We start from the raw sequence: 230686 nt of genomic DNA on the forward strand, positions 1-230686 counted from the left end.
TTTCTCTAGAACGAAAGACTTCGTCGCCAGCAGCGCCGCCGCCCTCGTTCAGTGAGTGGGCTTATAGAACTAACCCCTTTTCCAAGTCAACACACCAAACAAAAGTTTTTTGACAATTTTGTAACAGGTTGAAAATGAAGGGCTTTTAGCGCTGTCTTCCATAAACAACGAAAACCTGCCGCCGATGGGGCGGTTTTGCGGATTCGTTTTCGCCGAATTCCCAGGAATGGGTTCGGCGATGGGGACAATCCCTATATGGGGCGCCTGAGCGGGAAATCCAGGTCGCTTGCCTATGGTATGTCTCACTCGCTAGGTTGGCGGCGAAGAACGATGCGGGAGTGAAGAATGCTTGTCCTCGATGAAGAACAGACGCGTGCAGCCCTGCCCTGGCCGGAGCTGATCGAGGCGATCGCCCGGATGTTCCAGAGCGAATGTGTGATGCCGGTGCGCCATCATCATGACATGGACGTGCCAGGTGAGGAGAGCGCCACGCTGCTGCTGATGCCGGCCTGGGTTCCCGGCCGCTATGCCGGGGTGAAGACGGTCTCGGTCTTTCCAGGCAATGTGCGGCGGGGCCTGCCGGCGATCTTCGGAACCTATCTTCTTTCCTCCGGCGCCACCGGCGAGATGCTGGCCGCGATCGACGGCGGCGAACTGACGGCACGACGGACGGCGGCGGCATCGGCGCTGGCAGCCCTTCACCTCGCCCGGCCCGACGCTGAGGAGATGCTCGTCTGCGGAACCGGACGATTGTCGCTCAACCTGATGTTTGCCCATGGCACGACCCGGCCGATCAAGCGGTACCGGGTCTGGGGCCGCAACGGCGAAGCGGCGGAAAAGATCGCGGCCGAAGCGCGGGGGCTCGGTCTCAATGCCGAGGCGGTCGCCGATGCGCAAGCCGCGGCTCGCACGGCCGACATCATTTCCTGCGCCACGCTTTCCAGCGAGCCGCTGATATCGGGCGAATGGCTGAAGCCCGGCGCCCATCTCGATCTCGTCGGCGCCTTCAAGCCGAGCATGCGCGAAAGCGACGACGAGGCCATCCGCCGCGCTTCGGTCTATGTCGATACCCGCGCCGGCGCCATCAGTGAGGCGGGCGACATCGTCCAGCCGCTGAAAAGCGGCGTGTTGAAGGAAAGCGACATCAGGGCGGAGCTTGCCGAACTCGTCAGCGGCGCCCATGCCGGGCGAAGCCATGGCGAGGAGATCACGCTGTTCAAGTCGGTCGGCGCCGCACTCGAGGATCTCGCCGGCGCCATTCTTGCCTATGAGACGGTGGCGGGCCGCCAGTGACGTTCAGTGCATCATTGCCGGATCTCCCGGTTTCCCATGTCCTGCCGGCCGTCGGTGCCGCCTTGGCCGAGCGGCGACGCGCCGTTCTTTCCGCGCCGCCTGGCGCCGGCAAGACGACGCTGGTGCCGCTTTACCTGCTTGACCAGGCCTGGCGCGGAAATGGCAAGATCATCCTGCTGGAGCCGCGGCGGCTGGCGGCACGGGCAGCGGCAAGCCGGATGGCATCGCTGATCGGCGAAGAGGTCGGCGGCACGGTCGGCTACCGCATGCGCCTCGACAACAGGATATCGGCAGCGACACGGATCGAGGTGGTGACCGAAGGGGTTTTTGCCCGGATGATCCTCGACGATCCGGAACTGACCGGTGTCTCGGCGGTGATCTTCGACGAATTCCACGAGCGTTCGCTCGATGCCGATTTCGGGCTGGCGCTGGCACTCGACGTCCAGTCGGCGCTGCGCGAGGATCTGCGTATCCTGGTGATGTCGGCGACCCTCGACGTCGACCGTGTGGCCGCCCTGCTCGACCATCCGCCTTTCATCGAAAGCCTGGGGCGTAGCTTTCCGATCGATATCCGCTACCAGGACCGGCCGGGCGGCGAACGCGTCGAGGATGCCGTCACGCGGGCGATCGTCGACGCGCATGCCGATGAGACCGGCTCGATCCTCGCTTTCCTGCCCGGCCAGGCCGAAATCACGCGGACGGTCGAACGTCTGCAGGGACGATTCGGAGTCGAAACGCTGATTGCGCCACTCTACGGCAATCTCAGCCAGAAGGACCAGGATGCGGCGATCCGCCCGGCATCCAAGGGAACGCGCAAGATCGTGCTGGCGACCTCGATTGCCGAAACGTCGATCACCATCGACGGCGTCAGAATCGTGATCGACAGCGGATTGCAGCGCCTGCCGGTCTTCGAGGCCTCGACCGGGATCACGCGGCTGGAGACCGTGCGCGTGTCGCGGGCGTCCGCCGATCAGCGGGCCGGCCGCGCCGGACGAACGGAACCGGGTATCGCCATCAGGCTGTGGCATCAGGGTCAGACGGCGGCGCTGCCGGCCTTCACACCGCCGCAGATCCTGTCCAGCGATCTCTCCGGGCTGGTGCTCGATCTCGCCCATTGGGGCGTCCAGGATCCGGCATCGCTTGCCTTCGTCGATCAACCGCCGGAAACGACACTCTGGGAAGCGCGGCTTCTGCTGGGCCAGCTCGGCGCGCTCGACAAGGATGGAACGCTGACAGCGCGCGGCAAGGTGATGCGCGACCTCGCCTTGCCGCCGCGGCTTGCCGCCATGGTCGTCTCGGCGGGAGAAGCCGGATACGCCCGGGATGCGGCGATGATCGCCGTGCTTCTCACCGAACAGGGGCTTGGCGGAACGAGCATCGATATCGAGGACCGGCTGCGACGCTTCAAGGCCGAGCGCGGCGAAAGAGCCGAGGCTTCACGGCGGCTGGCGGGGCGGCTGGCGAGCGGCCTCGACAGCGTTGCCGCAACGGCGCCGGCGCTGGCAGGCCAGCTTTTGTTGCACGCATTCCCGGATCGAATCGCACTTCAGCGCGGCGGGCGCGGCCGATTCGTGATGGCGAACGGGCGTGGTGCGGAGCTGCCGGAAACCGAGAGGCTGGCCGGCAGCCAGATGCTTGTCATCGCCGATCTCACCGGACGGGCGGCGCAGGCGCGGGTTCTGGCAGCAGCCGAGGTGACGCGCGGCGACATCGAAGCCGAGCTGCCCGGCGAGATCAAAACCGGCGATCAGATCTTCTTCGACCGGCAAAGCCGGCAGGTCAGGGCGCGGCGGGCAACCCGGCTCGGCGCGATCGTCTTCGACGAGACGCCCTTGCCGCGACCTTCCGGGGCTGCGGTCACCGAGGCGCTGATAGAGGGGGTACGCGAACTGGGGCTCGATCAGCTTGCTTTCTCGAAGGAAGCCATTCAGCTTCGCGAGCGGATCGGCTTCCTTCACAGGACGATCGGCGATCCTTGGCCCGATGTCAGCGATGACGCCCTGCTTTCCCGGCTGGACGACTGGTTCGCCCCCTTCCAGACGGAGGCCCGCGGCCTGTCCGAAATATCAGCAGCCGGGCTTTCGAACGGGCTGATGTCCCTGGTGCCGCACGAGTTGCAACGCGACCTTAGCCGGCTTGCGCCGACCCATTTCGAAGCGCCGACCGGCCAACGGCATCCGATCCAATATGAGGGCGAGGAGCCGGTGCTGACGATCCGCGTGCAGGAGCTGTTCGGGTTGACGCAGCACCCGGCGATCGCCGGAGGGCGCCTGCCGCTGCTGCTCGAACTCACCTCGCCGGCGCACCGGCCGATCCAGACGACACGCGACCTGCCGGGCTTCTGGGCCGGCTCGTGGAGGGACGTGCGCGCCGATATGCGCGGCCGCTATCCCCGGCATCCCTGGCCGGAGCGGCCCGAGGAGGCGCTGCCGACGACACGGGCAAAACCGCGTGGTACATGAGAGCCATTCAGGGAGCCCTCGGCATGATCGACAAGCCTGGCATGATCGACAAGACGGAAAGCCATGCGCGGGAGGACCGGCATAGCAGCCGCAGGCTGCGTCTGCAGACGCTGGTGCGGCTGCGCTGGCTTGCGGTCGGCGGACAGGCGCTGACGGTCTTCATCGTGGCCTTCTGGCTGAAATTTCCCTTGCCGCTGATTGCCAGCTCTTCGCTGATCGCCGCGCTCGCCTGGGTGAATTTCTATCTGACGATCCGCTATCCGCCGACGCATAGGCTGGAGGCGCCGGCCGCCTTTGCGCTGCTCGGCTTCGATCTTCTGCAGCTCTGCGCGCTGCTGTTCATCACCGGCGGCCTTGCCAATCCGTTCGCAGCACTCGTCTGCGTGCCCGTCATCATCTCCTTTGCCTCTCAGCCGATCCGTTACAGCACGGCGCTGATCGGCTTTGCGATGGTCTGCATCACGGTGCTTGCCTTTTCGCCCTTTCCGCTGCCGTGGTTCGATGGGGTCGAGATCAACGTCCACAACGTCATGCAGTTCGGTGTCTGGTGCTCGATCGCCTCGACGATGGCGTTTGCCGCCTTCTATGCCTATCGGGTGTCGATGGAAGCGAGCCAGCTTGCCGATGCGCTGGCGGCGACCGAACTGGTGCTGCAGCGGGAAAAGCATCTTTCGCAGCTCGACGGGTTGGCCGCCGCAGCCGCACACGAGCTCGGCACGCCGCTGGCGACGATCAGCGTCGTCGCCAAGGAAATGGAGCGGGAACTCAAGGATGACGATCGTTTCCGCGAGGATGTGATGCTGCTGCGCAGCCAGAGCGAACGTTGCCGTGACATCCTGCGGCGGCTGACGACACTGTCCTCCGAAGGCGAAGCCCATATGCGCCGGCTGCCGCTTTCCTCGATGATCGAGGAGATCGTGGCACCCCACCGGGAATTCGGCATTACGCTCGAGCTGATCGAAAAAAGCCCGCGCAAGGACGAGCCGGTGACCGACCGCAACGCCGGCATCATGTACGGGCTCGGCAATCTGATCGAAAACGCCGTCGATTATGCGCGGGAGAAAGTGATCGTCACCGTCGAGCATGATCACGATAAAGTGCTGATCGTCATCGAGGACGACGGCAATGGTTATGCCCCCGATATTCTGACGCGGATTGGCGAGCCCTATGTGACCAAGCGGCAGAAAGAGGATACGGCCGGCGGCCTCGGGCTCGGGCTTTTCATCGCCAAGACGCTGCTGGAGCGCTCCGGGGCGTCGCTGATCTTCGAGAATCGCGATCCGGAAAGTGCGGGGGCGCGGATCCGAATCGAATGGCCGCGCATGCTGATCGACGCAAATTCGACAAAATGACTTTGTCGGCATAAACAGGATAGAGCGGTTGACGGAGATCGAGCGCTCAACCGCCGGGGCCGAGACGATGACAGAACAGAATCATGACAATTTCGCCGCGTCCGATGAAGACCATATCGGTCCTGACGCCAGCCTGCTGATCGTCGACGACGACGGACCGTTCCTGCGCCGACTGGCCCGGGCGATGGAGACGCGCGGTTTCCAGGTGGAGACGGCCGAATCCGTGGCGGAAGGCGTCGCAAAATCGAAAGGCCGGCCGCCGAAATATGCGGTGGTCGATCTCAGGCTCGGCGACGGCAATGGGCTCGACGTCATCGAAGCCATCCGCCAGCGGCGCGACGATACGCGAATCATCGTGCTGACCGGCTACGGCAATATCGCAACGGCGGTCACCGCCGTGAAGCTCGGCGCCGTCGATTACCTGGCAAAGCCTGCGGATGCCGACGACGTGTTTTCGGCGTTGACGCAGCGGCCGGGCGAAAAGGCGGAGCTTCCCGAGAACCCGATGTCGGCCGACCGGGTGCGCTGGGAACATATCCAGCGGGTCTATGAAATATGCGAGCGCAATGTTTCGGAAACGGCGCGCCGGCTCAACATGCACCGGCGCACGCTGCAGCGCATCCTTGCCAAACGCGCGCCGAAATAAGCAGGCGCAGCGTCAGACATCGTCGACGGTAAACGGCTTCCCGCTCGCCCATTCGGCCATCATCAGCCGTTGCGCGGCGGCCCGCGAGAAATTGAGCGTGACGGATTTGCGTGTGGCGGGCGCCATGCGGTGTTCCGGCGCCTCGCGAATCATATGGGCGCCGTAACCGTCCGAGAGGAAAAGCCCGCATTCCTCGGGAAAGATGTCGAGCGGCACATCCTTATGCGTAGCGAAGAACAGGCGGTCGCAATGCAGCCTGTATTCCGGCCATTTGCGATCCACCCTGAAATCCTCGATCGAGGTCTTGATTTCGATGATCCAGACCTCGCCCTTTTCCGAAACAGTGATCAGATCGGCACGGCGGCCGCTTGCCAGCGGCAGTTCCGGCAGCACGGCATGGCGCATTTCATGCAGCAAAATCTGCGTTCCCCGCCGCACCATCATGGCCCTGTCCGATTGCCGGCCATCGATTAACGGATTGTTATTGTAAACGCTCAAAATCGTCATGGATAACCACCACAGGGGCTGGCGTGTTGTTGCAAAAAAACCATGCGCTTCTAATTTGCGCGGCAGACGGATTTGTCGCGCTGCAGTAGCCTTGCAAAGCGCAAGTTAATCGAAAATAAACCATAATCAACGATGGTCGAAAGACTGTTCTCCTTGCCCCAAAACTTCAAGAGTTATCTATGCGCATCCGCAATGCATTCCCTGTATTTGGCCTGCTGACGACGCTCGCTCTGGCCGGTTGCTCCACGAGCTCAGACAGCGCGTCCGTCGACAACAAGGGCGCAGGCCCGACAGTACAGACGGCCCAGATCTTCGATGACGCCTACGGCGTGACGAAGGATGCCGGATACTCGCTGCCGGCGATCCCGATCAGCCGGGTCAAGCCGCAGTTCCGCCGCCAGGTGGTCAACTACGAGACCACCGAACGCCCCGGCACGATCATCGTCAACACGCGCGAGCGTTTCCTCTATTACATTCTGGCCAACGGCAAGGCGATGCGCTACGGCATCGGCGTCGGCAAGCAGGGCTTCGCATGGGCCGGCACCGCCTACGTCGCCTGGAAGCAGGAATGGCCGACCTGGCACCCGCCGAAGGAAATGGCTGTCCGCCGTCCTGACGTCGCCAAATACGTCGAAGACGGCATGGGCCCGGGTCTCAGCAATCCGCTCGGCGCACGCGCCATGTATCTCTTCAACGAGGACGGCAAGGACACGCTGTTCCGCCTGCACGGCACGCCGGAATGGGCCTCGATCGGCACCGCCGCTTCCTCGGGCTGCATTCGCCTGATGAACCAGGACGTCATCGATCTCTACAGCCGCGTCCGTCCCGGCAAGGGCACGTCCAAGGTCGTCGTCATTCAGTAAGCTAGATATCGAATTCGGTATAAAAAAGGCCGCCGGGACTGTCGTTCCGGCGGCCTTTTCGTATCTTCCCGTCACGCAGCCTGCTTCGCCTTGAGCTCGAGGCGGCGGCGGTGAAGCACCGGCTCGGTGTAGCCGTTCGGCTGCTCCCTGCCCTTCAGGACGAGATCGAGGGCGGCCTGGAAGGCGATTGAATCGTCGAAATTGCCGGCCATCGGCTGATAGGCCGAGTCTGATACGTTCTGCCGGTCGACCACGGCGGCCATGCGCTTCATCGTCTCGACGATCTGCGCTTCTGTGACCACCTTGTGATGCAGCCAGTTCGCCATGTGCTGGGCCGAAATGCGCAAAGTGGCGCGATCCTCCATCAGGCCGACATTGTTGATGTCGGGCACCTTCGAGCAACCGACACCCTGATCGACCCAGCGCACGACGTAGCCGAGGATGCCCTGGGCATTGTTGTCGAGCTCGCGCTGAATTTCCTCCGGCGTCCAGTTCGGCCGCACCGCAACCGGTACGGAGAGAATGTCGGAGAGCTTGGCGCGGGCCCGGTCCTTCAATCCCTGCTGAACACGGGCGACATTGACCCGGTGATAATGGGTGGCGTGCAGGGTGGCGGCCGTCGGCGACGGTACCCAGGCGGTGTTGGCGCCGGCCTTCGGATGGGCGATCTTCTGTTCCAGCATCGCCGCCATCAGATCCGGCATCGCCCACATGCCCTTGCCGATCTGGGCATGGCCGGCAAGGCCGCATTCGAGGCCGATGTCGACATTCCAGTTCTCGTAGGCGGAAATCCAGGCGGCCTGGCGCATGTCGCCCTTGCGAATCATCGGACCGGCTTCCATCGAGGTGTGGATCTCGTCGCCGGTGCGATCGAGGAAGCCGGTATTGATGAAGACGACGCGCTCGCGGGCGGCGCGGATGCATTCCTTGAGATTGACCGTCGTGCGGCGCTCCTCATCCATAATGCCCATCTTGATGGTGTTGCGCACCAGCCCAAGCGCATCTTCGACCCGCGAGAGGATCTCGACGGCGAAGGCGACTTCCTCGGGCCCATGCATCTTCGGCTTGACCACATACATGGAGCCGGCGCGGGAATTCTTCCTCCGGCCGGCCGGGCCGATATCGTAAAGCGCGATCAGGCCGGTGACGACGGCATCCATGATGCCCTCAGGCACTTCATTCCCATCCCTGTCGAGGATCGCCGGATTGGTCATGAGGTGGCCGACATTGCGCACCAGCATCAGCGAGCGGCGATGCAGCTCGAAGGAGCTCCCGTCCGGACCGGTATATTGCAGATCCGGATTGAGCTTGCGGACGAAGCTCGTCCCGCCCTTTGCCACGTCTTCCTGCAGATCGCCCTTCATCAGGCCCAGCCAGTTGCGATAGACGGTAACCTTGTCCTCGGCATCGACGGCGGCAATCGAATCCTCGCAGTCCATGATGGTGGTGATTGCCGATTCCAGCCAGACATCGGAAATATGAGCCGGATCGGCTTTCCCGATCGTCGTTGCCGCGTCGATGACGATTTCGATGTGGATGCCGTTGTTCCTGAGGAGAATATGGGTCGGGGCGGCGGCATCGCCGCGATAGCCGGCAAAATGCCCAGCATCCTTCAGCATGGTCTGCTCGCCATCAATCGATCTGATGGCCAGCGCTCCATCCTTGACGACCAAACTGCCGACATCCTTCCAGCTGCTATCCTGCAGCGGTGCTGACGTATCGAGGAAATCGCGCACCCAGGCGATGACCTTCTCGCCGCGCTTCGGATTGTAACTCTTGCCCTTTTCAGCGCCGTCGCTTTCGGGAATGGCGTCGGTGCCATAGAGCGCATCATAGAGCGAGCCCCAGCGGGCATTGGCAGCGTTCAGGGCGTAGCGGGCATTCATGACGGGAACGACCAGCTGCGGGCCAGCGATCGAGGCGATCTCCGGATCGACATTTTCGGTCGAAACCTGGAAGTCCGATCCCTCCGGCAGGAGATAGCCGATTTCGCGGAGGAAGGACTGGTATTCGTCCATATCGGCAGGCGCGCCATGCCGGCGATACCAGTCGTCGATCTTGAGCTGCAGCTCGTCGCGTTTTGCCAGCAGCGCACGATTCTTCGGGGCGAGATCGTGAACGATCGCCGAAAAATCGGCAAAGAACTTGTCCGCATCGACCGCCAGACCCGGCAGCACCTCCTTGACGAGGAAATCGTGAAGGACGGTTTCGACGGCAAGACCGTTCTTATCAACGCGGCTCATGCGGCATTCTCCCTGGCAACGACTGTGAATGCTGCCACTTTGCCCGGCTTTCATTCACAGTCAATTCCGCAATAATTCGAAAGATTTATGCTTTCGTGGAAATTATGCGCGGCGTCACGCGCATCGGCAGCCCGTTCTGCGGCTGCGTCGTCAGTTTCTGCACCGGCCAGGGATTGGTCTGAGCGGTGGAATCGAAGCGATAGCGATGCATCAGGACGGCAAGGGCAATCACCGCCTCCTGCAGCGCAAAGGTTGCTCCGATGCAGACACGCGGACCGGCGCCGAAGGGCAGGAACTGGAAGCGGCCGATAGAGCCGCGATTTTCCGGCAGGAAGCGCTCGGGCATATAGGCGCGCGGCCTGTCCCAATGACGTTCGTGGCGATGCAGCGTCCAGGGCATGATGAGCACCGTGACATCGGCCTCGATCTCGACCCGCTCGCCCTTGGCGCTCGTCCAGGAATCATCCGATATTGCGGCGCGATTGATCGATGGTGCCGGCGGGTAGAGGCGCAAAGTCTCCTCAAAAGCGGCGCGCGTTTGCGGCATCATATCCAGCCATTCCACAGGTTCGGCTCCCGTGGCGAGCACCGCGTCGATTTCTTGTTCCATCGCCTCGCGGATATGCGGGCTGTTCGATACGCAATAGAGCGTCCAGGCCAAGGCCCGCGCCGTGGTCTCATGCCCCGCGCCGATGAAGGTCAGAATATTGTCTTCGATCTCTTCCTTCGTCAGCCCGTCGGGACCGGCCTGTTCCAGCAGCAGGGTGAGGAAATCCTCGGGCGCGGTGCCGCGATCCGTCTTCATCTTTGCGAGCCGCATATCCATCGTGTCACGCACGATGGCGCGAAATTTCTCCAGCACTTTCTGACCGCCGATGCGTGTCACACGTGGAACCCAGGACGGAGCGCGCATCAGATCCATCGGATCGATACGGCCCATGCGATGCAGGAGTTCATTGACATCGTCGGCGAAATGGCCGCTCGAGGTGACGATTTCGCCTGAAAATAGCGTGTCCGCGAGGATAGCGAAGGTCAGCTCGGTCATGTCGGTGCTGATATCGAAAATATCGCCTGTCTCGCCCGCGCTCTCATATTTGCGGGCGTAGTCTTCGGACTGGCGCAGCATCTGTCCGGCAAAGCCTTGGGCATGGCGGGGCGTAAAAATCGGCGCCACCGCCTTGCGTGATCTCTTCCAGACGGGACCTTCGGCTGTGAGAAGGCCGTCGCGCAGGATCGGACGCAGAACGAGCTGGCGAATGTCCGACATGCGGTAATTATTGGCATTGTCGACCAGCACATGCTTGATGAGGCCGGGATCGTTGACGATCAGCGTATGTTGCCCGAAGAAGCTCGTCTTGATCCAGGGCAGCGTGTAGGACGGCTCACCCCAGAGTTCGAGCGGGTTGCGCAGGATGATGCGGATGATTTCCAGCCGGCTCGGCGGCACGGTGCGCGGCAGCGGTGCCGGCGGAACGAAGGGGTCCGGACGCATGTCCATCGTCAAAGCCTTTCGGGGAAGATCGGCGCCTTCCCGGCAAGCTTGAAGCTAGAGCAGGCCCTTGAGTTCGTCCAGCTTGTCGTTGATCAGCCAGCCGTAATAATTCTCCTCGGGCCAGACGGTCGTGCCGGCGCCGCGGTTTTTCGCCGCAAGGGCTGCGGCACGCTGGCGCGAATTGCCGACATTGTACAGCGTCGCCGTCAGGCCGGGATTGCCTGAAATATCCATGCCGGCGATCTCCTTGTAATCGTCGATCGACCTGCGGATCGAGGCCGCGACGAAGGCAAGCGAGATGTCGGGATCCATGATGGACTTGTAAACGGCGCCGGCATTCTTCTCGTTGAGCTTGGGATAACCGGACACGCGGGAAACGAGATCGGAGAGCATCAGCGCCGTCAGCGGATTGACCTGGCCGAGGCCGAAGGTCTGGCCGGCATAGAAGGGCTGGAAGAAGACCGCGCTGAAGCGGTTGTTGGGGAAGCTCTCGCCGCCGACCGTCTTGCCGCGGAAATCGCTCTCCCAGACATCCTCGCGGCAGGACCAGAGCGTGTAGGAATCACTCTTGCCCTTGCATTCGGCAAATTGCGGCCGGGCCACGAAATCATCGACGTTTTCACCGTCATAGGCGAAGCGGAAGCTTTCCCCGGCATAGGAAGCGGCCTTGACATAATAGGCCTGCAACCGGTCGTAGGCGTCGACATTATAGGTGTGTTCGCCGACGATCGCGCCGACGACATGGATGGGATTGATGCCGTAAGCGCTGGAGACCTTGCGGATCTTGGCCATCAGCTCGTGATCGGTCGCCAGAAGCTCGTGGACCTTCTCATATTTCAGATCGAAGCTGCTCTTGGTGCCCTTGGTGCGCCGGATGGAAGCGCCGGGAATATCGGGCTGCTCGGCATGACGGTTGCCGGCCGGCACCGTCTGCATGGCGAAGGCAGGCGCCGAATTCACCAGGGCAACGGCAATCAAAAGGCTTGTCAAAAGGCGTCGCACGATCCGCTATCCCCGTTCCATCGTCCTGCTTGCGATGCGGCTGACTGGACCAGAATCTTGGCCGAATAAAGCCGGAGCGGAAAACAAAACGGGCCTTCCCTAAAAAGGAAAAGGCCCGCTGTCGAGAGTGGAGTTCGTCACAATCCGGCATTCACATCGGGAAAGACATGGACCGGTGCGCCGATATCACAGAATAAAGCGCGACAGATCGGTATTCTGCGCGAGATCGCCGACATGTTCGCGCACATAGGCCGCATCGATCGTGATGGCTGTGCCGCCGCGATCCGGCGCGTTGTAGGAAATGTCGTCCAGAACCCGCTCCATCACCGTCTGTAGGCGGCGGGCGCCGATATTCTCGACGGAGGAGTTCAGATGCACGGCGACATCGGCCAGCGCATCGATCGCGTCGTCGGTGAATTCGAGGCTCAGGCTTTCGGTTTCCATCAGCGCGCGATACTGGCGGATGAGGCTTGCCTCCGTCTCGGTCAGGATCCGGCGAAAATCATCCTTGTTCAGCGGGCGTAACTCGACGCGGATCGGCAGGCGGCCCTGCAGCTCGGGGAGAAGATCCGAAGGCTTGGAGACATGGAAGGCGCCGGAGGCGATGAAGAGGATATGGTCTGTTTTGACAGGCCCGTATTTGGTCGAGACCGTCGTGCCTTCGACGAGCGGCAGGAGGTCACGCTGGACGCCTTCACGGGAAACGCCGGCGCCCATGCCGCCGTCGCGGGCGGCGATCTTGTCGATTTCGTCAAGGAAGACGATACCGTCATTCTCGGTGGAGCGAACGGCCTCCCGCTGGATCACCTCATTGTCGATCAGCTTGTCGGATTCATCGCGGATCAGGTCGCTGTAGGAGGCTTTGACCGTCGTGCGGACCTTCTTGGTGCGCCCGCCCATCGCCTTGCCGAACATTTCCGAGAGGTTGAGCACGCCGATATTGGCGCCCGGCATGCCGGGTATTTCGAAACCGCCCATGCCGGAACCGGCATCGGCCACCTCGATATCGATTTCCTTGTCGTCGAGTTCGCCATCCCTCAGCTTCTTGCGGAAGTTTTCGCGGGTGGCGGGCGACGCTGTCGTGCCGACCAGTGCATCGAGAACACGCTCCTCGGCACTGACATGCGCCTTGGCCTGGACCTCGGCCCGCTTCTTCTCGCGCACCAGGCCGATGCCGACCTCGACCAGATCGCGGATGATCTGCTCGACATCGCGGCCGACATAGCCGACTTCGGTAAATTTGGTGGCTTCCACCTTGATGAAGGGGGCGCCGGCGAGTTTTGCCAGGCGCCGCGAGATCTCGGTCTTGCCGACACCGGTCGGGCCGATCATCAGAATGTTCTTCGGCATGACTTCGTCGCGCAGGCTGGGGTCCAGCTGCTGGCGGCGCCAGCGGTTGCGCAGCGCGATCGCGACAGCGCGTTTGGCATCATGCTGGCCGATGATGTAGCGGTCGAGTTCGGACACGATCTCGCGGGGGGAAAAAGTCGTCATTGCGTGTCATTCTCCTGGCGGTCCGGGGCAGCGCCCAGCCGCAATTCGTCGTTGTTTCGCCAAGTCCTCGAAGGCCTGCCTTGGTCAGGCCAAGCGGTCTGAAGACATGGAGTCAGCCTTCGGCATCCAGCGATTCCACCACGATATTGTGGTTGGTGTAGACGCAGATGTCGGCGGCGATATCGAGGGCACGGCGCGCGATCTCTTCGGCCGATTTGTCGGTATCCATCAGCGCGAGAGCGGCCGCGAGGGCAAAATTGCCGCCGGAACCGATCGCCGTCGTGCCATGCTCAGGCTCCAGGACGTCGCCATTGCCGGTGATCGCCAGCGTGATCGACTTGTCGGCGACGAGCATCATGGCTTCGAGATTACGCAGGTATTTGTCGGTGCGCCAGTCCTTGGCGAGCTCGACGGCGGCGCGCATCAGCTGGCCGGGATATTGCTCCAGCTTCTTTTCAAGCCTTTCGAGCAGGGTAAAGGCATCGGCGGTGGCGCCGGCGAAACCGGCGACGACCTCACCCTTGCCGATGCGGCGCACCTTGCGGGCATTGCCCTTCATGACGGTCTGGCCGAGGCTCACCTGGCCGTCGCCCGCCATCACCACCTTGCCGCCTTTTCGAACTGTAATGATCGTTGTCATCAAACACCTGTCTGCCCTTGACGCGGGCTACTCCACCAGGCCGCACACCGGCCTTGTTGAACCCTATGTAAGTGGGCCGGCGCCGTTTGCAAATGGGCCGGCTTTTCTCTTGCCCGGCTTCTGGATATTTGCCGATGCGCCTGATAAGGAACGGCCTTATTCTCGATGGAGGGCCATATGGCCGAGACCGCAGCAAGCCGCACGGGCAGCGTTTCCCGCAAGACCAACGAGACCTCGATTTCGGTTTCCGTCAATCTCGACGGCAGCGGCAAATCGAAGATTTCGACGGGCGTCGGCTTCTTCGACCATATGCTCGACCAGCTTTCGCGGCATTCCCTTATCGACATGGAGATCGAAGCCAAGGGCGACCTGCATATCGACGACCACCACACGGTCGAGGATACGGGCATTGCCATCGGCCAGGCGATCTCCAAGGCGCTCGGCGACCGGCGCGGCATCACTCGCTATGCCTCGATCGATCTCGCCATGGACGAGACGATGACCAAGGCCGCGGTCGATCTGTCCGGCCGGCCGTTCCTCGTCTGGAACGTCGCCTTCAGTGCGCCGAAGATCGGCACCTTCGACACCGAACTCGTTCGCGAGTTCTTCCAGGCGCTCGCCCAGAATGCCGGCATCACCTTGCATATTCTCAACCATTATGGCGCCAACAACCATCATATTGCCGAGACATGTTTCAAGGCCGTTGCCCGCGCATTGCGCACGGCGACAGAGATCGATCCGAGACAGGCCGGCCGTGTTCCTTCGACCAAGGGCACGCTCGTCTGAGCCCCTCAAGGGAGCGGCGACCATGACATCAAGCTATATCTTTCTGACACCGCCCGGCGGCACGAGCGCCACGGTCGAGAAGACGCGAACCATCCGCGACGGCTTCACATTCCCAGGCTTCCTCTTCCCGTGGCCATGGCTGCTGGCACATCGGCTTTGGCCGCATGCGGCCGTGGCCCTTCTGCTGCAGGGCGTCGGTGGGGCGCTTATGGACGAACCGGGCCTCGGGCCGGCGGGAGTAGCCATCCTGCTGGGCGTCAATGTGCTGGTCGGTCTGGAGGGCCAGAATTTCCGCATCCGCAGCCTTGCTGCCAAGGGCTGGACCGAAGACGCACTCATTGCTGCCGATACGATCGCTATTGCCGAGCAGATCTATTTTTCGGATAGGGCCATCGCGCATAGTGACGACAACGCCGCACCGGGTTGGGAGAACAAACCCCGCCCGAACGGCCCGCATGGCCATGGCACATCGCTTGGCCTCTTTGGTTTTGATGGAGGACGCTGACGATGCGCGTCGCGATTATCGACTATGGTTCCGGCAACCTGCGCTCGGCGACCAAGGCTTTTGAGCGTGCCGCGCGCGAGGCAGGCATCGATGCGCATATCGATCTCACCGACAGGGCGGAGGATGTTGCCGCGGCCGATCGTATCGTGCTTCCCGGGGTCGGCGCCTATGCCGATTGCCGGCGCGGCCTCGATGCCGTGCCCGGGATGGCCGAAGTGTTGATCGAGGCTGTGGAGAGGAAGGCACGGCCGTTCCTTGGCATTTGCGTCGGCATGCAGCTGATGTCCTCGCGCGGCCTCGAGAAGACCGTGACGCATGGTTTTAACTGGATTCCCGGCGACGTCATCGAGATGACGCCCGATGATCCCGCGCTCAAGATCCCGCAGATCGGCTGGAACACGCTCGACCTGAAGCGCGAACATCCGCTGTTCGATGGCATTGCGACCGGCTCGCAGGGGCTGCACGCCTATTTCGTCCATTCCTACCATCTTGCCGCCGAAAACGGCGGTGATGTGATCGCAACCGTCGACTATGGCGGCCCGATGACCGCTTTGGTCGGGCGCGACAACATGGTGGGGGCACAGTTTCACCCGGAAAAGAGCCAGAAGCTTGGTCTGGCGCTGATCGCCAATTTCCTGCGCTGGAACCCGTAATACCGCCGCCTCATTTCCCCTATATGGAAACGGCAGAACAGGAGTGCGCTCGATGCCGGTGTCGCGGAAATCAGGCAAGGTGTTCTATACGCTGAGACCCTCCAGAGAAGGCCTGCCTCCCTTCTCCGACATCCGGCTTCCCGACGGAACGATCATCCGCCGTGTCGATGAGACTGTTCACAAAAGAGCGCTTTCCAATGCAGCCAAGGCGTTGAAAGAAAGGCTGGACCGATGATCCATGAATTCCTTGCCGGCAACGAGAATTCCCAGCTGCGCGCCAACGGCATCAGCGCCGGCGACATCACTGAAGCCGTGCTGGAATTCTATATCGAGGGCGAGGACGATCTGATCGGGCTGCTCGCCTACGCACTCTACGAACGGCAGAAGCGCGATTTCGTCCTCAGCTACCGCAAGCGTAATGCCGGCCGTTCGCCCAATGAGGCCGAGCTGGCCGCCGTCAGTAGCAATTATCTCTCGACCGACCTGCGCAATACGCTGCGCGACCGCGCTTCGCAGATTCTTTCGAGTTATGCTGAAACCTATGTGGAGGCGATGGAGCCGGAAATTCGTCTCGCCGCCGTCAACAGCGAGGCGCTGCGAAAGGTGCGCGACATCGAGAAATCGATGAGGAAGCGCCTCGGTTTCTGGCGCCAGGTGCGTGCCGGTTTTACAGTCGCCCTGCTCCTTTTTCTGCTTTTCGGCGCGGCCACCATTGCCGCTGTCTTTTTCCGCTCGGATATCGTAGATGCGTGGAATGCGCTGATGGTACCGACCACTTTACGGACGTAAGACGACATGATCCTTTTTCCCGCGATCGATCTGAAGGGCGGCCAATGCGTCCGCCTGAAGCTCGGCGACATGCAACAGGCGACGGTCTACAACACCGACCCGGCCGCTCAGGCGAAATCCTTCGAAGACCAGGGTTTCGAATGGCTGCATGTGGTCGATCTCGACGGCGCCTTTGCGGGACATTCGGCCAATGGCGACGCCGTCGAAGCGATCCTCAAGGCAACTGATAACCCAGTGCAGCTCGGCGGCGGCATCCGCACGCTCGATCATATCGAGGCCTGGCTGTCGCGCGGGCTGCGGCGCGTCATTCTCGGCACCGTCGCGGTCCGAAATCCTGATCTGGTCATCGAGGCCTGCCGGAAATTTCCGGGCCACGTCGCCGTCGGCATCGACGCCAAGGGCGGCAAGGTGGCGGTCGAAGGCTGGGCGGAAGCTTCCGAGCTCGGCATCATCGAGCTTGCCAAAAAATTCGAGGGCGCCGGCGTTAGTGCGATCATCTATACCGATATCGACCGGGACGGCATCCTGACCGGCATCAACTGGAGTTCGACGCTGGCGCTTGCCGACGCCGTCTCCATTCCCGTCATCGCCTCCGGCGGCCTTGCCTCCATAGAAGACATCAAGCGCATGCTGCAGCCTGATGCGCAGAAGCTGGAAGGGGCGATCTCGGGTCGCGCGCTTTATGACGGCCGGATCGATCCGGCGGAAGCGCTGGCGCTGATCAAGGCCAGTAAGGCAAGGGAGACCGCGTAAATGACCCTCAAAGCCCGTGTCATCCCCTGCCTCGACGTCAAGGACGGCCGTGTCGTCAAGGGCGTCAACTTTCTCAATCTCGTCGATGCCGGCGATCCCGTCGAAGCCGCGAAGGCCTATGATGCGGCCGGCGCAGACGAGCTCTGCTTCCTCGACATCACTGCTTCCTCGGACAATCGCGAGACGATCTTCGATGTCGTGTCGCGCACGGCCGACCAATGCTTCATGCCGCTGACGGTCGGCGGCGGGGTCAGAACCATCGCTGATATCCGCAAGCTCCTGCTGTGCGGCGCCGACAAGGTCTCGATCAATTCGGCAGCGGTCAACAATCCCGATTTTGTCGCTGAAGCGGCCGATAAGTTCGGTGACCAGTGCATCGTTGTCTCGATCGACGCCAAGCGCCGGCGCACGCAGGCGGTCGGCGGCGACAATCTCAGCGCCTGGGAAATCTACACGCATGGCGGCCGCAACGCGACCGGCATCGATGCCGTCGAATTCGCCCAGAAGATGGTGGCACGCGGCGCCGGCGAACTGCTGGTTACGTCGATGGACCGCGACGGCACCAAGGTCGGCTACGATCTGGAACTGACACGGGCGATTGCCGACGCGGTGCGCGTGCCGGTCATCGCATCCGGCGGCGTCGGCGACCTCGACGATCTCGTCGCCGGGGTGAAGGAGGGCCATGCCAATGCCGTTCTCGCCGCGTCGATCTTCCACTTCGGCACCTATTCCGTCGGCGAGGCGAAGCACTATATGTCGAAGTGCGGCATCGACATGCGTCTCGACTGAAGTTGAAAGCGGACCTATGAGCGGATTTTCCCTTGCCGATCTCGAAAGCATCGTCGCGGAGCGGTCGAAAGCCTCACCGGAGCAATCCTGGACGGCGAAGCTCGTGGCCGCCGGCCAGCCGAAAGCGGCAAAGAAGCTCGGCGAAGAGGCGATCGAAGCCGTGATGGCGGCGGTAACAGGCGACCGCGACAATCTGACCTATGAAGCCGCCGATCTGCTCTATCACCTATTGGTCGTCTTGAAGATTGCTGAAATACCGTTAGAGAATGTCATGGCCGAACTCGAGCGCAGAACCGCGCAGTCCGGCCTCAAGGAAAAGGCCAACCGGCAGAGTTCATGAGTATCGCGACTGAGATTATCGGGGTGCCGGAAACGTTGGATCACTTCCAGTCGGAATCCTATTCGCCCTACCACTTCTTCTCTTCCGAACAATGGGCGAAATTCCGCGCCGACACGCCGTTGACGCTGACCAGCGACGAGGTCAAACGGCTGCGTTCGATGGGCGACCCGATCGATCTCGACGAGGTCCGGCGCATCTATCTGTCGCTGTCGCGGCTGCTGTCGGCACATGTCGAATCCTCGCAGATGCTGTTCGAACAGCGCAACCGCTTCCTCAGCCTGTCCGATGTGACGAAGACGCCCTTCGTCATCGGCATCGCCGGCTCGGTCGCCGTGGGTAAATCGACCACCGCCCGTATCCTCAAGGAGCTTCTGCAGCGCTGGCCTTCCAGCCCGAAGGTCGATCTCGTCACCACCGACGGCTTCCTCCATCCGAACGCCGTGCTGCAGCGGCAAAAGCTGATGCAGCGCAAGGGTTTTCCGGAAAGCTACGACACGGCTGCGATCTTGCGTTTTCTCTCGGCGATCAAGGCCGGACAGCCGGATGTCAAGGCGCCCAGCTATTCGCACCTCGTCTATGACGTGCTGCCGGACGAATACAAGATCGTCGACCGGCCCGACATCCTGATCTTCGAGGGCATCAACGTCCTGCAATCGCGCGACCTGCCTGCCGGCGGCAAGATCGTGCCGATGGTCTCCGACTTCTTCGACTTCTCGATCTACATCGATGCCGCGGAAGACCAGATCCACAACTGGTATGTCACGCGCTTCATGCGGCTGCGCGAGACCGCCTTCCGCGATCCGAATTCCTATTTCCATCGCTACGCCTCGATCAGCGACGCGGAAGCGCTTGATATCGCCGAGGATCTCTGGGGGAATATCAACCTGAAGAACCTGCGGCAGAACATCCTGCCGACGCGGCCGCGCGCTGACCTCATCCTGAAAAAGGGCAAGGACCACCTGATCGAACAGGTCGCGCTGCGAAAACTATAGCAGGCGATTCTATTCCGAATATCAGTCTCGGGGATTGACCCGGCGCAGCGTCAAATTGATGCGGCCGCCATTCTTCAGCAGCGTCGACGTCGCCGGATGAATGCGGTCGACGCCGTGGAAACACAGTCTCCCTTCGCCGCCGAGCACGACCAGATCGCCGCTCGAAAGCTTGAAAGATAGCGTGCGATCATTGCGGTTGAGGCCGCCGACGCGGAAGAGGCAGCTGTTGCCGAGTGAGATCGAGACAACCGGGGCCTGCAGGTCCTGTTCGTCCTTGTCCTGATGCAGGCCCATGCGCGCATCGTCGGAGTAGAAATTGACCAGGCAGGCTTCCGGCGGCTTGTCGTAACCGGCAACGTCATTCCAGATATCGAGCAATTGCTGCGGCATATCGGGCCAGGGCCTGCCGGTTGCCGGATGCGTCGGCTGGTAGCGATAGCCGCGCTCCTTGTCCGTCACCCAGCCGAGCGGTCCGCAATTGGTCATGCGCACCGACATCGGCTTGCCGGTCCCGGGCATGGCGGGCACATAAAGCGGCGCTTCGGTGACGACCGTGCGGATCACCTCGACCAATGCCTCCTGGCGCGGCCGGTCGAGATAGCCGGGGAGATGGCGAATACCGTTCACGAGTTCCGGCATATCATTCGCCGCCGCTGCCGCCAGGACGGCCGCGCATCTTCTTGACTTCCGAGCGGCCGGATTTTTCCTTCAGGCGGCGTTCGACCGAACCCTTGGTCGGCCTGGTCTTCTTGCGCGGCGGCGGCGGCGGTTTGGCGGCCTCCAGTATCAGTTCTTTCAGCCGGTCGCGCGCATCTTCGCGGTTGCGATCCTGGCTGCGAAAGCGGCTTGCCTCGATCATCAGCACGCCGTCCTTCGACAGGCGCCGGCCGGCAAGCTTGACCGCATTGGCCTTGACGCGATCGTTGAGGGAGGGCGAATTCGGGATGTTGAAGAACAGCTGGACCGCGGTCGAAACCTTGTTGACGTTCTGCCCGCCGGGACCGCCCGCCAGAACGAACTGTTCCGTCAGCTCCCATCCGGCGATGGTGATCCTGTCGTCGATATAGAGTGCGTCGCTGGCCATGCGGCGTTCTATCTCACATCGGCGGTGAATTGAAAATATCGGCCCTCATCAAGAAAAACCCGGCAATCCTGCGATGCCGGGTTTCACGTGAGTCAGAGAGCCTGTTGAACGCAATTCCCGGCAAAAGCGCTTCGCGCTTTGCCTGGCAAAACCGCTGCACACTTTTGCTGGAATTGCTTGCGCCTTATTCGGCGGCGACCTTCACACCGGGAGCCGCGTCGCGAACGCCGCCGTCGACGTGGTTTTCGAACTTGGCGAAGTTGGCGATGAACATCGAGACCAGCTTTTCGGCCTGCGCGTCATAGGCTGCCTTGTCGGCCCAGGTCGAGCGCGGGTCGAGAATGCTGCCGTCAACACCGTTGACCGAGACCGGCACGGCGAAGCCGAAATTCGGATCGGCGCGGAATTCGACATTGCCGAGTTCACCGGCCAGGGCGGCAGCGAGAAGCGCGCGCGTCGCCTTGATCGGCATGCGCTTGCCGGTGCCGTAGGCGCCGCCGGTCCAGCCGGTATTCACCAACCAGCATTGGACGCCGTGGCGGCTGATCAGCTCCTTGAGCAGATTGCCGTATTCGGCCGGATGCCGCGGCATGAAGGGCGCGCCGAAGCAGGTCGAGAAGGTTGCTTCCGGCTCGACGACACCCTTTTCGGTGCCGGCCACCTTGGCGGTGTAGCCGGAGAGGAAGTGGTACATCGCCTGATCGGGCGTCAGACGGGCGATCGGCGGCATGACGCCGAAGGCATCGGCCGTCAGCATGATGATCGTCTTCGGATGCCCGGCGCGGCCGGTTTCCGAGGCGTTCGGGATGAAGTCCATCGGATAGGCGCAGCGGGTGTTCTCGGTCAGCGAGCCATCGTCGAAATTGGGCTCGCGGCGGTCGTTCAGCACGACGTTTTCGAGCACGGTGCCGAAGCGCTGCGTCGTCGCATAGATTTCCGGCTCGGCCTCGGCCGAGAGGCGGATGGTCTTGGCGTAGCAGCCGCCTTCGAAGTTGAAGATGCCGTTTTCGCTCCAGCCATGTTCGTCATCGCCGATCAGCGTCCGGGCCGGATCGGCCGAAAGCGTCGTCTTGCCCGTGCCGGATAGGCCGAAGAAGACCGCCGCATCACCATCCGGGCCGACATTGGCCGAGCAGTGCATCGGCATCACGCCCTTGGCCGGCAGCAGGTAGTTGAGCACGGTGAAGACCGATTTCTTCATTTCGCCGGCATAGGAGGTGCCGCCGATGAGGACGAGGCCGTTGGTAAGGTCGCAGGCGATCACCGTTTCCGTACGGCAGCCGTGGCGGGCCGGATCGGCCTTGAAGCTCGGCAGATCGATGATCGTCAGCTTCGGCAGGAAAGTCGGCAACGCTGCCGCCTCGGGGCGGATCAGCAGATTGCGGATGAATAGCGAATGCCAGGCGAATTCGGTGACGACGCGGGTCGGCAGGGCATGGCCTTCCTCGGCACCGCCGACGAGATCCTGAACGAACAGCTCCTTGCCCGCGGCATGCGCCAGCATATCCTCGCGCAGCAGAGCAAAATGTTCCGGCGAGATCGGCTTGTTGTTGTCCCACCAGATTTCGCCATCGGTATTGGCGTCGCGAACGACGAACTTGTCGCGCGGCGAACGGCCCGTGTGCTGGCCGGTGAGGGCCCGAAGCGCGCCCTGAGCGGTCAGTTCGGCTTCACCCCGGCGGATCGCTTCCTCATAGAGTGCTGCGGCGGAAAAGTTGTAGCGAACGCTGGCTGCGCCGCCCAATCCAACCGTTGCCAGCTCTGTTGCCGGGTTATGAACTCCGAACTTTTCCATGGCTAGTTCCCTTTGCTCAGGCTCGTTGCCGTTAAAACTAATCGCGAAAATACGGGGAGAAATTTTAAAACACAAGACGCAAAACTCGAGAAAATGCAGTAATATCAAATATTTAATCGATTTAAATTTATTGCCTCATTTTTAAATCGTTTTAGGTGAGGGCGTTGAAACATTTTACCGCACCACTTACGATTGCCGTCAAATTTGACGACAATCTTTCCCTTTATCTTTGCCACAATTTGTTCCACCTTTATCCTCCATAAGCGCATCCGGTCACTGAGACCGCCTGGGGAGAGCAAAATCCGGGAGATTGCGCACTGATGACGGAGACCAACACCATGCCGACAATCGCGCTCGTTGATGACGACCGCAACATCCTCACCTCGGTGTCGATCGCACTGGAGGCCGAAGGATATAAGGTCGAGACCTATACGGACGGTGCTTCGGCGCTCGACGGCCTGCTGGCGCGACCGCCGCAGCTGGCGATCTTCGACATCAAGATGCCGCGCATGGACGGCATGGAACTGCTGCGCCGCCTGCGGCAGAAGTCGGATATTCCCGTCATCTTCCTCACCTCCAAGGACGAGGAGATCGACGAGCTCTTCGGCCTGAAGATGGGCGCCGACGACTTCATCACCAAGCCTTTTTCGCAGCGCCTGCTGGTCGAGCGCGTCCGCGCCGTCCTGCGCCGTGCATCCAGCCGTGAAGCCGCCGCCGCCGGCACCAGCCCCGCCGGTGCGCCGAAGGCCGGCGCCGTGCAGCAGGCCCGCTCGCTGGAGCGCGGCCAGCTGGTCATGGACCAGGAACGCCATACCTGCACCTGGAAGGGTGAGGCCGTGACCCTGACGGTGACCGAGTTCCTGATCCTGCATTCGCTGGCGCAGCGCCCCGGTGTCGTCAAAAGCCGCGACGCGCTGATGGACGCAGCCTATGACGAACAGGTCTATGTCGACGACCGGACCATCGACAGCCACATCAAGCGGCTGCGCAAGAAATTCAAGATGGTCGACACCGATTTTGATATGATTGAAACGCTCTACGGAGTGGGATACCGCTTCCGCGAAGCGGCCTGAGCCAAACGGCTCAGCCTTGGGACATTAAGGGTTGCGGGCCGGTCCATCCGGTCCCACCCTTCGAAAGGGCCTGTCATTGGCACAATTGGTGCAGGAAAGGGATCTGGACGACGCGGAGGGCGTGAGCACCCGTCGCGTCCGAGGCCGCCGTTGGTCGCATCCCTTCACGCTGATCCGCCGGATCTTCGGCAATGCGGTGTTTTCGAGCCTGACGCGGCGGATCCTGTTCTTCAATCTGGTCGCGCTGGTGGTGCTCGTCGGCGGCATCCTCTACCTCAACCAGTTTCGCGAGGGGCTGATCGACGCCCGCGCCGAGAGCCTGTTGACGCAGGGCGAGATCATCGCCGGCGCCGTTTCGGCCTCCGCCTCGGTCGATACCAACTCGATCACCATCGATCCACAGAAACTGCTGGAGCTGCAGGCCGGCCAGAGCATCACCCCGGTGCCGAACGACGAGGACCTCGAATTCCCGATCGATCCCGAAAAGGTCGCTCCGGTGCTGCGCCGGCTGATCTCGCCGACGCGCACACGCGCCCGCATCTTCGATGCCGACGCCAATCTGCTGCTCGATTCGCGCCATCTCTATTCGCGCGGCCAGGTGCTGCGCTTCGATCTGCCGCCGGTCGAGGAGGAGAAACAGACCTGGAGCGAATGGTTCACCACCCTGTTCAACAAGGCGCTGCAGCCCGGCAATCTGCCGGTTTACAAGGAAGCGCCGGGCGGTGACGGCTCGATCTATCCGGAAGTAATGAACGCGCTCACCGGCGTGCGCGGCGCGGTGGTGCGCACCACCGAAAAGGGCGAGCTCATCGTTTCCGTCGCCGTGCCGATCCAACGCTTCCGCGCCGTGCTCGGCGTGCTGCTCCTGTCGACACAGGCTGGTGACATCGACAATATCGTTCATGCCGAGCGGCTTGCCATCATGCGCGTCTTCGGCGTCGCGACGCTCGTCAACGTGCTGCTTTCCCTGGTGCTGTCGTCGACGATCGCCAATCCGCTGCGCCGCCTCTCGGCCGCCGCCATCCGCGTGCGGCGCGGGGCCAAGGCGCGTGAGGAGATTCCCGACTTTTCCGCCCGCCAGGATGAAATCGGCAATCTTTCCATCGCATTGCGCGAGATGACGACGGCGCTCTACGACCGCATTGATGCGATCGAGAGTTTCGCGGCCGATGTCAGCCACGAGCTCAAGAATCCGCTGACGTCGCTGCGCAGCGCCGTCGAAACGCTGCCGCTTGCCCGATCCGACGATTCCAAGAAGCGGCTGATGGACGTCATCCAGCACGATGTCCGCCGCCTCGACCGGCTGATCAGCGACATCTCCGACGCTTCCCGCCTCGATGCCGAACTCGCGCGTGTCGATGCCGGTTCCGTCGACATGGAGGTGCTGTTGCGCGACCTGATCGAGGTTTCACGCCAGGTCAGGAGCAGCAAGAAGCAGGTGGAGATCGAATATGCGATCGACCGCAAGCCGAACGTCAAGACGCGCTTCGTCGTCAACGGCCACGATCTGCGCATCGGCCAGATCATCGCCAACCTGATCGAGAACGCCCGCTCCTTCGTGCCTGAGAAGGGTGGCAAGATCACCGTGCGGCTGGTGCGGACACGTTCGCGCTGCGTCACCACGATCGAAGACAACGGCCCCGGCATCCAAGCGGAAAATATCGACCGCATCTTCGAGCGCTTCTATACGGACCGGCCGGAATCGGAAGGATTCGGCCAGAATTCGGGGCTCGGCCTGTCGATCAGCCGGCAGATCGCCGAAGCCCATGGCGGTTCGCTGCGCGCAGAGAACATCACCGATGCCGAAGGCGGACAGGTGCTCGGCGCCCGCTTTATCCTCGCTTTACCCGTCGATGCCGCCGCATGACGGCGGCTCTGAACATCCATGCGACGGCGATCGTCGTCGGCCGGACGGGGCTGTTGTTCAGCGGCCCCTCCGGCTGGGGAAAATCGATGCTGGCCTTTGCCTGCATGACCGAGGCACGCCGGCTCGGGCTGTTCACGGCGCTGGTCGCCGACGACCAGGTGCTGTTGTCGGAAGAGGCCGGCACGGTGATCGCCGCATGCCCGCCGTCGATCGCCGGACTGATCGAACTGCGCGGCACCGGCATCGTCCGGCAGGATCATATTGCAAGGGCGCCCATGCATTATGCCGTGCTTCCGGGCAGCGCCAGCGGTGAAAACCGCCTGCCCCCTGAAGGCGAGATCGTCAGTCTTGCCGCCGGTTTTTCGCTTCCCGCATTGCGGTTGCTCACAGGCGTGCCTTCACCCCTTGCAATCCTGATGGCGAAAGCACCTGATATCGGGCATTGAGGCCTTCCGGATTGATCAATCTGCCTTATATAGTCGCATTTTTATCTTGCACTTCGGCTTTTCATAGCCAAGATGTGCCGCCACCGGTGGACGTAATTGCTGCATTGCGATATTGGGGCCACCGTTCGCGTATATGGGAGCAGTAATATCATGATCGGACTTGTGCTTGTCACTCATGGCAAGCTGGCTGAAGAGTTTCGTCATGCTGTCGAGCACGTCGTCGGTCCTCAGAAATTCATCGAGACGGTCTGTATCGGCCCCGAAGACGACATGGATCAAAGACGGCAGGACATTCTGCAAGCCGTTTCCGGTGCCGATGACGGCCATGGTGTCGTCATTCTGACCGACATGTTCGGCGGCACTCCGTCCAATCTCGCCATTTCAGTCATGAGTAGCGGCCATACCGAAGTCATTGCCGGCGTCAACCTGCCGATGCTGATCAAGCTCGCCGGCGTGCGCGGCGAGAACAACATGGAGAAGGCGCTGGTGGAGGCTTCCGAAGCCGGGCGGAAATATATCAATGTCGCGAGCCGCGTGCTCAGCGGAAAATAACGGCCCTTCATGACATCGCTCTCCCGGGAACTCCTCATCATCAACAAGCGCGGTCTTCACGCGCGCGCCTCCGCCAAATTCGTGCAGATGGTCGAGACTTTCGACGCCGCCATCACCGTTTCCAAGGACGGAATGACGGTCGGCGGCACCTCGATCATGGGCCTGATGATGCTTGCGGCAAGCCCCGGCTCGAGCGTCGTCGTCTCGGCGAGCGGCAGCCAGGCCCAGGAAGCGCTGGAAGCCTTAGACCAACTGATCCAAAATCGGTTCGGCGAAGAGATGTGAGCGTCGGCCAAGCTCATATAAACATATAAAGACTTCTTTATATCCTTATTGCCTTCGCATGCGAAGCCTGCTAAACGGCGGGCATGCCGTGCGCTACTGCGCGTTCGCATCGAACTTGCTTCATGTGACGCGTCTTAGCTCTCTGTTTTTGTGCATGTCGTCATTCCGGAACCGCTGCACACCTCCGGGCGACACGCATCAGCACGGGGCCCATCCATCGCGCGGTCATCTCGCGCCTGCGCCAATTTTGAGACGTTTTTCAGCCTGGAGACCTCTATGAGCACTGAAAAAGATTATGTCGTCGCCGATATCGGGCTTGCGGATTTCGGCCGCAAGGAAATCACCATCGCCGAAACCGAAATGCCGGGGCTGATGTCCTGCCGCGCCGAATTCGGCGACGCAAAGCCGCTCAAGGGCGCGCGCATCACCGGCTCGCTGCATATGACCATCCAGACCGCCGTGCTGATCGAGACGCTGGTGGCGCTCGGCGCCGAAGTCCGCTGGGCCTCGTGCAACATCTTCTCGACGCAGGATCATGCCGCTGCCGCGATCGCCGCCGCCGGCGTGCCGGTCTTCGCCATCAAGGGCGAGTCGCTCGAAGATTATTGGGTCTATACCGACAAGATCTTCCAGTGGGCCGATGGCGGTCTTTCCAACATGATCCTCGATGACGGTGGCGACGCCACCATGTACATCCTGCTCGGCGCCCGCGCCGAAGCCGGCGAGGACGTGCTGTCCCACCCGCATTCCGAGGAAGAGGAAATCCTCTTCGCACAGATCAAGAAGCGCCTCGCCGCATCTCCGGGCTGGTTCACCAAGCAGCGCGACGCGATCAAGGGCGTCACCGAGGAAACCACGACCGGCGTCAACCGCCTCTATCAGCTCAGCCAGAAGGGCCTGCTGCCCTTCCCGGCGATCAACGTCAACGACTCCGTTACCAAGTCGAAGTTCGACAACAAGTACGGCTGCAAAGAATCGCTGGTCGACGGCATCCGCCGCGGCACCGATGTGATGATGGCCGGCAAGGTTGCCGTCGTCTGCGGCTACGGCGACGTCGGCAAGGGTTCTGCCGCTTCGCTGTCGGGCGCCGGCGCCCGCGTCAAGGTCACCGAAGCCGATCCCATCTGCGCCCTGCAGGCTGCCATGGACGGTTATGAAGTCGTGCTGCTCGAGGACGTCGTTTCCTCGGCCGATATCTTCATCACCACGACAGGCAACAAGGACGTCATCCGCATCGACCATATGCGAGAGATGAAGGATATGGCGATCGTCGGCAATATCGGCCACTTCGACAACGAAATCGAAGTCGCGGCGCTGCGCAATCTCAAGTGGACCAACGTCAAGCCGCAGGTCGACCTGATCGAGTTCCCCAAGGGCAACCGCATCATCCTGCTTTCCGAAGGCCGCCTGCTCAACCTCGGTAACGCCACCGGCCATCCGTCCTTCGTGATGTCGGCCTCCTTCACCAACCAGACGCTGGCGCAGATCGAGCTCTTCACCAAGCCCGGCGAGTATTCGAACCAGGTCTATATCCTGCCGAAGCATCTCGATGAAAAGGTTGCCCGCCTGCATCTTGACAAGCTCGGCGTGAAGCTGACCGAGCTTTCCGCGGAACAGGCTGCCTATATCGGCGTCTCGCCGAAGGGCCCGTTCAAGGCCGACCACTACAGATATTGATCTTACCGTCAATATCCACAAGATGTAGAAGCCGCGACATTGACAAATGCCGCGGCTTATTTTTTGGGCGCTCCCTTCCCGCCGATTCCCTTCCGAAGTATTGTTTTAAGACTTGATTCGGGACACCGGACCCCGTCCGACCGTCTCGAAAATGGGATGTCTTGTCGTAATGCGGCACATTGAAGGACGGAGACATACCGCGGATGTCGGAAATGAAAAACAGCCTGCCCGGTCAGGCGGATGATGGCGCTCGCGCCGGTCGCCGCCTGAGCATGGCACGTCAAGAACACAAATCTGCAACGGCACACGAGGCCGCAAAGCAAGAGCATGGATCATTGGCGCGCTTTCTGAAAGCCTGCGCGGCCGGCACGGCGCTTGCCGCGCTGGCGCGGCCGGTTCTGGCACAGGGCGAGCAGCAGGCGGCGGCCTCGGCTCACCTCTTCACCTCCTCGCAGGTCGTCGGCGCTTCCGTCGTCATCGGCGTCATATCGGCAGCACTGCTTTCGACATTGTGGCTGGTGCGTCAGCGCGGCAATCTGGAAAACGAGAGCCGGGAAATCCGCTCGGCACTTTCCGATGCCCAGCAGCGCATTTCGCAATACCAGGCGCTGATCGCCGACAAGAACCGACGGATCGTCATCTGGGACGGTACTGCGCGCCCGGAACTGCTCGGCCAGCTTCCGCCCGAAACCGGCGCGCCGCAAGACGGCGAATTCCTCGCCTTCGGCCTCTGGCTGAAGTCACGCTCGGCCGCCGATCTGGAAAAGGCGATCGACCGGCTGCGCGACGAAGCGCAGAGCTTCGACATGGTGGTCGAAACCATCCGCGACGAAATCCTCGAGGCGCAGGGCCGGGTTTCCGGCGGGCGCGCCTTCGTCCGTTTCGTGGCGCTCAACAATCTGCGCGCCGAGCTCGCAGAAATCAGGATCGAGCGGGACCGGCTGATGACTTCGATCTCGGCCTTCCAGACCATGCTAGACGCGATCGACATGCCGGCCTGGCAGCGCGACCCGGCGGGTCGCCTCACCTGGGTCAACCAGGCTTACGGCGAGGCGGTCGAAGCGCGATCGCCACAGCAGGCGATCAATGAAGGCCGCGAGATGCTGACGACCGTGGCGCGCGAACGGATTCGCGCGACGACGACGCCGGAATCACCCTTCCACGACACGATCTCGACGGTCGTACACGGCAACCGCACATTCTTCGATGTCGTCGACGTCAGGCTTCCCGGCGGCTCGGCCGGCATCGCCATCGATGTGTCCGACATAGAGGCTGTGCGCGCCGAGCTGGAACGGACGCTGAAGAGCCATGCCGAAACGCTCGACCATCTCGCCACGCCCGTCGCCATCTTCGACGGCGACCGCCGCCTGCAATTCTACAACCAGGCCTTCGTCGCGCTCTGGGAACTGGATATCGCCTTCCTCGAAGGCCGGCCCGACAATAGCGAGTTGCTCGAGCGGCTGCGGGCGGCCAAGAAGCTGCCGGACCAGCTCAACTGGAAAAGCTGGAAGGAAGCGGCCCTTTCCGTCTATCGCGCGCTCGACACGCAATCCGATCTCTGGCACTTGCCGAACGGCCAGACGCTACGCGTCTTTGCGACCGCCCATCCGCAGGGCGGCGCCACCTGGGTGTTCGAAAATCTGACCGAACAGGTCGATCTCGAAACGCGCTACAACACGCTGGTCAAGGTGCAAGGCGAAACGATCGACCATTTGTCCGAAGGTGTGGCGGTGTTCGGCCCCGACGGACGCATCCGTCTGTCGAACCCGGCCTTCCGCGCGCTCTGGGGGATCACGGAAACGGAAGCCAAACCCGGCACCCATATCCGCGCATTGGGCGAAGCCTGCTCGCCGTCCTACGACCGGCCGGACGGCTGGAAGACCTTCGCCGAACTGATCACCAGTTTCGACGACGAACGCCGCTCGGGCCAAGGGACGCTGGAACTCTTTTCCGGTCTCGTGCTCGACTATGCCGTCATCCCGCTGCCGAACGCCCAGACCATGCTGACCTTCGTCAACATGACGGACAGTGTACGCGCCGAGCGGGCGCTGACCGAGAAGAACGAAGCGCTGCGCAAGGCCGACGAGCTGAAGAACGATTTCGTCCAGCACGTTTCCTATGAACTGCGCTCGCCGCTGACCAATATCATCGGCTTTACCGATCTGCTGCGCACCCAGGGCGTCGGGCCGCTGAACGAGCGGCAGTCCGAATATATCGACCACATCTCGACCTCATCCTCGGTTCTGCTGACGCTCGTCAACGATATTCTCGACCTTGCGACCGTCGATGCCGGCATCATGCGCTTGAATTATGCGGATATCGATCTCAACGATCTGCTCGACGACGTCTCGATGCAGATCGCCGATCGCCTGCACGAAAGCGGCGTAGCGCTTGAAATCACCGCCCCGGCCTATCTCGGCTCGATCGTCGCCGATCCGCAGCGGCTGAAACAGATCCTGCTGAAGCTGCTTTCCAACGCCGCGAATTTCTCGCCCGAGGGCAGCTCGATCTCGCTCGAATGCCGCCGCGAAGGCACGGATTTCGTCTTCGCCGTCAGCGACCGCGGCCCCGGCATCTCGCCTGACATGATCGCCACCGTCTTCGACCGTTTTGCGACGGGGGCGAAAAGCGGCAAGCGCGGCGGCGCCGGCCTCGGCCTGTCGATCGTCGACAGCTTCGTCAGCCTGCATCATGGTGACGTGACGATCGACAGCGAGCCAGGCAGGGGAACCACCGTCGTCTGCCGTATCCCCTCGGTCAACGTCCCGCATACCGCGGCCGCCGAATGACGACCAGTGATACGATCTCGCTTTTCCTGAAAGACGAGGCGGCCACCATTCGACTCGGCGAAGACCTGGCGCTGGCCCTGAAGGCCGGTGACTGTCTCGCCCTTTCCGGCGATCTCGGCGCGGGCAAATCCTCGCTCGCACGGGCAATCCTGCGCGCCATCGCCGATGACGAGGGGCTCGAGGTCCCGAGCCCGACCTTCACGCTGGTGCAATCCTACGATCTGCGTATCCCCGTCTCGCATTTCGATCTCTACCGGCTCGGCAATCCCGACGAATTGACGGAACTCGGCTTCGACGAGGCCCTGGAGAACGGCATCTGTCTCGTCGAATGGCCTGAGATGGCTGAGGGCGAACTGCCGGCCGAGCGCGTTGCACTGACATTGCACCACGAAGGCAGCGGCCGGCGGGCAATGATCAAAGCCTCAGACCCGCAGGCCGCGCGCATCCACAGGGTCCTGGCGATCCGCACCTTCCTCGACGACGCCGGCTATCCCGATGTCAAACGCCGCTTCCTGACCGGCGATGCTTCGCTGCGCGCCTACGAAGCGATCTATCCGAACGCTGCTCAACGAAAAATACTGATGGATTGGCGCCCGCATCCCGAGGGACCGCCGGTCTATGACGGCAAGCCCTATCCCAAGGTCGCGCATCTGGCACAGGACGCCTATCCTTTCGTCGCGATCGCCGATGCGTTGCGTGAACGGGGGTTTGCGACGCCGGAGATCTACAAGGTCGATTATATCAAGGGCATTCTGCTGATCGAAGATCTCGGCACCGAAGGCGTGCTCGATGACGACGGGCAACCAATTGCCGAACGTTACCGGCAAAGCGTCGCCTGCCTCGCCCATCTTCATTCCATGCAGATTCCGCAGGATATCCCGGTTTCTCCGACGCATACGCATCACATTCCGGACTTCGATCGCACGGCGATGAAGATGGAAGTGCAGCTTGTGCTCGATTGGCATATTGCCTGGAAGCGCGGCACGGCCCCCACCGATGGCGAGCGCAAGGAGTATCTGGCGATCTGGGACCACTTGATCGACGAGCTGCAATCGGCTGAAACGAACCTCCTGCTGCGCGACTTCCATTCGCCCAATATCATCTGGCGCGAACATGAAATCGGTATCGGCAGGATCGGCATCATCGACTTCCAGGACGCCATGATCGGCCCGACCGCCTATGACCTTGCTTCCATCGTGCAGGATGCGCGCGCGACGATCGAACCGGACCTCTTCCGGCAGCTGATGGACGATTATCTCAGCCTTCGCCGCGCGCAGGGCGGCTTCGACGAAGCCGGATTCATGAAGGCCTGGGCGATCATGTCGGCGCAGCGCAACTGCAAGCTCGCCGGCCTCTGGGTGCGGTTGTTGCAGCGCGACGGCAAGCCCGGCTATCTCAAACACATGCCGCGCACGCTCACCTATCTCAGGGTCGCACTCGAGCACGAAGCGCTTGCCCCCTTGCGCGATTGGTGCGCAAGGGCTGGAATAGGCCAAAGCGAATCATAAGTTCCGGATCAGAATGACGATCAGACAAGCCATGGTACTGGCCGCGGGTCTCGGAACCCGCATGCGCCCGATCACCGACACGATCCCGAAGCCGCTGGTGAAAATCGACGGCAAGCCGATGATCGACTACGCGCTGGATTCGCTGGTGGCGGCCGGCGTCGAACGCGCCGTCGTCAATGTTCACCACCATGCCGACCAGATGCTCGATCATCTCGGGAATTATCAAGGCCTCGACATCGCCATTTCCGATGAGCGGGAGGCGCTGATGAATTCCGGCGGCGGCCTGGCCAAGGGGCTGACGCTGCTGACCCGCGGCAACATCTTCGTCATGAATGCCGATCTCTTCTGGATCGGCGAACAACCGGGACGGCCGACGAACCTGCAGCGTTTAGACGGATTCTTCGATGCCGAGCGCATGGATATGGCGCTGCTTTGCGTGAGGATTGAAGATACGACGGGTCACAACGGACGGAATGATTTCGGCATGGCGGCCGATGGCCGGCTGACGCGGTATCGCGACGATCCCTCCAATCCCGTCGTCTATGCCGGAGCGATCGTCATGAAGCCGTCACTGCTTGACGATGCGCCGAAGGATGCCTTCAACCTCAATATCTATTTCGACAAGGCAATCGCGCGCGGGCGACTGTTCGGCATGGTGCTCGAAGGCCACTGGCTGACGGTGGGAACGCCGGAGGCGATCGGCGAGGCGGAGCAAACGATCCGACGGCTGCGGGCGTTCGCGTGAGCCATGGCGGAGCGGCACCAGCCACGCATCCTAACGATCCCGGCGGGCCTCTCCTTCCTGAAAACGCTGGCGACGACACTTTGCGACGGCCGATTGACGCCGCTTTTCCGGCATGAGGCCGATGATCCGCTATCGCTTTCCACGGTGACGATCTATCTGCCGACCCGGCGCGCCGTGCGTGTGCTGCGCTCGGAATTCGTCGACCTGCTCGGCGGCCGTTCGGCGATCCTGCCGGTCATCCGCCCGCTCGGCGAAACCGACGACGACAGCGGCTATTTCGATGAAGCGCTGCCGGCAACGATCGATCTCGCCCAGCCGCTGTCGAACACCGCCCGTCTGCTGGAGCTTGCGCGCCTCATCCTTGCCTGGCGAAACAAGCTGCCGGAGATCGTCCGCCACATTCATTCGGACTCGCCGCTCGTCGCACCGGCAAGCCCGGCGGATGCGATCTGGCTCGCCCGCAACCTGGCGGAGCTGATCGATTCGATCGAAACCGAGGATCTCGATTGGTCGGAGCTGTCGAAACTCGACACCGGCGACTATGCCGCCTGGTGGCAACTGACGGCGGAGTTCCTGCAGATCGCCAGCGCCTTCTGGCCGGAGCGGCTTTCCGAACTCGGTAAATCCTCGCCGGCGCGGCACAGAAACGCCATTCTCCGGGCCGAAGCGGGCCGGCTTTCGGCGACGCAACCCGCAGGTCCGATCATCATCGCCGGTTCGACAGGTTCCGTTCCCGCCACCGCCGATCTCATCGCCGCCGTCGCCAATCTGCCCGAAGGGGTGATCGTGCTGCCGGGCCTCGATCTCTCCATGCCTGAGAAACACTGGCAGATGGTGGCGCCGGAACCGGCACCCGGCCAACATGCCAATCCCGCAAGCCGCAGCCATCCGCAATATGGCCTGTCGTCGCTGCTCAAGCGGCTGAAGCTGACGCGTGCCGACGTGACGCTCCTCGGCGGACCGGAAGCCGATCTTGACCGGCGCGCCGAAATCCTGTCTCGGGCCCTCACCCCCTCGGAGGCGACCAGCGATTGGGGGGCATGGAAGGGTGACCTCCCCGAGGGCGCCCTGTCTTCAGCCTTCGCCGATGTGTCGCTGATTGAAGCCGCCAATGAGCGCGAGGAAGCAACGGCGATCGCCATCGCGCTCCGGCTTGCCTTGGAGAAGCCGGGACAGGACGGCGACAGCCGGGCAGCCCTCATCACGCCGGACCGCAATCTCGCCCGGCGGGTGATGGCCGAGCTGTCCCGCTTCGGGATCCTCGCCGACGATTCGGCCGGCACACCGCTTGCGGCCACGCCGCAGGGCACGCTGCTGCAGTTGCTGCTGGAGGCAGCGTTGCGGCCGGGCGATCCGGTGGCGATCGTCTCGCTGCTCAAACATCCGCTCGCCCGCTTCGGCCTCGAACGCCACGCATTGATTTCGGCGACCGAGGCGCTCGAACTGCTGGCACTGCGCGGCGGCGTGACCGAGGTGGATATCAGCACGCTGGAGCCGCTGCTGACCCACCAACTTGCCGAACAGGCGCTGGACAGACACGCGCCGCAATGGCGAAAGGCGCTTTCATCAGATGCGGCCGAGGCCGCATACGACCTTGCCCGGCGGGTCACACGAGCGACCGAGCCGCTGGCTTCGGCGCTGATGCGGCACCGGCCGGAGGATCGCGGAAGAACGGTAAGCTTCACATTGTCCGAATGGGCGGAGCGCACCGGTCGTTCGCTGGAAGCCGTGGCGGCCGATCCGCGCGGCAATCTCGCCGATCTCTGGTCAGGCGAAGCGGGAGATGCGCTCGCCGCCCTGCTCGGCGAAGTGATCGACACGGATGGCCAGATGGAGGCCGACGGGCCGCAATGGATCGATATTATGGCGGCCCTTGCCGCCGGTCATGCGGTAAAGCCGCGGGCGCTCAGCCATCCCCGCCTCTTCATCTTCGGTACGCTGGAAGCGCGCCTGCAGAGCGTCGATACCCTGATCCTCGGCGGCCTCAACGAGGGCACCTGGCCAGGGCAGACCGCCAACAATCCTTTCATTCCGCGCATGATGAAGACGGAAATCGGCCTCGAACCGCCGGAACGGCGCATCGGCCAGCTGGCGCATGATTTCGAGATGGCGAACGGCACGCGTCATCTGATCTATTCCCGCGCGCTGCGCCAGGGTTCGACGCCGACCGTCGCCTCACGCTGGCTGCAGCGGCTGCTGGCGCTCGGCGGCGAGGCGTTCGAAGCGGAATTGAAGGGACGCGGCAACCGGTTCCTGCAGTGGGCCGGTCTCATCGATCGCGGAGAGGCCCAAGCGCCGGCGCAGCGACCCTCGCCGAAGCCGCCGCTGGCCCTGCAGCCGAAATCCTATTCCTTCAGCGAAGTCGGCCGGCTGCGCCGCGACCCCTATGCCATCTATGCCCGTCGTGTCCTGCGGCTCGATCCCGTCGACGCGTTCAACCGCGATCCGGGTGCGGCCGAACGCGGAACGCTCTATCACAAGATCATCGACCGGTTCATCCGCGAGGCCCATATCGCCGGCACGCCGGATGCGGCAGCGGCGATGGAGCGCATCCTTTCCGAACTTTTCGACACGGAGAAGCTGCCGCCGCATATCGATGCTGTGTGGCGGCCGCGCTTTCGCGCCGTGGCCCGCGCCTTCCTCGAATGGGAAGCCGGACGGCGGCCGGGCATCCGCAAAACACTGACCGAAGTGCGGGGCGGCATGGAGCTGGAGCCGATCAATATCCGGCTCACCGGTGTCGCAGACCGGATCGACGTCACCGGACCGAACGCTGCCGACGTCATCGACTACAAGACCGGTTACAACCCCTCGCCGGCGCAGGCACGCGTGCTTCTCGATCCGCAGCTTGCACTCGAAGCGGCGGCCTTGCGTGCTGGCGCCTTCCGCGATGCCGGCAGCCTCGTGCCGCAGGACCTGCTTTATGTGCGTCTGCGGCCGGGAAGCCGCTTCCAGATCGATACCGTCAACAATGAGAGCTCGGCGCGCAGCGACAAGGCGAAATCGGCAATGGATCTCGCCGAGGAATCGATCGATCAGCTGGTCAAGTTCGTGGGATTGCTGCAGTCCGGTGAGAAAGGCTTCACCTCGCGGCTGATCCCGGCGCAGCAATTCGATTTCGGCGGCGACTACGATCATCTCGCCCGCGTCTCCGAATGGTCGACGGCCGAAACCGAAGAGGGCGGCGGCGATGAGTGATGTGACCGCGCTGCCCACCGACGCCGATCCGGGCGCCTGGATCGGCTGGACGACGATCCAGCAGGCGATTGCCTCCGATCCCGAGCGTTCGGCATGGGTCTCGGCCAATGCCGGTTCCGGCAAGACGCATGTGCTGACCCAGCGCGTCATCCGCCTGCTGCTATCAGGGGCGCGGCCTTCCGCCATTCTATGCCTCACCTATACCAAGGCTGCGGCCTCCGAAATGTCGAACCGTGTCTTCGAACGGCTGGCGGACTGGGTGGTGCTCGATGATGACGACCTGAGCCGGCGGATCACCCAGATCGAGGGGACGGCTCCCGATCGATTGAAGCTTGCCGAGGCCCGGCGGCTGTTTGCCAAGGCGCTGGAGACGCCCGGCGGCTTGAAGATCCAGACGATCCATGCCTTTTGCGAAGCACTGCTGCATCAGTTCCCGCTGGAGGCCAATGTCGCCGGCCATTTCTCGGTTCTCGACGACCGCGCGGCGGTGGCGTTGCTTTCCGATGCGCGCCGGGCGCTGCTGACCGCAACCGCGCCGGAGAAAGACAGCGCCCTTGCCGAGGCATTCGCCTATGTGCTCGATCTCGGCGACGAATCCGGACTGGAGAACCTGCTCGGCGACATCGTCGCCAACCGCAACGCCATCCGTCGTTTCACCGCAACGGCCGAACAGCAGGGCGGCGTGGAGACGGTCCTGCGCGAAAGGCTCGGCCTTGCCGCCGGCGACACGGAAAGCCGGATCGCGGCGCAATATTGGCCATTACCGGCGCTTTCGGGCGGCATGCTGGAGCTCTATCTCTCGCTTTCCGACCAGAAGGGCGGCGCCAAGGCGCAGGAGGTTGCCTACGGCCTCAGGCTTGCCGGGCGCGAACGCGATGACGCAAGGCGCGCGCAATTTCTCGAGAAAATCTTCCTGACCGCGAAGGGCGAGCCGAAGGCGGATTCGCAATTCTTGGTCAAGGCCATGCTTGCCGAGGCCCCGCAGCTGGCGGACGCTATTGCCACTGCCCGGGCGCATGTCGCCGCCAGCCGCGACCGGCTGAAACTGATGCGGATGTATGGCGCGACACATGCGGCACTCGTGCTCGCCGACCGGCTGAACCGCGACTATGAGGAGCTGAAGAAGCAGCGCAGCCAGCTCGATTTCGAGGATCTGATCACCCGTACCGCCGACCTTTTGACGAAAAGCGGCGTCGGCCCCTGGATCCACTACAAGCTCGATCGCGGCATCGACCATATCCTCGTCGACGAGGCGCAGGATACCAGCCCGATCCAGTGGAGCGTCATCCAGTCGCTCGCCGAGGATTTCTTCTCCGGCGAAAGCGCCCGGCCGATCGTGCGCACGCTGTTTGCCGTCGGCGACGAGAAGCAGTCAATCTATTCCTTCCAAGGCGCCCGGCCCGAGCGTTTTTCCGAGGAGAGCGACCGAACCCGGCGGCGTGTCTCCGACAGCGGCCAGAGCTTTTCCTCCGTCCGGCTGCCGCTCTCCTTCCGCTCGACCGCCGACGTGCTCGAAGCCGTCGACCAGATCTTCAGCACATCGGACAATGCACGCGGTCTCAGCGCTGTCGGCGAACCGGTCGTGCATCGCTCCAGCCGCATCGGACATCCCGGCGCCGTCGATCTCTGGGACATGGTCGCACCGGAAGCGGTGGTGAAGGAGGAGGACTGGACGGCGCCCTTCGATGCGACGCCGGAAAGCGCGCCGGCGGCAATCCTGGCACGACGGATCGCCCATTCGATCGGCACGCTCGTCGGGCGCGAGACGATCGTCGACAAAGGCAGGGAACGCCTGATCGAAGCCGGCGACATCCTGGTGCTGGTGCGCAAGCGCGACGCCTTCGTCAATGCGCTGACGCGGGCGTTGAAGCGCCGCGGCGACATTCCGGTCGCCGGCGCCGACAGGCTGGTGCTGACCAGCCATATCGCCGTGCAGGATCTGCTGGCGCTCGGCCGTTTCCTGCTGCTGCCGGAAGACGATCTTTCGCTCGCCGCCGTGCTGAAGAGCCCGCTTTTCGATCTCTCCGAGGACGACATCTTTGCGATCGCCGGCCTGCGCGGCGACAATCAGAGCGTCTGGAGCCATCTCAAGAGCTTCGCCGCCGACGGCACCCAGCGTTTCAGCGCTGCCGTGGAGAAGCTGGAGCTGTTCCTTCGGCAATCCAGGAGCCTGTCGGTTCATGATTTCTTTGCACGTGTGCTGGGCAGCCATGGCGGGCGGCGGCAATTCCTGGCCCGGCTCGGCACCGAGGTCAGCGATATCCTCGACGAATTCCTGACCTTCACCCTCGATCACGAGAGTTCCGGCCTTCCCGGGCTGCAATCCTTCATCTCGACGCTGGAGCTCGAAGCGCCGGTGGTGAAGCGCGAGCAGGACAAGGGGCGCAACGAAGTGCGGATCATGACGGTGCATGCCTCCAAGGGCCTGGAAGCACCGATCGTTTTCCTGGTCGACGGCGGTTCGAAGGCCTTCACCCATACCCACTTGCCGAAGCTTCGCCTGATCGAAACAGACGCCGATGAGCCGCCGATGCCCGTCTGGGTTCCAGTCTCCGATCTTTCCAATTCGCTGACGCAGGATGATGCGGCGCGGATCCAGATCCTGGCGGAGGAGGAATACCGCCGATTGCTCTATGTCGCCATGACGCGCGCCGCCGACCGGCTTGTTGTCTGCGGCTATCGCGGCGTGCGGCTGAATAACGACACCTGGCATATGATGATTTCGGCGGCCCTCAGCGACGACCATCCGCATGTGGAGGCGACCACTTTCTCCGGTCCCGACGGCGAATGGCCGGGTATCGAATGGCGCGTGCCACGGGTGGAACGGAGCTTCGAGCGTACCGACCGCAGCGAGCAGCGCGACAGCGAGGAGATCCTGCCGGACGGTCTGTTGCGGCCATTGCCGCCGCAGGCAGAGCTGCCCCGGCCGCTCAGCCCTTCCGGCGCCGGGACGATCATCGACGAGGACGAAGGCGGCCTGCTCGTGGTCTCACCGTTGTTTACCGAAAAGGAGCGCAGCGATCGTTCATTGGAAAAGGGCAGGCTGATCCACCGCATGCTGCAGGCGCTTCCCGAAATTCCATCTGGCGAACGGCCCGATGCGGCGCGCCGCTATGCCGAGCGGGCGGCTCGGTTCTGGCCGGAAGCCGAACGGCGCAAACTTGTCGATTCGGTTCTGAAACTATTGGACGAAGAGGGCCTGCAGGCCGTGCTCGGGGCGCAGGCCCAGCCCGAAGTCTCGATCATGGGAACCTTGACGCTCGAAGGCCGGCGCTATGCCGTTTCCGGCCGCATCGACCGGCTTGCCGTCCTTGCCGACCGCGTCGTCATTCTCGACTACAAGACCAACCGGGTGCCGCCGGCAACGGAGGAGGCGATCCCCTTCGCGCACCGGGCGCAGCTGGCGATCTACCGCGAGATCCTGGCGCCGCTCTATCCCGACAAGCGGATCGACTGCATGCTTGTCTATACGGAAAATGCCTCGCTCTATACGCTGAGCGAAACGGTGCTCGGTTTGGCGCTTGCAGCAGTCAAGACAAAGTGAAATACCGGACATTGAAAATTCGGCACCGCACCATCACATGTGGTTCAACACCCAATTCCGGTAAAGGAGCAGCCCATGGCTACCGTGAAAGTCGATATCAATAACTTCCAGTCGGAAGTTCTGGAATCCGCAGAACCCGTCGTCGTCGATTTCTGGGCTGAATGGTGCGGCCCGTGCAAGATGATTGCTCCGAGCCTCGAAGAAATCGCTATCGAGCTGGAAGGCAAGGTCAAGGTCGCCAAGCTGAATATCGATGAGAACCCGGAACTCGCCGCACAGTTCGGCGTCCGTTCCATCCCGACGCTTGCGATCTTCAAGGGCGGCGAAGTTGCCGATATCTCGGTCGGCGCCAAGCCGAAGACCGCTCTGTCGAACTGGATTTCGAACGCTGCCTGATTGATATCGCGCTGATCATATCAGCATTGATGAAAAAGCCCGGCTTCGACCGGGCTTTTTCATTTTGCAGCCTTTATTTCGCAGCCCTTATTTCGGGGGCGTGCCGTTGTCGGACAGCACATCGCCGACGAGATAGAGCGAGCCGCCGATGAGGATGCGCGGCGGCAATGCCTCCGGATCGAGCACGGCTTTGATCGCTTCCAGCGCATCGCCGACCGTCGACATCGGTTCGGCAACGAGGCCGGCATCATAGGCGGCATTCGACAATATCACCGGGTCGATCATCGCTTCGCTGCCACGGATCGGCACGCAGAAAACCTTCTCGACCAGACCGGCAAAAGCCTTGAAATAGCCGACCGGATCCTTGGTGTTGATCATGCCGATGATCAGGAACAGCGGCCGCGGCTGTCGTTCCTCGAAATTGGCCATGGCTTCGGCGATCACCTCGCCGGCACCGGGATTATGCCCGCCATCGATCCAGATTTCGGCGCCGGCGGGCGCATGCGCCAACAGCCGGCCTTCGCTCAGACGCTGCAACCGGCCCGGCCACTCCACGGAACTCATCGCCTTTTCCATCATCGTCTCGGTGACGGTGAAACCCGCCGCCTTGACGGCTCGGATGGCGGCGGCGGCATTGGCATATTGATGGCGGCCGGGAAGGCGTGGCAGCGGCAGGTCGGCAAGGCCGAATTCGTCCTGGTAGACGAGCCGGCCATATTCCTCGTGCGCCATGAAATCCTGCCCGAAGACGGCGCTCGGGCAATGCAGCCGTTCGGCCGTCGACATCAGGACGTCGAGTGCCGCATCATATTCCTGATGGCCGATGACGACGGGAAATCCCGGCTTCATGATGCCGGCCTTTTCGGCGGCGATCAGCTCGACCCTGTCGCCGAGATAGGGCTGGTGATCCAGCGAGATCGGCATGATCACCGAGACGGCCGGATCGGAAATGACATTCGTGGCGTCGAACCGGCCGCCGAGGCCGACTTCGATGATCGCGGCATCGGCCGGATGTTCGGAAAACAGGATGAAGGTGACCGCCGTCAGGATTTCGAAGACGGTAATATGCTGTCCGGCATTGGCCTCTGCCACACGACGCAGCGCCTCGGCAAAGACGGCATCATCGACAAGCTGCCCGCGCCCGCCCACCACACCGATGCGATAACGCTCGTGCCAATTGACGAGATGCGGTGAGGTATGGACGTGAGCGCTGTAGCCGCCGGCTTCGAGCAGAGCGCGGCAGAAGGCGGTGACCGACCCCTTGCCGTTGGTGCCGGCGACGTGGATCACCGGCGGCAACCTCCTGTGCGGGTTGCCGAGTTGATCGAGAAGACGGGTGATGCGATCGAGAGACAGGTCGAAGCCCTTGGGATGCAATCCCATGAGCTTGTCGATCTCCTGTGCTGCCTCACTCACTGCGGTTTGGCCCCTGGGTATCAATTCGGCACCCCGCCTGCTTGTCGGTTATCAGGCGCTCGCCGCCAGAGCGATCGCGCCGCTATTGATGTCATTCGCCGCCGAAACCGGCTTCTTCGTCAGGATCTTCAGGAGACGCGCCAGCGTTTCCGGAATGTCGTGCCGTTTGACGACCATGTCGACCATACCATGCTCCAGCAGATATTCGGAGGTCTGGAAGCCCTCAGGCAGTTTTTCACGCAGCGTCTGCTCGATCACCCGCTTGCCGGCAAAGCCGATTTCGGCACCCGGTTCGGCCAGATGAATATCGCCGAGCATGGCATAGGAGGCGGTGACGCCGCCCGTCGTCGGGTTGGTCAGCACGACGATATAGGGCTGGCCGGATTCCTTGAGCAAGTCGACGGCAACGGTCGTGCGCGGCAGCTGCATCAGCGACAGGATGCCTTCCTGCATGCGCGCACCGCCGGAAGCCGGGAACATCACCAGCGGGCACTTTTCGGAGGTCGCACGTTCGAAAGCCTTGACGATCGCCTCGCCGGCGGCCATGCCGAGCGAACCGCCGATGAAGTTGAATTCATGCACGACCGCCACGAGCTTCAGACCCTGCACCTTTCCGAGCCCGGCGAGGATCGTATCTTCCTGTTCGGTCTTCAGGCGGCTGTCGCGCAGGCGATCGCTGTATTTCTTCGAATCGCGGAACTTCAGCGGGTCCTGGGCGACCTTCGGCTGCGGCAGCGATTCGAACTCGCCATTGTCGAATAGATCGGTCAGGCGAGCCTTCGCCGGCATCTTCATGTGATAACCGGAGGCCGGAATGACCCATTTGTTACCTTCCAGGTCCTTATGGAAGACCATCTCGCCGGTTTCCGGGCACTTGATCCAGAGGTTCTCCGGCACTTCGCGACGGCCCAGCATGGAATTGATCCGCGGGCGAACGTAGTTGGTGATCCAGTTCAACTCGAATACTCCTGATTGACTAAAGCACGTCACGATCTTTCAGATCGGTTGCCACGCTTTAGGTCTTTGTTTCCCGCATGTCTCGGCAAAAGCGTTTCACGCTTTGCCTGGCAAAACCGCTGCACACTTTTGCGCGACATGCTTTGACGCCAATGTGGGCAAACTATTCGGCAGCAACAAGGCGTGCCGAACGGGTTCCCGAGGAAAGGCAGCGCACCAGCGTTGCGACCGCCTGAACGGTGTCCGCCGTTGCCTTGCCGTCAGCCGTCAAACTGGTCGCGACCTGATTGACGATCGCGGTGCCGACGACGACGCCGTCGGCCGAAGCGCCGATGACCTTTGCATGTTCCGCCGTCTTGACGCCGAATCCGACGCAGACGGGCAGTTTGGTATGCTGCTTGATGCGTTCGACCGCGCCCGAGACCAGCGACGGATCCGGCAGCGCCGAACCGGTGATGCCGTTCATGGAGACGTAATAGACGAAACCGGAGGTGTTCTTCAAAACCGTCGGCAGGCGCTTCTCATCCGTCGTCGGTGTCGCCAGGCGGATGAAATTAATGCCCTTGCGGATCGCCGGGATGCAGAGTTCATCATCCATCTCGGGTGGCAGGTCGACAACGATCAGGCCGTCGATGCCGGCCGCAATCGCGTCGTCGAGGAACTTCTCCACGCCATAAATATAGATCGGGTTATAGTAGCCCATCATCACGATCGGCGTCGCATCGTTGGTTTGGCGGAAATCGGCTGCCAGCTGCAGCGTCTTCTTCAGCGTCTGGCCGCCTTTCAACGCGCGCTGACCGGCGAGCTGGATCGCCGGGCCGTCGGCCATCGGATCGGAAAAGGGCATGCCGAGCTCAATAATGTCGGACCCCGCCTCCGGCAGCGCTTTCATGATGCCGAGCGAGGTATCGTAATCAGGATCGCCGCCCATGAAATAGGTCACAAGCGCCGGACGGCCCTCGGCCTTCAGCTCGGCAAAGCGTTTGTCCATGCGTGCGGTCATGTCTTACAGTCCCATTCCCAGAATCTTGCCGACGGTGAAGATATCCTTGTCGCCGCGGCCGGAGAGGTTCATCAGGATGATCTCGTCCTTGCCCATCTTCGGCGCGCGCTTGATCACCTCGGCAATCGCGTGCGAGGGCTCGAGCGCCGGGATGATGCCTTCGAGGCGGGTCAGGGTCTGGAACGCCTCGAGCGCTTCGTGATCCATGATCGGCACATAGTCGACGCGGCCGGTATCGTTCAGCCAGGAATGTTCGGGGCCGATGCCGGGATAATCGAGGCCGGCCGAAATCGAATGGCCTTCCTTGATCTGGCCGTCGCCATCCTGCAGCAGATAGGTGCGGTTGCCGTGCAGCACGCCCGGCGAGCCGGCGGTGATCGAAGCGCAATGTTCGTCGCCCTGCAGGCCCTTGCCGCCAGCTTCGACGCCGACGATCTTGACGGTGGGATCATCAAGGAAAGGATGGAAAATGCCGATCGCGTTCGAACCACCGCCGACGGCAGCGATGACCAGATCCGGCAGACGGCCCTCGGCCGCCAGCATCTGCTGTTTCGCTTCGGTACCGATCACCGATTGGAAATCGCGGACCATCTCCGGATAGGGATGCGGGCCGGCCGCCGTGCCGATGAGGTAATAGGTATCCTCGACATTGGTGACCCAGTCACGAAGCGCCTCGTTCATGGCGTCCTTCAGCGTACCGCTGCCGGCGGTCACCGGTTTGACTTCGGCGCCGAGCAGCTTCATGCGGAAAACATTCGGCGCCTGACGCTCGACGTCGGTGGCGCCCATATAGACGACGCAGGGAAGGCCGAAGCGGGCGGCAACGGTGGCGGAGGCAACGCCATGCTGGCCGGCGCCGGTTTCGGCGATGATGCGGGTCTTGCCCATGCGCTTGGCAAGAAGGATCTGGCCGATACAGTTGTTGATCTTGTGCGAGCCGGTGTGATTCAGCTCCTCGCGCTTGAAATAGATCTTCGCGCCGCCGAGTTCGGCCGTCAGCCGTTCGGCGAAATAGAGTGGGCTCGGGCGACCGATATAATGGGCGCCGAGATGCTTCAATTCGGCCTGGAATGCCGGATCGTTCTTCGCCTTGTTCCACTCGTCCTGAAGATCGAGAATCAAAGGCATCAATGTTTCGGCAACGAAACGACCGCCATAGATGCCGAAACGGCCGTCTTCATCGGGGCCGGAACGGAAGGAATTCGGTTTAGGCGTTTCGTTCACTCTCAACTCCCTGAGGCCACGACAGGCGCATCCGCCTCTTCGACCGCATCGAAAAATTCATCGATCATTGCGACGCTCTTCACGCCAGGCGCGCTTTCGACTCCCGAGGAGACGTCGATACCACGTGCCTTGGTGTTCACAAGCGCATCCGCGACATTGTCCTTGTTCAGCCCGCCGGAAAGCATGTAGTCGATGCTGCCGTCAAGCCAGCCGAGGAGGCTCCAATCGAAAGAAATACCGTTGCCGCCCGGCAGTTCGGAGCCCTTCGGCGCTTTTGCATCGAAGAGGAAGCGATCGGCGATACCGATATAGGCCTCTACGCGCTTCAAATCATCGGCCGTGCGCACCGAAAAAACCTTCATGACAGGCAGACCATAGAGCGCCTTTATGGTCAGTACATGTTCGGGGCTCTCATTGCCGTGGAGCTGCAGAATATCGGGCTTCAACAGCGAGACGATCTCATCCAATTCGTCATTGGTCGGATCGACGACGACGGCGACGATCTTCGCCTTGCCGCGCGCGGGTTCGGCAAGTTTACCCGCCAGGTCCGGCTCGATGTAGCGCGGGCTCTTTTCGAAAAAGATAAAACCGATGTGGGTCGCGCCGCGTTTCAGCGCGCGATCGACAGCTTCAGGCGTCTTCAAGCCACAGATCTTGATATCCGGTTTCATGGCAGCGAAGTGACACGAAATGCGGCAAGAGTCGAGCCAATTTGCATGGAAAGCTGTATTTAGCGCGGCTTTCGGCTTGCCTATGACTTGAAATGATGGAGCGTCGTCAGCGCGTCCATTGGACGCGCGGCGCTCTAGTCGAAATCGATGGCATGGAGCTGGTTGCCATGCCGCTTCAGCCAGGACTTTGCCTCTTCCATACCGGGGCAAAGCTTCCGGCAAAGCGCCCAGAAGTGCGGACCGTGGTTCATTTCCTTGAGATGGGCAACTTCGTGGGCGGCGAGATAATCGATCACCGAGGGCGGCGCCATGACGATGCGCCAGGAAAAGCTCAGATTTCCCTCCGACGAGCATGAGCCCCAGCGGCTGCGGGTATCCTTCATCGAGATCGAGCGGATCGGCGCCCGGATCGTTCCGGCATGCATCGTCGCCAGTCTTGCGAGGTCGGCGCGCGCCTCTTTCTTGAGAAAGGCCGCAATGCGCCGTCCGACATGTTCCGGCATGCCGCTGACGCGCAGCACCGGCCTGCCGTCTATCAAAACCGCCTCCGTCAGGCCGCGCAAGCTGCCGGTATGCTGGATCCGATGGGAAACGCCGCGAAAGAGAATTTCGCCGCCGTCGCGCAGGCCGGCATCGGTCGAAAACTTGGCAAGTTTGGTCAGCAGCCAGCCTTGGTGGCGATCGAGAAATGCATTGACCTCGCGCGCCGCAAGACCTTTCGGCACCGTCATCTTCAAGGCCCGGCCGCCCGGCTCGATGCGCAAGGTGATGCGCGTCGCCCGGTCGTGCTGCTTGATTGTCAGCGGCATCAGCCGGCCGGCGACGTCAAGCGTCCGCGTTTCGGGCGGAGCCGGTTTGCGGGCTTTCGGCCTTGTTTTCAGAAGCGAGAACATCGGTGTTTTCTATCCGATTCGCCGGGGGAACGGACATAGAAAAACCGGCATCGGAAGATGCCGGTCATTTTCAGCGTTCAGGCCATCACGGCGTCTGGTATTCAGCGACCGGGCCATTGTCGTCACGCTTGGCGTTCCTGCGGTCACGCATGAAGCGATCGAACTCTTCCTGGTCCTTGGCGCGGCGAAGTTCGCGCATGTAAGCATCGAATTCCTCGCGCATTTCGTCGAGCTTGCGGCGCTCTTCCTCGATCCGGTCGATCTCGGCCTTGCGCCAGTCGTCGAAGGCGACGTTGCCGGTCGAGAAGTGCGGGCGGTGACGGCCGGTCGAACGGCGGCAGGAGGCAAAGAAGCCATCGGTCGCCTCATTGACGTCACGCTTGAAGCCGCGCAGACGGTCGCCGAAGATGATGTAGGCAAGCATGGCAAGACCCAGAGGCCAGAAAACCATGAAGCCGAGAATCATCAGGGCAATGGTAGCCGGAGTCCAATCCGGTCGAAGCAATGCTGACTGGTTCATCGTGCGGGTATCCCTCGCTTTCCGCGCCCGGCAGAATACCGAACGCTGAAATCGATGTGGTAACCACAACAACGGCCTTCAAGACGATTGCCCGCGAAATCGGACAAATCCTTGAATCCGTTCTGCTAATTCAGCCACCTCTAATCAGGCGGTGCGACCGCCCTTGATGACGCGCGGCACCGGCGGCTTGACGGCGGAACGGGAATGTTCTCGGACAAAATTGATGATGCGCGGCGCGATCTCGCGGCGGAACCGCGAACCGTTGAAAACACCATAATGGCCGACATCCGGCTGAAGATAGTGCATGCGCATATCTTCAGGAATGTTCACGCAGATGGTCTGCGCCGCCTTTGTCTGGCCGACGCCGGAGATGTCGTCATTCTCACCCTCGACGGTCAGCAGCGCCACCTTGCGGATCGCTGCCGGATCGACGCGTTTGCCGCGATGCATCAACTCGCCCTTCGGCAGCGCATGCTTGATGAAGACCTGCTCGACCGTCTGCAGGTAGAATTCGGCGGTCAGATCCATGACGGCAAGATACTCGTCGTAGAAATCGCGATGTTTTTCCGGTTCGCCGTCGTTCTTCACGAGATGCATGAAGAATTCCTTGTGGGCGACGACATGGCGATCGAGATTCATCGACATGAAGCCCGAAAGCTGTAGGAAACCCGGATAGACAGGGCGCATGAAGCCCGGCTGCGGCCAGGGCACGTTCATGATGACATTGTCGGAGAACCACTGCAGCGAGCGCTCCTGAGCGAGCTTGTTGACCGCCGTCGGATTGATGCGCGTGTCGATCGGACCGCCCATCAGCGTCATCGACGACGGTGACAGCGGATCATTGGCTTCCTCCATCACCGCGGCGGCCGCCAGCACCGGAACCGAGGGCTGACAGACGGCGATGACATGCGTGTCCTGACCGAGGAAATGCAGCATCTCGATGACATAGTCGACGTAATCGTCGAAATCGAACCTGCCTTCCGTCATCGGCACCATGCGGGCGTCGATCCAGTCGGTGATGTAGACATCGGCACTCGGCAGCAGCGCCTCCACCGTGCCGCGCAGCAGCGTGGCATAGTGGCCGGACATCGGCGCGACAATCAGGATGCGCGGGTCATTGCCGCGGGCCGCCGGAACATTGCGGGCGAAATGCAGCAGATTGCAGAAGGGTCGCGACCAGACGACCTCTTCGCGGACGGACACCGGCTGATCACCGATCATCGTCTGCTTCAGTCCGAATTCCGGCTTGCCATAGCGGCGCGTCGTGCGTTCGAACATTTCGAGACTTGCCGTTATCGTCCGGCCGAACGGCGTATGGGAAAACGGGTTCAGCGGATTGGCATAAGCAAATCGCATAATATCGGCCGCGGCGCGAAACGGCGCCATGGCGGCATGGTTCAATTCATAAAGCTGATAAAACATGGAAGGCGCCACCTTTCTCCATCGAAAAGATGACGCCGATTGAAAGGCATCGACTCTTTCCGTTACGCGGGCACGTCACGCAGACTAACAGTTTTTTGTTGCACAGCAACATGGACGAACCAGACCCGCACAAGAAATGCCGGAGAATTGACCCTCCGGCATCACTATCGACTGGAAAACTTAAGTTTCTCAGCAGAAATCGTCGTTAACGATCCGCTACGAAGCTCTGCTTCTGCGTGCCGAGACCTTCGATGCCGAGCTCTACGACGTCGCCATCCTTGAGATATTGTGGCGGTTTCATGCCCATGCCGACGCCGGGCGGCGTTCCGGTGGAGATCACGTCGCCTGGATGCAGCGACATGAACTGGCTGAGATAGGATACGATGTGGGCGACACCGTAGACCATGGTCTTGGACGAACCATTCTGCATCGTCTGGCCGTTGACCTTCAGCCACATGCCGAGGTTTTGCGGATCGGCGATCTCGTCCTTCGTGACCAGCCAGGGACCGATCGGGCCGAAGGTGTCGCAGGACTTGCCCTTGGTCCACTGACCGGCGCGTTCCGTCTGGAAGGCGCGCTCGGAAACGTCGTGAGAAACACAGTAGCCGGCGACGTAGTCGAGCGCCTCGGCCTCCCTGACATATTTCGCGGTCTTGCCGATGACGACGCCGAGTTCGACTTCCCAATCGGTCTTTTCCGAACCGCGCGGAATCTGCACGGTGTCGTTCGGACCAACGATGGCCGAGGTCGCCTTCATGAAGATCACCGGCTCGGGCGGCACGGTGGCGCCGGTTTCGGCGGCATGGTCGGAGAAATTGAGGCCGATGCAGATGAATTTGCCGGTGCCGACAACACAGGCGCCGATGCGGCCGGGGGCAAGCTCCGGAAGGCTCTTTGGATCAATCGCCGCGATCTTTGCAAGACCTGCCGGCGTGATGGCTTCGCCGCCGATATCGGCGACATGGCCGGAGAGATCGCGGATCTTGCCATCGGCATCGAGAAGCGCGGGTTTTTCATTGCCTGCTTCGCCAACACGCATCAGCTTCATGGAATTTCCTCCTCATCGAAAACGGATTTGCAGCCACCTATGAACGAATTATTCACCGGTGTCATTACGCCTTTGCCGCCAAGCGGTACGGCTTTCCGTGAATTCGAATGGATTTGGGCGCAAAACGCCTGCATTGCGGCATCACGCTTTAAAAAATTTCCGCCAGATCAGGGCCGGCAGGAACGATCTTTGTCGGATTGAGGCTTTCGATCGAGTAGTAGCCGCGCTTGATGTGGTCGAGATTTACCGTTTCGGCGATGCCCGGCCAATCCAGCATGCGGCGGCAAAAGGCGCGCAGGTTGGCATAGTTGGAAAGCCGGCGCAGATTGCATTTGAAGAGGCCGTGATAGGCGACGTCGAAGCGCACAAGGGTTACGAAGAGCCGGATATCGCTTTCCGTCGGATGATCGGCGAAGAGAAAGGACCGATCCTCCAGCTGCGGTTCGACCCAGTCGAGGCAGGCAAAGACATCGGCGAAGGCTTCTTCGTAGGCAAGCTGCGTTGTGGCGAAACCGGCGCGATAGACGCCATTGTTCAGGGCCGGATAGATGCGGTCGTTGAAAGCATCGATCTGGCTGCGTCTTTCCGCCGGGTAAAGATCAATCGGATTTTTTGCGAGGTCGCCGAAGCCGCCGTTCAGCATGCGCAGGATATCGGCGGATTCATTGTTGACGATGGTCTTTCTCTGCTTGTCCCAGAGAACCGGTACGGTGGCCCGACCGGTGAAATCGGATGCTGCCGCGGTGTAGATTTCATGCATATAAGTTAGGCTGTTGACGTGATCCTGCGTCGCGCCGGGATAGTCACCGAAGCGCCAACCCTCTCTGCTCAGCAGCGGCTCGACGACGGAGACGGAAATGACGTCGTCGAGGCCCTTGAGCTTGCGGCCGATCAGGGTGCGTGAGGCCCAAGGGCAGATATAGGCGACATAGAGATGGTAACGGCCGGCGCCGGCTTCGAAGCCGCCCTCGCCCGTCGGCCCGGCGCTGCCATCCGGGGTCACCCAGTTGCGGAAACTCGATGTCTGCCTGACGAAGCCGCCCTTTTCATCCTTGGCCTGAACGGGCTGCCAGTCTTCCGTCCATTTTCCATTCACCAGCATGCGCAACTCTCCGACCGATTGACTGAAGCGGTTCTTACCCTGCTTCGGCGCGCGCGTAAGGCCGCTTTATAGAGACAGCCCGTCCACCCGACTGCGACGACGCTGCGCTTGCCAAGGCTGCGAAGCAGGAAATATGACTTGGCTCTAAAGCGCGTCGCGATCTCCCAGATTCGCTTGCCGCGCTTTAGGTCCTTGTTTTACGCATGTCGTTATCGCAAAACCGCTGCACACTTTTGCGCGACATGCTCTAGTCAAATATGAGATGGAGTTCGACATGCACCTCTCCAAGGCCGTCGTGCGCACCGAACATGCGAGCCGCTATCTGCAGCAGCTCTGCAAACATTGGAGCCACAAGTTCAGCGTCGACTTCGACCCCGTGAAGGGCCGGGTGCCGTTCAGCGATACAGCCGAGGTGACGTTCACTGCCGACGATGCGGCGCTGACCATGACACTTTCTGTCGCCGACCCCGCACAGCAGGCAAGGATGCAGGGTGTCATCGACGATCACCTGAAGCGCTTCGCCTTCCGCGAGGAACTCGTCATCGTCTGGACGGGCTGAGCCCAGCCCCCAATCCAAATTTTCTGCCCCGAACCCTGGAGCAAGCATGACGAAGAGCAATAACCGCGAATCTCAATATCCGATCGATCCGATGTTTCTCGACCGTTGGTCACCGCGCGCCTTCACCGGCGAAATTATCGAGGAGGCACAGCTGCTTAGCCTGCTCGACGCCGCCCATTGGGCGCCGTCTTCGTCCAATCAACAGCCCTGGCGCTTCATCTATGCCCTCAAGGGCTCGGAGCATTGGGAGAAATTCGTCGCATTGCTCGTCGATGCCAATCAGGAGTGGGCTAAGAATGCGTCAGCGCTGATCTTCATCGTGTCGCGCGCCTTCACCGGGATCGCCGGTTCCGGCGAGGAAAAGCCGAGCTATACCCATTCCTTCGACGCTGGCACGGCCTGGGGATATTTGGCGCTTCAAGCCCGCCTCTCCGGGTTCTATGCCCATGGCATGGGCGGCATCAAACACGAGGAAATCAGCAAGACGTTCGCCATTCCCGAGGGCTACCGGGTCGAAGCCGGCGTTGCCGTCGGCCGTATCGCCGACAAGAGTGTCCTGTCCGAACGCAATCAGGCGCGCGAATTCCCCAGTCAGCGCAAACCGCTCTCCGAGGTCGCCTTCAACGGCCGTTTCGTGGCGAACTGAGCGAAGCCAATCGCGCAAACAAAAGCCCCGCCGTTCGAGGAACAGCGGGGCTTTTATTGGAGAAACATCAATCAGATATCGAGATTTGCGACGCTCAGCGCGTTGTCCTGGATGAATTCCCGCCGCGGTTCGACTTCGTCACCCATCAGACGGGCGAAGAGGCCGTCGGCGTCGGTGGCATCGTTGACCTTGACCTGCAGCAGCGAGCGGACATTCGGATCGAGCGTGGTTTCCCAGAGCTGCTCGGCATTCATCTCGCCGAGGCCCTTGTATCGCTGCATGGTCAGACCCTTGCGGCCGGTGGCAAAGATTGCGTCGAGCAAGGCACGCGGGCCTGAGATCTCGACATCGCCTTCGCGGCGATGCAGCGACGGTGGTGTCTGATAGATTTCCTTGAGGCGCGCGGTCAGCTGGTCGATATGACGGGCATCCGAAGAGCCGATCAACGCCATGTCGAGCACGACGATTTCCCTGACGCCGCGGACCATGCGTTCGAGGCGCAGGCCGCCATCGCTGGTGAGATCGCCCTGCCAGCCGCGCTCGGTCTCCTCGGCGATAATGTCGAGACGGCTTGCAACCTCTGTCGTCAATGCCTGCGCTCTTGCCTGATCGCTGACGAGATCGGCATTGAGGGCACCGGCGATTGCCGCCTGTTCGACGACGGCACGATTGTAGCGCGAATGAAGATTGTCGAGCAAAGCGCGCATGCGCAGCGCATCCAGGATGACCTCGCGCAGATCCTGGCCGGTGCGAACCTCGCCGCTGCCGAGCTTCAGCGCGGCATCTTCCAGGCCCTGGCTGATGAGATATTCCTCGAGCGCCTTTTCGTCCTTCAGATACTGCACCGACTTGCCGCGCGAGACCTTATAGAGCGGCGGCTGAGCGATGTAGAGGTGGCCGCGCTCGATCAGTTCCGGCATCTGCCGGAAGAAGAAGGTGAGCAGCAGGGTGCGGATGTGGGCGCCGTCGACGTCGGCATCCGTCATGATGATGATCTTGTGGTAGCGCAGCTTTTCGACGTTGAACTCGTCCTTGCCGATGCCGGTGCCGAGCGCGGTGATCAGCGTGCCGATTTCCTGGCTCGACAACATCTTGTCGAAACGGGCGCGTTCGACGTTCAGGATCTTGCCGCGCAGGGGCAGGATCGCCTGGTTCTCGCGCGAGCGGCCCTGCTTGGCCGAGCCGCCGGCCGAATCACCCTCGACGAGAAAGACTTCGGATTTTGCCGGGTCGCGCTCGGAGCAGTCGGCGAGCTTGCCCGGCAGCGAAGCGATATCGAGTGCGCCTTTGCGGCGGGTCAATTCACGGGCCTTGCGGGCCGCTTCGCGTGCGGCCGCTGCCTCGACGACCTTGCCGACGAGAATCTTGGCTTCGCTCGGATGTTCTTCGAACCAGGTGTTCAGCGCCTCGTTGACGAGGCTTTCGACGACAGGGCGGACTTCCGAGGAAACCAGCTTATCCTTGGTCTGCGAGGAGAATTTCGGATCGGGCACCTTGACCGACAACACCGCCGTTAGGCCTTCGCGGCAATCTTCGCCCTGCAGCGTCACTTTTTCCTTTTTGGTGATGCCGGAATTGTCGGCATAGGACACCACCTGGCGCGTCAACGCCGCGCGGAAGCCGGCCATATGCGTGCCGCCGTCGCGCTGGGGAATGTTGTTGGTGAAGCAGAGCACGTTCTCATGATAGCTGTCGTTCCACCACATCGCCACTTCGACGGTGATGCCGTCCTTTTCACCGCGGATGGCGACCGGCTTGTCGACGAGAGGCTTCTTGGCGCGGTCGAGATAAGCGACGAAAGCCTCGAGGCCGCCGTCATAACGCAGCTCTTCCTGCTTGATATCGGAATGGCGCTTGTCGGTCAGCAGGATGCGCACGCCGGAGTTCAGGAAGGCGAGTTCGCGCAGGCGGTGCTCCAGCGTGCCGTAGTCGAACTCCGTCATGGTGAAAGTGTCGGTGCTCGGCATGAAGCTCACTTCCGTGCCGGTCTCATTCGGCGCATCGCCGGTGACCTTCAGCGGCGCATCGGCCACGCCGTGGGTGAAGCTCATTTCATGGATCTTGCCCTGGCGGCGGATCTTCAGCTTCAGCCAGACGGACAGCGCGTTGACGACGGAGACGCCGACGCCGTGCAGACCGCCGGAAACCTTGTAGGAATTCTGGTCGAACTTACCGCCGGCATGGAGCTGGGTCATGATGACTTCGGCCGCCGACACGCCTTCGCCGGTGTGGATGTCCGTCGGGATGCCGCGGCCGTTGTCGGTGACGGTCACCGAGCCATCCGGATTGAGGGTGACGGTGACGATGTCGGCATGGCCGGCGAGCGCTTCGTCGATCGCGTTGTCGACGACTTCATAAACCATGTGATGAAGGCCGGAGCCATCGTCGGTATCGCCGATATACATGCCGGGACGCTTGCGCACGGCATCGAGGCCCTTCAGAACCTTGATGGAATCTGCGCCATATTCGGTGCTTACGCCGTTTTCCGTCGCGGATGTATCGCTCATTCTGTCGAGATTTTCCCTGTTGCCGTAAAGCTGCGGCGCGCCTTGCGAATCACCGGCTTTCTTCACTCTCGTATATAGGTTTTTTGCACCCGGTTCCCAATGGCAAGTCCCCTGAACAAGCCATAAAACAGGGGATTATGACGCTTTTCCGTCGCCTTTGCCGTCATTTTCGAGAAGAGCGGATAACCGGCCGATCTCTGCGCTGTCAAGGTTGCGAATCTGGCGCGCCAGCCGATTGGCAAATTCGGTATATTCCGGCGGCAGGCCTGACGTGTCGATCACCACGCGCGGGGCGGAAGAGCGGGCGAGCAGGAACAGTTCCTCGGCCTCGTCCCAGATGATGTTGAAATAGCCGGCGATGCGCTGCAGCAGATCGAATGTCGGCAGACCGCGCTTGCCATGTTCGAGCGCCGAGAGATAGGCGGGAGAAACGTTCAGCGCTTCCGCCATCTCCTTCTGTGACACACCTTTACGCGCTCTCAGCCGGCGAACAGCCTCTCCGAACGGAGTCATGGCCTCTCCCCTGGCCGTCGCGACAGGCGGATATAGAGCGCGCCCTCACCGCCATGATGCTGTGCGGCCGACTCATAAGAGGAGATCAGGTAGCGGAATTCCGGCTTCGAGAACCACAGGGGCACGGCTCGCTTCAGCGCGCCGTCGCTGCCCATCGAGCTGCCCTTGCCTGTTATGACCAATACATGGCGCATGCCGCGCTCGTGGGCGCGGATCAGAAAATCGAGAAGGATGGCATGAGCCTCGCTCTGCACCAGCCCGTGCAGGTCGATCCGCGCTTCGAGCGCCAGCCGCCCCTTGGCGATCTTGCGCTTGACCGGCTTTTCCAGCGGATGATGCACCCCGGCGGACGGTTTCATGGTTGACGGTACTGTCGGCTGCAGCGGCATGGGCGCGGTGAGTGTCTGCTTTTCCTGTTCCCGTTCGGCCGCCGCTTCGGCTTCGGCGAGAAAGGCATCGAGTTCGGTCAACTCACCTGTCTTGCCCGGCATTGGTCGCGTGCTGCGGGCGACCTTGCCCCAGAGGATCCTCTCATCTGTGCTGAGCTTGCGATCCCTGGCCATCAGTCGAATCTTCCGGCAGCGGCATTCGGAATGAGGATCGCGAAATCGGCGTCGTTGCGGACGGTGCCGGCACTTTCTCCGGCCATATCCCCCGATCCGGTAAAGATATCACCCCGGGCCGGCCCGACGATTGCCGAGCCGGTATCGAGCGCCAGCATCAGCCGGCGAAAGGGCCGGCCGTGGTCGAGATGGGTAAGACTTTCGGCGCGGATGAAAAAGGGAAAGCCGAACGTATGGATCATCCGGTCGACCGCAAGCGAGCGCCCGGTGAGAAGCGGCACCTTGGCGGCGGCGATCGGACCTGCCTGCGGATCAGCCACCGACGCCTCGCGGAAAAAAATATAGGAGCGGTTATGCCATAGCACTTCGTCCACACGCTCGGGATTGCGCGCCAGCCAGGCACGGATCGTCTGCATCGAGATGTCGGCGCGATCAATCTCGCCTCGGTCGATCAGCAGCTTGCCCACTGCCGAAAAAGCATGGCCGGCCTTCGCCGCATAGGTGATGCGGCCGATACGGCCATCGCTGTAACGGAGGCGGGCCGCACCCTGCACATGCACGAAGAAGACATCGACCTTTGATTTCGCCCAGGCGATTTCGAGGCCCCGGCCTTCGAGAAAGCCCTGATCGATGGCGCGGCGATCCGGATAGGTACCGATGCGGCCGTCATGCAGACGCCCGAAAGCATAGGAGCCGTCGAGCCCGGCAGGGCGATTGTCGTCGTCGAGATCGATCAGATCGTCCGGGCGACGGTAGAAAGGGAAACGGAAGATTTCGTCCGGCCGCTCCGAGACCTCGATGTCAGGTTCGTAGAAGGCGGTGACGAAGCCGGAATTGCCATCCCTACGGCGGATCCGGAAGGGCCGACAATGCGTCTCGAAAAAGGCGCGCGCCGATGCCGGAGATGACGGCGTGAAATCTTCGGCGGCCGTGAGAAGCGGCAGCAGATCTTCCGCGCTCAGCCCAAGCGATCCGGTGCGGTAGGGTTTGACATCGGTGATCTGCCGTCGGCAGCGTCGCATCACTTCAAAAAGGCCGGAGGGATCGTCGTCCTTCCAGCCTTCCAAATTGTCGAAGCTCATGGCCTGCAGGACGAAGTCCGATGCGTGGTCACTCATGTTCCGATTCGGTCGCCACGAGTTTCCAGTTCGGATCGCGCGAGCGGGTGTCGCGGGCGAAGGTCCAGAGATCGTTGACCTCGGCGACGTTTTCGGCGTCGCCTTCGATCAGCACATCCGCCTTGTCGTAGGTGGCCGATATCAGCTGGCTGATGATGCGAATGGTGATCTGCGCTTCGCTGCCCTTCGTCTCGGCATGGGTGATCTCGGCCTTGTCGATGCCGACGAAGGTGGACTTCACCTTCTCGCCCCGGGTTTCGCGCTCGCCGATCGCCGCATCGAAGCCGTCATAGACTTCGCGGGACAGCAAGTTCTTCAGCGTTTTCCGGTCGCCGTCGGCATAGGCCATGACGATCATCTCGTAAGCCATGCGGGCGCCGTTCAGAAACTCCTTCGGGCTGAAGGCGGGATCGGCCTTGTTCAGCGCGCGCAGCGATTCGTTGAGCGGCGTTCCCGGCGCGGCGAAGGCATCGATGGCGGCGAAGCGATCCTCGTCCTCCGTCGTCGCATCGCGGCGCGGCAGCGTCACGACCTTGCCGCCATCGGCGGCCTCGGCCGGTGCTGCGTCCCGCGGCGTATAGAGATCGCGCGGCGGCTTCTCATTTCCTGTGCGGCGCCCGAGCACGGAGCGCAGCTGAAAGAAAATCAGCACAGCCGCCACCAGGAAGAATAATGTGATGAAGTCGTTCGAACTCATATCGTATCGCAGCCGCCGTTAACATCTCTGATTTGTACTCCCATATAGTCTGCCTATACAGATGATTCAAATGATGGCTGGCATCTTCGCCGGCGCCCAAGAGGAGACCGGCAAGCCCGGGACATGACGACCATGCGTTTTTCCATCCTGCCAGCTTTCATTCTGCTGCTGCCACTCGCCGAAATTGCCGGTTTCGTCGTCGTCGGCCGGGCAATCGGATTGTGGCTGACGCTGGCGCTTGTCATGCTGGGCTTCGTTGTCGGGGTGGTTCTGCTGCGCAGGCAGGGCATCGGTATTTTGCGCCGCATGTCGAGTGAAGGACGAAACGGGGTGATGCCGGGCCGCGACCTGCTGCGGCCGGCGATGAATGTCATCGCCTCGCTGCTGCTGATCATTCCCGGCTTCCTTACGGATATCATCGCGATCCTCATTCTCATTCCGCCGGTGCGCGATCTCGTCTGGCGGGCGATCGCCAAACGCTTCGTCGTCGTCAATGCCAAGGGCGGCTTTTCCCCTGGCCCGCAACCCGATTTCCGCGACCGCAAGCCAAACTCGAAGGTGGTGGATCTCGACGACGAGGACTATCATAGGGAACCTGACCGCAACTCGCCGTGGTCCGGCAAACATCTCGGCGATTGAGACGCTTCGACCGATCAACTGCGCCAAGCCCAGGTCAGGCGCCCAGGCCAAGCGCTCAGGGTTGTAAGCCCTTCCCTGAAATGTTAGATGGCGCGCACCATTCCCATGCCCCTCGAGGAAAAGCCAATGGCAGACGATAACAACAGCAACGGTGCGGCCAGCCCCACCCTTTCGATCCTTGCGCAATATACCAAGGATCTCTCCTTCGAAAATCCGGGCGCGCCGCGTTCGCTGCAGGCCCGCGACAAGGCGCCGACGATCAACATCAATGTGAACGTCAACGCCAATCCGCTTTCGGATACGGATTTCGATGTCGTGCTATCGCTGAATGCCGAAGCCAAGGACGGCGACAAGACGGTTTTCCATACCGAGCTTGCCTATGGCGGCGTCTTCCGCGTTGCCGGTTTCCCGCAGGAACACATGCTGCCGGTTCTCTTCATCGAGTGCCCGCGCATGCTCTTCCCCTTCGCCCGTCAGATCATCGCCGACGTCACCCGCAACGGTGGTTTCCCGCCGCTGATGATCGACCCGATCGACTTCACGCAGATGTTCGCTCAGCGCGTTGCCGAAGAACAGGCCCGCGCCAAGGTTCAGGCCGTTCCGAACTGAACCGATCTTTGCTGTTTTGATATGCGGATGCCCGGGCAAGTCCCGGGCATTTTCAATTGAGGGCTGGTTAATCAGCGTATTTGGCCCAGATGCCTTTGTCGCCGAGCTTGGCGACGAGCGCCTCATGCGCCTGCGCCTCGGATTGGCTGAGGCGCGGGGCGAGCGGTCGGGGCCTTTCGAGCACCGATGCAATCACCACGTCATCTTCCTCCGCCCGATCGCCGCGACCGTTCTGGCCTGATGTAGCGGTGCTCAGGCCGAAGGCTGCCTGTCTGCCGCCGATCATCTCGATATAGACTTCGGCAAGCAATTCGGAGTCGAGCAGCGCGCCGTGTTTGGTGCGGTGCGAATTGTCGATGCCGTAGCGCCGGCAGAGCGCGTCGAGCGAATTCGGCCCCATCGGATGTTTGCGCCGCGCCATCGACAGCGTATCGACCACCCTCTCCGGCAGGATCGGCGGCAAACCGATCCGGGCGAATTCGGCGTTGATGAAGCCCATATCGAAGGTGGCGTTGTGGGCGATCCACTTGGCATCGCCGAAGAAGGTCAGGATTTCTTCGGCAACGTCGGCGAAAGGTTTCTTGTCCTTCAGGAACTCGTCGGTGATGCCGTGCACGGCGAGCGCATCCGGATGAACCTTCTGATCTCCCGGATTGATGAAGATATGGATCACATTGCCCGTCGGAAAATGGTTGAAGAGCTCGATGCCGCCGATTTCGATGATGCGGTCGGCGCGGTTGTCGAGGCCGGTGGTTTCCGTATCGAAAATGATCTCACGCATTCCGGAAATCTCCCTTGGCAATCCGCGTTTTCAGGTCGGCGACGATCGCGAGCACCCGTTTTTTCGTGACCGCGATCTTCTGGCTGGTGTCGATCAGATAATCGGCCCGGCGGCGCTTTTCGGCGTCCGGCGTCTGACGGGAGAGAATCATATCGAATTTTTCCTCGGTCATGCCTGGTCGCGCAAGCACCCTTTGGCGCTGAATCTGTGGATCGGCGCTGACGACGACGATGACATCCACTCTTTCCCAGGCGCCGGTTTCGAAGAGTAGAGGAATATCGAGCAATACCATCTCGGCGCCGGCGGCGCGCTGTCGCGCCAGAAATTCCGTCTCGCGTTTGCGAACCAGCGGATGGACGATCGCCTCCAGGCGTTTGAAACCGTCGGGATCAAGAGCAAGCTGGCGGCCGAGTTCATGCCGGTCGACCGCGCCATCCTTCATTGTGCCGGGAAAAGCGGCATCCACCAGGGGTGCAGCCTCACCGGTATAGAGATCGTGGACCACGGCATCGGAATCGTTCAACGGAATTCCCGCCTCGGCGAAGAGCTTTGCCGCCGTCGATTTTCCCATAGCGATGGAGCCGGTGAGGCCGATCGTCAGCATCAGTGCGCTTCCATATCGGCGATGATCAGCCCGCGCAGCGCCGCGTCGACGACCGGACGCCGGCCGAACCATTTCTCGAAGCCCGGCACGGCCTGGTGCAGAAGCATGCCGAGACCATCGACGATGGGAAATCCCTGCGCTTCCGCCTGCGCCAGGATCGGCGTCTTCAGCGGGATATAGACGATATCGGTGACGACGGCATCGGCTGCAAGCGGCGTGAAATCGAGGTGCGGTGCGGCCTCGCCGTCCATGCCGAGCGAGGTCGTGTTGATGAAGAGACCGGCGCCTTTCATGACTTCGGCAAGTGCGCCGGCCGGGTGGGCCCGAACTTTCGGGCCAAAGCGATCCGCCAGTTCACGCGCCCGTTCGACGGTGCGGTTGACGACGTGGATCTCCCTGAAACCGCGATCGCGGACCGCCTGGATAATCGCCCGGCTGGCACCGCCGGCGCCAAAGACGACCGCCGTATCATGCCGGTCCCAGCCCGGATGGCGTTCGTCGAGATTGGCAATGAAACCGCGACCGTCGGTATTCGTCGCATGCAGGAGGCCATCTTCGAGCCAGAGCGTGTTCGAAGCGCCGAGTTCACGCGACAACGCGTCCGGCTTATCGGCGAGCCTGAAAGCCAGTTCCTTGTGGGGAATGGTGACATTACCGCCGACGAAGCCGGAGCTGCCATCTTTCAGCGCGGCAATGAAATCGGCAAAGGCCTCGGGCGCCACTTCATGGGCGCGGTAGCTGCCTGGCAGGCTGAGCGTTTTCAGCCAATATCCATGAATCAACGGCGAGCGCGAATGCTTGATCGGAAAGCCCGTGACAAACGCTTCCGGTCCGAATGTTTCACGTGAATCACCCATCGATCGCTCCGAGATCTCGCAATTTTTTTAACAGCGGCAGCATCGGCAAGCCGAGAATGGTGAAATAATCACCCTCGATTTTCTCGAAAAGCTGAATGCCCTCCCCCTCCAACTGATAGGCGCCGACGCTGGAAAGCGCCCTGTCGCCGACGCGCGCCAGGTGCCTGGCGATGAAATCCGCCGCCAACGGCCGCATCGTCAGTTCCGCATGGGCGAGATGCTGCCACAGAACCACGCCGTTGCTGACGATCGCGACGGCGCTGTTCAAGCGGTGGGTCGTTCCCGAAAGGGCTTGAAGGTGATTCGCCGCATCGACCATGTCTTTCGGCTTATGGAAGACACGGTCGCCAAGCGACATCGTCTGATCAGAACCGATAACCAGGCCGTCCGGAAAACGGCTGCTGACATCCTCGGCCTTGGCCTTGGCCAGGACGAGGGCGACGGCATCCGGCGTTGCGCCGGCGTTTTCCAGCGGAGCTTCGACCGCTCTTTCATCGATGTTGGCGGCATGCGCCTCGAAGGATAGACCGGCATTTTCCATCAGCATCCGCCGAAAGGGGCTCGATGATGCAAGGATGAGTTTGGGTATCATGGCTTCCTCGGGGTGCCGGCTTCGGTCAGCGCTTAGCGCAGCTTCGGGCGCAGGGCAACGATTGCCGCGGCGGTTTCCTCGATTGAACGGCGCGTCACGTCGATCAGCGGCCAGTTGTGGCGGGCGCAGAGCGAGCGGGCATATTTCAGCTCCTCGGAGATCGCGGCGCGGTCGGTATAGTGTTCGCGATCAAAACCCTGCGTCGCCCCAAGCACACGGTTTTCCCGCACCTGGGAAATGCGGTCGGTGGTGGCGATCAGGCAGACGATCAACGGTTTGCTGGCGATGAACAGGCTCTCCGGCAACGGCACGCCATAGACAATCGGAATGTTTGCCGTCTTGATGCCGCGGTTGGCGAGGTAGATGCTGGTCGGTGTTTTCGACGTGCGGCTGATGCCGATAATGACGACATCGGCATCGTTGTAGTCGTCCGGCATCTGACCGTCGTCGTGGTCCATGGTGAAATTCAGCGCTTCGATCCGCGCGAAGTAGCCGGCATTCATCACATGCTGGGCGCCGACCCGGCGGCGCGACGGGGCGCCGAGATAGATCTGGAAGGCATTCATGACCGGCTCCAGCACGTTCACCGAGGCGACACCCATTTCGACGCAGCGCTCATCGATCAGGCTTGCAAGCTCGCGGTCGACGATCGTGTAGAGCACGATGCCCGGCGCATCGTCGATCGCCTGCAGAACCGGCAGCAGCTGTTTGCGGTTGCGGATCAGCGGATAGACGTGTTCGATCGGCTGAGCCGATCGGAACTGCGCCGATGCAGCGCGGCCGGCGGAGATCAGAGTCTCTCCCGTTGAGTCAGAAATCAGATGCAGATGAAAGAAGTTCGTTCTGTTCTCCACGCTATTTTCCGCTGCCTGTTGAAAAGACTTGATGAAACAGAGCTACGGTGCCGAGGCGGCCTCCGGCAAGGGAAAACATGCCTCCTTATCCACATTTCGGATTTTGCGGATCGGTTTCGGTCGGCCCTGTGGACGATGGGGAAGAGATCGATTTCTTGAAAACTGGTCCACAGCCTATCCACAGCTACGAAAAAAATGACCGATCCGGAAGAACTTGGAATCATTTTCAGATTCGGCTTTTCCCCGAACGTCGGAAAAAACGGCGAAATCCTTCCAATGTTTTTTGCCGGTGCGCGACAAATGGCATCGGCGGTGGATGGATTTTAATCCTTGATAGACACCGACTCTAAGAAATAGAAACCTTTTAAAATATCTTTGATTTTTTATAGGGAAGAAGCGCTTGAGCGAGACGCGCCGAAAGATCATGAGGGTTCTGGATGGCGAAAGCCTCTCGCCTCCTCCTCTCTGGCTGATGAGACAGGCGGGACGTTATCTCCCGGAATATCGAGAGACGCGAGCTAAGGCCGGAAGTTTCCTCGATCTCTGCTATTCGCCCGATCATGCCGTCGAAGTGACATTGCAGCCGATCCGCCGCTATGGCTTCGATGCCGCCATTCTGTTTTCCGATATCCTGGTCATCCCCGACGCGATGAAACGGAATGTCCGGTTTACCGAGGGCCATGGCCCGGAGATGGATCCGATCGATGAAGCCGGTATCGGCAGATTGAATGGCGAAGAGGTTGTCGATTATCTCAGGCCGGTTCTGGAGACGGTGCGGCGGCTGCGTGAGGAATTGCCTGATGAGACGACGCTGCTCGGCTTCTGCGGCGCACCCTGGACGGTTGCGACCTATATGATCGCCGGTCACGGCACGCCGGATCAGGCGCCTGCCCGCCTCTTCGCCTACAGGTATCCCCGCGCTTTCGAACATCTCCTGATGCTGCTGGCCAACGTCTCGGCCGATTATCTCGTCGCTCAGATCGATGCCGGCGCCGATGCCGTGCAGATTTTCGATTCCTGGGCCGGCGTTCTCGGTGAGAAGGAGTTCGAGTCTTTCGCGATCCGGCCGGTTGCGCGGATAATCGCTTCGGTCAAATCGCGGCGGCCGCAGGCGCGCATCATTGCCTTTGCCAAGGGTGCGGGCTACCAGCTGAAGACCTATCGTCAGAAGACCGGCGCGGATGCGATCGGCCTCGACTGGTCGGTGCCGCTGGCCTTTGCCGTCGAACTGCAGAAAGACGGGCCGGTTCAAGGCAACCTCGATCCGATGCGGGTCGTTGCCGGCGGCCGGGCGCTGGAAGAGGGTATCGACGATATTCTGCAGCATCTCGGCAATGGGCCGCTGATCTTCAATCTCGGTCATGGCATCACGCCGCAGGCCGACCCCGAGCATGTGCGGCTGCTGGTCGATCGCGTGCGGGGTGGGCAGATGCGGGGGGACGCGTGACGATGGAAAGGCAGACGGACCGGAGACCTGGCGCCTACGCCCGGCGCCGAGCCCATTTTGCGTTGGCCTTCTTCGCGCTGATGGCGGTCGGGCTTTTCGCCTGGAACCCCGACAATCTCTATCTCTGGATCAAGGCGCTGCATATCATTGCGGTCATCTCCTGGATGGCCGGCCTGTTTTATATGCCGCGGCTGTTCATCTACCACACCGATGCCGAACCGGGTTCGGTGCAATCGGAAACCTTCAAGGTGATGGAGCGCCGGCTGCTTCGAATCATCATGACGCCGGCAATGATGCTGACCTGGATTTTCGGCCTCTATCTCGCCTGGTCGGTCTATGGATTCCAGGGTGGCTGGCTGCATGCGAAGATCGGTCTCGTCGTGCTGTTGACCGGCGTTCATATGTTTTTCAGCCGCGCGGTCAGCGCGTTCGAACGGGATGAAAATCGCCGTTCCGCCCGTTATTGGCGGTTCATGAACGAGGCGCCGACGGTGCTGATGATCGTCATCGTGATCCTCGTGGTGGTGAAGCCATTCTGAGGCAAAATCAGCCTCAGGTTAAATTTGCTTCATTTTAAGCAGCCCTCTTGCGGCAGCGATCACGAGTCGCTATTTTCCGCGCATCTCATCTACGTGGCATGTGTGTAGAGTTCAGTCGTCTGCGAGCCCTTCGCAGTACCGAATACGACCCAACATCGCCTTTCCCCTTCGAAATTGAAAAGAGTATTGGTCACTTCATGGCTGAAATGAAGCTTCAGGAACTTAAGAGCAAATCCCCGACGGATCTTCTGGCTTTCGCCGAATCGCTCGAGGTCGAGAATGCCAGCACGATGCGCAAGCAGGAGCTGATGTTTGCCATCCTCAAGATGCTCGCCAGCCAGGATGTCGAGATTATCGGCGAAGGTGTCGTCGAGGTGCTGCAGGACGGGTTTGGTTTCCTGCGTTCCGCCAATGCAAACTATCTGCCGGGTCCTGACGATATTTATATCTCGCCTTCGCAGATCCGCCGTTTCTCCCTGAAGACCGGCGATACGGTCGAGGGACCGATCCGTGGACCGAAGGAAGGCGAGCGTTATTTCGCGCTGCTCAAGGTCAACACCATCAATTTCGACGATCCGGAAAAGATCCGTCATAAGGTTCACTTCGACAATCTGACGCCGCTCTATCCGAACGAGCGTTTCAAGATGGAACTCGATATTCCCACCTCCAAGGATCTGTCGCCGCGGGTGATCGATCTGGTGGCGCCGCTCGGCAAGGGCCAGCGCGGGTTGATCGTGGCGCCTCCCCGCACCGGTAAGACCGTGCTGTTGCAGAACATTGCGCATTCGATCACGGCAAACCATCCGGAATGCTACCTCATCGTCCTGCTGATCGACGAACGCCCCGAGGAAGTAACCGACATGCAGCGCTCGGTCCGGGGCGAGGTCATCTCCTCGACCTTCGACGAACCGGCTGTGCGCCACGTCCAGGTGGCCGAAATGGTCATCGAAAAGGCGAAGCGCCTGGTCGAGCATGGGCGCGATGTCGTCATCCTGCTGGATTCGATCACCCGCCTCGGCCGCGCCTACAACACCGTCGTTCCCTCTTCCGGCAAGGTCCTGACCGGTGGTGTCGATGCCAACGCCCTGCAGCGGCCGAAGCGCTTCTTCGGCGCCGCACGTAATATCGAAGAAGGCGGCTCACTCACCATCATCGCCACGGCGCTGATCGATACCGGCAGCCGTATGGATGAAGTCATCTTCGAAGAGTTCAAGGGTACCGGCAACTCGGAAATCGTTCTCGACCGCAAGGTCGCCGACAAGCGCATCTTCCCGGCGATGGACATCCTGAAGTCCGGCACCCGCAAGGAAGACCTGCTTGTTCCACGCCAGGATCTGCAGAAGATCTTCGTGCTTCGCCGTATCCTGGCGCCGATGGGCACGACGGATGCGATCGAATTCCTGATCGACAAGCTCAAGCAGACGAAGAACAATTCCGACTTCTTCGACTCGATGAATACGTAATCCTTAGCCGGATTCAGCTAAAGCGTATCGTGTCAACCCGATCGATGCGATGCGTTTTGGCTCCTTATTTTACGCATGTCGTGCGGAACCGCTGCCGACTGCCGGGCGACATGCAATGATCAGAGCTGGAGACATCGCCACGATGTCGCCAGCTTTTTCTATTTGAGAGGGATCAATTCGGATTCCAACCGACGGACCAGCGATATGGAAATGTTGACTGATACCATATTTGCGCTCTCGAGCGGTCCCCCGCCCTCGGGTGTTTCGATCGTTCGCATCAGTGGCCCGTCAACCCGGGAGCTGTTGATCAGGCTGGTCGGATCGGTGCCGGCCGATCGGCATGCTTCCTACCGAACGATTCGGACTCGTAACAACCAGCCGATCGACAACGGCCTCGTGCTGTTTTTTCCGGCCCCGCATTCGTTTACCGGCGAGGATGTCGCCGAGCTGCAGATCCACGGCAGCCGGGCCGTGCTGGCGGCGCTGTTTCACGCGCTTGGCGATGTTCCGGGTGTGCGGATGGCAGTAGAGGGCGAGTTCTCGCGCCGGGCTTTTGAAAATGGCAAGCTTGATCTCGTCGAGGCCGAAGGCTTGGCCGATCTGATTGGCGCCGAAACCGAGATGCAGCGACGCCTTGCGATCGAGCATAGCGCCGGCGGACTTTCCGCCATTTACGATTCGTGGGCGGAACGATTGACGCGGGCGCGGGCGCTGATCGAAGCGGAACTCGATTTTCCCGATGAGGACGATGTTCCCGGTTCGGTGTCTGACATGGTCTGGGCCGATATGGCGAAGCTTCGCACCGAGATCGAAGAACACCTGGCTGCGGCGTCGGCCGGCGAGGTCATCAGGGACGGTTTCAAGGTCGTCATCGCTGGCGCGCCGAATGCGGGGAAATCCAGCCTGCTGAATGCTCTAGCACGCCGCGACGTGGCGATCGTCACGGAGATCGCCGGAACGACGCGCGATGTTCTGCAGGTTGATCTCGACATTGACGGTTACCTGATCAAGCTCTACGACACCGCGGGCCTTCGGGAGGCGGACGACCGGGTCGAAATGGAAGGTGTACGCCGGGCCCGCGTCGCGCTGCGTGATGCCGATCTCGTTCTGTTGCTGGTCGACATGGCAAATCCCCTGATCCCCGACGACTTGGACCAGACCTCTCCGCATGTTACTGTCGGGACGAAAAAGGATCTGATCGGCGTCGGCACAGATCGATATGACCTGCAGATCTCGACGGCGACGGGCGATGGTCTGCCGGAATTGCGACAGTTGATCGGCACTCTAGTCGCCGAACGTTTCGGCGGCCTGTCGATGGCGATTCCGAGCCGGCAACGGCATAAGGATTCGCTAGCGAAATGTTTATTGGCGCTAGACACGGCGATTTCGCAAACAGACGTGGATCTCGAATTGCGGACCGAACAGCTTCGCACCGCGGCCGAATATTTGGGTAGGATTACCGGAAGAGTTGATGTCGAGCAGCTGCTCGGGGTGATCTTCTCGGAGTTTTGTATCGGCAAATGATTCACGTGAAACCTTGAGCCTTCGGGATTCACGTGAAACGTCTGCTCGAATGGAGTTTGAGATGAGCGACAATGTCTACGATGTGATTGTCATCGGCGGCGGCCATGCGGGGTCGGAGGCAGCCAATGCGGCTGCGCGCCTCGGTGCGAAAACCGCTCTGGTAACGCATAGGCGGGATACGATCGGCGTCATGTCGTGTAATCCGGCGATCGGCGGGCTTGGTAAAGGCCATCTGGTGCGCGAGATCGATGCCATGGATGGCCTGATGGGTCGCGTTGCCGACGCCGCGGGCATTCAGTTCCGGATGCTGAACAAAAAGAAGGGCGCCGCTGTCCGCGGACCGCGGACGCAGGCCGATCGCAAGCTCTATCGCCTGGCCATGCTGGCGGCGATCGAAGCGACACCCGACCTTGAAATCGTCGAGGGCGACGCGTTTGATCTGGATATTGCCGACGGCCGGGTCACCGGCGTTATTATGAAGGATGGCCGGACCTTGAGGACGCCAGCGGTGGTTCTGACCACCGGTACCTTCTTGCGCGGGCTCATTCATATCGGTTCGGAGAAGACACCGGCCGGCCGCGTCGGTGAAGCCCCGTCGATCGGATTGTCCGCCACCCTGGCCAGGCTCGGGCTGCAGTTGGGGCGTCTGAAAACCGGAACGCCGGCACGGCTGGATGGAAAGACGATCGACTGGCAAGCCGTGGGCCGTCAGGGGGCTGACGCCGATCTTATCCCCTTCTCGTTTATGACCGACGCGATCACCACGCCGCAGATCGAGTGCGGGGTCACCAGGACAACCGAAGCAACGCACCGCATCATTGTCGACAACATCATGCGATCGGCGATGTATTCCGGCCAGATCGAAGGCGTCGGTCCGCGCTATTGCCCCTCTATCGAAGACAAGCTGGTAAAGTTCGGCGAGCGCGACGGACATCAGGTCTTTCTGGAACCCGAAGGGCTCGATGACGATACCGTCTATCCGAACGGGACCTCGACCTCTCTTCCCGCAGAGGTCCAGGCCGAATTTATCAAGACAATTCCCGGTCTCGAGAAGGCGCGGATTCTCCAACCGGGTTATGCGATCGAATATGACCATGTCGACCCGCGGGAGCTGACACCGTCGCTGGAGGTCAAGCGGCTGAAAGGTCTCTTCCTCGCCGGCCAGATCAACGGCACCACCGGTTATGAAGAGGCGGGGGCGCAAGGCTTGGCGGCCGGACTGAATGCTGCGTTGCGAAGCAGCGATTCGGAACCGTTTCATTTTAGCCGCACCAGTTCCTATATCGGCGTGATGATCGACGATCTGACCTCCCGCGGCGTTACGGAACCGTACCGAATGTTTACCTCCCGGGCGGAATATCGCCTGACGCTCCGCGCCGACAATGCCGATATGCGCCTGACACCGTTGGCGATGCAGCTGGGCTGCGTCAGCGCCGAGCGCGGGCGGCGATTCACGGCCTATCAGACGGATATCGACGCCGGCCGAGCGCTGCTGCAGTCGCTGGCGGTGACGCCCAATGAGGCGCGACGCGCCGGCTTGAATATCAATCTGGATGGCCAGCGCCGAACGGCCTATGACCTCCTGTCTTATCCCAATTATGATTTTGCCGTGCTTCGGCATGTCTGGCCGGAGGCCGTTGCCGGGATCGCGCCAAAGATTGCGGAAGCATTGGAAATCGAAGCGGGTTATTCGGTTTACCTCGATAGGCAGGCGTCCGCGATTGCCGATCAGCAGCGCGACGAGGAACGGCAGATCCCGGCCGACTTTAATTACGGCGCCCTCTCCGGCCTGTCGAATGAGCTGAAGACGAAGCTGAATGCCGTGCGGCCTTTCAACATTGCCCAGGCTGCCATTGTCGAGGGTATGACGCCGGCAGCCATTGCGTTGCTGCTGGTGCACCTGCGTCGACAGAGTTCTTCGGTACGCCACACAGCCTGATTACCAGATTTGAGAGTCTTTCAGAATGGAATTGAACGGCTTGCGTGTTTCACGTGAAACACAGGAACGGCTCCAGCACTTCGCAACGCTCTTTCAGAAGTGGGCGAAGACCATCAATCTGGTGGCGCCATCGACGCTCGATGATCTGTGGCATCGGCATATTGCCGATAGCAGCCAGATTTTTCAGATCCATCCGCAACCGATTACCTGGGTGGATCTCGGGAGCGGCGGTGGTTTCCCTGGGGTGATCACGGCGATCTACCTGGCTGAATTGCAGGACGGATGGGTCCACCTGGTCGAGAGCAACCATAAAAAAGCAGCGTTTCTGCGGACGGCGCTGCGGGAGACCAATGCGCGCGGCAGCGTGCATGCCATTCGAATCGAAGATGCGGCTGCCGAAATCGGCGATTGCGGCGCAATCTCGGCCCGAGCCCTGGCGGATCTCGACGGACTGATCGGCTATTCGGCCGCCTGGATGCTTGGCAATGACAATTGTCGTGGCTTCTTTCATAAAGGCCGGGATTACCTGAGGGAAATCGACAAAGCCCGTGGTCGGTGGGAATTCGATCTGTTAGAACATAAGAGCGCCGTCGAGCAGGAATCTGTTATTTTGGAAATATCGAATCTCCGGCGCTTGGTTTAACAGATCGGATATTGCTGCAATGGCTGGCGAACGACACCGAATAATCACCATCGCAAATCAGAAGGGCGGCGTTGGTAAAACCACCACCGCGATCAATCTGGCAACGGCCCTTGCCGCTATCGGTGAGCGTGTCTTGATCGTCGATCTCGATCCGCAGGGCAATGCCAGCACTGGCCTCGGCATCGATCGTCGCGATCGGAAACTCTCCTCCTATGACCTTATGGTGGGGGAGCGCAGCATCAGCGACGTCACCCTTGAAACGGCGGTGCCCAACCTTTTCATCGTTCCTTCGACGATGGATCTGCTGGGTATCGAGATGGAGATTTCACAGCAGAGCGACCGGGTGTTCAAATTGCGCAAGGCGCTGTCGTCGCCCGAGGCAATGGCGTTTTCCTATATTCTTCTGGATTGCCCGCCGTCGTTCAATCTGCTGACAATGAATGCCATGGCGGCAGCGCATTCGGTGCTGGTGCCGCTGCAATGTGAATTCTTCGCGTTGGAGGGGCTGAGCCAGTTGTTGGAGACCGTCAGCCAGGTTCGTCGAACGGTTAATCCGCGCCTGGACATTCAAGGAATCGTCCTGACGATGTTCGATGCGCGCAACAATCTTGCCCAGCAGGTGGTCAATGATGTGCGCACACATCTCGGAGAAAAGGTTTATCACACGTTAATTCCGCGCAATGTCCGGGTTTCCGAGGCGCCCTCCTACGGCAAGCCGGCTATTCTTTATGATCTGAAATGCGCGGGCAGCCAGGCCTATCTGCAGCTGGCCTCCGAGGTCATCCAAAGGGAACGCCAGAGACTGGCCGCGTAATTATCATATCAGGGGCGTAGGTGAGTGTAGATCATGAATGACGATGTATCGAAGCGGCGATTAGGCCGCGGCCTTGCGGCGCTGATTGGGGAAATGGATCAGCCTGTTCCGGTGGAAGCTGAGCGGACCGTCAGTGCCGACCGCATGATCCCGATCGAGTTTGTCAGCCGCAATCCGCGCAATCCACGTCGTTTTTTTGATGACGCCGAACTGCATGATCTTGCCAGTTCTATTCGCCAGCACGGGATCGTGCAGCCCATCGTCGTGCGAACGATGGACCGGGACCGATACGAAATCATCGCCGGCGAACGCCGTTGGCGGGCAGCCCAGCTGGCCGGGCTGATTGAGATCCCCGTCATTATTCGTGACGTCGATGACAAGACGGCGTTGGAAATCGCCATTGTCGAAAACGTCCAGCGGGCGGATCTCAACGCGCTTGAAGAAGCTCTGGGTTACGAGCAGCTTATTGCCGAATACGGCTATACCCAGAATGATCTCGGCGAAATCATCGGCAAAAGCCGCAGCCATGTCGCCAACTCCCTGCGTCTGCTGAAATTGCCCGATCCGGTGCGTGACATGCTTGCCGCCGGCAGCCTGTCGGCTGGCCATGCCCGCGCCCTTGTTTCCACCCCCGACCCGGCAAGCCTTGCCCGTACGATCGTTGCCAAGGGCATGTCGGTGCGCGACGCAGAAAAGCTGGCGCAAAACAACATCAAGGCGCAATCGGAGCCGCAGCAGCCGGCGTTGCGGCGAGATCAGAAGGATTCTGATACGATCGCCCTAGAGCGGACGCTTTCCGATGCGCTCGGCCTCGATGTTTCGATCAATCACAAGACCAGCGGTGGCCAGATCAAAATCTCCTACAAGTCGCTTGAGCAACTCGAGGAAATTTGCCGCTTGCTTGAGAGGCGGTAACCAAAGCGCGTCGCATCAACTGTTCATGCGACACACTTTTTGTTTTCCGCACGTCTTTATCCCGGAGCCGCTGCCCACTTTCGAGCGACATGCATAAGAGCGGGTCGCCGTAGAACTGATTCACGCGGCCCCGCACTCCGGGTGATATGGTCAGGCGGATTTACGACCGGATTGAAGGGTGGTGGAGAGGAGCGTCTGCATCGCCACGCTGTCTTCCAGAACCTGTCGCCGGCGGCTTTGCAGAATTGCGGCCTGCAGACGATTGGATTCCCGGGCGATGCTCTCCGCGGTCCACTGCCGCAGGGCCTGTTCGATGATCGGCTTGCGGCGGAAATGCAGATGACGCCCCATCGTCTGCATGATCTGAGGTGCCTGCAGGCGCTTTTCTTCCATTTCGGCCCGCATGGTATCGAGAAGCTGAAACTGCTTCAAGCAGGCCTGCAGCACGAGAAAAATCGCCGTTTTCGAGCTGCTGATCTTCTGCATGGCATGCAGAAAAGCGTTGAGATCGCCACTCAGGATGGCGTCGACGGCATCGTCGACGGAGATCGCGCTCGCGTCACCGATTATTTCGGTAACGTGATGTTCTTCGACTGTCGGGAAGCCGCGACAATAGAGGGCAAGTTTACGCACCTCGTTGCGCGAAGCGATGCGGTCGCCGCCGATCAATGCGACCAGCGCCTGGCGCGCAGCCGGCGTGATGCCGAGCTTTTCTGCGCCAAGTTCCATGTCGATCAAGGCATTCAGGGCGCGGCTGTCATCGGCGTAAGACGGGATCGTCATGATCGATCGCGCCGTCTCGGCCGTCTTGCGAAGCAGGGAGCCCTTCTTCAGGTCTCCGGCTTCCACGATCAGATGGGCGGCTTCAAGCGGCTTTTCGGCCAACAGCGCCAAGGGATCGACAAGATATTTTTCATTGGCGGCGCCGCGGATCCAGATCAGTTTCTCACCACCGAACAGGCCGATGGATTGAACCTCGTCGACCAATCGTCCGGGATCCTTCTGCAGGTCGGAGATATCAAGTTTGGTCAGCGAGAAGGGATCATCGAGGGCAACACCGGTCTTGCCGGCGAGCAGACCGGCACGTTCGGAAACGAGGCCGCGATCCGGCCCGTAAATGACGAAGATCCGATAATTTCCAGCCGATTTCTGCAGGAAGGTCTCGAATTCGTGGGATTTTATCTCCGCCACATCGCAGCCCTCAGCGGCTGAGCGCAGCGGCGATATCGGCTCCCACAAATTCCGCCACCTGATCCGCTGCGCGGTTCTGGGCATCGCGGATTGCCCGCTGCTTGGCGAATTCCTGGTCCGAGAAATCCACCAGCGCCGTGGTCGCGCGGCTGCCCGCCTTGATCACATGATTGTCGGTCGTCGCACGCAGCGTGTAGGTGACGGTGACGGTCACACGACCGGCTTTCGACGTGTCGGAGGATTCGGCGAGCAGCGTATCGGCAACCGCCACTGCGGCATGCATTTCGACCTGATATTGCGGGTTTACCGCTTCGCCGGCGCCACGCGACGCCAGGAAGATCAGGCGATTTCGCACCTGCTGCTCGACCCGGCTGCTTGCCTCGGAAAAGCCGACCGAGGACAGTTTCTCAACCACGCCTGACTTCTCGGAGTAGAGCGGCCGGACCTGGCAGGCAGAGAGAAAAGCCGCGGCGGCAAGGATCATGGCGACGCCGGCCTTGCGGGAGGTGATATCAGACGACAATGTTCACAATCCTTTGGGGAACCACGATGATCTTCTTCGGTGACTGTCCGTTCAGCGCGTTCTTCACCGCATCCAGATTCAGCACGGCGTCGGTGACGGCATTCTGATCTGCATCGCGAGAAATTGTCAATTCAGCGCGCTTCTTGCCGTTGATCTGTACGGGCAGGACGACATCATTTTCGGTGACGAGCGTTTCGTCGTATCGCGGCCAGCCGGTCCGGGCAAGCAGCCCTTCATTACCGAGTGCCGTCCAGCATTCCTCAGCCAGATGCGGCGTCATCGGCGCGACCAGCTGGATCAGGATCTCGGCGGCATCGCGCACGGCCGCGCGATAGGCGACATCCCCCTCGCCCGCCGCAACCCTGGTCATCGGCGCGGCCAGCGCATTGACCAGTTCATAGATACGGGCGACGGCCTTGTTGAACCAGAGCTTGTCATAATCGTTCTCGACGGCCTTCAGGGTCTTGTGGGCAGCCTGGGAGATCGACAGCGCTTCCCCCTCGGTTGCCGGCCTCGGTGCGACGGCGGAGAGCGCCTCTGCGGCTTCGGAAATCAACCGCCACAGACGCTGGGTGAAACGATGGGCGCCTTCGACGCCGGCCTCGGACCAGATGACATCGCGCTCCGGCGGGGAGTCGGACAGAACGAAGAAACGGGCGGTATCGGCGCCGTAGGAGGCGATGATATCATCGGGGTCGACGACATTCTTCTTCGACTTCGACATCTTCTCGATCGAACCGATCGCCACTTCTTCATTGCTCGTCAGCAGGAAGGCCCGACGTTTGCCGTCGAGCTCGTCGATGCGGATATCGGCTGGCGCCACCCACTCGCGGCTGGCGCCGGTGCCGCGGCTGTAGGTTTCATGGACCACCATGCCCTGGGTGAACAGACCCTTGAAGGGTTCGGTGGCGGCGACATGGCCGGTCTCGCGCATGGCGCGGGTGAAGAAGCGGGAATAGAGCAGGTGCAGGATCGCGTGCTCGATGCCGCCGATATACTGGTCGACCGGCAGCCAGCGGTTTGCCGCCTCGGGATCGGTCGGCTTTCCTTCCCAGGGAGCGGTGAAGCGGGTGAAGTACCAGCTCGAATCGACGAAGGTGTCCATCGTATCGGTCTCGCGGCGCGCATCCTTGCCGCAGGTCGGGCAGGAGACGTGCCGCCAGGTCGGATGACGGTCGAGCGGATTGCCGGGCTGGTCGAAGGTGACGTCGTCGGGCAGCTTGACCGGCAGGTCCTGCTTCGGCACCGGCACGACGCCGCAATCATCGCAGTGGATGACCGGGATCGGGCAGCCCCAATAACGCTGCCGGGAAATGCCCCAGTCGCGCAGACGGAAATTGACCTTGCGTTCGCCCTGCGGCGCATTGCCGAGCGACGCGGCCGACAGCCGGTCGGCAACGATATTGAAGGCTTCCTCCGTCGTCTTGCCGTCGAGGAAGCGCGAATTGATCATCACGCCATCACCGTCATAGGCGGTATCGCCGATGGCAAAGCTTGCGGCATCGCCATCTCCAGGCATGACGACGGCCACGACAGGCAGGCCATATTTCCGAGCAAAATCAAGGTCGCGCTGGTCGCCCGAAGGGCAGCCGAAGATCGCGCCGGTGCCGTAATCCATCAGCACGAAATTGGCGATATAGACAGGCAGCTCCCAGGAGGGATCAAGCGGATGCCTGACGCGGATGCCGGTGTCCATGCCCTTCTTTTCGGCGGTCTCGAGCGCGGCGAGCGAGGTGCCGGCCCGGCGGCACTCCTCGCAGAAGGCTTCGATCGCAGGATCTTTTGCCGCGGCATCCTTCGCCAGCGGATGATCGGCTGAAATCGCCAGGAAGGAAGCGCCGAACAGCGTATCCGGCCGGGTCGTATAGACGGCGATTTCGCTCTCGCCGGCAGGCGCCGTTTCCGGCACGATCTCCCAGCGGATCGTCAGGCCTTCCGAGCGGCCGATCCAGTTCTTCTGCATCAGCCGCACTTTTTCCGGCCACTGGTCGAGCGTATCCAGAGCGTCGAGCAGGTCCTGGCTGAAATCGGTGATCTTGAAGAACCATTGCGTCAGTTCACGCTGTTCGACCAGCGCGCCGGAACGCCAGCCGCGGCCGTCGATCACCTGTTCGTTGGCGAGCACGGTATTGTCGACCGGGTCCCAGTTCACCTTCGACTGCTTGCGGTAGACCAGCCCCTTCTCGAGGAAATCGACGAAGAGATGCTGCTGGTGCTGGTAATATTCGACGTCGCAGGTGGCGAATTCGCGGCTCCAGTCCAGCGAAAGCCCCATGGCCTTCAGCTGCGCCTTCATCGAGCCGATGTTCTGATAGGTCCAGGAGGCGGGATGCACGCCGCGCTCCATGGCGGCGTTCTCCGCCGGCATGCCGAAGGCGTCCCAGCCCATCGGATGCAGCACGTTGTAGCCGCGGGCGCGCTTGTAGCGGGCGACGACATCGCCCATGGCGTAATTGCGGACATGGCCCATATGGATGCGCCCCGACGGATAGGGGAACATTTCGAGGACGTAATATTTTTCGCGCGGATCGGCATTGTCGGTCTCGAAGACCTTGTCTTCATTCCATTTCTGCTGCCAGCGGGGCTCGGCATCGCGCGGATTATAACGTTCGGTGGCCATTGTATTCGATATTCCGGAAAATCAGGGGAGGTTGGTCGAGACCTTCACCATGAAACCACCGTAGCGTCAAGTTTTGCAGGCGCTGCAAGCGCCCGATCTTCATCCTGGCCGGGCGATTTCGCGGCAGCGGGTCTTGGCAAGCACAGAATGGCTGGCTAGTTCATTGCCATCACTCCCATGCTGAAATGTCGAGGCAGAATAATGGAACTTCAAGAGCGCTTGAACGACGTGCGGTCGCGGATTGCCGCCGGGGAACGCCAGGCGGGTCGTGCGGCCGGTTCCGTTCGGCTCGTCACGGTGTCGAAAACCTTCGAGGTGGAGGCGATCCGTCCGGCCATCGACGCCGGCCAGCGCGTCTTCGGCGAGAACCGGGTGCAGGAGAGCCAGGGCAAGTGGCCGGCGCTGAAAGCCGAGCAGCCGGATATCGAGTTGCATCTGATCGGACCGCTGCAATCGAACAAGGCGGCGGATGCGGTGGCGCTTTTCGATGTCATCGAGACGGTGGACCGGGAAAAGATCGCCCGCGCGCTTGCCGAGGAGATGAGGCGGCAAGGCAAAAAGACGCGGCTCTACATCCAGGTCAATACCGGGCTCGAGCCGCAGAAGGCCGGCATCGCTCCTGACGACACGCCAGCCTTCGTCGCTCTCTGCCGCGACGACCTTGGCCTTTCCATCGAAGGTTTGATGTGCATTCCGCCGGCGGAGGAAAATCCCGGGCCGCATTTCGCCCTGTTGGCTAGGCTCGCGCTCAAATGTGGGGTCGAAAAACTTTCGATGGGCATGTCGGGCGATTACGAGACGGCGATCGCCTTTGGCGCCACCAGCGTGCGGGTCGGATCGGCTATTTTCGGCGCGCGCTAATGCGCTGCTTTGGTCGGGCTTCCTGTTCCTCTCCCTCTGCCTAGATTAACATCGAGGTTTGCATATCCTGGGGAGGAGCAGATGCAGAACGGCTATCATCAGGTTTACGCGGCCTGGAAACGCGATCCCGAAGCCTTCTGGCGCGAAGCCGCCGCCGATATCGACTGGTTCAAACTGCCGGAGCGGGTGTTTTCGCCGGATGCCGGTGTTTATGGCCGCTGGTTCGAAGGGGCGGAAACCAATACCTGCCACAATTGTCTGGACCGGCATGTCACTGCCGGACGCGGCGGCGAGACAGCGGCTATTTTCGACAGCGCGATGACCGGCGACAAGCGCCATTTCAGCTATGGCGAGGTGCTGGACGAGGTAAAGGCCATCGCCGCGACGCTGGTCAAGCTCGGCATCGGCAAAGGCGATCGCGTGATTCTCTATATGCCGATGGTCCCGCAGGCGGTGTTTTCGATGCTTGCCTGCGCCCGCATCGGTGCGGTCCACTCCGTCGTCTTCGGCGGCTTTGCCGCGAGCGAGCTTGCCGCCCGCATCGACGATTGCGGTGCGAAGCTGGTGATCACCGCGAGCTGCGGGCTCGAGCCAGGCCGCATCGTCGCCTACAAGCCTCTGGTCGACCAGGCGATCGCACTTGCGCGTTCGAAGCCGGAGCGCTGTCTGGTGCTGCAGCGGCCGGAGCTTCGGGCAGATCTCATTGACGGACGTGATGCGGATTTCGAGGCCGCGGTGGCGCAGCATCGCGGCGCCGAGATCGCCTGCGTCTCCGTCAAGGCGACCGATCCGCTCTACATCCTCTATACCTCCGGCACCACAGGCCAGCCGAAGGGCGTCGTGCGCGACAATGGTGGCCATTTGGTCGCCCTTAACTGGTCGATGCGGAACATTTACGGCTTGAAGCCGGGCGAGGTTTTCTGGACGGCCTCGGATATCGGCTGGGTCGTCGGACATTCCTATATCGTCTATGCCCCGCTGATTTCAGGCGTAACCACCGTGATCTTCGAGGGAAAACCGGTGGGCACACCGGATGCCGGTGCCTTCTGGCGGGTCGTTTCGGAGTATCATGTGCGGGTGCTCTTCACGGCGCCGACGGCATTCCGCGCCATCCGCCGGGACGATGGCGACGGGGAACTGATGCGTCGGTATCCGATGCCAGATTTGCGGGCGCTGTTTCTTGCCGGCGAGAGGGCGGACCCGGAGACGCTGAAATGGGCGGAGCGCATGCTCGCCATCCCCGTCATCGATCACTGGTGGCAGACGGAGACCGGCTGGCCGATCGCCGCCAATCCGCTCGGTCTCGGCGCCCTTCCCGTCAAGCACGGTTCGCCGGCGCTGCCGATGCCCGGCTACGAGATCGCGGTGCTCGACGATGCCGGCCATCCAATCGAGGCGGGAACGCTCGGCAATATCGTCGTGAAACTGCCCTTGCCGCCCGGCTGCCTGCCGACCCTCTGGAACGCCGACGACCGTTTTCGATCGGCATATCTCGACGAGTTTCCGGGTTACTACAAGACCGCCGACGCCGGCTATGTCGACGAGGACGGTTATCTCTTCATCATGTCGCGTACCGACGACATCATCAATTGCGCCGGTCATCGGCTCTCGACCGGGGCGATGGAAGAAGTCTGCGCCCGCCATCCCGACGTCGCCGAATGCGCCGTCATCGGTGTGACCGATGCGCTGAAGGGCCAGGCGCCGTGCGGTTTCCTGGTGCTGAAACGGAATGTGTCGCGTGACACGACGGCAATCGAATCAGAGGTCGTGACGATGATTCGCGAATCGATCGGGCCTGTCGCCGCCTTCAAGATGGCCATTGTCGTTAACCGCTTGCCGAAGACACGCTCCGGCAAAATCCTGCGCGGCACGATGCAGAAGATCGCCGACGGCATCCCCTGGAAAATGCCCGCAACTATCGATGATTCAACGATTTTGGAGGAAATCGCCGAGGCGCTGCGCCGGCGCGGCCTGGGCTCCCTGCCGATGTGAAATTAAACTTTCGCTAAGGCTAATTGAGGAATTGTTAACCATATCGATGCAAGCATTTGTTAACGGCAATGGCTTGCATAGCAGGCTTTGCATGACGCGATCGCCGTTACCGGCCTCCTGCATAACTCCCTAAATCGGAATCGGTTTAAGGGCAATATTATGCAGCAGTTGAAGTGCTACAGCGTCCTTTGCGTGTCTGAAAGACGCGCGGCGCTGCAGTCCGGAATGCCCTTTCTCCAAGATTGTGGAACGGATCATGACAAGCATCCTTACCAACAACGCTGCCATGGCAGCGCTGCAGACTTTGCGCGGCGTAAACGACAGCCTCAAGGACACTCAGGGTCGCGTTTCCTCGGGTTATCGTGTCGAAAAGGCGGCCGACAATGCCGCCTACTGGTCGATCGCAACGACCATGCGTTCGGACAACAAGGCGCTTTCGGCCGTCTCCGACGCCCTCGGTCTCGGCGCGGCCAAGGTCGATACCGCCTATTCGGCCATGTCGAGCGCGCTCGATGTCGTCAGCGAAATCAAGGCCAAGATCGTCGCCGCCACGGAAAAAGGCGTCGACAAAACGAAGATCCAGCAGGAGCTCGACCAGCTGCAGGAGCAACTGCTCAGCATCGCCCAATCGGCGTCCTTCTCCGGTGAAAACTGGGTCGCCGGCGCCTCCGGTACGAAGAGCGTCGTTTCCTCCTTCGTCCGCGATGGCAGCAATGCCGTCTCGGTCAAGATGACCGACTACGTGCTCGATTCAGGAACGCTTGGAAACGTGCTCTTCGGCATGACGAGCACCGGTGCGATCGAGACATCAAGCGGCATCATCGGCACGGCCTTCAACGGAACCTATGGCGGCACCGTCATCGTCATGGCGTCGATCTATGATCTCGACATTACCGGTTTCACCCAGGGCCAGCTCGATGGCGCCTTGACGGGTGTCGAACTGGTTCTCGGTGCCATGACCGCCGCCGGCTCGGCCCTCGGCTCGATCTCGACCCGCATCCAGCTGCAGGAAAATTTCGTCAGCGGTCTTCATGATTCGATCGACTCCGGCGTCGGCCGCCTGGTCGATGCCGATATGGAAGAGGAATCAAGCAAGCTCTCGGCGTTGCAGACGCAGCAGCAGCTTGCCGTCCAGTCGCTCTCGATCGCCAATAGTTCGGCGCAGAACATTCTGACCCTGTTCCGCAGCTAATTCGAACAAGCAATCCGCAACAAAAACCCCGCCGGTCAGCTCATACCGGCGGGGTTTTTCATGCGATAGTCGATATCTCAGTACTGATCGTCGTCGTCGTCGTCCTTCGGGGCCGAGCGCAGCGAGCTCAGCTTGCGGAAGACGGCGTCGGCGTCGATTTCCTTTTCCTTTTCTTCCTCGCGCTCGTAGCTCGGGGTCAGGCGCTCGGTTTCCTGGGCCGATTGCAGCGTCGCGCCGAGCTCGGCAGCGGTCGGCAGCGGACGGCCCTTGGCAGCCTTTTCCACTTCCATATCGAGATCGATCTGGCTGCAGAGGCCGAGCGTGACCGGATCCATCGGCGCCAGGTTGGCGGAGTTCCAGTGGGTGCGCTCGCGGATCTGCTCGATGGTCGATTTCGTGGTGCCGACGAGGCGGGAAATCTGCGCGTCCTTCAGCTCAGGATGGTTGCGAACGAGCCAGAGAATGGCGTTCGGGCGGTCCTGACGCTTGGAAACCGGCGTATAACGCGGGCCGCGGCGCTTGGATTCCGGTACGCGCACCTTCGGTTCGGAAAGCTTCAGCTTGTGGTTCGGATTGGCTTCGGCGCGGGCAATCTCGTCGCGGGAAAGCTGGCCTGTCGAGATCGGGTCGAGGCCCTTGATGCCCTGCGCCGCTTCGCCGTCGGCGATCGCCTTGACTTCGAGCGGATGCAGTTTGCAGAACTGCGCGATCTGATCGAAAGACAGTGCCGTGTTGTCGACGAGCCAGATGGCTGTCGCCTTCGGCATGAGCAGTGTTTGAGCCATGGATATAGTCCTTCTATCGTCCGCGCCGGTCGCGGTCCGTGGATTGTCACCACAATGTCCGGGAAATATGCCGCTATATAACCGCACTGTCGCAGAATTGCAATTCTTCCGAAATGAAATGACCTTTGTCTAATTGCCGCCACGATGCGAACTGCTATGAATTGCCCTGATTTGAAATCTGGGCTCGCTTTGCCGGTGGCCCGTTGCATGTCCCACGAGGAGGAGTTCCATGTCGGAGAAGATCTATCCGGTCACGAAGCCGGTGAAGACGCGCGCCCTGATCGATAAGGATAAGTACCTGAAATGGTACGAGGAGAGCGTTGAGAACCCGGACAAGTTCTGGGGTAAACACGGTAAGCGGATCGACTGGTTCAAGCCCTATACCAAGGTCAAGAACACCTCCTTTACCGGCAAGGTCTCGATCAAATGGTTCGAGGACGGCCAGACCAACGTCTCCTACAATTGCATCGACCGCCATCTGAAAACCAACGGCGACCAGGTGGCGATCATCTGGGAAGGCGACAACCCCTATATCGACAAGAAGGTCACCTATAACGAGCTCTACGAGCACGTCTGCCGGATGGCGAATGTGTTGAAGAAACACGGCGTCAAGAAGGGCGACCGTGTCACCATCTACATGCCGATGATCCCGGAAGCGGCTTACGCGATGCTTGCCTGCGCCCGCATCGGCGCGGTGCATTCGATCGTCTTCGGCGGCTTCTCGCCGGAGGCCCTGGCGGGGCGCATCGTCGACTGTGAATCCACCTTCGTCATCACCTGCGACGAAGGCGTGCGCGGCGGCAAGCCGGTGCCGCTGAAGGACAATACCGATACTGCAATTCACATCGCGGCACGCCAGCACGTGATCGTCGAGAAGGTTTTGGTCGTTCGTCGCACCGGCGGCAAGACCGGCTGGGCGCCGGGCCGCGATCTCTGGCATCACCAGGAAATCACCACCGTGAAGGCGGAATGCCCGCCGGTGAAGATGAAGGCGGAAGATCCGCTCTTCATTCTTTATACGTCAGGCTCGACCGGCAAGCCGAAGGGCGTGCTGCACACGACGGGCGGTTATCTCGTCTACGCGGCGATGACGCATGAATATGTCTTCGACTATCATGACGGCGATATCTACTGGTGCACCGCCGATGTCGGCTGGGTTACCGGCCACTCCTATATCGTCTACGGGCCGCTCGCCAATTGCGCGACGACGCTGATGTTCGAGGGCGTGCCGAATTTCCCCGACCAGGGCCGTTTCTGGGAAGTCATCGACAAGCACAAGGTCAATATTTTCTATACGGCGCCGACGGCGATCCGCTCGCTGATGGGTGCCGGCGACGACTTCGTCACCCGCTCCTCGCGCTCCTCGCTGCGCCTGCTCGGCACCGTCGGCGAGCCAATCAACCCGGAAGCCTGGGAATGGTATTACAATGTCGTCGGCGACAAGCGCTGCCCCGTCATCGATACTTGGTGGCAGACGGAAACCGGCGGCCACATGATCACGCCGCTGCCCGGCGCCACCGATCTGAAACCCGGCTCGGCGACGGTGCCGTTCTTCGGCGTCAAACCGCAGCTGGTCGATAATGAGGGCAAGGTGCTGGAAGGTCCGGCCGACGGCAATCTCTGCATCACCGACAGCTGGCCGGGCCAGATGCGCACGGTCTACGGCGATCACGAGCGCTTCATCCAGACCTATTTCTCGACCTACAAGGGCAAGTATTTCACCGGTGACGGCTGCCGGCGCGATGCGGACGGCTATTACTGGATCACCGGCCGTGTCGACGACGTGCTCAACGTCTCCGGCCACCGGCTCGGCACGGCGGAGGTGGAATCGGCGCTCGTCTCGCACAATCTGGTTTCGGAAGCCGCCGTCGTCGGTTATCCGCATGCGATCAAGGGCCAGGGCATCTATTGCTATGTGACGCTGATGGCCGGTCATGACGGCTCGGACACGCTTCGTCAGGAACTGGTGAAACATGTCCGCGCCGAAATCGGCCCGATCGCCGCACCCGACAAGATCCAATTCGCGCCCGGCCTGCCGAAGACCCGCTCCGGCAAGATCATGCGCCGCATCCTGCGCAAGATCGCCGAGGACGATTTCGGTGCGCTCGGCGACACCTCGACGCTTGCCGATCCGGCCGTCGTCGACGATCTGATCGCCAACCGGCAAAACAAGACAACCGCCTGATACAGAAGCCGCTCCGGTTTTGTTGCCGGAGCGGCTCACTTTCACACATTGTGTGTGGCTGGCGGCCTCGTCAGCTCGGACGAAGGCTGACGGCTCGTCTTTCCGATCCGCTTAGAAATCGATCGCCCGGCCATTGATCTCGTAATCGCCGAAACGCGCCGGCTCGGCTCCGCCGCGGCCGCCGGTCTCCGGCGGCAGCTCCAGCGGCTTCTGGTTCTTGCGCCGCTCCTCGGCTTCGGCAAGGGCGCGCTTCGCAGCCGGAGACAGGACCTTGCGCGGCGGCTCCGATCCCTCGGCCGTCAGCGTTTCGCTATTGTCGTTATCGGCTTCCTGCATGGGCTTCTCCTGCCGGAAATATTGAAAATGGCTGGTGAATAACCAAATCATAATGCGCCGATGCCGCGATTGAAAGCTCGTGACGGCGAAATCGGAAATGGAGATTCACAATGAACCTCGTTCGCACGGCCATGTTGCTTGCCTTCATGACGGCGCTTTTCATGTTTGTCGGCTTTCTGATCGGCGGCCGGGCCGGGATGATGATCGCCTTCGTCATTGCCGCCGGGATGAATTTCTTCTCCTACTGGAATTCCGACCGCATGGTGCTTTCGGCCTATCGCGCCCAGGAAGTCGACGAGCGCAACGCGCCGGAATTCTTTGCGATCATCCGCGATCTCGCCCGCAATGCCGGCCTGCCGATGCCGAAGGTCTATCTCTACGACAGCCCGCAGCCGAATGCCTTTGCCACCGGCCGCAATCCCGACAATGCTGCCGTCGCCGCCTCGACCGGCCTGCTCAGTGCACTGTCTCCCGAGGAAGTCGCGGGCGTGATGGCGCATGAGCTTGCCCACATCCAGAACCGCGACACACTGACGATGACGATCACGGCAACCCTTGCCGGCGCGATCTCGATGCTCGGCAACTTCGCTTTCTTCTTCGGCGGCAACCGTGAAAACAACAACAATCCGCTCGGCTTCGTCGGCGTTCTCGTCGCGATGATCGTGGCGCCGCTGGCCGCCATGCTGGTGCAGATGGCGATCAGCCGCACACGCGAATATTCGGCCGACCGCCGCGGCGCCGAAATCTGCGGCAATCCGCTGTGGCTGGCTTCGGCGCTCGGCAAGATCGCCCGCGGTGCCGCTCATGTTCCGAACGAGGATGCCGAGCGCAATCCGGCAACGGCCCATATGTTCATCATCAATCCGCTCTCCGGCGAGCGCATGGACAACCTGTTTTCCACGCATCCGAACACGGAAAACCGCATCGCCGCGCTGCACGACATGGCGCAGGGCGGCATGAACGTCTCGACGCCGCCGGTTCGGGCTGCTAATCCGTCGCGCAAATCGCGCTCTGTTCCGGATACGGGCCTTGGTCGCGGTGGTTCACAACCGCCAAAAGGTCCATGGTCTTGAATTCAGACGGCACGAAGAAACCATTCCGCAAGCATAAGCCCTCGACCGAGCGATCCGCTCCGGCAAAACCCGGCATGCAGGCCCGCGCCGCGGCGGCAAAAATTCTTGCTGCCGTCGTCGATCGCAAACTGCCGCTCGACGGCGCCCTCGACCATGAACACGGCAATCCGGCCTACCGGGCGCTCGGCGAAAGCGACCGGGCGCTGGTCCGCGCCATCCTGAACACGACGCTGCGCCATCTGCCGCGTATCGATGCCGCGATATCAGCCCTGCTGGAATCGCCGCTGCCGGAAGGGGCGCGGGCGCTGCATCACGTGCTCGCAATCGGCGCGGCGCAGATCCTCTATCTCGACGTGCCGGATCATTCGGCCGTCGATCTTGCTGTCGAGCAGGCCAATCAGGATCCACGCAATCGCCGTTTCGCCAAGCTGGTCAATGCCATTCTTCGCCGGCTCGGCCGCGAGAAGCAGCAGGTGCTCGACGAGATCGGCAAGGTCGCGCCGATGCCGGCCTGGTTCATCGCCAGGCTGGAAAAGGCCTATGGCCGGGACGCGGCGCTGGCGATTTCCGAATCCCAGCTCGAGCCGGCGGCGATCGATCTGACCGTCAAGTCCGACCCCGAAGGCTGGGCGAAACGGCTGAACGGCGTTGCCCTGCCGACGGGCGGCGTGCGGCTTGCCGCCTTCGACGGCGGCATCCCCTCGCTCGAAGGCTTCGACGAGGGCGCGTGGTGGGTGCAGGATGCGGCAGCCAGCATCCCGGCCAAGCTTTTCGGCGATCTATCGGGCAAACGCACCGCCGATCTGTGCGCTGCCCCCGGCGGCAAGACGGCGCAGCTCATCCTTGCCGGTGGCGCAGTCACTGCACTCGACCAGTCGGAAAGCCGGCTAAGACGGCTGCGTTCCAATCTCGATCGGCTCGGCCTCAAGGCAGAGACGATTGCGGCAGACCTGACGACATTCGCGCCGGCGGAGCGTTTCGATGCGATCCTGCTCGATGCCCCCTGCTCTTCCACCGGAACGACACGCCGGCACCCCGACGTGCTGTGGACCAAGGGAGCTGAGGATATTGCCCGGCTGGCGGCGCTGCAGGAACGGCTGCTGCGTCATTCGCTGACATTGCTGAAGCCTGACGGAACGCTGGTTTTTTCGAATTGCTCGCTCGATCCCGCCGAAGGCGAAGAGGTCGTCGCCCGTGTCCTTGCCGATACTCATAGCGTCGAGCGCGTTCCGATCGGCGCCGGCGGCTGGCCCGGCCTCGAAGCGGCGATCACGCCGCTCGGCGAATTCCGCACCCTTCCCACCATGCTGAAAATGACCGATGGCATCGCCTCCGGCCTCGACGGCTTCTATGCCGCCGTGCTGCGGCGTGTGGCCTGATTGCTGACTTCAGCCCTCGCGGCGAATCTGTGAGCAAGAGGCGCCGTGTCACACATGTCGTCCTTCTAAAATCGCGCCATGATCTCCAGTGAAGCGCATGAATTTGCGTATATTCGAACCTTGTCACGAATTAATTCATTGCGGGCGATGAAATCGGCCACTTTTCACCTATTCTTAACCACGAGGGTCAATAGACAATAGAATATGCAGTCCGGTCGGCGTTTTGCGAGCATGTATGTTCGGGAGGCTTGGCGGCGCGCCTTGCGCCGCGTCGCGTTGCTGCGCCTGAAGCTTTCTCGCCATTCGATCAAGGTGCCCGAACGTCTGATCGTCGCGCCGACCGATCTGCGCAGCATCGATACGCATGTGGCCGACGAGATTCTCAACGGACGGTTTCTGTTGGCCGGGCGCATGCTGGAAACGGGTGGAAAGTCACCCTTCACCTTCACCCTGCCCTCGCGCCCCTTCGCCACCCGCCTTCACAGCTTCGGCTGGCTGCGGCATATGCGGGCGAACAAGACGGAGCGCAGTTCGGCCGCCGCCCGTGCGATCGTCGACAGCTGGCTTTCCATCCATGCCGGCCGCATGGAGGGGATTGCCTGGGAGATCGACATCACCGCCCAGCGCGTCATCGCCTGGCTGTCGCATTCGCCTGTCGTGCTGCAGAATGCCGACCGCGGCTTCTATCGCCGCTTCATGAAGTCGCTGGCGTTCCAGGTGCGGTTCCTACATCGCATGGCGCCCTATACCCTCGGCGGCCTGGAGCTGTTTCGACTGCGCATCGCGCTCGCCATGGCCTCCGTCGCCATGCCGACGCGCGCCTCCACCCTCAGAAGGGCGGCGCAGGCGCTCGACCGCGAATTCGATAGCCAGATTCTGCCGGATGGCGGCCATATCTCGCGCAATCCGCGCGTCGGCCTGGAATTGCTGCTCGATCTGCTGCCGCTCAGGCAAACCTATGTCAATCTCGGCCATGACCTGCCGCAGAAACTGATCTCCGGCATCGACCGCATATATCCGGCATTGCGGTTCTTTCGCCATCAGGACGGGGATCTGGCGCTGTTCAACGGGGCGACCTCGACGCTGGCAAACGAGCTGATCTCCGTGCTGCGATATGACGAGACCGCCGGTCAGCCGTTCAAGGCTTTGCCGCATTCGCGCTATCAGCGGCTTTCCGGAGGAAAAACGGTGATCATTGCCGATGCCGGCACGCCGCCTTCGGGCGGTGCACTGCGGACCGTGCATGCCGGCAGCCTCTCCTTCGAGATGTCGTCCGGCCGCCACCGCTTCATCGTCAATTCCGGCTCGCCGAAATTTGCCGGGAACCGTTATGTCCAGATGGCGCGCACGACGGCGGCGCATTCGACCGTCATCCTCAACGACACCTCGTCCAGCCGTTTTTCGCCCTCGCCGTTCCTCAACCACGCGATCAGCGAACCGGTCAAGACAGTCACGGTCGAACGGGCCGAAACGGAGGACGGGCGCGACGGCATCAAGCTCAGCCATGACGGTTATATCAGGGCGTTCGGGGTGCAACACGAGCGTGAGCTGACACTCAATGCCGCAGGCTCGATCGTGACCGGCCGCGACCGGCTCGTCGTCCGCGAAGGCTATGAGCATGACGAGCCTCTGAAGGCTGTCGCCCGGTTTCATATCCATCCCGCGATCGTCCTGCATCAGAGCGATGGTGAATCCGTGCTGCTGACGGCGCCGGATGGCGAAAGCTGGCTGTTCTCAGCGCCCGGCAATGAAGTGCTGATCACCGAGGATATCTTCTTCGCCGACAGTTCCGGCATTTGCGGCTCGGACCAGATCGAGATCGACTTCGATCTTGCCGAGAAGACGGAAATCCGCTGGTTCCTATCCCGCAAAGGTTAGATCCTTTGCTGACGCCTGTTTGCGCGGCGGCAAAGCTGTGCTAACGCGACGCCAGCATGCGAACGTCCCTCGCGGATGTCTCCCGAAGCCCGAACGGAGAAGGTTTCATGGCCGTCATTTCCAAGAAGATCCCCGCCCCCGACAAGGTCGAAATCAAGACCGCCCTCCTCTCCGTCTTCGACAAGACCGGGATCGTCGAACTCGCCCAGGCCTTGTCTGCCAGAGGCGTCCGGCTGCTGTCGACCGGCGGCACTTACCAGGCGATCGCCGCTGCCGGCCTTGCCGTCATCGATGTTTCCGAGATCACCGGCTTTCCCGAGATCATGGACGGGCGGGTCAAGACGCTGCATCCGACGGTGCATGGCGGCCTGCTGGCGATCCGCGACGACGGCGAACATCAGGAGGCGATGAAAAAGCACGGCATCGAGGGCATCGATCTGGCCGTCATCAACCTCTACCCCTTCGAACAAGTGCGCGCGGCCGGCGGCGATTATCCGACGACCGTCGAGAATATCGATATCGGCGGCCCGGCGATGATCCGTGCATCGGCCAAGAACCATGCCTATGTGACGATCCTGACCGATCCCAACGATTACGCCGAGTTCACGGAGCAGCTTTCCGCGGATGGCGGCAAGACTGCCTATGCCTTCCGCCAGCGCATGGCCGCCAAGGCCTATGCCCGCACCGCCGCTTATGACGCGATGATTTCCAACTGGTTCGCAGAAGCGCTGTCGATCGACACGCCGCGCCACCGCGTGATCGGCGGCGCCCTGAAGGAAGAGATGCGTTACGGCGAAAACCCGCACCAGAAGGCGGCCTTCTACCTCACCGGCGAGAAGCGTCCGGGTGTTTCGACGGCTGCCCTTCTCCAGGGCAAGCAGCTCTCCTACAACAACATCAACGATACCGATGCCGCCTACGAGCTGGTGGCCGAGTTCCTGCCCGAGACGGCGCCGGCCTGCGCCATCATCAAGCATGCCAATCCCTGCGGCGTCGCCACCGGAGCGAGTCTGGTCGAGGCCTATCGCCGCGCGCTTGCCTGCGATTCCGTTTCCGCCTTCGGCGGCATCATCGCACTCAACCGGACTCTGGATGCCGAAACGGCCGAGGAAATCGTCAAGCTCTTCACCGAAGTGATCATCGCGCCCGATGTGACCGAAGAGGCAAAGGCGATCGTCGCCCGAAAGCCGAATTTGCGGCTGCTGTCTGCCGGCGGCCTGCCCGATCCGCGCGCTGCTGGCCTGACGGCCAAGACCGTTTCCGGCGGTCTGCTTGTCCAGAGCCGTGACAACGGCATGGTCGAGGATCTGGAGCTCAAGGTCGTCACCAAGCGCGCGCCGACGGCGCAGGAGCTTGATGATATGAAGTTCGCCTTCAAGGTCGGCAAACATGTGAAATCGAATGCCGTGGTCTATGCCAAGGACGGCCAGACGGCCGGTATCGGCGCCGGCCAGATGAGCCGGGTCGATTCCGCCCGTATTGCCGCGCTGAAGGCCGAAGAGGCGGCCAAGGCGCTCGGCCTTGTCGTGCCGATGACGCATGGTTCGGCAGTCGCCTCCGAAGCCTTCCTGCCTTTTGCCGACGGTCTCCTGTCGATGATCGCCGCAGGCGCGACGGCGGTCATCCAGCCGGGCGGCTCGATGCGCGACCAGGAAGTCATCGATGCCGCCAACGAACACGGCATCGCGATGGTCTTCACCGGCATGCGTCATTTCCGTCACTGAGAGGTTTGGCACTGAGAGGTTTGGGCAACCGGCCCCGACGGGCCGGTTGTTATGCCCGATCGGCCGGATAGGGCGTGCGGATCAAGAGCACCAGTCCGCCGGCGAGGAACAGGATCAGCGTTGCCATTCCAAGCCGCGGCGATCCGCTGATATAGGTCATCAGCGAGAAGAGCAGCGTCGCCATGAAACTCGTGGCGCGCCCCGAAAGCGCATAGATGCCGAAATAGCGGCCGGCTTCCTCCGGATTGACGCTGCGGGCGAGATAGGAGCGCGACGAGGCCTGCACCGGTCCGAAGGCGAACCCGATCAGCAGACCATAGAGGATATAGGCCTTCTCCGCCGCGGTGCCGAAGAGGCCGCCGGAATCCGCCGTCGGCAGCGGCATCAGTCCGAACAGGGTGTAACCCGGCCCGGTCGAGATGATGCCGATGGTGGCGAGAAGCAGCATTGTCAGGCTGATGACGACGGTCACCTTCGAGCCGACCCCCTTGTCGATGCGGCCGGCGATCAGGCAGCCGAAGATTGCGACGACGTTGAGGATGATGCCGTAGATGCCCATCTCGATCGTCGCCCAGCCGAACATGCCGGCCGCGAAGACACCGCCAAGGATCAGCAGGCCGTTGACGCCATCCTGATAGATCATCCGGGCGATGAGAAATCTCAGGATGCCGCGGCGTTCCTTCAGTTCGGCAAGCGTGTTTTTGAGTTCCCGCAGGCCGGAGCGGACGGCGGTGGTGAAGGGAAGACCCCTGCCGACATCCGGCGTGAAGAAGAACATCGGCAGGATGAAGATCAGATACCAGACGGCCGAGATCGGCCCGGTGATGCGGGCATCCTGGCCGGTCTTCGGATCGAGACCGAAAAGCGGATCGAGGCCGAGGATGGTCTTGCCGCTGTCGGGGCTCGCCGCCAAAAGCGTCACGACGGCAATGAGCACGATCATGCCGCCGAGATAACCGAGCCCCCAGGCGGTGTTGGAGAGCTTGCCGACCTCGTGCTTGGCGACTAGGCGCGGCATCATCGAATCGTTGAAGACGATCGAAAACTCGGCCGAGATCGAGGCGAGGATCATGAAAATAACGGGATAAACAACAGGCGAACCGGGTGCGGCGAACCACAGGCCGAAGAGGCTGGCGATCTTGATGATCGCGAAGAAGCCGATCCAGGGTTTGCGGGCGCCGGACTGGTCGGCAATCGAGCCGAGAACGGGTGACAGCAGGGCGATGATCACCGAGGAGATCGTCGCCATATTGCTCCACGTCGTCTGCGCGGATACCGGGTCATCGGTCAGGCGGGCAACGAAATAAGGCCCGAAGATGAAGGTTGTGACCACGGTAAAGAAGGGCTGCGCTGCCCAATCGAAGAACATCCACCCCCAGATGCCCTTCTCCGTGGCTTTCGGCGGCTGCGTTCCTGTCCAGTCAATGCGATTCAACATCCGCTCCTTTTTCCGCGGACTGTCTCACCTCGCCCGGTCGCGCGCAAGATCGGTCAGGATACCTGCAGCAACGGTAATACGCGCAAGATTGGGATCGCCGCCGTCGCTGAGGCTCGAAAGCTCCTCGAGGATACGGTTGATGCGGATGCGATCCTGGGCATGCCAGGCCTGAACGGGAAGCTTTTCCTTGCCGTGATCGGACAGCGCCGAGATGACGATGTCGCGCCTTGCGCTGGCGATCTGGTCGATACTGCGGGCAAGCGCCAGGTTCTCGTAATGGTCGGAGGTGAGGATCCGCCCACCGGCCGCCAGCAGCCGGGCAATACGGAACGTCTGCGACACGGCGATGTAGTTCTCGGCGGCGCGCACCAGGGGTTCGCCGGTGCGCTCGGCGATCTGCATGATCTCCGGCACCAATGCGAAGATCGGGAGGCCGGCGATCTCGGCCGCGAGTTTTTCGGGCAGGCCCGCCTGGCTGTACTCCGCCTGGCGCACGGCGACCTCGCTGGCCACCTGCCCGGCGAAGGCGGTTTTCAGCTTCTTAAGAGCCGCCTGCAGCCGGCTAATCACTTCCGCCATATCGGCCTTGGTCATGCCCGTTTTCAGCAACAGGCGCGTCAGCACGATAAAACTGTGGCTGATTTCCTCGTAGATGCGGTTCTGCATCTCACCTGAGATCATGCCGTCGAGAGCATCCGTTTCGGCCCAGAGCCGGGTCAGGTCGAAGCCGTCGCGGGCAACGATCGCCGCACGCACCACTTCCGGTGCCGAAGCCGCCGTTGCGTCCATCATGGCGACGGTGAAGCTCGGCCCGCCGCGGTTGATCGCCTCGTTGGCAAGCACCGTCGCGATGATTTCACGCTTCAGCCGGTGGCCGGCGATATCGCCGGCATTCGACTTCTGCATCTTGACGGGGAAATAATTCGAAAGCGTCGCTGTGAAATAGGGATCATCCGGCAGATCGCTGGCGGCCAGCGCATCGAAGAGCACGATCTTGGCATAGGATACCAGCACGCCGATTTCCGGCCGGGTCAGCGGCTTGCCGGCGGCATAACGTTCGGCTAGGGTCTGGTCGTCCGGCAGCGTCTCGACCTTGCGATTCAGCTGCTTGGCGCCTTCGAGAACCGTCATGAAGCGCGCAAGCTCCAGGCCGTTGGCCGTGCCCTTGCGCTCCGTCAGCGAGATCGCCAGCGACTGCAGATAGTTGTTGCGCAGCACGAGGGTCGCCACTTCGCCGGTCATCGACGAAAGAAGCTGGTCGCGTTTTGCGCGCGTCAGGCGTCCGTCATGCATGGCGGCCGCCAGTGCGATCTTGATGTTGACCTCGACGTCCGAGGTGTTGACGCCGGCCGAGTTGTCGATGGCGTCGGAGTTGCAGCGTCCGCCCTTGAGGCCATAGGCGATGCGGCCCTTCTGGGTGACGCCGAGGTTTGCACCCTCGCCGATCACCTTGGCGCGCACATCCGTCGCGGTGACGCGGATCGGATCGTTGGCGCGGTCGCCGACCTCGGTGTCGGTTTCGGAGGGAGCCTTCACATAGGTGCCGATGCCGCCGAACCAGAGCAGGTCGATCGGGCTCTTCAGGATCGCCGTCATGATCTCGAAGGGTGTCGCCACCACCTTGTCGATGCCGATCGCGGCAACCGCCTCCGGCGTCAGCGTCACCGATTTCGCCGCACGGGAAATGATCATCGCCCCTTTCGAGAGCACCCTCTTGTCGAAATCCTGCCAGCTCGAACGCGGCAGGTCGAAGAGCCGCTGACGTTCGGCCAGCGTCCTTTCCATGTCGGGATCGGGATCGATGACGATGTCGCGGTGATCGAAGGCGGCGATAAGCCGGATCTTCGGAGAGAGCAGCATGCCGTTGCCGAAGACGTCACCCGACATGTCGCCGACGCCGGCAACGGTGAAGGGCGTCGTCTGGATGTCGATGTCCATTTCGCGGAAATGGCGTTTCACCGTTTCCCAGGCGCCGCGGGCGGTGATGCCCATCTTCTTGTGGTCGTAACCGGCCGAGCCGCCGGAGGCGAAGGCGTCGTCCAGCCAGAAGCCGGCTTCCTGCGCCAGCGCATTGGCGGTGTCGGAAAAGGTTGCCGTGCCCTTGTCGGCGGCGACGACGAAATAGGGGTCGTCGCCGTCGAGCCTGACCGTATCCTTCGGCGGCACGATATCGGCGCCCGATATATTGTCGGTGATCGACAGCAGCGTGCGGATATAGGTCTTGTAAGCCTCGCGGCCGGCATTGAAGATCTCGTCGCGGCTGCCGCCGACGGGAAGCTTCTTCGGATAGAAGCCGCCCTTGGCGCCGACCGGCACGATGACCGCGTTCTTCACCTGCTGGGCCTTGACCAGGCCGAGCACCTCGGTGCGGTAATCCTCGGCGCGATCCGACCAGCGCAGGCCGCCGCGCGCCACCTTGCCGAAGCGCAGATGCACGCCTTCGACTTCGACGCCGTAAACGAACATTTCGCGGAAGGGTTTCGGCGCCGGCAGCCCGTCCACCAGGTGCGGATCGAGCTTGAAGGCCAGCATCGGCTTCGGCGAGCCGTCCGGGTTCTTCTGGAAATAATTGGTGCGCAGCGTCGCATCGACGATGTTGACGTAGCGGCGCAGGATACGGTCGTCGTCAAGGCTCGGCACATCGGCCAGCTCGGTCTCGATCGCCTGGTGCAGTTCGGCAAGCTTCTTCACGCGGGCCTTCTCGGAAAGCCTGGTGTCGAGCGTGTCATGGAACAGCCGGAAGATAGCGGCGGCGACGACAGGATATTTGTCGAGCGTCGTTGCGATATAATCCTGCGAATAGGCGATGCCGGCCTGACGGAGATAACGGGCATAGGCGCGCAGCACATTCGTCTCGCGCGCCGAAAGTCCGGCCGAAAGGATCAGCCGGTTGAAGCTGTCATTGTCGATCGTACCGGCGAAGGCGGCGACGAAGGCTTCCTCAAGGGCGGCGCCGTAGCGCTGCAGATCGATTTCTTCACCGTTGCGGGTCTCGAGCTCCATGTCGTGTAGCACGACGAGTTTCATTTCTCCGTCAGCGGCCGGAACCCCGATGTCGAAAGTGCGTTCGCTGACGACATTGAAACCGAGATTCTCGAGAAGCGGTACGCGGCGCGACAGCGCCAGCTGGCCGCCGGCGTGGAAGATCTTCAGCGACAGGGTACGGCCCTGTTCTTCCTGGCGGTGATAGAACTGGATGCGAAGCGGCTCGCCGGCGGCGCAGGCGCCGATATCGGCGAGGTCGGCCACGGTTTCCTCTGGAGTGAAGGAATCCTGGAAGGCCTGGTCGACCGATATCTTCGGCGCCTTGGCGCCGGCCAGAGCCTCGAAACGATCGTCCCAGCGGGCGGTGATTTCGCGGATCACCTGCTCGAGCTTTGCCTGCGGAATGCGGGGGGTCTTGCCGCCGGAGCGGCCGATGATGAAATGCACGCGCGCCACGCCGCCTTCCGGGAAAGCCGGGTAATAGGCGGAGACGCGGCCGTCATAGACGGTCTTCAAATAGGTGCCGATGCGCTCGCGCACGATCGAATCATATTCCTCACGCGGCACGTAGACGATCACCGAGACGAAGCGGTCGAAATGGTCGATGCGCGGCAGGGCGCGCACGCGCGGCCGGTCGGCCAGATCGTTGATCTGTTCGGCAAAACTCGCAAGCAGCGTCGTATCGATCTGGAATAGATCGTCGCGCGGGTAGGATTCCAGCGTGTTGTCGAGCATGCGGCCGGAATGGCTCATCGGGTCAAAGCCGAAATGCTCCTTCACCTTGTCGATCTTGGAACGCAGCAGCGGGATTTCGGCGGCGAGCGAGGTATAGGCCGTCGAGGTGAAAAGGCCGACGATGCGCAGCTCGCCGGTGACGTTGCCCTCAGCGTCGAAACGCTTGACGCCGACATAATCCATATAGGCGCGACGATGGACGATCGATTTCACGTTCGCCTTGGTGACGATCAGGAAGTCGGGGCCGTCGAGGAAGGCAAGAATTTCCGGCGTTGTCGTCACCGCGTCCTTGCCGGTGCGCAGCACGAGAACATCGGGATTGGAGAGGATGCCGAGGCCGGCGCCCTTGTCGCGCTCGACCTTGGCGTCGGCACCCTTGCCGGAATAGACATATTCGCGCATGCCGAGGAAGGTGAAATTCTCGTCGCGCAGCCAGCTCAGGAAGGCGATCGCCTCGGCATGTTCGGCCTTCCTGCGGCCGGCGCCGTTGGCCGAAAGCTCGGCGATCACCCCATCGAGCTTGGAGAGCATCGGCTTCCAGTCGGAGACCGACAGGCGGACCTGTTCCAGCACGGCTTCGATGCGCTTGACGAGATCGGCGGCCTGGGCGGAATTGAGCGGGGCGATATGAAGCTGGATGTGGCTGACGCGGGCGGCCGGATCGCTCGGGTGGTCGGCCGAATAAAGCGCGGGCGGCTTGCCTTTTTCGATCACCAGAATGGGATGCACGGCCATGAACAGGTCGCGGTGGGTGCTCGTCACCTCCCCCATGACCGATTCATAGAGGAAGGGCATGTTCCGATCAGTGACCGAAAGCACCGAGACGGCGATGCCGTCAGGCGTGACGTCGGCAATGGTGTCGATACTGACGCGCGGTGCCTTGCCGTTCCAGGCGGCGAGTTCCTTGGCGGAATGCACGGCGGAGAGCGCGAGCATCTCAGCCGTATAGAGTTCGAGATCGTCGTTGCTGGCCCGACCGAAAAGGATTTCCGGATCGAGATGGGCCTCGCCGGTCGCCTTGGCGATCTTGCGCGCGCCTTCGATCTGCTTTTCCCGTTTCGGATTGTTTCTGGCAGCCATGGATCGCCTCCCGCAATAGACTGATTTTCTGCAAGCTAGCAGAAGATTCCTCGAAAAAATCTCTAAAATAGCGGCCTGAAGGATAGTTTTGGTGCTTTTTTGACGCTGAAAATGGGAAATCGTTAGAGATTTTTCCGCTTTCGTGGCCAAAACGAATGGGACGGTCCTTCTTTCGATTTTTCGCTTCGCCGCACATTTCCATGCTCACGTGAAGAATGGTTGACAGCGTGGCGTCAAAAAGATCATCAAACGCCATCATCATTCGGACCCTGATATCATGTCGGAAAATGCAGCGGGCGCAGTCATCGTCATCTCAAGCCATGTGGTGCGCGGTTCGGTCGGAAACCGCGCGGCTGTCTTTGCGCTGGAAACGCTCGGTCATCCGGTCTGGGCCCTGCCGACCGTGGTGCTGCCCTGGCATCCCGGCCACGGCCGCTCGACGCGGCTGACATTTGCGGAAGCCGATTTCGACGCGGCGATCGACGATCTGATCCGCGCGCCATGGATCGGCGAAGTCAAGGCGGTGCTTTCGGGCTATTTCGGCAATGCCGCCCAGGCACGCTCCGTCGCCCGGCTGATCGCTGCGTTGAGGCAAGATAATCCCGAGCTCATCTATGTCTGCGATCCCGTCATGGGCGATCTCGGCGGCCTCTACGTGCCGGAAGCGACCGCCGAGGCCATTCGCGATCATCTCATTCCGCTCGCCTCGCTGGCGACGCCGAACCGCTACGAACTCGCATGGCTTTCGGGTGCGGCGCTCGAAGACAACAGCGCGATCATGGAGGCGGCTCTGGCGCTCGGGCCGTCGCGTATGCTCGTCACTTCGGCCGTGCCGATGATGGCGGGCGGTACCGGCAATCTCTATCTTTCCGGCCGGCACGCGCTTCTTGCCGAACACCGGGTCGTCGAAAATCCGCCGAACGGTCTCGGCGACCTGCTCGCCGCGGTCTTCCTGTCGCGTCTACTTTCCGGTCTGGAAGACGAAAAGGCGCTGCAGCTTGCCACGGCCAGCGTCTTCGAGGTGCTGGCGCGTGCCGTCAAGCGCGGCAGCAACGAGTTGATGCTGGCAAGCGATGCGTCCAGCCTTTCGACGCCGATGGCCATGGTGCAGATGCGCCGGCTCGTTCACCCGGCGCAGCGACGGAAAAAATGACGCATCCGTCTATCCGCTCATTTTGCGGTGCAGCAGTTGATCTTATCGTTCGTGCGCGCTAATCCAGAAGGCATGCAGCGTTTTCCAACACCACTTCTGGACGGCTACCGCAACTTCATGAACGGGCGTTATGCAGACGCCCGCGACAGGTATCGGCAGCTTGCCGAAAACGGTCAGAGTCCGCATACGCTTGTCGTTGCCTGTTCGGACTCGCGTGCGGCGCCGGAGCTGATCTTCGATGCCGGCCCGGGCGAACTCTTCGTCATCCGCAACGTCGCCAACATGGTGCCGCCTTATGAGCCGGACGGTCATTTCCATTCGACCTCGGCCGCGCTCGAATTTGCGGTGCAGGCGTTGAAGGTCTCGGATATCGTCGTGATGGGGCATGGCCGCTGCGGCGGCATTCGCGCTGCACTCGATCCGAATGCCGAGCCGTTGTCGCCCGGTGATTTCATCGGCCGCTGGATGTCGCTGGTCAAGCCCGCCGCCGAGCAGATCCAGAGCAACGACGTGATGACGGCGGCTGAGCGGCAGACGGCGCTGGAGCGTGTCTCCATCCGCAATTCGATCAACAATCTCAGAACCTTCCCCGATATCAAGGCGCTTGAGGACGCAGGAAAAATGCATCTTCACGGCGCCTGGTTCGATATCTCCACCGGTGAACTCTGGGTCATGGATGCCGAGACACGCGACTTCATTCGTCCTGAAATCTAGGGATAGCCGGGTTTATCAGTTTTTTAAGGATTGTTGTTAAGCTCGCCGGCAAATTGGTCGCACACGACCGACATTTTGATCACCGTGGCGATTGGCGATGAAGTTCGAAACCATCAAAAAGGTTATCCTGGCCGCGATCATGCTGCCCTTCGTCTTCATGCTCATTGAAGGCGTCGTCGTCATACGGACTTCAGTCAGGCAGTACAGGGATCTCGAGAAGGATCGGCAGTTCGCCGATGTGCTTGCCCGCGGCGGGTCGATCGCCGCCACAGAGATCCTGAGTGAAATCGGCGCCACCCGCCTCTACCTCGCACGTCCCAGCAGCGTGACTGCCGCCGACATGCAACGAAGCCGGGTGACGCTCGATCGCGAGCGTCGCGCTTTTTATGCCAGCCTGCCCTCCCGCGATACGCTCGACGAGGGCCTCGTCAGCGAATTATCAATTCTCAGCCTTGCCTATAGCCGCATCATCGCCGCACGAAGCGCCGTCGACCAAGGCCGCTATGCCGGCAGCGATCCCGGTTCTGTCTACTGGTATGCGGCTCTCAAGCAACTGGCTGTCGTCGATGCGCTTTCACCGCTGATCAGCGATCCGGTCCTGCTCGAGAAATCCAACCAGCTGATGGGCATCCTGCTGACCTATTACGGCGAAAGGCTGATGACTGGTGTCGGCACCCGCTACCTCGATCACGGTGTGTCCGCCAGATTTCCGGTGGAGCTGTTCGTGCAGGGCAAGGTCATGCTCGGTGAGGGCATGGACCACATGGTCTTTCATTCCGCAGCGCCGATCGTGCGCGACATCGTTGCCTATCTTGGCCGCAGGGACCAGGTGAAGGCGAATGCGATCACCGATGCCATCCTTGCCGGATCGCGGCCGACGCGTGAAGTGCGCGATATCTGGGCCGCCGCGCAGAGCGAACGCATGACCTTCCTGCAGCAGAAGATGGTCGAGGCCGCAAACGATTCACGAGACAGGCGAAAGCCTTTCGACACGCTCGCACCTCCACCTGACGCGGATCCTGGCGCTGTGCGCCGGTCTGCTGATCCTGGCGACATTGGTGATGGTGCTGGCGGCAAGGGGCTTGCGCCTGATCGATCGGTTGACGCGGGACCGCGAGATGCTGGTAGGCGAATTGCGTAATGCCGCTCAAATCGATCTTCTGACCGGCCTTTACAACAGGCGCGGCTTCGAGGTCGCGGCGTCTGCGCTTCTCACACAGGCCGAGCATGGCTCGCGCTGGATTTCCGTAGTGCTTTTCGACCTTGATCATTTCAAGAAGGTCAACGACGCCTACGGCCATGATGCCGGCGATGCCGTGCTCCGGCAGGTCGCGGGCGTCGCGCGCGAGAATTTTCGTTCCTTCGATCTCTTGGTGCGCCATGGCGGCGAGGAATTCCTGGCGCTTCTGCCGGATTCGACGCCTGACGATGCCGCTATCGTTGCCGAGCGCGTGCGACTGGCGATCGAGGCAGCGGAGATCCCCTTGCCGAGCGGCGATGTGCTCAAGGTGACGGCGAGCTTCGGATGCGCCGGCCGGGCAAATGAGGCCGCCAACCGGAACTTCGAGGATCTGGTCAAACGCGCCGATCTGGCGCTCTACGCCGCCAAGGCCTCCGGCCGCAACCGTGTCGTTTCGGGACCGACCGTGCCGGCGCAGGAGGAGCGCCGCAAGATGGCGTCCGGCGGCGGCTTTGATTCCCGCATATGAAAAACGCCGCATATCGCAGCGGCGTTTTCGCATATGAGTGCCCGATGAAGGCTCAGAGACCTCTATCCCGGAACCGCTGCGCCCTTCCGGGCGATATGCATTATCTGCCGGCGTCGATCTGCTGGCCGATATAGGCGATCGCCTGCTGGTAGACGCTGGCGGCGTTCCAGCCCTGGATGGCGACGAAATTCGGCTCTCCCGGCTGATAACCGGCGCCGGCGCGCCAGCCATGGCCTTTGAGGAAATTCGCCGTCGAGGCCAATGCATCGGCGCGGGAACCGACCATGTCGACGCGGCCGTCGCCATCGCCGTCGGCGCCGAAACGCACGACATTGCGCGGCAGGAACTGCGTCTGGCCGATTTCACCATGGGCAGCGCCCTTGGCCTGCGGGTTGAGATAACCCTCGGAAACGAGCTGGAGGGCAGCATAGAGCTGGTCGGTGAAATAATCCGAACGACGGCAGTCATAGGCAAGGGTCGAAACAGCCGACAGCGTATGCTGGTTGCCCATATAGCTGCCGAAACCGGTCTCCATGCCCCAGATCGCGATCAGCGGGCCGGCAGGAACGCCGAAACGGCGCTCGATGGAGGCAAAAAGCGCCTGGTTGGCGGCCTTCATGCTGCGGCCGCGGGAGATGACGGTGGCACCGCCGCGCTTCTGCATGAAAGCGTCGAAGGAGAGCTTGAAGCTCTTCTGGCCGCGGTCGGCGGCGATCGTCGGTTTGTTGTAGTTGACGTTGGCGAAGGCGCGGCTGAGCACCGATTGGCTGACGCCATTGGCCGCTGCCGTCTGCTTGAAATCGGCGACCCAGGCGTCGAAGCCGGCGCTGGTATTGCCACATTGCGGTCCTTGCGCGAACGCCGGTACCGCATGAAGGACGCCCATTGCCGCAGCGGCCGCCAGAAACAACTTTGTCATGCGCATTGAGAAACCCCGCTCTCGATCTGCATAGTTTTTAGGCGGCAAGAGAATGCCAGCCACTTGCGATTTTGTCACGATCACCTTTTAGCGAGGGCTTATACAATTGTATTCGCCCTGAAAAAGCCCCGCTCACCGAGCTGGGCTTTAACAGCTTATGGTTTACAAATGGTATCAGGCTGCCTGCTTGCGCGGCTTGACAAGACCGCGATTGACGAGCAGCTCGGCGATCTGGATGGCGTTCAATGCTGCACCCTTGCGCAGATTGTCGGAGACCACCCAGATGTTGAGGCCGTTTTCAACCGTCGCATCTTCTCGGATGCGCGAGATGTAGGTCGCATCCTCGCCGGCGGATTCATAAGGCGTGATGTAGCCGCCGTTCTCGCGCTTGTCGATGACGAGGCAGCCCGGTGCATCGCGCAGGATGTCGCGGGCCTGGTCGGCGGTGATCTCGTTTTCGAACTCGATGTTGACCGATTCCGAATGGCCGATGAAGACAGGCACGCGCACCGCCGTGCAGGTCACCTTGATCTTCGGGTCGAGCATCTTCTTCGTCTCGGCCAGCACCTTCCACTCTTCCTTGGTGTAGCCGTCTTCCATGAAGACGTCGATGTGCGGGATGACGTTGAAGGCGATACGCTTGGTGAACTTCTTGTTCTCGATCGGATCGGCGACGAAGACGGCGCGGGTCTGGTTGAACAGTTCGTCCATGCCGTCCTTGCCGGCGCCGGAGACCGACTGGTAGGTCGAGATGACGACGCGCTTGATCTTGGCGAAATCATGCAGCGGCTTCAGTGCCACCACCAGCTGGGCGGTCGAGCAATTCGGATTGGCGATGATGTTGCGCTTGGTGAACTGGCTGATGGCATCCGGGTTCACTTCCGGCACGATCAGCGGCACGTCGGCGTCGTAACGCCAGGCCGAGGAATTGTCGATGACGACGCAGCCCTGCTGGCCGATCTTCGGCGAGAACTTCTTGGAGATCTCGCCGCCGGCCGACATCAGGCAGATATCGGTATCGGAGAAATCGTAATTCTCCAGATTGGAGACCTTCAGCGTCCGGTCGCCGTAGGAAACCTCGGTGCCCTGCGAACGCGCCGAGGCAAGCGCCACGACCTCATCGGCGGGGAAGCCGCGTTCGGAGAGGATATTGAGCATCTCCCGGCCGACATTTCCGGTCGCTCCTGCAATTGCTACTTTGAAACCCATTTCTCAAGCTCTCTTTCTCTTCTCTCCTCTTGTCCGGTGAGGGGGAAAGGCGCGACGGATCGCGTCTTCCTGTCCCCAGCCGAGCCGGGGAGAGAGCGGCAGGCCAGAGACGTCAGACGGTTTTCGTCGTCGTTTTGGCCTTGGTTTTGGCAGAAACCGGAACGGCAATATCCATCCCGGCAACCCGTGCCCGGTCATTGCATACAGCAATGGCGTGTTCGTCGCGAACCATGGAGATTCCTTTTCCGCTGTTGCTCTTAGAAGGTTTTCCACAGGAGTCAAGGTTTTTGCGCTCAGAGCCGGAAGGCAAAAGCGGCGGCTGCCATGCTGCGACGTTTTGTCATGCCGCTGTCATCCTCGGGAGGTATCCCGGCCCTGTTATCAATGTCTGCAACGAAAACGGGGGTTTTCCATGCGTACGCTTCTTGCCGCCTTTGCGGCCACCACCATCCTTGCGGGCGCCGCGCAGGCGACGACGGTCTATCCGCTCGATCGCGCCACGATTCTCGTCGGCTCGCCGTTCGATTTCAAGGTCGAACTCAACAAGCAGGTCAAGCCCGAAGATGTGAAGATCACCGTCAACGGCCAGGACTACAAGACCGTTCTCGGCGGTGAGGCGCAGTTCGTCGAACTGGAAAAGGGCAAGGAAGACAAGGCTCTCGGTTCCGCTCTGCTGCTGCGCGGCCTGAAGCTTGCCGCTGCGGGCTCCTACAAGGTCGAGGTCGCCGCCGGAGACGAAACGAAGTCCGTCACCTGGAACGTTTACGAAACCGCGGCCCAGCCGAAGGCCAAGAACATCATCTTCCTGCTCGGCGACGGGCTTTCCGTTGCGCATCGCACCGCCGCCCGCATCATGTCCAAGGGCATGACCGAGGGCAAGGCGAACGGCCGCCTGAACATGGACGACCTCGACCGCATGGCTTTCATCGGCACGTCGGCGACGAATGCAGTCGACACGGACTCGGCCAACACCATGTCGGCCCTCATGACGGGCCACAAGACGGCCGTCAACGCGCTCGGCGTCTACGCGGACCGCACGCCGGCCTCGCTCGACGATCCGCGTGTCGAGACCTTTGGGGAGGCCGTTCGCCGCACGACCAAGAAGTCGATCGGCATCGTTGCGACGGCTGAAGTCGAAGACGCCACGCCGGCTGCGGTCGTTTCCCATACCCGCAGCCGTAACGACAAGGCCGACATCGTCGGCATGCTGCTCGAGGTCAAGCCGGAAGTCCTTCTCGGCGGCGGCTCGGCCTATTTCCTCGGCAAGGAAGTCGCCGGTTCCAAGCGCAAGGACAACCAGGACTACATCAAGCTGTTCCAGGATGCCGGCTACAAGCTTGCCACCGACAAGAACGAGCTCGCCGCCAATGCATCGGCTGAAGGTAATCTCCTCGGCCTCTTCCACACCGGCAACATGGACGTCACGCTCGATCGCGAGTTCCTGAAGAAGGGCACGGTCGACAAGTTCCCGAACCAGCCGGGCCTCGTCGCCATGACCAAGGTTGCGCTCGACCGCCTCTCGAAGAATCCTGAAGGCTTCTTCCTGATGGTCGAAGGTTCCTCGATCGACAAGATGTCCCATCCGCTCGATTGGGATCGCGCCGTCTTCGAAACCATCGAATTCGACCAGGCGATCGGCGTTGCCCGCGAATTCCAGAAGGCTCATCCTGATACGCTGATCGTCGTCACCGGCGACCACACCCACGGCGTATCGATCATCGGTACCGTCGATGATGACAAGCCCGGCACGGAGATGCGGGAAAAGGTCGGGACCTATGCCGAGGCTGGCTTCCCGAACTACAAGGACGAAAACGGCGACGGCTATCCCGATAAGGTCGACGTCAGCCGCCGGCTGTTCCTGAGTGCCAATAACGGCCCCGATCACTACGAGACCTTCCGTCCGAAGCTCGACGGTCCGTTCGTTCCGGCTGTCCAGAACGAAAAGAAGGAATATGTCGCCAACGAGCAGTATAAGGATGTTCCCGGCGCGGTCTTCGTTCAGGGCAATATTCCGAAGAGCGGCGATAGCGGCGTCCATGCGGTCGACGACGTCGTCCTGCAGTCGGCCGGTCCGGGCGCTGAAGGTTTCCATGGTTACATGGAACAGAGCGACGTCTATCGCGTGCTTGCCGACACTTTCGCCCTCGGTGCCAAGCAGACGAACTGATCGGAAGCCGATCCGGCAAGGCTGCTTGCCGGATCTGCCTCTTTCACCGATCATGGTCCCGGCCGTTCAGCGGCCGGGATTCATTCTTGGAGATCGCCATGGAAAAGCTCCCTTCGCTGTATCTCAGCCGCCGCGGCCTGATCGGCGCCATCGGTACGCTGGCCTTTGCCGCTGTGGCTCGCCGGAGTTTTGCTGCGGATTCCTCGATCAGCTTCGACGAGCTCTATGGCAAGTTCGGCGTGCTCGGCCTCGAATTCTCCGACAAAGTGAAGCGCCTTGCCGGCAAAGACGTCAGCATGAAGGGCTTCATGGCGCCGCCGTTGAAAGCCGAGGCGCAGTTCTTCGTGCTCACCGAAGTGCCGATGTCGCTCTGCCCCTTCTGCTCCTCGGATGCGGATTGGCCGGATAATATCGTCGTCGTCTATCTCGGGGAGAAGCAGACCTTCGTGCAGCCGCGCCAGACGATCGAAGTGCACGGCACGCTGGAATACGGTTCCTGGACGGACCCGGACACCGGCTTCGTCAGTCTGCTCCGCCTGCGCCAAGCCGAATATTCCGCCGTCTGAACCGATATGCTCGCTCTTGATATAGAAAACCTTTCCGTTGCCTTCCCGGGCCTGTCCTCGCCGGCGCTGGTGATCGACCGCCTGTCGATCGCTGCCGGCAGCAGGGTCGCCATTACCGGAGCGTCCGGCTCCGGCAAGAGCACTTTCGTCAATATCGTTGCCGGGCTGGAGCGGACACGCCAAGGCCGTATCCGCTGGAACGGCGAGGATATTGCGGGCTTTTCAGAAAGCCGGCGTGACCGGTTCCGTGCCGCCAATATCGGCTTGGTCATGCAGGAGTTCCATCTTTTCCCCGGCCTGTCGGCGCTGGAAAACGTGCTTCTGCCGGCGCGGCTTGCCGGCGCCGCCCCGGCTGACGTCATCGAGCGGGCGCATTCGCTTTTGAGCACTGTCGGTCTTTCCCGTCCGGGCCAGAAGGTCGAAACCATGTCGCGCGGCGAGATGCAGCGCGTGGCGATCGGCCGGGCGCTGCTGCGCAAACCCGGCGTCATCATCGCCGACGAGCCGACGGCGAGCCTCGATGCCGAAAGCGGCGAAGCTGTCGGCGATCTCATTCTCGATCTTGCCATTGCCGAAGGCAGCACGCTGATCGTCGTTTCGCACGATCAGCGCCTGGCCGGCCGCCTCGACCGGCGCATCACCTTCGGCTCCGGCCGGATCAGCGACGATTCCGCGGCAAAGGCGGGAGAGGCTGCATGATCCGCTTCATCCTTTCCGATCTTCGTCGCCTCTGGGCAGGGTCGCTGGTGGTTGTGCTCCTGGTGGCGCTTGCGAGCGCACTCGGCGTTTCCGTCGTACTGCAGGAGCGGGCGCTTCGTCTCGGCAGCGCGCGCGCCGCCGACAAGTTCGATCTCGTCATCGGCGCCGGCGGCAGCGAGACGCAGCTCGTCTTGTCCTCGGTCTTCCTGCAACCCTCGCCGCTGCCGCTGATGGCGGGCGAGGTGCTGGGCAGGCTTGCCGCCGATCCGCGTGTCGACTGGGCAGCCCCGATCGGCTTCGGCGATTCCTTCTCCGGCTATCCGATCGTCGGCACGACGACCATACTGGCGCAAAACCTGTCCGGCGGCTTAACCGAGGGCAAGGTTTTTGCGCGCGAGGGGGAGGCGGTCATCGGCTCCGCCGTCAAGCTGTCGCTCGGCGGCGAGATCAAGCCGATGCACGGTTTGCCTGATGAAGGCGGCGAGACTCATACCGAACTCGTCTACCATGTCGCCGGCCGCCTGCGGCCGACGGGCACCGCCTGGGACCGGGCCATTCTCGTTCCGATCCAGGCCGTCTGGCATATCCATGGCCTGGAGGCGGAGGAACATGCGGAGGAAGGCGCCGAGACCGAGCACGAACATGACGCGGGTACGGCTCATGATCATGAGCATGAGGAAGCCGGCGACCATCACGATGGGCATGCGCATCACGGCAAGCTTGACCCGGATGCCGCGCTCAACGAGAGCTGGACTGCAGACGCGCCCGGCCTTCCCGCCATTCTCGTCAAGCCGAAGACGATCGCCGATGCCTACAGGCTGCGGCAGGAATATCGCAGCGGCAATACCGTCGCCGTCTTTCCCGGCGAGGTGCTGACCAATCTCTATGCCACGCTCGGCGACGCCAAGCAGATCCTCGTCGCGGTCGCCGCCGGCGCGCAAGCTCTCGTCGCAGCCTCGCTGGTGCTGGTCACCGTCATCCATATCGGCCAGCGCCGCCGCCAGATCGGCGCGCTGAGGGCTTTCGGCGCCCCGCGCGGCGCGATCTTCGGCATCGTCTGGCTGGAATTCTTCTTTCTGGTGGCGGTCGGCATCGGGCTCGGATTCGCCCTCGGTTATGCCGCGGCGCTGACCATGTCGGGCATGCTCTCGCAGACGAGCGGGGTCGCCATGACGGTCGGCTTTGCCCGCGAGGATGCCGGACTTGCAGTGGTGCTGCTTGCTTTTGCGACAATTCTTGCAGCATTGCCGGCGGTGCTCACCTACCGGCAATCGCCGGCGCAGGCGCTGAGGGCGTGATCACGGGCGGTGGACGTCCCGATGTGCATGACAAAGCCTGTCGCTCTTAGACTAAAGTCATAATCCCAAAGCCTCTCTCTTTGCGGCCCGTCTTTTCTGGCACACTCTCGTCAGGCGTGTCGCGGCCAGGGGTCTGCTTTGAGGAGAGTAGGTCGCGCGCGTGCTCATCACTCTGTGGAGGACAGACAATGGCAAATGTCGCAAGCATCGACGGCGCGAAGGCCGGTCCGATGACGGGCGAAGAGAAGAAGGTGATCTTCGCCTCTTCGCTCGGCACCGTTTTCGAATGGTATGATTTCTATCTCTACGGTTCGCTCGCCACCTATATCGGCGCGACCTATTTCACCCAATATCCCGAGGCGACGCGCAACATCTTCACGCTGCTCGCCTTTGCCGCTGGCTTCCTGGTGCGTCCCTTCGGCGCGCTGGTGTTCGGCCGTCTCGGTGATCTCGTCGGACGCAAATACACCTTCCTGGTGACGATCCTGATCATGGGTCTGTCGACCTTCCTCGTCGGTATCCTGCCGGGCGCCGCCACGATCGGCATCGCAGCGCCGATCATCCTGATCGCGCTGCGCCTGTTGCAGGGCTTGGCGCTGGGCGGTGAATATGGCGGTGCGGCGACCTATGTCGCCGAACATGCGCCGAATGGCCGCCGCGGCTATTTCACGTCGTGGATCCAGACGACGGCAACGCTCGGCCTGTTCCTGTCGCTGATCGTCATCGTGCTGGTTCAATATCTGATGGGCCCGGTTCAATTCGCCGCCTGGGGCTGGCGTATTCCGTTCCTGGTCTCGGTCGTCCTGCTCGGCGTCTCCGTCTGGATCCGCCTGAAGATGAACGAATCGCCGGCGTTCCAGCGGATGAAGGCGGAAGGCAAGGGCTCCAAGGCGCCGCTGACCGAAGCTTTCGGCCAATGGAAGAACGCCAAGATCGCGATCATCGCGCTTCTCGGCGCCACGATGGGTCAGGCAGTCGTCTGGTACGGCGGCCAGTTCTATGCGCTGTTCTTCCTGCAGAACGTGCTGAAGGTGGACCTGCAGTCGGCCAATATCATGGTCGCCATCGCGCTCTTCCTCGCTACGCCGTTCTTCGTCATCTTCGGCGGCCTTTCTGACAAGATCGGCCGCAAGCCGATCATCATGGCGGGTCTTCTCATCGCAGCGGTAACCTATAACCCGCTGTTCAAGGCGATGACCTGGACGGCGAACCCGGCGCTTGCCGAAGCGCAGGCAACGATCCGGGCAACGGTGACGGCCGATCCGGCGGATTGCAGGTTTCAGTTCAACCCGACCGGTACGGCGAAGTTCACCAGCTCCTGCGACGTGGCGACGGCGTTCCTGACGAAGAACTCGGTGCCTTACGACGTCGTGCCGGGTACCGCCGGTCAGCCGGCAACGGTGAAGATCGGTAACGCGACGATCCCGAGTTTTGACGTCGTTGCTGCCGGCGACAAGGCCAAGGGCATGACTGCCGCCTTCGAAAAGGGCGTCAACATCGCGCTGCACGATGCCGGCTACCCGCTGAAGCGCGGCGCCGCCAAGGTGCCGGATGCCAAGCTCGATGCCTTCATCGCGGCCAATCCGGAACTGTCGCTCAATGCCGATGCCGTGCGTGCCGGCGAAAAGGAAACCGTGCCGGCGGCCAAGCTGGTCGAGACCAAGCTGCTGACGGCCGATGAGGCCAATGGCGTCACCGACATGGCGGTCTACAACGTCGCCAATGGCGGCACCTTCGCCATGGCGGCCGATCCGGCTCGCGTCAACTGGATCGGCACGATCGCCATCCTGTTCGTCCTCGTCCTCTATGTGACGATGGTTTACGGCCCGATCGCCGCTCTGCTGGTCGAACTCTTCCCGACCCGCATCCGCTATACCGGCATGTCGCTGCCCTATCACATCGGCAACGGCTGGTTCGGCGGCCTGTTGCCGGCGACGGCCTTCGCGATGAGCGCTGCCGCAGGCGATATCTATTACGGTCTCTGGTATCCGATCGTCTTTGCGACGATCACGCTGGTGATTGGCCTGATCTTCCTGCCGGAGACGAAGAACAGAGATATCCACGCCATGGATTGAGGAAGCGCATTCGCACTTAAGAAAAAGGCCCGGCGCTCACAAGGCGCCGGGCTTTTCCGTGTCGGAAAACAAGCGCTTGGCGAGCGGCCAGCCATCCGGCGCCAATTTGAACAGCAGGCCGCAGCGGGCAAAGACGATCGCCGTCAGCAGTGAGAACCAGGCGCCAAAGGCAAGGCCGGCGAGGACGTCGCTCGGATAATGGGCGCCGACCATCACCCGGGTCATGCCGAGCCAGATGGCGCAGGCGATGAAGGCCACGCGGTAGCGTGGAAACAGCAGGGCGAAAGCGGCGAAGAAGGCGCCGACCGTGGTGGAATGCCCGGACGGAAAACTTTCGAAAGCGGCGTGGCCTGAAAAGGGCGTGAAGGAAAACATGCCGTAATCGTGAAAATGATCGGGACGTGCCCTGCCGATCGCCCGCTTCAGCAGGTTGGCGAGAAGCCCCGACAAGACGACCGTGGTGAAGAGATAGGCGCCGATCCAGCTGACATAGAGCGCCTGCGCCTTGGAGCGCGCCGTCTTCACGAGCTTGTAGCCCGCCCGGCCCTGAAAGAACAGCAGGATGCTGGTGTAGATCAGCCAGGCGGAATCGCCGAAACCAGTCATGATCTCGCCGAGGTGTTTCACCGGCGCCGGAACTTCGCTGGCGCCGATCGGCGCATCGAAGAGCAGCATGGAAAGGATCACGGCATTGAGCGTGATGAAGAGACAGGCCTGCCAGCGCAAAGGCGGCATGCCGACGCTGCTCCGGCGCCAGCGCCTGTCCAGGGAAGCCCAAAATGCCCGCATGCCGTCGTCCGTTCGAATTTGCCCGCTGGTTAAATCCGGCGCAAAAATACACGAGATTGTGGCTAGGAATAGTCCGTTTGGGATAATTCGACCAAGCCGCTCGCGCTCTTCAGAAAAAAGCCCTCCGCATGCATCATGCGAAGGGCCGGAACTGTTTCACGTGAAATATCAGGCGGAAAGCGTCTTGAACTCGGCGAGGATCGCATCGCCCATCTCGACGGTGCCGACCTGCCTTGCGCCATCGGCCATGATGTCGCCGGTGCGGATGCCCTTGTCGAGCACGTTGGCGATCGCCTTTTCCAGGTCGTCGGCTTCCTTCACCAGGTTGAAGGAATAACGCAGGCACATGGCGAAGGAGGCGATCATGGCGATCGGATTGGCGATGCCCTTGCCGGCAATGTCGGGGGCCGAGCCATGCACCGGCTCGTAGAGCGCCTTGCGCTTGCCGGTCTTGCCGTCAGGCGCGCCGAGCGAGGCCGATGGCAGCATGCCGAGCGAGCCGGTAAGCATGGCGGCGACGTCGGAGAGCATATCGCCGAAGAGATTGTCGGTGACGATGACGTCGAACTGCTTGGGCTGGCGCACCAGCTGCATGCCGCCGGCATCGGCCAGCATGTGTTCGAGCTGGACGTCGGAATATTTCGCCTTGTGCGTCTCGGTTACCACCTGGTTCCAAAGCACGCCCGACTTCATGACGTTACGCTTTTCCATGGAGCAGACGCGGTTCTGCCGCGTGCGGGCCATTTCGAAGGCGACGCCGGCGATGCGCTCGATCTCGTAGGTATCGTAAACCTGCGTGTCGATGCCGCGTTTCTGGCCGTTGCCGAGGTCGATGATCTCCTTCGGTTCGCCGAAATAGACGCCGCCCGTCAGCTCGCGGATGATCAGGATATCGAGGCCTTCGACCAGTTCCGGCTTCAGCGACGAGGCCGCGGCAAGGGCCGGATAGCATATGGCCGGGCGCAGGTTCGCGAAGAGCTGCAGATCCTTGCGCAGGCGCAGCAGGCCGGCTTCCGGGCGCACGTCGTAAGGCACGCTATCCCATTTCGGGCCGCCGACGGCGCCGAAGAGGACGGCATCGGCGGCAAGCGCCTTCTGCATGTCGGCTTCGGAGATCGCCGCGCCATGCGCATCATAAGCGCTGCCGCCGACAAGGCCTTCGTCGGTGACGAAACCGGCATTCATCGCCTCGTTCATATAGGCGATGATCTTGCGGACCTCGCCCATGGCCTCGGGACCGATGCCGTCACCCGGCAGCAGGAAAAGATTGCGCACAGTCATGAAACCCTCCTGGGAAAAACAAGTTGCGGTTTCTTAGACCCCGGAAATGGGCATTTCAAGCGACAGAAGCGGTGAATCGGTACGCTTCGCTCTTCGCCGCGATGGTTGCTCCTGCACCAGGAAACGGATTAGAACCGGCAGGCCCTACCTTTATTTCCCTGGATGCTTCCCATGCCTTTCGCGCCTCTCCATCTCGACACGCCCTTGGTTCAGACAGCACCCGGCTACAGCGCCAGGGGCAAACCGCTCTGGCTGAAGCTCGATGCGCTGCAGCCTTCCGGCAGCTTCAAGCTGCGCGGCGTCGGCCGGCTTTGCCGGCACGAGGTGGAAAATGGGGCGCGCGAAATCTTCTGCGCTTCCGGCGGCAATGCCGGCATTGCCGCGGCCTATGCCGGCCGGGCGCTCGGTGTGCCGGTCACGATCGTCGTGCCGGAGACGACGGCGGCCGATGTCCGGCAGACGATTGCCGCAACGGGGGCGAATGTCCTCGTTCATGGTTCAGTTTTCGATGAGGCCAATGCCCATGCGGTCGAACTCGCCCGGAGCCGCAAGGCGAGCTATGTGCACCCTTTCGACCATCCGCTTCTGTGGGACGGCCATGCGACGCTGATTGACGAAGTGGTGGCGAAGGGTGCCAAATTCGATTGCGTCGTTACCAGTGTCGGCGGCGGCGGGCTGCTTGCCGGCATTGTCGAGGGGCTGAAGCGAAACGGGCTTTCCGATGTGCCGGTTATCGCCGTCGAAACGGAAGGGGCGGCCTCGCTGCATGCCAGTCTCGAGGCGAACGAGCGCATTGTCCTTCCCGCCATCACCTCGATTGCCAATTCGCTCGGCGCGCGACAGGTGGCGCAGCATGTTTTCGACCTGCCGAAGCAGCATCCGATCGAAAGTGTCGTCGTCAGCGACGCCGATGCGGTTGCCGCCTGCCTGAAATTTGCCGATGCCTATCGCATCTTGGTCGAGCCGGCCTGTGGGGCGGCCCTTGCCGTTGCCGATGTGCATGCCGGGCTGCTTCAGCGCTTCGACAATCCGCTGATCGAAGTCTGCGGCGGTATCGGCGTGTCGCTCGAAAAGCTTAAGGCCTGGAAAGAAAAGCTTCTCTGATCGACGGCAATTCAAAGTGTTACAGCGTCCTTTGCGCGTCTGGAAAGAGGCGCGGCGCTGTAAAGAAAAAGCCGGGCGAAAGCCCGGCTTGATCGATCATTATTGGAACGCGCTCAGGCCGCCCAGGGGTGCGACGCGGCGTTCTTCTTTTCGAAGCTGTCGATCGCCTTGCCCTTTTCCAGCGTCAGGCCGATGTCGTCGAGGCCGTTCAGCAGGCAGTGGCGCTTGAACTCGTCGAGATCGAATTTGATCGAGCCGCCGTCAGGGCCGGTGATTTCGAGATTCTCGAGGTCGACGGTCAGGATGGCGTTGGAGCCGCGCGAGGCGTCGTCCATCAGCTTGTCGAGATCTTCCTGGCTGACCTTGATCGGCAGGATGCCGTTCTTGAAGCAGTTGTTGTAGAAAATATCGGCGAAGCTGGTCGAGATGACGCAGCGGATACCGAAATCGAGCAGCGCCCAGGGTGCGTGCTCACGCGAGGAGCCGCAGCCGAAATTGTCGCCGGCAACCAGGATCTTGGCATCGCGGTAGGCCGGCTTGTTCAGCACGAAATCCGGGTTTTCGGAGCCGTCTTCGTTATAACGGGCCTCCGCGAAGAGGCCGGTGCCGAGGCCGGTGCGCTTGATCGTCTTCAGATAATCCTTCGGAATGATCATGTCGGTGTCGATATTGACGACCGGCAAGGGCGCAGCAACGCCCGTGAGCTTCACGAATTTATCCATGAGCCATGCTCCATTTCTGCAAATCTACTTCCTGAATTTGCATCTAGTCCAGTTTTCCGCCGAAATGAAGGAGAATCTTTCTAAAATGGCGGCCACGCGACGTTTCGCGCGGCCTGCCATTGTGCGTGTTTGGTTATTTGGTCGGTGCGTTCAGGCCCCAGAGGACGCCGAACGGGTCGCGAAGCTGGCCGTATCGGTCGCCCCAGAACATCAGTTCGACCGGCATGACGACTTCAGCACCGGCAGCGACGGCGCGATCCCACCAGAAATCGATATCGTCGATCACCAACTGGATGGCGAAGCCTTCATGGCCTTTGAAGGGGTGGCCGTATTCGGGATAGGCATCGGACAGCATGAGGGAGCTGCCGTTGATGTAGAGATGCACATGCATCGTCCGGCCGCTCTCGTCGACCGGCACGATATAGGCTTCCTCGGCGCCGAAAGCCTTCTTGTAGAATTCGGCGGCTTTCACCGCGCCCCCGACCGTCAGATAGGGCAGCAGGCCGTTCTTGACCGGCGGCATTTTGACCGGATTGTTTTCCGTCGTCACATCCATGCTCGTCCTCCATTCGTTTTCAAGCGCCGGCTGAATGCCCGGCTGCTTCAAGGACGTATCATGGAAGCATGATCCGACAGTGTCGGTCGGTTTTTTTAGAGATCGATGATCGTGCCGCGGCCGTCGTTCCAGATGCGCATCTCCGGCTTACCGTTGTTGGCCTTGGCGCGGACCGGAGCGGGCTTCATCTTCATCGAAAGCGCGCGTCCGACCATCAGCACGGTCAGGATGCCGCCGACGGCAAGCGTCACCGAGAAGGTGAAAAGCAGCATGGCCACGAAAACGGTGGCGCCGGCAAGCATGAGGAAGATGGAGCGAATGTTCTGCATGGGTTTGAGACCTTTCTTCGGAAAGGAATGTGGTCCTTCTTTTTCCTCTCTGCAAGGCAAGCATGGCTTTTTGTTGTTCTGCGGGATGTTCCGGGGCGGGCTGCTTGCTTCGGCTTGCAAAGCTTGGCACTAATTCGGCCATGAGCCGAAACCCCGCGACCCGCTCCTCCCGCCTGCGCCGTTCGGTGCTGAGTGTTCCCGCCATCAATCCGCGGGCGCTGGAAAAGACCCATGCGGTCGATTGCGATGCGGTGATCTTCGATCTCGAGGATTCCGTGGCATCGGAAAAGAAGGCGGAAGCGCGGGAAAACCTGAGGCGCTTCTTTTCGGATCGTCCGCTCGAAAACAAGGAGCGGATCATTCGCATCAACAGCCTGTCATCGAATTTCGGCCTGGACGACATGGAGCTGGTGACGGCGCTTGGTCCCGATGCCGTGCTGCTGCCGAAGGTCGACGAGCCACAGGATGTCACCGATATCAGCGACCTTCTCTCCGAGGCGGATGCGCCGGAAGATCTGCGCATCTGGGCGATGATCGAGACGCCGCGCGGTATCCTGAATGCGGCTTCGATCGCCGAAGCCGGGCGCACGCCGGGCTCGCGGCTCGACTGTCTCGTCGTCGGGCTCAACGACCTGCGCAAGGAAACCGGCGTGCTGGCGCAGCCGGGGCGGGGCTATCTGGTGCCGTGGCTGATGCAGGTCGTGCTTGCGGTCAGCGCCTACGGGCTCGATGCAATCGACAGCGTCTTCAACGATTTCAGGGACGAGCAGGGTTTTAATGCCGAATGCCGGCAGGGCCGGGCCATGGGTTTTGCCGGCAAGATGCTGATCCACCCGGCGCAGATCGAGCCCGCCAACCGGCATTTCGGCCCGGATCCGGCCGCGATTGCGGAAGCGGAGGCGATCATCGCTGCTTTTGCCGATCCCGCTTCCGATGGGCTTAATGTCATCAATGCAGGTGGACGGATGATCGAGCGGCTGCATCTTGTTCAAGCCGAAGCTCTGGTTCATAAAGCTCGCCTGATTTCTGCAAGAAAGCCCGCCTGATGAAACTCTACCGCTTCCTGACCGGTCCCGACGACGCTTCCTTCTGCCACAAGGTCACCGCCGCCCTCAACAAGGGCTGGTCGCTGGAGGGCTCGCCGACCTATGCCTTCAATGCCGCAACCGGCGCGATGCAATGCGGCCAGGCCGTCGTCAAGACTGTCGAAGGCAAGGATTACGATCCCGAGATAAAGCTCTCCGAGCAATAAGACTTTAGCGCTCGTTCAGAGTGATAGAGCGTCCGGTGGGACGCGCGGCTTAGCGTTCGGCGGCTTCCTCGGCGCTGGCCTCGATCCGCTCCATGTCATCGTCGCTCAGGCCGAAATGGTGGCCGATCTCGTGGATCAGGACATGGGTGATGATATCGCCGAGCGTCTCGTCGTTTTCTGCCCAATAATCGAGAATGGGGCGCCGGTAGAGGCGGATGCGGTTCGGCATCTCACCGGTTTCCACCGTGAAACGTTCGGAAATACCCCTGCCCTCGAAAAGGCCGAGCAGATCGAACGGGGTTTCCAGGGCCATGTCCTCGAAAACGTCGTCATCGGGAAAATCTTCGATCTCGATCGTGAGGTTGGTCGTCAGCTGGCGGAATTCATCCGGCAGATGGCTATAGGCCTCCATGGCCAGCGACTCGAAGGTGCTGATCGTCGGCGCATGGCGGTCCCGCCAATCATCGCTCTGGTCTATGCGGGCCATGAATATTCCTTCCTTTGCGGGCCCATATAGAACCTTTATCGCCGATTTTCGAGTGCGGAATCAAAGGCAGGAATAAATTCATAGAAAATGGCCGTTGACTCTTCATTAGCTCTCTGGAATCTATAAGAACATAACAGGAACAAGACGAATTGGAGAACGCCATGGCGCAGCACGCCCTGGCGCGCGAGCGGCTTTTTGCGCTCCGCGAAACCATCGCCAGACTGGAAGGGAAGCCTGCGCCGGCGCTTGCGGCAGTGGAGCGGGCAGACCTGGCGGAAGGAGGCAAGGCGTCGCGGAGACCCATTCTGCCGCCCCTGGCGTTCGGGGTGGACTTTCTTGATGAGGCATTGGAAGGCGGCCTGCCGCTTGATGCGATCACCGAATTCCGCTCCGCTCTGTCTCGCGATGCAGGTGCTGCAAGCGGGCTGGCGATGGCTGTCGCTGCGCGGCTGCAGAAACAGGAGGCGGATGCCGGCAGGCTTTTGCCGTTGCTCTGGATCGGTGATGCTGTCGGCACGCTGGAGGCCGGTCGTCCCTATGCTCCCGGGCTTCGGGATTTCGGACTGAGCCCGGAGCGGTTTCTCCATGCCGCGCCGCGCAAACTGGACGAGGCGCTCTGGCTGGTGGAGGCCGCGGTGGAAAGCGCTGCCTTCTCGGCCGTCATCTTCGAAGTGCGAGGCAATCCCGCCCATTTCGGCCTGACCGAAAGCCGCAGGCTCAGTCTTCGGGCGCGAGCTGCCCGCCATCCGCTCTTTCTCGTCCGCCAGGCCGGGGCGGAGGAGGCAAGCAGTGCGGCTTTCCGCCTGCATGTCGAACCGGCCCCGTCCGCTCTGCGGCCGTTGCCGGACGGATCGAGGCTTTCCGGCAGCATCGGCAATCCGATTTTCCATCTGACGCTGGAGAAGAGCCGCAATCCGGCCCCGCTCTCCTTTCTTCTGGAGTGGAATCCCCATGAACGCGAATTTCTCCCGGTCGCCGAACCAAACCTCGTTCGTCCTCCAAGCGAACAGTCAGCGCATTCTGGCGCTCAGCTTCCCGCATCTGCCAACGGACCGCATCGCCCGCAGGCGATGGGGGCTCTCCTGGCGTTCGAAAGGGCGTCCTGAGACCCCGCCCATCGTCTGTTCCGGCAAGCTCAACAATGCCATGCGGCTGACGGCACTGGACGAGTTGGCCGAGAGGCTGGGGCTGAAGAAGGAGCTGGGCGTTGCCGAAGCGCGTGCCATGTACCCGACGCTCGAGGTCGCCGAAGAGGATCCGGCGGCCGACCGCCGATTGCTGGAGGCCATTGCCGACTGGTGCGACCGTTATACGCCGCTGGTGGCGTTCGACGGCAAGGACGGCCTGTTTCTCGACATTAGCGGCTGCGCCCATCTCTTCGGCGGTGAAAAGGCGCTTCTCAGGGATGTGCTGTCACGGCTTTTTCATATGGGCTTCGATGCGCGCGGCGCGATCTCATCGTCGCCGGGCCTTTCCTGGGCGGTGTCGCGCTTCGGGCAAGGCGGCGTGATCGAGGACGAGGAGACGGACCATGTGCTGCTGTCCTTGCCGGTTGCAGCCTTGCGGCTGCAAGAACAAACCGTCAATGCCCTGAAGAAGCTCGGTCTGAAATATGTCGGCGACGTCATCAGTGCGCCGCGCGCACCACTGACCCGCCGGTTCGGCCCGCAGCTGCTTCTGCGTCTCGACCAGGCGCTGGGACGCGAAGAGGAGCCGGTCTCGCCCCGGCGTCCGGTTGCCAGCCTCTCGGCCGAAAACCGGCTGATCGAGCCCATCGGCACGGAAGAGCAGATCCTTGCCGTCACCAGGCAGGTCGCCCTGTCGCTGCAGCCGTCGCTGGAGGCGCGGGGCGCCGGCGGGCGGGTGTTCGAACTGGTGCTGTTCCGCGTCGACGGCAGGGTCTTTCGTATCTCCGTCGGCGCTTCGCAGCCGCTGCGCGAACCAAAGGTCATTGCCGGGCTTTTTTCCGAGCGATTGCAGGCGGTCTATGACGATCTCGATGCCGGCTATGGTTTCGAAATCCTGCGGTTGAATGTGTTGCGGCATGATCCCTTCAATGAGGCGCAGGCTGATTTCGAGGGCGACCGCCAGGGGGAGATCTCACTTTCGGTTTTCGTCGATCGGGTCTCGGCCCGGCTTGGTGCGGATTGCCTGCAAAGCTTCCAGCTCCGCGAGAGCCATGTGCCGGAACGCGCCGTCATCACGGTGCCGGTGATGGACAGTCTTCCCAGGCGGAAGGCGGCGCCGGATATCCAATTTCCTTTCCGCGAAGAGCGTCCCCTGCGGCTCTTTGCAACGCCGGAGCCGGTCGAGATCATGCTCGCCGAAGTGCCCGATGGTCCGCCGCAGGTTTTCCGCTGGCGGCGCATGCAGCATCAGGTGGCCAGAAGCGAAGGGCCGGAACGGATTGCCATGGAATGGTGGATCGATGGGGATGACGCCGAGGCGCGTGACTATTTCCGCATCGAGGACGAGACCGGGCATCGCTTCTGGATCTATCGTCGCGGTTTCTATGGCGGGGAATTCGATCCTCGCTGGTTCATGCATGGGGTCTTTGCATGAAAAGCGAAGCCGCATTTTTCGAGATCGGCGTGAGAACGAATTTTTCGTTTCTCGAAGGCGCTTCCAGTCCGGAAGAGATGGTCGTGCAGGCCGCGCGTCTCCGGCTCGGCGGTCTCGGGATTGCCGACCGGAATTCGGTTGCCGGTGTGGTCAGGGCGCATGCGCAGGCGCTGCAACTTGAGGAGAGATACAAGAACAGAGACGCGATTATGGCCCAGGCGGAGAAGGAGGGGAAAAAGGAAGAGATTGTCGATCCCATCCGGATTCAGCCCGGCGCCCGTCTCGTTTTTTCCGATGATACGCCTGATATCCTCGCCTACCCACGCAACCGGCGGGGCTGGGCAAATCTTTGCCGCCTTCTCAGCGCCGGCAATCTGAAGGATGAAGCGGTCAAGGGAAGCTGCATTCTGACGGAAGCGGAATTCATGGAATGGGGGGACGAGATGATGCTTGCCCTCGTTCCCGATCGCACTCTTGTCGAGAGCCAGGCCGGGCAGTCGGCACTGGAGGATTATCTGGAGCGGTTTCGCAGGCGGTTCGGCAAGGCTTTTTTTATGGCGCTGGCGCCGGACTATGACGGCCGCGACAGGCAGGTCTTTGCCGTGCTTGCCATGCTGGCGGCACGAAATCGCCTGCCGCTGATTGCGACCAACCAGCCGCTTTACCATCATCCTGAGCGCCGGCCGCTTTCGGATGTCGTGATCGCGATCCGGGAGCATGTGGAGATAGCGCAGGCCGGCTTCCTGCTGGCGCCGAATGCCGAACGTTACCTCAAGGATTCACGTGAAATGGCCCGGATCTTCCGGGACTATCCCGGTGCGATCGAAAATACGCAGGCCTTCTTCGGCAAGCTCAGCTTTTCGCTGACGGAGTTGGAGCATAATTATCCACCTGAAAACGATCCCGGCGAAACGCCGCAGGAGACCTTGGAAAGGCTGACGAGAACCGGAGCTGCAAAGCGCTATCCCGAGGGTATCCCGCCCAAGGTGGCGATGCAGATCGATTATGAGCTGAAACTCATCGGCGATAAGAAATATGCCTCCTACTTCCTGACGGTTCACAGGATCATCCAGCACGCCCGTTATGTACTCAAGGTCTTGTGCCAGGGGCGCGGATCGGCAGCCAATTCGGTTATCTGCTATTGCCTCGAAATAACGGAAGTCGATCCGCAAAAGAGCACGCTGCTCTTCGACCGCTTCATTTCGATGGATCGCGACGAACCGCCTGACATTGATGTCGATTTCGAACATGACCGGCGTGAAGAAGTCATCCAGTACATCTATAGAACCTACAAAAGAGAACATGCCGGGCTGACGGCGGGTGTGACCACCTACAGGACCCGTTCGGCCGGCCGCGAAGTCGCCAAGGCCTTCGGGCTGTCGGAGGATGTCCAGTCGGCGATCAGCAGTCTCGTCTGGGGCTGGTCGGAGGACAATCTCTCGGAACGGGATGCCAAGGCGGCCGGTCTCGACATCAAGGATCCGGTGACACGGAACGTGCTGAAATATGCCTCCGAGCTTCTCGGCTTCCCCCGCCATCTCACCCAGCATGTCGGCGGCTTCGTCATTACGCGGGACCGCCTCGACGAGGTGGTGCCGATCATGAAGACGGCAATGCCGGATCGCTACATGATCGAGTGGGACAAGGACGATCTCGACAACGTCAAGATCCTCAAGGTGGATGTGCTGGCGCTTGGCATGCTGACCTGCCTGCGCAAGGCCTTTTCGCTGCTTGAACGGCATTACGAGGTCAAGAAGACGCTCGCAGATCTCGGCAACAGGGAACATGGCGAGGAGGGCAAGCCGGTCTATGAGATGATGAGCCGGGCCGATACGCTTGGTGTTTTCCAGATCGAAAGCCGGGCACAGATGAGCATGCTGCCGCGTCTCAAGCCCAAGATATTCTACGACCTCGTCATCGAGGTGGCGATCGTCCGGCCGGGGCCGATCCAGGGCGATATGGTGCATCCCTATCTGAAGCGCCGGGAGCAGCGGGCAAAGAACATTCCGATCGAATACCCGAGCAAGGAGCTGGAAGCGGTTCTGGAACGAACCCTCGGCGTGCCGCTGTTCCAGGAACAGGCGATGCAGATCGCCATCACGGCTGCAGGCTTCAAACCGGCGGAAGCCGACAAGCTTCGCAGAGCGATGGCGACATTCAAGAGAACCGGTACGATTGGCAATTTCGAGAAGCGGTTCATCGAGGGAATGGCCTCAAAGGGTTATGCCCTGGAATTCGCGCAGCAGTGTTTCAACCAGATCAAGGGTTTCGGTGAATATGGTTTCCCTGAAAGCCATGCCGCCTCCTTTGCGCTGCTCGTCTATGCCTCCTCGTGGCTCAAGGCCTATTATCCCGATGTCTTCTGCGCGGCGATGCTGAATTCCCAGCCGATGGGGTTTTATGCGCCGGCGCAGCTGGTGCGGGATGCACGCGAACACGGGGTAAAAATCCTACCGGTCGACATCAACGAATCCGACTGGGATTGCGGCCTGGAAGAGGCGGCTTTCGATCCGAATGCCGTCGATTTCCGCCACCGTGAGATGCGCGGGATTATCAAGGCCCGGCACGCGGTGCGGCTCGGCTTTCGGCAGATCAAGGGTGTCTCGGACAAAGAGATGGCGCTGCTCGTCAAAAATCGGGGCAAAGGGTACAGTTCCGTTCGGGATCTCTGGCTGCGGTCCGGTCTGCAGAAATCCGTCATCGAGCGATTGGCGGATGCGGATGCGTTCCAATCCCTCAGACTATCGCGACGCAACGCGCTCTGGGCGGTGCGGGCGCTGGATGTGAAGAGCGCGGCCGAGGAGCTGCCGCTTTTCGAGCAGGCCCGTCACGTCGATCTCCAGGCTGAGCCTGCAACGAAGCTGCCGGACATGCTGCCGGGAGAGCAGGTCATCGAGGACTATCGTTATCTCTCGCTGTCGCTGAAGGCGCATCCCGTTTCATTCCTGCGGGAGGAGCTTCAAAGGATGGGCATCACGCGTAATGTCGATCTGTTGAAGGTCGCGAACGGCAAGAGGGTGAGGATTGCCGGCCTCGTGCTGGTGCGCCAGCGGCCGGGGTCGGCCAAAGGTGTGATCTTCATGACGCTGGAGGACGAGACCGGAGTTGCCAATGCGATCGTCTGGAACAAGATATTCGACACATACCGCTCGGTTGTGATGGGCGCCCGGCTGGTGAAAATCCGCGGCCGGCTGCAAAGCCAGAGCGGGGTGATCCATACCGTCGTCGAACATATCGAGGACATGACGCCGGCGCTCGGGATCCTGCAACGTGAGGCCCGGCGTTTCGGGGTCTGCGAGCGGGCAGACGAGGTGCTGAGGCCGGGGGGCGATCAACGGCAGAAAAAGCTTGCGAATGCGCAGGAGAGGGCGGAGCTGGAAAAACGGATGGCTGCGGCAGGCCGCCATACGGGCGCGGCGGAAACCGCCGAAGTGATGCCGCGCGGACGCAACTTCCATTAAAGTGCATCGCACCGATCAGGACTATGCGATGCGCCTTCATTGGCCTCATGCGCCATCATCCTGAAACCGCTGCATAATCCCGGATGATATGCATGGAGGCCTCACCGGACGCCGTTGTTCAATGATCCGGGGCTCGAATTTTTTCTTGACAGCCACCATCTTCTTTAGCAGAAAACACGATAGTCAGTGTCATGTTTGGAATGAAGACGTGCTTGTCTGCAGCTGCAATTATATAACCGACAAGGAAATCCGGGAGGTTATCACCAACCTTCTCGATGAAGACTGTTGGCAGCTTATCGTGCCGGCCAAGGTCTACCACGCCATGGAAAAACGCGGCCGCTGCTGCGGCTGTTTCCCCAGCGTCGTCGACATCATTATCCAGACGACCGAGGAATATCACGCCCGTCGCCACTCGACGGAGACCGAAATATTTGATTTCATGTCCCGCTTGAAACAATTCCATGAGGAAAACAGGAGAGCGGACATTGAAAGGCGACAAAAAAGTCATCGAGCGGCTTAACGAGGCGTTGTTCCTCGAGCTCGGGGCGGTCAATCAATATTGGGTTCATTATCGGCTTCTTGAGGACTGGGGCTACACCAAGCTCGCCAAGAAAGAGCGCGCCGAATCTATTGAAGAGATGCATCATGCCGATCGGCTTGTTGCACGCATCATTTTCCTAGAAGGCCATCCCAATCTACAGACCCTTGCCCCTCTGCGCATCGGCCAAAACGTCAAGGAAGTGCTGGAAGCCGATCTTGCCGGCGAATACGACGCCCGCGCCGCCTATAAGAAGTCGCGCGATATCTGTTATGAGGCCGGCGATTACGTTTCCATGAAGCTGTTCGAAGAGTTGTTGGCGGATGAGGAAGGTCATATCGACTTCCTCGAAACGCAGCTCGAGCTGCTCGGGAAAATCGGCGAGAGCAAATACGGCCAGCTTAACGCCGATTCCGCCGACGAAGCCGAATAAGGCCCTGCCGATATCGGCCGCCCCATCGGCGGCCGATATTCTTCACCTTGCTCCTGTTTGCCGAGCGCAAACCAAAGCGGTCGTCCTGCTTAAATCAGTCTTCCGAATGCAGTGCCGCCAGATGCTCGAATTCGGCGATGACGTGGTCGTAGACGGCGCGCTTGAAAGGGACGATCAGGCCCGGCAGTTCCCGCATCGGCTTCCATTCCCAGGCATCGAATTCCGGCTCATGGCCGCCGGGCGGCGGGTTGATGGCGATCTCGCTGTCGTTGCCCTCGAAGCGGAAGGCAAACCAGCGTTGCGTCTGGCCGCGGAATTTTCCCTTCAATCCGATACCGATCAGAGCCGGCGGCAGATCATAATTGATCCAGTCTCTTGCTTCGGCCAGCAGGGTCACCGTCTTGATGCCGGTCTCCTCGTAAAGCTCGCGGTAGGCGGCGTCCAATGGATCCTCGCCCTTGTCGATGCCCCCCTGCGGCATCTGCCAGAGCTGCGGCGAGCCGTCATATTCCGAATTGCCGTCGGGAATGCGCCGCCCGGCCCAGACGAGGCCATCGCGGTTCAGGATCATCACGCCGACGCAGGGGCGGTAGGGCAGATCCTCGGCTTTTACGGTCGCCTGGCTCATCGTCTTCTCCGTTCAGGGCTCTTCTTGGAGATGGCTTTCAAGGATCCATCTCAAGGATTCTTGGGGTCGTTGGAAAGGGCGGCGACGCCGACGATCTCGATGCCGCGCATCGCCGCCTCCTCGCTCCATTTGGCGATGGCGTCAACGCTCTCATCGAAAGCCGAGGCGACGCCGATCGCCTGGCCGTTCTTGCGGGCGATGCGTTCGAGTTCGTCGAGCTTCTTCAGGACGGCGTTGATATCGAGCTGGCCGTCGAGCTGCAGGTCGGCGAAGGCATAGGGCAGTTCGGTTCCCTTGGCGACCGCAGCCGTCTTCGACTGCGCCGACGTGCCGTCGTCGAGGAACAGCAGGCCGCGCTTGCCGATATCGCGCATGACAGGTTCCATGGCGGTGGAATCGGACAGGAAACGGCCGCCGAGATAATTCATGACGCCGGTATAATTGGTGATCTGACCCATCGCCTTATGCAGGTTCTCGATATTGCGAGCAGCCGGTTTCGTGGTCAGCAAGGTTTCCGGGCCGGGATCATTCGCCGGGTAATCAAATGGCTCGAGCGGGACTTGCAAAAGAATCTCATGGCCGCCGCGGCGCGCCTCTAGCATCCAGCGCTGCAGGCTGTTGCCGCTTGCGGCAAAGGCGAAGGTGATTTCCTCCGGCAATTGCGCGATGGCGCGCTGCGTTCCGGTCTGGCTGAGCCCGAGGCCGCTGACGACGATGGCGATGCGGATGCCGCGCGCGCCGGACGAGGGACGGGCATATTGATCCATCGGGCGGCGGCCATCCGGGCCGACGATCGGAAGCCTGCCAAAAGGGGTTTCTTCGAGCAATGCTTCATTTGGCTGGGCCGCCATGCGCGGATCCTGGCCGATCTGCATGGCGTCGACCAGTACCGGGCCGCTGCCATCGCGCGGGCGGGGACTGTATTTGGTGACGACGGAGCCGTCGCCGGTGACCATCTGTTCGACATTGGCGCCCGAACGCGGTTCGGCGCGGGGCATGCCGTCCGCCGCCTGATTGGCGGCGGTCGTCGGTGGCTGAGAGCTATCGGAGGGCGGCGTTGCGGCTTGTTCGGCAGCCGGCGGTTTGCTGCGTTCGAGCCCGTCGCCGCGAAACGCCGTATACAGGGAAAAGCCGCCTATCGCGAAAAGGCAAAGACTGGCGGCGATCCGGCCCAGGCGCAGAACACCCGGGCGCCGGTTGCCGGTTTTTCGGTTGCGGCCCAAAGGCGCATGCAGGTCCGTTCCCAATTTTTCGCCCGCTCCAAAATCGGGAAACAGCAGAAAGGGTCAAGGCCGGGCGATATGCCCGGCCTTGAGGGGATGAATTACTTGGCCACGACGGCCTTGTCCGGGTTCGGCGGGAAGGCCGGATCGGTCTTCTTGCCGCGCAGAAGGTCGAGCGCGTAGTTCAGCTGAACGTCGTCCTTCGGGTCCGGGGGCACATAGGCAACGGAGCCCGAACCTTCGTCGGTCTCGCTCTGGCCCTTGATGTGGCCGCGCAGGCTGGATTCGCCTTCGGTCACCATCTTGCCCTGCAGTTCCTCCGGCAGCGGCTCCTCGACCTTGATGTCGGGGGTGATGCCGGTGCCCTGGATCGAGCGGCCGGACGGCGTGTAATAGAGCGCCGTGGTCAGGCGCAACGCGCCATTTTCGCCGAGCGGGATGATCGTCTGGACGGAACCCTTGCCGAAGGAGCGCGTGCCGAGAACGGTGGCACGGCGCAGATCCTGAAGAGCGCCGGCGACGATTTCCGATGCGGAAGCCGAACCGCCGTTGATCAGCACGATAACCGGTTTGCCATCCGTCAGGTCGCCCGGGCCGGCATTGAAGCGGCGGGTTTCATCGGGATTGCGGCCGCGGGTCGACACCACTTCGCCGCGCTGCAGCAGGGCATCGGAGACGTTGATCGCCTGATCGAGCAGACCACCCGGATTGAGGCGCAGGTCGAGGACATAACCCTTCAGCTTGTCGGCCGGAACGGTGTCCTTGATCTTCTTGATCGCCTTTTCCATGTCGGGATAGGTTTTCTCGGTGAAGGAGATGATGCGGAGATAACCGACATCGTCCTCGACACGCGATTTGACGGCCTGGACGGCGACGACGTCACGGACGATCGTCAGCTCGATCGGCTTGTCGGCACCCTTGCGGATCAGCGTCAGCTTGATCGGCGTGTTGACGGCGCCGCGCATCTTCTCGACCGCGTCTTCCAGCTTCAGGCCGCGCACCGACTGACCGTCGATCTCGGAAATGTAATCACCTGCGAGAACACCTGCCTTGGCGGCGGGCGTGTCATCGATCGGGGTGATAACCTTGACGAGTTCGTCTTCCATCGTGACTTCGATGCCGAGGCCGCCGAACTCACCCTTGGTCTGGGTGCGCATATCCTCGGCGTCCTTCGCATTCATGTAGCTCGAATGCGGATCGAGCGACGAGAGCATGCCGTTGATGGCGTTCTCGATCAGCTTGTCTTCGGCCGGCGGCGTGACATATTGCGCGCGCACACGCTCGAAGACATCACCGAAAACCGAAAGCTCCTTATAGGTCGAGGATCCGGCCGCTTCTGCCGGCACACCCGCCGAGTAAATGACGCTCATGGCGGTCGCACCCATCAATGCGCCGACCAGAACAAGAGAAGCCCTACGAATCATTGCGTGCCTTTCCAGTGTCTTTGGCGGTCCACCATGGTCGGGAATCGACCGGTTTACCGTCCTTTCGAAATTCAATGTAAAGCGTTGGCCGGTCCGTTTCCAGCGCCAATGCAGTTGCGCTTGCCACTCTTTTCGCGCCCATCACGGCGAGCGGCTCGCCGGAGAAAACGAATTTTCCCTGGCGGGTATTGATCGTATCCATTCCCGAGAGAACCAGGTGGTATCCGTCGCCGGTGTCGAGGATGATCATCTGGCCGTAACTGCGGAAAGCGCCGGCGAAAACCACCAGGCCATCGGCAGGCGCCGTCACCACCGTCTCCGGATTGGTGGCGACCGTCATGCCCATGGCCTCGTGCCCGGTGCCGTCGGCATCGCCGAACTGGCGCAGGATATCGCCCGCAACGGGCACCTCCAATTTCGCCTTCAATTCTCCGAAGGGATATGCGGGCGCAATGCGGTTTTTATCGGGCACGCCGCTGTCGGCCAACGCCTTGGCCTGGGCGCGCTGCTCGTCCGTCATCAGCTTGCGGTTTTCCTCCGCCTGGCGGGCGGCGGCGGCGGCGTCCCGCACCGAAGCGATCTCGGATTCCATCGAGGCGACGAGGCCTTCGAGGCTGGTCGCCTTGCCGGCCAGCTCCTCGGAGCGCTTTTTCTCGGCTGCGAGTTCAGCGGCATTGCTGCGGCTGAGCTTGTCGTTTTCGGCCAGCAGCAGGTCCATGCGCCGCTCTTCCTCGATACCGTCGGTCATCGTCGCGGTCAGGCCGGCCTTCTCGGCAGCACTTGCGGTCTGCAATGCGGCGAGGCTTGCCAGATCGGCGGCAAGCTTGTCGGTCTCCTTGCGGATGCCGGGCACGACGGCGCCGAGCAGGATGGCGCTGCGCACCGAGGCAAGCGCGTCATCAGGGGTGACGAGCAAAGCGGGCGGCGGGTTGCGGCCCATGCGCTGGAGTGCTGCCAGCACCTCGGCCAGAAGGCCGCGGCGTTCGTGCAGCGAGCGGCGGATGCCATCCTGCTTGACGCCGAGATCGGCAAGCTTCTTCTCGCTTTCGAGGATCTGCTTGTCCAGCGTTTTGCGGCGAGCAGCCGACTCGATCAGCGCTTGGCGAATGCTTTGCGTGCTCTTGTCCAGATCGGCGATGCTCTGTTGAAGCGCGCTCACCTTGTCGGTGGAGAGACTGATGGTTTTCGACAGGGTTTCGAGTTCGGCGCGGGTCTGGTCGCGTTTAGCGGCCAGTTCGGCGGCCGGATCGGCTGGCGCCGGCCCGGCTGCCGGCTGCGGAGCAGATTGGGCTGCCTCAGGTGCGGTATCCTGTGCTCGAACGCTGAAGGGATTTGCCGACACGGCAATCACCACCACACCGACACTGGCGACGATAGCCGGCAGGATCATGCGGTGTCGCCTGGTTGCTGTTGTCGTCATGCGTGTTCGGGCACTTTCTGAAATCGCGCGGAGCCTAAGCTGATTTGGCACGCTTTGCCAGAACGTTCGACCGAGAACGGCCGGCCGAGCAAACACGGCTGCGTGACATTGCGACGCATTCAGACGCGGTGATAGGGGTGGCCGGACAGGATGGTGACGGCGCGATACAGCTGTTCGGCGATCAGCGTGCGCACGAGCTGATGCGGCCAGGTCATCTTGCCCAGGCACAGCGTGGCGTCGGCGCGGTCATAGAGTGAGGGATCGAGGCCGTCGGCGCCGCCGATGGCGATGGTCAGCTCGCGTTTGCCCTGGTCACGATAGGAGCCGAGCAGGCTTGCGAAAGCTTCGCTGTCCAGCGCCTTGCCGCGTTCGTCGAGAAGAATGAGGATGCTGCCATCGGCAAGCGATTTTAACAGCAGTACTGCTTCCTCGCGTTTGCGGGTTTCCGCATTGGAGGCACGGCTTTCGGCAACTTCGGCGATACGGGTAAATTCAAGGCCGACGGCAGGGCCGGCCTTGGCGACACGGTCGAAATAACGGGCCGCAAGATCTTTTTCGGGGCCGGACTTCAGCCGTCCCACCGCAAAAAGACCAACTCGCATTCTTCCGCTCCCCGCTGAGGCGGCACATCGGGCGCATAAGGCGCCACCGGCCGGCTTCTAAACTTGTCCGGCCAGCCAATGCCACATCTCAGGCGCCGGACAAATGCCGGCCGCCTGTCAGTGCCGTGTTTCTTCATCCATATCCGGAGCCGCCCACATCTTTTCGATGTTGTAGAACTCGCGGATTTCGGGGCGGAACACGTGCACGATAATGTCACCGGTGTCGATCAGGACCCAATCGCCGCCTTCCTGGCCTTCGACGCGGGCCGTGCCGAGGCCGTCATCCTTAAGGTCGGTGAGCAGATGATCCGAGATCGCCATGACATGCCTGTTCGAGCGGCCGGAGACGACGATCATGTAGTCTCCCAGCGCCGATTTTCCGGCAATGTCGATGGTGACGATATCTTCAGCTTTGGAGTCCTCGAGGCTGGCGAGGACGGTTTCTAGGGCGCGGGCAGCGGCATCGGCGCCACGTTCCGCACTCTTCGGGATAACGGCGAGCGTTTTTCCCTTGGCGTGTACTGTTGTCAGTTTTTTCCCTTTCCTGGAATGACAAACCATGCACAACACGAGATCCGATCGAGACCGGATCATGGTTAAGATAGGCATCAAACCATTAATGTTTCAAGACGTGCTAAGATACAGAACGGCTGAAAATCCGATCCGACGTCCAAATTGAAGAATATTGCCACTCGGGCTGCTTATTGCGGGCGGTGTACAGTTTCCGTGCCGCAGCGTAAAGTGCGGCAAATTCCACGATCTCCGGATTCAATGACCGACTCAGCCGCAAAAACCCTCGTGCCTGTCCTACGAATCAGTTTCCCGGACGAGGATCGGCTTGGCCATGGCAAGATGGAACTGCTGGAGCATATCCGCCAGACCGGATCGATCTCGGCGGCGGGGCGGGCAATGGACATGTCCTATCGGCGGGCATGGCTGCTGGTCAGCGAGATGAACCGGATGTTCTCTGAACAGGTAGTGGAATCGCAGCGGGGCGGGCAGAAGGGCGGCGGCGCGGCGCTGACGCCGTTCGGCGAGGAATTGCTCGCGCGTTTCCGCCGGATGGAAAGCACGATGCGCACGAGCCTTGCCGAAGACCTCGCCTGGCTCGAAGGCAAGCGCGGCTGATCAGGCCTCCAGGGCAACTGTCTTGATGACGGCGAAGACCGCCCTTCCCGGTCGAAGATCCAGACGCTCGCAGGACAGTGTGGTGATCCGGGAAAGAATGATATCGCCGCCGCAATCGAGCCGAATTTCCACCGTTCCGTCCTCGGCCGACGACATCCCTTCTATCCTTGCTTCCAAAATATTCAGCGCGCTGAGCCCCTCGGGTCTTGCGGTCGCCAGCATGACATCGCGCGAGGGAATGCGGATGCGGACCGATTTGCCGGGCGCAAGGGCCGCGCCCGGAATATGGAGCCGACAGGATTTCAGCGCGACCGTTGACAGGCGGTGACGCGCATCGAAGCTTTCCACCGTGCCCTCCAGCAGCGCGCCCGCCTCGCGCCGGTCGGATGCCGCAGAGGGGCGGCTCAATATGTCGACGGCGAGGCCGGTCGCTTCCACCTTGCCGTCGCGCATGACGACCACCTGGTTTGCCAGCCGCGCCACCTCGGCGATCGAGTGGCTGACATAGACGATCGGAATGTCGGTTTCGTCGCGCAATCGCTGGAGATAAGGCAAGATCTCAGCCTTGCGCGCCTCGTCGAGGGCGGCGAGCGGCTCGTCCATCAACAGCAGGCGGGGCGAGGAGAGAAGTGCGCGGCCGATGGCGACGCGCTGCTTCTCGCCGCCGGAAAGCTTCGCTGGGCTGCGCTCCAGCAGCGTCTCGATGCCGAGCAGGTCGACGATGTGATCGAAGCTCTCGCCGTGTGCCGGTCTCGCCGCGAACCAGCGGCCATAGGAGAGATTGGCGCGAATGCTGAGATGCGGGAAAAGCCGGGCTTCTTGAAAGACATAACCGAAGCGGCGGCGATGTTTTGGGACGAAGATACCGGTTGCGGTTTCGGTCAGGGGCTCGCCGTCGAGGACGACGCGGCCTTCGTCCGGGCGGGCGAGGCCGGCGATGATGCGGATCATCGAGGTCTTGCCGGAGCCGGAGCGGCCGAACAGCGCGGTGACGCCACGCTCGGAGGTGAAGGCGGCATCGAGCGAAAAGGCGCCGAGCCTCTGTTTTGCCTCGACGATCAGCGTCATTCCGGATCGATCCTCCGGCCGGCGAGACGGGCGAGGAATTCGGAGGCGAGCAGGGCGACCATGGAAATGACGACGGCGACGAGCGTCAGGCGGAGCGCGCCGGCATCGCCGCCCGGCACCTGGGTGAAGGTGTAGATTGCTGCCGACAGCGTCTGGGTTTCTCCCGGGATATTGGAGACGAAGGTGATCGTCGCACCGAATTCACCCATCGCCTTGGCGAAGGAAAGGATCATACCGGTGATGATGCCGGGCAAGATCAGCGGCAGGGTGATCGTCAAAAAGACCCAGGCCGGACCGGCGCCGAGTGTTCCGGCCGCCTCCTCCAGCTTGCGGTCGACCGCCTCGATCGACAGGCGGATGCTGCGCACCATCAGCGGAAAGGCCATGACGGCACAGGCCAGAGCCGCACCGGTCCAGCGGAAGGAGAGAACGATGCCGAAATACTGGTCGAGCAGGCTGCCGATCGGACCGCGGCGGCCGAACAGGATGAGGAGAAGGAAACCGGTGACGACCGGCGGCAGGATCAGCGGCAGATGAACGATGCCGTTCAGCACCGATTTGCCCCAGAAGCGGCCGCGGGCAAGCAGCAGGGCGACGAGAATGCCGAAGGGCAGGCTCGCCAGCATGGCGACGATCGAGACGCGCAGGCTGAGCAGGATCGCCGTCCATTCCTCGTTGCTCAGGCCCAATATATTCAAATGCGGTGGTCTCCCAGAAATCTAAGGCTCGCCGAAACGTGCCTCGGTTTGATGACAAGCCTCGCTCTTCACTCGGCGTCATCCTCGGCCTTGTGCCGAGGATCTGCTGCACCGGCTGCAGATGCTCGGGACAAGCCCGAGCATGACGAAGGAGAAGTTGGCCGACTATGGAGGAGTCTGCGCTCACGAGGCGAGTCTCCACGCTAAGCTGCGACAATCGTTTCTGCAATCACCTCAGCTTATCACTTCAGAATCGTGAAGCCCTGCGCGGTGAAGAAGGCAGCGGCCTTGTCGGATTTCAGGAAGTCGAGATAGGCGGCAGCATCCGGGTTCTTGCTCGAAGCCAGGATGGCGATCGGATAGATGATCGGCGGGTGGGAATCGGCCGGGAAGGTGCCGACGACGGCGACACCCTTATCGGCCGCGGCATCCGTCTGGTAGACGATGCCATAAGGCGCTTCACCGCGGGAGACGAGGGCCAGGGCGGCACGCACGCTCTCGGCGCCGGCGACCTTGCTTTCCACCGATTTCCAGACGCCGAGTTTTTCCAGCGCGGCCATGCCGTATTTGCCGGCCGGAACCGATTTCGGTTCACCCATGGCAAGCCTTCCGTCACCGAGCAAACCGGCGAGATCGAAATCCTGCTTGATCTCGACGGGCTTGGCCTTGTCCTTTTCGGCAACGAGCACGATCCGGTTTCCAAGCAGGTCCGAACGGGTGTCGGCCTTGATCAGGTTCTTCTTGGCGACGTAATCCATCCAGTCGCGGTCGGCCGAGATGAAGATATCGGCGGGCGCCGCATTTTCGATCTGCTTGGCCAGCGCCCCACTCGCCGCGTAGGAGGTGACGGCGTCCTTGCCGCTTTCTTTGGTCCAGGCGGCGTTGGCGGCATCGAGCGCATCCTTGAGGCTCGCCGCCGCAAAGACGGTGAGCTTTTCGGCCGCAGTGGCCGGCGCCGGAAGCGCTGCTGTGCCAAGCCAGAGGGCCGCGATCGCGGCAGTTGCCAGTTTCATCCATTGGCGGCGGTTTTGCATGTTCACTCCCCAGGGGTTCGAAATATTGCGACGAATATAACGAGCGGTGCGGCTTTGCTAGGGATATATCCATGAAAATATAACCCTATCGCGGATCCGCTGTCGCAGCGGCGCAATGTTCACGCATTCGGCAAGTGCATGGCTCCCGCCGAAATCGAGATCGGCGGGGCGAAAATACTCGGAGTCCGTTTGCAAATCTCAAGGACTCCCGGCAGTAGGGAAATACTTCTTTTAATTTTTGCTAATAAAAGCGGCACCGGTTGAGCGAAGTCTGCGTAGAGATTTGCATCCCGTGCATTGCTGCAATGCACCAATCGATATTCACCTTCTGGCGGAATATGATACAACAGACTCATCGAAACGGCTTCTCCTCCTCCCATAGCCGTTCGGTAGGATCGACAACACTCCTCCTCCCAGTTGTCGATCGAGTTTATAAGCCCGACGGATCTCCTCCCCCGTCGGGCTTTCTCGTTTCTGGGATTTCCCTAAAAATCGGCCTATTCGGAGCTGCCCGGTTCGGAGCTGCCAGGCGCCGAGCCGTTGCGGATTGCCGTCGAGCTCAGGCCGGAGCGCGGTCCGTGGATGAAGGTCCAGGCCGGCGCGGGTTTCTTCCAGAGAACACGCGCGTCATCCTCGTCAACACGGGCGAAATCGAAGGTTCTCGTCATCTTCGAGGAGAGGAAGGAGAGCGTCGCGCCCGGCCGGTCGATCACGGCGATCGGGAAGGTGCGGGCAATTTCCTGCCATTTCTGCCATTTGTGAAAGGTCTGCAGGCTGTCGGCGCCCATGATCCAGATGAAATGCACATGCGGATTGCGGGCCTTGACGCGGGCAAGCGTGTTCGCGGTGTAGCTGACGCCGAGCGTTTGTTCGAAGGCGGTGACCTTGACGCGGGGATCGGGGGCAATGCGCTCGCTTTCGGCAATGCGCTCGGCAAGCGGAGCGAGTTGGTTGCGGCTCTTCAGCGGATTGCCGGGGGTGACCATCCACCAGAGCTGATCGAGGCCGAGCCGCTTGAGGGCGATCTCGGCAACGAGCGCGTGGCCCTGATGCGGCGGGTTGAACGAACCGCCGAACAGACCGACGACCATGCCGCGCTCGCTGTGCGGCATGCGGAGATAGTGGCGGTCCACATTCTCAATCACCACGTCAGGCCCAATCGCCACGTCAGGCTCGGTCGTCACGTCAGGGCCGCGTCTGTCCGGCGCCGTGCACCCGATATTTGAAAGAGGTGAGCTGCTCGACGCCGACGGGGCCGCGGGCATGCATCTTGCCGGTGGCAATGCCGATTTCCGCACCCATGCCGAACTCGCCGCCATCGGCAAACTGCGTCGAGGCATTGTGCAGCAGGATTGCCGAATCGACCTCGGTGAAGAACCGCGCAACGACGTCAGCGTCCTCGGCGATGACAGCCTCGGTGTGGTTCGAGGAATAGGTCTGGATATGGGCGATCGCGCCCGATATGCCGTCGACGACGGCAACCGAAATGATCGCATCGAGATATTCGGTCGACCAGTCTTCCTCGGTCGCCGGCTTCACGCCCGGCGCGACCTTCAGAACGGTTGCGGAGCCGCGGATCTCGCAGCCGGCCTCTGTGAGAATCTCGAGCAACGGCGTCAGATGCGTGCCGATCGCGGCGCCATCGACGAGCAGGGTTTCGGCCGCGCCGCAGATGCCGGTGCGGCGCATCTTGGCATTGACGACGATCTGTTTTGCCATCTCGATATCGGCGGAGGCATCGACATAGATGTGGCACAGGCCTTCGAGATGGGCAAAAACCGGCACGCGGGCCTCGCTCTGCACGCGGGCGACCAGGCTCTTGCCGCCGCGCGGCACGATGACGTCGATCGCCCCGTCCAGGCCGCGCAGCATGGCGCCGACGGCGGCGCGGTCGGTGATCGGGACGAGCTGGATAGCATGCTCTGGAAGCCCTGCCGCTTTCAGGCCCTCGACCAGGCAGGCATGGATAGCCTGCGATGAACGGCGCGAATCCGAACCGCAGCGCAGAATGACGGCATTGCCCGCCTTGAGGCAAAGCGCGCCGGCATCGGCGGTGACGTTCGGCCGGCTTTCGAAGATGACGCCGATGACGCCGAGCGGCGTGCGGACGCGCTCGATCTTCAGGCCGTTCGGCCGGTCCCAGGCGGCAATGACTTCGCCGACCGGATCGGCCAGAGCGGCGATGGCGCGGATTCCCTCCGCTATTTCGGCGATGCGCTTGTCGTTCAGCGTCAGCCGGTCGACGAAGGAGGCGAGCATCTCGGTGCCTTCGATGTCCTTCAGGTCCTTGGCGTTTTCGGCAAGAATCTCAGCCTTGTTCGCCAGGATCGCATCGGCCATCGCAAGCAACGCGCTGTTCTTCGCCTCGGTAGACGCAAAGCTCAGCGGTCGTGCGGCAGCCCTCGCCTTGCGGCCGATGTCGTTCATCAGCACGTCAATGTCAGGGCCTGGCGCAACGGTATCAAGCATAACTCGCGTCCTTCTTCTGCCTTTCCGATTTCGAACCGATCGGCGCGGTCATCACCATGTCGTCGCGATGGACCATCGCGGCGCGCCCGGCATAACCGAGGATGGTCGCGATCTCGGCCGATTTGCGGCCGGCAATCCGGCGGGCGTCCTCGGCGTCGTAGCTGACAAGGCCACGGGCGATCTCGCGGCCTTGAGGGCCGATGATCGCCACCGTGTCGCCGCGGCTGAAGAGGCCGGAAACGCTGCGCACGCCGGCCGGAAGCAGGCTCTTGCCGGCGCCGAGAGCGGTGACGGCGCCGTCATCGACATGCAGTTCGCCGGCCGGCTGCAGCTGCCCGGCGATCCAGGTCTTGCGAGCCGTGACAGGGGTCCCCGAAGGGGCGAACCACGAGGAACGGGCGCCGTTTTCGATCGCCGACAGCGGGCTGTCGGTCTTGCCGGAGGCGATGATCATGGCGCAGCCTGATGTCGTGGCAATCTTCCCGGCATCGATCTTGGTGCGCATGCCGCCGCGCGAGAGCTCGGAAGCAGCACCCCCGGCCATCGCCTCGATCTCCGGGGTGATTGCGGAAATCGTCTCCAGGAAGGCTGCGTTCGGATCGAGATGCGGCGGGGCGGTATAGAGGCCGTCGATGTCGGAGAGAAGGATGAGCAGGTCGGCGCCGGTCATCGTCGCAACGCGGGCGGCCAGGCGGTCGTTGTCGCCATAGCGGATTTCGCTGGTGGCGACAGTGTCATTCTCGTTGATGATCGGCACGGCGCCGATCTTCAAAAGCTGATTGATGGTGGCCCGCGCATTGAGATAGCGGCGGCGCTCCTCGGTATCACCGAGCGTCAGCAGGATCTGGCCGGCAACGATCTCATCGCGCGACAGGCTTTCCGACCAGGCGCGCGCCAGGGCGATCTGGCCGACGGCCGCCGCCGCCTGGCTTTCCTCCAGCTTCAGTGCGCCCGAGGGCAGGTCGAGCACCGAGCGGCCGAGCGCGATGGCGCCGGAGGAAACGACGAGCACATCGATGCCCTTGGCCTTCAGGCCGGAGATATCGGCGCACATGGCGTCGAGCCAGGCCTTCTTCAGCCCGGCCTTGCGGTCGACCAGAAGCGCAGAGCCGATCTTGATGACGATGCGGCGGTAGCGGCCAAGCGGCTTACGGCTGGTCATCGGCCTCGTCCCCGCCCTTATCTTCGCCAATGCCCTCATCGGTGACGACCATGTCGCGATGCCTGAGCTTCGCCACCCTGGCCGGCTTTTCCTCGGTATTTTCCTCGACGATGATGTCGCGCAGCGCGCGCAGGACCTCGGTCATGCCCTTGCCGGTGACGGCCGAAATCTGGAACGGCGTCTTGCCGCAGGCCTTGGCTAATTCCTTGGTCTTCTTCTTCAGTTCGGCCTCGTCGAGCACGTCGATCTGCGACAGCGCCACGATCTCAGGCTTATCAGTCAAATCGTTGCCATAGGCTTCGAGCTCGTGTTTGACCGTCTTATAGGCTTTGCCGACCTTTTCTTCCTGGGCGGAGACGAGGTGGAGCAGCACCCGGGTGCGCTCGACATGGCCGAGGAAACGATCGCCGATGCCAACACCTTCATGGGCGCCTTCGATCAGGCCCGGAATGTCGGCAAGGATGAATTCCCGCTCGTCGATGGTGGCGACGCCGAGATTGGGATGCAGCGTGGTGAAGGGGTAGTTGGCGATCTTCGGCCGGGCACGGGTGACTGACGCGAGGAAGGTCGACTTGCCGGCATTGGGCAGGCCGACGAGGCCGGCATCGGCAATCAGCTTCAGCCGCAGCCAGAGGGTTTTTTCCTCGCCGGGCAGGCCGGGATTGGCCCAATCCGGCGCCTGATTGGTCGAGGTCTTGAAATGGGCGTTGCCGAAACCGCCATTGCCGCCATGGGCGAGACAGTAACGCTGGCCTTCGACGGTGAGATCGCAGATCAGCGTTTCCCGGTCTTCCTCGAAGATCTGGGTGCCGACGGGGACCTTGAGCGTCACATCGCTGCCGTTGGCGCCGGTACGGTTCCGGCCCATGCCGTGGGTGCCGGTCGTCGCCTTGAAATGCTGCTGGTAGCGGAAATCGATCAGAGTGTTGAGGCCGTTGACGGTCTCGACCCAGACGTCGCCGCCGCGTCCGCCATCACCGCCGTCGGGGCCGCCGAACTCGATGAATTTCTCGCGCCGGAAGGAGACGCTGCCCCCGCCGCCGTCTCCGGATCGGATATAGACCTTTGCTTCGTCGAGAAATTTCATTTTACTTCCAGTATCCGGTGGCAGTTGGACGGCCCGTCTTGGCCCATTCGATATAGGCGGTTCCGACGGAGGTCAAAGATTATCGTGAATTTTGCGAGCTATAACATACAGTACGGCTTCGGTCTCGACGGCAGATACGATCTCAGGCGGATTGCCCGGAGCCTCGAGGGCGCCGATGTCATCGCGCTGCAGGAGGTGACCCGCGGCTTCTCGCGCAACGGTTTTGCCGACATGGTGGCCGATGTTGCAGCCTTCTTTCCCGACTATTTCTGGGTGTATGGGCCGGCCTGCGACATGCATGTCGAGGCCGATAAAGGCAGGCCTCAGCCGCCGCCGGGCACCCGCTTCCAATTCGGCAATATGGTGCTGTCGCGCTGGCCTGTCATCTCGACCCGGACGCTGCTTCTGCCGCGCAGCCGGACGATCGGCAAGATCAACCTGCAGCGCGGCGCAACCGAGGCGGTGATCGCAGTGCCGGGCGGCGCGCTCCGCTTCTATTCCGTCCATCTCGACCATGTCTCGGCCGACGAGCGCATCCGCCAGCTGCAGTTTTTGAACGCTGAGATCAATGCCTTCGTCCAGGACGGCGGGTCGCTGACGGGCGGCGGCGAATTCGATCTGCCGGAGCCGCCGCTGCCGGAGGATTATATCATCATGGGCGATTTCAACATGGAGCCGGAATCGCCGGAATATTGCGCGCTTGCCGGTGCCGGCGGCGGATATTACGGCCGTGTCGCCCGGATCGGTACGCCGATCGACGCCTTTGCGGCGCTTTCGGCCTATCGGCCGGAGAGCTACAGCTGGATGGATCCCGAAGATCACGGCAAACGCATGCATCTCGATTATTGCTTCGTCAGTTGCGGCCTCGAGGGCCGGTTGAAATCCGCCCGGATCGATACGCAATCCGTCGGATCCGATCATTTCCCCCTATGGGTCGAGATCGGGGATTGACGAAGACGCCGCCGAGCCGGCGGCGTCTTCTTTTCGGCTATGCGACCTTCCGCGGCTGCAGCATGCCCGGCTGCAGCACGGTTTCGATGTGCGACACCATGGTGTTGCGGGCGAAACAATAGATTTCGCCGCAGCCCACCATACGGAAACCGAGCTTTTCCTGCAGCCGCAGCGAGGCCGGGTTGTCGGCGAAGACGCCGGAATGAACCGGCGTCTCCGGCATGCGGCGCGAGAAGCGCTCGATGATCGCCGCCACCGCCTCGCTCATATAGCCGCGCCGCCAGTAGTAGCGGTTCAGCCAGTAGCCGAGGTGCCAGCGGCCGTGGCGCAGCTCGATCGAGACGTTGCCGATATGGACATCGTCCTTGCCGGTGATCGCCAGCGGCCAGTCCGGCAGGGTGCCCGAGGTGACCGGGATCAGCCAGTCCAGCGCATCCTGCCGGTCGAACGGCGCGGGCACGCGGGACAGCATGCGCGTGACCGCGAAATCGGAGAGCGATTCCGCGATCGCAGGCGCATCGCTCAGCCGGTGGGGACGGAGCGTCAGCCGGGCGGTCGAGATGACGGGCGCGGGGCCTGGCATCATCGGCTTGGCCTCCGGCCTTTGCAGCGCTGATGTGCTCATGCGATGTTCCCCCAGCTTCGGAGCGACATCCAGGTCTTGCGGTCGAGCCTGTACCATTCCACCGGCACGTTGCTGCCGAGCGCCAGCGAGGCGGCGAGCCCCGATCCCTGGAACTGGAAACCGCATTTCTGGATGACGCGGCGCGAGGCGACGTTCATCACCCGGCAGCGGGCGTCGATCTGATCGACGTCCTGACGGGTTCTGAACACCATATCGACCAGGGCATGGCAGGCCTCGGTCGTATAGCCCTGGTTCCAATAGGGTTCGCCCAGCCAGTAACCGATCTCGACGGTCCTGCCGTCGGCATGCGGTTCGACACCGCAGCAGCCGATAAAGGCGCCGTTTTCGGCCTTGGTGATCGCATAGACGCATTTGCCAATCTCGCCATTTTTCGTGCGACGCACGAAGTCAGCAGCATCATCGGCGGTATAGGGGTGCGGCATACGCGATACCATGGTGGCGACTTTGGCGTTGTTGGCGAGATGGGCAAGGGCGTCGATGTCTTCTTCGTGGGGCGCGCGCATGACGAGCCTTTCCGATAGTAAGACAGGGCAATCGGTCCTTAACCGTTCCGGCCTCAGCCGTTCTTCGGAAGACACCCGGTCTTCCCGGGGAGACCGTGATTGGTCTACCCTTAACAATTCGCCTTGCATGTTCAGTCCTCCTGTTTGGACAAAGAAAAAGGGGAGATGGCGCCCCATCTCCCCTGTTTTCTGGACTGAACCTGATACGGCCAGCCGGGTCGATGAGACGCCGGCTGTTTTTGAGCGCTACCGGCTTATTCCGCTGCTTCCGCTTTCGGCATGACAGACACGTAGACGCGACCGTTGGCCTTCGTTCGGTAGTTCACATTGCCGGCGGTAAGCGCAAAAATCGTGTGATCCTTGCCGAGGCCGACGTTGGAACCCGGATGCCACTGCGTCCCGCGCTGACGCACGAGGATGTTGCCTGCGATGACGGCTTCGCCGCCGAACTTCTTCACGCCAAGGCGCTTGGATTCGGAATCGCGACCGTTGCGCGAGGAACCGCCAGCTTTTTTGTGTGCCATTGGAGTTCTCCTTTAAACCTTGTCCCGTTGATCTTACTTGGCAGCCACGATGTCCGTGATACGGACGACCGTGTGATGCTGACGATGGCCGCGCGAACGCTTCGAATTCTGACGGCGGCGCTTCTTGAAGGCGATGACCTTCTTGCCGCGGTTCTGTTCGACGACTTCTGCCTTGACAGAGGCGCCGGTAACGAAGGGCGCACCGATCGCAGCGTCGGCGCCTTCGCCGATCACGAGCACTTCGGTGAATTCAATGGAATCGCCAGCGGTGGCTTCCAGCTTTTCGATGGTCAGCACGTCGTTGGCTGCCACACGGTACTGTTTACCGCCGGTCTTGATGACTGCGAACATTTTTTATCCTTTCATGTTCGTTCCAGCTCTCCTCGCCGCTTGGGCAAGGTGGCCGTCTTTTTATCAGTCGAAGTTAAGCAGGGATTTCAGAGGGCTACCCTCGAACTCTTCCTGCCGGTGAAGCGTCCTGCGCAAGCGCAGGACAAGCAAGGCGCGGATTTCTCCAAACCTATTGCGCAGCCGAGATACGCGAGCGACAAAAAACTGTCAAGGCAAAAGGATGGAATGCTTCGACTTTTCGGCTTGCCAACCTGTCATATGCTCGTTATGAGAACGCCCGCGCCGAACAAGCGCCGACCAGACCGCGGAGAGGTGGCAGAGTGGTCGAATGCACCGCACTCGAAATGCGGCATACCTGCAAGGGTATCGTGGGTTCAAATCCCACCCTCTCCGCCATAACGCTTCCGGGGTCTCCAAGGTTTCCAGCGTTCTCTTCCACTTGGCCGCTGCTGACTTGTTATCAGGCACCAAATTCGATGGCAAAGTGTGAGATGGGGCCACATGCGCGGCACGTCCCACCTCTGGATGATGGTGGAAGATGAGGAGTCGCAACCTCTTGCTGCGAATCAGGGAGGACTCTATATTGAATAGAAATCAACCGGAAATTCATCGTGGCTACGATTTCGTATAATCCTCCGCAGCCTTCGGGCTTGAGCAAGGATTCGGTAGAGAACTTCGCAACGTCGGTGGCGACGCAGCTTGGCTTTGGCGTCGGTGGAGATTTGAATGACGTAATCTCAAAGCTCGGCGGGCGAGTTCGTGCCCAGGAGCTTTGGGAAATCGCCGATTCAAGCTCTGGTTCAATTCGGATTGATTCTGATAACAACTTTGAAGTTGTCGTAGCCCTTCATACGGGACCGGCTCGCGATAGATTTACGATCGCTCACGAGCTGGGGCACTATGTCCTTCACTATCTTTGGCCACTCAATCAAAAGAAGGAAGTGGGTCCGATCGAAGCGAAACGCTACGGCACAGGTCGCGTTGAGTGGGAGGCCAACTGGTTTGCCGCGGCATTCCTTATGCCCGAAGGCGAGTTTCGGAGAATTTACGCGGAGGTAAATGGCAGTATCGCTGCTCTCGCGGACCGGTTCAAAGTATCCATCGAGGCTGCAAAGGTTCGCGCAAAATCATTGGGCCTGGGAGCATAGGGTTTGGCGCCGAACAACGCTGGACCTTTGTCTGCACGGTTGAGGCTCTTCCTGAGTGTGGACATCGTTGGTTCCACCGCGTTTAAGCAGACCAACCAGGCAGCATTTAAGTCAGACGAAAAATCGATCTCTCGTATCGCCGAGCCTTGGTTTTCTCCAATCGCAGAATTCTACCGTGAGATTGAGCGCCTCTTCTCGCAAGAGTGGTCGATCTATGCTGAGACGGTCGCAAAAAAGTTTGACTGGCCTGTCGGCGAGCCCCCGGAATTGTGGAAAAGTGCCGGCGACGAACTGCTGTATATTAAGCTTCTTCGTGATCACCGAGAGGCGTTAGCCTGTCTTCACTGCTGGATCCGAAGTGTTGCGACCTTTCGGGTGGCGTTGCGGACAAAATATCCTTCACTTGATGTTAAATCTACTGCATGGATTGCAGGCTTTCCTATAACAAATACTGAGGTAATATTCAATTCTTCTTTGGATTATAGCGACGGCCCGCTCAATGACGATGATACGATATTCTCGAACCTAGCTCTTCTGCATAAGTATTACGAAAACGGTTCGAGTTTGACGATGAGGCGCGATTTCATTGGTCCCTCCATTGATGCGGGCTTCCGTCTTTGTGCTTTAGCAACCCCACGCAAACTCATAATTGCAGTCGACCTGGCCCTGATGTTGGTGCACGCGGTTAGAGGCAGTCCTCCAGAGTTAGGCCTTGACGAACTGGAGATCCGCTATGAAGGACGTCAGCATTTGAAAGGCGTCCTCGGCGGTCTTGGTTACCCCGTATTTTGGGTAGACATGGCTAAATCATCGGCGCTGGAGCGCGCCGAGGACACGCTTCTGGACCAGAAATCTCGCAACACCGATGAAATCAAGAAATTTTGTGAGCAATTCTTCCTGGAGCATAAGGGCAATATCATCATTCCCTATATCGAAGGCAGCGAAGATACGTATTTCTCAACGATTCCGCCAAACCATCGCGCTCGGCTAAAAGTCCTAGAGGACTATTGGCGCAACGAAGGAGGGCGTCGAGAAATTGAACGCGCGTCTCCAGACCAAGATGGCCAAGGTATGAAAATCGAGCCGGAGACTGCAAACCAGGTGGTTGAAGAAATGCTGAGGCGAGACAAGCCGTGAACAACTGACTCTTGAGGGGCTAAAGTTGGCAGTCACGCAGGGACATGGAAATCCGAATTGGACACGCGATGAGACCCTCCTTGCTGTCGATCTATACCCTCGCCAAAAGCGCCGGAGGTGAGAGCGCTGTCGGAACTCCTGCGTTCACTGCCGTATCATGCCGAAGCCGCGAAACAGCCGACATTTCGAAATCCAGATGGCATCGGCTTCAAACTGATGAATATTCGCCAAGTGGCCACCGGCAAAGGCCTTGGCAACGTCTCCAATATGGACCGCCGGATATGGGCCGAGTTTGGAAATCGACCGGATGAGGTGCGCCGGATCGCCACCGCGATCAGGCTTGGCATCACGGTGGTCGGCACGGAGCCGTTGCCAGACGTCGAGCAAGAGCTGCCCGAGGGTCGGCTACTTACAGCCCTTCACGTTCGTCGCGAGCGAAATCCAAAGGTCCGAAAGCTTCTGCTGACCAATCGGAGGCAATTGGGGCTTAGTTGCGAGATCTGCGAGTTGTCGCGACCTGATTTGGACATCTCAATGCAGGAAGCCATGTTTGAAGCGCATCATCTGGTTCCGTTGTCTGAAGCCGGCGAGCGTAACACTAGGTTAGCAGATTTAGCGCTGGTCTGCGCTTGCTGCCATCGGCTAATTCATCGGGCAATGGTCCTGAAGCCCGGATGGGTGAGCATCGCGGAAGCCCGATCAATGCTCGTGCCGGGATAGTTCTTGGCTCCGAAATAGGGGTATCTCCGCGTAACGTTCAACATCGATTGGAGGTTGGCAACGATCAGGAGCTCAAGCCCGCCGGCGATGATCTCGACATGGCTCGACGCAGGCTAATCCGCTATATTTTTCAACAGCTCCAGAACCGGACGGGATTTTGAACGTGCTTAAGCTCGCCGGCGGTTATCCGCTTGCCTCGCGCACCAACGTAGAGATCCCATATCTTTTGCGGTGCATCCCGTCCGACAAAGCCGAACCTATGTGCCTCGGATCCGTCGGCATAAGGAATGTCAGGGAAGTTGTCGGCAGTTGCGGCCATCCACCTCTCGGCCTCAAACGCCCCTACAACCACTCCGCGGATAACGGCGAGCACATACTGAGCGTTTTCAGCGCGTGACCTTGAAATTCTCCAGCAATAGCGGACGAGATTGTAGATTGCTCGACGATCGAACCTATTATCAAGCTTGTTGATGTTGATCAGAACCAGCTTGTGCTCGGGGTTCTGAGGGAACGTCGGTAGGCTATATTTATCCAGGAGCTCTACGTGGTTCATGGGGCCACGGTCGCTGCTAGCGTGACCACCCTGAATATTGGTGAGGCCTGGATAGGCGTCGATCAATGCAGCCTCCACCTCAAAGATCGCTGCCTCAGGTATCTCATGACGATGGATGACGTGAAGCACCTCAAGCCCAGCGTTCTTTATCGCCCGGATGCGATCGAGCTTTGATCCAAGTGTTTGGCTGTCGTCATCTGTTAAGTCTGCGACGCCAGCGGCATGATCGAATACGCGATTGTTACGACCTTTACCGACGTAAAACGTCTCGCCGTTCCGCGGATCGATGAGGCGATAGACGTAGTTGCCAAGCCGCTCGCATACTTCTTCAGAAAATCGCACGGCCGCCCCTTAGTTCAAGCTGATGATCTTCGCGGGCGAGAAGTTCTGAAACTTCTTGAACCCGCTGACCATTCCCTTGCCTGGCATGGGTGTGCCAACCGACCCTTTCAGCCAGCACTGCTTCTTCGCATAATTATAGGAGAATGCCATGCAGCGATTGTCGTCAACGCAGGCGAGGCGACAGTCGAGCGGCGTCTTGGCGGTGCTATGAGGGCGTGGGGAGAGATCGCCGCCTCGAAAGTCAACGTCGTGAAAGAGTGCGCTCTGCGGGTCGATCGTTCCAAGAGCAAATGTGGGCGGGTCGGCGTCGGCCCCGCTGAGGAATCGGCCTGAGAAGGCGACGCTATTTCCATCTGCCCGGCCCGCACTGGATTTGAGGAAGCAGTTCGGCCCTTTTGTGATCTTTGGGTTGGCGTTGAAAGTGAACGCCTTGCATTGACCGTTCATCACCAGACAACTCTGAGCACATTCCGCAGCGTCGCTTGCGCGGATAGAAGAAATGTCGTCGCCGAAGAGATCGAGGCCGGTATAGACGGCGATTCGGTTTGGGCGCTTCGTGAATTCTTCGATCGTTGAGAGTTTCGCTTGTGTCTGCGGCGTCGGCGTGGTGCCTACCGTTGTTTCTATCGAGCGCGGCTGCTCCGGTGTCACCGGCTGCGCAGTTGATTCCGTTGTGCTCGTCGCGTTTGGGGCGGGCGGAGATGTATCTGGTGCTGCCGACGTGCCCGCTGCAGAGGGCTTTGACCCATCGCCAGTTCGGTTGAGTTTATACCGCTCAATCTCTTCTGGAGTGAAGACGTGCATGTCATTCGGCGGTGTCTTGAACATGACGCTCAACACGTCCACGGGAGTATCGAAGCGGTTGAGGACGTCAATGATGTCCGAAATCGTGAGCTGCGCTCCCACAAGATCCGAGGTATCAGACGAGATCTGGTGCACGCCGAGCTTGCCGTCGACCTTCCGCTCGACACCCGCAAGAAACATATAAGCACATGCGGATAGGCATGCGCTGTCTTTCGAGATGTAGGTCGCGAGCTTTCGCTCATGAATGTCGTCTGCCATCAGCAGACCCATCTGCACGGCGCCGCCTGAGCTGTTCAAGGTAACAAGTTTAGCGCCGGGGCTGCATGAAGAGCCCGCCGGAAGTTGAGCGCTGAGCCGACGTCGATATCGCCGTTCATCACAATGACATCTGGCTTGGCGTCATCCACAACAAACGGACCAAATGCCTTCTCAGACGCGGCGGCAGGGCTGACAATTGTCATTCCGCATAGCGCAGCGCTCACCGCGGCAGATCGAAGCAACTTACGCATGAACAAGCTCCCAGCCCGAGATTATCAAACTACATACGCCCGAAGCTGACAAGGTTGTTGCAGGCTCAACACTGCATATTCTGGATTGCGGTTAATCGACCGCCTTTGGGCCGCGATAATCCTTGGCTCCTTCCACGGGCATTCTACTCGTGATCTTCACCGTCGATGGAGATCACATGGGGATGATCAGAAAGCTCTGATGCCGCTAGCAAGCCCAGGGCGTCGTGGTGGTGTGCTGTGAGCGCCGAGAAGTCGTTCGGCGTGATCAGGCGCCTGACCTCGGGTGGGTAGCAATTTCCACCGCCGATGTAGTCTCGAAAGGTGGCGCGCGCCTGGGCGTTAGCCAGCACATAGAACGTTGGCGTGAGAGTTCTGAGATCCAGCTCGATGAAGATGAAGAAGTCGGCGTTGCCCTTTGTGGTCATATTCACTGGCCAGCGGGTGATGTCCTGCGCTGGGCTTGTTCGGAATTGCCTGGTCTTCACCTCGATTGATTTAGCCACGCCATCGATAACTATGATGACGTCGTGACCGGGTGCGCCTTCGGGGCTGATGTATGCTGCGTGTCCGAGGCTGTTCAGCTTTGCTACGGTAAGCAGTTCGCCGAGTGTTCCGGCCTGTAGCCTCGAAAGTAGAGTTAGCATGCCGTGAAGTTCCTCCTGTTCCTGACTCAGACCGAACGAAACGCCCGGAACCTGCGCGATATCAAACGACATCGGCTTCGAAGGAGCAAGAGCCCATCAATACCCGCGAGATCGATCTCGAACGGCAGTTAATCGCCCGCCTCTTCGCGTGCCGGAATGATCCTTGGCACCCTTTGCGGGGCATCCTACGCATTGATCGACGACATCAAACGAGGAACGAAATGGCGACGATCAGAAAACTTAGAGGCCGTTGGCAAGCACAGGTGCGGCGACGCGGTATGAAGCCTCGGGCAAAAAGCTTTGATAGCAAGTCAGAAGCCGACAAGTGGGCACGCGAGCTAGAAAGCCAGGTCGATCGCTTCGGTGTTGCACCTGACACCAAGATCCTGGAAACCACAACGCTGGGCGACTTACTCAAACGTTACAAGATCGAAGTATCACCCACCAAACGCGGATGCGTCCAGGAGATCCAGCGCATTGACGTGCTAGAGCGTCACGAGATTGCGCACAGGACACTTGTCGGCCTTTCACAGCCGGATATTGCATCGTTTCGCGACGAGCGTCTTAGCAGCGTAGCTCCATCTACTGCGGTTCGCGAAATGGCGATCCTTAGTCACGTCATCGAAGTCGCGATGCGAGACTGGGGCTTTCCTCTCAGCCGCAACGTGGTCAAGCTTGTTCGACGACCCATCATTCGGAACGAGCGCAAGCGCCGCTTGGAAGGTGACGAAGAGCAGCGCCTCCTCGACGGGTGCGACAGTGGCAAGATCGCGTTTATGAAGACCTTGCTTATCGTCGCCATTGAGACCGGGATGCGCCGTAGCGAGATCCTCGGTTTGAAATGGAATGACGTCTCTCATAACCGCCGCGTCATCACGCTGGAAATTACGAAGAACGGGTCCGGTCGCGAGGTGCCGATGACGCAGCGTGCGTTCGATGCGCTTTCCTGGTGGAAGGAAAATGCGCCCGTAGATGAAGCTACGATCTTTCCTATCGCCCCCGGTTCTTTTGAACAGGTTTGGCGACGTCTTCTGAAGCGTGCAAATATCGTGGGACTGAGGTTTCACGATCTTCGCCATGAAGGGGTCAGCCGTTTATTCGAGCGAGGGCTGAATGTGATCGAAGTCAGTAGCATCTCGGGACACAAAGAGCTTAGAATGCTGAAGCGATATACACACCTGAGCGCTGATAACCTGGTGGCCCGCCTTTCCTGAAAGCAACCCACTGCTCAGTCAGCCGCGATCGAAGTCCTAGAAAATAGCGTTCACGCTTTACATGATGCTGCCCGCTGGCTGAGCAATTCGGTGCTTGAACTACCCATCCTCCAGGCTTGTCGATCTCGACCTCGATTGTCAGGCCGCCCTAGAGGGCACCTTCGACCAGGTGCTGCTGCTTGCTGCGCAATACGGCTGGAACCGCACAGAGACAGCCGCAGCCTTCCAAGAGCTCGCCTTCAACCGGCTGGCCCAGGAGGAAGAGGACCGCCTGGTCACGCTCTCCATAGAGCAGCTGAGCCACTCCAAGCACTAGTCACGGCAAGGAAAGGTATCAGCCAAGGCTTCGGCCATGATCCATCCATAGGAGCCCATTTCCTGCTTGGCGAGATCAGGGTTCTTCTCGACGTAGCCTCGCAGGATTCTGACATACTGATCGCCGGTGACAGCCAGACGCCGAGGCGGGCAATAGAGCGTCGGTCGCTTGGTTCCCTCCATAACGAGGTTCGCGCCTTCTATCCCCTTCCCGGCGCCCACGATCGCCGAAAACCATCTAGGCTCATCGGCATGATCCAGCATATCGCCGACCGTGAACTCGACCTTCTTCTCCTTGCTCAAGGCAGGACCACCGGGCAGGCATAAGAGCCCAGCACACACTAACAGCCATGTCGATCGCACTAACTACCTCCCTGTGATTGCAGGTCCACATGTTGACAGGCCCGGTCCACTGTCAACACGGCCACCCGGAATCCACCTTTTGGCGTCAACCAATGTTGACAGCATTTCAGCCCATTTTGTCTAATGACCATCCTCACAAGGCTTTGATGTTGACGTAAGTTAACGCTACGTTGACACGGAAACCCCGATTTCACGTTTTCCCTTTCTGTCAACATGGCCAGGCAAGCCGTGCTCACGTATCGAGCGAGGCTGGCGCGCGACGGCTCGAGCCGTATGTGCTCGATGATGCTCGTCCGATCGATCGAGCCTTGATCGAGACGGGTTGTGCCCCCTCCAAAGCACGCGCTCACAACCCCGTTCTCGTAGATCTTCGGCTACCCAGTGGAAGAAACATAGTTGAGCAGATGTCCGTCGAGCGCTCAACACGATACGACTTGGAACGACCGACGAGTGAGCGCACGTGAGGTTTGATTGCCTCGTCCTCCTCGACTGCTGTGCTCTCTGAGACACGGCACGGGGACAATTGGCACCTTGGTCAAAGCCGCGCCGCTTTGGAAGAAGCGCGCCGCGCCCGTGCTTTTGGGTCGAATAACACGGGAGACTACCGATGCCAGGCACGGTCGAGATAGGCCAAGCACATGCGGCCAGACGATGAGAGACCGGGCGACGAGCGAACGAGAGCCCGGCAGTCGCATAGCCGGTCGCTGGCTGCAACGATCGTTTCCCAATAGAGCAACTCGCGACAGACTCACGAAGCGCGCCGGTGACGATCCTCGAGTCAACCTGAGCACGCGGGCACCGTCTTGTCGCCGAGAAGGACTTTGACACCGAACGGGGTGGTTTAGAGTCAGCAAGAGAAAACGAAAATCAAGCCGGAGAGAGTTTGAATTCATCGGACGCCGGAGGCGGCCGGCAAGCCCGAAGGGCGCGCAGGCGAGCGAAGCGAGCGTGACCTGCTTCTTCGTGTCCGAAATTCGGTCGTTGTTTCTTCATGTAAGAGATTACTAAAAGATAATATGTAAGTAATAGCACATATGGGAAAACAGCAAGTTTTCGGACGAATGCCTTCGATCACAAAATCACGCATCCGGACCTCAAGCTGACTATTCATTCTTCAGAACAGCTAGAAAGGATGTTGACCTTGAATTACCTGACCTCAACGGAATCCGACGACGATCGTGATCAAAAGATCCAGCTCAATCTGATCGCCTATTACAGCGATGAACCAGGCGACGGTGGTGAAATTCGTTCACCGACGACCAATATCTCAGTTCTCGACGAACTCCTCGCTTCGATCGATGAGGATTCTTTGGAGCCCATCGAACGCAGGTGCCCTCCGATGTCCGAAAGACTTCGAGAGAAAATTGCGGATAAGCTGCTGGAGATCGAGCAATATCGCAAGGACAATCGGGAGTCATACCTTGAAGCCAGGCGAAGGCAGGCTCGGCAGGATTACGCCAATGAGCGAGCTGCCGACGGACGACGTGTGCGTCCCTACCGGCGACATCCAGAACTTGCAGGAGAAAGCTCGTTCGACCGTGAGCTGCGTCTTCACAGGGAGGGTAGTCGTCGGCGCGCTGGGAAAGACGAGACCAACACTCGCTGTTATCTCCACTTGGCTGGCATGACTGAGGAGGAGAAGAAGGACCGCAAGCGTCAGCAGGACGCCGAATCAAAGAAGCGTCAACGTGCTACGAAGAAGGCTCTGCAGAGAGTCGCTGAGGTCGCGGCACAATGAACACGGCATTCGACGAAAGCTACATCTACTACCGGATCGGCGACGACGGCGAATGGGAGCAGTGTCGGACGACTGAGCTGCCGCCTCACCGGGCTGCCTGTCAGGCAGTGGACATGATTGCTGACGCTTTTGAACGAACCAAGGACATGTCGCCGGCTGAGCGCGAGATCGAGCTCGAACGGGTGCTTGAGTTAGTCGATCAGGTTAGCGCTTCGGTTTAGCCGTTCATCTTTTCCCATCACTTCTTCGTCGGGGAGGCGCTTGTCGCTGGCGCCCTCCGCTGCCTGTGCTTTGTCCAACGGAGTGAGCGCCGCGATGACGATCAAGGCGATCAGGTTGAATAGGAAGCCGAGGACGAACCAGCCCAAGACGTCGCGACCTTTATTCGATGCGACGATGGCGCATGCGCCGCCGAAAATGACGCCGACGAGTCCAATGATCAGCAGCAATTTCATTTCTCCCTAACACGCACGCGTCGATGACCCGAGGGAACGAAAGGGAACCATTTCGCTCTGTCGGGCTTAAATTTGCACCGAACCGGAAGTCCTTGAAACCTAAGGATGTGACCCGCTCGGCTATCGGTCGTAACGTCTATCGGACAAAGGTTCCTTTATGTCAATGGCTTAGTGCCAATCGAAGGATAAGCCGTATGAAACTCGTCGGATATGCTCGCGTCTCTACCATTGAGCAGAATCTCGATTTACAGGTTGCGGCTTTAAAGGCTGCGGGCTGTTCTGAGATCTTCACCGATCACGGACTATCTGGTGTTGACTTTCAACGTCCTGGTCTCAGGAAAGCGCTTCGACAGCTGAGGGCTGGTGATATGCTCGCCGTATGGCGGCTAGATCGACTTGGACGCTCATTGGTCGATCTCATCCAAACTGTGAACGGGCTGTCGAAGCGGGGCTGTGACTTCCGATCGCTGACAGAGAGCATCGATACGTCATCATCGGGCGGACGGCTGGTTTTCCATATGATGGCCGCGATGGCGGAATTCGAAAGAGCCATCATCAGCGAGCGCACCAAGGCAGGGATGGAAGCTGCCAGATCGCGAGGATCTCGCATTGGACGCCGTCCGTCGATGACTGACGCGCAAACCGGTGATGCTCGGCGCGCTGTCGAAATCGACCTGGAGCCGATCTCTGAAGTGGCGGCACGATACAAAGTCCATCCGAAAACCCTGGCTCGCATTTTGCGGGAAGTCCGGATTGAATAGCATCGTCAGCTAGATGGCCAGGTAGCCTCTCTGGCGCGTTTGGCACATCGAGAGCTGCGAAGACGTCGGGAGGCGCCGAGCTAGGACGGTCCTGATCATCACCAGGGCTGAACGCGATTTATAGGTCATTCGGCGCTGGCCCCGCACTTCCTTTAGTGTGGTGTTAGAAAAATAAATCACGCTCGGCATCTGTGATACGGTCAGCGGCATAGTCTATGTATTGGCTATTTACTTCGAAACCGATCGCAAACCGTCCCTGCCTTACACTCGACACAGCCGTGGTTCCTGATCCCATAAATGGGTCAAGGATAAGGTCGGAAGAATTCGAAAACCCTTTCACAATCCGATCGATCAGATCCAGGGGGAACTGCGCCGGATGTGGTGCTCGCTCGGAGGATGAGCGATTTTTCCCAGAGGTAACCTTCGCGATTGTCCATACATCCGACGGGTTCTTACCAATAGAATTACACCGAAGCTTTCCATTTTTCTTTTGGTTCGGATATTTAACATCTGGATCGCGAATGTCATCCAAGTTGAAAGTGTAGTTGTCAGGATCCTTGACATACCAAAGAAACTTTTCGTTTCTGGGGGAGAGAAACTTCTTCGCGGAGACGCCGGCCCCATAGTTCCACACCACTTCCTGCATTAGAAAGAATGGCGTTTTATCCCAAAGCAGGTAGGGAAGAGGGACCGCCTTTCCTCGACCTTCGATCTTGTTATACCCAAGATTAAGCCAGAACGCTCCATTGATGTTGGTGAGCCTGTAGATCTCATTCAGCCAGGTGGTGCACCAGGAAATATAATCCTCACCTGGAACTACATCTTCGTATTCTTTGCCGATGTTGTATGGCGGACTCGTCACACATAGATCAAATTGGCTTGTTTCGAACGCAGAAAAGGCTTCCAGACAATCGATCTTAAAGACGGCAAAGCGGTTCCCGCGCGCATGAGGAGTTCCCAGACGCGCCACCACTCTTTCAAAACGTTCTTTTCCGTCATCTCTCGCGAGCATTCTGCCTACCTCGAATCATTTTCTCTGATTCTAGGACACCTGAAGCGCCGCCTGAATTTTTTTTTGAGACTCTGCTGGTCCTTCACAGAAAATCGTGATCCGAAGCTGCCTGAGAAGCAACTTTGGGGTGATTCGATGTCGGGGCCTTATGAAAATGTTCCAGAAAGTGATTGGCTGAGCGTGACTGATAAATTGCTTGCTGAGCATCCTCTCAAGCTCTCGGATATTTTGGCTATCAGTCTGCACGCCTGGAGCTCTCTCTGGTCGACTAGTATCGGAACCGGCACCGATGCTATTGAATTGCGCCATTTGCCAATGCAGGCCACCGTAGTTGGCTACTTCTTTGAAAAGCTCTTCGCCAAACGCCTTTCGGATATCACAAATGGACAGTGGCGGAGCGGCCATGGCGGGGAGAAAGATCTTGTTTGCGAACAAAACCCAGCGCAATCCATAGAGATTAAAGCATCAGGACAATTAGGCCTTAAGATATTCGGGAATCGAAGTTACGGGCAGGAACTTCAGGCAGGCAGCACGGGGAAGAAAGAGAAGTCGGGATATTACATCACCGTAAATTTCTACGGTATGACGATGTGTTTGATCCGCTTCGGTTGGATCGATGCTGGAGATTGGAAACCCCAACTTGCACCTACGGGTCAGATGGCGGGGTTAGAGCAGGCAGTCTATGATAGCAAGCTTATCCCCATCAAAGGCGACTACACGCTGGCCGGCCCAGCTCAACTCCTCAATGGCGTTGGCGCAAAGAAAGCGGAAGGTTTGCGGGATCAAGGGATCATGACAATCAAACAGATCTTGGATCTTGGCCACGGGTTGAACGACCTCAAAACCTTGAACGCGGCGCGACTTTTCAAGGCTACCTACGCCGAATGAAATGGCACGCCGAAGGCGCACTTGCGCACGGCCATTTGCCCGTTATGAGAACGCCCGCGCCGAACAAGCGCCGACCTGACCGCGGAGAGGTGGCAGAGTGGTCGAATGCACCGCACTCGAAATGCGGCATACCTGCAAGGGTATCGTGGGTTCAAATCCCACCCTCTCCGCCATAAGCTTCATTGTCCATGCCGAAGACCTACGAGCTAGGTCTTCTTCGTCGAGCCTGACTGTTTGACCCGGATCCGCAATGGCTTACCCTCGAGCTGATCGACGTCAAAAGCGTTCGTCTTCCGCACCAGGTCGCTAAGCTTCCGAAAACCGTAGGTTCTCGGATCAAAGTCCGACGCCAGATTTGCGAGCCGTGCCCCAACCGCACCGAGCGCCACCCATCCATCCTCACTCTCCATCTGAGCAATGACTTTCTTGATAATGGGTGTGGCGGCGCTCGGTTGCCGGAGAGATGTCGGCGCTTGGATGGGATCGACCCCATTTGACGAGACAGTCGGCAGCAGGTTTTCGGTGTAGATAAATCTACGACAGGCCTGTCGAAAACTTTCCGGTGTCTTTTGCTCACCAAATCCAAAGACATCGACTCCCTGCTCGCGGATCCGCGCAGCCAAGCGCGTGAAGTCGCTGTCCGAAGAGACCAGGCAGAAGCCGTCGAAGCGTCCGCTGTGCAGCAGATCCATCGCGTCGATCACGAGGGTAATGTCGGAGGCATTCTTGCCGGTCGTATAGGCAAATTGCTGCTGTGGAATGATCGCATGCTTTGCGAGCACATTGGTCCAGGCCTGCGAGCGAGCGCTTGCGAAGTCACCATAGATCCGGCGAACGCTTGCCTCGCCGATCTTCGCGATCTCTTCGAACAGACCATCAGCGATCTTGGCAGAGGCGTTGTCGGCATCGATCAGGACGGCCAGGCGTGGGGAACGCAGTTCAGCCGGTAGTAGCGCCATCGCATGATCCAATCGCCCAAACGTTCATTGCCTAGAGATTAGTGCCAAAAACGCAAAATGTTACCCAAGCCTCCGGTACAAACGTCACCTATCTCCCAGGTCGGATCACTGAGGCATCAGCGTTTGTAATTTTTGGACGCCGGCCTGACTGGCGTCAACTGCCCAACACCTTCTTCACCCAGACGCCAACCTCATCACCGCTACTGACGTCCGCCTGCACCAGCCCATCGATCATGAAGGTCGGCGAGACATGGATGCCGTTTTGCCGGGCGTATTTGCAGTGCCATTTGATCTCCCGGTCGAGATCCGGGATTGCGAAAGCTTCCTTCAGCTTGACGCCGCTATAGCTTTCGAGGCGCTCGATGATCTGGTTCGGCGTGACGTCCATATTCGGGCCGCCGGCGTGATGATCGAACTCGAATTCCTCGCGATGCGCGGCGATGGCGGCCATGACCTTCTTTGCCGTCTCCTGGCCGCCTTCCAGCGTCATCGGCAATCTTGCGGCGGATCAGCAGCCCCCGTGTCCAGACACCGGGGAATGCCGCGTCGAAATCATCGGCATCTAGGTCGGCCAATTCGAGATAGACCCAATCATGCAGTCGCGCGCCCTTGGTCCCATCGCCTGCCGACAGGCGTCGCCAGGCATCGTCAGGCAAGGCTTCGGCGATGCCCTTCGCTGTCCCGGCAACGGCCAGCGGTTTGCTCCATGAGCGAAAGAGATGATTGGCGTTCACGCCCAGCACATAGCCCTTGGCGGCTCGTTTGAGCGCCATTTCGATGTCGCCCACGCCATACTGTCGGCAGCCACCCGGGAAAATGGCACATCCGAAGCCCGCCATCGTGCTGCGTCGTTTTGCTTGCGGCTTGTAGCCCGATCAATTTGCTTCTTTAAAGCGGTAAGATGCCTTGCGCGGTGCGTTTCTCCAAGGCGTCGGCGAGACGGTTTTCTTCCGATATAGCCGAATTTCAATCGTTTCCATCAAGCCAATCTTCGTGTCCATGCCGGAGGCGGACAACAAGGACATCGCCATTCTCTTCGATTGTATAAACGACGAGATGCGCCTTGAAGGGATGAATGCGCATAGGCGGCGAAATCTCAGGACGCTCTCGCGCCATTCGGGGATTGGCGGCAATCAGGTCGAAAATGGCGTAAAGCTCGTCATGGTAGCGCCGCGCCTGCGCCGGCCCGAACAGCCGGATTCCCGCCTCGGCAATGCCGATCATGTCTTCTTCGGCTTCTTCTGTGAGGTGAAACCCCATCGTCAGTTGCTGCGGGAGGCTTCAGCGCGTGCCCGCGCCGCCTCAAAAAGCTCGTCCTTCGAGCGCGTACCGACGCCGCTCTTCAGCCCCTCATCGACAAATCGTTGCATGGCGGCGATCTTATCTTTTCGCTCCTGATCCTTGCGGATCAGGTCGCGGACATAATCGCTCGCGTTGGCATAGCGGCCCGTTTTGGTTTGCGCCTCGACCCAGTCTTTCATCGGGTCGGGCAGGGATACATTCATGGTCGCCATATCGGCCTCCTTATTTTTGTAGGGTGACACAATTTGGCAAAGTTTGTCAATTTTGAACGCCCCACGTTATTCGATAGTGCGACGCCCAGACGCGCGCCTGCCTGGAAAATTCCGCCGATAGGGCGTGCCACGAGGTTCCGGTCATTGCGATGTCGTTTTCGGTCGTGAGATCGATATTCTCGGCTTAACGCAACAGGCGCCAGAAGCCATGCTTATTTCCATGTTGGCGCTTCAGCTCGACAACATAGGCGTCGTGGGGCCGGGCGCTGCCGAAATCGCCAATATGAGGTGCCAGCGACGCGCATTCCGCCAGATGGCGCGCCGCATGTCTGTAACGGCTGGATCGGCCGTAATCGAGGGCGAAGCCGATCATCGCCCGCAGCAGCAGGGTTGCCGCGAGCGGGTATTTCTCCCGCAGCATCTCGGCGGCGGGTGTCATCAGCTCGTACAGGTCGCCGTCCAGTTCCGCCTGGCGGTTGGATATGAGTTTCGCCGCTTCGGCGGGTGCGGGCCACGTCAGGAAAAAGCCAAGGGCACGATGAACATCCGGAAAGCCATGTGCGAAGGCGAATGCCTTCTCCTCGGCCTCGATATCGTCGAAGTCGGCGAGCCTTCGCAGGAAAGCGCGCAGGTGCTCGCCATTCAGCGATTGCTCGAAGCATTGCCATCGATAGGCTTGCGCTTCTTCCCCTCGTCCCAGGGCTTCGAGTGCTTCGACGCGGGCGCGCTGCCATTCAAACGGCAGTTCGAACGACCCCCTGTGATCGGCGGCGTCCAAAATCTCCCATGCTTCCTCGGCGCGCCCAGCCAGGAGCAAACGGTCGGCGATCTCCGCTGCGACCGTCGGCGCCCTTAACGTCGCTTCCGGCTGCTGGGCGATGAAGGCATCGACATCATTCTGGGCATCGGCAATCTCCTGCAGAGCGATGCGCGCCGTCAGTTGCCGCTGATTGGCGTAGAGCTCGTCCTTATAGATCGGCCCGTTGCCGCTCCAGCCGAGAATCTCCCGGTGGGCGTCGGCAGGCTTCTCCTCCGGTTCGTTCGACCATTGCACCAGGAGGCTCTTCAAACGTTCCAGGCCGTCCTTGCCCAGCGCCGGAACCATCTCGGCGATCAGCGGATCATATTGGCCGTGGTCGTTATCCTGCAGCGCCGTGAAGACCCTGTCGGCAAGGACATCGATACCGATCCCCGCGGAGCTGGCGATGACGCCGGCATCGGCGCATGCCTGGTGGAACGTCTCGATGAAGGCGCTGTCGCTGCTGTTGGATCGCCGGCATATCGAATCCGCGACGGCGAGGAATTGCCAGATAAGATCGAATGCTTCCTTCGGATCGTCGGCCGCCACGACGGTGACGATCGCCGACCGCTGCGTTTCGAGATCCGCGTTGATCGGCTTCACCTTATGCCATTCGATGACGGTGCGGGCCCGCGCGATGCTGGCGAGACGCTTGCGCACCTCACGCGCCACTTCCGCACCACCGTGATTGCCGGCAAGCTCCATTCGAAGCCGTCGTTTGTGGGCGGCGCTGCCTGTGCTGATTTCGATCAGCAGTTCGGCAAGCCGCTGCGCACCGAGGGATTCGAGATTCTTCGCATTGAGGGTTGTCTTGGCTACCATCGGTCATCGCTGTCGTTTCTGCGGATGACCCTATCCTGGAGCCGGCACGAGGCCAAGGTCTGGAAAGGCGTGCCGGGGACAATCCCCGGCGCCTCGGTATTAGCTAAAAACTAACGCTGCCTCGTAACGACTCCTAAAGCCGGTTTTGGCACCTTATTCCCTATCGAATATTCTTTCCGAAATTTCTCGCTGGGGTTGATTATGAGTCACAATAAAGACGCCTGGGTCAGCCAGCGCGCTTATTCACTGTGGGAATCGGAAGGCAGGCCGGATGGGCGCGGGGACAGCCATTGGGCGCAGGCGCTGCGGGAGTTCGAGCAGCTGGAGCTGACCAAGGCCTCGGCTGACGGAAACGATCTTATCGAGAAGCTGAAGGCAGCCGGGCGGCTGATGCGGGTCTATGACGAGGCGGCGCCCGCCGTCGAGGACGAGCGGCCGATCAAAGCGGCTCGCTAAGCCGTATTTATCAATCCCTGGGTTGCCGAAATATTCAGCGGCATTCCAGGCGGACGATCGGCCTTGCCGGCAGGCGTCTTGCCACTTCGATGAAGCCGGCATCCAGAAACATCGAAAGCGCTCCGGGATAGAGCTCGGCTCCGTTCGAAGTACGGGCTGCCTGATCGACGGGGTAGGCTTCGAGACATTCAGCCCCGTTCGCGCTTGCGAATTCGACGGCGTGTTTCAATAACGATCGCGCCAGACCCTGCCGCCGGAACGGCTTGCGGGTGATGAAGCAGTTGATCGACCAGACCGGCCTGTCGTCGACCGGCGCAAAGGATTTTGAGCGGCGGAGCCGGTCGAACACGGCGCGCGGCGCGACACCGCACCATCCGGCCGGCTCGTTCTCGTGATAGCCGAGAATGCCCGGCGGGCGCGGCCCGACGACGAGGCTTCGAAACCAGCTGCGATTTCCCTCGCCCCATCCGGCCTTATAGTCGGCATTCGGAAGATACCAGTAGGCGCAGCGGCAATTCCGGCCGCCGGAGCAATCGTCGAAGACTGCTTCTATATCGGGCAAGCGGTCGGCCGTGGCGGGGAGGAAAGAGAAGCGATCCGGCATACGGAGAGATTAGGCGCGGGTGGGCGGTCGGCAAGACCGCTCCCCGCCCTCCAACGCTACCGGCGGGCGGCCCAGCTGAGGCCGCGCCGCAGGATGAGCGGCATGTAGGGATGGTCGAATTCGGCCGCGACATGGCCGAGGGCGGAATAGAAGATGCGGCCGGCGCCGAAATGGCGCTTGAAGACGACCGGCATCACGACATTGCGGGCCGCCGGATCATAGGCGCCGGTAAAGGTGGTGGTCGCCAGGATTTCGACGGTGGGATCATAGTGCAGATAATATTGCTCCGAACGGTAGTCGAAGTCGGGAATGCCCTCCATGACCGGATCGTCCTGGCGGGTGACGGCGACGCGGAAGTCGATGATGTTGCCGGGATGAGCAACCCAGGTGACGCCGGAGACATAGCGGAAAGGGGCGCTTTCCTTGAAGGAGGTGGCGAGCGCGCCGTGATGGCCGGCAAGCCCGAGCCCGCCGCGCACCGCTTCGACCAGGGCGGCGGCATGAGGTTTTTCGAGCGTTTCACCTGTTATAACAGGCACCAGCAGATCGGTTTTATCAAGTGTTGGAGAGCCGAATATGCCGAGATCGCCGGTCACCTCTACCGCGAAGCCGTCCTCGCGCAGGAGATCGGCGACGATATGAGCGCATTGCTCCGGCTCATGGCCTTGCCAGCCGCCCCAAACAACCAATGCCTTCCTCATTCGCGCGCTCCCTGGCTGATTGCTGCTAAAGCCCCTTAAAACGGGCGGTTATGCAAATCACGCGAATAATTCACCGATCGCCGATCCGGTCCAAAACACGCGGGGCCAGGGCGGTTCGGCATTTGACCTATTCTCCGTGCACGCCTATCGCAATTCCTTCTTTTTATTGACGTGTATCTCGTCTAGGTTTCTTTCATCTCTCGCTAATAATAAGGGTGGTGCATGGCAGGTGAAACGGTTCTTGTGGTCGGCGGCGCCGGCTATATCGGCTCGCATACGTGCCTCGACCTGGCGAACAAGGGCTACAAGCCTGTCGTCTTCGATAATTTTTCGAACGGCCATCGCGAGTTCGTCAAATGGGGCCCGGCCGAGGAAGGCGATATTCGCGATCGCGCCCGGCTGGACGAGGTGCTCGCCAAGCACAAGCCGGCGGCGATCCTGCATTTCGCAGCGCTGATCGAGGTCGGCGAATCGGTCAAGGATCCGGTGTCCTTCTACGAGAACAATGTCATCGGTACGCTGACGCTGCTTTCGGCGGCGCAGGCGGCCGGCATCAATGCCTTCGTTTTCTCCTCCACCTGCGCCACCTACGGCCTGCCGCAGAGCGTGCCGCTCGACGAGACGCACCGGCAGGTGCCGATCAATCCCTACGGGCGGACGAAATATATCGTCGAACAGGCGCTTGCCGATTACGACCAGTACAGAAGCCTGCGCTCGGTGGTGCTGCGCTATTTCAATGCGGCCGGCGCCGATTTCGAAGGCCGGATCGGCGAATGGCACCAGCCGGAGACGCATGCGATACCCCTGGCGATCGACGCGGCGCTCGGCCGCCGCCAGGGCTTCAAGGTGTTCGGCAGCGATTACGAGACGCGCGACGGCACCTGCGTGCGCGACTATATCCATGTGCTCGATCTTGCCGATGCGCATGTGCGTGCCGTCGAATACCTGCTGAAGGGCGGCGATTCCGTCGCGCTCAACCTCGGCACCGGCACCGGCACGACGGTCAGGGAATTGCTCGGCGCGATCGAGGATGTGTCGAACCGGCCTTTCCCGGTCGAATATATCGGCCGTCGCGAAGGCGATTCGCATACGCTGGTCGCCAATAACGACAAGGCGCGCGATGTGCTCGGCTGGGTGCCGCAGTATGATCTGTCCGAGATCATCCGCTCCGCCTGGAACTGGCATGCAAAATCCAACCAGCATTGAGCCAACCCGCATTGACAAGGTCCGCCGGCCGAACATTCTGCTGATCACGGCGGACCAGTGGCGTGGCGATTGCCTGTCGGCCGTCGGCCATGCTTGCGTGAAAACCCCTGCCGTCGATGCGCTGGCGCGGGAAGGCACGCTCTTCCGGCGGCATTATGCCGGGGCCGCACCCTGCTCGCCGGCGCGGGCGACACTTTATACCGGCCTTTACCAGATGAACCACCGCGTCTGCCGCAACGGTTCGCCGCTCGATGCCCGCTTCGATAATCTGGCGCTCGCCGCCCGGCGGGCGGGATACGACCCGACGCTGTTCGGCTACACCGACACGGCGCCCGATCCGCGCGGCATGGATGCCGGCGATCCGCATCTGACGAGTTATGAAGGCGTGCTGCCGGGCTTTACGGCCCGCCAGCTTCTGCCCGAACACGAAAGGCAATGGCTTTCCTGGCTGAGGTCCCGCGGCCATCAGCATGCCGTCAGCCGCGACATCCATATTCCCGTCGGCGCGCAAGCCGGCGAAATTTCAAATGCGGCGCCGGCCTATTCCAGCGACGAGACCCAGACGGCGTTCCTGGCCGGCGAGTTCATTCGCTGGCTGGGCGAGCAGGATCGGCCGTGGTTTGCGCATGTCTCCTTCTTACGCCCGCATCCGCCCTTCTCCGTGCCGGCGCCGTTCAACCGGATGTTCAAGCCGGGCGACGGGCCGGCTTTTGCGCGTGCGGCAAACCGCGCCGCCGAACAGGACAGTCATCCCTATCTCGCCTATGCCATGCCGCGCGTTGAGAAGGGCAACTTCGTCCACGGCGCGACGGGGCCGCTCGGCGACTGGAACACCGAGGATTTCGCCGCGATAAGGTCGATCTATTACGGCATGATATCGGAGGTCGATGCGCAGCTCGGTCGGATCTGGCAGGCCCTGAAGGATGCGGGCGCCTGGGACGATACATTGATCGTCTTCACTTCCGACCATGCCGAGATGGCGGGCGATCATTGGACGCTCGGCAAGGGCGGCTTCTTCGACGGCAGCTACCATATTCCACTTGTCATTCGCGATCCCGCAAGCCGTGCGGGGGGTGGGGTCGTCGACAAATTCACCAGCGCTGCTGATATTTTTCCGACACTTTGCCAAAGGCTCGGCATCGAAGCGAAGAACGGGCTCGATGGCCGATCGCTGATGCCGTTCGTCAAGGGCGGGAGCAGACCGGACTGGCGGGAGGCGGCATTCTGGGAATTCGATTTCCGCGACATCGCGGGCGGCGAAGCGGAGCGGTATTTCGGGCTGAAATCGAACGAATGCAATCTCGCGGTGATCCGCGATGCGCGGTTCAAATATGTGCATTTTGCCGCCTTGCCGCCGCTGCTCTTCAATCTCCGCGACGATCCGATGGAGCTCGACAATGTCGCGGCCGATCCGGCCTATGCGGCGATCCGGCTCGCCTATGCCGAGAAACTGCTGTCGCTGAGGGCACGGCATCTCGACCAGACGCTTGCCTATACCGAGCTGACGGAAAGAGGGCCGGTGACGCGCCGGCCCTCAGACTGCTGAGAAAGTCGGACAACTCCTCTTTCGTCATACTCGGGCTTGTCCCGAGTATCTGCAGCCGGCGTCGCAGATCCTCGGCACAAGGCCGAGGAAGACGCCGAGTAAAGAACGAGGTTGTCAACAAAACTGGAGCCAGTGACGCGCCGGCCCTGACTGTGGTTCAGCCGAGATAATCGCGCTTGCCGATCGGCGCACCCTGGTTGCGCAGGATGGCGTGAGCGGTGGTGACGTGGAAATAGAAGTTCGGCAGGGCGAAGGCGGTGACATAGTCGGCACCCGGCAGCACGATGCCGCTCTTGCCCGGCAGGGTGATCTCACGGCTTTCCGCGCCTTCCAGCGCTTGCGCCGAGAAGGTGGCGAGGTAGGCTTCGGTCTTTGCCAGGCGTTCGCGCAGATCATCGAAGGTCTTCTCATCATCCTCGAACTTCGGGGCGTCGGTCGCGGTCAGGCGGGCGAGCGTGAATTTGGCGCTGTCGCTGGCGCGCTGATACTGGCCGGAGAGCGGCAGCATGTCGGGCGCAAGGCGCGCAGCCACCAATATTGTGGGATCGATATTCTTTTCCTTCCCATAGGCCTCGGCCTTGTCGAGATAGGTTTTCAGGCTGGCGAGGCCGCGCTGGAACATCGGAACGGTGAGGCGATAGATCGAAATGGACATTTGTCCTGTCTCCAAAATCTTCAAATGACCGGCCGCGTCGAGAAATCGAAGACGCCTGCGGCCGCGGCCTTGTCTTCGACACTCCCATAGATGGATGCGGCCTTCGCCTTTCACAACAGAGGCAATGCGGGTGCCGATCGTCAAGTCCGTGGCATTGCGCCTCTATCCATCGCTCATCGCCGCTAAAGAGGCTTGACGCCGTTCCCAGAAAATGGAATGAATATTCCGAAGAACAAATTTTACGGTTTGTTTGTTCCGTTTTGCGGAAGCGCCGCGGGAGAGGCGGCGCGAGGGAATTGCGGCTTCAGGGCAAATGCCTGGGGCTCCGGTGTGAGGAGGGTGCAGCCGGGCACCGCTTTGTGGAGGAAGTGAAAATGAAAAAGTTTATCCTGGGCACTGCGATGGCGCTCGTCATGTCGACGGCCGCGCACGCGGAAACCGTCGGCGTCTCGATGGCGAAGTTCGACGACAACTTCTTGACCGTTCTGCGCAACGGCATGACCGATTATGCAAAGACGCTTTCCGGCGTGACGCTGCAGGTCGAAGACGCGCAGAACGACGTTTCCAAGCAGCAGAGCCAGATCCAGAATTTCATCGCCTCCAAGGTCGATGCGATCATCGTCAACCCGGTCGATACCGATGCGACGACGGCAATGTCGAAGCTTGCCGCCGATGCCGGCATTCCGCTGGTCTACGTCAACCGCCAGCCGGTCAATGTCGACACGCTGCCGGACAAGCAGGCTTTCGTCGCATCCAACGAGCAGGAATCCGGCACGCTGGAAACCAAGGAAATCTGCCGCATTCTCGGTGGCAAGGGCAAGGCCGTGGTCATCATGGGCGAGCTCTCCAACCAGGCTGCGCGCATGCGCACCCAGGACGTTCATGACGTCATCAAGACCGATGAATGCAAGGGCCTTGAGATCGTCGAAGAGCAGACCGCCAATTGGGACCGCACCCAGGGCGCCGACCTGATGACCAACTGGCTCTCCAGCGGCATCGAATTCGACGCTGTCATCTCCAACAACGACGAAATGGCGATCGGCGCCATCCAGGCGCTGAAGGCGGCCGGCAAGGACATGACCAAGGTCGTCGTCGGCGGTGTCGACGCCACGCAGGACGCGCTTGCCGCCATGCAGGCAGGCGATCTCGACGTCACCGTCTTCCAGGATGCCGCCGGCCAAGGCAAGGGCTCGCTCGATGCGGCGCTCAAGCTCGCCAAGGGCGAAAAGATCGACAAGAAGGTCTATATTCCCTTCCAGCTCGTCACGCCTGCCAACGTCAAGGACTTCGTCACCAAGAACTGAGACGAGTGCCAACGGATGCGGGCTCTGCCCGCATCCTTTCCGCCTGTCCGTATCCGGAGGAGATGATATGGCCGTCAGCCCGACAACCATGGCCGCCGTGCGTGCGAGCGGCGCCGTTCCGAACGCGGAATATCTGTTGAGCGCCGAGGGCGTTCGCAAGGAATTTCCGGGTGTCGTCGCGCTCGACGACGTGCAGTTCCGGCTGAAGCGTGCCTCCGTGCATGCGCTGATGGGCGAAAACGGCGCCGGCAAATCGACATTGATGAAGATCCTTGCCGGCATTTACATTCCCGACAAGGGCGATATCCGCCTGAAAGGCGTCGAGATCCGGCTGAAATCTCCGCTCGACGCGCTGGAGAACGGCATTGCCATGATCCATCAGGAACTGAACCTGATGCCGTTCATGACGGTCGCGGAAAACATCTGGATCCGCCGCGAACCGAAGAACCGCCTCGGTTTCGTCGATCACGGCGTCATGCACCGCATGACCGAGGAACTGTTTACCAGGCTCAATATCGACATCGATCCCGATATCGAGGTCCGGTACCTGTCGGTCGCCAACCGGCAGATGGTCGAGATTGCCAAGGCCGTTTCCTATAATTCCGACGTGCTGATCATGGACGAGCCGACTTCGGCGCTGACGGAGCGCGAGGTCGAGCATCTCTTCCGCATCATCCGCGATCTCAGATCGCAGGGCATCGGCATTGTCTACATCACCCACAAGATGAACGAGCTTTTCGAGATCGCCGACGAATTCTCGGTCTTCCGCGACGGCCGATATATCGGCACGCACGCTTCGACCGACGTTACCCGCGACGACATCATCCGCATGATGGTCGGGCGCGAAATCACCCAGATGTTTCCGAAAGAGGAAGTGCCGATCGGCGAGGTCATGCTCTCCGTCAAGGATCTTTGCCTCAACGGCGTCTTCAAGAACGTCTCCTTCGAGGTGCGGGCGGGCGAGATTCTCGGCGTGGCCGGCCTTGTCGGGTCCGGGCGGTCGAATGTTGCCGAAACGCTGTTCGGCGTGACGCCGGCAAGCTCCGGCTCGATCGAACTCTACGGCAAGCCGGTGACGATTTCGTCGCCGACCGAGGCCATCCGTCACCAGATGGCGTTCCTGACCGAGGACCGCAAAGACACAGGCTGTCTGCTGATCCTCGATATTCTCGAGAACATGCAGATCGCCGTTCTGCAGGACAGATATGTCAAGGGCGGTTTCGTGCAGCAGGGCGCCATCGAGGCGACCTGCGAAGACATGGCAAAAAAGTTGCGGGTGAAAACGCCCAATCTTTACGAGCGGGTGGAAAACCTTTCGGGCGGCAATCAGCAGAAAGTGCTGATCGGGCGCTGGCTGCTCACCGATCCGCGGATCCTGATCCTCGACGAGCCAACGCGCGGCATCGATGTCGGCGCCAAGGCAGAAATCCACCGGCTGGTGACGGAGATGGCGCGCAACGGCGTGGCAGTCATCATGATCTCGTCCGAAATGCCCGAGGTTCTCGGGATGAGCGACCGCATCATGGTCATGCATGAGGGGCGCGTGACCGGTTTCCTCAATCGCGATGAAGCAACGCAGATCAAGGTGATGGAGCTGGCTGCGCAGTGATGCGCCGGCGGCGATCGCCCAAGGGAGGTTTGACATGAGTACCAAGGCAGCAGAGGGCGCGGCTCCGCTCGCAACCCGGCAACGGCGGCGGCGCTTGCCGACTGAGCTCAGCATTTTCCTCGTGCTCGTCGGCATCGCGCTCATCTATGAAGTGCTCGGCTGGATGTTCATCGGCCAGAGCTTCCTGATGAATTCGCAGCGCCTGACGATCATGATCCTGCAGGTCTCCGTCATCGGCATCATCGCCGTCGGCGTCACCCAGGTCATCATCACCGGCGGTATCGATCTTTCGTCCGGCTCGGTCGTCGGCATGACGGCGATGATCGCGACCAGTTTCGCCCAGTCTTCGACCTGGGGGCGGGCCGTCTTCCCGTCGCTGACCGACCTGCCGGCCGTCGTGCCGATCGTCGTCGGCCTGTTTATCGGGGCGGCCGCAGGTCTCGCGAACGGCGCGCTCATTGCCTACACCAAGATCCCGCCGTTCATTGCAACGCTTGGCATGTTCGTTTCGGCCAGAGGTGTGGCGAAGTGGTATACCAAGGGCCAGCCGGTTTCCGGGATCACCGAGCAGTTTCATTTCATCGGAACCAAGGCGTGGCCGGTCGTGGTCTTCCTGGTCGTTGCGCTGATCTTTCACATTGCGCTGCGCTACACCCGCTACGGAAAGTTCACCTATGCTATCGGCGCGAACCCGCAGGCGGCGCGCGTCTCCGGCATCAACATCGAGGCGCATCTCGTCAAGGTCTACGTGATTGCCGGATTGCTGGCCGGTCTGGCCGGCATCGTTACGGCGGCCCGCGCCGAGACCGCACAGGCGAGCATGGGCGTCGGATATGAACTCGACGCGATCGCCGCAACCGTCATCGGCGGCACCTCGCTTACCGGCGGCGTCGGGCGCATCACCGGCACCGTCATCGGCACCATCATCCTCGGCGTCATGACGTCAGGCTTCACCTTCCTCAGGATCGACGCCTATTACCAGGAGATCGTCAAGGGCTTCATCATCGTCGCGGCCGTCGTTATCGACGTCTACCGACAGAAGAAGCGCCGCAAGCACTGATCTGCGGCCATATGATCCAAGGTTTTTCGCGGGGGCTTCGGCCCCCGTTTCGATTCCGGCGAAGCTCCGGAGGTCGATGACGAATTTCTAAAAAAGAGGTGGCGAATTCCGTCAGCTTTTCTATTCTGACTGCTTCATTCGCCCTCTACAGCGCCGCGCGCTGTAGCAGTTTGAATGCTGCATAATTTTATTCTTAGATCGATTCCGGTTTCAGGAATTATGCAGTGGGGCAGCGCAGGAAGACAGATGCAATTCGTATTTGACGGTCACAACGACGTTCTCCTTCGACTCTGGACACATTCAAAAGACGGCAGCGACCCGATCGCCGAATTCGCAGGCGGTACGACGGTCGGCCATATCGATGCCCGGCGGGCGAGAGAAGGCGGCCTTTCGGGTGGTCTCTGCGCCATCTACATTCCCTCGGGCGATCTCGTCTTCGCCGATCCGGATGCCGACGGTCGCTATATCACGCCGATGGCGGCCCCTCTCGATCCGCTGCCTTCCCTTGCCATCGCCACCGAAATGGCGGCGATCGCGCTGCGGCTCGACCAGGCCGGCGCCTGGCGGCTCTGCCGGACGGTGAAGGATATCCGTGGCGCCATGGCGGACGGTATTTTTGCGGCCGTCCTGCATATGGAGGGCTGCGAGGCGATCGGCGCCGATCTTTCGGCGCTCGAGCTGTTCTATGCGGCCGGGCTGCGGTCGCTGGGGCCGGTCTGGAGCCGGCACAATGTCTTCGGTTACGGCGTGCCCTTCGCCTTTCCGATGTCGCCGGATACAGCACCCGGCCTGACCGATGCCGGCTTCGCGCTGGTGAGAGAATGCAATCGTCTCGGGATCGTGATCGATCTTGCCCATATCACCGAAAAAGGTTTCTGGGACGTGGCGAAAACGACGGACCAGCCGCTGGTCGCCAGCCATTCCAACGCCCACGCGCTGACGCCGGTGGCGCGCAATCTGACGGACAAGCAGCTCGATGCGATCCGCGAAAGCCGCGGGCTCGTCGGCATCAACTACGCCACCGCCATGCTGCGTCCCGACGGCCGCTCGGACAGCGAGACGCCGCTTGCCGATATGATCCGCCACATCGACTATCTCGTGAACCGCATCGGCATCGATTGCGTGGGGCTCGGATCGGACTTCGACGGCGCAACCATTCCTGAGGAAATCGGCGATGCGGCCGGCAACCAGAGGCTGATTGCCGCTCTCCGGGAGGTTGGATATGGTGAAGCCGATCTCACGAAACTTGCCCGTGAAAATTGGCTTCGCATTCTGGCACAAGCCTGGCGGGAGGATTGCGCCTAAAGCGGCGCGCGCCTCTGGACGTGCTCAGAACGGACAATAGTTTAATGAGGCATGACCGACAAAACGCTTCGTAATCAATCAAGAACAGGGGAACAGACCATGATGATCACCAAGCTCAGCCGTAATTTCCGCCTGCTTTCCGCGGGAGCCGCTCTTTCGCTCCTGATGATGGCCGCACCCTCGGCTTTCGCCGAAACGCCCAAGGACACGCTGGTCGAGGGTCTTGCCATGGACGATATCATCACGATGGATCCGGGCGAGGCTTTCGAGCTGTCGACCGCCGAAATCACCAGCAACAGCTACAGCCTGCTCGTCCGTCTGGACATGGACGATACCTCCAAGGTGGAGGGCGATCTGGCCGAGAGCTGGAGCGTTTCCGATGACGGCCTCACCTATACGTTCAAGCTGAAACCGGGCCTGAAATTCGCCTCCGGCAACCCGATCACCGCCGACGATGTCGCCTATTCGTTCGAGCGTGCCGTCAAGCTCGACAAGAGCCCGGCCTTTATCCTCACCCAGTTCGGCGTGACCGGCGACAATATTGCCGAAAAGGCCAAGGCCGCCGACGCCAATACCTTCGTCTTCACGGTCGACAAGGCCTATGCGCCGAGCTTCGTGCTGAACTGCCTGACGGCAACGGTCGCGTCGGTTGTCGACAAGAAGCTGGTGCTGGAGCATGTGAAGGCGGTGACGCCGGATGCCGAGCACAAATACGACAATGATTTCGGCAATGAATGGTTGAAGACCGGCTATGCCGGTTCCGGCGCCTACAAGCGGCGCGAATGGCGGGCCAACGAAGTTGTCGTCTTGGAGCGCAACGACAATTATTACGGCGACAAGGCGAAGCTCAACCGCGTCATCTATCGCCACATGAAGGAAAGTGCCGCCCAGCGGCTGGCGCTCGAAGCCGGCGACATCGATATCGCCCGCAACCTCGAGCCGGGTGATATCGACGCCGTGTCGAAGAATGCCGATCTCGCGACCACGAGTGCGCCGAAGGGCACGATCTATTATGTCAGCCTGAACAACAAGAACGAGAACCTGAAAAAGCCGGAAGTCCAGGAAGCCTTCAAGTATCTGGTCGATTACGATGCGATCGGCGCCACCTTGATCAAGGGTATCGGCGAAATCCATCAGACCTTCCTGCCGAAGGGCCAGCTTGGCGCACTCGACGAGAATCCCTACAAGCTCGATGTCGCCAAGGCCAAGGAACTGCTCGCCAAGGCCGGCGTGCCCGACGGTTTCTCGATCACCATGGATGTCCGCAACACCCAGCCGGTCACCGGTATCGCCGAATCCATGCAGCAGACGCTGGCGCAGGCCGGCGTGAAGATGGAAATCATCCCGGGCGACGGCAAGCAGACGCTGACCAAGTACCGCGCCCGCACCCACGACATGTATATCGGCCAGTGGGGTTCGGACTATTTCGACCCGAATTCCAATGCCGATACCTTTACCGGCAATCCCGACAATTCCGATGCCGGCACGGTGAAGACGCTTGCATGGCGCAACACCTGGGAAGCGCCTGAGCTCGACAAGCAGGCCAAGGCCGCCCTTCTGGAACGCGACGCCGGCAAGCGCGCCGCCATCTATCAGGATATCCAGAAGAAGTATCTGGCAAACAGCCCCTTCGTCTTCATCTTCCAGCAGACCGAGGTCGCCGGTTATCGCAAGAACCTGAAGGACTTCAAGCTGGGTCCGAGCTTCGACACCAATTTTGTCGGTCCGATCGCCAAGGAATAGTCCGGCAGGATTGACTGGTTTGAGCACCGTCGAAACAAGACAGGAGGCGCGGCCCCGAAAAGGCCGTGCCAAGGCCTTCGCAAAGGCGCTGGGGCGGATCCTGTTTGCCGCCGTCACCACCTATTTCGGCCTCTTGGCCGTCACCTTCTTCATCGGCCGCGTCGTGCCGATCGATCCCGTGCTCGCCATCCTCGGCGACCGCGCCCCCAACCATGTCGTCGAGCGGGTGCGCCAGGAGATGGGTTTCAACCTGCCGCTCTATCAGCAGTTCTTCATCTATATCAAAGGCATCCTGTCCGGCGATTTCGGCAATTCGGTGCTGACGACCAATCCGGTCATGGTCGATATTCGCCGTGCATTTCCGGCGACGATCGAGCTCGCAACCCTCGGAACGCTGATCGGCGCTTTCGTCGGTGTGCCGCTCGGCGTTCTTGCCGCGGTGCGTCGCGGCAGCATCGTCGACCAGGTGGTGCGCGTCGTCGGCCTGATCGGTTATTCGGTGCCGATCTTCTGGCTGGCGCTGATTTCGCTCGTCATCTTCTATGCGCAGCTGCGCTGGGTGGCCTTTCCCGGCCGCATCGATATCGTCTTCGAATATACGTTCACGCCGATCACCGGCTTTTATCTGCTGGACAGCGCCTGGCAGGGGCAATGGGATGTCTTCTACGACGTCTTCCGCCACATCATCCTACCCGCGTCGCTGCTCGGCTATTTCTCGCTCGCCTATATCAGCCGGATGACGCGCAGCTTCATGCTGAACGAGCTTTCGCAGGAATATATCGTTGCCGCGCGCGCCAAGGGTCTTTCGGAAACGCGGGTGATCTGGGGCCATGCGCTGCGCAATGCCGCCGTGCCGCTCGTCACCGTCATTGCGCTTTCCTATGCCGGTCTGCTCGAAGGATCGGTGCTGACCGAGACGGTGTTTTCCTGGCCGGGCATCGGGCTCTACATCACCAATTCGCTGCAGAATGCCGACATGAATGCCGTGCTCGGCGGCACGATCGTCATCGGCACGATCTTCATCGGCATCAACCTTCTGTCCGATCTTCTCTATCGGACGCTCGATCCGAGGACACGAAACCGATGACGGCCCCTGCCAGCCCATCTCCGACGATGAGCCGCCGCGCGTGGCTGCTTTCCGACCGGCCGCAATCGCGCCTGCAGGCCCGTCTCGGCCGCGCTTACGTCACCTGGCGGCATTTCACGGCCAACAGGCTTGCGGTGGTCGGCCTGCTGATCATCGCCGCACTGCTTTTCATCGCCGCCTTCGCCGATGTGATCGCCACGCACAATCCCGTCGTCGGCGATCTCCGCAATGCCCGGCTACTGCCGCCCGGAACCGGTGAATTCCTGCTCGGTACCGACGACCAAGGCCGCGATATCTATTCGCGGCTGATCTACGGATCGCGATTGACGCTGTTCGTCGTCGTGCTGGTCGCCGTCATCTCGGCGCCGATCGGGCTGATCGTCGGCACGGTCTCCGGTTATGCCGGAGGCTGGGTGGATGCGACGCTGATGCGCATCACCGATATTTTCCTCGCCTTTCCGAAGCTGGTGCTGGCGCTGGCCTTCGTCGCCGCTCTCGGCCCCGGCATCCAGAACGCGATCATCGCCATCGCCATCACATCCTGGCCGCCCTATGCCCGCATCGCGCGCGCCGAGACGCTGACGGTGCGGCGGTCCGACTATATTTCGGCGGTAAAGCTGATGGGCGCCTCGCCGCTCCGCATCATCGTGCGCCATGTCATGCCGCTCTGTATTTCCTCGCTGATCGTGCGGGTGACGCTCGACATGGCGGGCATCATCCTGACGGCGGCGGGTCTCGGTTTCCTCGGCCTCGGCGCGCAGCCGCCGCTGCCGGAATGGGGGGCGATGATCGCCTCGGGCCGGCGCTTCATCCTCGATCAATGGTGGGTCGCGGCGATGCCCGGCATCGCCATCCTCATCGTCAGCCTCGGCTTCAATCTCCTCGGCGACGGCCTGCGCGACGCGCTCGATCCGAAGGAGAGCGGCCAATGACGACACTTCTGACGGTCGACAAGCTCAAGGTCAGCTATCCCACGCGCACCGGCGTGATCGAGGCGGTGCGCGGCGTCTCCTTCACCCTCGGCAAGGAAAGGCTCGGCATCGTCGGCGAATCCGGTTCCGGCAAGTCGCAGACCGGCCGGGCGATCATGGGGCTGACACCGAAACACGGCGTCGTCACAGCCGACAGGCTCGACTTCAACGGCATCGACCTGATCAAGGCGTCGGCCGGCGAAAGGCGCAGGCTGCGCGGCAAGCGCATCGCCATGATCCTGCAGGATCCGAAATATTCGCTCGATCCCGTCATGACGATCGGGCGGCAGATCTGCGAAACGCTGCGCACGCATGAGAAGGTCGGCAAGGCGGAGGCGCGCGATCGTGCGCTCGCCATGCTGGAAGCGGTGCAGATCCGCGATCCCCAGCGCGTCTTCGATCTGCATCCGCATGAGGTCTCGGGCGGCATGGGGCAGCGCGCGATGATCGCCATGATGCTGATCGCCGGGCCCGAATTGCTGATTGCCGACGAGCCGACCTCGGCGCTCGACGTGACGGTGCAGCTCGATGTGCTGAGGATCATGGACAGGCTGGTGTCCGAGCGCGGCATGGGGCTGATCTTCGTCTCCCATGATCTGAGGCTGGTCTCTTCCTTCTGCGACCGCGTGATCGTCATGTATGCCGGAAAGATCGTCGAGGAACTGGCGGCCGCCGATCTCAAACAGGCAAAACATCCCTATACGCAAGGGTTGCTGAACTGCATGCCCGAGATCGGCGCAAACCGCCATCCGCTGCCGGTGCTCGACCGCAGGCCGGAGTGGGCGGCATGAGCGCAACTCTCGAGATCGACGATCTCAGTGTCGTCTATGATGAATTTCATGCGCTGAAGGAGGTCAGCATCATCGTCGAAGGCGGCGAATCCTTCGGTCTGGTCGGGGAATCCGGCTCGGGAAAGTCGACCCTGCTGCGGGCCGTGGCCGGGCTGGCGCCGATCAGCGGCGGCGCAATCTCCATCGACGGCGAAGCGCTGAAGGGTTCGAAACGCAGCAAAACCTTCTATCGGCGGGTCCAAATGGTCTTTCAGGACCCTTATGGCTCGCTGCATCCGCGCCAGACGATCGACCGGCTGCTGCTCGAACCGCTTGCGATCCACGGCATCGGCGAGAGTGAGAGGCGCATCGCCCGGGCACTCGACGAGGTCGGTCTCGGCAATGGTTTCCGTTTCCGCTACCCGCACCAGCTTTCGGGCGGCCAGCGGCAGCGCGTGGCGATCGCCCGGGCACTGATCGTCGAACCGTCGATCCTGCTGCTCGACGAGCCGACATCGGCGCTCGATGCCTCGGTGCAGGCCGAGGTGCTGAACCTGTTGGAACAGATCCGGCGCGACCGCAAACTCACCTTCGTGATGGTGAGCCATGATCTCGGCGTCGTGACCCATATGTGTGAAAGGCTCGCCGTCATGCGCAACGGCGCGGTCGTCGAGCGATTGAGCTCGCAAGACCTGGCGAGAGGTGCGGTACAGGAGGACTACACGAGAAATTTGATGATCGCGAGCAAAGGGTTTCGTCAAAGCGTGAAGGGCAATCTTTTCAAACCTTTGAAATGAAAAGGCCGGCGGCGGCGTTAAGGATAATGCTTTGCTAAAAGACGACCATTCAACTAGACTATTGACAGCTGCCTTGCTTCTGTCATGATCCCGTTAACGTTTGTTAGCTTTCGTGATCGATGGAGGTTGAAGCATGTTCTTTCTCGGTGGGATGACCATGGGCTACCTCGATCCTCCCGTTAAAGCCGATAATAGGGAACAGATTTCAACGTCCATTCCCGCGGAGAAGGACCGTCGGCTGATCGAGGTCCCCGCAAACCCATCTCAGACCGAGGACGCCGTCGAGCGTTCGTGGATCTGGGCATGGCGCACGCTCTGCTAAAGGGCTGGTTGAATTTTCTCTTCCGTTCGCTCTAGACGGAAATTTATCTCTACCTACTTGATAGATAAAATAAGAATATAAGCGCGAGCCGCACAACCGGCCGCATGGAAAACAACGGAGGCGACACATGGCAGATCTGGGTATTTCGCATACTCACGTGAACCAGTATGGTTCCGTAGCGACGAAGAAGCCGCTCACAACGCGTCACCGGCTTCAGACGGTGCTCCATGGAGCAATCTTCACGGCAGCATTCCTGTTCGTCGTGGCGATGGTTTGCGGCGTCGTCGGATAATCCGCTCGATGATCAGCGTCGGCAGATGCCGGCGTTGCGGCGGTTTTCGCCTTTGTTGAATTCCGGAACGTTTGATTGTCTCGGCATTCTCCTGACCCTCGTCGAAAGGAGAATGTTCATGAGAACTGCATTCCGATTCCCACCGTCATTCTTTCATATTCTTTTCACGCCATCTGAAGCGATCGCATCGAACGTCTTCATGCGATGTGGCTGGGCTTCCTATTTCCGCTGCACAGTTCGACGACCGCCATCAGGACTCCTGCGTCCGGCCGGACGATCGCTTTGCCGGTGACGCCACACCCGTTCCTTTCCCGAAATCAAAGAGCTCCCGCCGTGCCGGCATTTTGTCATTCCAGCTGCCCGGACGCGCGCCAGGGGTACCGTCTCCTGCCTCTTGACTTGAATTATTCCGCGGATGGCCAAGTTTTCGCCATGGCTTTCGCGGAGAGGGTACCGATAGTCGCGATCACCCGTCGGGTCGCGCGCTGAGGCCGGGCTTAGCCCGTTCGCATCGCTGGGCCGCAGCGTCATTTATCCCGATTCATCGATCTTCAAAGAATCGGGCTCCGTTCATGTAGCAGTCATGATAAGCAGTGCAAAAGGCTGAGCAAAACAGCCATAACTTTGTTTGGATCCAGAACCGAACCCATGTCTATTGCCAATCTTTCTCCGAGCCTTCCGCGCGAATCCGAGACGAAGCAGATCGATCACAATGATTCGATCCGCTCGACCTATCTTGCCATCGAGGACATCAAGGCGATGGGCGCTGCGGTCGCCCGCAGCGGCGTCGACAAGCTGCCGGCTTTCGCCCCCTTCGATTTCTTCGCCCGCCACAAGGAAAACGAGAAGGAAATCCTGCGCGTCTACCGGACCACGGCGACCGACGTCGAAGCCGGCGAGACGATCACGCCGGCGGCGGAATGGCTGCTGGACAATCATTATATCGTCGAAGAGGCGATCCAGGAGGTGCGGCGCGACTTTCCCCGCCGCTTCTATCGCGAATTGCCGACCATGGTCGTCGGCGGCGTCGAGGTGCCGCGCACCCTCGTGCTCGCCTGGCTCTACGTCGCCCATACCCACAGCACGATCTCGCAGGAAAGCCTGACGGCGCTGGTCGACGGTTTTCAGGCCAGCGAGACGCTGAGGATCGGCGAATTATGGGCGTTGCCTTCGCTGGTGCGCTATGTGCTCGTGGAAAACCTTCGCCGCATTTCCAGCCGTGTCGAAGCCAGCCGCCGCCTGCGCCGCCGCGCCAACGAGGCGGCCGACGAATTGGTGCGCCTGACCGATCCAGCCGCGGCCGCGGCCTATCTGAAGACGCTGGAACCGCTTGCCGAGGACAATACCTTCTCGACGCAGTTCCTCTATCGCCTGCGCGACGGCTCGCAGACCTCGAGCCTGGCGATCACCTGGCTCGACGAGCGGCTGGAAGAACTCGGCCGCAACACCGAAGAGGCGACGACCGCAGAACACAGCCGCCTGTCTTCCGGCAACGTGACGATGGGCAACATCATCCGCAGCCTTCGCGAGATCGACGATGCCGAATGGTCGGTCTGGGTCGAGCAGGTCAGCCATGTCGACAAGCTGCTCTGGGAGCATTCGGATTACGGCATCCTCGATTCCGGCTCGCGCAACAAATATCGCAAACAGATCGAAAAGCTGGCCAAACGCTCGCCGCTGACGGAAATGGAAATCGCCCAGCTGGCGCTCGACATGACGGATGCCGCCAAGGCCTCCGACGAGCCACAGCCGCATGAGCCGAATGTCGGCGGTTTCCTGTCCGGCGCCCAGCGGCCGAAGCTCGAGGCGCGGGCGAATTATCGCCCGACCTTCATCCAGCATTTCGTGCGCGCCGTGCGCCAGTTCAACTGGCTGGCAATTGCCGTGCCCGTCATGCTTTTGACAGTCATCGCCATGGCGATCGTCGGCCGGTTCATGGCGAATGCCGGCATGGGGCCGATCGAAATCGCCCTGCTGCTGATCATGTTCTCTCTGCCGGCATCGGAGGGAGCCACAGGTCTCTTCAACACCGTACTTTCCTTCTTCGTGACGCCGGCGCGCCTGGTCGGCTACGAGTTCAAGCAAGGCATTCCGGAGGATGCGCGCACGCTGCTCGTCGTGCCCTGCCTGATCTCGAACCGCGACAGCGTCGACGACCACGTGCGCAATCTCGAGGTTCATTATCTCGCCAATCCGCGCGGCGAACTCTATTTCGCGCTGCTCAGCGACTGGCCTGACAGCGACACCGAGGAAACGCCCGCCGATCTCGAGGTGCTCGATTATGCCAGGCGCGAGATCGCCAATCTTTCCGCCCGCTATGCCTATGACGGCAAGACGCGCTTCTATCTGTTGCATCGCCGCCGCCTCTATAACCCTTCCGAAGGTGTGTGGATGGGCTGGGAGCGCAAGCGCGGCAAGTTGCATGAGCTGAACATGCTGCTGCGCGGCGACCGCGACACGACCTATCTGCCGGGCGCCAACACCGTGCCGGCCAACGTGCAATATGTCATGACGCTTGATGCCGATACGCGCCTGATGCGCGATGCCGTCACCAAGCTCGTCGGCAAGCTCTATCATCCGATCAATCGCCCGGTCATCAATCCGAAAACCGGCCGTGTCGAAAGCGGCTACGGTGTGCTGCAGCCGCGCGTCACCCCGTCGCTGACAACAGGCAAGGACGCCTCGGTCTTCCAGCGCGTCTTTTCGATCAACCGCGGCCTCGACCCTTACGTCTTCACCGTTTCCGACGTCTATCAGGATCTGGCCGGCGAAGGCACCTTCACCGGCAAGGGGCTTTATCATGTCGATGCCTTCGAAGCGTCGCTGAAGGGCCGGATCGACGAGAACTCGGTGCTCAGCCACGATCTTCTCGAAGGCTCGATGGCGCGTTGCGCGCTTGTCACCGATCTCGAGCTGGTCGAGGATTTCCCGATCCGCTACGAAGTCGAGACCTCGCGTCAGCATCGCTGGGCGCGCGGCGACTGGCAGCTGCTGCCCTATATGTTCAATCCGAAATACGGCGTCACGGCCCTTGGCCGCTGGAAGATGTTCGACAATCTGCGCCGCTCGCTGACACCGATCGCCTGGTTCTTCGCCTCCGTGCTCGGCTGGTATTTCATGGGTCCGCTCGGCGCGCTCATCTGGCAGATTCTCTTGATTTTCTGCCTCTTCGTCGCGCCGACGTTGTCGCTGATCAACGGCATCATTCCGCGCACCAGCGATATCATCGCCCGCGCCCATCTCTATACGGTCTGGTCCGATATCACCGCTGCCAATGCGCAGGTCGCATTGCGGATCGTCTTCATCGCCGATTCGGCTGCCATGATGGCGGATGCGATCGGCCGCTCGCTCTACCGCCTGTTCGTCAGCCGCAAGCTGATGCTGCAGTGGCGGACCGCCGCCAGCGTTCAGGCCGGCGGCCAGGGGACGCTGATCTCCTATTACAAGGCGATGTGGCACGCACCGGCGCTGGCGCTGCTGGCGCTCGGTTTTGCAGCCCTCCCCGGCGACAATGCCTTCGTCGTCGGCATTCCCTTCGCGCTCTTGTGGATCCTGTCGCCTGTCGTCGCCTGGTATGTCAGCCAGTCGGCAGAGACCGAGGACCGGCTCGAGGTCGCCGATTCGGTGTCGAGCGAACTGCGCAAGATCGCCCGGCGCACCTGGCGCTATTTCGAGACCTTCACCACCGCCGAGCAGAATTATCTGCCACCGGATAATATCCAGGAAACGCCGCATGTGATCGTCGCGGCGCGGACCTCGCCGACCAATATCGGCGTCTATCTGCTCTCCGTCGTTTCCGGCCGGCAATTCGGCTGGTTCTCCTTCGAGGAGACGCTCGAGCGGCTGGAGCAGACGATCGCGACGATCGACAGAATGGAGAAATTCCGCGGCCATCTGTTCAACTGGTATCACACCGATACGCTGCAGACGCTCGGGCCCCGTTACGTCTCGGCCGTCGACAGCGGCAATCTTGCCGGCCATCTGATCGCCATTTCGTCGGCCTGCCGCAACTGGGCCGAGGCGCCGTCCGCTCATATGCAGGGCAATCTCGACGGCGTCGGCGACACCGCGGGCATTCTCGGCGAAGTGCTGGCGGACCTGCCCGACGACCGCAAGACCGTGCGCCCGCTGCGCCGGCGCCTGGAGGAACGCATCGTCGGTTTCCAGAACGCGCTTGCCGCCGTCAAGCGTGAGCACGAATTCGCCTCGATCCGCATCATCAACCTCGCCGTTCTCGCGCGCGACATCGAGAAGCTCGCCGCCAATCTTGACCATGAGGTCAAGTCGAAGCAGAGCGAAGAGGTCACCCAATGGGCGGCATCCCTGGTGAAGGTCTGCGAGGCGCATATATCGGACAGCACCTTCGACCTTTCCAAAGTCGATGCGCTGCGGCCGCGCCTGACAGCGCTGCGCGACAAGGCCCGCGATCTCGCCTTCTCGATGGATTTCGGCTTCCTGTTCCGGCCCGAGCGGCGCCTGCTGTCGATCGGCTACCGCGTCGAAAGCGGTGAACTCGACCAAGCCTGCTACGATCTTCTCGCCTCGGAATGCCGCCTGACCAGCCTGTTCGGCATCGCCAAGGGTGATCTGCCGACGGAACACTGGTACCGCCTCGGCCGCCAGGTCGTGCCTGTGGGGTCACGCGGTGCGCTGGTCTCCTGGTCCGGCTCGATGTTCGAATATCTGATGCCGCCGCTCGTCATGCAGGAGCGCGGCGGGGGCATTCTCAACCAGACCAACAATCTGGTCGTCGTCGAGCAGATGAATTACGCCCGCAAGCTCGGTATTCCGTGGGGCATTTCGGAAGCGGCCTTCAATGCCCGCGACCATAACCTCAACTATCAGTACACGAATTTCGGCGTGCCGACGCTCGGCCTGAAGCGCGGCCTCGGCCACAATGCCGTCATCGCGCCCTATGCATCGCTGCTCGCCAGCCAGTACGACCCGCCGGGCGCGCTCGAAAACCTGCAGAGGCTGCGCAAGGTCGGCGCGCTCGGCAAGTTCGGCTTCCACGATGCCGTCGACTTCACGCCGACGCGCGTGCCGGAAGGCAAGAAATGCGCGGTGGTCTACAATTATTATGCCCACCATCACGGCATGTCGATCGCGGCGGTCGCCAACGTCGCCTTCAACGGCCATCTGCGCGAGCTCTTCCACTCCGATCCCGTTATCGAGGCGGCCGAGCTGCTGTTGCAGGAAAAGGCGCCGCGCGACATTCCGGTGATGAGCGGCAAGCATGAATCCGACACGCCGGCCAGCATCCAGGACGATCTCCTGCGGCCGGAGATCAGAAAGATCAGCGATCCGGCTTCGCGTGACCGCGAACTCGTGTTCCTGTCGAACGGCCATTATTCGCTGATGCTGACGGCGACAGGCGCCGGTTATTCCCGCTGGAACGGCCTTTCCGTTTCCCGCTGGAAAGCCGATCCGACCGAAGACCGCTGGGGCAGCTTCATCTTCCTGCGCGATACCGCCACCAACGAATGGTGGTCGACGACGTCAGAGCCGAAGGGTGTCGAAGGCGAAAAGATCAAGGTCGAATTCGCCGACGAGAAGGCGCAGTTCACCAAGACGGTCGGTGACCTCACCAGCGAAGTGGAGTGCATCATTGCCACCGAGCATGATGCCGAGGCACGCCGCGTCACTCTGCTCAACATGGGTGGAGAAGACCGTTTCATCGAAGTCACCTCCTATCTCGAACCTGTGATTACCTCCGACGATACCGACAATGCGCATCCGGCATTCGCCCGGATGTTCGTCAAGACCGAGATCGGCAAGCGCGGCGACGTCATCCGCGCAGAACGCAACAAGCGCGATCCGAACGAGCCGAACATCAGCATTGCCCATCTGATCGTCGACAATGCCGGCGACACCCGCCATACGGAATTCGAGACCGACCGGCGCAAATTCATCGGCCGCGGCCGCAGTCTTGCCGATGCGGCGGCCTTCGATCCGGGTGCAACACTTTCCGGCAGCGACGGCTTCATGCTCGATCCCGTCATGTCGCTGCGCCGCACCGTCCGTGTGCCGGCCGGCAAGAAGGTCAGCGTGATCTTCTGGACGATCGCGGCCCCAAGCCGCGACGAAGTCGACAAGGCGGTCAATCGCTATCGTCATCCCGACGCCTTCAACCACGAGCTCGTCCAGGCCTGGACGCGCACCCAGGTGCAGATGCGCCATGTCGGCGTCACCTCGCAGCAGGCAGCGGCCTTCCAGCATCTCGGACGTTACCTCGTCTATCCCGACATGCAGCTGCGCAAGGACGAGGCGACCGTCGAGGCCGGCCTGCAGTCGCAATCAGCGCTTTGGCCGCTGGCGATATCAGGCGACTTCCCGATCTTCACGCTGCGCATCAACGACGACATGGATCTCGAAATCGCCCGTGAGGCGCTGCTGGCGCAGGAATATCTGCGCTCGCGCGGCGTCACCGCCGATCTCGTCATCATGAACGAACGCGCCTCTTCCTATGCGCAGGACATGCAGCATGCGCTCGACGCCATGTGCGAAAACGTGCGCCGCATGGGCCAGGCCGACGGGTTGCGCCAGCATATCTTTGCGGTTCGCAAGGACCTGATGGAGGAGAGTACCTATCACGCGCTGATCGCGGCTTCCCGCGTCACGCTGCATACGAAGAACGGCAAGGTGGTCGACCAGATCAACCGCGCCGTGGCGCTGTTTGCACCCTCCAAGGAGGAGCTGCAGGAGATGGAACGGGCCGAGCGCAACAAGCCCCCCGTCAAGCGGGTCGCGCCGGTGCCGCCGCCCGTCGTGCCGGCCGTCGTCATCGAGGAAGAAGGCGATCTCGACTTCTGGAACGGGATCGGCGGCTTTGCCCGCGACGGGCGCGAATATGTCGTTCGCCTGCCCGGAGGTCACGCGACGCCGCAGCCCTGGATCAATGTCATCTCCAATGACAGCTTCGGCTTCCACGTGTCGGCCGAGGGCTCCGGCTTTACCTGGAGCGCCAATTCGCGCGACTATCAGCTGAGTTCCTGGTCGAACGATGCGGTGATCAACCGTTCCGGCGAGGCCTTCTATCTCGTCGATCTCGACAGCGGTGCCGTCATGACGCCGTTTGCCGCGCTTTCCCGCCGGCCGGACATCCGTTTCGAAGCCCGCCACGGGCTCGGCTATTCGGTTTTCTCCAGCGTTCAGCACGATATCGCGCTGGAACTGACGCAGACGGTCGACCGCGAAAGGCCGGTGAAACTGCAGCGCCTGCGCCTGCGCAACACCGGTTCGACCAGCCGCAAACTGCGTCTCTACGGTTATGTCGAATGGATCCTCGGCAGCAATCCGGGACGCACGGCGCCTTTCATCCTGTCGAAGCATGATGAGGAGACCGGGGCGCTGTTTGCCACCAATCCCTACAGCATCGATTTTTCCAACCGCACCGCCTTCTTCGCGGCGAGCGAGACGCTTTCGAGCTTCTCGGCAAGTCGGCGCGAATTCGTCGGCAAGGCAGGAACGATCCAGGCGCCGCAGGCCGTCACCTCGGCCGCCTCGCTTTCCGCCACGACAGACCTGGACGGTGATCCGGCCGCGGCGCTTGCGATCGACGTCGAGCTCGGTGCCGGCGAGGAACGCGACTTCACCTTCTTCCTCGGCGATACGCCGACGGAGGAAGAAGCGCGTGGTGTCATCGCCGATATCCGCAAGGCTTCGTTCGACGATGCCGTCGAGGCGAACCGCGCCTTCTGGCGGGATTTTACCGGCAGGCTGCAGATATCGACGCCGGATCGCGGGATGAACAATCTCGTCAACACCTGGCTGCCCTATCAGAGCCTCGGCTGCCGCATCATGGCCCGCACCGCCTTCTATCAGGCAAGCGGCGCCTTCGGCTTCCGCGACCAGTTGCAGGACACGCTGGCCTTCGTGCTGCACGAACCCTCGCTTGCCCGCCGGCAGATCCTGAATGCCGCTTCGCGTCAATTCCGCGAAGGCGATGTGCAGCATTGGTGGCTGCCGGGAACGGGTGCAGGCGTGCGCACGCTGATCTCGGACGACGTCGTCTGGCTGAGTTATGCGATCCATCACTATTGCACCGTCACCGGCGACAAGAGCGTGCTCGACGAGGAGATCGCCTTCCTGGAAGGGCCGGCACTGCTCGAGGGCCAGCACGACTCCTTCTACAAGCCGGAGATTTCCGAGGACAAGGCGAGCGTTTACGAACATGCGGCGCTGGCGCTCGATCTCGCCATCGCCCGCAAGGGAACAAACGGCCTGCCGCTATTCCTCGGCGGTGACTGGAACGACGGCATGAACCGCGTCGGCATCGGCGGGCGCGGCACCAGCGTCTGGCTCGGCTGGTTCCTGGCGGGTGCCTTGCGCTCCTTCATTCCCTATGCCGAAGAGCGCGGCGACACCGCCCGTGCGGAGCGCTGGTCGGCGCATCTCACGGAGCTGAAGAAGGCGCTCGAAACTGCGGCCTGGGATGGCGGCTATTATCGCCGCGGCACGTTCGACGACGGTGCGCTGCTCGGCTCCCGGGAAAGCCCCGAATGCCGGATCGATTCGATTGCGCAGTCCTGGAGCGTGCTGTCGGGCGAGGGCGATCCGGCCCGCGCCGTCACGGCGATGGAGGCCGTGCTCGACCAGCTGGTCGACGAGGATGCCCGCATCATCCGGCTGTTCACGCCGCCTTTCGTCAATTCCGCCAGAGATCCCGGCTATATCAAGGCCTACCCGCCGGGTGTGCGCGAAAACGGCGGGCAATATACCCATGCCTCGACCTGGGTGGTGATGGCGCTGGCGGAGCTGAAGCGGGGCGACGACGCCTTCCGCTGCTTCCAGATCCTCAACCCGATCACCCATGCGCTCGACAAGGCTTCGGCGGAGCAATACCGCGTCGAACCCTATGTCGTGGCGGCCGACGTCTACGGCCATGAGCCTTATACGGCGCGCGGCGGCTGGACCTGGTATACCGGCTCTGCCGGCTGGCTCTACCGCGCCGCCGTCGAGGGCATCCTCGGCATCCGGCTGAAGGGCGGCCGGCTCTACGTGCGCCCGTCGCTCCCTTCGGAATGGGACGGTTTTGCGGCAGAGGTGGAGCAAGGGGCCGGCAAATACCGCATTTCGGTCTCAAAAGCGTCCAATGACAGCGGCTACACTCTGTCTATCAATGGTTGCGAAGTCACCGATCCCGAAGAGGGATATCCGCTCGGATAACAGCGTTCTCCACGCTGAAAAACACGGCGATTCGCGACGGCCAAAAGGGAACCCTTTTGGCCGTCGTCGCGTTTGCAAATCGGATAATAAGGAGAGACCCATGGCAAGCACGCCGACCGAAGCCATCGTCGCTGGGCGCAGTTCCCTATCCGCAGCTGCGCCAACACGTGACACGAGGCTCGACGTGTTGCGCGGCGTGGCGCTGATCATGATCTTCATCAATCATGTTCCCGGGCAGATTTTCGAATATGTGACGACGAAGAATTTCGGTTTTTCCGACGCTGCCGAGGCCTTCGTGCTGATCTCCGGCATTGCCGTCGGCCTGGCCTATGGTTCCGGGTTCCGGCCGGGCAACCGGCTCAAGATGGCGATCAAGGCGGTAAAGCGCGCCTTCACGCTCTACCTCGCCCACATGATCACCACCTTCATGACGCTGGCGCTGTTCATCTCGGGCGCCTGGCTGTTTCACCGGCCGGGCTTGCTGGTCGAAATCAACATCCTGGCGGTGCTGATGAACCTGAAGGAAGGCATTCCGGCGCTGCTGCTGCTCGGTCACCAGATCGGTTACAACAATATCCTGCCGATGTACGGCGCGTTGATGCTGATGGTGCCGGTCATCCTGCTTCTGAATGCGCGCAGCCCGTTGCTGGCGCTTGGCGTTTCCGGCACGGTCTGGCTGCTTGCGGGCATCTACCAGGTGGCGCCGCACAACATGCTGATCGAGAGCTACTGGTTCCTCAATCCGCTGTCCTGGCAGTTCCTGTTTACGATCGGCATCGTTTCGATGCTGCATATCAAGCGCGGCGGCACAATCCCGCGGCATCCGCTGCTGCTTGCGGCTGCGGCCGCTTACGTCGCGCTGTCTTTTATCTGGGTGACCGGCCATCTGTGGGCCCTCGGCAATTCGCTGGCCGCGCTTGGCCTGCCGACCGTCATCACCGGTTTCGACAAGACCTTCCTGTCGCTGCCGCGTCTGCTGCATGTGCTGGCGCTGACCTATCTCGTCATCAGCATTCCGGCGTTCTCGCGCATTCTGCGCCGTCCTGCGCACCATCCGCTGACGATCCTCGGCCGCCATTCGCTGAACATCTTCGTCGCCGGCACAATCCTCGCCATGATCGGCCAGGTGGTGCTCTATATCACCAACAAGGATCCGCTGGTCGGTCCGCTCTTCGTGATTGCAGGTGTCGCGACACAATTCGCCTATGCTTATTATCTCGAGCGCAAGCGCCAGCAGGGCAAGGTCAAGACGAAACTGGTCACGAAGCCCGCCACCATGGCGGTTCCCGTCCGTATCGGCACGGCAAATACCTATCGCCGCAACGATCGGAAATAGGGTCCGGGGATCATCGGAGATGAAGGAGCCGGCGGCCGAAGGGCCGCCGGCTTAATTTTTATGGACGAGGATGTTCACCAGTTTGCCGAAGGGATCGCGCACATAAAAGCGACGGACGCCCCATGGTTCGTCGGCGGGGCCGTACTCGATCGGAAAGCCGGAGGCCGACATTGCCTCGAAAGCGGCATCGAGGTCGTCCACCTCGATCGAGAGGTCAGGCACCGGTGTTCCGGAACCACCTTCGCTGGCGATGCTGAGTTGAACGGTCATATCAGTTGCGGCGCCGAAGGTCGCGATCCAGCCGTGGTCCATGATGACGTCGAGACCGAGGATATCCTGATAGAAGCGTTTGGCCGGGGTGATGTCCGGTGCCTGGATATTGGCGACGATGCGCAGGACCTTCATGGGTTTCTCCCTCGTGCTCTTTGACTGGCGAAGGTTAGGGAAGATCGGCGGGGTGATCAATCTGTCTGGGTCAGAGCGGAGATGTTGCGAGGTAGTGGGATACCCTCTCCGCCCTGCCGACCCGCGGTCGAGCCGCGGGTCTCGACCTGTCCTTCGGACCCCCACAAGGAGGGAGATCGACTCGGGGATGGAATCTCCCCAAGCAATCGATGTTGGAACGAGCGGGTCCGCCCAGCCGATCTCCCCACCTGTGGGGGAGATGCCCGGCAGGGCGGAGGGGGTGCCACACGCTTCAACGCCGCTTCCCGGGCTCAGGCAAACAAAAAGGCCGGAAGGAGTTACCCTTCCGGCCTTTATCTTGAAACCTGAACCGATCAGGCGGCTTCGGTGGTGTGGGCCTTGCGGACCTCTTCGTCCGTCAGGATGCCGCTGGCGCGCAGCAGGGCGGCGAAGCGGCCGTTGCTGTGGCTGAGCTCGTCGAAGCTGCCCTGTTCGACCACGCGGCCGTCATCCAGGAAGAGCACCATATCGGCTTCGCGGACCGTCGACAGGCGGTGGGCGATGATGAAGGTGGTGCGGTTCTGGCGCAGATTGTCGATCGCCGCCTTGACGCGGGCTTCGGTTTCGACGTCGAGCGCCGAGGTCGCCTCGTCGAGCACCAGGATCGGCGCGTCCTTGAGGATGGCGCGGGCAATCGCGATGCGCTGGCGCTCGCCGCCGGAGAGCTTGTTGCCGCGTTCGCCGACATGCGTATCGTAGCGATCCTCACGGGTCTCGATGAAGTCGGCGGCGGCGGCGGCTTCGGCCGCACGGCGCATTTCCTCTTCGCTGGCGCCTTCGCGGCCAAGGCGGATATTGTCTTTGATCGAGCGGTTCAGCAGGCCCGCATCCTGGAAGACGGTGGCGATGTGGCGGCGCAGCGACTTGCGGGTCACCTTGGTGATATCGGTGCCGTCGACGAGGATCTGGCCGCCCTGGGCGTCGTAGACACGCTGCAACAGGTTGACGAGCGTCGTCTTGCCGGCGCCGGTCGGGCCGACGATAGCGACCGTCTGGCCTGCCTTCACCGAGAAGGAGACATTGTGCAGGCCCTGCGAGGAGTTGCCGAAGCCGAAGGAGACGTCGCGGAATTCGATCGCACCCTTGACGTCCTTGATCTCGCCGTTGCCGGCCGGCTCTTCACGGTCACGCACCGAGTCTTCGAGAGCATAGAATTCCTCGAGCTTGGAGCGGGCCTCGAAAACCTGCGTGGCGAACTGGCGCATCAGGTCGAGGCGGCCGATCAGCAGGTTGGCGAAGCCGATGAAGGCGATGACGTCGCCGACGCGCAACTGGCCGGCCTGGACGAGCATCGTGCCGATGATCAGGACCACCATCATCGCAATGGTCGACGCCATGCGGTTCAGCGCACTGGCGATCGCCCACCAGTCGAGCACCGGATACTGGGCTTCGAGCAGACGGTCGGCGAAGGATTTCAGCGCCCTGGTTTCAGCTTCGATGCGGTTGTAGCTGTGCAGCACCGACACGTTGCTGATCGAGTCGCTGACATGCGAGAAGACGGTGTGATAATGGTTCTCGACCGAAGCCTGGCCGTCTTTGGTGCGGCTCATGACGACGCGGCCGATCAGCCAGTAGGCGATGGCGAGCACCATCAGCACTGCGGAAAGGCGCAGGTCCATCGACATCGCGGTCGGGATCAGAAGGGCAAGCGCGATCACCGTCGACAGGTGGTTGCGCATGAATTCGAGCCAGAGGCCGAATAGCGTTTCGCAGGCGCGCAGCAATGTATGCAGCGCGTTGGAGGTGCCGCGCTGATGGTGCCAGCCGAGCGGCATGGAAATGATCCGGCCGAAGGCTTCCGTCAGCAGCGTCGCCCGCCGGCCATGGGCCAGCCGGTCGGCCTCGCGGGCGACCAGGACGAAGGCAATGGTGTTGAAGACGGCGAAAGTCGCCCACATGAAAAGGATAGGCTTGACCTCACCCTTGCCGGAAATCGCATCGATAATACGACCGAACAGGATCGGCTCCGCGATGGTAATCGTCGCCAGAACGATGTTTGCCACCACGACCAGGGATACGCGCAGCTTGTAGGCGCTAAGATAGCGCAGAGCTCTTGCATAGACCTTGAATAGCGTCACGTCGAACCTCTTGTGCATCTGCGAAAACGGGAATGATCCGATGCTACAAAAGGCTACCTGAACCGGCGATTAACGGCATATTCAGGTTCAATCCCCGCGACGATAACCCGATCGTGCTATCCCAGGATGCGACGGGATAACCCTGGCGCTCAAATTGTTGCTCGGCTATACCCCCGCGGCAATTTGCGCTTGCATTTTAATAAATGTTTAGCGCAGCATTAAATTAGAGACTGCATTTTTTGAAGAAGACCGTTTCGCGACCAATTGGAAAGCCGCCGACGGCCTCGATGCGGGCACCAGTCGGGCGAGGGGCACTTTGTGAATATTAATTCGTTAATTCAATTGCTTATAATTCTGGGAGAATCGTCCAATCCTCAGGCTGTCGTCACCGAGCTGGAACATGTCATCCACGATAGCGGCTTCGAATATTACGGCCTGCTGCGCCATTTGCCGCAGAATCCGGCACAGAAGAATCCGGAACCCTGGGCTGCGGCGCTTGCCGGCCGCTGGCCGGAACAATGGCCGCAAATCTATACCGCGAAAAAATATGTCCTGATCGATCCGATGGTGCGCTATCTCGCCCATGCGCAGCGGCCTTTCGGCTGGCGAGAAAGCTTGGCAGCCTTCCGCAAGGATGCGCAGCAGCGCCGTATGGAGCAGATGATGGTCGATGCTTTCGGTCACGGACTGGAAGACGGTTATATCTTTCCGATCCACGGACGGAACGGCATTCTCGGCAGCCTCAGTCTCGCCGGCAAGCCTGTCGAGCTGTCACCGATGGAGATCGCCCTGTTCGAGGCGGTGGCACGCAAGTCCTTCTGGCGATTGCTCGAGCTGAAAGGCGAGGCTGAGGCGCTGGAAACCGTGCTGCCGGCCGAAACGCCGCTGACGCGACGCGAAATGGAAATCCTGCATTATCTCGCCGAAGGCATGACTTCGATAGAAATCAGCAAGATGTTGAAGATCTCAAACCACACCGTCGACTGGTATATGAACGGCCTGCAGAACAAGCTGAAGGCGAAAAACCGGCAGCAGGCGGTGGCGCTTGCCTTTCGTCACGGCCTGATACGCTAGAGGCTGGTGCCGAAAGTATCAGCGGTTTTCATGTTACTTCTTTGATTTAAATAAGGTCTCAGATTTAAACCGGCACGGCCTGATATCATTCGCATCCAAAATGGCGAGAAATTGCATTTCGCAGTCGCAAGAGAAATTGAACTTCCTGTGACAAGAAGTTAAGAATTTCCTTCGCGGGTGCAGCATGCCCGCGTCTGAACGTCTGAGGAGACCGTTTTGCCCATTTCCAAGATTCTCGTTGCCAATCGCTCCGAAATTGCCATTCGCGTGTTCCGCGCGGCCAACGAGCTTGGAATAAAAACAGTGGCGATCTGGGCGGAGGAAGACAAGCTGGCGCTGCACCGCTTCAAGGCGGACGAGAGCTATCAGGTCGGCCGCGGCCCGCATCTTGCCAAGGACATGGGCCCGATCGAAAGTTATCTGTCGATCGACGAGGTGATCCGCGTTGCCAAGCTCTCGGGCGCCGACGCCATTCATCCCGGCTACGGCCTGCTGTCGGAAAGCCCTGAATTTGTCGACGCCTGCAATGAGGCCGGCATCATCTTCATCGGTCCGAAGGGCGATACGATGCGCCAGCTCGGCAACAAGGTTGCGGCGCGCAACCTGGCGATCTCGGTCGGCGTGCCTGTCGTGCCGGCCACCGAGCCGCTGCCGGACGATATGAAGGAAGTGGCGAAGATGGCCGAAGAGATCGGCTATCCCGTCATGCTGAAGGCCTCCTGGGGCGGCGGCGGGCGCGGCATGCGCGCCATCCGCGATCCGAAGGACCTTGCCCGTGAAGTGACCGAAGCCAAGCGCGAGGCGATGGCCGCCTTCGGCAAGGACGAGGTCTATCTGGAAAAGCTCGTCGAGCGCGCCCGCCACGTCGAAAGCCAGGTTCTCGGCGATACGCACGGCAATGTCGTGCATCTGTTCGAACGTGACTGCTCGATCCAGCGCCGCAACCAGAAGGTCGTCGAGCGCGCGCCCGCGCCCTATCTCTCGGAAGCGCAGCGCCAGGAGCTTGCCGCCTATTCGCTGAAGATCGCGTCGGCGACCAATTACATCGGCGCCGGCACCGTCGAATATCTGATGGATGCCGATACCGGCAAATTCTATTTCATCGAGGTCAATCCGCGCATCCAGGTCGAGCATACGGTGACCGAAGTCGTCACCGGCATCGACATCGTCAAGGCGCAGATCCACATTCTCGACGGCTTTGCGATCGGCACGCCGGAATCCGGCGTTCCCGCGCAAGCCGACATCCGCCTCAACGGCCATGCGCTGCAGTGCCGCATCACCACGGAAGATCCGGAGCATAATTTCATTCCGGATTACGGCCGCATCACCGCCTATCGTTCGGCCTCCGGTTTCGGCATCCGCCTCGACGGCGGCACCTCCTATTCCGGCGCGATCATCACCCGCTATTACGATCCGCTGCTCGTCAAGGTGACGGCCTGGGCGCCGAATCCGTCCGAAGCGATTTCCCGTATGGACCGGGCGTTGCGCGAATTCCGTATCCGCGGCGTCGCCACCAACCTGACCTTCCTCGAAGCGATCATCGGCCATCCGAAGTTCCGCGACAACAGCTACACCACACGCTTCATCGACACGACGCCGGAGCTCTTCCAGCAGGTCAAGCGCCAGGACCGCGCCACGAAGCTATTGACCTATCTCGCCGACGTCACCGTCAACGGCCATCCCGAGGCCAAGGACAGGCCGCGGCCGCTTGATAACGCCGCCCAGCCGGTGGTGCCCTACGCCAACGGCAACACTGTCAAGGACGGCACCAAGCAGCTGCTCGACACGCTCGGCCCGAAGAAATTCGGCGAATGGATGCGCAACGAGAAGCGCGTGCTTCTGACCGACACGACGATGCGCGACGGTCACCAGTCGCTGCTCGCCACCCGCATGCGCACCTATGACATCGCCCGCATCGCCGGCACCTATGCACATGCGCTGCCGAACCTCCTGTCGCTCGAATGCTGGGGCGGGGCGACCTTCGACGTCTCCATGCGCTTCCTGACCGAAGATCCGTGGGAGCGGCTGGCGCTGATCCGCGAGGGGGCGCCGAACCTTCTGCTGCAGATGCTGCTGCGCGGCGCCAATGGCGTCGGCTACACCAACTATCCCGACAATGTCGTCAAATATTTCGTCCGCCAGGCGGCCAAGGGCGGCATCGATCTCTTCCGCGTCTTCGACTGCCTGAACTGGGTCGAGAACATGCGGGTGTCGATGGATGCCATTGCCGAGGAGAACAAGCTCTGCGAGGCGGCGATCTGCTATACCGGTGATATCCTCAATTCGGCCCGCCCGAAATACGACCTGAAATATTATACCGACCTTGCGGTCGAACTCGAGAAGGCCGGCGCCCACATCATCGCGCTCAAGGATATGGCGGGGCTGCTGAAGCCCGCGGCGGCCAAGGTGCTGTTCAAGGCGCTGCGCGAAGCGACCGGCCTGCCGATCCATTTCCATACGCATGATACGTCGGGGATTGCGGCAGCAACCGTGCTTGCCGCCGTCGATGCCGGCGTCGATGCCGTCGATGCGGCCATGGATGCGCTGTCCGGCAATACTTCGCAGCCCTGTCTCGGCTCGATCGTCGAGGCGTTGCGCGGCACCGAACGCGATCCGGGCCTCGATCCGGAATGGATCCGCCGCATCTCCTTCTATTGGGAAGCGGTGCGCAACCAGTATGCCGCCTTCGAAAGCGATCTGAAGGGCCCGGCGTCCGAAGTCTATCTGCATGAAATGCCGGGCGGCCAGTTCACCAATCTCAAGGAACAGGCCCGCTCGCTCGGCCTCGAAACCCGCTGGCATCGGGTGGCACAGGCCTATGCCGACGCCAACCAGATGTTCGGCGATATCGTCAAGGTGACGCCGTCTTCCAAGGTGGTCGGCGACATGGCGCTGATGATGGTCAGCCAGGACCTGACCGTCGCCGATGTCGTCAGCCCGGACCGCGAAGTCTCTTTCCCGGAATCGGTGGTGTCGATGCTGAAGGGCGATCTTGGCCAGCCGCCGTCGGGATGGCCGAAAGCGCTGCAGAAAAAGGCGCTGAAGGGCGATAAGCCCTATACGGTGCGTCCCGGCTCGCTGCTCAGGGAGGCCGATCTCGATGCCGAGCGTAAAGTCATCGAGACTAAGCTGGAGCGCGAGGTCAGCGATTTCGAATTCGCCTCCTATCTGATGTATCCGAAAGTCTTCACCGACTTCGCACTGGCCTCCGATACCTACGGCCCGGTCTCGGTGCTGCCGACGCCCGCCTATTTCTACGGTCTCAAGGATGGCGAGGAGCTGTTTGCCGATATCGAACGCGGTAAGACGCTTGTCATCGTCAACCAGGCGATGAGCGCCACCGACAGCCAGGGCATGGTGACCATCTTCTTCGAGCTCAATGGCCAGCCGCGTCGCATCAAGGTGCCGGACCGGGCCCATGGGGCAACGGGCGCTGCGGTCCGCCGCAAGGCCGAGCCGGGCAATGCCGTCCATGTCGGTGCGCCGATGCCGGGTGTTATCTCACGTGTCTTCGTCTCGCCCGGCCAGGCCGTCAGCGCCGGCGACGTGCTCGTTTCCATCGAGGCGATGAAGATGGAAACGGCCCTGCATGCGGAAAAGGATGGCACGATTTCCGAGGTGCTGGTGCGCGCCGGCGACCAGATCGATGCCAAGGACCTGCTCGTCGTTTACGGCGGGTGAGCAGGCGGCGCCGATGTTTCCGAAAGGTTGCATTCGGTCATGCTGCCAATCACCCGATTGTGTATGATCGGGCTGGCAAAAAAGCTGATTTTTTGAGGCGTCAGCGGCCTCCTCGCCTTGCCGGGCGAGGAGGCTTTCTCATAGACTGGCACTCCCACCATCCGCCCCCAAGACCAATCAGGACATCATCTCCATGAGCAAGCTGAAGATTGCCGTCATTGTCGGCAGCACGCGTATTGGCCGTTTCGCCGAACATCCGGCCAAATGGATCGCCGAACTGGTCGGCCAGCGCTCCGATCTCGAAGTCGAGATTCTCGATCTTCTCGACTATCCCATGCATTTCTTTGGCGAAGAGCGTGCCACGACGGCGGAAAGCGAATCCGCCGAGCGCTGGAAGAAGAAGCTGCGCGAATTCGACGGCTTCATATTCACCGTCGCCGAATACAATCATGGGCCGACGGCTGTTTTGAAAAACGCGATCGATCTCGGCGAATTCATCCAGAAGCCGGTCGGTTTCGTCGGTTATGGCGGCGTCGGCGGCGCACGTGCGGTCGAGCAGCTTCGTCTGATCTTCGTGGAAATGAGCGCTGCTTCCGTCAAGACCGGCGTCCACATCGCATTCAGCGAATATCTTGCCGTTCTCAAGGAGGGCAAGAGCCTTGGCGATTACCCGCATCTCAACGAAGCTGCCAAGAACCTGCTCGATCAGATCACCTGGTGGGGCAATGCGTTGAAGGCTGCGCGCGCCGTCGTCACGGCCTCCTGATCGCAGTTCCAGCAATGCCGGGATGTGCGCATCCCGGCATTGTCTTAGATATCGTAAGTATGGGCGGCGTTGATCGTCGAGATGAAGCGCTTGGTGCGTTCGCGCTGGGGCGTATTGAAGATCGTCTTGGCGCTGCCCGTTTCCACCACGCTTCCGGCTTCCAGGAAGACGACGTCATTGGCGATTTTCGAGGCAAGCCTGAGATCGTGGGTCGCCATCACCATCGTCGTGCCTTCTCTGGCCAAACGGCCGAGCACATCAACCACCTCGGCCGAAAGCTCCGGATCGAGCGCGGAGGTCGGCTCGTCGCAAAGAAGCACGCGCGGCGACGGCGCCAGCGCCCGGGCAATCGCCACACGCTGCTGCTGGCCGCCTGAAAGTGTCGAGGGCCAGGCGTTCGCCTTTTCGGTCATGCCGACCTTGGCCAGCAGCTCCATGGCGCGTTCGCGGGCCTTTTCCCGCGGCCATCTCAACACGGTCACCAGGCCTTCCATGACATTCTCGATCGCGGTCTGATGCGGGAAAAGCTGGAAGTTTTGGAAGACCATGCCGGTCTGGCGGCGGATTTTCTGGATCGCCTGCCAGCTCGTTCGTTTGCCCGGCGCAAAGGCCAGTGCTTCCTCCCCAAGGCGGATGGAACCGGCGGTCGGGATTTCGAGCAGGTTGATGCAGCGCAGCAGCGTGCTCTTGCCGCCACCGGACGGCCCGACCAGCGCGGTGACGCTGCCTTCAGGAATACGGATGCTGATATCCTTGAGGATGACGGCGTCGCCGAAGCGCTTTTCGATGTTGGAAAGCTCGATCATGCATTTGCCTCCAGCATGCCGCCGTAACGGGCGAAGCGGCGCTCCAGCCGCACCTGCAACTGCGAGAGAACGGAGCTCAGGACGAGATAGATCAGCGCCGCCTCGATATAAAGGATCAGCGGCTCATAAGTGGTGGCGACGATGCGCTGCGCCGCCTGGAAGAGTTCCGGCACGGTGATGGCGGCGGCAAGCGAGGTGTCCTTGACCAGCGAGATGAAGGTGTTCGACAGCGGCGGCACGGCGACGCGGGCGGCCTGCGGCAGGATGGTGCGGCTCATCGCCTGGCGCCAGCTCATGCCGATCGAATAGGCGGCCTCCCACTGGCCCTTCGGCACCGAGGAAATGACGGCGCGGATGATCTCGGAGCTGTAGGCGCCGATATTCAGGGTAAAGCCGATGAGGGCGGCGGGAAAGGCATCGAGCAGAATACCGAGGCTCGGCAGGCCGTAGAAGATGACGAAGAGCTGGACGAGCAGCGGCGTGCCGCGAATGACCCAGACATAAAAACGGGCGACGGCGGAAAGCGGCATCGGCCCGAACAGCCGGGCGATCGCGGTGGCGAGCCCGAGGGCGAGGCCGAAGACGAAGGATAGCAGGGTCAGCGGAATGGTGAAGATCAACCCAGCCCAAAGGAGCGAGGGAAGTGATTCCGCCATCAGTTGGAGCCAGTGCGCCAAGGGAGTTCCCTCTCGTCGGTTGGTACGTTGAAGTGGCATACCCCTCCCCAACCCCTCCCCACAAGGGGGAGGGGCTTAGCGGAGGCCCCGGCGCACCAAATAGCAACCGTACTGCTGGCCGAGAGGTTGTTTGGAGATGAGAACAGTGCGGCATCGAAGCCCCTCCCCCTTGTGGGGAGGGGCTGGGGAGGGGAGTTCTGAACGAAGCTTACTTGGAAACGTCCTGGCCGAAATACTTGTCGGCGATCTTCTTGTAGGTGCCGTCGGCCTTGATGTCGGCAAGCGCCTTGTTGATTTCGGCAAGAAGCTCCGGCTCGTTCTTGCGGATGATGATGCCGGAATAATCGGCATTTTCCTGCTCGGCGACGATCTTCACCGGCGCGTCCGGCTTGTGCTTCTTGAAGTCGAGGAAGGAGAGGCTGTCGTTGATCGTGGCATCGGCGCGCTTGGTCAGCACCAGCTGGATCGACTGATCGAAGCCGTCGGTGCCGACGAGTTCGGCGCCGGCTTCGGTGGCGAGCTTGCCGAAGTTGCTGGTCAGCGACTGGGCGGATTTCTTGCCCTTGAGGTCGGCGAAGGACTTGATGCTGTCGTCGCCGTCGCGGGCAATCAGCACGGCCTTGGAGGCGATATAGGGCTCGGAGAAATCGTATTTCTGCTTGCGGGCTTCGGTGATGCCGACCTGATTGATGACGGTGTCGTAGCGCTTGGCGTCGAGGCCGGCGATCAGGCCGTCCCACTTGCCTTCGACGAATTCGGCCTTGACGCCGAGCTTGGCGGCGATGGCTTCGCCGATCTCGACATCGAAGCCGACGAGCTTGCCGCTTTCGTCATGATAGGTGAAGGGCGCATAGGTGCCTTCGGTGCCGATCTTGAAGACGCCGGCCGATTTGATGGCGGCGAGGTTTTCGCCGGCATGGGCGGGCAGGAGGGCCGCAGCCTGAATGAGGGCGGCAGCGGCGACGGTTTTCAGCCAGTTCATTGTTGTATCCATCCTTGGGAGATTGTCATCGGATGAGGGATAGTTCGCAGAAAATTAGGGCGCGGGAAGCGTAAAAAACTGCGAATAAAAGCAGCAACTGCAAATATTTTTCTCAAAGCGCCGGTTGAACCGTGAATCCTTTGGAAAATTCGCATCAAACAGCGATGCGACGGCGCAGCCTTTCGCTGACAATGATGATCAACCCGGCCCCGAGGATCATGCATGCGCCGGCGATGACATTATGCGTGGGGATATCGGCCCAGATCAGATAGCCGAGAAGGAAGGCCCAGACGAGAGACGTATATTCGAATGGCGCAAGCACGGAGACAGGCGCCCGGCGCATGCCTTCGAAGAGGGCGAACTGCGCCGCGCCGGCAACAATGCCGGTGGCGACGAGCAGCACCAGCTGCGTCATGTCAGGCGTCCGCCACGTATAGAGAACGGCAACGCCTGTCATAACAAGGAAAAAGAGGTTGGAGACGGCAAGCTGGACGATGGTTTTCTCGTGCAGCGAGGTCTTGCGCAGCAATACCATGGCGGAGGCCCAGAGAACGGCTGCCTGCAGCGCCAGATAGACCGGCCAGGAGATGGCAAGGCCGGTCGGGTTGCAGGCAATGAGCACGCCGACGAAACCGACGCCGACGGCAAGCCAGCGCGCCGGCGTGACCTCCTCCTTCAGGATCAGCCATGCAAGCAGGGTGCCGACGACGGGTGCGGCGTAATAAAGCGTCGTCACTTCGGCCAGCTGCAGGCGGCTTGCGGCGGAATAATAGGAAAGCCAGGCAGAGAGAAGAAGGATGCTGCGGACGATCATCGGCTTGATGATCGGCGATGTCATCGTTTGCTGGACGAGCCTGCCGCGGCCATAGGCGAGACAACCGGCGAGGATGGTGAGACTGCGGAAAAACAGGATCTGCCAGACCGGGATGGTTGATGTCAGGATCTTGATGATCGCGTCATGGAAGGTGAACGCCATATAGGCGACGCTCGTGAGCAGAATGCCCAGGCTGACGGAGTTTTTCACGGGAATGCACCAGATGGCGGATAGGCCGGCGGGAATCGAGAATATGCGATCGGTAATCCCGGCCCTCCGGCCGGTCAATAGGCCATATTTCGCTCTGGTGGTGGAGCTTTGTTTCATAACGTCAGAAAACGTGTAATCGTGCATATTGCCTGCACGATCATCAGTGTTTATGCACGTTTTTCATGTCTGAGGTATTGATCCGGTAGAAACATGCAGGATTTTTTGTTGCGAGAGCGCCAGGGGGTGATTTCCGAGAGGCTGCGGCTAAATGGCCGCGTGCTGGCGGCGGAACTTGCGCTGGAATTCGGCGTCTCCGAGGATACGGTTCGGCGCGACCTGCGCGAAATGGCGGCGGCAGGGCTCTGCGAGCGGGTCTATGGCGGCGCTTTGCCGGTTTCGCCGGCGCATGGAAGCCTGACGCAGCGCATCGGTTTTGCCGCTGGCCGGAAACAGGCTCTGGCGCGCGCCGCGGCAACGCAGATTGCCGCCGGTTCGTGTGTGTTCTTCGATGCCGGCAGCACCAATCTGGCGATCGCCAACGCACTGCCGGCCGAACTCGAGCTGACGGCCGCGACCAATGCGCCGGCGATCGCCGCCGCACTCATCGACAAGCCTGCCGTCAACGTCATCCTGATTGGTGGAATGGTGGACCGGCAGACGGGCGGGGCGCTCGGCGCCAAGGCTCTCCGGGACATGGAGCAGATTTCGCCCGATCTCTGCATTCTCGGCGCCTGCGGCGTCGATCTCGAGGCCGGTATCACCGCATTCGGTTTCGAGGATGCGGAGTTCAAGCGGTTCGCGGCATCCAGGAGCAGAAAAGTGCTGGTGGCGGTCACCTCGGAGAAATTCGGTACCGCCGCGCCGCATAGTATCCTGCCGGTTGCGCATTGCGAATGCCTGGTCGTCGAGCACGATGCCGATCCGGCCGTTCTCGGCCGCTACCGCGAGCGCGGATGCAGAACCGTGATCGCCGAGGAAACGACCTGAGGCTGCGGCCACAGAGTTTAGGGAAATCGGGCGCTTGCAAGCCCGGCAATGAGGAAAGACCGAAAATGGACAGTCATGTGAGTGCGCCGCCGGGAGCTCGGAGCGGCTTCGTTACCAGAAGCAGGGCGGCTGTTTCCCTGCTTTTCCTCATGAACGGCTTCGTCGTCGGCTGCTGGGCGCCGAAGATCCCGGATTTTGCCGAGCGGCTGGCGCTGAGCAAGTTCGAGCTCGGGCTGATGATCCTCATCTTCGGCGTCGGCTCGCTGGTCATGATGCCGATCGCCGGGGCGCAGATCGCCAAACACGGCTCGCGTATCGTCGTTCAGGTGCTGGCTGCCTGCGTGTTGCCGCTGCTGCTGGCCTTGACGCTCGCGCCAAATGTGATCACCGGGGCAATCGCGCTGTTTCTATTCGGCGGCTTCATCGGCGCAATGGATGTGGCGATGAATGCCAATGCGGTGTCGGTCGAGAAATCCATGCGCCGTGCCATCATGTCGTCCTGCCACGCTTTCTGGAGCCTTGGCGGGCTGATCGGCTCCGGCCTCGGCGGCATCGTGATTTCCAAGCTCGGCATTCTCGGCCATGCGCAACTGGCAACGGTGCTGGCGGCGATCTTCCTTGCTCTGGCATGGCCGATGATCCTTGCCGATCCGCCGCATCCCGATGCCAAGAAGGAAAAGACAAGACTGCCGATGGTGCCGCTGCCCTGGCTGCTCGGATTGATGGCCTTGTTCTCCATGGTGCCGGAAGGTGCGGTTCTGGACTGGGGCGCGCTCTATCTCAGGCAGGAAATGGGTGCATCCGTGGCGCTTTCCGGTCTTGGTTTCGCAGCTTTTTCGGCGACCATGGCGATCATGCGCTTTGCCGGCGACGTGGTGCGCGATCGTCTCGGCGGCGTCAAAACGCTGCGGATCTGCACGCTTTTTGCCATCGTCGGCATGCTGCTTGCCGGCCTGGCGCCCAATGCCGAGCTTGCCATTCTGGGCTTTGCCTTTTGCGGTATCGGCATTTCCAACATGGTGCCGATCGCCTTCTCGGCGGCGGGCAACATTCCCGGCCTCAAGCCCGGCATCGGCATCTCCGTGGTCACGACCATGGGTTATTCGGGCATGCTGGTTGCGCCGTCCCTCATCGGCTTCGTCGCCGAGCATATTGGTTTTGCGGTCGTTTTCATGGCGCTGCCGGTGCTGCTGCTGGTCGTTCTGCTGTTCTCCAAGCTCGCCCACTATGCCGATGGGGTCTCCGGAGGCGGCCACTGAGCCGCCTCCAAACAAAAGTGATATCGGGGGCGGTTGACAAGAAAGCGGTCATGATCCACCTGAAAGGCACTGTTTTTAGGGGTGAAAAAGCGCTTCATGTCCTCAGCCGCCGATTTTGATCCGAAACCGCGCCGCGCTTCCGTTGCCGTCGATGTCGGCGGCGTCATCGTCGGTGGCGGGGCGCCGGTCGTCGTGCAGTCCATGACGAACACCGATACGGCCGATATCGATTCGACCGTTGCCCAGGTCGCCGCCCTCCACCGGGCGGGCTCGGAGCTGGTGCGCATCACCGTCGACCGCGACGAGAGTGCCGCCGCCGTGCCGAAGATCCGCGAGCGGCTGCTGCGGCTCGGCATGGACGTGCCGCTGATCGGCGACTTTCATTATATCGGCCACAAGCTGCTTGCCGATCATCCCGATTGTGCCGCAGCGCTGGCGAAATACCGCATCAACCCCGGCAATGTCGGCTTCAAGGACAAGAAGGACAAGCAGTTCGCCGAGATCATCGAGATGGCGATCCGCTACGACAAGCCGGTGCGCATCGGCGTCAACTGGGGCTCGCTCGATCAGGATCTCTTGACGGCGCTGATGGATCAGAACGCCGCAGCCGGCTCGCCGCTTTCGGCCCGGCAGGTGACGCGCGAGGCGATCGTGCAGTCGGCGCTGCTCTCGGCAGCCCTTGCCGAAGAAATCGGCCTGCCGCGCAACCGCATCATCCTGTCGGCCAAGGTCAGCCAGGTGCAGGACCTGATTGCCGTCAATTCGATGCTTGCCGAACGCTCCAATCATGCTTTGCATCTCGGTCTGACCGAGGCCGGCATGGGCACCAAGGGCATCGTCGCCTCGTCGGCGGCGATGGGCTTCGTGCTGCAGCACGGCATCGGCGATACGATCCGCGTGTCGCTGACGCCCGAGCCGAACGGCGACCGCACGCGCGAAGTCCAGGTGGCGCAGGAAATCCTGCAGGTCATGGGCTTCCGCCAGTTCATACCGGTCGTTGCCGCCTGTCCGGGCTGCGGGCGCACGACGTCGACGGTGTTCCAGGAGCTTGCCCAGAACATCCAGGCCGATATCCGTAAGAACATGCCGGTCTGGCGCGAGAAATATCCCGGCGTCGAGGCGCTGAACGTCGCCGTCATGGGCTGCATCGTCAACGGGCCGGGCGAAAGCAAACATGCCGATATCGGCATTTCGCTCCCCGGCACCGGCGAGACGCCGGCGGCTCCCGTCTTTATCGACGGCAGGAAGGCGCTGACACTCCGCGGCCCCAATATCGCTGCCGATTTCGAGGCGCTTGTCGTCGACTATATCGAGAAGCGCTTCGGTCAGCGTACCGCGGCGGAATGAACGGCAGCGAATTCGAATGAGCCGATACTGGTCTGATATCGTCAGCAAGCTTCAGCCCTATATCGCGGGGGAACAGCCCCGCATTCCCGGCCTGGTAAAGCTCAACACCAACGAGAATCCCTATGGGCCGTCTCCTCGGGCGCTCGAGGCGATCGGGCAAGCGACGGACGATTGTCTGCGGCTCTATCCCGATCCTGCAGCCACGGAATTGCGCGAGACGATCGCGGCGCGTCACGGTCTGACGGCGGACGAAGTTTTCGTGGGCAATGGCTCCGACGAGGTTCTGGCGCATGCGTTTCAGGCGCTGCTGAAACACGATCTGCCGCTGCTCTATCCCGACGTGACCTATAGCTTCTACCCGACCTATAGCCTGCTATACGGTATCGAAGCGATCGAAATACCGGTCGATGACAGGTTCCAGATCCGGCTCGCGGATTACAACAGGCCATGCGGTGCGATCATCATCCCCAATCCGAATGCGCCGACCGGTATCGGCCAGCCGCTCGCTGACATCGAGGTGCTTGTCGCCACCCATCCGGATGCGGTCGTCGTGATAGACGAAGCCTATGTCGACTTCGGCGGTGAAAGCGCCATCCCGCTGATTTCCCGATATCCCAACCTGCTTGTCATCCAGACTTTGTCGAAATCCCGCTCGTTTGCGGGCCTGCGCGTCGGTTTCGCGCTGGGGCAGCGGGAACTGATCGAGGCGTTGGTGCGTGTCAAGGACAGCTTCAACTCCTATCCGCTCGATCGCCTGGCGCAGGTTGCCGCGACCGCCGCGATCCAGGACGAAGCATGGTTCGAGACATGCCGGAAGAAGCTCATTGCCAGCCGGGACCATCTCGTTGCGGAACTCGAAGCGCTGGATTTCGAGGTTCTGCCGTCCCAGGCGAATTTCATTTTTGCCAGGCACGAAAGCCGGTCGGGTGCCGCGCTTCTCGCCGCTCTGCGCGAGCGGAACATTCTCGTCCGGCTTTTTGCCAAGCCGCGTATTGCAGATTTCCTGCGCATCAGCATCGGCACGGACGAGGAATGCGCCGGTCTGGTTTCCGCTCTCAAGGCGATATTGGCAGCCTGAGCTGCCCATTTTCTGAGTCCGGGGACGTCAGCTCTTCCGGTCGGCGATGAACTGCGCTGCGGCGATGAGGGTCGAGGCACGGGCGCCGTAGGGGGCAAGCAGCGTCTCGGCATCGCGGACATGCTGGCGGAGCTGGGCCTCGGCCCATTCCATGCCGTGCAGGGCGACGAGCGTTCCCTTGCCGCGGGCTGCATCCTTGCCGGTCGCCTTGCCCATGGTCGCAGCATCCGAGGTCAGGTCGAGAATGTCGTCGGCGAGCTGGAAGGCAAGGCCGATTTTTTCGCCGAAGGCGCGCAGGCGACGACGATCTTCCGGCGGACTTGCCGAGATGAGGGCGCCGGCTTCGCAGGCGAAGCGGATCAGCGCGCCTGTTTTCATCGCCTGGAGGCGGATGATGCCGGCCTCGTCAGGGGCCTGTTTTTCCGCCGCGAGATCGAGCGCCTGGCCGCCGGCCATGCCGCCGAGACCGGCGGCGCGGGCAAGGGCCAGCACCAGCGCTGCCTTGCTCGTATCGGGAAGGGCCGTTTCCGGCGCGGCGATGATGTCGAAGGCGTAGGTCAGCAGGCTGTCGCCTGCGAGGATCGCGGTGGCTTCGTCGAATTTGATGTGGACCGTCGGTTTACCGCGGCGCAGATCGTCATCGTCCATGGCCGGCAGATCGTCATGCACGAGCGAATAGCAGTGGACGCATTCGAGGGCTGCGCCGACACGAAGCGCCGCCTCGGCGTCACCGACGAGAAGGGCGGCACTTTCAACGACCAGGAACGGGCGCAGCCGCTTGCCGCCGTTCAGCACGGCGTAATGCATGGCGCTGCGCAAGGTCTCGGGCCTGGCGATTTCGTCGGAGAGGGTGTTCGGCAAAAGCAATGCGTCGAGCAGCGCCTCGATCTCGCGGGCGTTGTGCTTCAGCCTGGTTTCGAAAGTGTCCCGGTTCGCGTCCATGGGCGCTGTTTGCCATGAGGGCGGAGGCGCTTGCAACGGAATTGTCGATGGCGCCGGCAAGATTCCCTCTGTGCTCTGGCATAAGCAGCGCACAGGGGTTATGAGAACGATAGGAGCGAAATCGGGCTGGGGACATTGGATATAGCGCCAGAGATAGAGGACAGCGTCGACGCGCCGGCCGAGCGGCGATGGTTTGGAGACCGGCGTGTGTTGAAACGCATTGTCCTTGCCGTGCTGACCCTGCTGGTCCTTCCCTATGCGCTGATCTTCTTCTACCTGCTGCCCTTCATTCACCCGGTTTCGACGCTGATGCTGCGCGATCTCGTGCTGCTGCGCGGCTATGACCGCAGATGGGTGTCACTTGATCAGATCGCCCCGGTTCTGGTGCAATCGGTGATGATGTCCGAGGATGGGCAATATTGCTTCCACGGCGGCGTCGACTGGGCCGAGATGCGCATGCTGGTCGAGGATACGCTGAAAGGCCAGGCGACGCGCGGCGGCAGCACCATCCCGATGCAGACGGCGAAGAACCTCTTTCTCTGGAACAGCCGCTCCTTTGTGCGCAAGGCAATGGAGCTTCCTCTGGCCGTCTCCACGGATTTCGTCCTGTCGAAACGGCGGCTGATGGAAATTTACCTCAACATCGCCGAATGGGGTCCCGGCATCTATGGCATCGAGGCGGCGGCCCAGCATCATTTCAAGGTGCCGGCCTCGAAGCTGACCCGGCGCCAAGCGTCGCTGCTTGCGGTCTCGCTGCCGAACCCGATCGATCGCAATGCCGGCAAGCCGGGACGAGGCCTTCGCCGGCTCGCGGGCGTGATCGAGCGGCGGGCGCAGGGTTCCGGCGATTACATCAGATGCATCTATGAGTGAGATCAGGCTTGTCGTTAGGAACGGCGCTCTAGATTTTTGAATTGGGGCATCATATTTCATTTTTGAATTGGGACATCATACTTCCGAAAAGCGATTCCGATTTTGGGAAGTATGATGCCCCGGCCGTCATCTGACATTCTTGGTTCTGCCATATGGGCGAATGGAGTCCAATCAGAGCCCCCGAGTCGCCCCATGACCGTCACGACGTTTTCTCCCGAGCTTCTCCTTTATTCGAAGACGCACAATCCGAACCCGCCCGCCCATCTCGGCAGCCGTTATCGCAAGGTCGGCGGCTTTCTGCCGGAAGCCGGCAACACCATCGTTTGCCATGTTGAGAAGGGTTCGTCGTCGCAGGCGGTGCTGATCGAGGCGCGGGAGAAATATCTGGCGATGCCGGAGGCCCCACAATTCCTCTTCACGCCGATATCAAGCCTTCACATGACGCTTTTCGAAGGTACTATCGAGACCCGGCGCCGGCAGGACTGCTGGCCGGGCGATCTCCCGCTCGAGACGCCGATCGACGACATGACCGAGCTGATGGCTGCCAGGCTTGAAGGTTTCCGGATGTTCGAGCCCTTCAAGGTCGCCGTCGTCGAAGCTCGCCCGTCGGGCCTGCTCGTCGACGGGGCGACGGAGAATGACCGCAGGGTTATGCGCGCCTGGCGCAACGCGTTTGCCGACCTTCTCGGCTATCGCCAGCCGAACCATGAGGACTATAAGTTCCACATGACCTTCGCCTATGTGATCGAACGGCTGGAGGACGAAGCCTTGCCGCGCTGGCAGGCGATGCTCGACGACGTGGCCGAGGATATCCGCCGCAAGGCCCCGGTTTTCGAGCTGACGCCGCCGGCATTCTGCGTGTTCGAGGATATGAACCATTTCCATGAATTGTTGATCTTCGATTTCGACACCTGAACGGGAGAAGCCCATGGACAGACCGACGCTCTACATTGCCAATAAGAACTATTCCTCCTGGTCGTTCCGGCCCTGGATGGCGCTGACGGGCGTCGGCATCGATTTCGAGGAAGTCCTGATCCCCTTCGACTATCCGGGTGGCAATCCCGACATCAAGGCGGTATCGCCAAGCGGCAATGTGCCGATCCTGCAGCACGGCGCATTGAAGATCTGGGAATCGCTGGCGATCATCGAATATGTCGCCGAGCTTTACCCGGAAGCCGGCCTTCTGCCGAGCGATCGTGCCGCGCGGGCGATCGCCCGTTCGGTTTCGATGGAAATGCTCTCGGGGTTCCGGGCGCTGCGCGCCGCTTGCCCGATGAATATCCGCCGGCCGAAGGCCAGGATCGTCTTGCCGGATGGTGTCGATGCCGATGTCAACCGCATCGAGACGGTCTGGCGAGACCTGCTGCAGCAATCCGGCGGGCCGTTTCTCTTTGGCGCATTCAGCGGCGCAGATGCGATGTTTGCGCCTGTCGTCAACCGGTTCGACATCTATGACCTCGTCAATCGGGACGAAACACTGGCCTATATGAAGACCATGAAGGCGCATCCGGCCTGGCGGAAATGGGAAGAGGCGGCCCGCGCCGAGCGTTGGATCGTGGCGGAAGACGAAGTTTGAGCCAGGAATCATCGGCGTCGCAAAAAATATGCATGGGGACTGGTCAAGCTCACCCCTTGCATGTATAAGCGCGCCAAATTCCGAAATCGCGACATGTCCGTTTCGGCCGCCAGTCTGGCCGTGGGAATGTTTTGCCCGCAAGTGGAGTAAGAGAAATGGCTGTACCGAAGAGAAAAACAAGCCCGTCCAAGCGCGGTATGCGCCGTTCGGCAGACGCACTGAAGGCTCCGACCTACGTCGAAGACAAGAACTCCGGCGAACTGCGCCGTCCGCATCATATCGATCTGAAGACCGGCATGTATCGCGGCCGCCAGGTTCTGACGCCGAAGGAAAGCGCATAATTTCCCGATCCGGCTTGCCCGATCGAAAGTTTCAAGGCCGGCGTCAAGCCGGCCTTTTGCATTTTCGGCATTCAGCTTCGATGGAGATCTTGCGGTGTCGTCGCTCCAAATCGATCTCTCTGCAAATATAATATTTGCAATGGCTTGAAGTAGGACGACGGTTTACGGCAGTATTCTCATCGCGCCAGGAGATTTGCCGATGATAGCCGCCATGCCACTGATGATTATTCCATTTATTCTTTACAATCTGGCGATGCTCGGCCTGATGGGCGACGGCGGCATTCCGGCACTGCAACATGATATCATCGTGCTGTCGATGATCTCGGGCGCGATCTGGAGCATGGCGCTCGGCGATCTTTTCATCGTCATAGCGCTTGTCGTGCTGTTCTTCGAAATCCTGAAGGCTACCAGAACCGGTCCCGGCAACCTCATCAACCATATCCTGTCGATGCTGGTGTTCATCGCCTTCCTGGTCGAGTTTCTGCTCGTCCGGGACGCTGCGACGCAGGTCTTCTTCATTTTGATGACGATCGCTCTGATCGATGTGATCGGCGGTTTTGCCGTCTCGATCAGGAGCGCCGGGCGGGATGTCTCGATCGGATTATAGGTTGTCGAGTTTGTTCTGAAGGGCGCGGAGCTGTTCCTTCAGCTCATCGATATCCTTGGCCTCGGCCTTGCGGCTTTCCTTGGCAGGCGGCGTCATGAAGGGCGAGAACATCTGCATCGCCTGCTGAAACAGCTCGGTGTTGCGGCGAACCTGGTCTTCGACCATCTGCATCGGCAGTTGCAGGTTCTTGCCGATCGGCGTCTCGCCGAAGGCGCGGTTCACCTGCTCGCGCATCTGGGACTGCTGTTCGGTGAAGGCGCGCATCGAATGTTCGAGAAAGCTCGGCACGACCATCTGCATCTGGTCGCCGTAATAGGTGATGAGCTGGCGCAGGAAGGAGATCGGGAGCAAGGTGTTGCCGGTCTTCGATTCCTGTTCGAAGATGATCTGGGTCAGCACCGAATGGGTGATGTCATCTCCGCTTTTTGCATCCTGGACGGTAAAATCTTCGCCCTTCTTCACCATCTCCGCCAGGTCTTCCAGCGTGACGTAGGTGCTGGTGCCTGTATTATACAGCCGGCGATTGGCGTATTTCTTGATAACGATCTGACCCTCATGCTTCGCCATATCAGTCTCCTGGACCCCCGTCTGAATTATGGATATTCCTCCACTTCAGACTGTAAACGCAAAAGAAGGCCGGTGACAATCTCTTTGTGCGATGCGGCAAACCTTTAACAGAGCAGATGAATCGGCTTTGGCGGTGACCGCCGAAAAATGACGGCAGCCGGTCTTCGCGTTTGACTTGTGCCCCAAGCTTTGCCAGTTTCCACTTATGTAAGTGAGACGAAAAACGAGGAGGAGCGTCCCCATGAGCAATTCATCCGTCGTCATCGCCAGCGCAGGTCGAACAGCAGTCGGCTCGTTCAACGGCGCTTTTGCAACGGTCCCCGCGCATGAGCTTGGCGCGGCCGTCATCAAGGGAGCGCTCCAGCGCGCCGGCGTCGATGCCGGCGAGGTGGATGAGGTCATCCTCGGTCAGGTGCTTGCCGCCGGCGAGGGCCAGAACCCGGCCCGCCAGGCGGCGATCAAGGCCGGCATTCCGAAGGAAGCGACGGCCTGGGGTGTCAACCAGCTCTGCGGCTCCGGCCTGCGCGCCGTCGCACTCGGCATGCAGCAGATCGCCACCGGCGACGCCCGGATCATCGTTGCCGGCGGCCAGGAATCCATGTCGATGGCGCCGCATGCCGCGCATTTGCGCAGCGGCACGAAGATGGGCGACATGAAGATGGTCGACACGATGATCAAGGACGGCCTGACCGACGCCTTTCATGGCTATCACATGGGGGTCACAGCCGAGAATATCGCGCGCCAGTGGCAACTTTCGCGCGAGGATCAGGATCAGTTCGCCGTCGCTTCGCAGAACAAGGCTGAAGCCGCGCAGAAGGCCGGCCGTTTTGCCGACGAGATCATTCCCTACCTCATTCAGACGCGTAAGGGCGACGTGACCGTCGACGCCGACGAATATATCCGCCATGGCGCCACGCTGGAAGCAATGGGCAAGCTGCGCCCGGCCTTCGACAAGGAGGGCACGGTCACCGCCGCGAATGCCTCCGGCCTCAACGACGGTGCGGCCGCAGCGGTGCTGATGAGCGAAGCCGAAGCTGTCAGGCGCGGTATTCAGCCGCTCGCCCGCATCGTTTCCTGGGCAACGGCCGGCGTCGATCCTTCGATCATGGGCACCGGCCCGATCCCGGCGTCGCGCAAGGCGCTGGAGAAGGCCGGCTGGTCAGTCGGCGATCTCGATCTTGTCGAGGCCAACGAGGCGTTTGCGGCGCAGGCCTGCGCCGTCACCAAGGATCTCGGCTGGGATCCGTCGATCGTCAACGTCAACGGCGGAGCGATTGCGATCGGCCATCCGATCGGCGCGTCTGGCGCCCGCGTTCTCAACACGCTGCTGTTCGAAATGAAGCGCCGCGGCGCCAAGAAGGGCCTGGCCACGCTTTGCATCGGCGGCGGCATGGGTGTCGCCATGTGCTTCGAGGCGCTTTGAACCGCATACGATCCGTCATGATTGAAAAGCCCACCAAGAGGCGGGCGAAAAACAACAGGGGAGTGGAACATGAGCAGAGTGGCTCTGGTCACCGGGGGTACACGCGGCATCGGCGCGGCGATTTCCGTAGCGCTGAAAAACGCCGGATATAGGGTCGCGGCCAACTATGCCGGCAACGACGAGAAGGCCAGGGCCTTCCACGAGGCCACAGGGGTTCCGGTGTTCAAATGGGACGTTTCGGATTACGCCGCCTGCGGCGAGGGGATCGCCAGGATCGAAAGCGAGATCGGTCCGGTCGAAATCCTCGTCAACAATGCCGGCATCACCCGTGATGCGATGTTCCACAAGATGACGCCGCAGCAGTGGCACGAGGTGATCAATACCAACCTCACCGGCCTGTTCAACATGACGCATCAGGTCTGGACCGGCATGCGCGACCGCAGCTTCGGCCGCATCGTCAATATTTCGTCGATCAACGGCCAGAAAGGCCAGATGGGCCAGGTGAACTATTCGGCCGCCAAGGCAGGCGATCTCGGCTTCACCAAGGCGCTGGCCCAGGAAGGGGCGGCCAAGAACATCACCGTCAACGCCATTTGCCCCGGTTATATCGGAACGGAAATGGTGCTGGCCGTGCCGGAGAAGGTGCTGAACGAACGCATCATTCCGCAGATCCCGGTCGGCCGTCTCGGCGAGCCGGAAGAGATCGCGCGTTGCGTCACCTTCCTCGCCTCCGACGATGCCGGCTTCATCACCGGTTCGACGCTGACGGCCAATGGCGGGCAGTTCTTCGCCTAAGCCCACACTACGGAACAGATTCAAAGCGAGGCGCGTCGGCAGGACGCGCCTCTTTTCATTTGCTGGATCAAGAGCGGTGGTCGGTGTTCTTATATCGCTGTGTCCGAACCTCAGTCGTCCGAATCTTGGCCGGTACTTTCCGCATCGAGCGATCTTCGCTGCTCAGGGCCAATATCGCCGTCGTCAGGAAAGCCGACGCGATGAGAACAGCGACGAGGGAATTCAGGAAAATCTGGGTCATGGAAGCGTTTCCTTTCAGGTGCGCCGGGCGGCTTTGCCTGCCCGTTGCGCTGACGAAAGGAATATGTGCCTGTCCGTTGGGCGGCGGTAGATTTGACTTTCACGACCAATTGTCAACGTCTTGTTGACGGATGCCGCCGGCAAAGAAAAACGGGCGCCGAGGCGCCCGTTGGGAGTCCGATATGATTCTGCCGGTTAGCGGCAACGGGCCTCGTAGCGGCGGCCGTAGCGGTCGCGATAGACGCAGTAGCCGCGGCGTTCGACCGAATGGCCGATGAGCGCGCCGGTCAAACCGCCGGCAACGGCGCCGACGGCGGCACCACCCCAGCTGTTGGTGACGACACCGCCGATGACCGCACCGGTGCCGGCGCCGATGGCCGTACCTTGTTCGGTCGCTGTGCAGGATGCCAGGGCGCCGATGAGGGCACCAATAAGAACAATCTTCTTCATCATGTCGTAACTCCCCAGGTTAGTTGGCCTTTAGATGCGGCCCATTAGTACAAGGATAATGATAATCACGAGAACTAGCCCCAAACCGCCGGAAGGTCCATAGCCCCAGCCACGGCTATAACCCCAATTCGGCAAGGCTCCGATCAAGAGCAGAATGAGGATAACAAGTAGTATGGTGCCAAGCATGATGTGTTTCCTTCATTTCATCCGCAATTTGGATGGACTGGAAACACGCATTGGCGATTTTTGTTCCCGGTTACATGGCTGAAATGTGACGAGGTTTGATTCGCGTTTTCAGTTCGGTCATCTCGGAAAATTATCGCTATGGTTAAAAACGTATTTAAATACAATATGTTGCGGTGAACAAAGAGGGAAAGTCGCGATGTCGCCGATTCGTCAGCGATTCGTTCCGTATTTGATCAGCGCGCCAATCCTCCCACCTTGTCCTAACGCCGTCTGAATCCGGCTTCCAAAAGATTGATGCCGCTGCGCGTAGACCAGACGAAGGGATCTGCCGCCGATCCGCATCTAGCGTAGGGAGCTGATGACGCCACCAGATGTGGGCGTGAACGAAAGGCGAAAATAGCGGAGTCAGCGATTCGTCTCCGATTCGTTCCGGCTTTGGTCGAGAGGTTAATTTCCGGGCGGATTTTCGCCTGCTGAAGACCGGGCTGAGATCGCCGATCACGACCGCGAACATGCGAAGGGGAGAGAGTCTCGCGATTCAGCATCTAGTGGGAAAAAGTGATTCAAAATCAATACTTAGCCGTGAACAAAAGCTGAATCGCCGGGAGTCAGCGATTCGTCGCTGATTCGTTCTCAGGCTGTTCCGAATCGCACATTCGGATGTTCCGCGAGACTCGCAAAGGTCGTAATCGTCGACGCATTTTGAAATCTGCCCTTGCGTTTGCGGCGGCAGCTGTCCATGTGTTCTTTGGCTTCTATCGAGAAGCCGAGATTTTTCTGGGGCGCCCGCCTCTTTTGCATGGACCGATGATTCTGACTTCGCAGCCGATGATTCTGAGTGGACGCGGTGTGACCGCGGTGCTCGGGCCGACCAATACCGGCAAGACCCATTATGCCATCGAGCGCATGGTCGCGCACGGGACCGGCGTGATCGGCCTGCCGCTCCGGCTGCTGGCGCGCGAGGTCTATACGCGGGTGGTGGAGAAGGTCGGCGCGCAGAATGTGGCGCTTGTTACCGGTGAGGAAAAGATTTCGCCGCCGAATGCGCGTTTTTCGGTCTGCACCGTCGAGGCGATGCCGCGCGAGACCAAGGCCGCCTTCGTCGGGATCGACGAGGTACAGCTCGCCGGCGATCTCGAGCGCGGCCATATCTTCACCGACCGCATCCTGCATCTTCGCGGCCGCGAGGAAACGCTGCTGCTGGGCGCGGCGACGATGCAGCCGATCCTGCAGCAGCTCCTGCCCGGCATCACGATCGTCGAGCGGCCGCGGCTTTCGCATCTTTTTTATGCCGGGCAGAAGAAGATCACCCGGCTGCCGCAGCGCTCGGCCATTGTCGCCTTCTCGGCCGACGAGGTCTATGCCATCGCCGAGCTCATCCGCCGGCAGCGCGGCGGCGCGGCGGTCGTGCTGGGGGCGCTCAGCCCACGCACCCGCAATTCGCAGGTGGCGCTTTATCAGGCGGGCGATGTCGAATATCTGGTGGCGACCGACGCGATCGGCATGGGCCTCAACCTCGATGTCGATCACGTCGCCTTCGCCCAGGACCGGAAATTCGACGGCTACCAGTTCCGCAATCTCAATCCGGGCGAACTCGGCCAGGTCGCCGGGCGCGCCGGTCGGCACGTGCGCGACGGTACCTTCGGCGTCACCGGCCAGGTCTCGCCCTTCGACGAGGAGCTAGTGCAGCGCATCGAGGGGCACGAATTCGACAACGTCAAGGTTTTGCAGTGGCGCACGACCGAGATGGACTTCTCCTCGATTCACTCCTTGCGGACAAGCCTGGAGGCAGGGCCGCGTGTGCCGGGGCTGACGCGGGCGCTGCCTGCGGTCGACCAGCAGGCGCTGGAACAGCTGTCGCGCTATCCCGAGATTATCGGTCTTGCCGACCGGCCGGCCCGCGTCGAAAAACTCTGGGAGGCTTGCGCGCTTCCCGACTATCGGCGTATCACCCCGGCACAACATGCCGATCTTATCTCCACCCTCTTTTCCGATCTCGTCCGCTATGGCACGGTGAACGAGCAGTTTCTCGCGGAGCAGGTTCATCGCTCCGATCGGACAGATGGGGAAATTGACACGCTTTCGGCGCGAATCGCGCAGATAAGGACCTGGACCTACGTTTCGAATCGGCCTGGTTGGCTTGCCGATCCGACACATTGGCAGGAAAAGACGCGGGAAATCGAAGATCGATTGTCCGATGCGTTACATGAGAGGTTGACGAAACGCTTTGTTGATCGCAGGACATCTGTGCTCATGAAGCGCCTGAGAGAGAATGCGATGCTGGAAGCTGAAATCAGTGTGAATGGCGATGTCTTCGTTGAAGGACATCATGTAGGGCAATTGAGTGGATTCCGTTTCACGCCGGTGGCGGGAACGGACGGACCGGATGCCAAGGCGGTTCAGGCTGCGTCGCAGAAAGCGCTCGCGCTCGAATTCGAGGCCCGTGCGGCGCGAATTCATGCCGCCGGCAACAGCGACCTGGCGATCGGGGCGGACGGGTTGATCCGTTGGATCGGCGACCCGGTGGCGCGGCTTTCGGGCAGCGATCACATCATGCGTCCGCGCGTGATTCTGCTCGCCGACGAGCAGTTGACGGGCAATGCCCGCGATCATGTCGCCGCCCGGATCGAGCGCTTCGTCAATCATCATATCAGCACGGTGCTGAAGCCGCTCGATGATCTGTCGCGCGCCGAAGACCTGCAGGGTCTCGCCAAGGGGTTGGCCTTCCAGCTTGTCGAGAATCTCGGCGTGCTGTTCCGCCGCGACGTCACCGACGAAGTGAAGTCGCTCGACCAGGAGGCCCGCGCCTCCATGCGCCGCTACGGCGTGCGCTTCGGCGCTTATCATATTTTCGTTCCGGCACTGCTGAAGCCGGCGCCGGCCGAGCTCATCACGCTGCTCTGGGCGCTGAAGAACGACGGTTTGGACAAGCCGGGCTACGGCGATCTCATTCCGGTGCTGGCCGCCGGCCGCACCTCCGTCGTCACCGATCCGAGCTTCGAGCGGATGTTCTACAAGCTCGCCGGCTTCCGGTTCCTCGGCAAGCGTGCCGTGCGTATCGACATCCTCGAACGGCTTGCCGATATCATCCGTCCGCTGCTGCAGTGGAAGCCCGGTCAGAGCAACCGCCCGGAGGGCGCCTATGACGGCCGCCGCTTCACGACGACGACGGCGATGCTGTCGATCCTCGGGGCGACGCTCGAGGACATGGAAGAAATCCTCAAGGGCCTCGGCTATCGCGCCGATGCGGTGAAGGCGGAAGAGGCATCGGCCCATCTTGCGACGCAGGATGCGGCCTCAGTGCCGGCTGCCACCGAAACGCCTGCGGACGAGACGGCCGAAAAGGCCGATCACGACGACGCCGACGGGGCGGCGGAAGAGACTGCTGTCGAGCCATCCGCGACCGAGGCGGTTTCGGCTGTTGTCGACACGGCTGTGACCGAAGCGGTCGAACCCCGCGCTCCGGCCGAAGCGTCGGCTCCGACGGAGGCCGTATCCGCTTCTGAGGAAGCGGTGTCGGCGCCTGAGGAAGCAGTGCCTGCTTCCGGGGAAGCCGGCGAGCCGGTGGAACCGAAGCCGGTTCTTCTGTGGCGTCTCGGCGGCCGCAACGACAATCAGCGCCAGGCGCGCGGCGGGCATGGCGAACGCCGTGGCGGCCAGGGTGAGCAGCGCGGTCAGAACCAGGAACGCGGCGACCGCAATCGCCGGCCGGGCGGCGGTGAAGGCGGCGAGGGCAATCGCGGCGGCGAAGGCCGCGACAACAATCGCAACAACCGCGGCAAGGACGGCGGCAATCGCGATGGCGGCCGGCCGCAGCAGGCAAGAGGCGACCGCAACAACCAGCCACGGGGCGATCAGCCGCGCGGCGACCGGCAGGACCGTGGCGATCGCAAGGATCGCGGTGACCGCAACGATCGTAACGACCGCAACAACAACCGCGGCGGTTCGCAGCCGCTGCGCTTCGAGGCGAAGCCACCCCGCAAGGAGAAGCCGATCGATCCGGATTCACCTTTCGCCAAGCTCGCGGCTCTCAAGGAGCAGATGAAGAAGTAATCATGAGCGGGGAGACACAGCCGATAAGCGGTTCGCGCCAGCGCATCGACAAGTGGCTGTTCTTCGTGCGCATGGCGAAGTCGCGCTCGTTGGCGCAGAGTCATGTCCAATCGGGCCATGTGCGCATCAACGGCGAGCGCTGCAATCATCCGAGCCAGATGGTCAAGCCTGGCGACCGTATCGAGCTGACGCTGGAGCGGCGGGATCTGGTTCTCGTCGTGCGCCTCGCCGGCGAGCGGCGCGGCCCCTACGAGGAGGCCCGCCTGCTCTACGAGGACCTGTCGCCGCCGCCCGATGAGGCAAAACGTCTCACGCCTTATGAGCAGGCGACCCGGGCGACTGGCGCCGGCCGTCCGACCAAAAAGGAAAGACGCGCAATCGACAGGCTGATGTCGGACGAGGATTAGAAAACTCTGTCTGCGCTGGCCTCTTTTGCAGATCGTTTATCCTTGAAATCCGGCGCCAAAGCCGATAGGTCACTGACAACCTGCCGGAAGCGTGCTTGCCGCCCAAGCCTGCCCACGCTTTTCCTCCGGCACGGGGATAGGCGCGACGTTCCAGGTTGCCCGGCCCCATCCGTCTGGAAATCCTGGAGTTCTTCATGACCTATGTCGTGACCGACAACTGCATCAAGTGCAAATACACAGATTGCGTGGAAGTCTGCCCTGTCGACTGCTTCTATGAGGGCGAGAATTTCCTCGTCATCCATCCTGACGAATGCATCGATTGCGGCGTCTGCGAGCCTGAATGTCCCGCCGAGGCGATCAAGCCCGATACCGAGCCGGGCCTCGACAAATGGCTGAAGATCAATACCGAATATGCCACCATCTGGCCGAACATCACGGTCAAGAAGGACCCGTTGCCTGAGGCCAAGGAAATGGATGGCGAGAGCGGAAAGTTCGAGAAATATTTCTCCGAGAAACCCGGTTCCGGCGATTGAGACAGCGCCCACATTCGGTCGCCGCATTCGGGCGGCCGCTGCGCGAAATGGTTTAAAAGCTGCGTGAGGCATATGGGTGACATGTGTTGCCCGCATGACTCAAGCGAAGCAAATTATTGATTTCCTCATATTTTTATGATAGGTTTCGTCTACTGTTCCATTTGTGGCATGACGCATGCCCAAAACCATCACGAAAGCAAAACAAATCCGTACGCGGTTTCCGTGACATATCAACGCTTTGAGCGCCGGGTCCCAAGATCGTGCGCGAGAAGTTCTTTGCTTTTGCCCGATGGGATCAGAGTGAAGTCACCCGACGGATACTACCGTCTCACCCGGGCCTGACTGACCCGGCTCCGGCCGCCGCCGGAAGCGTAACAGGGAGTTTTTGAATAGAATGACGACTCAGCAGAAAAAGCCTTCCACAGCACGTCATGGCTTCAAGACCGGTGAATCGATCGTCTACCCCGCTCACGGCGTCGGTACCATCACCGCTATCGAAGAGCAAGAAGTTGCCGGCATGAAGCTCGAACTTTTCGTTATCGATTTCGAAAAGGACAAGATGCGGCTGAAGGTTCCGGTCGCGAAGGCGATGAGCATCGGTATGCGCAAGCTTTCGGAAACGGATTTCGTCGAGCGTGCATTGAAGGTGGTACAGGGCAAGGCGCGCGTCAAGCGCACCATGTGGTCCCGCCGCGCCCAGGAATATGATGCCAAGATCAATTCCGGCGACCTGATTTCCATCGCTGAAGTCGTGCGCGATCTCTATCGTGCCGAGAACCAGCCCGAACAGTCCTATTCCGAGCGTCAGCTTTATGAAGCTGCACTCGACCGCATGGCGCGCGAAATCGCCGCCGTCAACAAGATGTCGGAAACCGAAGCCGTCCGCCTCGTCGAGACCAATCTCAACAAGGGTCCGAAGCGCGGCAAGGTGATCGAAGAGGACGATTCGCAGGACGAAGCCGCCTAAGACGATCCTGTTTTTCCATCAAAAAAACCCGGCCTTCGCGCCGGGTTTTTTTATTGGAACTTTTTCCCGACTGCCGCGTTTAACACACGTAATTGTGGACTGCTCGCCGGGCAATGCCTCGACGGGCGAGTTGCTATTCCGTCAATGTTCGATGAGGAGCGGATCATGCCTTTCCAATATTGCCCATCCGGCAACGTGAAGAAACAGGTCCAGCCCAGCCGTCTTCGCGGCACATGATGAGAAATAGGGCCTCCCTCTGAAAAGTCCAGGGGCGAGGCTTTTGCATTCAAAACCCCTTTCAATCCGGACAGCGATGTTCCGGCAGGTGAGTTTTATTGTTCATTTGGGGCGAGAGGCCTGTTTCAGGAGATCGAAATGAAGAACATGTCTGCAGATCGGCGCATGATCAAAATCGCGATGGCCGCCCCTTATCTTGCCCGTCAGGAAGAACATGATCTGGCCATCCGCTGGAAAGATCACGACGATCGCGGCGCGCGCAACCAGATCGCCATGGCCCATATGCGCCTCGTCATATCCATGGCGGGCAAGTTCCGCAATTTCGGCCTGCCGATGAGCGATCTGGTGCAAGAGGGTTATGTCGGCCTTCTGGAGGCCGCCGCCCGCTTCGAGCCGGAACGCGATGTGCGCTTTTCCACTTATGCCAGCTGGTGGATCAGGGCTTCGATCCAGGATTATATCCTGCGCAACTGGTCGATCGTGCGCGGCGGCACGAGCTCGGCACAGAAGGCGCTCTTCTTCAATCTGCGTCGTCTGCGCGCCAAGCTCGCCAAGGGCGACACACAGCTGACGCTGCAATCCATTCACCAGGAAATCGCCGCGGCGCTCGGCGTCAGCCTCGCCGATGTACAGACCATGGATGCCAGGCTTTCCGGCAACGACGCCTCGTTGCAGGCGCCTTCGGTCTCCGGCGACGCCGAGAGTGCGGAGAAGATGGACTTCCTCGTCAGCGACGATCCGCTGCCGGACGAGCAGGTGTCCAACATGATCGACGGCGAGCGCCGCCGCGTCTGGCTCGCCTCGGCGCTGAAACATCTCAACGAACGCGAGATGAAGATCATCAGCGCCCGGCGTCTGGCGGAAGACGGCGCCACGCTCGAAGAACTCGGGGCCGATCTCGGCATTTCCAAGGAACGTGTGCGGCAGATCGAAAGCCGGGCGATGGAGAAGCTCCGTAGTGCGCTCGTCAGCGCCGATCCGCATATGGCAGCCTACGCCTGAATCTAGAGCGGTTCAGCTTTTAACGGAAGCGCCGAACCGCTCTATCTCGTTGTTTTTACGCAATTCCCGGCAAAAGCGTTTCACGCTTTGCCTGGCAAAACTGCTCAGTTTTGCGCGACATATTCCCTCCAGCAGCACAGACTGCCCGGCGCGAGCCGGGCTTTTTTTACTCGGCGATGATTTTGACGCGATCGCCTGGGGAAACGGCTGCACCCGTGGGCAGGGCGTTGATGAGTTTGAAGAGATCGAGCTTGCGGTCGGTGCCCATCATCCGGGCGGCGAGCGTCGAGATGTTTTCACCCGGCCGGACGGTGACGACGCGGATGCGCAACGGCTTCAGCGAGGCCGCCTCTGTCGGCGTCATGCGCCGGAAACTCGCGCGCAGGACATTGGCCGTCGGCTCAAGGGCGTCGCTGCCTTTCGGCACGGCGGTCAGGAAACGGAAAATTTGCGAATTGTTGCGGATCACGGTGACATCGAAATCCCAGCGGTCGGCGCTGGCGCGCGCCGTGGCTGCTTCCATGCCGTTGATGGTGATCGGCTGAATGGTCGACGGGTCGAGGCCGGTCACCCAGCCGCTGGAGATGTAGTTGGTGAGGCTCTGGTTCTGATTGTCGGCGACGCCATCGAAGCGGACGGCGATGTCGTTCGGGCCGGTCGCCATCACGGCTTCGACCTTGTTGTCGATGTGGAAATCCGGCGGCACGTCGAAGCGGATGCCGAGGCCGCCGTGCAGGAAGGTCTGACCGCGCACGTAGCCTTCCTCCGGACTGTCGCCGTAGAGCAGGCCGTCTATGCCGTCGAGATAATAATCGCGGCCCTTGTCGCCGACGGCGCCTTCCTGGCCGAAGGCGCGCGCATGGGCGCGGGCGAGCTCGATGCGCTGCGCCGAATTCGGGTGGCTCGACAGGAAGTCGAGGCTCTGGTCGGCTTCGGGATCGACGGACATGAAGCGGCTATAGGCCGCCATCGAATCGAGGAAGCGGGCGGCGGAATACGGATCGTAGCCGGCCTCGCCGAGCATGCGCACGCCGATGACATCGGCCTGCAATTCCTGCTGGCGGGAGAAGGCGGCGAGCCGCAGCTTACCGCGGGCAAGCGCCTGCTTGCCGGCGATGTCGCTCGAAAGCACCTCGGCGACGACACGGCTGGCGATGACCTCCGCCTCTTCGCGCTTCTGCCGCTCGATGCCGTGATTGGCGGTCACATGGCCCATCTCGTGCGACAGCACGGCGGCGACTTCTGAGGCATCATTGGCCAGGGCGAGCAGGCCGCGGGTGACATAGAGATAACCGCCGGGCAGCGCAAAGGCGTTGATGGCAGGCGAATTCAAAATGGTGATGCGGTAGGACTGGCTCGGATTTTCCGACACCGCCGTCAGCGCGCCGGCGATGCGGGCGACGAGGCGCTCGGTCTTGGCGTCCTTGTATTCGCCGCCGTAGCTTGCGACGATGCGCGGATGTTCGCGGGCCCCCATCGCCGCGCGCGGGTCGTTCTTCTGTACCTCGTCGACGATCTGTGGATTGGAAGACGGTGAGACGGTCGGCTGATAGGATTGCTCGATCAGCGGCTGGCAACCCGTCATTCCCATAGTGATGGCCGAGAGCAGCATCAGGCGACGCGCGAAGCGCCGCGGCGCGGAGATGGCATCACTGGAAAGCGCGGGCGATTTCCACGTCGTCAAGCTTTCCAGTCTGGTTCTCCGCATCATGTCGCTATATTGCCGGTTTACCGCAGGTTCGGACCGACCGTGGCAAGGAGAATTCAACAGGTGCGCACCCCTGATCTCGCACTGCACAATCGGCCGATACAAGTCCTTGCTGTAGCTGATTTACGCATCGGTTGCATAGCGAGACTCTGTTTAAATGTGGCGCCGTTGCATTTTGGCAAGCCTCCGGCAGTGAGGCCTCCCTTCGCTCGGATGAAATTATGGCGAAAGTTCCGTCACAAAGCGGAGATTCGTCAATGGCGCGGAAAAAGAACGGGCCGATTGAAGTAACCGGCCCGTTGGCGACGACAATGCGAGAAAATTGCAATCCCTGATGATTGTCCCGCGGAAAGAGCGCCTTGTGATGAAGTATTCCGCGTGTACGATTCGGGTTATTCCGCGGCTCCCGCCGTCGTCGCTTGCGGGATCTTCGCCTCGCCGGCGCGGGGCAGCTGCACAGGCTTCAGCATGATGGCAGCCACAAGGCCGATCAGCGCAATGGCGCAGGCAGTCATGAAGAGCGGCGAGAAGGCGGCGGCATAGATATCGGCGACGGCCTGGCGGCTCGGCTCGGGAAGGGCAGCCATCATCTTCGGCGTCAGCTGCTCGATATCGGCGACACCGGGAATGGAGACGCCGACCTTGCCGAGCCCATTGGCGATGATGGCGCCATAGATGGAAATGGCGATCGACGCGCCGCCCATGCGCGACAGCGTCACCGAGCCGGTGGCGGCGCCGACGTCGCGCGCCGGTGCTGCATTCTGGACGCCGATGATGGGAACCTGCTGGGCAAGGCCGATGCCGATGCCCTGCAGCATCATGATCGCGCCGATGAAGGCGATCGGCGTTCCCGCATGGACCTGCGACAACAGCGCAAAGGCCGTGGCGCTGCAGGTGAGGCTGGCGATGGCGAACGGCTTGTAGCGCCCCGTCTTCGAGATGATGCGGCCTGCCGTCAGCGATCCGCAGACGAGGCCGCCTGTGAGAAGGATGAAGAGCAGGCCGGCGGCGGAGGGCGACAGGCCGGTGGTGGTCTGCAGGAAGAGGGCGAGATAATTGACCATGCCGATGGCGATGGCGCCACCCATGAACGAGATCACCAGCAGCAGGCTGAAGGTCGAATTGCGGAAGAGCTGCAGGGGAACGATCGGCTCCGGCGCGCGGCGCTCGGTGAATACCCAGGCGATGGCGCAGATGACGCCGAAGGCGACGATGCCGATACTCTGGGGCGAGATCAATGCGCCGAACAATTCGCTGCTGTCGGTGGCAAGCACGATACTGGTCGTCGTCAGTGCGAGCAGGAGGGCGCCGGCATAGTCGATCTTGGGGCGGCGATGCGGTTTGCGATAGGGCAGCATGAAGGCAAGGCCGGTGAGCACGATGAAGCCGATCGGCACGTTGACCAGGAAGATCGAGCGCCAGCCGAAAAGATCGCTCATCGTGCCGCCGAGCACCGGGCCGATCGCCCCTGACGCCATCAAAACGAGGCTGGAATAGCTCTGGTAGCGCGCCCGCTCGCGCGGCTCGAACAGATCGGCGTTGACGGCGAAGATCGACACCATGATGCCGCCGCCGCCAAGGCCCTGCAGCACGCGGGCGGCGATCAGCGTGTTCATCGAGACTGCAAGGCCGCAGACCGCGGAGCCGACGGTGAAGATGGTGATCGCCGTCATCATCACATATTTGCGGCCGAAGAGATCGCCGAGCTTGCCATAGACCGGCATGACGGCGCTCAGCGACAGGAGATAGGCCGAGCCGATCCAGCCGAAGCGCTCGAGATGGCCGAATTCGCCGACGATCGTCGGCAGCGCCGTGGAAACGATCTGATTGTCCAGCGTCGCCATGAACATGGCCGTCATCAGGAACAAGAAGAGGATAAGCCGGCGACGAGGATCCGTCACGAGCGGCGCAGGCGCGAGTTGCATGTCCATGGGAGCATCATTCCGGGTTTGCTGATCTTTTATGTGCTAACAGCATATATCTGTCAATGGCACATTAATGACATTGGCATATTCAAATTCGGAAACGGCTCTGTTATGGTTCAGTGATGAGCGACGTGCTGACCAAGACTATTCCCACGCAACCGGCAGAGCCGGATGAGGAAAATGTGCCTCGCATCGGCCGGAGCATGGGTCGTATGCGGTTGATGACCGGGCGACGGTTGATCGGCCGGCTGGCGATCCAAAGCGCCGCACCGGGTCTCGAGCTTTCGCATCTCGATGTTCTCGATGCCGTCCGCCGGGCGCAGCCTGCCGGCGAGGTCACGGTCGGCATGATCGCGGAGATGCTGCGCATCGACCCGTCACGGGCAAGCCGGGTGGTGGCCGACATGGTCGGGCGCAACGTGCTGCGCCGCGAGGCTTCGCAGGCCGATGCGCGGCGGATTGTCGTCGTCATGACCGAGGTCGGCCAGAATTTGCTTGCTGAGATCGTCGCGCAGAAACTGGCGATCATCTCCGAGATCGTCTCCGACTGGCCGGAGGAGGATGTCGAGCGCTTCGCAGCGCTTTTCGAGCGTTTCATCGGCGGCTACGAGGCGGTCTTCCTGTCGCGTGACAAGGATACGCCGGGTTAGCGTATAAGCGTGAAAAGAAGACGCACGGCGCTGTAACGCAAACGACGCCGGATCGCCGGCGCCCCTTCCCCTCGACCCCCGGTTTGCGCTAAGGGCAATGCCCATGAGCCCATCCACCTTCACCATCCTCCTTGGCGGCGAACTCAGCCTGACGGAGCGCCTGCGCCATGCCGTCGGCAACAGCCGGTTCATTGCGGCCGATGGCGGCATGCGGCATGCGCTGGCACTCGATATTACGCCGGAGCTCTGGGTCGGCGATTTCGATTCGACGCCTGATGATCTCGAGGGTGCCTTTCCCGATGTGCCGAAACAGCCCTATCCCGCGGCAAAGGCGGCGACCGACGGCGAAATCGCCGTGTCGGAGGCGATCGCGCGCGGCGGGCGGCGGCTGATCCTGGCCGGCGCGCTCGGCGGCGAACGCTCCGACCATGCGCTTCAGCATCTGCTGTCGGCCGTCAGCCTGGCGGAAAGGGGCTTCGATGTACTGCTGACTTCGGGCAAGGAAGAGGCGGTGCCGCTGCTTGCCGGCACGATCGAGCTGGATCTTCCCCAGGGCAGTCTGTTTTCGGTGCTCGGGTTCAGCGAGCTGACCGGGCTTTCCATCGAGAATGCGCGTTATCCGCTGGCCGATTTCCATCTGCCTTTCGGCGCGTCGCGCACCATTTCCAACGTCGCGGAAGGCAAGGTTTGCTTTTCGCTCATCAGCGGCCGGGCGATCGTGCTCGCCCGGCCCTATGATCTTTCCGGAGTCTGATTTTTGGCCCCTCCCATTCTGAAACTCGACGATATCTTCCTGAGCTTCGGCGGCGCACCGCTTTTGGCGGGGGCTAGCCTGCAGATCGAGCCCGGGGACAAGATCTGTCTCGTCGGGCGCAACGGCTCGGGAAAATCGACGCTCTTGAAGATCGCCGCCGGCCTGGTCGAGGCGCAGTCCGGCGAGGTCTTCCGCCATCCCTCCTCGACGGTGCGTTATCTCGAACAGGCGCCTGACTTTGCCGGCTTCAACACGGTGCAGGCCTATGCCGAGGCCGGCCTCGGGCCGGGCGACGACCCCTATCGCGTCACCTATCTGCTGTCCCATCTCGGGCTGACCGGCGAAGAGGATCCCAAAAATCTTTCCGGCGGCGAATCGCGCCGCGCCGCCCTTGCCCGCGTGCTGGCGCCGGAGCCGGATATTCTGCTGCTCGACGAGCCGACCAACCATCTCGACCTGCCCACAATCGAATGGCTGGAAGGCGAGCTGCAAAAGACGCGCAGCGCCCTTGTGCTGATCTCGCACGACCGGCGTTTCCTCGAAAAGGTCTCGACGGCAACCGTCTGGCTCGACCGCGGCACCTCGCGCCGGCTCGACAGGGGCTTTTCGCATTTCGAGGCCTGGCGCGACCAGGTGCTGGAGGCCGAGGAGCTGGAACAGCACAAGCTCGGCAAGGCGATCGAGCGCGAGGAGCACTGGCTGCGTTATGGCGTCACGGCGCGGCGCAAGCGCAACATGCGCCGCCTCGGCGAACTGCAGACGATGCGGTCGCAGTATCGCGGCCATAAGGGGCCGCAGGGCACGGTGCAGGCGACGGCTTCGGACGCGCAGGAATCCGGCAAGCTGGTGATCGAAGCCGAGAAGATCACCAAGAGCTTCGGTGACCGCTCGATCGTTACGCCCTTCTCGATCCGCGTGCATCGCGGCGATTGCATCGGTCTGGTCGGGCCGAACGGCGCCGGCAAGACGACGCTATTGAAGATGCTGACCGGGCAGCTTTCGCCCGATAGCGGCACGATAAAGCTCGGCACCAATCTGGAGATCGCGACACTCGACCAGAAGCGCGAGGATCTCGATCCCGAGGATACGCTCGCCAACTATCTGACCGATGGGCGCGGCGAAAACCTGCTCGTCAACGGCGAGCAGCGTCATGTCACCGGCTATATGAAGGAGTTCCTGTTCCAGCCGGAACAGGCGCGGACGCCGATCAGGAGCCTTTCCGGCGGCGAGCGCGCCCGGCTGATGCTGGCGCGCATCCTCTCGCGCCCGGCGAATCTCCTGATCCTCGACGAACCCACAAACGATCTCGATATCGAGACGCTCGACTTGCTTCAGGAAATCGTCGCCGGCTTTCCCGGCACCGTCATTCTCGTCAGCCACGACCGCGATTTCCTCGACCGCACCGTGACCTCGACGATCGCGCCTGCCGTGCCGGATGCACCCGATGGCCGCTGGATCGAATATGCCGGCGGTTATTCCGATATGCTTGCGCAGCGCAAGGGCGCGCTCGAGGAGCGCAAGAGGGCTGAAAAAGCGGCTGAGAAGCCGAAGACGCAGGAGGCAGCGCCCTCCGCAGGAAGTGGCAAGAGCAAGCTCTCCTTCAAGCAGAAATTCGCGTTGGACAATCTGCCGAAGGAGATGGCGAAAGCCGAGGCCGAGATCGCCAAGCGCGAACAGGTGATGGCCGATCCCAATCTTTTCACGCGTGATCCCGCAGCCTTCAACCGGCTTGCCAGCGAGATGGAGAAACTGCGTGCCAGCCTGACCGACATGGAGGAGGAGTGGCTGGAGCTCGAAATGCTGCGTGAAGAGCTGGAAGGCTGAAGCTTCCCAGCTCGTCCTCACCTTTCCTTGATTGGCCAGTTGATCGTCGCGCGGCATAAGGTGCCCTCCGGCAGCAAATCCCGTGTTACAGCGTCCTTTTTGCGCATCTGAAAAGACGCGCGGCGCTGTAGGGATATTGCCGATCGCAAGGGCGACAAGGAAAAATCAGATGTCTCGCAAGCCTCATTCCAGAATTCTCATGGCACTTGCCGCCGGCGGTCTCGCCGCGCTTGCCGCAGCGCAGGCCGCACAGGCACAGGATAGCAACCGCATTCGCGTTCGCGGCGCCATCGAAAGCCTCAGCGGCGACAAACTCGTCGTCAAGACGCGCGAAGGCGGCGATGCGACGATCACGCTGAAAGCCGGTTGGAAGGTCGGCGGCATCAAAAAAGCCTCGGTCGAGGATATCAAACCCGGCGATTTCGTCGGGGTCGCCTCGCTCCCGAGAGGCACCGGCCCGGATGGGGCGATCGAGGTGCTGATCTTTCCGGCGTCGATGAAGGGAACCGGCGAGGGCAATCGCCCTTGGGATGCACAGCCGAACAGCCAGATGACCAACGCCACCGTCAGCAATGCCGTCAAATCCGTCGACGGCCATACGATCACGCTGACCTATCAGGGCAAGGAAAAGACCATCACGATCGCCGATGCGACACCGATCGTGACCTTGGCGCCGGCGACCAAGGATGATTTGAAGACCGGCGCCGGCGTCATCGTCACCGGCGAGAAGGCGGCTGACGGCAGCATCTCGGCCAGCCAGGTGGCCGTCGGCCTCAACGGCATCACGCCGCCGATGTGATCGGCGGGCTTAGAGCGCCGGCGCGGGTACGGCAGCAGCGCCTGCACTGGCGCTGGCGCCGGTCTGGGCGACAGGCGGTTCCTCGGATTTTGACGGCAGCGCCTGCAGATGCAGGACGCGCGGCTTCAGCACCTCGAGATAGGCCTCGGAGCGGCCGACATAGATCATGCCGCTTTCGGGCAATGTGGTGAGCAGTTTGGCCATGGTTTCCTGCCATTCCGGCTCCATGCCTTCCAGCACTTCGTCGAAGATGATCCAGCGCGGGCGTACGAGCAGCAGGCGGGCGAAACCGATCGCTTTCTGTTCGTCGCTGTCGAGCAGCTTGTCCCAGCGGGCGCGGGTATCGAGCCTTGCAATCAGCGAATGCAGGCCGGCCTTTTCGAGAGCGGCCTCGATATCCGCCTTCTGATAGGCATCGGCACTTTCGGGGAAGGCCAGCGCCTCGCGCAATGTGCCACCGGGGACATAAGCGATCTGCGGAACGAACAGCATGTCGTCGATCGGCGGCAGGCCCATCGTGCCGCTGCCGCACGGCCAGAGGCCGGCCATCGCCTGGAACAGCAGCTTGCGGTTGACGCTGTGATCGCCATTGATCATGATCTTTTCGCCGGCCTTGATCACGACATCGGTTTCACGCAGACGGAAGCCGCCGCATTCGTCGATCTCTTCGCCGATCTTGGCGACGATGACGATATCCTTCAGCGTCAGCGTGTCGGGCGCGGTGTTTTCATAGGCGATGCTGTTCTTCAGGTCGAAGTCCTCTTCCATGTCGACCAACGCCTGGCGGAAATCGGTGACGCGCATCAGCGTGGCGCGCCATTCGGCGATCGGGCCGAAATTGGCGACGTACCAGCGCAGCGCCGTATTGACCTGGTTGAAGGCGCCGACCGACATCATCAGCTGGCCGAGGGTGAGGCCGCCGGAGAAATAGGCCGGCGCAGCGACGATGATCGGGATGACGATCACCAGCCAGCCGTAACCGGCCGAAACCCAGGTGAGGTTGGTATTGGCCATGGCGAGCCGCTTGACGACCCGCAGCACCGAGCTGATGTCGGTGTTGATGCGCCGGCGCTCATTCTCCTCGCCGCGGGCGACGGTGATTGCCGGCATGTTTTCGTTGGCGTGCATCAGCGTGAAGCGAAGCTCCGCCTCCTTCGAGAAACGGTCGGCATTGAGCTTCACCAACTTGCGGCCGACGACCTGGCTCAGCACCGAGGCGGACGCGGCGTAGAAAATCGCCGCCCAGACCATGTAACCCGGAATGGAGAAGCTGTGGCCGCTGATGCGGAAGATGAAACCGCTCGAAAGCTCCCAGAGCACGCCGATGAAGCTCACCAGAAGAATGGTCGACTGCAGCAGGCCGAGAACCAGCCCTGTCGTGCTTTCGGCGAGATTGCGGGAATCCTCGTGCAGGCGCTGGTCCGGATTGACGCCGATCAGGCCGCTGGAGGCGAGCCGCAGCGCCCGCTTGCGCTTCAGCCATTGGTCGACGAGATCGCGCGACAGGCCCTCGCGCATATAGAGCGCGGTCATCTGATTCAGCCAAGCCTGCAGCACGTTGAGCAGCAGCAGCGTGCCGGCGATCATCGCAAAGATTTCAAGCTGATGGAAGAACTCGCCGAGGTCGCGGCGCTCCAGCGAATCGTAGAAGGGCGCATTCCACTCGTTGAGGATGACCTGGCCGTAGGACGTCGCCAGGATAACGAGGATCAGCACGGTCGCCAGAAACAGCACCTTGCCACGCACTTGCGAATTCCAGAACGCTGAGAACATCACCCCGAGGCGATATGTCAGGCTGAGATCATACCCTACCCTATCCTGCCTCCGGATTCCTGGCCTCCCCTCGATTTTATCTGCCATTACGCTTTTCCAAATCGCCCATACTGTCATTATTAACATGGTGGCGTTACCGGTCTATCAACAGATTCTATCAGTCATTAAAGTGTGATGATGCTTGCATGGGCTGGGCCTGCATGCTTTGGCCATTGATTCGCGGCTCGACTGGGACTAATTAAAGCATTCCGTGGTGATTTGGCCGGCCGGCTTGCAGCCACGTTAAAAAAGTCGCTAAAGGGCCGCGTGCGGACCGGTAGCGATTTTTTTCGCCGCCGGTTTTTTGCTTTTTGATCGAGTGACCGCAATGCCCATCAAGATTCCCGACACGCTGCCCGCCTTCGAAACCCTGGTTCAAGAGGGCGTGCGGGTAATGACCGAGACGATGGCGATCCGTCAGGATATAAGACCGCTGCAGATCGGGCTGCTCAATCTCATGCCGAACAAGATCAAGACCGAGCTGCAGATGGCCCGCCTCGTCGGCGCTTCGCCGTTGCAGGTGGAGCTGTCGCTGATCCGCATCGGCGGCCACAAGGCGAAAAACACGTCCGAAGACCATCTGCTTTCCTTCTATCAGACCTGGGAGGAGGTAAAGCAGCGCAAGTTCGACGGCTTCATCATCACCGGGGCGCCGATCGAGCTTTTGCCCTATGAAGACGTCACCTATTGGGCGGAAATGCAGGAGATCCTCGACTGGACGGAAACGAATGTCCATTCGACGATGAACGTCTGCTGGGGCGCGATGGCGGCGATCTATCATTTCCACGGCGTTCCGAAATACGAGCTGAAGGAAAAGGCCTTCGGCGTCTACCGTCACCGGAACCTGACGCCTTCCTCCATCTATCTCAACGGTTTTTCCGACAATTTCGAAGTGCCGGTGTCGCGCTGGACCGAGGTGCGCCGCGCCGATATCGAGAAATCCGAAAGCCTGGAGATCCTGATGGAATCAGGCGAAATGGGCGTCTGCCTCGTGCACGAGAAGAGAGGCCGGCGGCTCTATATGTTCAACCATGTCGAATATGATTCCACCTCGCTGTCCGACGAGTATTTCCGCGACGTCAATGCCGGTGTGCCGATCAAGATGCCGCACAATTACTTCCCGCATAATGATCCCGCACTGGCGCCGCAGAACCGCTGGCGCAGCCATGCGCATCTTTTGTTCGGCAACTGGATCAACGAAATCTACCAGACGACGCCCTTTGATGTGGAGGAGATCGGCACGGATCTCTGAGTGTGGCAGAGCGGATACCGCAGCGTCACCGCTGCGGTATTTCTTTCTCATTCAGCCGGTTGCGGTTTGGAGCAAATGCGGGCAGGTTCCGCTCTTAAAGCGCGTCACGATCTTTCAGATTCGCTCTGCGCGCTTTAAGTCTTTGTTTTTACGCATGTCGTTATCGGAAAACCGCTGTACACTTTTGCGCGACATGCTTTAAACCCCAGGAATAGAATGGACGGTCGATCATGTCGGATAAGTTGGAGCGGGAAGTTTTCGGACAGACGAAGGCAGGCGAGACCGTCTATCGCGTCGTCATCAAGGGCGGCGGGCTAACGGCCAAGATCATCACCTGGGGGGCGGTTATCCAGGATCTGCGCCTCGAAGGCCATGACGCGCCGCTGCAGCTCGGCTTCGACGACTTCGACAGCTACCCCCTCTATTCGGCCTATTTCGGCGCGACACCCGGGCGCTGCGCCAACCGTGTCGGTGGCGGCAAATTCACGCTCGACGGCAAGGACTATCAGCTCGAGCCAAACGAAAACGGCGTGACGCATCTGCATGGCGGCAGCGACAATATCGCCAAACGCAACTGGACGATCGTCGAACATGACGTCGACCGGGTCGTGCTGAAGATCGTCGATCCCGATGGCCGCGCAGGCTATCCCGGCAATTGCACCATCCAGGCAACCTTCCGGGTGCACGGCAACGGTGAATTGTCGGTGACCTACGAATCGACCAGTGATCAGCCGACGCTCGCCAATGTCTGCCAGCACGCCTATTTCAATCTCGATGGCCGCGAAGATGCACTTGGCCACGACATCATGATCGCTGCCGATCACTATCTGCCGACCGACGAGAGGCAGGTGCCGACCGGTGAGATCCGTTCCGTCGAGGGCACGGAATTCGATTTCCGCGAGATGGCGCCGATGAAGCGTTTCGTCGGCAGCGAACAAGCTTTGTACGACCACAATTTCTGCCTGTCGCCCGAGCGCACCGCCAAGCGCAGCGTCGTGCTTGCCCGCAGCCTCTATTCCGGTGTGTCGCTGGAGGTGCGCAGCACCGAGCCGGGCGTGCAGTTCTATGCCGGGTTCAAGCTCAATACCGCAGCGCCCGGCCTTGGCGGGCGTAAATACGGTCCCTTCGCCGGCTTCTGCCTGGAGACGCAGGTCTGGCCGGATGCCATCAATCACGAAGGTTTCCCGAATGCGGTGCTGCGCCCCGGCGAAGTGCTGCGCCAGGAGACGGACTATATCTTTACCAAGAGCTGAGGTCTTTTTTAGACACGCGGCGCTGTGGACGCGCGGCTGTCAGATTTGATCGCTATGAACCTCTCCGGTCCCCGGGGAGGTTTTTTCTTGCCGGTGTGCGATTCCGTCTTGCTGATTGGTTCTAGATAGGTTCTATTGCGTGCCTATGGATAGAACCAGTCTGATAGCGGAGCTGAGCAGCCGCGGCCTGCGTGACCAAGCCTTGACCGGCCCGCTCTACAAGCGGCTGGCGCAGGCGCTGACCGGCCTCATTCAGGAAGGCCTGCTGAAGCCCGGCACGGCGCTGCCGGGAGAGCGCGACCTCGCCGAGGCTCTGAAACTCGGTCGTGTCACCGTGCGCACCGCCTATCGCGATCTGATGGCGTCAGGCGCACTGGAATCGCGCCACGGAAGCGGTACGTTCGTATCGAGCAGGGTGGAGCGTATGGAGCAGTCGCTCTGGCGGCTTTCCTCCTTCTCCGCCGACATGCGCTCACGCGGGCGTCTGCCGGCCGCGCGGATATTGTCGCGGGCGATCAATAGGCCGTCGCCGGAGGAATCCTTCCTGCTCGGTCTCGGCGGCGACGAGCCGGTGCTGCGGCTCGACCGGCTGCGTCTTGCGGACGGCCTGCCGCTGGCGATCGAACGCGCCGTGGTGCCGATCAAGTTCTTAGGCGACGACGCCGGCGGCGAAGGATCGCTCTACGATGCGCTGACGGCCAGCGGCCACCGGCCGGTGCGGGCGCTGCAGCGGCTGACGGCGGTGACGCTCGATCCGTCCTCGGCGGCGATCCTGAACGTCAAATCAGGCGCCCCGGCGCTGCTGATCGAACGCGTCTCGCGCCTGGAAGACCAGCGCGTCGTCGAATACACCCGCTCGCATTACCGCGGCGACGCCTATGATTTCGTTGCAGAATTGAGAATCGGAGAAGACCTATGAGTGAGAACCAGTCGCTGATGCTGCAGGAAGCCGGCCAATCGCCCGAGGTGGTGGCCACCCTTCTCGAAAAGGAAAAGCCGGTCTTTGCCGAGATCGCCCGGTTGTTTTCGTCGGCCCGCCCGAGCGTGGTGACGACGGCGGCGCGCGGCTCCTCGGACCACGCTGCCACCTTCTTCAAATATCTCTTCGAGATCACCTGCGGCGTTCCGGTCGCATCGGTCGGCCCGTCGATCGCTTCGGTCTATGGTGCCGCGCTGCATCTGAAGGGCGGCGTCCATTTCACCGTCTCGCAGTCGGGTGCCAGCCCCGACATCGTCGCGCTGCAGGATGCGGCGAAGAAGGGCGGGGCGACGACGATTGCCGTCGTCAATGTCACCGACAGCCCGCTGGCAAAACAGGCTGATATCGTTCTCGGCCTCAATGCCGGCGCGGAAAAGAGCGTCGCGGCGACGAAGTCCTTCATCGCCTCGGTCGCTGCCCTTTCCGGGGTAACGGCTGCGATCGGCAGCGCGTCCGAGCTGCAGGCCGCGCTCGGCAAGCTGCCGGAGGCGCTTTCGGCAACCGCCGGGATCGACACGGCGGCAGCCGAGGAGGTGCTCTTCAACGCGACCTCGCTCTATACCGCCGGCCGCGGCCCCGCCTTCGCGATCGCGCTCGAAGCGGCGTTGAAGGCCAAGGAGACCTCCGGCCTGCATGCCGAGGCCTTTTCGTTGGCGGAACTGATGCACGGTCCGATGCGTCTGGTGCAGCCGGGCTTTCCGATTGTCGCCTTTGCGCCCGACGATGCGGCCTTCGCCAATAATAGCCAGGCGCTGGAGCGTTTGCAGAAGCTCGGCGCCACCACTGTCGGCTTCTCGGCACAGCCGCTTTCCGGTATCAATCTGCGCGTGCCGACGACGGGCAACGGTCTGGTCGATCCACTGGTCTCGCTGCTCGTCTATTACCGGCTGATCGAGTCGGTGACGCGCCGCAAGGGCTTCGATCCCGACAGGCCGGCGAACCTACTCAAGGTGACGGAGACGGTCTGATGGCCCGCAAGATCTTCCTCGGCGCCCGCATCTTCGACGGCGAGCGCTTCCATGACGACAAGGCGCTCATCGTTGCCGACGGCCGTGTCGAAGCGATCGTCGCGAGAAACGACCTGCCGGAGGGCGAAACGGTGACGCTTGCGGGCGGCGTCCTGTCGGCCGGCTTCATCGATGCGCAGGTCAATGGCGGCGCCGGGCGGATGCTGAACGACGAGCCTTCCGCCGCCTCGATGGAGATTATTGCCGGCGGGCATCGGCCTTACGGCACGACATCGCTGCTGCCGACGCTGATCACCGATACATCCGAAGCCTCCATTGCTGCGATCGCGGCCGCCAAGGATGCCGTCAAGGCAAAGCGCGGCGTCGCCGGCCTGCATCTCGAAGGCCCGCACCTGGCGCCGGCGCGCAAGGGTGCGCATCTCGCCGAACTGATGCGGCCGGTCGAGGATCGCGACGTCAAAGCCTTCATTGCGGCGCGCGAGGCGATCGGCACACTGCTCGTCACCATTGCCGCCGAGCAGGTGACGGTTGCCCAGGTGCGCGAACTTGCGGAAGCCGGCGTCACGGTCAGCATCGGCCATTCCGATTGTTCGAGCGAGGCGGCGGAGGAACGTTTCGATGCCGGCGCGCGGGGTGTCACCCATCTTTTCAACGCCATGAGCCAGCTCGGACACCGCGCGCCGGGTCTGGTTGGTGCGGCGATCGATCATCCCTCGGTCTGGTGCGGCATCATTGCCGACGGTCATCACGTCGATCCGAAAGCCCTACGCACGGCGCTGCGCGCCAAACGCGGCGAAGGCAAGCTGTTCTTCGTCACCGATGCCATGTCGCTCGTCGGATCCGAGAAGGACTCGTTCACGCTGAACGGGCGCACCGTCCGGCGCGAAAGGGGCGGTTTCTGCTCGAAGCTGGTACTATCAGACGGGACGCTGGCCGGTTCCGATGTCGATATGATCTCGACGATCCGCTACGGCGTCATCTATCTCGACCTGACGCTCGCCGAGGCCTTGCGCATGGCGACCCTTTATCCCGCGCGTTTCCTGAGGTTCGCCGATCGCGGCCATCTCTCCCCCGGCGCGCGCGCCGATCTTGTGCATCTCACCGATGCGCTTGCCGTCACCGCCACCTGGCTTGCCGGCGAGGCGGCCTGAACCCAAGGAGAAGCGGGATGACCGACATTACCGATGCCTATTTCGCCAATCTGATCGGCCGGCTGGAGGAACTGAAGCAGGCGCTTGCCGAGCCGATGGCGCAGGCAGCTGATGTCATTCTCGATGCCGCGCGCGGCGACAAGCGCGTTTATGTCTTCGGTACCGGCCATTCGCACATGCTGGCGGAAGAGGTGCATTATCGCGCCGGCGGGCTCGCCTTCACCGTGCCGGTGCTCGTCGGCTCGGCCATGCTGCATGAGGGTGCGGTCATCAGCTCGGTCTATGAGCGCACACAGGGCCTGGTGCGGCCGATGTTGGAACGTTACGGCATGCAGCCGGGCGATGTCATCGTCATCGCCTCCAATTCGGGCGTGAACGCCGCGCCGATCGAGGCCGCCGATTATGCGCGCGAAATCGGCGCAAAGGTGATCGCCATCACCTCGATCGCCTATTCCTCGGCGATCGCCAATGGCCGCCGGCGGCTCGCCGACGTCGCCGATGTGGTGCTCGACAACGGGCTGCCGCCGGGTGATGCCGTTGTCGATCTCGAAGGCACGGGGCTTCGGGTCGGGCCGGTCTCGACGGCAGTCGGGGTGACGGTCATCAATGCGATCTTCGCCGAGGTCGCCTCGGAACTATCGAAATCCGGCGATGCTCCTGTTTATCTCAGCGCCAATATGCCGGGGGCTGCAGAGATCAATCAGAAGCTCGTGAAGAAATATCGGCCGCGCAATCCGCATCTCTGATGATGGGAGCGAAGCGGTGTCGCAATCACAGTTCCGTATGTCACGACATGCTCCCGACGCGATCAAGCGGCAAGAATGGAGCTGACCATCCGAGCCGTCCGCGGTGCCAGCGTCAAACCGATATGCCCGTGTCCAAAAGCAAACACCACGTCCCTTCCTCCTCTTGAAGGCCGGATGACAGGAACGGAATCGGGCATGGAAGGGCGGAAGCCCATCCAGCTGCGGCTTGGTTCGCCAAGCGTCGGGAAAATCCTGCGGGCGTTTGCCAACAACACTTCGAGGCGCCTTGGGTTCGAAGGCGCGGTAATGCCTCCGAGTTCCACAGTGCCGGCCACCCGCAGGCGGCCGCGCATCGGGCAAAGGTAAAATCCGTGATGCGTCGGGCATACCGGTCGTTCCACCGGCAATGTTTCCATATCGAATTCGAGATGATAACCCCGCTCGGTATCCAGGGGGACCCGCTCTCCGAGCTGCAGAGCCAGACCGCGGGAATGGGCGCCGGCAGCGATCACCGCCGCTCGGGCATGGATGCTGTGGGCCGAAGCCATCATCCTCACTCCATCCCGCTCACGCGAAATAGTCGTCACCGAGTCTCGAATGAACTCGACGCCCGCTCGTTTGGCGGCGGCTTCCATCACGCTCATGACCTGGCCGGGATCGGTGACGTTTATCGCTTTCGGAAAGAAAAGCCCTCCGCCATGGACCTGCGGCAGCCGAGGCTCCAGGCTTTGCACCTGGTCGGGTGTGAGAAGCTGCTGCGCTATCCCATAGGTTCGGCGAAGCTCGACATCCGAAGCGGCTGCCTTGAAGGCCTCGGGCGTCTGGTAGAGATAGAGGCATCCCTTCGCGCTCAAAAGATCGGATGCGCCGATCTCGGCTGCGAGTTCGAGCCATTCCGATGAAGCGTCGGAGAGAAGGTCGGCGATGCGGCACGTATTGTCTCTGTATCTGTGCGGGAGGGATTCGTAGGCAAAACGCATCAGCCATGGAAACAAGCTGGGCAATGCGGCCTTGCGGATGGACAGCGGGCTGTCGGAATTGAGAAGCAGCGAGGCCAGGTTTTTGAGGACGGCGGGTGTGCCGACGGGAATGATTGCATAGTCGGCGATCGTTCCGGCGTTGCCGTAAGATGCCCCCGAACCGGGTTTGTTCGGTTCGATCACGACGACATCGCGACCGTCGGCGCGCAGCCGCAGCGCGGTTGCCACGCCGATCACACCGCCGCCGATGACGGCGATATCTGTTGTTAGCTTGTT

At 61.2% G+C, this 230686-nt stretch carries 210 protein-coding genes, 2 tRNA genes, 3 pseudogenes and 1 riboswitch (1 of these 216 cut by a window edge); of the genes and pseudogenes, 121 read left to right on the forward strand and 94 right to left on the reverse strand.

Annotated elements, in window-relative coordinates:
- Positions 1-345 precede the first annotated feature (345 nt).
- From CO667_RS07095 to CO667_RS07110, 4 genes are all read left to right on the forward strand, one after another.
- Positions 346-1293: an ornithine cyclodeaminase family protein gene (locus tag CO667_RS07095; RefSeq protein ID WP_097617724.1), complete on the forward strand. Its 948-nt coding sequence runs from the start codon at positions 346-348 to the stop codon at positions 1291-1293.
- Positions 1290-3755 (forward strand): ATP-dependent helicase HrpB, encoded by a 2466-nt coding sequence (hrpB, locus tag CO667_RS07100; protein ID WP_097617725.1) that lies wholly within the window; start codon positions 1290-1292, stop codon positions 3753-3755. Before CO667_RS07095 ends, hrpB begins: the two co-directional genes overlap by 4 nt.
- Positions 3756-3778: 23 nt before the next feature.
- Complete coding sequence (locus CO667_RS07105) at positions 3779-5107, forward strand: ActS/PrrB/RegB family redox-sensitive histidine kinase (protein WP_179874085.1); 1329 nt, start codon at positions 3779-3781, stop codon at positions 5105-5107.
- Between the two features lie 67 nt (positions 5108-5174).
- The gene (locus CO667_RS07110) at positions 5175-5753 is read left to right on the forward strand and encodes an ActR/PrrA/RegA family redox response regulator transcription factor (protein ID WP_097618082.1); all 579 of its coding nucleotides are present in this window, start codon (positions 5175-5177) and stop codon (positions 5751-5753) included.
- Between the two features lie 12 nt (positions 5754-5765).
- On the opposite strand, the gene CO667_RS07115 is transcribed toward CO667_RS07110, so the two are convergent.
- Complete coding sequence (locus CO667_RS07115) at positions 5766-6260, reverse strand: MmcB family DNA repair protein (protein ID WP_097617726.1); 495 nt, start codon at positions 6258-6260, stop codon at positions 5766-5768.
- Between the two features lie 179 nt (positions 6261-6439).
- Here CO667_RS07115 and CO667_RS07120 point away from each other — a divergent pair, with 179 nt between their 5' ends.
- Complete coding sequence (locus CO667_RS07120; protein ID WP_097617727.1) at positions 6440-7123, forward strand: L,D-transpeptidase; 684 nt, start codon at positions 6440-6442, stop codon at positions 7121-7123.
- A 71-nt stretch (positions 7124-7194) separates the two neighbouring features.
- On the opposite strand, the gene CO667_RS07125 is transcribed toward CO667_RS07120, so the two are convergent.
- The 5 genes from CO667_RS07125 to hslV all read right to left on the reverse strand — a co-directional run bounded on the left by CO667_RS07125 (position 7195) and on the right by hslV (position 13994).
- Complete coding sequence (locus CO667_RS07125; RefSeq protein WP_097617728.1) at positions 7195-9366, reverse strand: malate synthase G; 2172 nt, start codon at positions 9364-9366, stop codon at positions 7195-7197.
- Between the two features lie 85 nt (positions 9367-9451).
- On the reverse strand, positions 9452-10864 hold the full coding sequence (locus CO667_RS07130; RefSeq protein ID WP_097617729.1) for a cytochrome P450: 1413 nt from the start codon (positions 10862-10864) through the stop codon (positions 9452-9454).
- A gap of 48 nt (positions 10865-10912) precedes the next feature.
- Positions 10913-11860, reverse strand: a complete 948-nt coding sequence (locus CO667_RS07135; protein WP_097617730.1) for a DUF1402 family protein — start codon at positions 11858-11860, stop codon at positions 10913-10915.
- 186 nt (positions 11861-12046) lie between these two features.
- On the reverse strand, positions 12047-13354 hold the full coding sequence (hslU, locus tag CO667_RS07140; RefSeq protein ID WP_097617731.1) for an ATP-dependent protease ATPase subunit HslU: 1308 nt from the start codon (positions 13352-13354) through the stop codon (positions 12047-12049).
- 112 nt (positions 13355-13466) lie between these two features.
- Positions 13467-13994, reverse strand: a complete 528-nt coding sequence (gene hslV, locus CO667_RS07145; RefSeq protein ID WP_097617732.1) for an ATP-dependent protease subunit HslV — start codon at positions 13992-13994, stop codon at positions 13467-13469.
- 177 nt (positions 13995-14171) lie between these two features.
- Here hslV and hisB point away from each other — a divergent pair, with 177 nt between their 5' ends.
- From hisB to coaA, 9 genes are read left to right on the forward strand one after another with little or no spacing between them, the layout of a single operon-like run.
- Positions 14172-14780, forward strand: coding sequence for an imidazoleglycerol-phosphate dehydratase HisB (hisB, locus tag CO667_RS07150; protein ID WP_097617733.1), 609 nt, complete (start codon positions 14172-14174; stop codon positions 14778-14780).
- Positions 14781-14802: 22 nt separating this feature from the next.
- Positions 14803-15285: a DUF2628 domain-containing protein gene (locus CO667_RS07155; protein ID WP_097617734.1), complete on the forward strand. Its 483-nt coding sequence runs from the start codon at positions 14803-14805 to the stop codon at positions 15283-15285.
- Positions 15286-15287: 2 nt separating this feature from the next.
- Complete coding sequence (hisH, locus tag CO667_RS07160; protein WP_097617735.1) at positions 15288-15938, forward strand: imidazole glycerol phosphate synthase subunit HisH; 651 nt, start codon at positions 15288-15290, stop codon at positions 15936-15938.
- Positions 15939-15990: 52 nt separating this feature from the next.
- On the forward strand, positions 15991-16173 hold the full coding sequence (locus tag CO667_RS07165) for a hypothetical protein (RefSeq protein WP_097617736.1): 183 nt from the start codon (positions 15991-15993) through the stop codon (positions 16171-16173).
- Complete coding sequence (locus CO667_RS07170) at positions 16170-16727, forward strand: hypothetical protein (protein WP_097617737.1); 558 nt, start codon at positions 16170-16172, stop codon at positions 16725-16727. The genes CO667_RS07165 and CO667_RS07170 overlap by 4 nt, the downstream gene beginning before the upstream one ends.
- Before the next feature lie 6 nt (positions 16728-16733).
- Positions 16734-17480, forward strand: a complete 747-nt coding sequence (gene hisA, locus CO667_RS07175) for a 1-(5-phosphoribosyl)-5-[(5-phosphoribosylamino)methylideneamino]imidazole-4-carboxamide isomerase (protein ID WP_097617738.1) — start codon at positions 16734-16736, stop codon at positions 17478-17480.
- Positions 17481-18269, forward strand: coding sequence for an imidazole glycerol phosphate synthase subunit HisF (hisF, locus tag CO667_RS07180; protein ID WP_097617739.1), 789 nt, complete (start codon positions 17481-17483; stop codon positions 18267-18269).
- Between the two features lie 16 nt (positions 18270-18285).
- Positions 18286-18609: a phosphoribosyl-ATP diphosphatase gene (locus CO667_RS07185; protein WP_097617740.1), complete on the forward strand. Its 324-nt coding sequence runs from the start codon at positions 18286-18288 to the stop codon at positions 18607-18609.
- Positions 18606-19601 (forward strand): type I pantothenate kinase, encoded by a 996-nt coding sequence (gene coaA, locus CO667_RS07190; protein ID WP_097617741.1) that lies wholly within the window; start codon positions 18606-18608, stop codon positions 19599-19601. The genes CO667_RS07185 and coaA overlap by 4 nt, the downstream gene beginning before the upstream one ends.
- A 21-nt stretch (positions 19602-19622) precedes the next feature.
- Here coaA and CO667_RS07195 read toward each other — a convergent pair whose 3' ends face one another.
- The 3 genes from CO667_RS07195 to CO667_RS07205 form a co-directional block, all read right to left on the reverse strand.
- Positions 19623-20240 (reverse strand): alpha-ketoglutarate-dependent dioxygenase AlkB, encoded by a 618-nt coding sequence (locus CO667_RS07195; RefSeq protein WP_097617742.1) that lies wholly within the window; start codon positions 20238-20240, stop codon positions 19623-19625.
- 1 nt (position 20241) lies between these two features.
- Positions 20242-20685 carry an alternative ribosome rescue aminoacyl-tRNA hydrolase ArfB gene (gene arfB / locus CO667_RS07200; RefSeq protein ID WP_097617743.1) on the reverse strand — a complete coding sequence of 148 codons (444 nt, stop codon included), beginning with the start codon at positions 20683-20685 and terminating at the stop codon, positions 20242-20244.
- Between the two features lie 184 nt (positions 20686-20869).
- Positions 20870-22480, reverse strand: a complete 1611-nt coding sequence (locus CO667_RS07205; protein ID WP_097617744.1) for a phosphoenolpyruvate carboxykinase — start codon at positions 22478-22480, stop codon at positions 20870-20872.
- A gap of 338 nt (positions 22481-22818) precedes the next feature.
- Between CO667_RS07205 and CO667_RS07210 the strand changes: the two genes are divergently transcribed.
- The 12 genes from CO667_RS07210 to trxA all read left to right on the forward strand — a co-directional run bounded on the left by CO667_RS07210 (position 22819) and on the right by trxA (position 40560).
- Positions 22819-23553 (forward strand): response regulator transcription factor, encoded by a 735-nt coding sequence (locus tag CO667_RS07210; RefSeq protein WP_188947094.1) that lies wholly within the window; start codon positions 22819-22821, stop codon positions 23551-23553.
- A 76-nt stretch (positions 23554-23629) separates the two neighbouring features.
- A complete protein-coding gene (locus CO667_RS07215) occupies positions 23630-25420 on the forward strand; it encodes a sensor histidine kinase (protein ID WP_097617745.1) in 1791 nt (596 codons plus the stop codon).
- Positions 25417-25866, forward strand: a complete 450-nt coding sequence (locus tag CO667_RS07220; protein ID WP_097617746.1) for a serine/threonine protein kinase — start codon at positions 25417-25419, stop codon at positions 25864-25866. The genes CO667_RS07215 and CO667_RS07220 overlap by 4 nt, the downstream gene beginning before the upstream one ends.
- A 150-nt stretch (positions 25867-26016) precedes the next feature.
- Complete coding sequence (locus CO667_RS07225; RefSeq protein ID WP_004672623.1) at positions 26017-26418, forward strand: PTS sugar transporter subunit IIA; 402 nt, start codon at positions 26017-26019, stop codon at positions 26416-26418.
- A gap of 9 nt (positions 26419-26427) precedes the next feature.
- Positions 26428-26703, forward strand: a complete 276-nt coding sequence (locus CO667_RS07230; protein ID WP_097610516.1) for an HPr family phosphocarrier protein — start codon at positions 26428-26430, stop codon at positions 26701-26703.
- A 276-nt stretch (positions 26704-26979) separates the two neighbouring features.
- Positions 26980-28380, forward strand: coding sequence for an adenosylhomocysteinase (gene ahcY, locus CO667_RS07235; RefSeq protein WP_097617747.1), 1401 nt, complete (start codon positions 26980-26982; stop codon positions 28378-28380).
- 203 nt (positions 28381-28583) lie between these two features.
- Entirely contained in the window at positions 28584-31169 is a 2586-nt protein-coding gene (locus CO667_RS07240; protein WP_097617748.1) for a PAS domain-containing sensor histidine kinase, read from the forward strand.
- Positions 31166-32677 (forward strand): tRNA (adenosine(37)-N6)-threonylcarbamoyltransferase complex ATPase subunit type 1 TsaE, encoded by a 1512-nt coding sequence (gene tsaE, locus CO667_RS07245; RefSeq protein ID WP_097617749.1) that lies wholly within the window; start codon positions 31166-31168, stop codon positions 32675-32677. Before CO667_RS07240 ends, tsaE begins: the two co-directional genes overlap by 4 nt.
- Positions 32678-32690: 13 nt before the next feature.
- Entirely contained in the window at positions 32691-33422 is a 732-nt protein-coding gene (locus tag CO667_RS07250; protein ID WP_097617750.1) for a nucleotidyltransferase family protein, read from the forward strand.
- A gap of 3 nt (positions 33423-33425) precedes the next feature.
- Complete coding sequence (gene addB / locus CO667_RS07255) at positions 33426-36620, forward strand: double-strand break repair protein AddB (protein ID WP_097617751.1); 3195 nt, start codon at positions 33426-33428, stop codon at positions 36618-36620.
- The gene (gene addA, locus CO667_RS07260; protein ID WP_097617752.1) at positions 36613-40164 is read left to right on the forward strand and encodes a double-strand break repair helicase AddA; all 3552 of its coding nucleotides are present in this window, start codon (positions 36613-36615) and stop codon (positions 40162-40164) included. The genes addB and addA overlap by 8 nt, the downstream gene beginning before the upstream one ends.
- Before the next feature lie 75 nt (positions 40165-40239).
- Positions 40240-40560 (forward strand): thioredoxin, encoded by a 321-nt coding sequence (gene trxA, locus CO667_RS07265; RefSeq protein WP_097617753.1) that lies wholly within the window; start codon positions 40240-40242, stop codon positions 40558-40560.
- 87 nt (positions 40561-40647) lie between these two features.
- Here trxA and CO667_RS07270 read toward each other — a convergent pair whose 3' ends face one another.
- The 10 genes from CO667_RS07270 to CO667_RS07315 all read right to left on the reverse strand — a co-directional run bounded on the left by CO667_RS07270 (position 40648) and on the right by CO667_RS07315 (position 50816).
- Complete coding sequence (locus tag CO667_RS07270; protein WP_179874086.1) at positions 40648-42000, reverse strand: folylpolyglutamate synthase/dihydrofolate synthase family protein; 1353 nt, start codon at positions 41998-42000, stop codon at positions 40648-40650.
- A 27-nt stretch (positions 42001-42027) separates the two neighbouring features.
- Positions 42028-42933 (reverse strand): acetyl-CoA carboxylase, carboxyltransferase subunit beta, encoded by a 906-nt coding sequence (accD, locus tag CO667_RS07275; RefSeq protein ID WP_097617755.1) that lies wholly within the window; start codon positions 42931-42933, stop codon positions 42028-42030.
- 163 nt (positions 42934-43096) lie between these two features.
- Complete coding sequence (trpA, locus tag CO667_RS07280; RefSeq protein ID WP_097617756.1) at positions 43097-43936, reverse strand: tryptophan synthase subunit alpha; 840 nt, start codon at positions 43934-43936, stop codon at positions 43097-43099.
- 3 nt (positions 43937-43939) lie between these two features.
- A complete protein-coding gene (trpB, locus tag CO667_RS07285) occupies positions 43940-45160 on the reverse strand; it encodes a tryptophan synthase subunit beta (protein ID WP_097617757.1) in 1221 nt (406 codons plus the stop codon).
- Between the two features lie 2 nt (positions 45161-45162).
- Positions 45163-45831, reverse strand: a complete 669-nt coding sequence (locus CO667_RS07290) for a phosphoribosylanthranilate isomerase (protein WP_097617758.1) — start codon at positions 45829-45831, stop codon at positions 45163-45165.
- 134 nt (positions 45832-45965) lie between these two features.
- The gene (locus CO667_RS07295; RefSeq protein WP_097617759.1) at positions 45966-46724 is read right to left on the reverse strand and encodes a SprT family zinc-dependent metalloprotease; all 759 of its coding nucleotides are present in this window, start codon (positions 46722-46724) and stop codon (positions 45966-45968) included.
- Between the two features lie 85 nt (positions 46725-46809).
- Positions 46810-47244 (reverse strand): DUF2852 domain-containing protein, encoded by a 435-nt coding sequence (locus tag CO667_RS07300; protein WP_097617760.1) that lies wholly within the window; start codon positions 47242-47244, stop codon positions 46810-46812.
- Between the two features lie 144 nt (positions 47245-47388).
- Positions 47389-48666: a polyhydroxyalkanoate depolymerase gene (gene phaZ / locus CO667_RS07305; RefSeq protein WP_097617761.1), complete on the reverse strand. Its 1278-nt coding sequence runs from the start codon at positions 48664-48666 to the stop codon at positions 47389-47391.
- A gap of 205 nt (positions 48667-48871) precedes the next feature.
- Complete coding sequence (locus CO667_RS07310) at positions 48872-49714, reverse strand: fumarylacetoacetate hydrolase family protein (protein WP_097617762.1); 843 nt, start codon at positions 49712-49714, stop codon at positions 48872-48874.
- A 148-nt stretch (positions 49715-49862) separates the two neighbouring features.
- Positions 49863-50816: a glutathione S-transferase family protein gene (locus CO667_RS07315; protein WP_097617763.1), complete on the reverse strand. Its 954-nt coding sequence runs from the start codon at positions 50814-50816 to the stop codon at positions 49863-49865.
- 274 nt (positions 50817-51090) lie between these two features.
- Between CO667_RS07315 and CO667_RS07320 the strand changes: the two genes are divergently transcribed.
- On the forward strand, positions 51091-51375 hold the full coding sequence (locus CO667_RS07320) for a DUF2218 domain-containing protein (RefSeq protein ID WP_097618083.1): 285 nt from the start codon (positions 51091-51093) through the stop codon (positions 51373-51375).
- 46 nt (positions 51376-51421) lie between these two features.
- Positions 51422-52021, forward strand: a complete 600-nt coding sequence (locus tag CO667_RS07325; protein WP_097617764.1) for a nitroreductase family protein — start codon at positions 51422-51424, stop codon at positions 52019-52021.
- Positions 52022-52092: 71 nt separating this feature from the next.
- On the opposite strand, the gene gyrB is transcribed toward CO667_RS07325, so the two are convergent.
- The 5 genes from gyrB to CO667_RS07350 form a co-directional block, all read right to left on the reverse strand.
- The gene (gene gyrB / locus CO667_RS07330; protein ID WP_097618084.1) at positions 52093-54528 is read right to left on the reverse strand and encodes a DNA topoisomerase (ATP-hydrolyzing) subunit B; all 2436 of its coding nucleotides are present in this window, start codon (positions 54526-54528) and stop codon (positions 52093-52095) included.
- Positions 54529-54663: 135 nt separating this feature from the next.
- The gene (locus CO667_RS07335; RefSeq protein ID WP_097617765.1) at positions 54664-55041 is read right to left on the reverse strand and encodes a helix-turn-helix transcriptional regulator; all 378 of its coding nucleotides are present in this window, start codon (positions 55039-55041) and stop codon (positions 54664-54666) included.
- On the reverse strand, positions 55038-55604 hold the full coding sequence (locus tag CO667_RS07340; protein WP_097617766.1) for a Smr/MutS family protein: 567 nt from the start codon (positions 55602-55604) through the stop codon (positions 55038-55040). The genes CO667_RS07335 and CO667_RS07340 overlap by 4 nt, the downstream gene beginning before the upstream one ends.
- The gene (locus CO667_RS07345) at positions 55604-56722 is read right to left on the reverse strand and encodes a murein transglycosylase A (RefSeq protein ID WP_097617767.1); all 1119 of its coding nucleotides are present in this window, start codon (positions 56720-56722) and stop codon (positions 55604-55606) included. The genes CO667_RS07340 and CO667_RS07345 overlap by 1 nt, the downstream gene beginning before the upstream one ends.
- Complete coding sequence (locus CO667_RS07350; protein ID WP_097617768.1) at positions 56715-57419, reverse strand: Tim44/TimA family putative adaptor protein; 705 nt, start codon at positions 57417-57419, stop codon at positions 56715-56717. Before CO667_RS07350 ends, CO667_RS07345 begins: the two co-directional genes overlap by 8 nt.
- Positions 57420-57551: 132 nt before the next feature.
- On the opposite strand from CO667_RS07350, the gene CO667_RS07355 reads away from it, so the two are divergent.
- Complete coding sequence (locus CO667_RS07355; RefSeq protein WP_097618085.1) at positions 57552-58058, forward strand: FxsA family protein; 507 nt, start codon at positions 57552-57554, stop codon at positions 58056-58058.
- Between the two features lie 126 nt (positions 58059-58184).
- Positions 58185-58667 (forward strand): protein-export chaperone SecB, encoded by a 483-nt coding sequence (gene secB / locus CO667_RS07360; RefSeq protein ID WP_097617769.1) that lies wholly within the window; start codon positions 58185-58187, stop codon positions 58665-58667.
- A gap of 67 nt (positions 58668-58734) precedes the next feature.
- On the opposite strand, the gene dnaQ is transcribed toward secB, so the two are convergent.
- The 5 genes from dnaQ to CO667_RS07385 are packed head-to-tail and all read right to left on the reverse strand — an operon-like array spanning position 58735 to position 62355.
- Entirely contained in the window at positions 58735-59448 is a 714-nt protein-coding gene (dnaQ, locus tag CO667_RS07365; RefSeq protein WP_097617770.1) for a DNA polymerase III subunit epsilon, read from the reverse strand.
- Complete coding sequence (coaE, locus tag CO667_RS07370) at positions 59441-60052, reverse strand: dephospho-CoA kinase (protein WP_097617771.1); 612 nt, start codon at positions 60050-60052, stop codon at positions 59441-59443. Before coaE ends, dnaQ begins: the two co-directional genes overlap by 8 nt.
- On the reverse strand, positions 60052-60909 hold the full coding sequence (locus CO667_RS07375) for a shikimate dehydrogenase (RefSeq protein ID WP_097617772.1): 858 nt from the start codon (positions 60907-60909) through the stop codon (positions 60052-60054). The genes coaE and CO667_RS07375 overlap by 1 nt, the downstream gene beginning before the upstream one ends.
- Complete coding sequence (locus CO667_RS07380; protein WP_097617773.1) at positions 60902-61501, reverse strand: Maf-like protein; 600 nt, start codon at positions 61499-61501, stop codon at positions 60902-60904. The genes CO667_RS07375 and CO667_RS07380 overlap by 8 nt, the downstream gene beginning before the upstream one ends.
- A gap of 32 nt (positions 61502-61533) precedes the next feature.
- Positions 61534-62355, reverse strand: a complete 822-nt coding sequence (locus tag CO667_RS07385) for a pyruvate, water dikinase regulatory protein (RefSeq protein ID WP_097617774.1) — start codon at positions 62353-62355, stop codon at positions 61534-61536.
- A 195-nt stretch (positions 62356-62550) separates the two neighbouring features.
- On the opposite strand from CO667_RS07385, the gene CO667_RS36235 reads away from it, so the two are divergent.
- From CO667_RS36235 to CO667_RS07430, 9 genes are all read left to right on the forward strand, one after another.
- Complete coding sequence (locus tag CO667_RS36235) at positions 62551-62682, forward strand: hypothetical protein (RefSeq protein ID WP_280953210.1); 132 nt, start codon at positions 62551-62553, stop codon at positions 62680-62682.
- A gap of 73 nt (positions 62683-62755) precedes the next feature.
- Complete coding sequence (gene hemE, locus CO667_RS07395; RefSeq protein ID WP_097617775.1) at positions 62756-63802, forward strand: uroporphyrinogen decarboxylase; 1047 nt, start codon at positions 62756-62758, stop codon at positions 63800-63802.
- Between the two features lie 2 nt (positions 63803-63804).
- On the forward strand, positions 63805-64341 hold the full coding sequence (gene hemJ / locus CO667_RS07400) for a protoporphyrinogen oxidase HemJ (protein ID WP_097617776.1): 537 nt from the start codon (positions 63805-63807) through the stop codon (positions 64339-64341).
- 197 nt (positions 64342-64538) lie between these two features.
- Positions 64539-65804 (forward strand): transcription termination factor Rho, encoded by a 1266-nt coding sequence (rho, locus tag CO667_RS07405; protein ID WP_003571435.1) that lies wholly within the window; start codon positions 64539-64541, stop codon positions 65802-65804.
- Positions 65805-66008: 204 nt separating this feature from the next.
- A complete protein-coding gene (gene mnmE / locus CO667_RS07410; RefSeq protein WP_097617777.1) occupies positions 66009-67328 on the forward strand; it encodes a tRNA uridine-5-carboxymethylaminomethyl(34) synthesis GTPase MnmE in 1320 nt (439 codons plus the stop codon).
- Positions 67329-67389: 61 nt separating this feature from the next.
- Complete coding sequence (mnmG, locus tag CO667_RS07415) at positions 67390-69267, forward strand: tRNA uridine-5-carboxymethylaminomethyl(34) synthesis enzyme MnmG (RefSeq protein ID WP_097617778.1); 1878 nt, start codon at positions 67390-67392, stop codon at positions 69265-69267.
- 25 nt (positions 69268-69292) lie between these two features.
- On the forward strand, positions 69293-69910 hold the full coding sequence (gene rsmG / locus CO667_RS07420) for a 16S rRNA (guanine(527)-N(7))-methyltransferase RsmG (protein WP_097617779.1): 618 nt from the start codon (positions 69293-69295) through the stop codon (positions 69908-69910).
- A 19-nt stretch (positions 69911-69929) separates the two neighbouring features.
- Positions 69930-70724: a ParA family protein gene (locus CO667_RS07425; protein WP_097617780.1), complete on the forward strand. Its 795-nt coding sequence runs from the start codon at positions 69930-69932 to the stop codon at positions 70722-70724.
- Positions 70725-70757: 33 nt separating this feature from the next.
- Positions 70758-71639, forward strand: a complete 882-nt coding sequence (locus CO667_RS07430; RefSeq protein ID WP_097617781.1) for a ParB/RepB/Spo0J family partition protein — start codon at positions 70758-70760, stop codon at positions 71637-71639.
- A gap of 150 nt (positions 71640-71789) precedes the next feature.
- Here the strand turns inward: CO667_RS07430 and holA are convergent, their stop codons facing one another.
- Genes holA through leuS form a run of 3 tightly spaced genes read right to left on the reverse strand, consistent with a single transcriptional unit; the run spans position 71790 to position 75973 of the window.
- A complete protein-coding gene (holA, locus tag CO667_RS07435; protein ID WP_097618086.1) occupies positions 71790-72830 on the reverse strand; it encodes a DNA polymerase III subunit delta in 1041 nt (346 codons plus the stop codon).
- A 10-nt stretch (positions 72831-72840) separates the two neighbouring features.
- Complete coding sequence (gene lptE, locus CO667_RS07440) at positions 72841-73353, reverse strand: LPS assembly lipoprotein LptE (RefSeq protein ID WP_179874088.1); 513 nt, start codon at positions 73351-73353, stop codon at positions 72841-72843.
- Positions 73343-75973 (reverse strand): leucine--tRNA ligase, encoded by a 2631-nt coding sequence (leuS, locus tag CO667_RS07445; protein ID WP_097617782.1) that lies wholly within the window; start codon positions 75971-75973, stop codon positions 73343-73345. The genes lptE and leuS overlap by 11 nt, the downstream gene beginning before the upstream one ends.
- Positions 75974-76174: 201 nt before the next feature.
- Between leuS and CO667_RS07450 the strand changes: the two genes are divergently transcribed.
- The 3 genes from CO667_RS07450 (at position 76175) to CO667_RS07460 (ending at position 80018) form a co-directional block, all read left to right on the forward strand.
- Positions 76175-76834, forward strand: coding sequence for a YggS family pyridoxal phosphate-dependent enzyme (locus tag CO667_RS07450; RefSeq protein WP_097617783.1), 660 nt, complete (start codon positions 76175-76177; stop codon positions 76832-76834).
- Positions 76835-76915: 81 nt separating this feature from the next.
- Positions 76916-78826 carry a propionyl-CoA synthetase gene (locus tag CO667_RS07455; protein ID WP_097617784.1) on the forward strand — a complete coding sequence of 637 codons (1911 nt, stop codon included), beginning with the start codon at positions 76916-76918 and terminating at the stop codon, positions 78824-78826.
- 256 nt (positions 78827-79082) lie between these two features.
- Positions 79083-80018 (forward strand): flagellin, encoded by a 936-nt coding sequence (locus CO667_RS07460; RefSeq protein ID WP_097617785.1) that lies wholly within the window; start codon positions 79083-79085, stop codon positions 80016-80018.
- Positions 80019-80095: 77 nt separating this feature from the next.
- Here CO667_RS07460 and CO667_RS07465 read toward each other — a convergent pair whose 3' ends face one another.
- On the reverse strand, positions 80096-80803 hold the full coding sequence (locus CO667_RS07465; RefSeq protein ID WP_097617786.1) for a DUF1013 domain-containing protein: 708 nt from the start codon (positions 80801-80803) through the stop codon (positions 80096-80098).
- 229 nt (positions 80804-81032) lie between these two features.
- Between CO667_RS07465 and acs the strand changes: the two genes are divergently transcribed.
- Positions 81033-82988, forward strand: a complete 1956-nt coding sequence (gene acs / locus CO667_RS07470; protein WP_097617787.1) for an acetate--CoA ligase — start codon at positions 81033-81035, stop codon at positions 82986-82988.
- A 111-nt stretch (positions 82989-83099) separates the two neighbouring features.
- Here acs and CO667_RS07475 read toward each other — a convergent pair whose 3' ends face one another.
- Positions 83100-83324 (reverse strand): DUF1674 domain-containing protein, encoded by a 225-nt coding sequence (locus CO667_RS07475; protein ID WP_097617788.1) that lies wholly within the window; start codon positions 83322-83324, stop codon positions 83100-83102.
- A 110-nt stretch (positions 83325-83434) separates the two neighbouring features.
- Between CO667_RS07475 and htpX the strand changes: the two genes are divergently transcribed.
- The 4 genes from htpX to purH all read left to right on the forward strand — a co-directional run bounded on the left by htpX (position 83435) and on the right by purH (position 89378).
- Positions 83435-84397, forward strand: coding sequence for a zinc metalloprotease HtpX (htpX, locus tag CO667_RS07480; protein WP_097617789.1), 963 nt, complete (start codon positions 83435-83437; stop codon positions 84395-84397).
- Positions 84388-85776, forward strand: coding sequence for an RsmB/NOP family class I SAM-dependent RNA methyltransferase (locus CO667_RS07485; protein WP_097617790.1), 1389 nt, complete (start codon positions 84388-84390; stop codon positions 85774-85776). Before htpX ends, CO667_RS07485 begins: the two co-directional genes overlap by 10 nt.
- A gap of 204 nt (positions 85777-85980) precedes the next feature.
- On the forward strand, positions 85981-87654 hold the full coding sequence (locus tag CO667_RS07490) for a heparinase II/III family protein (RefSeq protein WP_097617791.1): 1674 nt from the start codon (positions 85981-85983) through the stop codon (positions 87652-87654).
- Positions 87655-87761: 107 nt separating this feature from the next.
- On the forward strand, positions 87762-89378 hold the full coding sequence (gene purH / locus CO667_RS07495) for a bifunctional phosphoribosylaminoimidazolecarboxamide formyltransferase/IMP cyclohydrolase (RefSeq protein ID WP_097617792.1): 1617 nt from the start codon (positions 87762-87764) through the stop codon (positions 89376-89378).
- Between the two features lie 49 nt (positions 89379-89427).
- Here purH and CO667_RS07500 read toward each other — a convergent pair whose 3' ends face one another.
- Positions 89428-90816, reverse strand: a complete 1389-nt coding sequence (locus tag CO667_RS07500) for an MFS transporter (RefSeq protein ID WP_097617793.1) — start codon at positions 90814-90816, stop codon at positions 89428-89430.
- 24 nt (positions 90817-90840) lie between these two features.
- Entirely contained in the window at positions 90841-95616 is a 4776-nt protein-coding gene (locus CO667_RS07505; protein ID WP_097617794.1) for an NAD-glutamate dehydrogenase, read from the reverse strand.
- Positions 95617-95893: 277 nt separating this feature from the next.
- Here CO667_RS07505 and pdxY point away from each other — a divergent pair, with 277 nt between their 5' ends.
- The 3 genes and pseudogenes from pdxY to CO667_RS07525 all read left to right on the forward strand — a co-directional run bounded on the left by pdxY (position 95894) and on the right by CO667_RS07525 (position 99192).
- Positions 95894-96769: a pyridoxal kinase PdxY gene (pdxY, locus tag CO667_RS07515; protein ID WP_097617795.1), complete on the forward strand. Its 876-nt coding sequence runs from the start codon at positions 95894-95896 to the stop codon at positions 96767-96769.
- A 72-nt stretch (positions 96770-96841) separates the two neighbouring features.
- Positions 96842-97483, forward strand: coding sequence for a carbonic anhydrase (locus CO667_RS07520; RefSeq protein ID WP_097618088.1), 642 nt, complete (start codon positions 96842-96844; stop codon positions 97481-97483).
- Positions 97484-97580: 97 nt separating this feature from the next.
- Positions 97581-99192 (forward strand): annotated as a pseudogene (locus CO667_RS07525) (GGDEF domain-containing protein).
- Between the two features lie 100 nt (positions 99193-99292).
- Here the strand turns inward: CO667_RS07525 and CO667_RS07530 are convergent.
- The 3 genes from CO667_RS07530 to CO667_RS36340 all read right to left on the reverse strand — a co-directional run bounded on the left by CO667_RS07530 (position 99293) and on the right by CO667_RS36340 (position 101630).
- A complete protein-coding gene (locus tag CO667_RS07530; protein WP_097617796.1) occupies positions 99293-100117 on the reverse strand; it encodes a lytic murein transglycosylase in 825 nt (274 codons plus the stop codon).
- Positions 100118-100285: 168 nt separating this feature from the next.
- The gene (locus CO667_RS07535; protein ID WP_097617797.1) at positions 100286-101320 is read right to left on the reverse strand and encodes an aspartate-semialdehyde dehydrogenase; all 1035 of its coding nucleotides are present in this window, start codon (positions 101318-101320) and stop codon (positions 100286-100288) included.
- Positions 101321-101432: 112 nt separating this feature from the next.
- Positions 101433-101630: a hypothetical protein gene (locus CO667_RS36340; protein ID WP_097617798.1), complete on the reverse strand. Its 198-nt coding sequence runs from the start codon at positions 101628-101630 to the stop codon at positions 101433-101435.
- A gap of 102 nt (positions 101631-101732) precedes the next feature.
- Between CO667_RS36340 and CO667_RS07545 the strand changes: the two genes are divergently transcribed.
- The 5 genes from CO667_RS07545 (at position 101733) to CO667_RS07565 (ending at position 108125) form a co-directional block, all read left to right on the forward strand.
- Positions 101733-103487, forward strand: coding sequence for an alkaline phosphatase (locus CO667_RS07545; RefSeq protein ID WP_097617799.1), 1755 nt, complete (start codon positions 101733-101735; stop codon positions 103485-103487).
- 98 nt (positions 103488-103585) lie between these two features.
- Entirely contained in the window at positions 103586-104053 is a 468-nt protein-coding gene (locus tag CO667_RS07550; protein ID WP_097617800.1) for a hypothetical protein, read from the forward strand.
- 6 nt (positions 104054-104059) lie between these two features.
- Positions 104060-104752: an ABC transporter ATP-binding protein gene (locus CO667_RS07555; RefSeq protein ID WP_097617801.1), complete on the forward strand. Its 693-nt coding sequence runs from the start codon at positions 104060-104062 to the stop codon at positions 104750-104752.
- The gene (locus CO667_RS07560) at positions 104749-106050 is read left to right on the forward strand and encodes an FtsX-like permease family protein (protein WP_097617802.1); all 1302 of its coding nucleotides are present in this window, start codon (positions 104749-104751) and stop codon (positions 106048-106050) included. The genes CO667_RS07555 and CO667_RS07560 overlap by 4 nt, the downstream gene beginning before the upstream one ends.
- A gap of 188 nt (positions 106051-106238) precedes the next feature.
- A complete protein-coding gene (locus CO667_RS07565) occupies positions 106239-108125 on the forward strand; it encodes an MFS transporter (protein WP_097617803.1) in 1887 nt (628 codons plus the stop codon).
- Positions 108126-108161: 36 nt separating this feature from the next.
- On the opposite strand, the gene lpxE is transcribed toward CO667_RS07565, so the two are convergent.
- Both lpxE and leuB read right to left on the reverse strand, forming a co-directional pair.
- Positions 108162-108914, reverse strand: coding sequence for a lipid A 1-phosphatase LpxE (gene lpxE, locus CO667_RS07570; RefSeq protein WP_179874089.1), 753 nt, complete (start codon positions 108912-108914; stop codon positions 108162-108164).
- A gap of 168 nt (positions 108915-109082) precedes the next feature.
- Positions 109083-110195, reverse strand: coding sequence for a 3-isopropylmalate dehydrogenase (gene leuB, locus CO667_RS07575; protein WP_097617804.1), 1113 nt, complete (start codon positions 110193-110195; stop codon positions 109083-109085).
- Between the two features lie 171 nt (positions 110196-110366).
- On the opposite strand from leuB, the gene CO667_RS07580 reads away from it, so the two are divergent.
- The gene (locus tag CO667_RS07580) at positions 110367-111299 is read left to right on the forward strand and encodes a pyridoxal-phosphate dependent enzyme (RefSeq protein WP_097617805.1); all 933 of its coding nucleotides are present in this window, start codon (positions 110367-110369) and stop codon (positions 111297-111299) included.
- A 113-nt stretch (positions 111300-111412) separates the two neighbouring features.
- Here the strand turns inward: CO667_RS07580 and leuD are convergent, their stop codons facing one another.
- From leuD to CO667_RS07595, 3 genes are all read right to left on the reverse strand, one after another.
- Positions 111413-112021 (reverse strand): 3-isopropylmalate dehydratase small subunit, encoded by a 609-nt coding sequence (gene leuD / locus CO667_RS07585; RefSeq protein ID WP_085738770.1) that lies wholly within the window; start codon positions 112019-112021, stop codon positions 111413-111415.
- A gap of 133 nt (positions 112022-112154) precedes the next feature.
- Positions 112155-112577 (reverse strand): glyoxalase/bleomycin resistance/extradiol dioxygenase family protein, encoded by a 423-nt coding sequence (locus CO667_RS07590; RefSeq protein WP_097617806.1) that lies wholly within the window; start codon positions 112575-112577, stop codon positions 112155-112157.
- A gap of 95 nt (positions 112578-112672) precedes the next feature.
- Positions 112673-112906 carry a hypothetical protein gene (locus CO667_RS07595; protein ID WP_003583172.1) on the reverse strand — a complete coding sequence of 78 codons (234 nt, stop codon included), beginning with the start codon at positions 112904-112906 and terminating at the stop codon, positions 112673-112675.
- 140 nt (positions 112907-113046) lie between these two features.
- On the opposite strand from CO667_RS07595, the gene CO667_RS07600 reads away from it, so the two are divergent.
- Both CO667_RS07600 and CO667_RS07605 read left to right on the forward strand, forming a co-directional pair.
- Positions 113047-113952: a CoA ester lyase gene (locus CO667_RS07600; protein ID WP_097617807.1), complete on the forward strand. Its 906-nt coding sequence runs from the start codon at positions 113047-113049 to the stop codon at positions 113950-113952.
- A complete protein-coding gene (locus tag CO667_RS07605) occupies positions 113952-114158 on the forward strand; it encodes a DUF1737 domain-containing protein (protein WP_097617808.1) in 207 nt (68 codons plus the stop codon). Before CO667_RS07600 ends, CO667_RS07605 begins: the two co-directional genes overlap by 1 nt.
- A 49-nt stretch (positions 114159-114207) precedes the next feature.
- Here CO667_RS07605 and CO667_RS07610 read toward each other — a convergent pair whose 3' ends face one another.
- Positions 114208-114645 carry a metallopeptidase family protein gene (locus tag CO667_RS07610; RefSeq protein WP_008528622.1) on the reverse strand — a complete coding sequence of 146 codons (438 nt, stop codon included), beginning with the start codon at positions 114643-114645 and terminating at the stop codon, positions 114208-114210.
- A gap of 161 nt (positions 114646-114806) precedes the next feature.
- On the opposite strand from CO667_RS07610, the gene CO667_RS35770 reads away from it, so the two are divergent.
- The 5 genes from CO667_RS35770 to bfr all read left to right on the forward strand — a co-directional run bounded on the left by CO667_RS35770 (position 114807) and on the right by bfr (position 121639).
- Positions 114807-115751, forward strand: coding sequence for a hypothetical protein (locus CO667_RS35770; protein WP_245433082.1), 945 nt, complete (start codon positions 114807-114809; stop codon positions 115749-115751).
- A 10-nt stretch (positions 115752-115761) separates the two neighbouring features.
- Complete coding sequence (locus CO667_RS07615; RefSeq protein WP_280953212.1) at positions 115762-117207, forward strand: DNA polymerase Y family protein; 1446 nt, start codon at positions 115762-115764, stop codon at positions 117205-117207.
- Positions 117204-120668 carry an error-prone DNA polymerase gene (locus CO667_RS07620; RefSeq protein WP_097617810.1) on the forward strand — a complete coding sequence of 1155 codons (3465 nt, stop codon included), beginning with the start codon at positions 117204-117206 and terminating at the stop codon, positions 120666-120668. The genes CO667_RS07615 and CO667_RS07620 overlap by 4 nt, the downstream gene beginning before the upstream one ends.
- A 121-nt stretch (positions 120669-120789) precedes the next feature.
- Positions 120790-121188: a (2Fe-2S)-binding protein gene (locus CO667_RS07625; protein WP_097617811.1), complete on the forward strand. Its 399-nt coding sequence runs from the start codon at positions 120790-120792 to the stop codon at positions 121186-121188.
- A complete protein-coding gene (bfr, locus tag CO667_RS07630; protein ID WP_143540700.1) occupies positions 121154-121639 on the forward strand; it encodes a bacterioferritin in 486 nt (161 codons plus the stop codon). The genes CO667_RS07625 and bfr overlap by 35 nt, the downstream gene beginning before the upstream one ends.
- Positions 121640-121733: 94 nt before the next feature.
- Here the strand turns inward: bfr and CO667_RS07635 are convergent, their stop codons facing one another.
- From CO667_RS07635 to rsfS, 6 genes are all read right to left on the reverse strand, one after another.
- Entirely contained in the window at positions 121734-122267 is a 534-nt protein-coding gene (locus CO667_RS07635) for an RNA pyrophosphohydrolase (RefSeq protein ID WP_097617813.1), read from the reverse strand.
- Positions 122268-122317: 50 nt separating this feature from the next.
- Positions 122318-123514: a divergent polysaccharide deacetylase family protein gene (locus tag CO667_RS07640; RefSeq protein WP_097617814.1), complete on the reverse strand. Its 1197-nt coding sequence runs from the start codon at positions 123512-123514 to the stop codon at positions 122318-122320.
- 77 nt (positions 123515-123591) lie between these two features.
- Positions 123592-124914, reverse strand: coding sequence for a S41 family peptidase (locus CO667_RS07645; RefSeq protein ID WP_003543943.1), 1323 nt, complete (start codon positions 124912-124914; stop codon positions 123592-123594).
- A complete protein-coding gene (locus CO667_RS07650) occupies positions 124904-126304 on the reverse strand; it encodes a murein hydrolase activator EnvC (RefSeq protein WP_097617815.1) in 1401 nt (466 codons plus the stop codon). The genes CO667_RS07645 and CO667_RS07650 overlap by 11 nt, the downstream gene beginning before the upstream one ends.
- A 149-nt stretch (positions 126305-126453) precedes the next feature.
- Positions 126454-126936 (reverse strand): 23S rRNA (pseudouridine(1915)-N(3))-methyltransferase RlmH, encoded by a 483-nt coding sequence (gene rlmH / locus CO667_RS07655; protein ID WP_097617816.1) that lies wholly within the window; start codon positions 126934-126936, stop codon positions 126454-126456.
- A 117-nt stretch (positions 126937-127053) separates the two neighbouring features.
- Positions 127054-127497, reverse strand: a complete 444-nt coding sequence (gene rsfS / locus CO667_RS07660) for a ribosome silencing factor (protein ID WP_010069136.1) — start codon at positions 127495-127497, stop codon at positions 127054-127056.
- A 210-nt stretch (positions 127498-127707) separates the two neighbouring features.
- Between rsfS and CO667_RS07665 the strand changes: the two genes are divergently transcribed.
- The gene (locus CO667_RS07665; protein WP_097617817.1) at positions 127708-128064 is read left to right on the forward strand and encodes a winged helix-turn-helix domain-containing protein; all 357 of its coding nucleotides are present in this window, start codon (positions 127708-127710) and stop codon (positions 128062-128064) included.
- On the opposite strand, the gene modC is transcribed toward CO667_RS07665, so the two are convergent.
- The 8 genes from modC to obgE form a co-directional block, all read right to left on the reverse strand.
- Positions 128065-129132 (reverse strand): molybdenum ABC transporter ATP-binding protein, encoded by a 1068-nt coding sequence (modC, locus tag CO667_RS07670; RefSeq protein ID WP_097617818.1) that lies wholly within the window; start codon positions 129130-129132, stop codon positions 128065-128067.
- Positions 129129-129830: a molybdate ABC transporter permease subunit gene (gene modB, locus CO667_RS07675; protein ID WP_097617819.1), complete on the reverse strand. Its 702-nt coding sequence runs from the start codon at positions 129828-129830 to the stop codon at positions 129129-129131. The genes modC and modB overlap by 4 nt, the downstream gene beginning before the upstream one ends.
- Positions 129831-130072: 242 nt before the next feature.
- Complete coding sequence (gene modA, locus CO667_RS07685; RefSeq protein WP_097617820.1) at positions 130073-130864, reverse strand: molybdate ABC transporter substrate-binding protein; 792 nt, start codon at positions 130862-130864, stop codon at positions 130073-130075.
- 119 nt (positions 130865-130983) lie between these two features.
- Positions 130984-131220 (reverse strand): hypothetical protein, encoded by a 237-nt coding sequence (locus CO667_RS34705; protein WP_143540701.1) that lies wholly within the window; start codon positions 131218-131220, stop codon positions 130984-130986.
- Between the two features lie 141 nt (positions 131221-131361).
- Positions 131362-131976, reverse strand: coding sequence for a nicotinate-nucleotide adenylyltransferase (locus CO667_RS07690; RefSeq protein WP_245433091.1), 615 nt, complete (start codon positions 131974-131976; stop codon positions 131362-131364).
- A gap of 73 nt (positions 131977-132049) precedes the next feature.
- Positions 132050-133333, reverse strand: a complete 1284-nt coding sequence (locus CO667_RS07695; RefSeq protein ID WP_097617822.1) for a glutamate-5-semialdehyde dehydrogenase — start codon at positions 133331-133333, stop codon at positions 132050-132052.
- The gene (proB, locus tag CO667_RS07700) at positions 133326-134495 is read right to left on the reverse strand and encodes a glutamate 5-kinase (RefSeq protein ID WP_097617823.1); all 1170 of its coding nucleotides are present in this window, start codon (positions 134493-134495) and stop codon (positions 133326-133328) included. The genes CO667_RS07695 and proB overlap by 8 nt, the downstream gene beginning before the upstream one ends.
- Positions 134482-135582: a GTPase ObgE gene (obgE, locus tag CO667_RS07705; RefSeq protein ID WP_097617824.1), complete on the reverse strand. Its 1101-nt coding sequence runs from the start codon at positions 135580-135582 to the stop codon at positions 134482-134484. The genes proB and obgE overlap by 14 nt, the downstream gene beginning before the upstream one ends.
- An 84-nt stretch (positions 135583-135666) precedes the next feature.
- Here obgE and CO667_RS07710 point away from each other — a divergent pair, with 84 nt between their 5' ends.
- A complete protein-coding gene (locus tag CO667_RS07710) occupies positions 135667-136533 on the forward strand; it encodes an endonuclease/exonuclease/phosphatase family protein (protein ID WP_097617825.1) in 867 nt (288 codons plus the stop codon).
- 37 nt (positions 136534-136570) lie between these two features.
- Here CO667_RS07710 and CO667_RS07715 read toward each other — a convergent pair whose 3' ends face one another.
- The 4 genes from CO667_RS07715 to rplU all read right to left on the reverse strand — a co-directional run bounded on the left by CO667_RS07715 (position 136571) and on the right by rplU (position 138557).
- A complete protein-coding gene (locus CO667_RS07715; protein ID WP_097617826.1) occupies positions 136571-137158 on the reverse strand; it encodes a GNAT family N-acetyltransferase in 588 nt (195 codons plus the stop codon).
- Positions 137155-137811, reverse strand: a complete 657-nt coding sequence (locus tag CO667_RS07720; protein ID WP_097617827.1) for a GNAT family protein — start codon at positions 137809-137811, stop codon at positions 137155-137157. The genes CO667_RS07715 and CO667_RS07720 overlap by 4 nt, the downstream gene beginning before the upstream one ends.
- Before the next feature lie 125 nt (positions 137812-137936).
- Positions 137937-138206, reverse strand: coding sequence for a 50S ribosomal protein L27 (gene rpmA, locus CO667_RS07725; RefSeq protein WP_003567620.1), 270 nt, complete (start codon positions 138204-138206; stop codon positions 137937-137939).
- A gap of 33 nt (positions 138207-138239) precedes the next feature.
- The gene (gene rplU, locus CO667_RS07730) at positions 138240-138557 is read right to left on the reverse strand and encodes a 50S ribosomal protein L21 (protein WP_003543907.1); all 318 of its coding nucleotides are present in this window, start codon (positions 138555-138557) and stop codon (positions 138240-138242) included.
- Between the two features lie 306 nt (positions 138558-138863).
- Here rplU and CO667_RS07735 point away from each other — a divergent pair.
- The 4 genes from CO667_RS07735 to CO667_RS07750 all read left to right on the forward strand — a co-directional run bounded on the left by CO667_RS07735 (position 138864) and on the right by CO667_RS07750 (position 141562).
- A tRNA-Ser gene (locus CO667_RS07735) sits at positions 138864-138953 on the forward strand.
- A 215-nt stretch (positions 138954-139168) separates the two neighbouring features.
- Complete coding sequence (locus CO667_RS07740) at positions 139169-139705, forward strand: ImmA/IrrE family metallo-endopeptidase (protein WP_245433084.1); 537 nt, start codon at positions 139169-139171, stop codon at positions 139703-139705.
- Positions 139706-139708: 3 nt separating this feature from the next.
- Positions 139709-140842 (forward strand): hypothetical protein, encoded by a 1134-nt coding sequence (locus tag CO667_RS07745; protein ID WP_097617828.1) that lies wholly within the window; start codon positions 139709-139711, stop codon positions 140840-140842.
- Positions 140843-140959: 117 nt separating this feature from the next.
- Positions 140960-141562, forward strand: coding sequence for an HNH endonuclease (locus tag CO667_RS07750; RefSeq protein WP_210421743.1), 603 nt, complete (start codon positions 140960-140962; stop codon positions 141560-141562).
- A 130-nt stretch (positions 141563-141692) separates the two neighbouring features.
- Here the strand turns inward: CO667_RS07750 and CO667_RS07755 are convergent, their stop codons facing one another.
- The 4 genes from CO667_RS07755 to CO667_RS07770 all read right to left on the reverse strand — a co-directional run bounded on the left by CO667_RS07755 (position 141693) and on the right by CO667_RS07770 (position 144486).
- A complete protein-coding gene (locus CO667_RS07755; protein ID WP_097617829.1) occupies positions 141693-142457 on the reverse strand; it encodes a hypothetical protein in 765 nt (254 codons plus the stop codon).
- Between the two features lie 9 nt (positions 142458-142466).
- On the reverse strand, positions 142467-143531 hold the full coding sequence (locus CO667_RS07760; protein ID WP_097617830.1) for a PAN domain-containing protein: 1065 nt from the start codon (positions 143529-143531) through the stop codon (positions 142467-142469).
- 23 nt (positions 143532-143554) lie between these two features.
- Positions 143555-143770: a hypothetical protein gene (locus CO667_RS07765; RefSeq protein ID WP_097617831.1), complete on the reverse strand. Its 216-nt coding sequence runs from the start codon at positions 143768-143770 to the stop codon at positions 143555-143557.
- 143 nt (positions 143771-143913) lie between these two features.
- Positions 143914-144486: a hypothetical protein gene (locus CO667_RS07770; protein ID WP_097617832.1), complete on the reverse strand. Its 573-nt coding sequence runs from the start codon at positions 144484-144486 to the stop codon at positions 143914-143916.
- Between the two features lie 149 nt (positions 144487-144635).
- Between CO667_RS07770 and CO667_RS07775 the strand changes: the two genes are divergently transcribed.
- Positions 144636-145628, forward strand: coding sequence for a site-specific integrase (locus CO667_RS07775; protein ID WP_097617833.1), 993 nt, complete (start codon positions 144636-144638; stop codon positions 145626-145628).
- A 94-nt stretch (positions 145629-145722) separates the two neighbouring features.
- On the forward strand, positions 145723-145944 hold the full coding sequence (locus tag CO667_RS07780) for a hypothetical protein (RefSeq protein WP_097617834.1): 222 nt from the start codon (positions 145723-145725) through the stop codon (positions 145942-145944).
- On the opposite strand, the gene CO667_RS07785 is transcribed toward CO667_RS07780, so the two are convergent.
- Positions 145941-146246, reverse strand: a complete 306-nt coding sequence (locus CO667_RS07785) for a hypothetical protein (protein WP_143540702.1) — start codon at positions 146244-146246, stop codon at positions 145941-145943. The two genes, CO667_RS07780 and CO667_RS07785, sit on opposite strands and share 4 nt — an antisense overlap.
- 1201 nt (positions 146247-147447) lie before the next feature.
- On the opposite strand from CO667_RS07785, the gene CO667_RS07790 reads away from it, so the two are divergent.
- Both CO667_RS07790 and CO667_RS07795 read left to right on the forward strand, forming a co-directional pair.
- Positions 147448-148044 (forward strand): hypothetical protein, encoded by a 597-nt coding sequence (locus CO667_RS07790; RefSeq protein WP_143540703.1) that lies wholly within the window; start codon positions 147448-147450, stop codon positions 148042-148044.
- Positions 148041-148265, forward strand: a complete 225-nt coding sequence (locus tag CO667_RS07795) for a hypothetical protein (RefSeq protein ID WP_097617837.1) — start codon at positions 148041-148043, stop codon at positions 148263-148265. Before CO667_RS07790 ends, CO667_RS07795 begins: the two co-directional genes overlap by 4 nt.
- Here CO667_RS07795 and CO667_RS07800 read toward each other — a convergent pair.
- The gene (locus CO667_RS07800) at positions 148236-148493 is read right to left on the reverse strand and encodes a hypothetical protein (protein WP_143540704.1); all 258 of its coding nucleotides are present in this window, start codon (positions 148491-148493) and stop codon (positions 148236-148238) included. The genes CO667_RS07795 and CO667_RS07800 overlap by 30 nt on opposite strands.
- 200 nt (positions 148494-148693) lie before the next feature.
- Here CO667_RS07800 and CO667_RS07805 point away from each other — a divergent pair, with 200 nt between their 5' ends.
- Positions 148694-149260 carry a recombinase family protein gene (locus CO667_RS07805; RefSeq protein ID WP_097617839.1) on the forward strand — a complete coding sequence of 189 codons (567 nt, stop codon included), beginning with the start codon at positions 148694-148696 and terminating at the stop codon, positions 149258-149260.
- Positions 149261-149423: 163 nt separating this feature from the next.
- On the opposite strand, the gene CO667_RS07810 is transcribed toward CO667_RS07805, so the two are convergent.
- Positions 149424-150272 (reverse strand): site-specific DNA-methyltransferase, encoded by an 849-nt coding sequence (locus tag CO667_RS07810; RefSeq protein ID WP_097618092.1) that lies wholly within the window; start codon positions 150270-150272, stop codon positions 149424-149426.
- A 135-nt stretch (positions 150273-150407) separates the two neighbouring features.
- Between CO667_RS07810 and CO667_RS07815 the strand changes: the two genes are divergently transcribed.
- Entirely contained in the window at positions 150408-151160 is a 753-nt protein-coding gene (locus tag CO667_RS07815) for a ScaI family restriction endonuclease (RefSeq protein ID WP_179874090.1), read from the forward strand.
- Positions 151161-151243: 83 nt separating this feature from the next.
- Positions 151244-151333, forward strand: a tRNA-Ser gene (locus CO667_RS07820).
- Between the two features lie 33 nt (positions 151334-151366).
- On the opposite strand, the gene CO667_RS07825 is transcribed toward CO667_RS07820, so the two are convergent.
- The 6 genes and pseudogenes from CO667_RS07825 to CO667_RS07850 all read right to left on the reverse strand — a co-directional run bounded on the left by CO667_RS07825 (position 151367) and on the right by CO667_RS07850 (position 155254).
- Positions 151367-152119 (reverse strand): NYN domain-containing protein, encoded by a 753-nt coding sequence (locus CO667_RS07825; RefSeq protein WP_097617841.1) that lies wholly within the window; start codon positions 152117-152119, stop codon positions 151367-151369.
- Positions 152120-152273: 154 nt separating this feature from the next.
- Positions 152274-152606, reverse strand: a pseudogene (locus CO667_RS07830) (thioredoxin); the annotation flags it as partial.
- Between the two features lies 1 nt (position 152607).
- Positions 152608-152954, reverse strand: a pseudogene (locus CO667_RS35775) (IS701 family transposase); the annotation flags it as partial.
- A gap of 131 nt (positions 152955-153085) precedes the next feature.
- Positions 153086-153379 carry a type II toxin-antitoxin system RelE/ParE family toxin gene (locus CO667_RS07840; protein WP_097617842.1) on the reverse strand — a complete coding sequence of 98 codons (294 nt, stop codon included), beginning with the start codon at positions 153377-153379 and terminating at the stop codon, positions 153086-153088.
- Positions 153380-153381: 2 nt separating this feature from the next.
- On the reverse strand, positions 153382-153633 hold the full coding sequence (locus tag CO667_RS07845) for a type II toxin-antitoxin system ParD family antitoxin (protein WP_097617843.1): 252 nt from the start codon (positions 153631-153633) through the stop codon (positions 153382-153384).
- 184 nt (positions 153634-153817) lie between these two features.
- Complete coding sequence (locus tag CO667_RS07850; protein WP_097617844.1) at positions 153818-155254, reverse strand: DUF6880 family protein; 1437 nt, start codon at positions 155252-155254, stop codon at positions 153818-153820.
- Positions 155255-155455: 201 nt separating this feature from the next.
- On the opposite strand from CO667_RS07850, the gene CO667_RS07855 reads away from it, so the two are divergent.
- Complete coding sequence (locus tag CO667_RS07855; protein ID WP_097617845.1) at positions 155456-155710, forward strand: DUF2934 domain-containing protein; 255 nt, start codon at positions 155456-155458, stop codon at positions 155708-155710.
- Between the two features lie 34 nt (positions 155711-155744).
- Here the strand turns inward: CO667_RS07855 and CO667_RS07860 are convergent, their stop codons facing one another.
- Entirely contained in the window at positions 155745-156314 is a 570-nt protein-coding gene (locus tag CO667_RS07860) for a GNAT family N-acetyltransferase (protein WP_097617846.1), read from the reverse strand.
- Positions 156315-156370: 56 nt separating this feature from the next.
- Positions 156371-157015: a ThuA domain-containing protein gene (locus CO667_RS07865; protein WP_097617847.1), complete on the reverse strand. Its 645-nt coding sequence runs from the start codon at positions 157013-157015 to the stop codon at positions 156371-156373.
- 222 nt (positions 157016-157237) lie between these two features.
- Here CO667_RS07865 and galE point away from each other — a divergent pair, with 222 nt between their 5' ends.
- Positions 157238-158221 carry a UDP-glucose 4-epimerase GalE gene (galE, locus tag CO667_RS07870; RefSeq protein ID WP_097617848.1) on the forward strand — a complete coding sequence of 328 codons (984 nt, stop codon included), beginning with the start codon at positions 157238-157240 and terminating at the stop codon, positions 158219-158221.
- Positions 158199-159767, forward strand: coding sequence for an alkaline phosphatase family protein (locus CO667_RS07875; RefSeq protein ID WP_097617849.1), 1569 nt, complete (start codon positions 158199-158201; stop codon positions 159765-159767). The genes galE and CO667_RS07875 overlap by 23 nt, the downstream gene beginning before the upstream one ends.
- Before the next feature lie 157 nt (positions 159768-159924).
- Here CO667_RS07875 and CO667_RS07880 read toward each other — a convergent pair whose 3' ends face one another.
- A complete protein-coding gene (locus CO667_RS07880) occupies positions 159925-160422 on the reverse strand; it encodes a DUF1993 domain-containing protein (RefSeq protein ID WP_097617850.1) in 498 nt (165 codons plus the stop codon).
- A 374-nt stretch (positions 160423-160796) separates the two neighbouring features.
- Between CO667_RS07880 and CO667_RS07885 the strand changes: the two genes are divergently transcribed.
- The 13 genes from CO667_RS07885 to opgC all read left to right on the forward strand — a co-directional run bounded on the left by CO667_RS07885 (position 160797) and on the right by opgC (position 182186).
- Positions 160797-161726, forward strand: a complete 930-nt coding sequence (locus CO667_RS07885; RefSeq protein WP_018244093.1) for a sugar ABC transporter substrate-binding protein — start codon at positions 160797-160799, stop codon at positions 161724-161726.
- 67 nt (positions 161727-161793) lie between these two features.
- Positions 161794-163335, forward strand: coding sequence for a sugar ABC transporter ATP-binding protein (locus CO667_RS07890; protein WP_097617851.1), 1542 nt, complete (start codon positions 161794-161796; stop codon positions 163333-163335).
- Positions 163336-163369: 34 nt separating this feature from the next.
- A complete protein-coding gene (locus CO667_RS07895) occupies positions 163370-164395 on the forward strand; it encodes an ABC transporter permease (RefSeq protein ID WP_097617852.1) in 1026 nt (341 codons plus the stop codon).
- Between the two features lie 246 nt (positions 164396-164641).
- Complete coding sequence (locus CO667_RS07900) at positions 164642-165700, forward strand: dipeptidase (RefSeq protein WP_097617853.1); 1059 nt, start codon at positions 164642-164644, stop codon at positions 165698-165700.
- 99 nt (positions 165701-165799) lie between these two features.
- Entirely contained in the window at positions 165800-167443 is a 1644-nt protein-coding gene (locus tag CO667_RS07905) for an ABC transporter substrate-binding protein (protein ID WP_097617854.1), read from the forward strand.
- Between the two features lie 19 nt (positions 167444-167462).
- Complete coding sequence (locus CO667_RS07910; RefSeq protein ID WP_097617855.1) at positions 167463-168530, forward strand: ABC transporter permease; 1068 nt, start codon at positions 167463-167465, stop codon at positions 168528-168530.
- Positions 168527-169462, forward strand: coding sequence for an ABC transporter permease (locus tag CO667_RS07915; protein ID WP_097617856.1), 936 nt, complete (start codon positions 168527-168529; stop codon positions 169460-169462). Before CO667_RS07910 ends, CO667_RS07915 begins: the two co-directional genes overlap by 4 nt.
- Positions 169459-170292: an ABC transporter ATP-binding protein gene (locus tag CO667_RS07920; RefSeq protein WP_097617857.1), complete on the forward strand. Its 834-nt coding sequence runs from the start codon at positions 169459-169461 to the stop codon at positions 170290-170292. Before CO667_RS07915 ends, CO667_RS07920 begins: the two co-directional genes overlap by 4 nt.
- Positions 170289-171068, forward strand: coding sequence for an ABC transporter ATP-binding protein (locus tag CO667_RS07925; RefSeq protein ID WP_097617858.1), 780 nt, complete (start codon positions 170289-170291; stop codon positions 171066-171068). Before CO667_RS07920 ends, CO667_RS07925 begins: the two co-directional genes overlap by 4 nt.
- Positions 171069-171201: 133 nt before the next feature.
- Positions 171202-171390 (forward strand): hypothetical protein, encoded by a 189-nt coding sequence (locus tag CO667_RS07930; RefSeq protein ID WP_097617859.1) that lies wholly within the window; start codon positions 171202-171204, stop codon positions 171388-171390.
- A 127-nt stretch (positions 171391-171517) separates the two neighbouring features.
- Positions 171518-171682 (forward strand): hypothetical protein, encoded by a 165-nt coding sequence (locus CO667_RS35310; protein WP_171604473.1) that lies wholly within the window; start codon positions 171518-171520, stop codon positions 171680-171682.
- Between the two features lie 648 nt (positions 171683-172330).
- On the forward strand, positions 172331-180850 hold the full coding sequence (locus tag CO667_RS07935; protein ID WP_097617860.1) for a glucoamylase family protein: 8520 nt from the start codon (positions 172331-172333) through the stop codon (positions 180848-180850).
- Between the two features lie 100 nt (positions 180851-180950).
- Positions 180951-182186: an OpgC domain-containing protein gene (gene opgC / locus CO667_RS07940; protein ID WP_097617861.1), complete on the forward strand. Its 1236-nt coding sequence runs from the start codon at positions 180951-180953 to the stop codon at positions 182184-182186.
- Positions 182187-182237: 51 nt separating this feature from the next.
- Here opgC and CO667_RS07945 read toward each other — a convergent pair whose 3' ends face one another.
- Positions 182238-182591, reverse strand: coding sequence for a VOC family protein (locus tag CO667_RS07945; protein ID WP_097617862.1), 354 nt, complete (start codon positions 182589-182591; stop codon positions 182238-182240).
- A 374-nt stretch (positions 182592-182965) separates the two neighbouring features.
- Positions 182966-184729, reverse strand: coding sequence for a glucan ABC transporter ATP-binding protein/ permease (locus tag CO667_RS07955; protein ID WP_097618093.1), 1764 nt, complete (start codon positions 184727-184729; stop codon positions 182966-182968).
- Between the two features lie 318 nt (positions 184730-185047).
- On the opposite strand from CO667_RS07955, the gene CO667_RS07960 reads away from it, so the two are divergent.
- The 3 genes from CO667_RS07960 (at position 185048) to CO667_RS07970 (ending at position 190250) form a co-directional block, all read left to right on the forward strand.
- Positions 185048-185803, forward strand: coding sequence for a LuxR family transcriptional regulator (locus tag CO667_RS07960; protein WP_097617864.1), 756 nt, complete (start codon positions 185048-185050; stop codon positions 185801-185803).
- 216 nt (positions 185804-186019) lie between these two features.
- Entirely contained in the window at positions 186020-189484 is a 3465-nt protein-coding gene (gene pyc / locus CO667_RS07965; RefSeq protein WP_097617865.1) for a pyruvate carboxylase, read from the forward strand.
- 193 nt (positions 189485-189677) lie between these two features.
- Positions 189678-190250: an NAD(P)H-dependent oxidoreductase gene (locus CO667_RS07970; protein WP_097617866.1), complete on the forward strand. Its 573-nt coding sequence runs from the start codon at positions 189678-189680 to the stop codon at positions 190248-190250.
- A gap of 44 nt (positions 190251-190294) precedes the next feature.
- On the opposite strand, the gene CO667_RS07975 is transcribed toward CO667_RS07970, so the two are convergent.
- From CO667_RS07975 to CO667_RS07990, 4 genes are all read right to left on the reverse strand, one after another.
- Entirely contained in the window at positions 190295-191056 is a 762-nt protein-coding gene (locus CO667_RS07975; RefSeq protein WP_097617867.1) for an amino acid ABC transporter ATP-binding protein, read from the reverse strand.
- Positions 191053-191733, reverse strand: a complete 681-nt coding sequence (locus CO667_RS07980) for an amino acid ABC transporter permease (RefSeq protein WP_012759450.1) — start codon at positions 191731-191733, stop codon at positions 191053-191055. Before CO667_RS07980 ends, CO667_RS07975 begins: the two co-directional genes overlap by 4 nt.
- A 208-nt stretch (positions 191734-191941) precedes the next feature.
- Entirely contained in the window at positions 191942-192715 is a 774-nt protein-coding gene (locus CO667_RS07985) for an amino acid ABC transporter substrate-binding protein (RefSeq protein ID WP_097617868.1), read from the reverse strand.
- A gap of 154 nt (positions 192716-192869) precedes the next feature.
- Entirely contained in the window at positions 192870-193739 is an 870-nt protein-coding gene (locus tag CO667_RS07990) for a DMT family transporter (RefSeq protein WP_097618094.1), read from the reverse strand.
- Positions 193740-193949: 210 nt separating this feature from the next.
- Here CO667_RS07990 and CO667_RS07995 point away from each other — a divergent pair, with 210 nt between their 5' ends.
- The 4 genes from CO667_RS07995 (at position 193950) to hisC (ending at position 198410) form a co-directional block, all read left to right on the forward strand.
- On the forward strand, positions 193950-194726 hold the full coding sequence (locus tag CO667_RS07995; protein WP_097617869.1) for a DeoR/GlpR family DNA-binding transcription regulator: 777 nt from the start codon (positions 193950-193952) through the stop codon (positions 194724-194726).
- Between the two features lie 65 nt (positions 194727-194791).
- On the forward strand, positions 194792-195985 hold the full coding sequence (locus CO667_RS08000; protein ID WP_097617870.1) for an MFS transporter: 1194 nt from the start codon (positions 194792-194794) through the stop codon (positions 195983-195985).
- A 96-nt stretch (positions 195986-196081) separates the two neighbouring features.
- On the forward strand, positions 196082-197332 hold the full coding sequence (ispG, locus tag CO667_RS08005) for a flavodoxin-dependent (E)-4-hydroxy-3-methylbut-2-enyl-diphosphate synthase (RefSeq protein ID WP_097617871.1): 1251 nt from the start codon (positions 196082-196084) through the stop codon (positions 197330-197332).
- A gap of 16 nt (positions 197333-197348) precedes the next feature.
- The gene (gene hisC / locus CO667_RS08010) at positions 197349-198410 is read left to right on the forward strand and encodes a histidinol-phosphate transaminase (RefSeq protein WP_097617872.1); all 1062 of its coding nucleotides are present in this window, start codon (positions 197349-197351) and stop codon (positions 198408-198410) included.
- 27 nt (positions 198411-198437) lie between these two features.
- Here the strand turns inward: hisC and CO667_RS08015 are convergent, their stop codons facing one another.
- A complete protein-coding gene (locus CO667_RS08015) occupies positions 198438-199352 on the reverse strand; it encodes a polyprenyl synthetase family protein (protein WP_097617873.1) in 915 nt (304 codons plus the stop codon).
- Between the two features lie 135 nt (positions 199353-199487).
- Here CO667_RS08015 and mtgA point away from each other — a divergent pair, with 135 nt between their 5' ends.
- From mtgA to CO667_RS08040, 5 genes are all read left to right on the forward strand, one after another.
- Positions 199488-200225 (forward strand): monofunctional biosynthetic peptidoglycan transglycosylase, encoded by a 738-nt coding sequence (mtgA, locus tag CO667_RS08020; protein WP_097617874.1) that lies wholly within the window; start codon positions 199488-199490, stop codon positions 200223-200225.
- A 192-nt stretch (positions 200226-200417) separates the two neighbouring features.
- A complete protein-coding gene (locus CO667_RS08025; RefSeq protein WP_097617875.1) occupies positions 200418-201140 on the forward strand; it encodes a DUF1868 domain-containing protein in 723 nt (240 codons plus the stop codon).
- A 13-nt stretch (positions 201141-201153) separates the two neighbouring features.
- Positions 201154-201801: a glutathione S-transferase family protein gene (locus CO667_RS08030; protein ID WP_097617876.1), complete on the forward strand. Its 648-nt coding sequence runs from the start codon at positions 201154-201156 to the stop codon at positions 201799-201801.
- 155 nt (positions 201802-201956) lie between these two features.
- Complete coding sequence (rpmF, locus tag CO667_RS08035) at positions 201957-202142, forward strand: 50S ribosomal protein L32 (protein WP_003543812.1); 186 nt, start codon at positions 201957-201959, stop codon at positions 202140-202142.
- A 199-nt stretch (positions 202143-202341) separates the two neighbouring features.
- Positions 202342-202749: a hypothetical protein gene (locus CO667_RS08040; RefSeq protein WP_097617877.1), complete on the forward strand. Its 408-nt coding sequence runs from the start codon at positions 202342-202344 to the stop codon at positions 202747-202749.
- On the opposite strand, the gene phaR is transcribed toward CO667_RS08040, so the two are convergent.
- Positions 202744-203316 carry a polyhydroxyalkanoate synthesis repressor PhaR gene (gene phaR, locus CO667_RS08045; protein WP_097617878.1) on the reverse strand — a complete coding sequence of 191 codons (573 nt, stop codon included), beginning with the start codon at positions 203314-203316 and terminating at the stop codon, positions 202744-202746. The genes CO667_RS08040 and phaR overlap by 6 nt on opposite strands.
- Positions 203317-203557: 241 nt before the next feature.
- Here phaR and CO667_RS08050 point away from each other — a divergent pair, with 241 nt between their 5' ends.
- Positions 203558-204739 carry an acetyl-CoA C-acetyltransferase gene (locus CO667_RS08050; RefSeq protein ID WP_097617879.1) on the forward strand — a complete coding sequence of 394 codons (1182 nt, stop codon included), beginning with the start codon at positions 203558-203560 and terminating at the stop codon, positions 204737-204739.
- A 69-nt stretch (positions 204740-204808) separates the two neighbouring features.
- Complete coding sequence (locus CO667_RS08055; protein ID WP_097617880.1) at positions 204809-205534, forward strand: beta-ketoacyl-ACP reductase; 726 nt, start codon at positions 204809-204811, stop codon at positions 205532-205534.
- A 67-nt stretch (positions 205535-205601) separates the two neighbouring features.
- Here the strand turns inward: CO667_RS08055 and CO667_RS35315 are convergent, their stop codons facing one another.
- From CO667_RS35315 to CO667_RS08065, 3 genes are all read right to left on the reverse strand, one after another.
- The gene (locus tag CO667_RS35315; protein ID WP_179874091.1) at positions 205602-205775 is read right to left on the reverse strand and encodes a hypothetical protein; all 174 of its coding nucleotides are present in this window, start codon (positions 205773-205775) and stop codon (positions 205602-205604) included.
- Between the two features lie 194 nt (positions 205776-205969).
- A complete protein-coding gene (locus tag CO667_RS08060; protein ID WP_097617881.1) occupies positions 205970-206227 on the reverse strand; it encodes a glycine zipper domain-containing protein in 258 nt (85 codons plus the stop codon).
- Between the two features lie 27 nt (positions 206228-206254).
- Positions 206255-206410, reverse strand: coding sequence for a DUF3309 family protein (locus CO667_RS08065; RefSeq protein ID WP_003543790.1), 156 nt, complete (start codon positions 206408-206410; stop codon positions 206255-206257).
- A gap of 807 nt (positions 206411-207217) precedes the next feature.
- On the opposite strand from CO667_RS08065, the gene CO667_RS08070 reads away from it, so the two are divergent.
- The 5 genes from CO667_RS08070 to CO667_RS08090 all read left to right on the forward strand — a co-directional run bounded on the left by CO667_RS08070 (position 207218) and on the right by CO667_RS08090 (position 213609).
- Positions 207218-210463 (forward strand): helicase-related protein, encoded by a 3246-nt coding sequence (locus CO667_RS08070; protein ID WP_097618096.1) that lies wholly within the window; start codon positions 207218-207220, stop codon positions 210461-210463.
- Positions 210464-210465: 2 nt separating this feature from the next.
- Entirely contained in the window at positions 210466-210870 is a 405-nt protein-coding gene (locus CO667_RS08075; protein WP_097617882.1) for an RNA-binding S4 domain-containing protein, read from the forward strand.
- Between the two features lie 194 nt (positions 210871-211064).
- Entirely contained in the window at positions 211065-211403 is a 339-nt protein-coding gene (fdxA, locus tag CO667_RS08080) for a ferredoxin FdxA (RefSeq protein WP_097618099.1), read from the forward strand.
- Positions 211404-211797: 394 nt separating this feature from the next.
- Positions 211798-212370 (forward strand): CarD family transcriptional regulator, encoded by a 573-nt coding sequence (locus tag CO667_RS08085; RefSeq protein ID WP_007825443.1) that lies wholly within the window; start codon positions 211798-211800, stop codon positions 212368-212370.
- A 375-nt stretch (positions 212371-212745) separates the two neighbouring features.
- Positions 212746-213609 (forward strand): RNA polymerase factor sigma-32, encoded by an 864-nt coding sequence (locus tag CO667_RS08090; protein ID WP_012559312.1) that lies wholly within the window; start codon positions 212746-212748, stop codon positions 213607-213609.
- A 166-nt stretch (positions 213610-213775) separates the two neighbouring features.
- Here CO667_RS08090 and CO667_RS08095 read toward each other — a convergent pair whose 3' ends face one another.
- Both CO667_RS08095 and CO667_RS08100 read right to left on the reverse strand, forming a co-directional pair.
- Complete coding sequence (locus CO667_RS08095; protein WP_097617883.1) at positions 213776-215320, reverse strand: M48 family metalloprotease; 1545 nt, start codon at positions 215318-215320, stop codon at positions 213776-213778.
- Positions 215321-215709: 389 nt separating this feature from the next.
- A complete protein-coding gene (locus CO667_RS08100; RefSeq protein ID WP_097617884.1) occupies positions 215710-217248 on the reverse strand; it encodes an MDR family MFS transporter in 1539 nt (512 codons plus the stop codon).
- A 116-nt stretch (positions 217249-217364) separates the two neighbouring features.
- On the opposite strand from CO667_RS08100, the gene CO667_RS08105 reads away from it, so the two are divergent.
- From CO667_RS08105 to CO667_RS08120, 4 genes are all read left to right on the forward strand, one after another.
- Positions 217365-217892 (forward strand): MarR family winged helix-turn-helix transcriptional regulator, encoded by a 528-nt coding sequence (locus tag CO667_RS08105; protein WP_097617885.1) that lies wholly within the window; start codon positions 217365-217367, stop codon positions 217890-217892.
- Positions 217893-217989: 97 nt separating this feature from the next.
- Positions 217990-218646: a thiamine diphosphokinase gene (locus CO667_RS08110; RefSeq protein ID WP_179874092.1), complete on the forward strand. Its 657-nt coding sequence runs from the start codon at positions 217990-217992 to the stop codon at positions 218644-218646.
- Between the two features lie 3 nt (positions 218647-218649).
- A complete protein-coding gene (locus CO667_RS08115; protein ID WP_097617887.1) occupies positions 218650-220470 on the forward strand; it encodes an ABC-F family ATP-binding cassette domain-containing protein in 1821 nt (606 codons plus the stop codon).
- A gap of 169 nt (positions 220471-220639) precedes the next feature.
- Positions 220640-221269, forward strand: a complete 630-nt coding sequence (locus CO667_RS08120) for a DUF5666 domain-containing protein (RefSeq protein WP_097617888.1) — start codon at positions 220640-220642, stop codon at positions 221267-221269.
- Positions 221270-221278: 9 nt separating this feature from the next.
- Here CO667_RS08120 and CO667_RS08125 read toward each other — a convergent pair whose 3' ends face one another.
- Complete coding sequence (locus CO667_RS08125; RefSeq protein WP_179874093.1) at positions 221279-223168, reverse strand: ABC transporter ATP-binding protein/permease; 1890 nt, start codon at positions 223166-223168, stop codon at positions 221279-221281.
- Between the two features lie 114 nt (positions 223169-223282).
- Positions 223283-223360: riboswitch (SAM riboswitch) on the forward strand.
- A 49-nt stretch (positions 223361-223409) separates the two neighbouring features.
- On the opposite strand from CO667_RS08125, the gene metA reads away from it, so the two are divergent.
- The 6 genes from metA to CO667_RS08155 all read left to right on the forward strand — a co-directional run bounded on the left by metA (position 223410) and on the right by CO667_RS08155 (position 229430).
- Positions 223410-224333 carry a homoserine O-succinyltransferase gene (metA, locus tag CO667_RS08130; RefSeq protein ID WP_097617890.1) on the forward strand — a complete coding sequence of 308 codons (924 nt, stop codon included), beginning with the start codon at positions 223410-223412 and terminating at the stop codon, positions 224331-224333.
- A 230-nt stretch (positions 224334-224563) separates the two neighbouring features.
- On the forward strand, positions 224564-225586 hold the full coding sequence (locus tag CO667_RS08135) for an aldose epimerase family protein (protein WP_097617891.1): 1023 nt from the start codon (positions 224564-224566) through the stop codon (positions 225584-225586).
- A gap of 145 nt (positions 225587-225731) precedes the next feature.
- A complete protein-coding gene (locus CO667_RS08140) occupies positions 225732-226505 on the forward strand; it encodes a GntR family transcriptional regulator (protein WP_097617892.1) in 774 nt (257 codons plus the stop codon).
- Positions 226502-227533: an SIS domain-containing protein gene (locus CO667_RS08145; RefSeq protein ID WP_097617893.1), complete on the forward strand. Its 1032-nt coding sequence runs from the start codon at positions 226502-226504 to the stop codon at positions 227531-227533. The genes CO667_RS08140 and CO667_RS08145 overlap by 4 nt, the downstream gene beginning before the upstream one ends.
- The gene (gene nagA, locus CO667_RS08150; protein WP_097617894.1) at positions 227533-228684 is read left to right on the forward strand and encodes an N-acetylglucosamine-6-phosphate deacetylase; all 1152 of its coding nucleotides are present in this window, start codon (positions 227533-227535) and stop codon (positions 228682-228684) included. The genes CO667_RS08145 and nagA overlap by 1 nt, the downstream gene beginning before the upstream one ends.
- 17 nt (positions 228685-228701) lie before the next feature.
- Entirely contained in the window at positions 228702-229430 is a 729-nt protein-coding gene (locus tag CO667_RS08155) for an SIS domain-containing protein (RefSeq protein WP_097617895.1), read from the forward strand.
- A 62-nt stretch (positions 229431-229492) separates the two neighbouring features.
- Here the strand turns inward: CO667_RS08155 and CO667_RS08160 are convergent, their stop codons facing one another.
- Positions 229493-230686, reverse strand: partial view of an FAD-dependent oxidoreductase gene (locus CO667_RS08160; RefSeq protein ID WP_097617896.1) — the 3' portion only. It continues 3 nt past the right edge of the window; 1194 of the gene's 1197 nt are visible here — the last part of the coding sequence; the start codon falls outside the window, past its right edge; it ends in the stop codon at positions 229493-229495.

Origin of the sequence: Rhizobium sp. L43 (assembly GCF_002531725.1) — a bacterium.
Lineage (GTDB): Bacteria > Pseudomonadota > Alphaproteobacteria > Rhizobiales > Rhizobiaceae > Rhizobium.

Bases quoted from the DNA above. Each gene is read 5' to 3' on its own strand.
- CO667_RS07535 (WP_097617797.1), bottom strand. From the start codon at position 101,320: ATGGGTTTCAAAGTAGCAATTGCAGGAGCGACCGGAAATGTCGGCCGG.
- CO667_RS07695 (WP_097617822.1), bottom strand. From the start codon at position 133,333: ATGCTTGATACCGTTGCGCCAGGCCCTGACATTGACGTGCTGATGAAC.
- CO667_RS07635 (WP_097617813.1), bottom strand. From the start codon at position 122,267: ATGAGCCAGGCGACCGTAAAAGCCGAGGATCTGCCCTACCGCCCCTGC.
- CO667_RS07605 (WP_097617808.1), top strand. From the start codon at position 113,952: ATGAAACTCTACCGCTTCCTGACCGGTCCCGACGACGCTTCCTTCTGC.
- CO667_RS07505 (WP_097617794.1), bottom strand. From the start codon at position 95,616: ATGGCTGCCAGAAACAATCCGAAACGGGAAAAGCAGATCGAAGGCGCG.
- CO667_RS07550 (WP_097617800.1), top strand. From the start codon at position 103,586: ATGGAAAAGCTCCCTTCGCTGTATCTCAGCCGCCGCGGCCTGATCGGC.
- CO667_RS07690 (WP_245433091.1), bottom strand. From the start codon at position 131,976: ATGCCGCACAGCGAGCGCGGCATGGTCGTCGGTCTGTTCGGCGGTTCG.
- CO667_RS07530 (WP_097617796.1), bottom strand. From the start codon at position 100,117: ATGCGCATGACAAAGTTGTTTCTGGCGGCCGCTGCGGCAATGGGCGTC.
- gyrB (WP_097618084.1), bottom strand. From the start codon at position 54,528: ATGAGCGATACATCCGCGACGGAAAACGGCGTAAGCACCGAATATGGC.
- CO667_RS07815 (WP_179874090.1), top strand. From the start codon at position 150,408: ATGTCGGGGCCTTATGAAAATGTTCCAGAAAGTGATTGGCTGAGCGTG.
- CO667_RS07095 (WP_097617724.1), top strand. From the start codon at position 346: ATGCTTGTCCTCGATGAAGAACAGACGCGTGCAGCCCTGCCCTGGCCG.
- CO667_RS08085 (WP_007825443.1), top strand. From the start codon at position 211,798: ATGACGACTCAGCAGAAAAAGCCTTCCACAGCACGTCATGGCTTCAAG.
- CO667_RS08065 (WP_003543790.1), bottom strand. From the start codon at position 206,410: ATGCTTGGCACCATACTACTTGTTATCCTCATTCTGCTCTTGATCGGA.
- CO667_RS08060 (WP_097617881.1), bottom strand. From the start codon at position 206,227: ATGATGAAGAAGATTGTTCTTATTGGTGCCCTCATCGGCGCCCTGGCA.
- CO667_RS07720 (WP_097617827.1), bottom strand. From the start codon at position 137,811: ATGCAAGGCGAATTGTTAAGGGTAGACCAATCACGGTCTCCCCGGGAA.
- rpmF (WP_003543812.1), top strand. From the start codon at position 201,957: ATGGCTGTACCGAAGAGAAAAACAAGCCCGTCCAAGCGCGGTATGCGC.
- CO667_RS07890 (WP_097617851.1), top strand. From the start codon at position 161,794: ATGGCCGTCAGCCCGACAACCATGGCCGCCGTGCGTGCGAGCGGCGCC.
- CO667_RS07155 (WP_097617734.1), top strand. From the start codon at position 14,803: ATGACATCAAGCTATATCTTTCTGACACCGCCCGGCGGCACGAGCGCC.
- CO667_RS07185 (WP_097617740.1), top strand. From the start codon at position 18,286: ATGAGCGGATTTTCCCTTGCCGATCTCGAAAGCATCGTCGCGGAGCGG.
- CO667_RS07170 (WP_097617737.1), top strand. From the start codon at position 16,170: ATGATCCATGAATTCCTTGCCGGCAACGAGAATTCCCAGCTGCGCGCC.
- CO667_RS34705 (WP_143540701.1), bottom strand. From the start codon at position 131,220: ATGAGTCTGTTGTATCATATTCCGCCAGAAGGTGAATATCGATTGGTG.
- CO667_RS07845 (WP_097617843.1), bottom strand. From the start codon at position 153,633: ATGGCGACCATGAATGTATCCCTGCCCGACCCGATGAAAGACTGGGTC.
- CO667_RS07115 (WP_097617726.1), bottom strand. From the start codon at position 6,260: ATGACGATTTTGAGCGTTTACAATAACAATCCGTTAATCGATGGCCGG.
- acs (WP_097617787.1), top strand. From the start codon at position 81,033: ATGTCGGAGAAGATCTATCCGGTCACGAAGCCGGTGAAGACGCGCGCC.
- CO667_RS07665 (WP_097617817.1), top strand. From the start codon at position 127,708: ATGACCGACTCAGCCGCAAAAACCCTCGTGCCTGTCCTACGAATCAGT.
- CO667_RS07810 (WP_097618092.1), bottom strand. From the start codon at position 150,272: ATGCTCGCGAGAGATGACGGAAAAGAACGTTTTGAAAGAGTGGTGGCG.
- nagA (WP_097617894.1), top strand. From the start codon at position 227,533: ATGGCCCGCAAGATCTTCCTCGGCGCCCGCATCTTCGACGGCGAGCGC.
- addA (WP_097617752.1), top strand. From the start codon at position 36,613: ATGAGTGATGTGACCGCGCTGCCCACCGACGCCGATCCGGGCGCCTGG.
- CO667_RS07355 (WP_097618085.1), top strand. From the start codon at position 57,552: ATGCGTTTTTCCATCCTGCCAGCTTTCATTCTGCTGCTGCCACTCGCC.
- CO667_RS08110 (WP_179874092.1), top strand. From the start codon at position 217,990: ATGCCCATGAGCCCATCCACCTTCACCATCCTCCTTGGCGGCGAACTC.
- leuS (WP_097617782.1), bottom strand. From the start codon at position 75,973: ATGGCCACCGAACGTTATAATCCGCGCGATGCCGAGCCCCGCTGGCAG.
- rplU (WP_003543907.1), bottom strand. From the start codon at position 138,557: ATGTTCGCAGTCATCAAGACCGGCGGTAAACAGTACCGTGTGGCAGCC.
- CO667_RS07995 (WP_097617869.1), top strand. From the start codon at position 193,950: ATGCAGGATTTTTTGTTGCGAGAGCGCCAGGGGGTGATTTCCGAGAGG.
- CO667_RS07715 (WP_097617826.1), bottom strand. From the start codon at position 137,158: ATGAGCACATCAGCGCTGCAAAGGCCGGAGGCCAAGCCGATGATGCCA.
- CO667_RS07560 (WP_097617802.1), top strand. From the start codon at position 104,749: ATGATCCGCTTCATCCTTTCCGATCTTCGTCGCCTCTGGGCAGGGTCG.
- CO667_RS07775 (WP_097617833.1), top strand. From the start codon at position 144,636: ATGGCGACGATCAGAAAACTTAGAGGCCGTTGGCAAGCACAGGTGCGG.
- CO667_RS07465 (WP_097617786.1), bottom strand. From the start codon at position 80,803: ATGGCTCAAACACTGCTCATGCCGAAGGCGACAGCCATCTGGCTCGTC.
- CO667_RS07290 (WP_097617758.1), bottom strand. From the start codon at position 45,831: ATGAAACCGGATATCAAGATCTGTGGCTTGAAGACGCCTGAAGCTGTC.
- CO667_RS08095 (WP_097617883.1), bottom strand. From the start codon at position 215,320: ATGATGCGGAGAACCAGACTGGAAAGCTTGACGACGTGGAAATCGCCC.
- CO667_RS07915 (WP_097617856.1), top strand. From the start codon at position 168,527: ATGACGGCCCCTGCCAGCCCATCTCCGACGATGAGCCGCCGCGCGTGG.
- mnmE (WP_097617777.1), top strand. From the start codon at position 66,009: ATGGAAATGTTGACTGATACCATATTTGCGCTCTCGAGCGGTCCCCCG.
- dnaQ (WP_097617770.1), bottom strand. From the start codon at position 59,448: ATGCGTGAGATCATTTTCGATACGGAAACCACCGGCCTCGACAACCGC.
- CO667_RS08140 (WP_097617892.1), top strand. From the start codon at position 225,732: ATGGATAGAACCAGTCTGATAGCGGAGCTGAGCAGCCGCGGCCTGCGT.
- CO667_RS08055 (WP_097617880.1), top strand. From the start codon at position 204,809: ATGAGCAGAGTGGCTCTGGTCACCGGGGGTACACGCGGCATCGGCGCG.
- modA (WP_097617820.1), bottom strand. From the start codon at position 130,864: ATGCAAAACCGCCGCCAATGGATGAAACTGGCAACTGCCGCGATCGCG.
- CO667_RS08135 (WP_097617891.1), top strand. From the start codon at position 224,564: ATGTCGGATAAGTTGGAGCGGGAAGTTTTCGGACAGACGAAGGCAGGC.
- opgC (WP_097617861.1), top strand. From the start codon at position 180,951: ATGGCAAGCACGCCGACCGAAGCCATCGTCGCTGGGCGCAGTTCCCTA.
- CO667_RS07375 (WP_097617772.1), bottom strand. From the start codon at position 60,909: ATGGGTGATTCACGTGAAACATTCGGACCGGAAGCGTTTGTCACGGGC.
- CO667_RS07925 (WP_097617858.1), top strand. From the start codon at position 170,289: ATGAGCGCAACTCTCGAGATCGACGATCTCAGTGTCGTCTATGATGAA.
- CO667_RS07450 (WP_097617783.1), top strand. From the start codon at position 76,175: ATGGAACTTCAAGAGCGCTTGAACGACGTGCGGTCGCGGATTGCCGCC.
- CO667_RS07325 (WP_097617764.1), top strand. From the start codon at position 51,422: ATGACGAAGAGCAATAACCGCGAATCTCAATATCCGATCGATCCGATG.
- CO667_RS07905 (WP_097617854.1), top strand. From the start codon at position 165,800: ATGATGATCACCAAGCTCAGCCGTAATTTCCGCCTGCTTTCCGCGGGA.
- CO667_RS07600 (WP_097617807.1), top strand. From the start codon at position 113,047: ATGAGCCGAAACCCCGCGACCCGCTCCTCCCGCCTGCGCCGTTCGGTG.
- CO667_RS07650 (WP_097617815.1), bottom strand. From the start codon at position 126,304: ATGATCCTGCCGGCTATCGTCGCCAGTGTCGGTGTGGTGGTGATTGCC.
- rpmA (WP_003567620.1), bottom strand. From the start codon at position 138,206: ATGGCACACAAAAAAGCTGGCGGTTCCTCGCGCAACGGTCGCGATTCC.
- CO667_RS07230 (WP_097610516.1), top strand. From the start codon at position 26,428: ATGACATCGCTCTCCCGGGAACTCCTCATCATCAACAAGCGCGGTCTT.
- CO667_RS08155 (WP_097617895.1), top strand. From the start codon at position 228,702: ATGACCGACATTACCGATGCCTATTTCGCCAATCTGATCGGCCGGCTG.
- CO667_RS08030 (WP_097617876.1), top strand. From the start codon at position 201,154: ATGGACAGACCGACGCTCTACATTGCCAATAAGAACTATTCCTCCTGG.
- CO667_RS07220 (WP_097617746.1), top strand. From the start codon at position 25,417: ATGACGGCGGCTCTGAACATCCATGCGACGGCGATCGTCGTCGGCCGG.
- CO667_RS07295 (WP_097617759.1), bottom strand. From the start codon at position 46,724: ATGTTCTCGCTTCTGAAAACAAGGCCGAAAGCCCGCAAACCGGCTCCG.
- CO667_RS07545 (WP_097617799.1), top strand. From the start codon at position 101,733: ATGCGTACGCTTCTTGCCGCCTTTGCGGCCACCACCATCCTTGCGGGC.
- CO667_RS07975 (WP_097617867.1), bottom strand. From the start codon at position 191,056: ATGATCGAGCTTTCCAACATCGAAAAGCGCTTCGGCGACGCCGTCATC.
- CO667_RS08100 (WP_097617884.1), bottom strand. From the start codon at position 217,248: ATGGACATGCAACTCGCGCCTGCGCCGCTCGTGACGGATCCTCGTCGC.
- modC (WP_097617818.1), bottom strand. From the start codon at position 129,132: ATGACGCTGATCGTCGAGGCAAAACAGAGGCTCGGCGCCTTTTCGCTC.
- CO667_RS07945 (WP_097617862.1), bottom strand. From the start codon at position 182,591: ATGAAGGTCCTGCGCATCGTCGCCAATATCCAGGCACCGGACATCACC.
- CO667_RS07860 (WP_097617846.1), bottom strand. From the start codon at position 156,314: ATGCCGGATCGCTTCTCTTTCCTCCCCGCCACGGCCGACCGCTTGCCC.
- CO667_RS07130 (WP_097617729.1), bottom strand. From the start codon at position 10,864: ATGGACATGCGTCCGGACCCCTTCGTTCCGCCGGCACCGCTGCCGCGC.
- rlmH (WP_097617816.1), bottom strand. From the start codon at position 126,936: ATGCGAGTTGGTCTTTTTGCGGTGGGACGGCTGAAGTCCGGCCCCGAA.
- CO667_RS07310 (WP_097617762.1), bottom strand. From the start codon at position 49,714: ATGAAGCTGATGCGTGTTGGCGAAGCAGGCAATGAAAAACCCGCGCTT.
- CO667_RS07625 (WP_097617811.1), top strand. From the start codon at position 120,790: ATGATCCGGGGCTCGAATTTTTTCTTGACAGCCACCATCTTCTTTAGC.
- CO667_RS07225 (WP_004672623.1), top strand. From the start codon at position 26,017: ATGATCGGACTTGTGCTTGTCACTCATGGCAAGCTGGCTGAAGAGTTT.
- CO667_RS07645 (WP_003543943.1), bottom strand. From the start codon at position 124,914: ATGATTCGTAGGGCTTCTCTTGTTCTGGTCGGCGCATTGATGGGTGCG.
- CO667_RS08040 (WP_097617877.1), top strand. From the start codon at position 202,342: ATGATAGCCGCCATGCCACTGATGATTATTCCATTTATTCTTTACAAT.
- lpxE (WP_179874089.1), bottom strand. From the start codon at position 108,914: ATGCGGGCATTTTGGGCTTCCCTGGACAGGCGCTGGCGCCGGAGCAGC.
- CO667_RS07205 (WP_097617744.1), bottom strand. From the start codon at position 22,480: ATGGAAAAGTTCGGAGTTCATAACCCGGCAACAGAGCTGGCAACGGTT.
- fdxA (WP_097618099.1), top strand. From the start codon at position 211,065: ATGACCTATGTCGTGACCGACAACTGCATCAAGTGCAAATACACAGAT.
- htpX (WP_097617789.1), top strand. From the start codon at position 83,435: ATGAACCTCGTTCGCACGGCCATGTTGCTTGCCTTCATGACGGCGCTT.
- CO667_RS07900 (WP_097617853.1), top strand. From the start codon at position 164,642: ATGCAATTCGTATTTGACGGTCACAACGACGTTCTCCTTCGACTCTGG.
- CO667_RS07165 (WP_097617736.1), top strand. From the start codon at position 15,991: ATGCCGGTGTCGCGGAAATCAGGCAAGGTGTTCTATACGCTGAGACCC.
- CO667_RS08090 (WP_012559312.1), top strand. From the start codon at position 212,746: ATGAAGAACATGTCTGCAGATCGGCGCATGATCAAAATCGCGATGGCC.
- CO667_RS07590 (WP_097617806.1), bottom strand. From the start codon at position 112,577: ATGGATGTGACGACGGAAAACAATCCGGTCAAAATGCCGCCGGTCAAG.
- CO667_RS07520 (WP_097618088.1), top strand. From the start codon at position 96,842: ATGCAGCGTTTTCCAACACCACTTCTGGACGGCTACCGCAACTTCATG.
- obgE (WP_097617824.1), bottom strand. From the start codon at position 135,582: ATGAAATTTCTCGACGAAGCAAAGGTCTATATCCGATCCGGAGACGGC.
- CO667_RS07825 (WP_097617841.1), bottom strand. From the start codon at position 152,119: ATGGCGCTACTACCGGCTGAACTGCGTTCCCCACGCCTGGCCGTCCTG.
- CO667_RS35315 (WP_179874091.1), bottom strand. From the start codon at position 205,775: ATGACCCAGATTTTCCTGAATTCCCTCGTCGCTGTTCTCATCGCGTCG.
- CO667_RS08050 (WP_097617879.1), top strand. From the start codon at position 203,558: ATGAGCAATTCATCCGTCGTCATCGCCAGCGCAGGTCGAACAGCAGTC.
- pdxY (WP_097617795.1), top strand. From the start codon at position 95,894: ATGTCGGAAAATGCAGCGGGCGCAGTCATCGTCATCTCAAGCCATGTG.
- CO667_RS35310 (WP_171604473.1), top strand. From the start codon at position 171,518: ATGGCAGATCTGGGTATTTCGCATACTCACGTGAACCAGTATGGTTCC.
- CO667_RS07935 (WP_097617860.1), top strand. From the start codon at position 172,331: ATGTCTATTGCCAATCTTTCTCCGAGCCTTCCGCGCGAATCCGAGACG.
- CO667_RS07240 (WP_097617748.1), top strand. From the start codon at position 28,584: ATGTCGGAAATGAAAAACAGCCTGCCCGGTCAGGCGGATGATGGCGCT.
- CO667_RS07770 (WP_097617832.1), bottom strand. From the start codon at position 144,486: ATGTCGTTTGATATCGCGCAGGTTCCGGGCGTTTCGTTCGGTCTGAGT.
- CO667_RS07380 (WP_097617773.1), bottom strand. From the start codon at position 61,501: ATGATACCCAAACTCATCCTTGCATCATCGAGCCCCTTTCGGCGGATG.
- hisF (WP_097617739.1), top strand. From the start codon at position 17,481: ATGACCCTCAAAGCCCGTGTCATCCCCTGCCTCGACGTCAAGGACGGC.
- CO667_RS08000 (WP_097617870.1), top strand. From the start codon at position 194,792: ATGGACAGTCATGTGAGTGCGCCGCCGGGAGCTCGGAGCGGCTTCGTT.
- CO667_RS07500 (WP_097617793.1), bottom strand. From the start codon at position 90,816: ATGTTGAATCGCATTGACTGGACAGGAACGCAGCCGCCGAAAGCCACG.
- CO667_RS07250 (WP_097617750.1), top strand. From the start codon at position 32,691: ATGACGATCAGACAAGCCATGGTACTGGCCGCGGGTCTCGGAACCCGC.
- CO667_RS35770 (WP_245433082.1), top strand. From the start codon at position 114,807: ATGGCGCAGCACGCCCTGGCGCGCGAGCGGCTTTTTGCGCTCCGCGAA.
- hslV (WP_097617732.1), bottom strand. From the start codon at position 13,994: ATGACAACGATCATTACAGTTCGAAAAGGCGGCAAGGTGGTGATGGCG.
- CO667_RS08145 (WP_097617893.1), top strand. From the start codon at position 226,502: ATGAGTGAGAACCAGTCGCTGATGCTGCAGGAAGCCGGCCAATCGCCC.
- CO667_RS07985 (WP_097617868.1), bottom strand. From the start codon at position 192,715: ATGAACTGGCTGAAAACCGTCGCCGCTGCCGCCCTCATTCAGGCTGCG.
- CO667_RS07485 (WP_097617790.1), top strand. From the start codon at position 84,388: ATGGTCTTGAATTCAGACGGCACGAAGAAACCATTCCGCAAGCATAAG.
- secB (WP_097617769.1), top strand. From the start codon at position 58,185: ATGGCAGACGATAACAACAGCAACGGTGCGGCCAGCCCCACCCTTTCG.
- trpA (WP_097617756.1), bottom strand. From the start codon at position 43,936: ATGACCGCACGCATGGACAAACGCTTTGCCGAGCTGAAGGCCGAGGGC.
- galE (WP_097617848.1), top strand. From the start codon at position 157,238: ATGGCAGGTGAAACGGTTCTTGTGGTCGGCGGCGCCGGCTATATCGGC.
- CO667_RS07315 (WP_097617763.1), bottom strand. From the start codon at position 50,816: ATGCTGGTGAATGGAAAATGGACGGAAGACTGGCAGCCCGTTCAGGCC.
- hisB (WP_097617733.1), top strand. From the start codon at position 14,172: ATGGCCGAGACCGCAGCAAGCCGCACGGGCAGCGTTTCCCGCAAGACC.
- CO667_RS07920 (WP_097617857.1), top strand. From the start codon at position 169,459: ATGACGACACTTCTGACGGTCGACAAGCTCAAGGTCAGCTATCCCACG.
- rho (WP_003571435.1), top strand. From the start codon at position 64,539: ATGGCTGAAATGAAGCTTCAGGAACTTAAGAGCAAATCCCCGACGGAT.
- hisH (WP_097617735.1), top strand. From the start codon at position 15,288: ATGCGCGTCGCGATTATCGACTATGGTTCCGGCAACCTGCGCTCGGCG.
- coaA (WP_097617741.1), top strand. From the start codon at position 18,606: ATGAGTATCGCGACTGAGATTATCGGGGTGCCGGAAACGTTGGATCAC.
- hisA (WP_097617738.1), top strand. From the start codon at position 16,734: ATGATCCTTTTTCCCGCGATCGATCTGAAGGGCGGCCAATGCGTCCGC.
- CO667_RS08015 (WP_097617873.1), bottom strand. From the start codon at position 199,352: ATGGACGCGAACCGGGACACTTTCGAAACCAGGCTGAAGCACAACGCC.
- CO667_RS07765 (WP_097617831.1), bottom strand. From the start codon at position 143,770: ATGCGTAAGTTGCTTCGATCTGCCGCGGTGAGCGCTGCGCTATGCGGA.
- hemJ (WP_097617776.1), top strand. From the start codon at position 63,805: ATGGAAAGGCAGACGGACCGGAGACCTGGCGCCTACGCCCGGCGCCGA.
- CO667_RS07125 (WP_097617728.1), bottom strand. From the start codon at position 9,366: ATGAGCCGCGTTGATAAGAACGGTCTTGCCGTCGAAACCGTCCTTCAC.
- metA (WP_097617890.1), top strand. From the start codon at position 223,410: ATGCCCATCAAGATTCCCGACACGCTGCCCGCCTTCGAAACCCTGGTT.
- CO667_RS07850 (WP_097617844.1), bottom strand. From the start codon at position 155,254: ATGGTAGCCAAGACAACCCTCAATGCGAAGAATCTCGAATCCCTCGGT.
- CO667_RS08025 (WP_097617875.1), top strand. From the start codon at position 200,418: ATGACCGTCACGACGTTTTCTCCCGAGCTTCTCCTTTATTCGAAGACG.
- CO667_RS07475 (WP_097617788.1), bottom strand. From the start codon at position 83,324: ATGCAGGAAGCCGATAACGACAATAGCGAAACGCTGACGGCCGAGGGA.
- CO667_RS07335 (WP_097617765.1), bottom strand. From the start codon at position 55,041: ATGACTCCGTTCGGAGAGGCTGTTCGCCGGCTGAGAGCGCGTAAAGGT.
- CO667_RS07610 (WP_008528622.1), bottom strand. From the start codon at position 114,645: ATGGCCCGCATAGACCAGAGCGATGATTGGCGGGACCGCCATGCGCCG.
- CO667_RS07580 (WP_097617805.1), top strand. From the start codon at position 110,367: ATGCCTTTCGCGCCTCTCCATCTCGACACGCCCTTGGTTCAGACAGCA.
- tsaE (WP_097617749.1), top strand. From the start codon at position 31,166: ATGACGACCAGTGATACGATCTCGCTTTTCCTGAAAGACGAGGCGGCC.
- leuB (WP_097617804.1), bottom strand. From the start codon at position 110,195: ATGACTGTGCGCAATCTTTTCCTGCTGCCGGGTGACGGCATCGGTCCC.
- arfB (WP_097617743.1), bottom strand. From the start codon at position 20,685: ATGGCCAGCGACGCACTCTATATCGACGACAGGATCACCATCGCCGGA.
- CO667_RS07345 (WP_097617767.1), bottom strand. From the start codon at position 56,722: ATGAGTGACCACGCATCGGACTTCGTCCTGCAGGCCATGAGCTTCGAC.
- ahcY (WP_097617747.1), top strand. From the start codon at position 26,980: ATGAGCACTGAAAAAGATTATGTCGTCGCCGATATCGGGCTTGCGGAT.
- CO667_RS07350 (WP_097617768.1), bottom strand. From the start codon at position 57,419: ATGAGTTCGAACGACTTCATCACATTATTCTTCCTGGTGGCGGCTGTG.
- ispG (WP_097617871.1), top strand. From the start codon at position 196,082: ATGTCCTCAGCCGCCGATTTTGATCCGAAACCGCGCCGCGCTTCCGTT.
- CO667_RS07805 (WP_097617839.1), top strand. From the start codon at position 148,694: ATGAAACTCGTCGGATATGCTCGCGTCTCTACCATTGAGCAGAATCTC.
- addB (WP_097617751.1), top strand. From the start codon at position 33,426: ATGGCGGAGCGGCACCAGCCACGCATCCTAACGATCCCGGCGGGCCTC.
- CO667_RS07455 (WP_097617784.1), top strand. From the start codon at position 76,916: ATGCAGAACGGCTATCATCAGGTTTACGCGGCCTGGAAACGCGATCCC.
- CO667_RS07460 (WP_097617785.1), top strand. From the start codon at position 79,083: ATGACAAGCATCCTTACCAACAACGCTGCCATGGCAGCGCTGCAGACT.
- CO667_RS07340 (WP_097617766.1), bottom strand. From the start codon at position 55,604: ATGGCCAGGGATCGCAAGCTCAGCACAGATGAGAGGATCCTCTGGGGC.
- rsmG (WP_097617779.1), top strand. From the start codon at position 69,293: ATGGAATTGAACGGCTTGCGTGTTTCACGTGAAACACAGGAACGGCTC.
- CO667_RS07970 (WP_097617866.1), top strand. From the start codon at position 189,678: ATGAGCAAGCTGAAGATTGCCGTCATTGTCGGCAGCACGCGTATTGGC.
- CO667_RS36235 (WP_280953210.1), top strand. From the start codon at position 62,551: ATGACCGATCCGGAAGAACTTGGAATCATTTTCAGATTCGGCTTTTCC.
- coaE (WP_097617771.1), bottom strand. From the start codon at position 60,052: ATGCTGACGATCGGCCTCACCGGCTCCATCGCTATGGGAAAATCGACG.
- CO667_RS07895 (WP_097617852.1), top strand. From the start codon at position 163,370: ATGAGTACCAAGGCAGCAGAGGGCGCGGCTCCGCTCGCAACCCGGCAA.
- CO667_RS08120 (WP_097617888.1), top strand. From the start codon at position 220,640: ATGTCTCGCAAGCCTCATTCCAGAATTCTCATGGCACTTGCCGCCGGC.
- CO667_RS07320 (WP_097618083.1), top strand. From the start codon at position 51,091: ATGCACCTCTCCAAGGCCGTCGTGCGCACCGAACATGCGAGCCGCTAT.
- CO667_RS07855 (WP_097617845.1), top strand. From the start codon at position 155,456: ATGAGTCACAATAAAGACGCCTGGGTCAGCCAGCGCGCTTATTCACTG.
- CO667_RS07885 (WP_018244093.1), top strand. From the start codon at position 160,797: ATGAAAAAGTTTATCCTGGGCACTGCGATGGCGCTCGTCATGTCGACG.
- CO667_RS08125 (WP_179874093.1), bottom strand. From the start codon at position 223,168: ATGTTAATAATGACAGTATGGGCGATTTGGAAAAGCGTAATGGCAGAT.
- CO667_RS07760 (WP_097617830.1), bottom strand. From the start codon at position 143,531: ATGGGTCTGCTGATGGCAGACGACATTCATGAGCGAAAGCTCGCGACC.
- CO667_RS07875 (WP_097617849.1), top strand. From the start codon at position 158,199: ATGCAAAATCCAACCAGCATTGAGCCAACCCGCATTGACAAGGTCCGC.
- CO667_RS07300 (WP_097617760.1), bottom strand. From the start codon at position 47,244: ATGAACCAGTCAGCATTGCTTCGACCGGATTGGACTCCGGCTACCATT.
- CO667_RS08070 (WP_097618096.1), top strand. From the start codon at position 207,218: ATGATTCTGACTTCGCAGCCGATGATTCTGAGTGGACGCGGTGTGACC.
- phaZ (WP_097617761.1), bottom strand. From the start codon at position 48,666: ATGTTTTATCAGCTTTATGAATTGAACCATGCCGCCATGGCGCCGTTT.
- CO667_RS07880 (WP_097617850.1), bottom strand. From the start codon at position 160,422: ATGTCCATTTCGATCTATCGCCTCACCGTTCCGATGTTCCAGCGCGGC.
- CO667_RS07210 (WP_188947094.1), top strand. From the start codon at position 22,819: ATGCCGACAATCGCGCTCGTTGATGACGACCGCAACATCCTCACCTCG.
- rsfS (WP_010069136.1), bottom strand. From the start codon at position 127,497: ATGGTTTGTCATTCCAGGAAAGGGAAAAAACTGACAACAGTACACGCC.
- phaR (WP_097617878.1), bottom strand. From the start codon at position 203,316: ATGGCGAAGCATGAGGGTCAGATCGTTATCAAGAAATACGCCAATCGC.
- CO667_RS07620 (WP_097617810.1), top strand. From the start codon at position 117,204: ATGAAAAGCGAAGCCGCATTTTTCGAGATCGGCGTGAGAACGAATTTT.
- CO667_RS07490 (WP_097617791.1), top strand. From the start codon at position 85,981: ATGCAGTCCGGTCGGCGTTTTGCGAGCATGTATGTTCGGGAGGCTTGG.
- CO667_RS07595 (WP_003583172.1), bottom strand. From the start codon at position 112,906: ATGCAGAACATTCGCTCCATCTTCCTCATGCTTGCCGGCGCCACCGTT.
- CO667_RS07120 (WP_097617727.1), top strand. From the start codon at position 6,440: ATGCGCATCCGCAATGCATTCCCTGTATTTGGCCTGCTGACGACGCTC.
- CO667_RS07840 (WP_097617842.1), bottom strand. From the start codon at position 153,379: ATGGGGTTTCACCTCACAGAAGAAGCCGAAGAAGACATGATCGGCATT.
- CO667_RS08075 (WP_097617882.1), top strand. From the start codon at position 210,466: ATGAGCGGGGAGACACAGCCGATAAGCGGTTCGCGCCAGCGCATCGAC.
- CO667_RS07555 (WP_097617801.1), top strand. From the start codon at position 104,060: ATGCTCGCTCTTGATATAGAAAACCTTTCCGTTGCCTTCCCGGGCCTG.
- CO667_RS07195 (WP_097617742.1), bottom strand. From the start codon at position 20,240: ATGCCGGAACTCGTGAACGGTATTCGCCATCTCCCCGGCTATCTCGAC.
- CO667_RS07110 (WP_097618082.1), top strand. From the start codon at position 5,175: ATGACAGAACAGAATCATGACAATTTCGCCGCGTCCGATGAAGACCAT.
- mnmG (WP_097617778.1), top strand. From the start codon at position 67,390: ATGAGCGACAATGTCTACGATGTGATTGTCATCGGCGGCGGCCATGCG.
- CO667_RS07105 (WP_179874085.1), top strand. From the start codon at position 3,779: ATGATCGACAAGCCTGGCATGATCGACAAGACGGAAAGCCATGCGCGG.
- CO667_RS07430 (WP_097617781.1), top strand. From the start codon at position 70,758: ATGAATGACGATGTATCGAAGCGGCGATTAGGCCGCGGCCTTGCGGCG.
- CO667_RS07425 (WP_097617780.1), top strand. From the start codon at position 69,930: ATGGCTGGCGAACGACACCGAATAATCACCATCGCAAATCAGAAGGGC.
- hisC (WP_097617872.1), top strand. From the start codon at position 197,349: ATGAGCCGATACTGGTCTGATATCGTCAGCAAGCTTCAGCCCTATATC.
- CO667_RS07795 (WP_097617837.1), top strand. From the start codon at position 148,041: ATGAACACGGCATTCGACGAAAGCTACATCTACTACCGGATCGGCGAC.
- CO667_RS07565 (WP_097617803.1), top strand. From the start codon at position 106,239: ATGGCAAATGTCGCAAGCATCGACGGCGCGAAGGCCGGTCCGATGACG.
- purH (WP_097617792.1), top strand. From the start codon at position 87,762: ATGGCCGTCATTTCCAAGAAGATCCCCGCCCCCGACAAGGTCGAAATC.
- proB (WP_097617823.1), bottom strand. From the start codon at position 134,495: ATGACCAGCCGTAAGCCGCTTGGCCGCTACCGCCGCATCGTCATCAAG.
- hslU (WP_097617731.1), bottom strand. From the start codon at position 13,354: ATGACGACTTTTTCCCCCCGCGAGATCGTGTCCGAACTCGACCGCTAC.
- CO667_RS07865 (WP_097617847.1), bottom strand. From the start codon at position 157,015: ATGAGGAAGGCATTGGTTGTTTGGGGCGGCTGGCAAGGCCATGAGCCG.
- CO667_RS07930 (WP_097617859.1), top strand. From the start codon at position 171,202: ATGTTCTTTCTCGGTGGGATGACCATGGGCTACCTCGATCCTCCCGTT.
- leuD (WP_085738770.1), bottom strand. From the start codon at position 112,021: ATGGATAAATTCGTGAAGCTCACGGGCGTTGCTGCGCCCTTGCCGGTC.
- trxA (WP_097617753.1), top strand. From the start codon at position 40,240: ATGGCTACCGTGAAAGTCGATATCAATAACTTCCAGTCGGAAGTTCTG.
- CO667_RS08105 (WP_097617885.1), top strand. From the start codon at position 217,365: ATGAGCGACGTGCTGACCAAGACTATTCCCACGCAACCGGCAGAGCCG.